The sequence below is a fragment of the Bradyrhizobium sp. sBnM-33 genome (genome assembly GCF_032917945.1).
Classification (GTDB): Bacteria; Pseudomonadota; Alphaproteobacteria; order Rhizobiales; family Xanthobacteraceae; genus Bradyrhizobium.
Genome location: NZ_CP136624.1, coordinates 7,989,086 through 8,210,972, shown reverse-complemented (window position 1 = coordinate 8,210,972; position 221,887 = coordinate 7,989,086). Strand labels below are relative to the sequence as shown.

Sequence of the window (221,887 nt, the reverse complement as noted above, 5' to 3'; positions counted from 1 at the left end):
CGGACGCCGATGCGGCGCAGGTCACGCGGTTTTGCGCCATTGCCATCGCGGGCGTTCTTACCATCGGGCTGATGGTGGATGCACTGCGCGCCCACTTCGAATCCCAGGTTCCCGGTGTTCTCAATTCCGTCGCGGCCTCGCCGGCCAGAACGCGCGACGCGCTGATTGCGGAACTCGCGCGTCATCCGATCTGCGAGAGTGCCCGGCGTTATCGGGAGAGCGAACTCTCGGCCTACGATCCGCACTTGCTGCGCGATTTTCTCTCGACCCGGCGGGTGCTGCGCCGGCCCGATGCGCCGTGGGGGCTGACATCATCCGATCCCGCCGTCGAGCGCGTGGTGTCACTGCTGGCGGCCAACAGCGCGACGCATCTCATCGTGCTGTCGCACGACCCGATCGACGTCATCGCGCTTGCGGTCCCCGTGATTTCAGCCGATCCGGCCACCGAAACGGCGCTGGCCCTGGTGCGGCGCCTGCTGGCGCTGACGCCGGAGACGACGTGACTTTCGGTCACGCGATTTTTTTTATGCCCGAGTTACGAAACGCGTTGTGGCTGTGATAAGACCGCCCCCGTAACGGTTCATCGCAGGCAGGCCGATGTCGAAGCAGTCGATGCGTGAGGAGGCCGAGCGCCTGATCCGCGAGACGATGGAAAAGAAGACCATCGTCGTGAAGCAAGGACAGACCAGGATCGAGGCGGTCTGCGGCAAATGCGGCGCGCCGAACCGCGTCCAGGCCGAGAAGGGCGCGACCCGCGTCAAATACGCCTGCAAGCAATGCGGCGACAAGCAGGTGACGCTGTAGGACTCTGCGGCTGCGGGACTTCTTATCCGCACTGTCGCCGCATAGACGGTGGGCTCCCTCCCCCTTGCGGGACAGGGCTGGGGAGAGGGTAAGCCGCGCACACCGCCGTTGCCGCCACCCGTCTCCCTAACCTCGAGAGCGAGCTTCGCTCGCCTCGGACCCCGCAAGGGGGAGGGAACGCACCTTTGTTGAGGCGGCAGCAGCGCGACGCTTAGTATCCGTTCACAAATCTCGCGAATGCCTCGGCATAATCCGGATGCCAGCGCGACAGGGCAGGGCGGTTCTCCACGATGTCGCCGATCGCCCACAGCATGCGCCGCTCGTCGAGCGGCCTGGGCACATCGTTATCCGGACAGAGGATGTAGAAGTCGCCGGCATCGATGCGTTCGATCATAAAGTCGACGGTCTGCTCCGGCGTCCAGGCACCGGGCGGCTTCTCGGTGCGGCCGCGCGCGGTCAGGGGGGTGAAGACGTGACCGGGGATCATCAGATGCGCGCTGATCCTGCATCCCGGCAGGTTCCGCAATTCATGCTGCAGCGCCTCTGTCTGCGCTTTCACGCCGGCCTTCGAGACGTTGTAGGCAGGATTGCCGGGCGGCGTTGTGATGCCTTGCTTGGAGCCGGTGTTGATCACGAGGCCGGGCCGCCCGCGTTCGACCATGTGAGGCACCAAAACTTGCGTGCCGTGAATGACGCCCCACAGGTTCACCGCAAGAATGCGCTGCCAGTTCTCCAGCGGACCGAAACTGTTGCTGTCGGGGCCAATGCCGGCATTGTTCATCAGGATGTCGGTACCGCCGAACCGCTTTTGCACCGCGGTTTCCAGGCCCGCGACCTCATCGAAACGGCTGACGTCGACCGATGCCGTCATGATGTCGGCCGCGCCGCCCGTGGCGACGGCTGCCAGTCTGGCCGCGGCCTCGGCGAGGCGCTCGGTGCCGATGTCGGCAATGCACACCTTCATGCCGAAGCCGGCGAAACGCATCGCGGCGGCGAGCCCGATGCCGGAGGCGCCCCCGGTGATCACGGCAACATGATTTGGCGACATCGCAGGATGGGGCATCGTCATTCTCCGGACAGATGAGGTAGGTATTCGCAGGCCGAAACCTTAGACTACCATGGACGAACGGGCATGGGAGGTCTTCACATCGGCTGCTTTCCGCAATCCTTCGGCCGCATTACGGTTCATGCCACCGTTATAGATGTGCAAACATAGCGGCGACCAACTTCAAGGGAGTTTAAACATGGCTGTCACGCAGGCAATTCCGATCACGCGCCATCCTTACGCGGATGGTTCCTACAAAAGGATGCTGATCGACGGCCAGTGGGTCGACGCCGCCTCCGGCAAGCAGTTCGAGACCCACAATCCGGCGACCGGCGAATTGCTCGCGACCGTCGCCGAAGGAGACGCGGAGGACATCAACCGCGCCGTCGCGGCGGCCCGCCGCGCCTTCGAGGGACCCTGGAGCAAGGTCAAGCCGTATGAGCGGCAAGGCCTGTTGCTGAAACTCGCCGATCTCGTCGAGAATAATTTCGAGGAGCTGTCGCAGCTCGATACGATGGACATGGGCGCGCCGATCAGCCGCACCCGCGGCAACAAGCTGCGCGTGCTCGGCATGATCCGCTATTACGCCGGGCAGGCGACGGCGCTGCACGGCGAGACTATCGAGAATTCGCTACCGGGCGAGATCTTCTCCTACACGCTCAAAGAACCCGTTGGCGTGGTAGGCGCGATCATCCCCTGGAACGGGCCGCTCGCCGCGACCGTCTGGAAGATCGGCCCCGCGATCGCAACCGGCTGCACCGTGGTGTTAAAGCCTGCCGAGGAAGCGCCGTTGACCTCGCTGCGGCTCGCCGAGCTCTGCATGGAAGCCGGCGTCCCGTCCGGCGTCGTCAACGTCGTGCCCGGCTATGGCGAGACCGCCGGCGCGGCGCTGGCGTCGCATCCCGATGTCGACAAGGTCGCCTTCACCGGCTCGCACGTCACGGGGCAATCGATCATCCGCGCCTCCGCCGGCAACCTCAAGCGCGTGTCACTCGAACTCGGTGGCAAGTCGCCCGATATCGTGTTCGCCGATGCCGACCTCGACGCGGCGGTGCCGGGCGCCGCAATGGCGGTGTTCGCCAATTCCGGGCAGATCTGCAGCGCGGGGACGCGGCTGTTCGTTGAAGAGAACGTCTATGACGAGTTCGTCGGCCGTGTCGCCGAGTTCGGCAAGAAGCTGCAGGTCGGCAACGGCCTCGATCCGGGCACCCAGATCGGGCCATTGGTCTCGCAGCAGCAGATGGACCGCGTCGCTGGTTACCTCGACATCGGTCAGAAGGAAGGTGCCAAAGCGGTGGCGGGCGGCGGCCGCCTGACCGAAGGCGCGCTCTCGAAGGGCTTCTTCGTGCAGCCGACGGTGTTCGCCAATGTGCAGGACAATATGCGGATCGCGCAGGAGGAAATCTTCGGCCCGGTGATCTCGGCGATTTCCTTCAAAGATACCGACGAACTGATCAAGCGCGCCAATGCCACCACGTTCGGATTGGGCAGCGGCGTCTGGACCACCAATGTCAGCAAGGCGCATCAGGTCGCGAAGGCGCTGCGCGCCGGCTCGGTCTGGGTGAACTGCTATCAAGCGATGGATCCGGCCGTTCCGTTCGGCGGCTACAAGATGAGCGGCTACGGCCGCGAGTCCGGCAAGCAGCACGTCGAGGAATATCTCAACGTCAAGGCGGTCTGGATCAAGACGGCCTGAGACGCTTCAGATCGGTGGCTGCGATGGCGGCGGCTTCGGCCGCCGTTATCATATTATCGCGCGTTATCGGCTGGCGGTTTTCCGTGGCCGGCCGATATCCTTGCGCAAGGCCTGCAATTCCTTGCGCGCCGCGCTTGCGGCGGTACGTTCGATCTTGCGATAGCGCGCGACCAGCGAGAGGCCGAACGGCGTCAGCACTGCGCCGCCGCCATTCTTGCCGCCGGTCTGCCGCTCCACGGCGGCCTGACGGCAGATGCGATTGATCTCGTCGACCAGATCCCACGCCCGCTTGTAGGACATGTCCATGGCGCGTCCGGCGGCGGAAATCGAACCGCTTCGATGGATCGTTTCGAGCAACTGGATCTTGCCGGGCCCGATACGCCCCTCTGCGTCGATATCGATGCGGACACTGAGCGAAGGAAGCTGCTTGCCGTTCGGTTTTTGCATGGAAGATGTGCTCGCTCGCGTCGAGGCTACACGTTGCGTCCGAAACCTTTTACGAACAAGCTGAAGCGGTTACATATCCGTATCAACACGGGGTTCTGGAAGAGACATGAATTATCCATCGTTGTTTTCGCCGCTCAAGCTCGGCCCCTATCAGCTCAATCATCGTCTCGCGTTGGCGCCGCTGACGCGGATGCGAGCCGCGAAGCCGAGCCTCGCGCCGCGGCCGCTGAATGCGGAATATTATGCGCAGCGCGCGACGCAGGGCGGATTGCTCATCGCCGAAGCCTCGCCCGTGATGGCGACGGGCTTCGGCAGCCCCGGCGTTCCCGGCATTTATACGGAAGCGCAGATCGCGGGCTGGCGCGAGGTGGTCGATGCGGTTCATGCCAAGGGCGGAATCATCTTCCTGCAGCTCTGGCATGTCGGGCGCGTCTCGCATTCCTCGTTCCAGCCGGGCGGCGTGTTGCCGGTCGCGCCATCGGCGGTGCCAATCGCCGATCTGAAGACCGGCACGGCCGACGGCAAGGCGGTGCCCTACGAGACGCCGCGCGCGCTCGAAACGTCGGAAATTCCCGGCGTGGTCGACGCCTATCGCCAGGCCGCGAAGAACGCGCTTGCCGCCGGCTTCGATGGCGTCGAGGTGCACGGCGCCAACGGCTATCTGATCGAGCAGTTCCTGCAGTCGCACACCAACCTGCGCACCGACCAATATGGCGGCTCGATTCCAAACCGTGTGCGCTTCCTGATGGAAGTGACGCAGGCCGTGGTCGATGTCTGGGGAGCCGACCGCGTCGGCGTGCGGCTGTCGCCCTATGGTGTCGCCAACGGCAGCGGCGAGCCGGATCCGATGCCGCTCTATACGTACGCCGTCGAACAGCTCAATCCGCTTGGCCTCGCCTATCTGCATTTCATCGAGCCGCGCTCCTCCGGCGCCGGCCGCGCCGAGGTCAACCACCAGAATGTGCCGTCGGCAATGGTGCTGTTCCGCCCGATCTGGAAGGGCGTGCTGATCGCCGCCGGCGGCTTCACCGGCGAGACCGCCGATGCGGCGATCCGCGATGGCCATGCCGACGCGGTCGCTTTCGGCCGCATCTTCATTTCGAATCCGGACCTGCCGCGCCGGCTGCAGCGCGGCTTCCCGCTGACGCCTTATAACCGCGCGACATTCTACGGCGGCGATGTGACAGGCTATACGGATTATCCGGAGCACAACGAGCTGGAGCAGGCGTGAGGAGATCGTAGCCCGGATGGAGCGAAGCGAAATCCGGGAGCGCCCGTGATGCCTGGTGAGTCCAGCCCCGGATTTCGCTTCGCTCCATCCGGGCTACAAGGCTACCGTCATTGCGAGCGAAGCGAAGCAATCCATCGTGCCGCAAAGAAAGTCTGGATTGCTTCGTCGCTTCGCTCCTCGCAATGACGGAGTGTGAGGACGGAGCCCAAATGTTTCCAGAACTGGAACCAGAGAAAAAGAAATCCAAGGCCGTATCGCTCGGCAAGCCCGCAGCGGGCCAATGCCTGTGCGGCAAGGTCGCCTTCGAGATCGACGTGCCCGCGCGCTGGGCCTGGCACGATCATTCGCCGTCGAGCCGCCGCGCGCATGGCGCGGCCTACGCGACCTACGTCGGAAGCTGGCGCAAGCGCTTTCGTATTACCAAGGGCGAGGCCAGTCTCACACGGTACGAAGACGAGGCCACCAAGACCGTGCGCAGCTTTTGCTCACACTGCGGCACGCCTGTCGTCTATGAGCGCCCGCGCTCGCCGCACATGGTCAACATCCCCCGCGCGCTGTTTTCGGGCCGCACCGGGCGGCAGCCGCTCTATCACATCGCGATCGAGGAATTGCAGGAATGGGCCTATACCGGCGAGCCGCTGGTGCCGTTGAAGGGGTATCCCGGCGTGGTCTGGCAGCGCTCGAAAAAGAAGAAGCGCGCGGACCGTGAAGGGATGGTCTAGAGCGTGGACCCACTACGCGCAGCCAGCCATAGCGGATGGATGCGAGCTGGACCAAGGCGATAAGGGCTTGAATTCACGGCAAGACAGTCCGGCTCAATGTGGCCCGCCAAGGAGCGGGTCGGACGCTATGCACCCGAAAGCGGAGTTATTATGCTCACCCTGAGCTTTGTCGTTCTTGACCCATTGCGGACCAGGGTGATGCCGGATCGAAATGGTGGAGCGACGGCCGGTTTTGCTTCACAAGCGGCACAGTGCAGCCGATCATCTGCCCGCTATGGCTTACTGACTCCGAGAGGCTGCATGGGTCAGTGAAACTTCTCGCCACGATCCAGTTTCGCAACAATTTGCTCGATCCGTCTAGCGCGCGTCTCGGGCTTCTTCGCTGTATGAAGGCGATAGTAGATTGAATAGAGATTTCTGCGATCGAGCGTCGCGAAGAACGCTTTCGCCGCGCGCATGTCCTCCAAGGCGTCGAGAAAGTCTTGCGGGATAGTCATGTCCGCTGAGCCCGCGTATGCGGTGTCCCATCGTCCATCCGACTTGGCCGCTTCGACCTGAGCCAATCCAGCAGGAAGCATCCGCCCTTCAGCGATCAGGGTTGTTGCATGACGGCAGTTCTTGGCCGACCAATTGGAATTCACCTTCCGCGGGGTAAGTCGTTGCAAGTGCGACATGTCGTCGAAAGGTTTCATCTGGCCGTCGATCCAACCGACGCGGATGGACTCAATAACGCAATCATTCCACGTCACCGACGGCACGCCCGTGTCTGATTTGAAGATCCGCACCCAGAGTTCGGTCGCAGTGCCATGGTGCTTCTCAAGCCAGTCACCAAGCTTGGATGCGTTCTTAAATGCCAACGGGGCTTGCTGCTTTTTGCGAACCATAGACAACTCTACCACGTTGGCAGCAAAGCCTCCATCTGCGGACAACAAGCCCAGTGGCAAGCACTCTTGGCTGAGGTCTGTTGTTGGCCCTTTTGAGACATGCCAACCGGCCTGGCGATGTCCGCTCACCGGGGTATACCGGAAGTCTTCGTCGGACGGTGAAAACGACGCTTTCGACCCATCTCCGACATCACCTTCCGGCCTCTAGCCACGCGCATGCCCTGAGTTCGCCCTAGGCGATTCGATCGTCACAGCCGTCCAACAAAGTGCTAGGCTGCTTAGGCGTATTTCCAACTATCTTGAGGCTGGACGAGTCACCTGCGGAATAGTCCGCCCACCACACCCCCCACAACGCCGTGCACCGCGCCGCCGATCGCGCCGATTGGACCGCCGACACCACGCGAATGGCGAGTACGGCTCCCAGCGCGACGACGGTCTTGATGGCCAGATTTGCTAGCCTCTGCCGCGGCGTCCGTTAGTACCCTGTGCTGGGCGGCGTTGAGAAAGCCAGTCGTAGGGTAGCCGTGCTCCTCCTGCCAGCGCGCGATGACGGCGCGAGTCGATTCGTCGAACTTCCCATTGACCTTGGTCTTGAACCCGAGCTTGGTTAGCCCACGTTGCACTCCACGACGCTTTGCCTTGGTGAGGCCGATCTGTTCCTCGGTCTCCTGAGTCGCTTCGTCGGTAGCTATTGTCGTTTCGGCGGGTGCCAGCGTTTCGCGAGGCGTGCTGCTCAGACCAGCCTTAGCAAAGTGCGCGCTGTCGACGATCGCTAGGATACACAATGCTAGGATCAAGGCGCGCATGACCTTTCCTTCGCCCTCAAGTCTGCCGATCGTTCGGTCTAGAAAGTAAAGATACACCGCGCCGTCCTGAACTATCAACGTCCGACGGCGCCACTCCGCTTCGTCGCGGGGGTAACTGTTGCCCGCGGCACACGGTTCCCTAGCCTCGCGCCGATTGTTACGCCGCATTGCACGCGGGGGCATGGGATCGGCGCATCGCCCTTGGAGCTTAGAGACGTCTAGAGCCAGCGCCGCCGAGGTCAGCTTCTGGCCCGAAGCCGCCGAAAAGGGACGGGCCGAGCATGTCCGCTCCGCCCCGATAGTTCAGATGTCAACTTGTTCTGCTGTTGCGAGCGCGTCGTCGACGTCGATTCCCAGATAACGAACGGTGCTCTCAATTTTCGTGTGCCCCAGAAGCAGCTGCACGGCTCGTAAGTTGCCCGTACGTCGGTAGATGAGGGTCGCCTTGGTTCGACGCAGTGAATGCGTCCCGAACAGATGCGGGTCCAGCCCTATACCGGCAAGCCAATCGGACAACAGGCGCGCCTACTGCCGAGTGGTTAGGCTGCAATTTGGTCCTCGCCGGCGGTGAACAGATATTCGCCCGGCTTCTTGCCGGTCGCCCTCAGATGATCATCGATAGTTGGCGCGTCATCTCAGTCAGTTCGAATTTGACCGGCCGTCTCGTCTTCTTCTGCCGGACGCTTGCACGGTCGGCTGCATAGCCGCTCGGCGCGAGGTCGTCGACCTTGAGCGCCACGACGTCGCAACCCCCAAGTTTACTGTCGATGGCTACGTTGAACAGAGCCAGATCACGGATCCGGCGCTCGACCTGGAGCTTCGTCCGGATGGACCACACGTGCTTCGGGCGGAGCGGCGGCTTTGCGCCGACGATCTTTCCCTTATTCCAAGGGACGTGCCTTGAGACGCTCTCGATTGTGTTTAAGACGTCAGTCATGGTGACCTCCTCGGTTAACGAGGGGGCCATTCTCAATCTGGTAATCTTTTGAAAGAACGTCGGCTTTCAGACGATTGAGGACGTACTCGGGTCCAATTCGACAGATCAGAAGGCGCATTTTGACCCAAGGCGGACATCATTTAAAGGGGCCAGCTTATCATTGCGGAATATGCTAACGTAGTCAGAAGCGACGGCGGCCCATGTCCCGCGACCTTCCAATCTCAAGACCGTCTCTGGCTGACAAATTTGCGCTGTGGCTTTCGACAAGCCGCATGACCGATGGCCTTTGGATCGGAAGCTCGCACGGTGACCCTGGGCCTGCGCTACAACGCGTTGAAGCCGCGCTTAAGCTAATGGAGCATTTTGCTCCACTTCATTACCGGCGTGTCAAGAGTAGCTTATCTCGAATTTGGGTGAAGCTGGTTCCGCATGGAGCCGGCTGCTATCTGCATTCCTTGAACGCCTGCTTGCTCGACGAACGTGTCGTCGCTTCTGAAACCACAACTCTCGAGTGGATCGCGTCCGCTATCATACATGAAGCGACGCATGCGAGGCTGGAGAAGCGGGGTATCCGCTACGACGAACCGGTCCGCTATCGGATCGAACGGATTTGTGCTCGAAGAGAACTGGATTTTGCTCTGCGTGTGCCGGGCGCCGACGCCTTGTTAGAAGAGATCAATTGGAGGCTCGAACGGTGCAATGAGGAGAATGTATCCTTTACCGATCAAAAAATGTGGGAAGGAATAGATCAGGGCAACGAAGACATGCTCCGTCATCTCGGAACGCCAGAATGGGTCATATCTCTAGTGTTCAAGGCGAGAGATCTAGTCATGTGGCTTCGCCGCTTCACACGACGTATAGCCGGCGCTTCTGTGGAATGATCGCATAGCCTTTGGATGACCGCTTCTGGCCCCTTTGAAACCTGCCGACCGGCTCTGAAGCTGTCCGTTCACCGGGTTAGACCTGAAGTCACCGTAGGCGAGTTAAATCGGCGCAAATGACCCAAGGCGGACATCAGTGCCGTACAGCCTCACGGCGCTCACGAGCTTTCTCAGAACTTGCCGATCTGGCGCTCGGTCCAACTGCCGATAAAGAAGGTCTCATCTGCGATCAGGTGGAAGCGCCCGGCGATGAACCCCTTGCGTCCAACCGCGCTCTGATCGAGTCCACCGCCGCATGAGGTTGGCTCGGCATGGATTTGGACGATCTGTCCGTCCGCAGTGCCTCGGACTGATTGCAGGACGTGTGCACGAGCCACATGAAAGGGTCGCAGTCCCGGTAATTCGCGGATGTGCACCCCGATGATTTCGACCCTGGCGATGACTTCGCTCCCTTCCGCTGCCGGTGGAATCGCATCGAGTAGGATCGTCCGATGGTTTTGGGGGCCGCGGCAAGCCAGCACCGGCGCAGTGAGAACTAGCAGCCCTAGACCGGCGCCCGCGGCTGCACAGACGTTGGTGGCGATCCAGCAACGGAGATCAAATCGATTTGGTTGGGCGCGGGTCATCATATAGAAATAGAAGCCTCTCGCTTTGTGGTCGAAGTGTCGCCGATTTCGAGTGTTGACCCAAAACAGACCTTGGGCTTTTTCGGCTCTAGCCGAACCAGACCCCACATGGGTCTCCTCAGTCTCATTAATATGGGAAGATGAGATCTTAATATGGGAAGATGAGATCCCATTCTGAAAGAATTGGCCGCAGACCCACTTGACTGCACTTATCTGTTGTTCCTTGGCGCGTATTGTCGCCCGGGATCGCAACCCACGTGATGCGATCCCGGCTCGCGGCCAAAACGACTTCGAAGTCCTTGGTGCCGGATTTGAGCAATCGAAATACGGTATCCCCTGCAGCGGCTGTCTCAATACGGCCCTTCAATGCCAACCCGGCTACACTCTGGAATACGACCCTTCCTGAATCGGTATCAAACGTCACGTGATAGTACCCTTGATTCGCACACCTCACAGTGAACTGCTCTGCGTTCGCTGGTGTCGCCTCAAGCAACAACATCAAAAGTGAAATTGCTATCGCCCTTTCAATAATGCGCAGCCAACCAAAGCACGAATGTCGGTGTTGCGACGACGCAGAACCCTGCTGAGGTTGTTGTATGCTGAGGGCATGCTGGCCGAGTTTCAATGTACGCTGCCTTTGGCTTGTCTTCGCTCTACGGTAGTAATCCAGTACTAAGAGATTGTTTAGAGTGATGCCAAAATTGAAGCCGATCTTAATCAAGCAAGTCGCCTGTTGGCACTTCTGCGACATCGGGGCTGTATCCGCTATTCCGCCGCTGTTGAGGGTTGAGCGGACATCAGTCAGTCGCTTAATGAGTACACGGCCTAGAGCGGGATGAGGCCGTGACGACGGACCATGTCGTGCCTCGGACGCAAGCGGTCTGAGTGCTGCGAGCCGGGTCCCATTCTACTTTGCATGGGGTTGTTTTCGCGTTTTTTGTCCGGGTCCCGCGGTGTACCGCTGCTGCGGTGCACGGCGTCGGGGACACGGAAATGGCTGTGCAGAGCAGCCATGACCGCGATCCATTGCTTACGCGCGCCAAGTTTGGTCATCTGCCTCACCCCGCACGTCAACGAAGCGGCGGGCGGGAGGGAAAATGAAGAACAAGATCACCGGCCGTTCGGCATTCCTGGCACTGCTGAAGGACGAGGGCGTTACGCATCTGTTCGGCAATCCCGGCACCACCGAACTGCCGATCATGCATGCGCTGAAGGACCATCCCGACCTCACCTATGTGATGGCGATGCAGGAAAGCCTGGTCGTCGCGATGGCCGACGGGTTCAGCCGCGCCTCCGGCAAGCTCGTCGCCTGCAACGTTCATGTTGCGCCCGGCCTCGGCAACGCGATGGGCTCGCTCTACAACGCCAGCTTCACCGGCACGCCGTTGATCCTGACGGCCGGCCAGCAGGAGCAGGGCCACGGCCTGACGGAGCCGGTGCTCTACGGTCCGCTGGTGCAGATGGCCGCGCCGCTGGTCAAATGGGCGGTGGAGGTGACGCGGCTGGAGGATCTGCCGCGGATCGTGCGCCGCGCCGCCAAGATCGCGACCACGCCACCGACGGGGCCGGTGTTCATCTCGCTGCCGGGCGACATCCTCAATTCCGAGGCCGGCATCGAGCTCGGCCGCTCGACGCGCGTCGATACGCGCGTCAAGCCGTCAGAGGAGTCGCTGCAGGCGCTGACCGCGCGGATTCTGAAGGCAGAGCGGCCCGTGATCATCGTCGGTGACGAAATCGTCAAGAGCGATGCGTTGCAGGAGGCGGCGCAATTGGCGGAAACGCTGGGCTGTCCGGCGCACCAGTCGTCGACGCCGTATGGCGCGCATTTCCTGTCGGAAAGCCCATGCTTCATGGGCGCGTTGGCACGCATCCAGAAGATCGCCCGCGACACGCTGTCGCCGTACGATCTCATCATCGCGCTCGGCGGCGATCCCTTGCGGATGTCGGTCTACAGTGAAGTCGATCCGTTGCCGGATGGGCTGTCGATCGTGCAGATCGGCCTGGTCGACCACGACCTCGCCAGGAATTACGGTGCAGACATCGCGCTCAAGGCTGACGTGCGGGAAACCTTGCGCGCCCTGGTGCCGGCACTAAAGGCCGCCGGCGGCAGCGCGCTTGAGGCGCGCGCAAGAGAGGGATTGGACGCGCTCGCTTCGAAGAACTGGACGGCCAGACGGAAGCCTCTGGTCGAGCAGATATCGAAACATGCCAACACCTCGCCAATCGATCCGGACTGGTTGGCGCTGCAAGTGGTCGAGGCAATGCCCGACAACGCCATCCTGGTTGACGAAGGACTAACGTCGTCGCGGCAGATAATCGCGCTGCGCCCGCATCGCGACCGCTACGGCTATCATGCGCTCGCATCAGGCGGCATCGGCTGGGGATTGCCGGCCTCCGTCGGCGTCAGCCTAGCCAATCCGCAACGGCCGGTCGTATGTTACTCCGGCGACGGCAGCTCGATGTACTCGATCCAGTCGCTATGGACGGCCGCAAACCACAAGCTGCCGTTGACGTTCGTCATCGTCAACAATGGCGGCTACCGCATCATCAAGCAGCGGCTGCTCGCCTTCCACGGCGACGATCATTACGTCGGCATGGATTTTGTGGATCCGCCGGTCGATTTTACCGGCATGGCGAAATCGCTGGGGTTGGAGGCGACGAAGGTGACCGACCCCTCGCAATTGAAGTCCGTATTGTCGTCGGCCTTCAGCCGCCCCGGCGCGAAGTTGATCGAGGTCGTGGTGAGTAATGCGGTGAATTGATCACCCCGTCATTGCGAGGAGCAACGCCACGAAGCAATCCATTCCTCCGCTTGCAGCGCGATGGATTGCTTCGCTTCGCTCGCAATGACGGCGGGCCCAGCATCGCTCTACTCCGCCGCCTGTACATGCGGGCGATATCTCGCCGTCGGATGCTGCGCCGTCAGCCGCGCACGGTCCGGGCCGAATAGCTTCTCGCGCAGCGTTCCCTTCGCATATTCGCTCTTGTACCGTCCTCGCCGTGTCAATTCAGGCACCAGCATGTCGGCGATATCCTCGAAATCGCCGGGCGAGGTGGCGAACGCGACGTTGAGGCCGTCGACGTCGGTCTGCTCGAACCAGGCCTCGATATCGTCGGCAACCTTCTCGGGCGTGCCGACCACGACTGGGCCAGCGCCGCCGATGCCGACATGCTCGACGACTTCGCGCACGGTCCAGACCCTGTCAGGATCGGCGCGGGTGACGTTGTCGAGCGCGGTGCGGCCGGCGTCGTTCTGCACGTGACGCACCTCCTGGTCGAGGTCGTAGTTCGAGAAATCGACGCCCATCCAGCCCGACATCAAGGCCAGCGCGCCCTCGGTCGCGATGTGCGCCCGATAGTCGGCGTATTTCGCTTTCGCCTCCGCCTCGGTACGGCCGAGAATGATCGTCATCATCGAGAACATCAAGATTTCAGCCGGGTTGCGGCCGATCTCCTGCGCCAGCGCGCGGATCGCGGCAACCCGCGGTCCGATAATTTTGGCCGATGGGCCCGACATGAACACGCATTCGGCATGCTGGGCCGCGAACTGCCGTCCACGCGGCGAGGTGCCGGCCTGGTACAGCACCGGCGTCCGCTGCGGCGACGGCTCGCTAAGATGGATGGCGTTGAGCCGGTAGTTACGGCCCTCGTGCTGAATGCGATGCACCTTGGAAGGATCGGCAAAAATCCCGCGCGCGCGGTCGCGCAGCACGGCGCCGTCCTCCCAGCTTCCTTCCCAGAGCTTGTAGACCAGCTCCATATATTCATCCGCGATCTCGTAGCGGTCATCGTGTGCGGTCTGCCTGTCCTTGCCGGCGCCGCGGGCGGCGCTGTCGAGATAGCCGGTCACGACATTCCAGCCGATCCGTCCTTCGGTGAGGTGATCGAGCGTCGACATTCTCCGCGCAAACGGGTAGGGCGGCTCGAAGGAGAGATTGCTGGTGACGCCGAAGCCGAGATTCTGCGTCACCGCAGCCATCGCCGGGATCAGCATCAGCGGCTCGTTCGCCGGCGTCTGCGCGGCATTGCGCAGCGCCGCATCCGGGCTGTTGCCGAACACGTCGTAGACGCCGAGCACATCGGCGAGGAAAAGTCCGTCGAACCGGCCACGCTCCAGCGTTTTCGCCAGATCGAGCCAGTAGGGCAGGCGGTTGTAGTCCAGCGTGCGGTCGCGTGGATGGGTCCAGAGCCCCGGCGATTGATGCGCCACGCAGTTCATGGCGAAGGCATTGAGCCGGATTTGTTTTGTCATGACGCGAACCTCGTAGCGCGCAGTTCCCTCGCGCATTTGCCCGGTTAAACGCCGGGCTGTTGCCTGAAATTGTTGCATCCTCGCTGCGTTTAGCAAGGCCCATTCGACAGGCCCTGCCACTTCCAGCGGGCGGCTTATCCCGATAGGTTGCGGCCCCACACGCTAGCGAACAAAGGAAAGAAATATGGCTGATAGAGCCGACGCGATTGCGCGGGTACGCGAGCATCTGAATTCCGGCGCGTTTCTCGCCGAGCTCGGCCGCAGGGTCTCTTATCGGACCGAAAGCCAGAACCCCGGCAGCGGCGAGGCGTTGCGCGCCTATCTCGTCGACGACCTCCAGCCGGCTTTCGCCGCGCTTGACTTCTCCACCCGCCTGATCGAATCGCCGACCGGCAGAGGACCGTATCTGCTGGCGGATTATCGCGAGGACGCCTCGCTGCCGACTGTGCTCACCTATGGCCATGGCGACGTCGTCGACGGCATGGAAGGCGAATGGCGCGACAATCTCGATCCGTGGCAGGTCACGACCAAGGGCGAGCGCGTCTATGGCCGCGGCACCGCGGACAACAAGGGGCAGCACAGCATCAACCTTGCGGCATTGCGCGCCGTGCGCGAGACCCGTGGCGGCAAGCTTGGCTTCAACGCCAAATTCATCATCGAGACTGGCGAGGAGATCGGTTCGCCCGATCTACGGCAAGTGTGCGAAGCCCATCGTGAGGAGTTGAAGGCCGATCTGTTCCTGGCGTCCGACGGGCCGCGGCTCTCGGCCGATCGGCCCACGATCTTCCTCGGCTGCCGCGGCGGCAACCGCATCCATCTCGATGTCAATCTGCGTGAAGGCGGCCACCACTCGGGCAATTGGGGCGGCGTGCTCGCCAATCCCGCGACGATCCTTTGCAATGCCATCGCGAGCCTTGTTGACGGCAAGGGGCGAATGAAGCTCGACGCGCTGAAGCCGCCGCGGATTTCGAATGCGGTCCGCGCGGCGCTGGCCGACGTGAAGATCGAGCCGACCGCGGACGAGCCGGCGCTGGCGCCCGACTGGGGCGAGGAGGGATTATCACCGGCGGAGCGGCTGTTTGCCTGGAATACGCTGGAAGTTTTGGCGATGTCGTCGGGCAGTATCGAGAAGCCGGCCAACGCCATTCCTGGACGCGCCAATGCCGTGCTGCAGCTCCGCTTCGTCGTCGGCACCAGATATCAAGAGGTCATCGACGCCGTGCGCGCGCACCTGCATGCCAATGGCTTTCCGATGGTGGAAGTCAGCGGCACGCAGCGCTTCGCCGCCTCGCGCACCGATGTCGACAGCCCCTGGGTGAATTGGACGGCGAACTCGATCAGGCAGACCACGGGCAAAGCGCCGGCGATCCTGCCGAATTTCGGCGGTTCGCTGCCCAACGACGTGTTCGCCGAAGGACTGGGCTTGCCGACCATCTGGGTGCCGCATTCCTATCCCGGCTGCTCGCAGCATGCGCCGGATGAGCACATCCTGCTGCCCGTGACGGAAGAGGCGCTGGCGATCATGGCGGGAATCTTCTGGGATCTCGGCGAGATCAAGCGCAAGGCTTGAACGAAAATGCCTCACCTTGCGTCATGGCCGGGCTCGTCCCCGGCCATGACGCACTTGCGCGGGATGACAAAGAACGTGGACGCCCGGGACCAGCCCGAGTGCATCACGAACAGATAGGCCACAGCTCAATCCGGGCGAGCAAAAGTGTGATGAGGCTACAGCGGCCGCATCCTTGATGTGCTACGCTGACTGCTCATCCCCTGGTTGAGAGGCCCTGATGTCCGATTCCGTAGAAGTCCGGCGCCGACACTATGCAGAAGACCTCTGGTTTGTCGCCGATATGCGCTCAGCCGCGGTGAAGGCGGCCTTTGCGGACGTGCCGCGTGAAAGGTTCGTCGGCCCCGGGCCTTGGCGGATCAAAAGCTCCTGGAACATGGCGGACTATCGAACCACACCCGATGACGATCCATGTCACGTCTATCATGATGTGCTGATCGCGCTCGACGAAAGCCGCAGCCTCAACAACGGCCAGCCCAGCCTTTGGGCTTTCGTGTTCGACAAGCTTGATATCGCGGCCAACGAACATGTGGTGCATCTCGGTTGCGGCACGGGCTATTACACTGCCATTCTCGCTGAACTCGTCGGTCGTGATGGCGCCGTGGAGGCGATCGAAATCGAGCCGCGACTTGCAGAGCTGGCGCGTGCGGCCCTCGCACCATGGCCGCAGGTCATAGTCGCGAATGGCGACGGCACCGGTCATCCTCTCACGCCCGCGGACGTGATTGTCGCCAGTGCTGGAGCGACGCATCCGCTTCCGGCCTGGCTGGACGCATTGAAGCCCGGCGGACGCCTATTGTTTCCCATGACGCCAACTGAAGGTTTCGGCGGCATGTTGCTGGTCACGCGCCTCCGCGCTGACAAGTTCAGCGCGCGGTTCTTGTGTCGGGTTCTATTCTATGAATTCGCGGGTGCACGCGATGCTGAGGTGAGTAAGCGGCTCGCAGAAGCGTTGGCGCATGATCGCGGCGCCGGCGTCAAGTCGCTGCGCACCGACCCTCATGAACAAGAGGAGAATTGCTGGCTACACGAGGATGGTTGGTGCCTGTCATGCCGCGAAGCGGCGGAACAAGCGGGCGACTAGAGCATGATGAAATTGGGTTTGATTGCGACCACGAAGAAGGTGCGCTCCCTCTCCCGCTTGCGGGGGAGGCATAGGCGGCCCATGGCCGCCGTTCTTTAGTAGAACGCCGATGCGGAGCATCGGCTATGGGTGGGGGTGTCTCCTTGGGCGACGCTGCCCGAGTGGAGAGAGCCCACCCGGCGCTTCGCGCCGACCTAAGAGCGAGCTTCGCTCGTCTCGACCCCCGCGAACGGGAGAGGTGAAGCGCGTCTGCGGCCAAGTCGATCAAACCAAAAATCATCCCGCTCTAGCAGCAGCTTCACGGGGCGCGGCACTGCTCCCTCACACCCCTTCATCCAGCGCGACCAGTTCGCGCTTCTTGCGCAGCGCCGGCAGCAGCGGGCCTATCAGCAGCACGACCGCCAGCGCGAGACACGCGGCCGAGATGGGCCGCTCGACGAAAGTCATCAGATTGCCCTGCGATAGGATCAGCGATTTGCGCAGATTGTTCTCCAGTATCGGCCCTAGCACGAAGGCTAGCACCAGCGGCGCCGGCTCGTAGCCGAGCTTGCGCATGAAATAGCCGATAATGCCGAACGCGATCATCACGTAGACGTCGAACACGTTGTTGCTGGAGCAATAGACGCCGATGATGGTGAACAGGATGATCAGCGGGAACAGGATGTTGTAAGGCAGCTTGAGAAGCTGGACCCACATGCCGATCATCGGCAGGTTAAGCACCAGCAGCATCAGATTGCCGATATACATGCTGGCGACGATGCCCCAGAACAGGCCGGGGTTCTGCGTGATCATCAGCGGTCCCGGCTGCAAGCCATGAATGACGAAAGCGCCCAATAGCAGTGCCATCACCACATTCGGTGGAATGCCTAATGTCATCAGCGGAATGAAGGCGCCGCCGGCAGCGGCATTGTTGGCGGCTTCGGGACCCGCGACGCCCTCTATTGCGCCGCGGCCGAACCGCTCCGGCGTTTTGGACAGCCGCTTCTCGAGCGCATAGGACGCGAATGACGAGATCACTGCGCCGCCGCCGGGCAGGATGCCGAGAAGAAATCCAAGGACCGTTCCGCGCGACATCGGGCCGGCACTGGCTTTCCAGTCCTCTCTGCTTGGAAGCAGATGCGTGATCTTGGTGTTGATGACGTCGCGTTTGATGACGTGCTCGGCGTTAATCAGGACCTCGGCGACGCCGAACAAGCCCATTACCACCGGGACAAGGCCGATGCCGTCGATCAACTCCAACCGGCCGAAGGTCAGGCGCGGTTGCGCGGTGATGCTGTCGAGCCCGACCACGCCGAGGACGACGCCAATGCAAGCCATCAACAGCGCCTTCGCCATCGAGCCCTGCGTCAGGAAGGTCAGAACGACGAGGCCGAGCACCATCAGGCTGAAATATTCGGCCGGTCCGAAGGCGATCGCAACGCTGGCGAGCTTGGGTGCCACCAGCATCAGTGCGATCAGGGCGAAGGTGCCGGCGAAGAACGAGCCGAACGCCGAGATGCCGAGCGCCGGGCCGGCGCGGCCTTGTTTCGCCATCTGGTGCCCGTCGATGCAGGTGACGACGGAAGCGGCCTCGCCGGGAATGTTGACCAGGATCGAGGTGGTCGAGCCGCCATACATCGAGCCGTAATAGATGCCGGCCATCATGATGATGCCGGATTCCGGCGTTCCCGACAGTGTTATCGGCAGCAGCAGCGACATCGCCGAAATCGGACCGATGCCGGGCAGGACACCGACCAGCGTGCCGATGAAGACGCCTAGGAAGCAATAGATCAGGTTGATCGGTTGCAGCGCGACGCCAAAGCCATGCGCGACATTGATGAGCGTGTCCATGGTTCGATCAGCCGATTTCGAAGATGCCGGAAGGCAACTGGATCAGGAGCAGGCGCTTGAGGATCCACCACATGCCGAGCGGGACCAGCAGCGCAATCGGAATGGTGAGTTGCCAGCGCACCGGATCGACCAGGCGCAGCAGCAGCACCATCAGCGGAATTGAGGACAGCAAAAAGCCGAATGTATCGAGCGAAAAGGCGAACGCGATGAGGCAGGCGATGATGATCACCGGCTTGGTCCAGCGTGCATTTTCCCAGCGCGAACCGAAAGTTGGCCCGCCTTCGGTCAACGCCGCGACGATGATCGAGATAGCGAACAGGCAAATCAGGATGCCCGTGTGGAACAGCACAAAACCGGCGCCGGGATCGTTGATGGTGCCGAGCTTCAGCTTGAGTCCGGACCAGACGACAAAGCCGCCAAGCGCGAGCCCGATCAGCCCGCCCCACAGTTCGGAATTGTTGAGGCGGAATTTGACGTCATTACTCATCGGTTGCTCTTTCAGCCGTTCCCCGGACGCAGTGCAGCGCCATCAGCGCGTTTACGCGCGTCTTGACGCGCTATGGCGGTGCGCTGCAGAGCCGGGGTCCACACGTGGCGATATGGATCCCGGTTCTGCGAAGCAGCGCTTGCGCGCTGCATCGCGCCCGGGACACGGCGGTGATCAGTTCGTCTTCTTCGCCAGCCCGAGCCTGTCGACCACCTTGCGCTCGGACTCGGTCACCTCGACGACGAATTTCTTGTAGTCCTCGGTGTTCTTGTAGTTCGGTACCATGTCGAATTTGGCGAGCGTGGCGATCACGGCCGGATCATCCAGTGCCTTCTTGAAGGCGTCGTGCAGCTTGGCGACGATCTTCGGATCCATGCCCTTCGGTCCGGCAATTCCGAACGGGGAGTCATAGACCATTGGATAGCCGAGCTCCTTCAATGTCGGCACACCGGGATAGTTCGGCGAGCGCGCCGAGGTCCACACCATCAATAGCCGCAGCTTGCCGGCGTCGACCAGCGGCCGCCAGCCGGTCGAATCCGCCTGCAGCATGGTGTGCTGTCCCAGCACCGCGGCATTGGTTTCGGCGCCGCCTTTGAATGGCACCTGCGTCAGCTTGATGCCAGCCATCGAAGCGATCTGCTCCATGCCGATATGCAGCGACGTGCCGGCGCCCGGCGTCGCATAGGTCACCTTGCCGGGATTCTGCTTGGCGTAATCGACGACGTCCTGCCAGGTCTTGAACGGCGACTCGGCGCTGGTGGTGACACCGAACGTGTAGCCGGTGAGGTGAATGATGTATGTGAAGTCCTTGGCCGGATCCCACGAGACTTCCTGCATCAGCGGCAGCCGAAACACCGTGATCGGAATCTGTGCGATCGTGTAACCGTCGGGCTTGGCGCTTGCCGCCATGGTGGCAGGCCCGACGGTGCCGGAGCCGCCGGCCTTGTTGTCGATCGCTATTGGCTGCCCCAGAACCTTCGAAGCGCTTTCGGCGATCGCGCGCATCGAGATGTCGGTCGAACCGCCCGCCGGCCATGGGACGATCAGTGTAATCGGCTTGGTGGGATATTCCTGCGCGCCGGCGGCTGCGGATATCAGCATGAAGGCAGCGATGGCGGTCGCCAAATGGCTACGTCTGAACATATGCAACACTCCCCTGCGGCTTCCCTCGATACCAGAGCTGCTTGTTTCTTCCCGGGCTCGATCTTCCCTGAAATCGCCCGGGAAGAAAAGCGTGTTAGCGGCTGGGGAGCGCCGTCCGCGTCGCAACAGGCTGGAAATGGCGCAAGGGTCAATCGGTCTGCCGCGGCATCCCGGATCACGGAATTTGGCCGCCGTCGCACCATGCGATTCAGGCAATCACGACTAGCCTGGATTGTCGGGCCGTTCGTTGGCAACGTTACCGCTTGTTAGGCGGCGCGGCACAGGGCAAACGCCCCGGCCGGCGCGACCGAGCGCTTGCGATCGATCATGTCCGCCGTCAGCCGCGCGCTGCCGCACGCCAGCGTCCAGCCCAGCATGCCGTGTCCTGAATTGATGAAGAGGCCGTCGAGCGGCGACCAGCCGATGATCGGCCGGCTGTCCGGCGTCATCGGACGGAGCCCACACCAGGGCTCGACGTCACCGGCTGTGTCGATCCCGAGCAATTCGGCCGAAGCGCGGCGCAGGATTTCGACGCGTCGTGGATCGATCTGGGTGTCGCTTTCGAGATCGGCGATGCCGGCAACCCTTACGGGTGTGTGGCCATCGCGCACGAGCGGCGCAAACACCAGCTTGCGTTCCATATCCGTGACGCTGTGCCGAAGGAGGCGCGCCTCCGGCGCCGGTGAAAGGGTAATGCTATAGCCTTTGAGCGGATAGATCGGCAGATAGAATCCGCACGCTTTCGCAAAAGCGCCCGATGCCGCGCCCATGCACAAAACGAAATGGTCTGCCTGCACGGGCCCCTGGCCGGTGTCGACGGCGACCAGCCGGCCGCTGGATCGAACCGGCCCGACAACTTCCGTACCGAGTACCCATTCGACATTGCGCTGACGTCGTAGTCTGAACGTCAGCCCTGCACAAAACGCGGCACAATCGCCGACCTGCTCGGAGGCCGTAAAAATCCCGCCTGCGAGTTTGCCTGCGTCAAGTCTGAGCGCGGGCTCGAGTCCCAGGCATTCGGTCGGCGTCAGGACCTGCTGCCCGCCGTCCTCGCCGGTGGGCATGACAGCGCGCCGCGCCGCGTCGAATTCCCGTTTGCTCCTGAACACCACCAGCTTGCCGGCGGTTCGCAACCCAAATGAGAGCATCAGGTTTTGCGTCAGCCGCGCCAGCTCGCTCCGGCTCAAGGCGGCGAGGGCGAGCTGGGCTGCAACCGTCTCGCGCACGGCCGCCGGCCGGCAGGCAAGCAGGAATCGCGCGCCCCAGGAAATCAAGGCTGGATCGAGGCCAGCGCGGATGCGCATCGGCGCATCCGGCGACAGCAGCAGCGATGGCAGCTTCTTGAGTGTTGCCGGAGACGCCAGCGGCGCCACGAACGCGTAAGAGAGCTGGCCGCCATTGGCGGCGCTGGCGCCTTTCGCGGTGGAGGCATGCCGGTCGACGATGATGACGTCGTGCCCGGCCTCGGCAAGGCACCATGCGGTCGTCAGTCCGATAACGCCGGCGCCAAGTACACAGATCTTCATTTCGAGGACTCGTCCTGGTGATCGTCCGATCGAAACGGGAGAACCGATCGGACGAAGTTGCTCACCAGCTTTAAGGCCCCCGAACATTGCTATTGATGCCAAGTCTGCATGATGCAAAAATTGCATAACCTGCCGGAAGCGTGGCGGGCTAAGGAAGCTGCGATCATGAGCGAATGCGGAACGGCTGATATGAGCGGGCGAGAATTGATGAGGACTGCCGCAGAAGCGAAAGCGAGCCGAGGCGATGCAAAGCTTGCATTGGTCATGCCGCGTCGCGACCCGCTACGTTTGCCGGCATGGAGCTTCACATTTCCTGTCGAGAACTGGCGCCGGTTGGCGCGTGCGGCCATGCGCGGCCACAAGGCGACCGTCGTGGCGGCCGTGCCGCGATCGCCTGCAATACGGGGAGCGTGATGGAGCTTCGCTGGCTTCAGGACTTTCTGATGGTGGCCGAGACCGGCAATTTTACGCGCGCGGCGGAGAAGCGGAATACGTCGCAGGCCGCGTTCAGCCGCCGGATCAAATCGCTCGAAGCCTGGCTCGGTTTCAGCCTGATCGACCGCAGCGTCTACCCGACGCAGCTCACGCCGCAAGGCGAGCGCTTCCGCGAGCATGCCGGCGAGTTGCTGCGGCAGATGCTCGACAGCCGCGTCGAGCTCGGCGGCAAGCCGCTTCGCCGCAATGAACATATCCGCATCGCTTTGCCGTTCGCCATGGCCACCGCGCGGCTGCCGCATTGGTGGCAGGCCTGGTCACAGGAGCGGCGGTTGAGCTGTTCGGTGGTCGTGGGCAACATCCACGATCTCGTCACCTCGCTGGCCTCCGACAACGTGGACCTGATGATCTGCTACCACCATGCCCAGCAGCCGATCCATCTCGATCCGGATCGCTACGAACGCGTCACGGTCGGCACCGAATTCCTGCGGCCCTATGCCAGCGAGGCGCTGGTGGCGAAGGGAGGCGCGTCGCTGCCCGGCCGGGCGTCGCATCCGGTCCCCCTTTTGATGTATTCGCCCGGCGTCTATTTCGCCCGGCTGGTTGATCTTATCCTGGAAAGCGCCCCCATTGTCGGTGTGCGGGTCATTGAAAGCGACATGTCCGACGTGTTGTGCGGGATGGCGCTCAGCGGACGCGGCGTGGCTTGGTTAACGGAGGGCACTGTGGCGGCTTCCGGCCGGAAACGGCTGGTCCCGGTCGGCGGCGACAAATGGGCGTTGCCTTTGTCTTTAGTCGCATTCAGAGGCCGAATGCATGATGGTCAACGGGCGCTAAATCTGTTTTGGTCCGAATTGTGCAGGCATAGTGCCGGGCACGCCGGGGGCGGTCTTGCCAGGACAGGTTCGAGACCGCCGGCCAAACGGCCCGGCAAGTTGCTGAGTTAGGGTGGATGAGCAATCATCTGAAACCTTTGGAGGGAGAAGTTACGTGAAACACCGTCATATTATCGGCTGTCTGGTCGCGGGTGCGTTGTGCGCCGGGCCGGCAACGGCCCAGGAGCTCACCGGGACGCTGAAGAACATCAAGGAGACCGGCGCCATTACACTCGGCTACCGCGACTCGTCGATTCCGTTCTCATATCTCGACGATAACCAGAAGCCGATCGGCTACGCCATGGACATCTGCTACAAGATCGTCGATGCCGTGAAGAAAGAGCTCAAGCTCGACAAGCTTGAGATCAAGCTCAACCCCGTGACGTCGTCGACGCGCATCCCGCTGCTTGCCAACGGCACGATCGATCTCGAATGCGGCTCGACCACCAACAATGCCGAGCGCCAGAAGCAGATTTCCTACACCAACACCCATTTCCTGACCGCTAGCCGCTACGTCACCAAGAAGGCGAGCAAGATCAATTCGATCGACGATCTCAAGGGCAAGTCGGTGGTTTCCACCGCCGGCACCACCAATATCAAGCAGCTCACCGAAGCCAACGCGGCGCGCGGCCTCAACATCAACATCATCCCGGCGAAGGATCACGCCGAGGCATTCCTGATGGTCGAGACCGATCGCGCGGTGGCCTTCGTGATGGACGACATCCTGCTCGCGAGCCTGGTTGCCGGCTCAAAAGCGCCCGGCGATTACGTCATCTCCAAGGATGCGTTCTCAAAGCCCGAGCCCTACGGCATCATGCTGCGCAAGGACGATCCGGCTTTCAAGAAGGTGGTCGATGCCGCGACCGCCGCGCTCTACACGAGCAGTGAGGGCCAGAAGATCTACGACAAATGGTTCACGCAGAAGATCCCGCCCAAGGGGCTGAACCTCAACTCGCCGATCAGCGCCGAACTGAAGAACCAGTTCGCCAAGCCGTCGGATTCGCCGGATCCGGATTCGTATAAGTAACGCAGATCCTCATGGTGAGGAGGCGCGCCAGCGCCGTCTCGAACCCATGAGGCCCCAATCGGGCCTCTATCCTTCGAGACGCCGCGCAATGCGCGGCTCCTCAGGATGAGGGGTGAAAGTCGAAGGTCCGGCCATTTTGCGATAAAGATGGCCGGACATTTGCATACGCAGTCATAACCAAGAGCTTTACCGGCACTTTCGGGGACAAGGTGCAGCGTGAACTACAACTGGAACTGGCACATCTTTTTCGAGCCGAACCCGACCGGGGCCGGCACCTATCTCGACATGCTAGTGTCGGGACTACTGCTGACCATCAAGACCGCGCTGTTGGCCTGGGTCATTGCGCTGATCTTCGGCACGATCGTCGGCATTCTGCGGAGCCTTCCGTCGAAAACCGCGTCCTGGATCGGCTTTTGTTATGTCGAATTCTTCCGCAACATGCCGCTGCTGGTGCAGCTATTCCTCTGGTTCTTCGTGCTGCCGGAACTGCTGCCGCGCGCCGCAGGCCTGTGGCTGAAGCAGCTTCCCAATGCGCCGTTCTGGACGGCGGCGATCGGGGTCGGGTTGTTCATGTCGGCGCGCGTCGCCGTGCAATTGGCCGCAGGAATCGCCTCGCTGCCGCGTGGACAGAAGAATGCCGCGACCGCGCTCGGGCTGACGACGGCGCAGGGCTACCGCTACGTGCTGCTGCCGATCGCGTTCCGCATCATCCTGCCGCCCCTCACTTCCGAATTCCTCAACACCATCAAGAATACGTCTGTCGCGATCACCATCGGTCTGATCGAACTGACCGGCCAGGCGCGGGCGATGCAGGAGTTCTCCTTCCAGGTGTTCGAGGCCTTCACCGCCGCAACCGTAATGTATCTCGCGATCAACATCGTCGTCGTCACCGGCATGCGCTTCCTCGAACGCAGCCTGGCGATCCCCGGCTATATCACGGGGAAATAGCGATGTTCGACAATCTCGATTTCGATGTCATCCGCCGCTCGCTGCCGTATCTGTTCCTCGACGGCATGAGTTTTACGCTGATGCTGACCGGGTTGTCGGCGCTGGGCGGCCTGATCTTCGGCACGCTGATCGCGCTGATGCGGCTGTCCGGATACAAGCTGCTCGGCCGCGTCGCCGGGCTCTATGTCGACTTCATGCGCTCGCTGCCGCTGGTGCTTGTCATCTTCTGGTTCTACTTCCTGGTCCCCTATATCGGCCAGTGGCTGACCGGCGCATCGCGTCCCATTCGTGTCGGCGCGTTCACCTCGTCACTCGTCACCTTCATCATGTTCGAGGCGGCATATTTCTCCGAGATCATGCGCGCCGGCATCCAGTCGATCTCCAAGGGTCAGCCGGCTGCAGCAAGCGCGCTCGGCCTGACTTACGCGCAGTCCATGCGCTACATCGTGCTGCCGCAGGCGTTTCGTAACATGCTGCCGGTGCTGCTGACTCAGACCATCGTGCTGTTTCAGGACACTTCGCTGGTCTATGTGCTGTCGATCCCGGATTTCCTCGGCGCCGCCAGCAAGGTGGCGCAGCGCGACGGCCGGCTGGTCGAGATGTATCTGTTCGCGGCCGCGGTCTATTTCGTGATTTCCTGTGTTGCGTCCTATGGCGTCCGGCGCCTGCAGGCGCGCATTGCTATTGTTCGGTGAGAGCCCATGATCGAAATCAGCCACGTCAATAAATGGTACGGGCCGAGTTTCCAGGTGCTGAAGGACTGCACCACCAGCGTCGCCAAGGGCGAGGTGGTGGTGGTGTGCGGTCCGTCAGGCTCGGGAAAGTCGACGCTGATCAAATGCGTCAACGCGCTGGAGCCGTTCCAGGAAGGCCAGATCATTCTCGACGGCATCAAGGTCAACGATCCCAAGACCGATTTGCCAAAACTGCGCGCCCGCGTCGGCATGGTGTTCCAGCATTTCGAGCTGTTTCCGCATCTGCGCATTATCGAGAATTTGTGTCTCGCGCAGGAGAAGGTATTGGGCCGCTCGCATGACGAGGCCGTGGCCAAGGGCAACAAGCTGCTCGAACGCGTCGGGTTGATGGTGCATGCAAACAAGTACCCGGCTGAACTATCCGGCGGCCAGCAGCAGCGCGTCGCGATCGCCCGCGCGCTTGCGATGGACCCGATCGCGATGCTGTTCGACGAGCCGACCTCGGCGCTCGACCCCGAGATGATCAGCGAGGTGCTCGACGTCATGGTCGATCTCGCCCATGAGGGCATGACCATGATGGTCGTCACCCACGAAATGGGTTTTGCCAGCAAGGTCGCGCATCGCGTGATCTTCATGGACAAGGGCGAGATCGTCGAGGATGCGCTGAAGGCCGATTTCTTCGGCAGCCCACGCAGCGAGCGCGCGCAAAAGTTCTTGTCGAAGATTTTGTCGCATTAGGCGCGGTGGCCGCTACCGTCATTGCGAGCGAAGCGAAGCAATCCATAGGGCGGCATAGCGGATAGGTGGATTGCTTCGTCGCTTGCGCTCCTCGCAATGACGATGGTGGCCATCGAAATCATCCGCGACGACGAGAGGTTCTCGCCGCTAACAGTTTTCCGATAAGGTTCACCGCAACAGCTTTACTACCTCCAGGAGACTCTACTTTGGAACAGATCGCTTACGTCAACGGCTCGTTCGTGCCCCTCTCAGAGGCGAAGGTCTCGATCCTCGATCGCGGATTTCTGTTTGCCGACGGCATCTATGAAGTTGCTGCCGTGCTCGACGGCAAGCTGATCGACAACGCCTCGCATCTGGCGCGGCTGGAGCGCTCGGTCGGCGAGATCGAGCTGGCGCTGCCGGAGACGGCGGCGCGCATCCAGGAGATCCAGAAGGAACTGGTCGCGCGCAACAATCTCGTCAACGGCATGGTTTATCTGGAAGTAACGCGCGGCGCCGACACCGGACGCGATTTTGCGTTTCCGAAGAACGTAAAGCCGACGCTGATCATGTTCACCTCAACCAAGGACATCATCAACGCGCCCTCGGCCAAGACCGGCATCAAGGTGATCACAGTGCCCGACCTGCGTTGGGCCCGCCGCGATATCAAGAGCGTCGCGCTGCTGGCGCAGGTGCTGGCCAAGCAGGCTGCGGCTGTGGCCGGTGCCGGCGAGGCCTGGATGATCGAGGACGGCAAGGTGACCGAGGGCGGCTCGTCGTCGTGTTTCATTCTCACGCAGGATGATGTGATTGTGACGCGGCAGAACGGCAGCGAGATCCTGCCTGGCTGCACCCGCAAGGCCGTGGTCGCTCTAGCCGAAGAACGCCAGCTTCGCGTGGAGGAGCGGGCGTTTTCGGTCGAGGAAGCGTTGGCCGCCAAGGAAGCCTTCGTCACCAGCGCCAGTGTGTTCGTACAGGCCGTGGTGTCGATCGACGGCAAGCAAGTCGCCGACGGCAAGCCCGGCCCGATGACGAACCGGCTGCGTGAGATTTATGTGGAATTTGCGAAGGCGACGGCGGTTTAGTCCGGTGTCGTCGCCGCGGCGCTTCAAGCCATCTCCTTCACAAACCTGTTCCGCAACGTGCCGATGCCCGTGATGTCGATCTCGACGACGTCGCCGTCCCTGAGATCAGGCGAGGTGCCGTCGGTGCCCATCCAGATCACGTCGCCCGGCGACAGCGTGAAATATTTGGAGAGTTCGACGAGGAACGGCACGATGCCGAAGATCATGTCGTTGGTGCGGAAACGGCCGGTCTCCTTGCCGTTGACCTGGATTACCGTTTCCATCCTGTCGAGGTTGACATCGGTTTCGATCCACGGGCCCATCGGCTTGAAAGTGTCGGCATTCTTGGAGCGCCACAGGCTACGGTCGGCCTTCTGCCAGGTGCGCTCGCTGACGTCGTTGCCGATCGTGTAGCCGAACACGCAGTCCATCGCATTGGCTTCGGTGAGGTGTTTTGCCTTCTTGCCGATCACGACCACCAACTCGCCCTCGTAATGAATCTTCTCGGTCGCGCTCGCCGGGATCACCACGTCCTCGTCATGGGCGATCAGCGCGTTTTGCGCGCGATAGCCGATCCCGGGTCGATCGGGCACGTTCGGCACCGTGCCGGCCTTGTCGGCAGCTTCCTTGAGGTGTTTGAGATAGTTAAGCCCGACGCAATAGAAGGTGCGCGGGATCAGCGGCAGCTCGATCTTGACGTCCTTCAGCGCATGCGACTGTGTTCCGCGCTGCCATTCACCGAACGGATCGCCGTCGACCGCGATCACGCGCTCGCCCTCGACAATGCCCCAGGATGTCGTGCCGGCGGCAGTGAATTTCAGCCAACGCATGATTCTTCCTTTTCTTATTCGGCGGCAACCCGCGGACTGGCTTTCCATGCGCCGGCGGCGGGCCGCTTCAGGCCGAGATTCTCGCGCAGGGTCTTGCCGGCATAATCCTTGTGAAACAGGCCGCGGCGCTGCAATTCCGGCACCACATGCTTGACGAAATCGGCGTAGGAGCCCGGCACGATAGTGGCCGCGATGACAAAGCCGTCGCAGCCGCGCTCGACGAACATCTCCTCTAACTTGACCGCCATCTCCTTCGGGCCACCGACGATCGCGTCCTGTACCTGGCCGCGACCGGAGAAGGTGACGAAGTCACGCGCGCTGGGGTTAGTCTTGCCTGATGCCTTGAGCACGCCGTCGCGAATGCCGAGGATACCCTGCATGCTCTTGAGCTCTTCCGTGGTCAGCGGCTCATCGAGGGGCTTGGAAGCAAAGTCGTAGTTCAGCGCTTCCGCGAGCAGCGACAGCGCATCGATTTCCAGCGGCAGCTTGTTGATGACGGCCATCTTGTCCTCGGCCTCGGCCTTGGTCGCGCCGCAGACGGGGGTGGTGAGGTTGCAGAGGAACATCTGGTCGGGATCGCGGCCGGCTTTTGCCGCTTCGTTGCGGACGGCCGCATAGCCTTCCTTGGCCGCTGCCACATTGCGAGCGGCAGTGAAGATCACTTCGCCCCATCGCCCTGCAAAGCGCTGGCCGCGGCCGGACGCGCCGGCCTGGATGATGACGGGGTGGCCCTGCGGCGACCGCGGCACGGTGAACGGCCCGCGCGACTTGAAGAATTGTCCCTTGTGGTCGAGCCGCTTCACCTTGGCCGGATCGGCGAAGCGGCCGCTCTTCTTGTCCATGATCAAGGAGCCGTCTTCCCAGGTATCCCAGTGGCCGAGCACGACCTCCATGAACTCGTCGGCGCGATCGTAGCGGAAGTCATGTTCGAGATGGGCGTCCTTGCCCATGTTGTGAGCCTCGCCGTCATTAAGCGAGGTGACGACGTTCCAGCCGGCGCGTCCGCCCGACATCAGATCGAGGGTGGCGAAACGGCGCGCGACATCGAACGGCTCGTAATAGGTGGTCGAGCAGGTCGATCCCAGGCCGAGCTTCTCGGTGACCATGCCCATCGTGGTCAGCACGATCAGCGGGTCCATCTTGACGCAGCGGATGCCGTACTCGACGGTGTGGGCGTGGTCATTGCCGTAGCGGTCCGGCATCGCCAGGCGGTCGTCGAAGAACGCCATGTGGAATTTGCCGGCCTCGAGAATCCGGGCGATCTCCTGGTAGTAGTCGGCCGACATCGAATCGTCGCGCGATTCCGGGTGCCGCCATGAGCTCGGCAGATTGGTGCAGTTCTGTGCCTGCAAAAATCCCACCAGGGCCATTTGCCGTGTCATGCCGTTCTCCTTGTGCGGACTGGTTTGGATTTCATTTCATGTCGAGTTCGACGGCGAGTTTGTAGTCGGTGGCGAGTACCTTCAATTTTTCCCAGGTGGCGTCCTCGACCTCGATACCGTCGCGCCTGCGCTGCTGCTCGCGGATATGTTCGATCTCGCCGGGATAGAACACGCCGGGCGAGCCTTCCGACGGCGGCGTCGATTTGAGATAACGCGCGAACTCGCCGACCTCCTTCTCGAAATCCTTCAGGGGACGGAAGGCTGCGACGTTGAACACCGCCATGAAACATCCGTCGTTGTGCCGGCCGGTCGGCTCAACGCCAAACCCAAGTCCCGTGAGCAGCCCGCAGAGCACTTCCACCATCGCTGCCAGCCCACTTCCCTTGTACCCCTCGCTGCCGCCGAGCGGCAGCAGCGCGCCGCCCTTGCGATACTGGGTGGGGTCAGTGGTGTGCCGTCCCTCGGCGTCGATGATCCAGCCTTGCGGGATCTGTTCGCCGCGCGCGACCGACAATGCAATCTTTCCGGCCGCCACCGCTGAGGTCGCCATGTCAAGATAGAACGGTGCCTCAAGATCGGACGGCACCGCAATCGAGATCGGGTTGGTGCCGAGCCTTGCCTCGCGGCCGCCAAACGGCGCGACATGCTTCGGCGAGCGGCCGGAATCGGCGGCGGCAATCCCGATCATGCCGGCCCGTATCGCCATCAATGGATAGGCGGCGAGACGCCCGACATGGCTTTGCCGGAACACCGTGCAGGCCGCCACATTGGCAGTCTTGGCTTTCTCGATCGTCAAGGCCATTGCCTGGGCGTTGACGTGAAAGCCGAACCCCCAATGGCCATCGATCACGGTCGTGGTCGGCGATTCCTGGACGATGGTCCATTGGGCGCCGGGCACGATATGACCGGCCTTGATGCGGTCAATATAGGTCGGGATCGCGATCACCCCGTGCGAATCGTGGCCGGCGAGGTTGGCGTTGACGCAGCCGACGGCGACCGCACTGGCTTCCTCTTCAGTTGCACCGGCAGCCCTAAGCAGAACCTCGCCGATTCGCGTGAGACGGTCGGCCTGGACCATCGGCATGGGATTTTCCTCACCTTGAGCGCCCGCGCGAACCGCGGGTCGTGCTTGGTGCCGGCATGCTCTCAAAGCGCCCACGGCAGGGCAAGCGTGGAAAAATCCGGTTAGCCATGCCGTCAGCACGGCCCTCACGTATCAGGATTTTCATCCTGCAAGACTGGTTGCGGCGGGTGTGCCGCATCCCGGCCGGCGCGCGCCAGTGGTATGGCTGACAAATCGTGAATGGGCCGTAGTTCTCCGGAGCGGCGTCGTTCGTCGTTGGTCTGACATTTACTCTGAATCGCAACTCCCGGCCGCCAATAACGAGCATTTAGGCCTGTTGCACGCATAAAATCCGCAAGGGGCAGCCCGGCGCTGCCGGCAGGGAGCTTGGGGACGGTGAAGACCGACATCGCGCGCACACTCGCGGCGTTGAATGCGACCAACGAAGCGATTCTGTACGCCAAATCGCCCGAGGAACTGTATGCGAAGGTTTGCGACGCCGCGTTCTCGGTCGGCGACTTCCTCGCTGTATCGGTCTTCCTGCTGGAGAGGGAAACCAATCTCCTGCGCTTCGCCGCCGGCTGCGGCGATGACGTGCCCCGGCTGCGCAGCATCGATATTTCGGTTCTGGCCGGAACGCCCGAGGGATCCGGTGTGGCCGGACAAGCGTTCCGCGATGGGCGCGTATGCGTCAGCAACGATTTCCTGAACGATCCGCGTTCGCTGGCCTGGCACGACGGCGCGAAGGCCAACCAGGTCCGCGCGGCGGCAGCGCTGCCGCTGCTCTGCAATGGCGAGAGCGTCGGCGTGTTGCTCGTTTCGCGGCGCGAGGCGCACTCGATCGACGGGCAGCTCGTCTCGATGCTGGAGCGTGTGTCGGCAAACATTTCGTTCGCGCTCGACAATTTCGACCATGAAGCTGCGCGCAAGAACGGCGAGCGCACCATGCGGCGGTTGAATCGGATGTTCGGCGCCATCAGCGCGACCAACGAAGCCATTCTTCGCGCCAAGACTGAACAGGAACTCTATCAGCGCGTTTGCGACGCAGCGGTATACAGCGGAAAATCAGCGGCCACGGTGATCCTGCTTGCAGAGCCGGACTCGATCTGGCTGAAGCCGGTCGCCGGGACAGGCGCAATCGTCGAACAGATCATGCGTGCGCCGTTCTCGATCGACGCGGGCAACCCGTATGGAACGGGCGTCTGCGGCAAGGCATTCCGGACGCAGCAGCCTGCCGTCAACAACGACATTCTCAGCTCGACACAGGGGCAGCCCTGGCACCAGACCGCCCGCGAAACGGGCGTTACCGCCTGCGTCGCCCTTCCCCTGATCAAGGCAGATGAGAGCGTCGGCGTGCTGCTGTTCTTCGTCGGAAAGCTGTGGGCGGAGGATGAAGAGATCGTCGCGCTGATGGCGCGGATCGCAGAAAACGTTTCCTTTGCGCTGGAAAACTTCGAGCGTGCCAGCGAAAAGGCGCGGGCCGACGCGCAGAAGCAACGTTTGGGGCGCATGCTGGCGGCGCTCAGCGCCACCAACGAAGCGATCGTCCGTGCGACGTCGCGGGCGGAGCTGTTCGAACTCGTGTGCGAAGCTGCCGCGAATGGTGGACGGTTCAACTCGACCAGTATCCTGTTGGCCCGCCCCGACAGCTACGACATCGATCTGGTGGCCGTTGCGGGACCGACGGCAAACAACATGCGGCGGGTCAAGGTCTCGACCAACGCGGATCTGCCTGAAGGGCGTGGTCTCTGCGGCAATGCGTTCCGCTCCAAGCGAGCTTGCATCGCAAACGACTTGCGGGCCGATCCGCGAGGATCGGCATTTCATCAGTTCATTCATAGCGATGGTGCTATGTCGGGCGCTGCGTTTCCGCTGCTCGTTTCCGGTCAGCCCTTCGGTGTGATGTTCTTCATCTCGTCCGAGAAAGACACGTTCACGCCCGAATTTGCCGAACTGTTGCAGCGACTCACGGAGAATGTGTCGTTCGCGCTGGAAAATTTCGACCGGGCGGACGAGAAGGCGAGGACCGAAAGTCAGAAAGAGCGCCTGACGCGGATGTTCGCTGCTTTGAGCAGAACCAACGAAGCCATCATGCGCGCCAAATCCCGCACGGAGCTTTTTGATCTCGTGTGCGAGGCTGCGGCAAATGGCGGCAGGTTTACGTCGACCACCATTGCGCTGGCCACCCCCGGCAGCGACCTTCTCAGAATCGTGGCCGCCTCCGGCCCGGCAGCCGAGACGACGCGGCACGTCAGGTTGTCGACGGATGAAAGCCGTCCCGAGGGACGGGGGCTCAGCGGAACGGCGTTTCGAACCGGGCGTCCATGCATCACCAATGATTATGTTAGCGACCAGCGCGTTGCCGCCTTCCAGGCCGTCGTAGGTAGCTATGGCGCTCAGTCAGGCGCCGCCTTTCCTCTCTTGGTCCGGGACGAGCCAGTTGGCGTCATGATCTACATGTCCTTGGACAAGGACACCTTCACCGCCGAATTCGTCGAACTGCTGCAACGACTGGCCGACAATGTCTCGTTCGCGCTGGAGAACTTCGATCGTGCCGAGGACAAGGCCAGGACCGAAGTCCAGAAGGAACGCCTGACGCGCATGCTCGCGGCGCTGAGCGCGACCAATGAGGCGATCATCCGCGCGACCTCCCGGACAGAACTGTTCGACCTGGTGTGCGAAGCCGCCGCCAATGGCGGCAAGTTCACCCTGACCTCCATCGTATTGGCGAAACCCGACAGCGATGATCTCGAAGTTGTTGCTGCCGCGGGTCCGACTGCCCTCAGCGCACGTCTGGCGAAGATATCGGCCAGTGAGGCGCACCCGGAGGGACGTGGGCTGTGCGGTCAGGCGATCCGTTCGCAGCGGCCGTGCATCATCAACGATTACCTCGCTGATCCCAATGCCGAGGCGTTTCACCACAGAGCGCGTCTCGATGGCACGAATTCCGGCGCTTCGTTCCCCCTGCTGGTGCATGGGCAAGCCGTCGGCGTGATGTCGTTCATGTCGCGCGAGACGGATACATTCACGCCTGAATTTGCCGAGCTGTTGCAGCGGCTCGTCGACAACGTGTCCTTTGCCTTGGAGAATTTCGATCGCGCGGATGAAAAGACCCGCGCGGACGAGCGGATCGAGTACCTGGCGTCGCACGACAGCCTGACCAACCTGCCGAACCGGGAGATGTTCAACGGTATGCTTCGCCGAGCGATCGACGCCGCCGCGCGCTACCAGCGGCAGTTTGCGCTGCTGTTCATCGACCTCGACAGATTCAAGGTCATCAACGATTCGCTAGGGCATGACGCCGGCGACATGTTGCTGGTGGAGATCGGCAACAGACTACGCCGCGCGCTGCGCTCGAGCGACGTCGTGGCGCGGCTCGGTGGCGACGAGTTGGTGGTCATTCTGGAGGAGGCGGCCGAGCGTCACGAGGTGGAGCGCATAGCCGGCGAGCTTCTCTCCGTACTGGGCCAGCCGCTGCAGCTCAGTGGTCACGAATGCCACACCACCGCCTCGATCGGGATCGCGATGTACCCGTCCGACGGTGCCGACATGCAGACGCTGACCAAGAACGCCGACATGGCGATGTATCTCGCCAAGGAAGACGGCAAGAACGGCTTCCGCTTCTTCACCAAGGAGATCAAGACGCAGTCGATCGAGCGTCTGACGCTGGAGAGCGCGCTGCGCCGCGCGCTGGAGCGCGACCAGTTCTCGCTGCACTACCAGCCCAAGATCGACATGGAGAGTCGTCAGATCACCGGGGTCGAAGCGCTGTTGCGCTGGAATCATCCCGAGCTCGGCACCGTCTCCCCGGGGCAATTCATCCCGCTCGCCGAAGAAACCGGCCTGATCGTTCCGATCGGCCGCTGGGTGCTCGAAGAAGCCTGCGCGCAGAACATGGCCTGGCAGCGCCGTGGCCTGCGGCCGGTGACGGTGGCGGTCAACCTGTCGCCGCGGCAATTCGCCGATCCGCATCTGCTGCAGGACGTCGACGAGGCGCTGTTGGCAAGCGGCATGTCGCCGGTGTTGCTGCAGCTTGAGGTCACCGAAAGCATGGTGATGCGGCATGTGTCGCGCGCGGTCAAGATCCTCGACGCGATCCAGAGCCGCGGCATTCGCCTTGCGATCGACGATTTCGGAACCGGCTATTCGTCGATGTCGCTGATGAAGCAGTTCCCGATCGACACCATCAAGATCGATCGCTCTTTCGTTCGCGACCTGCCGGTCGATTCCGAAGACCAGGCTATTGCGCAGGCGATCATCAGCATGGGCAAGGCGCTTGGCATGACTGTCATTGCGGAGGGTGTCGAGACCCTCGAGCAGGAGGCGTTCCTGCGCAGCCACGCCTGCGACGAGATGCAAGGCTTCCTGTTCTCGAAACCGCTACCTGCAAAGGAGATGGCTGATCTGCTTCGGGCCGAACCGCGACTAGCCTCGCCGCCGCTGCAGCCGGAGGCTGGGTCAGGGTTGAAACGCACTGTCGTCTGACGGCTGCGGGTGCAGCTCACGCACGAGCTTTGCGTCGGGAGCGTCAGCCTTGCGGGGAAAGTCGTCCGGCCAGGGCAGGGAGGTCTGCCCCGCGAAGGCTTTGAGGAGGAGCTCTGCCGCGGCGGCATAGGTCGCCTGGTTGGGCAGGCCAAGCTCGGCACACCATTCCGGCGGCAGGGATTGCGGCGCGCTGCGCAACTCCATCGCCGGTCCCCACCACCATGCCGGGGCGGCCGATCGTTCGGTTTCGGGAACAGCCCGCCAGCGCGTGTACTCGCCGATCAAGCGTTCGAACTGCAGTCGCGTCGCCGGATGCATCCCATCTCCTATCATCAGATGATAGCCACATCCGCACGCGGCGCAATGCGCGTCAGCCGGCTACTGCCGGCCGTGCTGCCAGTGCGCGGTCACATCCGCGCCCGATTTATTGAGATGCACATGCTGATCGACGTGATCGACCCATGACACCGGAATGAAGTGGTGATGCTGACCATCGGGCGAGCTCTGTTTGGTCAGCTTGATCTTGTCGGTTCCTTCGAGATGGTCGACTTTTCCGACCGTCTTCCTATCCGACGAGATGACGTCCATGTGTTCCTTGATCTGCGCGGTAACAGTCATGTTTCATGTCCGTAACGTGGTTGAGAGCATGAAACGCATCGCCGCCGAAATAGTTGCGGAGCCGTCTGCCGCTGTTCGCGGCCTGTACGCCAGCCACACAGCATTGCTCCCGAGCGCTTGCAATAGAGCGGTTATCTGTCTTCCGCCACCGTCGAGGTCGCCGGACCTTCGCCCATGATCAGCACTACGGCGTCTTCATCCTTGGCACAACGCATCTGCAGCATGAAAAACGGATTTACGCTGGTCAATGTGATGCTACGTTGCCGCCTAACCAAAAGCAGCCAGAGGAGGGTTACGTTCATGAAGCGTTTGTCGGTACTTGCGGCCGGCCTGTTGATGGGCGCAGCCGCCGTTCAATTTTCCAGCGTGGCGTCCGGCCAGAGCGATGGCTGGGTGACGCTCGTCGACGGCACCAAGATGGGCGACTGGACCGAGGTCGGCAAAGCCAATTGGGCGATGAAGGACGGCGCGCTGGTCGCAGACAAGATCACTGAAGGCAAAGATCCCTCCTATCTCGTCAGCAAGCAGTCCTACAAAGATTTCGAGATGAAGGTCGAGTTCTGGGCCGACGATGACGCGAACAGCGGCATCTTCATTCGCTGCGACCAGTCGGCCAAAATCGACGCCAAGATCTGCTACGAGGTCAACATCTTCGACAAGCGGCCCGATCCGACCTACGGCACCGGCGCAATCGTCGACCTGGCCAAGGTCGACCCGATGCCGAAGGCGGGCGGCAAGTGGAATACCTTCGAAATCACGGCCAAGGGGCCGCATCTCGTCGTCGTACTGAACGGCCAGAAGACGGCCGACGTCCAGGATTCAAAACACGCCAGCGGCCCGTTTGCCCTGCAATACGGCTCTGGCGTGGTCAAGTTCCGCAAGGTGCAGATCAAGCCGCTGTAGGCCGTTGGGGGCTTGTGCCGCTCTTTGGACTCCCTCCCCGCTCCCGGGGGAGGCATAGGCGGCCTCCGGGCCGCCGTTCTTCAAAGTGATGCTGATGCGGAGCATCAGCTACGGGTGGGGGTGTCGCCGCATCGGGATCGCCGAGGTTCAAGCGCCCCGGAGTAACCTCGCCTCAATCGCGACCAGGCGCACCCGTCTTGAGCGGGTGGGCCTTCTTGTGCCACGCCCAGGCGGTGCGGATGATCGTGGCCAGATCCGAATGGGCGGGACGGAAGTTCAATGTCGCGCGCGCGGCGGAGGGATCGGCGACCAGATAGGTTGGATCGCCTGGTCGGCGGGGCTTGACGACATGCGGGACTTCGCGGCCGGTCTCGGCGGCGATCGCCGCGAGGATCTCGCGCACCGAAAAGCCATCGCCGGTGCCGAGATTGAAGGCGCCGCCGGCATGCCCCTGCAGCAGAAGCTCGAGCGCAAGCACGTGGGCGGTCGCCAGATCGGTCACGTGGATGTAGTCGCGGATCGCGGTCCCGTCGGGCGTGTCGTAATCGTCGCCGAACACGGCGAAATCAGGCACATGTCCCTGCAGCGCCATCATGGCGCGGGGGATCAGGTGGGTTTCCACCTCGCGCAATTCGCCGATGCCGCCGGCGGGATCGGCGCCTGCAGCGTTGAAGTAGCGCAGCGCGAACGAGCCGAAGCCATAGGCTGTGCGATAATCCGCCAGCATGCGCTCGATCATCCATTTCGAGGCGCCATAGGGATTGATCGGCGCGCAGGGATAGTCTTCGGGCAGTGCCTTGCTGTCGGCATTGCCATAGACCGCGCCGGTCGATGAAAACACCAGGCGGTTACAGCCGGCCGCACGCATGGTCTCGAGCAGCGACAGCGTGCCGGCGAGATTGTTGACGTAGTATTTCTGCGGATCGGCAACGGATTCGCCGACCAGGCTCGACGCGGCGAAGTGCATGACCGCCACAATGTCATGCTCGGCAAAGGTCCGCGCCAGCGTCGCCCTGTCGGCGATGTCGCCGACCACCAGCGTGCCCGCGGCGAAGCTGCGATGGCCGGTCGAAAGATTGTCGTAGACAACGGGCTGGTAGCCCGCGCTATCCAATGCCCTGCAGCAATGCGAGCCGATATAGCCCGCTCCGCCGGTGACGAGAATGGTTGGACGGCTGCTCATCGGCTTTGTGTCCCGCCGGTGTCCCTCGATCGGCTCCTGTTCAGCAACAGATACAGCGCGCGGGGATTGGTGGTCAAATAGCGCCAGAACAGGCGGCGCGGCTCCAGCCAGATGCGCCAAGTCCATTCGAGGCCCGCATGTTGCATCCACAGCGGCGCGCGGGTGCGGCTGCCTGACAGGAAATTGAACAGTCCCCCCGCCGTCTTGATAACGCCGACATTGGAGAGGGCGGGCGCGAATTCCTCGACGAAGGCCTGTTCATAGGGAACACCGAGCGCGACCCAGAGATAGTCCGGTGCCAGCGCGTTGATTTCGGCGACCTTGGTGCGCAGCGCCTCGCCCCGGAGATAGCCGTGGTAACGGCCGACAATCTTGAGATCGGGATATTGCCTGCGAACGCTGGCGACCGCGGCGGCGTTCTCGGTCTCGTCCGCACCCAGCATGTAGAAGGTCAGGCCGGCCGCCTGCGCCTTGCGGGCGACGACGTGGAACAGGTCGGTGGTCGCGACGCGCTCGGGCAGCGGTGTCCTCGATTTGAGCCGCGACACGGCCACCAGCGGCTGGCCGTCGGCATTGATCAGATCGGCAGTTCGGAACAGCCGGTCGGTCATCGGCTCGGTCGAGCAGCGCGCCAGCACCTCGCCATTGGCCGAGGTCAGATAGAGCGGACGATTGATGCGACGTTGCGGGAACACCATGTCGATCATGAAGTTCGCAGTCTGCTCGAGATCCAGCACGGCGAGCCGTAGCCCACCGAGCGTGATGCGGGGTATGCTGGCCGTAGCCGCTCGGCCGACGGGATTTGCGCGGCGCTCAAGCATATTGCTTGTCCCGCTGCTGGCCGACGGCCGTGGGGTCGACTTCGCTGAGGACGACACCGACCAGCTTGTGCGCGGCCCCACCGAGGGCTGCGATAATGTCTTCCATGCTGTCGTTGATGTCGAGGTGCACCGGCAGGATCGCAACCAGTCCCTCGGCCATCTCAAGCAGTTTGCGGTCGGTCGGGCTCCACGGCATCGCCGGCCCGTCGAGGATCACGAGGTCATGTTCGCGCGCGGAACGGGCCTGCGCAATCGCCTTTCGAATGGCATCGCCGGCCTTCGCGTCCGTAGCCTTGATGGCCGGCAGGATCGAGATTCCGTTGGCGGTCTGGATCGCGCGGGGGGCCTTGGTGCCGATGCTGAGCCAGCCGAAACGGTTGGGCTCGCTCTTGGCCAAGTGGCTCACCTTGTCCGACAGCGCGCGCTGCTTGAGGTCGGCATCGATCAACAGCACCTTGGCGCCGTCGCGCGCCGCGGCGAGCGCGATGTTCAGCGCGACGATGCTGCGGTCCTGATCCGAACCTGCGCCGATCACGGCCATCACGGGCGGCGTTTGCCCGGCGCGCCTGGCCAGCGCTGCGCGCATCTCGCGCATGGCATTGAGGACGGTCATCAACGAAAAGCCGGCGCGCAGCGTAGGCCAACCGAAGCGCGTGACGTCGGCGATGCCATCGGTCGCAAGAATGCCACTGAGCGTGCGCATCACGTCGGCTTCGTGTAGCCGTGCGATCAGCGGCTTTTCGATCAGGCTGACGGCGGGTTGCGCCCGCAGTTCGGCGGCAGGCGGCTCGCTCGCAGCCTCAGGCGCGGCGGGCTCTTCCGTAGCTTCCGACGGCGCCTTGTCCCGGGGCTGCAGCGGGTTCGTGCCCGGCATCAACTGATTGGCCGCGACGATCCAGCCGGCGGCTGCGAGCCCGCCCAGAACAAAGCCGATCATCGCGAGCAAGCTCATGGCCGGCGGGAAGGTGCGGCGCCGCGGCACGGTGGCCTCACCGATGATGCGTGCGTTCGAGGTGTTCAGGCTTTCCTGCTCTTCGGTTTCGCGCGATCGCTTCAGGAACGACTGGTAGACGTCGCGGCTCGCCTCGACCTCGCGTTCGAGCTCGCGCAGACGCACCGAAGCCTGGCTCATCTGGACGCTCTGGCGCTTCTGGGTTTCCAGCGCCTTGTTGAGCGATGCCTCGTAATCACGGGCGCGGATCAGGTCGTTCTTCGCGGCTTGCGCGAAGCGCTCGACCTCTTCATTGATGGCGCGGCGCAGGTCCTGCACCTGCTGCTCCATCTGGCGCAGCGCCGGATGGCGCGGCCCCAGTTCGCTCTGCAGTTCAGCCTGGCGCTTTCGCGCCTCGGCAAATTGCGCCCGCAGATTGGCAATGGTCGGCGACTGCAGCGCCTCGGGAATGGCGCCGGCGTCGCTTGATGCCTTGCGACTGGCTGCGATCTGGTCGAATTTGGCCTGCGCGTCGAGCGTCAGCGCACGCGCCGCGGCGAGCCGCTGGTTGCTGGCGGAGAGCTGCTGGTCGCTGATCAGCGTGTCCTGGGTGCCGACAAAGTTGTTTTGCGCCTTGTAGACCGCAAGCGTGTTCTCGGCATTGCGAAGCCGTTCCTGCAGCTCCTTCAGCCGGCCGGAAAGATCGCTGGTCGCGCGCCGCGCGGCGGCGGCCTGCGACTGTTTGGATTCGGCCAAATAGGCTTTTGAGATCGCGTTGGCGAGCATCGCGGCTTTGGCGGGCTCGTACGACCAGACGTCGATGTCGACGATGAAGGTCCGATCGGTCTTCTTGACGTTGACGTGGCGATTAAGCGCTTCCAGCGCGCCCATCTGAATTTGCTTCTGCTGCTCGGCGGTCGGGCGTAGCTCGATGCCGAACAGGCCGAGCAGCGATCCGAGCAAGCCCTTGGCATCGCCGCCGCCGAACTCCGGATCCTTTTCCAGATTGGTGTCGCGGATCACCTGCAGCAGCACGTTGTTCGAGGTGATGACGCGCGCCTGGCTTTCCACCACCATCGCGAGGCCGGAAATATCCTGGGCGCGGGGCGTCAATTCGCGATCGACCAACTGCAATTCGCGGGGATCGACGTAGAGCTGGGTGGAGGCGGTGTATTTCGGCGTCAGGCACTTGCCGACCGCAACGGCAATGCAGGCGGAGATCAGCGCCGCTGATGCGATCGCCGCCTTCCGTTGCCACAGCAGCTGGGCCAGATCGAGCAAGCTGAAGCCGGCCGGCGCGGTCGCCGCGGCGGGCCTGGCGTCAGGCTTTATCGGCTGGTCATAGATAAGCATCGACCCCAGCATCCATTCGAACTGCCGCACGCATCGGCTGAGGGGTTACTCTTCGGGTCACGCCAGGCGCGCCGGAAAAAAGCGCTGAAGAAACGCAACAGGGAAAATTAACCATACTCACCGAGAGACTATTCACCGAAATGGCAAACAAAGCGTTTAACCGCGGGCGCATCGCATCGCCTCCGCCACGGTGAGGATAGGAATTTTCCGCCGCGATGCCGCTGCGAGCGCATGCTCGAGCAGGGCAGGCGAGCAGCCATAGGGGCTCGGCCGGTTGGTGACGTCGTGGCCGTAGAAAATTAACCATCCATTATTGGTTTGCGCGTCGTCAAACGCGCGTTCAATCCCGTCACGGTCCATCTCGCGATCGATCAGCGGCATCGCGCGCAGGAACTGCAGATCCACGCCGCCGCTGTTGACGCCCTGGACGATGCTGCGGCAGGTCTCGAATTCCTTTTTGAGCTGATGCTTGCGGGCGTAGGAGCCGTATCCGAACGGATAGGCAAAACTATCGATCCGTATCGAAGGGTCGAGCGCGTGAAGGTAAGCGCGGTTGCGCAGGATTTCCTGTCGCATCGCGCCCTCGTCGAGGTCGCAGGCGCGCTGATGCGAAAACGTGTGGCAGCCGATCTCGTGACCCCCGTGGTGAAGCGAGACCACATCCTCGCCATCGCCCGTCACCCAGTCCGGCGCATCGGCGCCGACCAGACTGCCCGAGACATAGAACGTTCCCCGCGCGCCATGCGCTTCGAGCATCGCAGCGCCGGTCGTCACCGCGCTCTTTGGCAGGTCGTCGAAGGTGAAACTGAGCATCGGCGTGCTGGTGCGCAGCCGGAACAGATCGACGTGCAAATGCATCGCCAGCCGGTGGCCGACCTTTGCCCTTGCCTCTGACCACATCGCGTTCATGGTTCAGCGCTTTCGCAGGATCACATGGTAGTCACCCTGCCGCACGTCGGTGCGGCCGGGCAGGAAGAAGTTCATCGCGCGCGCGGCGGCATCGACCAGCGCAGCGAAGGCGGGCATGCGCAGCCGCATCTCCGGATAGCGAGGGCTCTCATACTGCTTGCGATAGATCATCTGCAGGCCGTGCTGTTCGGCGAATGCTTCCAGATTGGAAAGCGTGACCAGCGGATGGAACAGCGTTGGGAACGGTGCGTGGCCGGGCAGGCCGGCTTTGTTGTCGCCGCGGACATGGCGGTAGAACCAGACATGGAACCAGTGCGGCGAGTATTTGGTGACAAAGCCGGACAGCGAGCGCGGATTGGGCGCGCCGATCAGGATGAGGCCGTTCGGCTTCAGCGCTTCGCAAAAGCGCAGCAATGCCGCTTCGACGTCGGGTACGTGCTCGATCACGTTGTAGCAGATCACCAGGTCGAAGCTGTTGGGCCGGAAGCGATGGGTCTGGATGTCGCCGAGGATGGCCTGCTGCGCGTAATCGTTGTTGCGGATCTGGTCCTCGTCGATATCGACCACGGTGACGTTGGCGCGATGCAGCACTTTGAGCGGCAGGAAGCTGGTCGAGCCGCCGCCGGCTTCGTAAATCGAGAGTTCGCCTTCAGGCAGCGACGCTTCGAGAATGGCATGAACCGTGAGCAGACTCTGGCGCGCCTCGCCGTGCACTAGCTCGAGCAGCGCCTGCGGATGCGGCACGGTTTGCGGAGAGTTTGCTGTCGCCGGCGCGTGGCCGATCGTGACTGCCTCGTTCATCGAATCCATCCATTCTGACGTGGGGGATGCCCTGTTCATTCTAGTTTTCCCAATCCACCCGCTGAAACGCTTGCAACAACGCCTGGTCCGCCTTGTGAATCGAAGGATCGAACGGCACGCGGTTGGTGCGTTGATATTTCCAGTTGCTGCCGATCTCGCGAAAATGCCGGAACGAAAAGTCCTTGGTGCAGAAATACGAGGTCCACCAGGAGAAGATCGAATGCACGTGCCATTGCGCATGCGTCGGACACCGGCCGGGAACCACCGTCCATTTCGGCAGGCACGCATTGGCGTCACGTCGCATCACCAGCCGTGAGAGCTCGTATTTCGGCGGCATGAAGATCGAGAAGTCGGCGTGGCGATGCGGAATGCGCATGTCGTCGCGGAGACCGTCGTCGATGCCGATGATCCATCGTCCCCGATAGCGAACAAGGCCTGTCCATGATTGCTCGGCGGCTTCGAATACCGACTTTCCGTTCTTCGAGAGTACCAGCTCGTCGATGTCGGAATTCATGGCGCTTCGGGCATGCTGCAGGAACCGCCACCTTGCGTGCTCCCAGGCTCCCAGCTGGCAGAAATCGGAATCCCAGTGATCCCAGCTATTGGCGCCCTGCGGGCCGTACTTGAAGGGCCACTCCATCACGACCGAGCATCGGATGCCCGCGATCGATCGAAGCGCCGCGCTCAAGGTGGCGCTGTCGTAGGCGCTGGAGCCGTTGTCGTAGATGAGAACGGCGTCCGCCCCGTGAACGTCGCGGTTGAACCTCACCCAATCGAGGATCCATTCAATCGGGTTGTCTTTCGACATCGTAAAGATGACGCGGCAACCGCGGAACATTTCCGACTCATTCGGCGACACCGAGAAGGTGAAGCTGCCCAGTTCGCCCAATGCCTGGACCGGGCTGGCATTCTCGGGAATGTCCAGCCACAACTGGGCGTGACGGTCGAGCTGCCTTGTCCACGCTTTGCAGGTCCCGGCGCCGCTGATGAAGGTTGTTGTCGCAACGTCCCGCGCGAGGTTGAAGAAGGGCGGTGCAAACAGCGCAATCTTTGATTTGCTGACCTGCACTGCATCGTAGAACAGCGTATTGCTGTCGAAGTCGCGGTCGAAATTCTCGCCCCGGAACGCGAGCGGGCGGGTCGCCTCGCGCCGCTTGTCGGTAAAGTCCGACAGCGATGCTGAATTGGTTCGACAAATGACATGTCGATTGTCGGTTGCAACGACCGGGCTTTTGCTGGCGAGCCGCATCATGGTTTTCTGATCGACATGCTGGATAACCCCGTGGCGGGGGCGGTGATCGACGGAGCCGGAAGGGCGTGTGCTTCACGGGTCGATTTGCTGGCCGGCCAGAGCTTGCGATGCGCGCCGTAGGCGATGACGGCCTTCCGCAAGCCCGCGATGTCAAACGCGAAGGCGGCGACGACGTACACGAGGCAGCCGGTCGCGGCCAGTACACCAAACGAGATCACGCCGATCGGAAGCAGCGGTTTCAAGAACGTCAGCACCAGCGCCATGATTGCCGCCGCCGAGACGATGCGCATGACCTGGAACGCATTGAAGGGAAGCGGAAACGCTTTCCGGGTGAGATACCAGCCGAAACCCGCGCCGAATGCTTCGACGATGACAAGGCTCGACGCCGCGCCAATCAGGCCAAATCTGGCAAGCAGAACCGGCATGACCAGCAAGTTCGCGATCAGCATCGCGATGCTTTGCATCGTCATCATGAACGGCGTCTTGGCAAGATGAAAGCTCGCGTGAATGTAGGACTGGGAGAATGACTGGAACAGCCAGGCGAATGCCAGGATCGGCATGATCTGCGCCGCGGTCTCCCTGAACTCGCTGCCGAGGATCACGCCGGCGATATAGCTGCTCGTCAGCGCCACGCCGACGACGGCAGGCAGGACGGCGGCGAGGAGGATTTCGAGGCTGAATTCCAGATGTGGCCGCGCCTCGCGGGCGGCGCCGTTGGCGTAAGCGCGCACCGCCAGCGGGATCGTCGCGGATGCGATGCTTACCGCCGGAATCAGGATGATCTGCCGGACGAGATCGGCGGAAGCGCCGTACTGGCCTGCCGCGTGGTCGCCAATGAAATGAAACACCAGCATCCGGTCGAGCGCAGCATGAGTCGCAAAGATGATGCCGGATAGCGTGATTGGAATGCCGAAGGCCGCAAACGTTCGCAAATCGGAAAGCTTTGGTCCCGCGACGGGCGACCGCAGGATCGTGTTCGCAAACAACGTCGTCGTGACGAAATAGGTGATGGCTACCATCGCGAGCTGGCACAGTCCGCCGCCGCCCAGCAGCGCCGCGGCCAAACACAGCGTAAACGCCAGGCAGGCGCGGATGATCGACGCCGTCATGAACGCAAGCGATTGCAGCCGCGCCTTGAGCAGTTCCTGCCCGAGTTCAAACAGGCCGAGCCCCAGCGCAAAGAAAATGGCGGCGACATTTCGTTCCAGCGAGACCGACGTCGTCAGCGTGGCGACGAGAAGTGCGATCGGCGCGGCGAGGGCGGAGATGAGGTAGGCGAGAAAAATGGTCTTCCTGACGTCGACCGTGCCGCCCTCCGACTGAAAACGCAGCGCGGCGACCCGAACCCAGGTGAACAGCAGCGCCGAGACGATACCCGCGGTGCTGAGACCGACGACATAGACTCCATATTCGTCCGGCGAGAGCAGGCGCGTGAATACGACCGCGCTCAGCAAGCCGATAGCAGCCGATACGACGCTCGCGACCGAATAGTGGAACGTTTGGCTGAGCATTACTTCGGCAATGGGTTCAGGGTTAATGACACGGCACAATTCATCTCGACGATCTGCCGGAGGCTCGCCGTTATCAGGCGCGATCTCCCGCGGTGCCCATTGGAGCAAGATCGGTGCCGAACCGGCGCGGAACGTCTTGCGGTGCGTCAGCGTGGTTAACTCGGAGGTTTTCCGTCGGCTCTTGCCGATAGACGACGAGGCCGGAAGCTTTCGGCACATCCGATCTGTCCGGGCTGTCCGTGTTTGCAACAGGCCGGGCCGTTCTGAGCTGCGCGGTAACCATTTCGGCCGCACGTATTCGTGCATGCGCCCGCAGTGGACTGGATATTGCACAGCCCGTCACCGAGATCGCCGGCCTTTTCGGCGAATGGATTGCCGATGAGCGTTTGGCTATTTTTCGATAAAATCTCTTTCCGCAGAGCGGGCTCTGCGGGGCTCCTGTTGATTTTGGGACAGCCACCTTGTCCGGTCTGTATCCTTTTGCGACGGCGAGAGTTCATCATCGCAACGGTTTCCTGCGGCGCCTTAGCGCCGTGACGTCCGTCTTTGCCAGAAAGCACGCGAGGGTGGACGATGTTCCGAACTGATCAGAGGCATCGCAAGAAGCACGGCCTGAAGCGGCTGGTGCTGTTCCTGGCAGCTTTTGTCCTGACCGTGCTGCTGTTAGCGCACGTCGACAGCAATGCTGCCTCACGCGCCACGTCCACTCCGTCGAAGTTCGCAGGCGCCTTCGTGAATTGGGGTCCCGTCGGGCGGGAGCATACGCTGCAGGCGTGGGAAAAATGGCTGAAGCAGAAGCCGTCCTCGGTGCTCGGCGTCGACTTCTATGGACAAACCGCCTGGGAGGACTTCTCCAAACTGAGTTGGGTTCCCGGCGTTTGGAGGAAGCTCAACCCTATGCGCAACGTGGTCTGGTCGATCCCACTGACCATGAAGGGCACGCCTCTCGCCGACGTTGCCGAAGGCTTGCACGATGCCGAATTCGAAGCGGCAGCCCGGGCGATTTCGGCAGCCCATCCCCAGGCGATCATCCGGCTCGGCTGGGAAATGAACCTGGCGGAAATGGCGTGGTTCGCGAAAGGGCATGAAGCCGATTACATCAAGGCGTTCCGCCGCGTCGTGGAGATATTCCGCCGTCACTCCACTGGCTTCAAGTTCGATTGGTGTCCGGGATGGGGACCGCAGGATATGCCGGCGGACGCGAGCTACCCCGGCGACGACGTCGTCGATTACATCGGCCTCGACGTTTACGACTTCAAGCATGAAGGCTCCGCCGAGGAGCGCTGGAACACCTTCTACGTCAAGGCGCCATTCGGCCTCGAATGGCACCGCGACTTTGCGCTCCGACACGGCAAGCGCATGAGCTATCCCGAATGGGGCGTGGGCAATTTCGGAGATAATCCGTTCTTCATTCAGCAGATGCACGACTGGTTCATGAAGAACGAAGACAGGATCGCCTACGCCGCCTATTTCGACGTCAACGGGGCGTGGCCTACCCAGATCGACAACGGCCAGTTTCCGAACTCGCAAAGGCTGTTCCGAAAATTGTTCAGCCGTTGATCCGCACTCGACGTTCGTTCAGCGCGGATTAACCCCGTCCATTAACCGTCGCCGAAGTTCGGTGCCTCACGTTTCGCTGCCGGATCGAAATTTGCACCACGGTGCGCGTTACTTCCGCAACGCCCGGAGAGATCCCGGAGCGAGCGGTTTTATCGAGACGGAAGTGTGCCGGATTAGTCCGGCCATCCCGTTTCGGGACGATGAGACATATTCGTGAACGACCAGACTTTCATGGCAGGGATTTCGACCAGCGATCGCCGGATGGAGCGGCCTGATCCGGCGGTCAGGGCTCTGCGCGCACTGGTGGCAGTTTCGCCGGCGCTCGATCCGGGACTCGAAACTGTGGTTTGCATCCCCTGTTTTCGCCGCCCCGAGTACCTGCGCCGGACGCTTCAGTCGCTTGCCGCTCAACGCGCCAGCCACCGCTTCGCCATCGTGATGGTGGAGAACGATGCGTCGAGGAGCGAGAGCGTGCCGGTGGCCGCCGAATATCTGGCGTCGGGGAAGCTCTCAGGACTCTGCGTGATCGAGCCGCGGCAGGGAAACTGCTATGCGATCAATGCCGCCTTCGAGACGGCGCTGCAGATGTTCCCTTCTGCGACCAGCTTCTTGATGATCGACGACGACGAAATCGCTTCGCCGGACTGGCTGGAGCAGATGGTCGGGACGGCGGAAGCGACCGGCGCCGACATCGTCGGCGGGCCGGTATTTCCTGAATTCGATGACAAACGGAAGCGTGGGCTGCGTCGTCACCCCGCATTTGCGCCGGCCTACGACGCCTCAGGTCCAGTGCCGGTGATCTATGGCTGCGGCAATTGCCTGATCCGGCGCGCGGTGTTCGACCGGTTGGACACGCCGGCGTTCGACCTCCGTTTCAATTTTCTTGGCGGCGGAGACACCGATTTCTTCTATCGCTGCAAAAGGCTCGGTTTGCGGTTTCATTGGGTAGCCGAAGCCGCGATCAGCGAGACCGTGCCGCAAAACCGAACCGGCCTGAAATGGCTGGTGACGCGGGGCTTGCGGATCGGCGCGATTAACTACCACGTCCAGCGCAAAGCGACGCCGACGTTCCGGTTGCGGGCGAAGTTGACCGCCAAATTGCTGGCAGCCTTGCCGCTGTCGCTCATCCATGCCCTGCACGCGGTCTTCACCGAGCGCGAGTGGACCATTGCCATGCATCCCGTAATCGTGGCAATCGGCAGCGTGCTGGCCGCGTTCGGCCTCGAGCCGCAGCCCTACAAGGCCTCGAAGATCGTCTCATGAGCCAGCGCATCGGCGCATCAGAAATCCGCAATGTTGCCGCCGGGATAGAGCGGCAGCAGGTGATGGACATCGTTCGCGGCGCGACCTTTGTCGGCACGCTGCTGCTTGGCTGGATATCGCTACATCCGTTCGTCAGTCTCGGCGACATGCAGATCGGTGACGTCAGCACCGGAAACGAACTGGCAACCTATGCGATGTTCGGCGCGCTCAGCGTGCTGACAGTTGCGCTCGCGATGCGAAATGACGCCCGGGGATTGGCGACATTGTTGTCGCCGGCGTTTGTCCTGTTCGGCGCCTGGGTGCTGGTAACCGTCGTCTTGTCGTTCGATCCGACAACGTCGATCAGGCGTTGTTCGCTGACGACCTGCGTTGTCGCAGTCACCGCCGCGCTGATGCTGCTGCCGCGGTCACAGCAGGAATTGATGCATTGGTTCACGATCGCGGCGCTCACGCTATTGGCGATCTGCTATCTCGGAATATTGCTGGCCCCGGATCTTTCGATTCACTTGGCGACCGACCCGCTGGAGCCGGGACTTGCCGGCAACTGGCGCGGCACGTTCGGCCACAAGAACCAGGCCGCAGCCATCATGGTGATGGTACTGTTTCTCGGCGTCTACATCATCCGCTCCGGTCTATGGATGTCCGGCGCCGCCATCACCGCGCTTGCCTCGCTGTTCCTATTGTATTCGGCCGGAAAGAGCTCGCTGACGCTGTGCTTTGCGGTGCTTCTGCTGACGTCGGTCACCTCTTTAATCCGCTCGTTCTGGCTTCGCGCGATCATCTTGCTCACGCCGCTGGTGTTGCTGAACCTGCTGAGCGTCGGCACGGTGATGTTTGAAAGCCTCGCCGGAATCTCCAAACTGCTGCCGTTCGATTCGACGTTCACCGGGCGCACTGACATCTGGGCGTTTGCGTTGCAGTCGCTACAGGCACGATTGCTCACCGGATACGGCTTTGCTTCCTTCTGGGGCAGCAGCGCCATTCAAAATCTTCCCGAAGGCAAGGAGTGGGCCAGCTTCGCCGCGCACAGCCATAATGGCTATCTCGACACCGCGCTGGGTATGGGCGTTCCCGGGCTTCTTTTGCTGATCCTGGTGCTGGTGATTCTGCCGTTGAGGAATTTCCAACGGGCGGAGGAGGGCGGCAACAACGGTCCGCTCGCCATGATGCTGCTGCGGATCTGGCTGTTCGGGCTCTATCTGTCGGCGATGGAAAGCTTCTTTCTCGACCGCTCCGATCCGCTGTGGTTCACGTTCCTGATGGCGGTATTCGGTCTGCACTATCTCGCCCGGTTCCGGGCGCGTGCCTGACGATTGCGTGTCCCGGACGCGGTGCAGCGCTCTTCGCGCTGCGCCGTAGAGCCGGGACCCATTCCCTCCCGCAACTTCCCGGACCCCGGATCAGCAGCGCACTACGCCGCAAGGCGGCGCACTGCGCTGCGTCCGGGGAACGCATCCTACAACTGTGCCCGCACAGCTTCGGCCACATCCTTCCACCAGCCGTCGAAATCAAACGGCAACGGCACCGGCGGCCACTTCACCACCGAGGCAATCCGGTCGGCATAGGCCTCGTTATCCGAGCCGCGCGCGACCAGCACGACAGCGCCGCGGCTGATCAGTTCCTTGAACCGCGGATGGTGGTCGAATTCCTCGGGCAGCGCAGGCCCGGCGACGATCAGCGGACGGCCGGATTGCACGCAGGTGAGAATGCTGGAGCGCCGCGCGGTGATCCCTTCGTCAAGTGGATAGCAGAATACGTCCACCTCGCTGAACAGGCCGAACACCTCGTGATCGGAGGCGACGAAGCCGGAGACGCTTACGTCTTCGGCAATGCCGAGTTCGCGCGCGCGGGCATGAAACTCCTCCTCGACCTTGTCGACGCCGCGAATGAAGGAGCCGATATAGACGAGCAGCGGCTTGAGCCCGCGCTGCTTCAGGATGGCGCCGATCTCGAGCAGCGCATTGGGTTGCTTGCTCGGATAGATCGATCCGAAATGGCCGATCAAGAGCCGCCCGTCGCCTTTGGCGGCGATGAGGCGATGGCGCAATTTCGAGTCCTCGATGCCTGCCGGGGCTTCAATATTCGGCGGCAGCGGCGCCAGCACGATTTTTTTCGCGGTCCAGCCGAGCAGGCGATCGTCAGCCAGCTCGCGCCGGACCAGCGGCGAGAACATGATGATGGTGTCGGCCAGCAGCAGCGCCGGAATGTAGGTGATGCGGCGCAGCCAGTGCAGCCCGCCCCATTCGTGTTGAATCAGGATAATTTTGCGCCGGCGTAGCCAGCCGATCGCCAGCACCATGAGCGGCGCGACGATCACGCGTTTCCACGCCACGATCGGGAGGTTGCAGACCACGCTTTCTGCCGTGCCGACCGCGCGCCAGATATCGGCGAGCGAACCCTCGCTGCGCGTCAGGGTTAACGTCGCGCTAGCGCCGGGCTCGAGCTTTTCGATCGTCTCCTGCAACAGCCGGGTGAACTGACCGATGCCGCAATGCATCTGCGGTCCCGCGCCAAGAAACAGCGCCCGATATCGGGTTTCTCCAGTCATCGTGCGGCGGGGTTCCAGTGAGTCTCGGCGTTAGCCATACCTGCCAGACATTAGCTTCCGGTAAGCGGCAGCGTCCGCCCGGCACCGTTCTTGCCAATTCTACCGTGAAGATCGTCCGGCCGTCTCATAACGGGACATCGGGCGGTCACGCAATGGCGCCAAGCCGCGATTTCGGGACAGCCGGAATAGGCCGTGCGCCAGGCAACAGGAAGTCAGCAGGAGCGCGGCGATGACGGGCAAGATCTTCAGCACATGGGATGAGACGCATTCCGAGCTTTGGAGCCATCAGCCGATCCGGCTGCAACACGAGATGCACAAATCGCCCGCCTTCTCGATGGACGAACTCGCCCAACTGATCGAGAGCTATCCACGCGAGCACTACAGCCTGGTGAAGACCGGGGCCAAGGGCTCCAGCCGGGTGTGGCGCGAGGGTGATATCGGTAACCTCTCCGGCCGGCAGGTCATCGAAGCGATTGCCCGCGGCGGGCTCTGGCTCAACATGCGCGACGTCGGCGCGGTCGACAGTCGCTTTCGCAAGCTGATCGACCGGATGTTCGAGGAGATCGCCGCCAAGGTTCCTGGGTTCGTGGCGCCGAACCACCAGGCCGGCATTCTGGTCTCCTCGCCGGACGCGCAGGTTTATTATCATGCCGATTTACCCGGGCAGGGTCTGATCCAGATCGCCGGCCGCAAGCGGGTCTACGTCTATCCGAACACGCCGCCGTTCCTCAAGCCGGAGCACCTCGAGGACATCGCGCTGTTCGACGTCGAGGTCGATCTGCCCTATGCGCCCTGGTACGACGCGCATGCGCAGGTGTTCGACCTCGAGCCCGGCCAGATGCTGAACTGGCCGCTGAACGCGCCGCACCGCGTCGAAAATCTTGGCACCGTCAACATCTCGATGACGGTGTCTTACGGTAACAACGACATCCGTCGCGCCCAGATCATTCATCTCGCCAACGGTCTGCTGCGCCACCGCTTCGGCTATACGCCGAAGAGCCGCAATCTGCGCGGACCGTCCTTCTTCGCCAAGAAGATACTGCAAAAAATCGTGCGCGACAGCAAATGGGTCAAGCGCGAGCGGAGCGCCCGCCGCGCGATCGATTTCCGCCTCGATGCGGGCGAACCCGGCAAGATTATCGATCTGCCGAAGGCGGCATAGATCGCAACGCCGATGACAGTGCTGACGACCAGTGCGGGGCAATTGGCGGCGCGCTCATCACGCCGCGCGGCCGGATTCCGCGTCGAACTGGTGCGCGACTGGCAACAGGCCGTCGCGCGGTGGCACGACATCAGCCCGTCGACGCCGTTCCAGCACCCGCAATGGTATGACGCCTGGTACGGCGCCTTCGCCGCGGCCGAGGGCGTGGCGCCGTTGATCGCGATCGTCACAGACGCATCGAGCGGCGAGCCGGTTGTGCTGCTGCCGCTGATCCGCCGACAGCAAGGCAAGATCGTCATTGTCGAATTCGCCGATCTCGATTTGACCGATTACAATGCGCCGATCCTGGGCAGCGCCGCGCCACGCGATGCCAAGATGGCGCGCGCGCTGTGGCGCAGCCTGTTGTCTGCGCTGCAGCGGATGCCCGACGCGGCCGATCTTGTCCGCCTTCGCAAGGTGCCTGTCGACCTCGACGGTAAGCCCAATCCTATTGCGTTGCTCGATGCTGCCGGAGCATGCTCGCTCAACGGTAATCTCGTCACGACAGGCGAGGATTACGACGCCTGGCGCTACTCGCTGGGAAGGACCGTGCGCAAAGAGCTGGAGCGGAGCTGGCGCGTGTTCACGCGCGATCCGGCTGCGTCCTTTGCGATCGTCACCGATACCGACGAGGCGCTGCGGATTCTCTCGACCACCGAGGTTCAGCAGGGCACGCGGATGCGAAGCCTCGGGCTGAATTACATCCTCAATGACGAAACCTGCGCAGTGTTCTATCGCAACCTGGTGCGCGACGGCGTCGGCAACGGCTATGCGCTGGTCTCCTCGCTCGCAGCCGGCGACGAAATCGTGGCGACGCTGCTCGGCATCAGGACCGGCTCACGTTATGTGATGATCCGCATCAGCAATGCCGGCGAGAAATGGTCGAGCTGTTCGCCGGGCCGGCTGATCATCGAGCGCACCATGGCAGCCCTGCACAAGGACGGCGTGCGCGAGTTCGACTTCTCCGTCGGCAATTACGCCTATAAGCGCCGCTTCGGCGTCACGCGCGTGCCGCTGATCGACGTCAGCGCGGCCTTGAGCTGGCGCGGATGGCCCTACGCCTTGCGCGATCGCGCGGTGCGAGAATTGCGCAACTATCCGCGGCTCGACTTCCATGTGAAGCGCTTGCTCGGCAAGCCACTGTCGCGCGAAAAGAACTGACACATTGTTGCCGCACGGGAACAACCGTGCAAATCTGCAACACATGCCAGGATTGTGCAGCCGTTCCTGCTGTGTTCGCGGAAGTTGATGATCGGCTTCGCCCCACGCGCGTATGCTGCGCTTCGGGTGGAAGGGCTACTCGTGAATTGCTGCCGTGGGGAGAGCCAACATGCCAGCCTATATTCATCATGATGGCATTGAGCCGGGTTTCGTCCTTTGTCCGAGCTGTGTCGGACTTCCGATGTTCGTTCGGGACGTCGAACCGCATTGGAACCAGGCAAAGATCGACTTCACCTATGAATGCGCCGATTGCGGCGCCGAAGTCCGGCAGACCGTCGTGAAGCCGGAACTGCAGCATTGAGGGCGCGAATTCTGTAGGGTGGGCAAAGGCGCGTTGCGCCGTGCCCACCAATATCTTCGGCGAAGTAGGAAGATGGCGGGTACGCGAAGCCTGTCATCAGGCGCGCGTTCGCGCGACCGTTGGCTTTGCCACCCCACACAGCAGCTTCAAACCCGTCTCACCACGCCGGGCTGCCCGGAATCGCATTCCAACGCGTCGCGATCCCAATTTGCCGCGATTGCCGCAGCCTCATAGGTGCTGTGCAGGAAATCGAGCAGCGCCTTGTCGGGATCGGCAGCCGTCCGGACAGCGTCGTATGGCAGAATGAATTCGCCTAGCGCTTCGCTGAAGAACGCCGCGTCCGGTTGCACCTTCGCCGCGTGAAAACCCGGCGGCTCGGGATAGGCATAGGAATAGAAGGCGGGATAATCGATAGCGCCACCGCCCGGCCAGAACCCGGCGCTGCTGACTTCGTGTGAATAGGCTTCATGTGCAACCGCGTCGGGCAAATGTGGCACGCCGCCGGGATGGCGTGGCGCGCGGCGTCCCGAGAAGCGCGTCACCGCGAGATCGAAACTGCCCCAGAAGAAGTGCACCGGGCTCGTCTTGCCGAGAAAGCTGGTGCGGAACTGTTTGAAGACGCGATCGCTAGTGACGAGGATTTGCAGGAAGCGTCCGACAGCATCTGGATCGTAGGAGGCGTGCACGGTGTCCTCGGAGAATTTTATCGGATCGGGCAGCTCGTTCGGCATCTCGTCGATGGCAACGGCAATGCCGAGTTCGCTAAGCGCGGTAAGCGTGGCGGTGTAGAAGCTTGCGACGGAATGACCCGGCAGCGCAAAGTGCCGCTGAGCGCCGTCGCTGGTCGAGATGCGCAAGAGGTGGTCGATGAGTTCGAAATCGATCTGGAACGTTCGTGCGCCGTCGGGCACTGGCGATGTCGTCAATCCGCGCGGCGTGACATAAAGCGCCACGTGCCAGGAATGATTGAGCCATGGCGATTTGGCGAGGCGGATCTTGCCGACGATTTGGGTCCAGAGATGTAGCGTCGCATAAGTGTCACGCCATGCCGCGGTCGGCAATTCCGGCCACGGGACTTGCGAATTGTTGCTCATGCTGGAACCTTTGCGTGCCGACCGGAGGTCGAAGGCCTATCACGAATTCATCAGGCGTTTAGAAACCATGCCTCACGATTTCGTGCATCGGGCAGCGCCGCGCCATGACCTGCAGCGACCGGCGTGCCAGTTGCAAAAGGGCGGCATTCGTAAGAGAGAACGCCGCCCATATCGCATCAGCCATGCAGCTTGTTCGCGGTCTCCGCGATCACGCGCCCCTGATAGCGCGCGCCGGCGAGTTCGTTTTCGCTCGGCTGGCGGCTGCCGTCGCCGCCGGTGATCGTGGTGGCGCCGTACGGCGCGCCGCCGGTGATTTCGTCGAGCTTCATCTGGCCGGCAAAGCCGTAGTTCAGGCCGACGACCGTCATGCCGAAGTGCAAGAGATTGGTGATGATCGAAAACAGCGTGGTTTCCTGCCCGCCATGCTGGGTCGCCGTCGCAGTAAAGGCACCGCCGACCTTGCCGTGCAGCGCGCCCTTGGCCCAGAGCCCGCCGGCCTGGTCGAGGAAGTTTGCCATCTGCGATGTCATTCGGCCGAAGCGGGTGCCGGTGCCGATGACGATCGCGTCGTAATTGGCGAGGTCTTCGATCGTTGCGATCGGCGCGGCCTGATCAAGCTTGTAATGCGAGGCCTTGGCGACCGCTTCAGGCACGAGCTCCGGCACGCGCTTGATGTCGACGGTGGCGCCGGCCTTGCGCGCGCCTTCGGCTACGGCATTCGCCATCGCTTCAATGTGACCGTAAGCGGAATAATAGAGCACGAGTACTTTGGCCATGGTGGTTGTCCTTTGGTTTGGTTTGATGCGAGGTGTTCAGGAAAAGTCAGTCGTCATCCCGGCCTTATGCCCGGGCATCAACGTCTTGCTTCGCGTCAAGGCGTGGATGGCCGACAAGCCCGGCCATGACGGCCGAAGCTGCGTGAGCCGCTACGCCGCGTCGACCAGCACCAGTTCGGTATCTTCCAGCGCGGTAATCGTCAGCTTCGCTTCGTCGCGGATCGCAGCACCGTCGCGGGCGTTGACGCGCACGCCGTTGACTTCGACGCTGCCGGCCGCCGGCACCAGATAAAGGTGACGCACCTTCGCCGCCTCGTATGCCGCGCTCTCGCCCGCCTTCAGCGTGGTGGCGAGCACCCGCGCATCGGCGCGGATCGGCAGCGCGTCCTTGTCGCCTTCGATGCCGCTGGCGATGGTGACGAGCTTGCCGGAACGATCCGACTTCGGAAACGGTTTGGCGCCCCAGGTCGGCTGGCCACCCCTCGTCGTCGGTTCGATCCAGATCTGGAAGATCTTGGTCTTGCTCGGCTCCAGATTGTACTCGGAGTGACGAATGCCGCTTCCGGCGCTCATCACCTGCACGTCGCCGGCCTCCGTCCGGCCCTTGTTGCCGAGCGAGTCCTGGTGCGTGATGGCGCCTTCGCGGACATAGGTGATAATTTCCATGTTGGCGTGCGGATGGGCGGGAAAGCCGGTGTTCGGCGCGATCTCGTCATCGTTCCACACCCGCAAGGAGCCGTGGCCCATATTCTCGGGATCGTAATGGCTGCCGAACGAGAAGTGATGTTTTGCTTTCAGCCAGCCGTGATCGGCGCTGCCGAGTTTTGCAAATGGTCTGAGTTCGATCATGGGATATTCCTTCGTTGAAAGTTTTTGAATTAAGGGGCCGGGCGGCATGCGCCCGGCCGCGCTGGATTTGGCTTACGCCCCGAAGCCGCCGTCGACGTTGAGCACCGTGCCGGTCACGAACGACGCTTCAGGGCTCGCGAGGAACACCACGCCGGCTGCGATTTCTTCCGGCTTGCCGAAGCGCTGCAGCGCATGCTGCTTGCGCTGGAGGTCGGCGAAGTCCCGGTCGTCATCCGGGTTCATGTCGGTGTCGATCGATCCCGGCTGCAGGACGTTGACGGTGATGCCGCGCGGACCGAGATCGCGCGCGGCGCCCTTGGTGTAGCCGACGACGGCGGCCTTGGTGGCGGCGTAGTCGGCAAGGCCCGGGAACGAGGCGCGGGTTGCGATATCGGAGCCGATCGTGACGATGCGGCCGCCTTCGCCCATCAGCTTCGCCGCAGCGCGGATCGCAGTGATCACGCCATCGACGTTCACGGCGCTCTGCCGGGCCAATGCTGCGGTGTCCGCATTCGGATCATCGACCGCGCCGCCGACGGCAACGCCGGCGTTGTTGACGAGGATGTCGAGGCGGTCGAAATCCTTCGCGACGTTCTTCACCAGTTGGTCGACATCGGCGGAGGACGCCTGGTCGGCCCTGTAGGCGCGGGCGTTGACGCCTTTGGTCTTCAGCTCGGCGACGACCGCTTCCGCCTTGTCAGGGGAAGCGACATAACTGATGGCGACGTTGGCGCCTTCTGCCGCGAGGGCGCGAGCAGACGCCGCGCCGATGCCGCGCGAGCCGCCGGTGACGAGGGCTACCTTGCCTGAGAGCTTCTTCGTCATTGGATTTCTCCATTGCTCGAATTCCGATTGCCATTGGATATGTCGCCCGGCGTGGTATAGAAATAGAAACTGTGGAAACTCATTGTTTCTAAAATGGACCTGAGGGCCGAACCGATGTCCAAACTCCCGGACTTCGACGCGCTGGCGATTTTCGCAAAAGTCGTGGAATTACGGTCATTTGCGGCGGCCGCGACCGAACTCGCGCTGTCCAAGGCCACGGTGTCCAAGGCGGTCAGCCGGCTGGAGCAGCGGCTCGGCGCGCGGCTGTTCAACCGCACCTCGCGGCGGCTGGCGCTGACCGATGCCGGGCAAAGGCTCGCCGAGCGCGCCACGCGGCTGCTGGCCGATGGCGAGGATGCCGAGAACGAAGCCCTGTCGCAGTCGATGGCGCCGCGCGGGCTGGTGCGGCTCGCGGCGCCGATGACGTTCGGCGTAAAGGCGGTGGCGCCGATCTTGCCGGAGTTTCTCGCGGCTTACCCGGAAGTCTCGATCGACCTTCATTTGAGCGACGCGACGGTGGATCTGATCGGCGAAGGTTTCGATGCCGGTCTGCGCATCGCGCGCCTGCCGGACTCGTCGCTGATCGCGCGGCGGCTGTGTGCCATGCCGCGCTACACGGTCGCGGCGCCGTCCTATCTCAAGCGTCATGGAAGACCGACGCATCCGATGCATCTGGCGGAGCATAAATGCTTCGGCTACGCCTATCTCTCGACGGCAAGCGTCTGGCACTACACCAATGCGTCAGGCGAGCAGGCGAGTGTTCGGCCCGCGGGGCAGCTCCGCGTCAATAATGGTGAGGCGGTGTTGCCTTCCGTCATCGCAGGGCTCGGAATCGCCGACCTGCCGGACTTCATCATCGGCGACGCCATCGCTGCCGGCAAAGTCGAAGTGATCCTCAAAGGCTGGAAGCAGCCGGAGGGCGCGGTGCATCTGGTCACCCCGCCCGGCGGCCCGAGACCTGCCCGCGTCGAAGTGCTGGCGGAGTTCTTGGCGAAGCATTTTGCGAAGGCGAAGAAGCGGAAGTAGTCGGTTCTGTGTCAACCATTAAACCCTCATGGTGAGGAGGCGCGCAGCGCCGTCTCGAACCACGAGGCCCCGCTGGTGCCATTCATCCTTCGAGACGCCGCTGCGCGGCTCCTCAGGATGAGGTCTAACAGTGCACTAGACGTTGGTGGGCACGCTTCGCTTTGCTCACCCTACGATTTGAGGCTACGCTCGTCAGACAACCAAAACAAAATCGCTGGGGAGAAACCACCATGAACCGCCGCGAACTTCTGAAGGCCGCCGCCGCCCTGCCGTTAGCGCACACCACGCTCTCCAACACCGCCTTCGCCCAAACCCCATACCCCTCGCGCAACATCACCATGATCGTCCCATTCCCGCCCGGCGGACAAGCCGATCTCGCGGCGCGGCCGATCGCGCAGGCGCTGGAGCGGATCCTCGGCAAGCCCGTCATCGTCGACAATCGCGCCGGCGGCGGTGGCGGATCGGTTGGCAATGCGGCGGCAGCGCGCGCCGAGCCTGACGGGCACACTTTGTTGATGACGCTGTCCTCGCTCGCCGTACTGCCGGAAGCCGATCGGCTGTTCGATCGTCCGGTAGCGTATGAAGTCTCGCAATTCGCGCCGATCGCGCGCGTGCTCGCCGATCCGACGCTGCTCGCCGTGCCGGCATCGGCGCCGTGGAAGACGCTGCAGGAGTTCGTCGACGATGCGAAGAAGCGTCCCGGGCAAATTCCGTACGGCTCGTCCGGTCCCTACGGCACGCTGCATGTAGCGATGGAGATGTTTGCCGCGAGCGCCGGCATCAAACTGCTGCACGTGCCGTTCCGCGGCGCAGGGCCGGCGTTGACCGCACTCTTGAGCGGCACGGTGCAGGCGGTGGCCTCGGCGCCGGGCACGCTGAAGCAGCAGGTCGATGACGGCAAGATGCGCGTGCTCGCCAATTGGGGCGCCGAGCGCATCAAGAGTTTTCCCGATCTGCCGACCTTCCGCGAACTCGGCTACAAGGATGTCGAGTTCTACATCTGGGCGGGACTGTTCGCGCAGAGCGCGTTGCCGGCGCCGATTCTGGCGCGGCTGCGCGAAGCGATGGCAGAAGCCGTGAAGGCGCCCGAGGTGGTCAAGACCTATGAGAACGCTGGCAGCCCCGTCGCCTATCTGGACGCGCCGGAATTTGCAAAATTCGTCGCGGAAGACAGCGCGCGGCTGGTTGCGGCGGTGAAGAAGATCGGCAAGGTGGAGTAGGGAACCCGCTTCACATTTTTTTGTTCGCACTAACGTCGCGTGGCCGCATTCATTCGGCAGGCTCAATGCCCGTTGCCGCGCGGAGCTTCCGCGCCTGTGAAAATCAAAAAGAAGGGGACCTGTCCATGCAAACGCAGCGGATCGTCCTTGCAGTCGTCCTCGCGATCGGCGGCGGAACCGGCGCTGCCGTTCCCGCTTTTGCGCAGGAATATCGCGGAACCTGGGAACAGCAGATGGCCTGCACGCCCGACGTCTGGCGGCTCTGCGGTGACCAGATCCCCGATGTCAGCCGAATCGTGGTCTGCTTGCGGCAGAATACGCCGCAGCTCTCTCCTAATTGCCGTGCGGTGTTCGAATCGCAGGCTGACGCGCAGCCGGCGCCGCGCGGGCTGCAACAAAACGCGCCACGTGCCCGCGCCCCGCAGCCGGGGCAGCCGCAGGTGGTACGTCCGCGGCCTATGCAGCCCCCACCTTATTATGAGGAACAGTAGGCCGGAGTTTCCTGCTCCCGCCTGAGCTCGCAGACGTCGACCCACTCAGCGCCGGTTAGCTCGGCCATGCGCGCGGGTGTGATTTTCACTGCGCTGTGGGTCGAGCCTGCGGCCGGCACCACGATGTCGAACGCCTTCAGCGACACGTCGCAATAGACCGGCAGCGGGGTCTTCAGCCCGAACGGACAGACGCCGCCGACTTCATGGCCGGTAATCTCGGCGACCTCCTCGAGGCCGAGCATTTTCGGCTTTCCGCCGAACAGTGCCTTCACCTTCTTGTTGTCCATTCGCGACGTGCCGGCCGCGACGATCAGGACGACGCGGTCGCCGATCCGCAAGCTCAGCGTCTTCGCGATCCGCGCCGGCTCGACGCCATAAGCCTCCGCCGCCAGCGCGACGGTGGCTGAACTCATCTCGGATTCGATCACGGAAATTTCAGGCGCCTTTTCTGCAAAGAAGGCGCGCACGGACTCTAGACTCATCTTGTTCAGGACCTTTGCGCAGACACCAGTGCGGGAAGCTCGGAGATGCTGTGGATGCGATGATCGGGCTCAAATCCCAGCTCATCCATCTGGGTGCGCAATATCTTGAACATCGTCAAGGGCGGCAGCGTCTCGCTTTCGAGGCAGGCCAGCGCCATCGCTTCCGGCGTCACCCGCTCGATCCAGGCGACGTTGAGCCCGAATGCCTTGGCGCCGCAGGCGTCCCAGGGATTGGAGGAGATGAACAGCACCTCGGCCGGCGGCACGTGTAGCACCTCCTCGATCAGCGCATAGGCCTCAGGGCTGGGCTTGAAGATCTTCTTCGCGTCGACGCTGATGGTGGCGTCGAGCACGCGGTCGAGCCCGCTGTTCTGCACCAGCGCGCCCAGCATGTCGGGGCTGCCGTTGGACAGGATTGCGAGCTTGCAATCCTTCATCGCCGATAGCGCCGCAACCGCGTCCGGATAGAGATCGAGATGCAGATACTTCTCGATGATGCGCGCGAAAGCATCGTCGTCATATTGCAGCCCGAGGCTGCGCAGCGTGTAGGCCAGCGAGTCGCGCGTGGCGGCCGAGAAATCCTGGTAGCGTCGCATCAGCGAACGCAGCCACGTGTATTCGAGTTGCTTGATGCGCCAGACCTGGGTGATGATTTCGCCGTAGCCCGGAAACGCATCCTCGGTGATATCTGCCACCGACTGGACATCGTAAAGTGTGCCATAGGCGTCGAACACAACGGCTTTGATGGTCACTGCGCCCCCTTGCCGATGGTCGTGTCAAGAAAATCGCGCAGCGTCTCCCTCGACTGATCCGCCGCTGCCTGGTTGAATTCGAGATGATGGCCCTTCAACACGAGCGGCGTCGTGAGCTGCGGGGCATCGAATGCGTGATAAGCGCCGGGAAACACCGTCAGCTTGATCGGCACGCCCTTGTCCTTCTGCCGCGATATCCCCCAGTCGTCTCGGCCCTCCACCATACTAAGGCACTCTTTGGCCGAGGCCCAATCGTCGAGTTCGCCAATCAGGATCAGGGCCGGCACGGTCATCTCGCCCTTGAGGCCAAGGCAGGATGGATAAAACGCAACGGACGCGCGGAATTTGTTCGGCGACGACTGTTCCAGAAAGCCATGGTCGACCGACATCAGCGCCGCCCGGCCGCCGTTGGCAAAACCAATCACAGCAACACGATCGGGATCGACGAATGGGTCCCGCACCAGAAAGTTCAGGGCACGGTAGGCGTCCCCAGCCGAATCGATCCGGGCCCTGTCGTCGCAGATTTCGAGGCCGCGCGGACCCAAGCTATCCACGGTGAGCACCACATAGCCCCAGGACGCGATCCGCTTGCCCCAGCGTTCATCGATCCGCTTCCAGTTTCCATGGCAGCTATGCAACAACACGACAGCGGGCGAGGGGCCTGCAGCCTTGGTTCGCCTCAGATAGCCCTGCAGCGGATGCGGACTTGCAAGCGGGTTCTCGATTTCGACGTAGGTCGCTGACGATTCAGCAGCAAGGCACTCGGCCGCGCTTCCGGTCAGGAGCGCGGCGAGCAGGGCAACGGTCTTGGCAAAGTTCGTCACTGGCCATCTCAACCTTTCGTCGATGATGGCCTTCGATTATATACCCAAAATCTTTCTTGCGTTGGCTTTCATCACCTTCGGCCTGATCTCCTCGCGGATCTCGAGCTTGGCAAAATCCGCCAGCCAGCGGTCCGGCGTGATCACCGGCCAGTCCGAGCCGAACAGCATCTTGTCCTGCAGGATCGAGTTGATGTAGCGCACCAGGATCGGCGGGAAATATTTCGGCGACCAGCCGGAGAGGTCGATATAGACGTTGGGCTTGTGGGTCGCGACCGACAGCGCCTCTTCCTGCCAGGGGAAGGAGGGATGCGCGAGGATGATCTTGAGGTCGGGGAAATCAGCCGCGACATCGTCCATGTACATCGGGTTGGAATATTTCAAGCGCATCCCCATGCCGCCAGGCATGCCTGAGCCGACACCGGTCTGGCCGGTGTGAAACAGCGCGATCGCGCCGCCGTCATTGATTGCTTCATAAAGCGGGTAGGCCATGCGGTCGTTGGCGTAAAAACCCTGCATGGTCGGATGGAATTTGAAGCCGCGAACGCCGTATTCCTCGATCAGCTTGCGCGCCTCGCGCACGCCGAGCTTGCCCTTGTGCGGATCGATCGAGACGAACGGGATCAGGACGTCGAGATGGTCGGACGCGACTTCCAGCATCTCGTAGTTGTTGTAGCGGCGGAAGCCGGTCTCGCGCTCGGCGTCGACCGGGAAGATCACCGCCGCAATGTTCTTCGAGCGGTAATAGGCCGCCGTCTCCGGCACCGTCGGCGGATGCTTGTGCGGCGATTTGAAATATTCGGCCATGCGCTCCTGGAAATCGTCATAGCCGTCGTCGCCATGCAGGCCGCAGGGCTCTTCCGCATGGGTGTGGATGTCGATCGCGACGACTTTCTCGATATCGGGCAGCTTGAGCTTGGGCATCTGGGTTTCCTGCCGGCTTGATTTTTGGGTGTGGAAAATTGATTATACTATATAACGAATTCCGCAAGGCGGCAGAACAAAAGACGGAAAATAAGGGAGCACGGCATGGCCAAAACGCAGGCCTTCGAGACCGATTTCTGGAAAGACGCCAACTTAAGAAAGGTCTGGGACGACATTGTTCCCGGCGAGCCGCGCAAGACCAGTCCCTACACGCTGACGAAAGAGGCGATCGAGCTGTACTGCAAGTCGGTCGGCGAAACCCATCCGATCTATTTCGATGAGGCCTACGCCAAGACCACGCGCTATGGCGGGCTGATCGCGCCGCCTTCGATCCACATCCTCTTGATGTTTTCCTGCACGCCGGCGGATGACTGGATGCGCTCGCCCGGTACCGTCAATGCCGGGCAGTCCTGGAGCTACAACATTCCGGCGCGCCCTAACGACGTCATTACCCTGCAGGCCCGCGCGCTCGACAAGTTCATCAAGCGCGAGCGGCTGTTCGTGGTGCATGACAACGTGTTCTTTAATCAGAACGGCGACGTAATCTGTTCCGGCCGTGGCTGGACGATTCGGCCGATGTGAGCGGGGAGGTTGCGATGACCACGACGTTCGAAAAGCTCAGAGCCGGCGATGCCATCGACGGTCCCGCCTTCGCGGTCAGCCGCGAATCCATTCGCCTGTTCTGCGACGCCTCGCTCGACTACAACCCGCTGCATCTCGACGACGAATACATGAAGGGCAGTTTCGGCAAGACCAATTTCGGCGGCATCATCATGCACGGCATGAACAATTTCGGCCTGATCTCCCGCATGATCACCGACTGGGCGTACCCTGCGGGCGCGATCCACCGTCGGCTGGAGACGCGATGGGTCAAGCCGGTCCGGCCCGGCGATACCATCCAGCCCACCGGAATCATCAAGGCCAAGCAGGTGACCGAAAAATCCCGCTGGGTGTTGATCGACGTGGTGGTGAAGAACCAGACGGGCGAAAAAGTCGCGACCGGTGAGGCCCTGGTCGAATTTCCGCGCGATCTATTTTGCCAGTGAACTCAACGTTCCGTCATCGCAGGAATAAGCGCACTTGCGCTTGTTCCGAAGGCGCGAGCCAACGGGTCCGCGCGAAGCGCGGCGCGATGACAGGCTCCGCGAGCCTCGAAGGATGTACGGCCCCGCTTGTGGCCTCGGGCTTCGAGACGGCCGCGTCGTCTCAGGCTGAGGGGGATGGATTTCAGGTGACGGGGGACGGAAATCTTCGGTTCCGGCCTGCGGCCCGGAACGGACCCCCTTCCGCATTGACAACCGAGCCCGTGCTGCTTAGAAACCGCCCCGTCCCGGGCGGCTGGCCGCTTTTCGGGATTAATCCCATTTTGCCACTTTCGGGTAGCTCAGGTTCGGGCCTCCAGCACGGCCTTTCAAAGCATCAGGATTGTCCCCATGAAGGTCCGTAACTCCTTGAAATCGCTGCGCGGTCGCCACCGCAACAACCGCCTGGTCCGCCGCAAGGGCCGGGTGTACGTGATCAACAAGGTGCAGCGCCGCTTCAAGGCTCGCCAAGGTTGATCCTGGCGCTGAGCCGGCTTTTTTCTTCGCTTCACAGGTCTTTGACGATCTGCCGCTTTGCGGCGCGATTTTGCGCGTCTAGACTTGCCCCATGGTTTTGAGATTCCCGGGCGCCCGTAACTGCCGGATCGTGGTCCTCGCTGCTGTCATGGCAGCCGTACCGGCGGCTGTATTTGCCCAGAACGACCCCAGGGTCATTCCCCCGCCGAAAACCGAGAAGAAATTGCCGGAAGCGCCGAGCAAGCTTCCCAACGTTGGCGCTGATCGCACCCGCGGGCTGGATTTCCTGTTCGGTGCCCTGAAGGCTGCCCCCGATGAAGCCAGCGCAAAACACGTCGAGGCGCGGATCTGGGCGCTGTGGATGCAGACGCCGAGCGACACGGCTGCACTGTTGATGCTGCGCGCCAAGGCCGCGATGGACGCGCAGAAGATCGACGTCGCGCTGAAGCTGCTGGATTCCCTCGTCAAGCTGCGCCCCGATTATGTCGAGGCATGGAACCGCCGGGCCACGCTGTACTACCTGAAGAACGACTATACCCGTTCGCTCGAGGACATCCGCCAGGTGCTGACGCGCGAGCCCCGGCATTTCGGCGCGCTGGCCGGGCTTGGCATGATCATGCAGGAGATTGGCGACGAAAAGCGCGCGCTGGAAGCGTTCCGCAAGGCGCTGGCCGTCAATCCGCATCTCGAGAAGGTGCCGGAACTGGTCAAGACGCTGACTGAAAAGGTCGAAGGCCGCGATATCTGAACTTTCGCGGTTTAACCCTGGTTTCCGTGACTTGCATCAGGCAGCAACGTCGCGGCGTGCGCGCGCTATCATTGGGCTGACTGCGTAACACAGCGAGCGATGAAATCACTGCTGTAGCCAGCGCGATGTAATCTGTCGCCGACGCCCAGGTCGGCGGAAACATCTGATTCGCCACCGGACCTTAAAAGTCGCTCAACGACGCCAAGCTGGCCCGTTCGACCCATCAGCCCATGCCCGGAGGTGGACGAGCCGCCCGCAGAGACGCCGGAAACGAGCACTGATCCAACCAGAGTGCTCTTGAGCCGTCTTGCGCTTGGAAAACGCGTCGGCCCACAAGACCTAGTGTATGGCGTTGCTGCCGCGGGCCAGACCGTCGAGGCCTACCGCAGCGTAGATTTGCGCCAACTCCGTCTCAAGCTGCTCGTTGACCCGTAGCAGTGCCTTGAGTGCGCCGCGGATGTCGCCATTGCAACTCGCTACGATCTGATCGATGGCGGCTTCGCTTGCGTCGGAAATCATGGGTAGTCCTCCGATGATACGCTGGAACAATTTGTAGTGAGCGACCCTGTTCCTGTGGATGTCGGGTACAGTGCAGGCGCCCGGCTACCCCCTATCAGGCACGCGCACACGTGGCGAAAGTGGCAACGTCACTGTACAAATTTGCTGATGACGTCAGTATGACCCCGCTATCCACAGGTTCGGTCCCCTGTGGACAATCTCCGAAACCCGTGCCGGTCGGGGCCGTAGCTCGCTGGTGCAAAAAATCAGCCGGAAACTCTCGATGTTGGTGGTGATTTTAGTGGCGGCGCTGGCGGTGCTAGCGCTGATCACGCAAGCCGGCGTTTTTCTCGCGCAGCGGGCCCATCCGGCCCAGGGCAGGATGGTCGAGGTGGCGGGCGGGGCGCTCCATATCCTCGACATCGGCCCGCGCGATACAGCGGGGCCGCCGGTCGTGATGCTGCACGGCGCCAGTTCCAACCTGGAAGTGATGCGGCAGCCAGTCGGGGAGCAGCTTGCCAGGAAGCACCGCGTGATCCTGATCGACCGTCCCGGGCATGGCTGGAGCACCCGCGCCCGCCCTGAGGACTCCACGCCCGAAATTCAGGCCCGCATGATCGAGGAGGCGCTGGCCAAGCTCGGCGTCGGCCGAGCGATCTTCGTGGTGCATTCCTGGGCCGGCGCGTTGGGGGCGCGTATCGCGCTGGATTACCCACAGGCGGTCGCCGGTTTGGTGATGCTCGCGCCGGTGGCCTATCCCTGGCCCGGCGGCGTCGGGCGCTACAACAAACTGATCGCCACGCCCGTCGTCGGCCCGCTGTTCGCCTACACCATCACGCTACCGCTCGGCCTGCTGCTGGCGGATTCGGGCGCGCGGGGTGTGTTCCTGCCGCAGACCATGCCGGATGGCTTTGTCAAAAACACCGCAACGCCACTTCTGCTGCGGCCGCGCGAGTTCATCGCCAATGCGCGCGATATGGTAACGCTGAAGCCGGCGGTCGCCGAGCAGGCGCCGCGCTATGCGGAGATCAAGGCGCCGGTCACCATCATCACCGGCGACGCCGACAAGACGGTGTCGACCAACATCCACTCGCGGCCATTCGCGGCGGCTGCGCCGAACGTGAAACTGATCGTGCTGCCTGGTGTCGGCCACATGATCCAGCATGCGGTTCCCGATCTCGTCATCACCGAACTGGAGGCAATGATAGGCGCATTGCCGCCGAGTGTGGCGGCCGCAGCGGCGCCTTGAGCGTGCGCGTGGCCTGACGGCATCGGATGAGATACGATCAACGTGCGCGGGATTCCGCTGCTCGTCCCGCGAGGGATGAAGCTTAAGAGTTGCGATATCGGGCAGCTTACCTTCGAAGGGAGAGCCCCATGTACGCCGCCATTCGTCAGGGCAAGGCCAAGCCCGGCAAGGCAGAAGAGCTGACACGCAGAATCAAGGAGGGCGCGATTCCCGTCATCAGCGGCGTCGAAGGTTTCATGGGCTATTACGTGGTCTATGCGCCCGACGACACCGTGATCGCGATCAGCCTGTTCAACAATTTTGCGGCCGCCGAGGAATCCAACAAGCGCGCGCTGGCGTGGATCGAGCACGACCTGGCGCCGCTGTTGACCGGGCCGGCGACCGCGACGGCCGGACCGGTGATCGTGCATACGCTGGCTTGACGGGGCGAGTGCTGGAGCTCTCGCAGCCAGAGCAGGGCTGCATTCTTCACCCTCCCCTGGACGGGGTCCGAGACGAGCGAAGCTCGCTCGTGGGTCGCCGCGTAGCGGCGGGGCGGGGTGACGGTCTCTCCACAGCCAGCAGTGACCGAGTGGAGAGATCACCCCACCCCGTCTCACATTCCGCTGCGCTTCATGTGAGCCGACCCACGAGCGAGCTTTGCTCGTCTCGGACCCCTCTAGGGGAGGGTGGGACGACGCGAGAGGCTGACTCAAAGCTGCTCGATGGATTCGAGCATGAGGCCCAGGTCTTATTTCTGCTTCCCGTCCTTGTCAAAGGAGGCGATATAGGCCCAGAGATCGCCGGCCTCTTTCTCGTTCTTGATGCCGGCGAAGATCATCTTGGTGCCGGGAATTTTTGCCTTGGGGTCCTTGATGTATTCGAGGAACACATCCTTGCCCCAGGTGATGCCGGAATTCTTGTTGGCTTCCGAATAGGAATAACCTTCGATGGTGCCGGACTTGCGGCCATCGAGCCCGTTCAGTACCGGGCCGACCTTGTTCTTGGCGCCCTCGCCAATCGCATGGCAGGCCAGGCATTTGTTGAACGAGGTTTTGCCCGCGGCGACGTCCTGCGCCAGCGCGCCCGATGCCGCGGCCAATGAGGTAACGACGATCAGGGCGCTCAAAGTCGATGTTTTCATGTGGTGCTCTTCGTTTCTTCCCAGGGAGGCAGATTTCTTGTGGCAGGCCCGCTTGAATTGGACAAGCCACGAAACTTTGACAGGTTTCACCATTGCCGACTTGTCCCAGAGAGAACTTATCGTTTGAAGCGTGGCAATCCGACCTTCGGATGACCTACCCAAACCCTGGTAGACGTGCTTGATTTGCCAGCACAAATCGTTATTCGCCGGGCCTGGAGGATTCGCATGGCCATCATGATGCCGGCTTCCGATCAGGCGGTTCTGGAACGCCGGGATGCCATCGTCGCCGCTCTTCGCGCGATCGTGCCGGGCGAGGGCGTGATCGACAGTGCGGCCGAGATGCTGGCCTATGAGTCCGATGGTCTCACAGCCTATCGGCAGCCGCCGATGGTCGTGGTGCTGCCCGACACCACGGAGCAGGTATCAAGAGTTCTCAAATATTGCTTCGAACAGGGCATCAAGGTGGTGCCGCGCGGTTCCGGCACGTCACTGTCAGGCGGCGCGCTGCCGCTCGTGGACGGCGTGCTACTAGGTTTGGGCAAATTCAAGCGCATCCGCGAGATTGATTTCGACAACCGCGTGGTGGTGACCGAACCCGGCGTCACCAACCTCGCCATCAGCCAGGCGGTGGCGCATGCCGGTTTCTATTACGCGCCCGATCCCTCCTCGCAGATCGCCTGCTCGATCGGCGGCAATGTCGCGGAGAATTCCGGCGGCGTGCATTGCCTGAAATATGGCATGACCACCAACAACGTGCTGGGCTGCGAGATCGTGCTGATGTCCGGCGAGATCCTGCGCATCGGCGGCAAGGCCGCCGAAAATTCCGGCTACGATTTGATGGGCGTCATCACCGGCTCGGAGGGCCTGCTCGGCGTCATCACCGAGATCACGGTGCGAATCCTGCAGAAGCCGGAGACGGCCCGGGCGCTAATGGTCGGCTTTGCCGAGGTCGAGGCCGCCGGCGAATGCGTCGCTGACATCATCGGCGCCGGCATCATTCCCGGCGGCATGGAGATGATGGACAAGCCGGCAATCCACGCCGCCGAAGCTTTTGTTCACGCCGGCTATCCGCTCGATGTCGAGGCGCTCCTGATCATCGAGCTCGACGGTCCGAGCGTGGAAGTCGACGAATTGATCAAGCGCGTCGAGGCGATCGCGCAAGGCTGCGGCTCGACGAGTTGCCAGATTTCGACGTCGGAGGCCGAGCGCAACCTGTTTTGGGCCGGCCGCAAGGCGGCCTTTCCGGCGGTGGGCCGGATATCGCCCGACTACCTCTGCATGGATGGCACGATCCCGCGCGGCGCGCTGCCGAAGGCGCTCGCGCGCATCCGCGACCTCTCGGTGAAATACGATCTGCGCGTCGCCAACGTGTTTCACGCCGGCGACGGCAATCTGCACCCCTTGATCCTCTATGACGCCAACAAGCCCGGCGAGATCGAGCGGGCGGAAGCCTTCGGCGCCGATATCCTGCGGGCCTGCGTCGAATTCGGCGGCGTGCTCACCGGCGAGCACGGCGTCGGCATCGAGAAGCGCGATCTGATGGGCGAGATGTTTACCGAGATCGACCTCAACCAGCAGCAGCGCCTGAAATGCGCCTTCGACGCGCAGGGCCTGCTCAACCCTGGAAAAGTGTTTCCGACGCTGCACCGCTGCGCCGAACTCGGCCGCATGCATGTTCACGCCGGCAGACTGGCGTTTCCGGATATTCCGAGATTTTAGTGATGAACAAAGTCATGCGCACATTCGAGCGGTTTATTCATGAACACCGCCCGTGCGGCTTACCCCTCTCCCCAACCCTCCCCCGCAAGGGGGGAGGGAGCCCGAAGAGCGTACTCACCTCACTTTGCCTCATGGCTTCAGCGTCTTGCGGACGAACAGGAGAATCGCAGCCCGTCAGGGGCGCACGGGCGGATGGGCTCCCTCCCCCCTTGCGGGGGAGGGTTGGGGAGAGGGGTAAGCCCCGGGCGCTGACGGGAGACAGGCAGCGACTCTGTATCAGCAAACCTCGGGCGAGGATCGGCGAAATTGATCGCTTTATCCTGGTCCACCGTCGCACCGCCGACGCCATGTGCAATTCAGGTGCGCCTTGGATACGTTAAGAGTCCGTGACGCCAAGGACGTCGAGGAGATCGTGCGCGCGGCGATCGCGAGCGAGCAGCCGCTTGAGATCGTCGGCCATGGCACCAAGCGCGCGATCGGCCAGCCGATGGCGACCAATGCGGTGCTCGATGTGTCGGCACTGAACGCCGTCAGCGCCTATGAGCCGAACGAGCTGATCATCACGGTGCAGGCCGGCACCCCGCTCGCCGACGTGCAGTCGCTGATCGACTCCAAGAACCAGCAATTCGCCTTCGAGCCGATCGATACGTCGGCACTGACAGGCGTCTCCGGCAATGGCACCATCGGCGGTATGATCGGCTCAGGTCTCGCCGGCCCGCGTCGCATCAAGGCCGGCGGCGCGCGCGATCACCTGCTTGGGGCGCATGCGGTGTCCGGCTTCGGCGACAGCTTCAAGACCGGCGGACGGGTGGTGAAGAACGTCACCGGCTATGATCTCTGCAAGCTCCTGACGGGGTCGTGGGGCACGCTGGCGGTGATGACCGAAGTCACCCTGAAGGTGATGCCTAGACCGGAGAGCGAGCGCACGCTGGTGCTCTCCGGGCTCGATGATGTGGCCGCGAACCGGGCGATGACCACAGCGCTCGGCTCGCCGTTCGACGTCTCGGGCGCGGCGCACCTGCCGAATTCGGCGTTCCGCCCCGCGACCGGCGCGCTTGCAGATATTGCCTCTCAGGGGCGGGCGGTCACGCTCTTGCGGCTTGAAGGCATCGCAGCTTCGGTCGCGAATCGCGCCACTTCGCTGGGCAAAACGCTGGCGCCATTTGGCTCGGTGGAAATGCTGGAGGACGCTGCCTCGGCAACACTCTGGAGCGCGGTTCGCGACGTCGAGCCTTTCGCCGCAAGCGGCGCGCTCGGCGCCTGGCCGGTGTGGCGGATCGTCTGTCCACCGGCGTCCGGCGGCGCGCTTGGACAGGCGCTGGCGCGCGAGACCGGGGGTGACGTGATCTATGATTGGGGCGGCGGCCTGATCTGGGCTGCGCTGCCGCCCAAGCCGGACGCGCTGGCCGCGATGGTGCGTCAGCGCGTCGAGGCGGCCGGCGGCCACGCTTCGCTGATCCGGGCGTCCGAGGAGACCAGGCGAAATGTCGACGTCTTCCATCCGCAATCCGGCGGCATCGCCGCGCTGAGCGAGCGGGTGCGCCACAGCTTCGATCCGAAAATCATCCTCAACCGCGGCCGGATGGTGAGGGTATCTGCGTCATGAAAACCGAGTTCTCCCTTGCGCAACTGGCCGATCCCGACATCGCCGAAGCCGACAAGATCCTGCGCGCCTGTGTGCATTGCGGCTTCTGCACCGCGACTTGTCCGACCTATGTGCTGCTCGGCGACGAACTCGATAGCCCGCGCGGGCGAATCTACCTGATCAAGGAGATGCTGGAAAAGGGCCGCCCGCCGACGGCGGAGGTGGTCAAGCATATCGACCGCTGCCTTTCCTGCCTCGCCTGTATGACCACCTGTCCGTCCGGCGTGCATTACATGCACCTGGTCGATCAGGCGCGGGTCCGGATCGAGAGGGACTATTCGCGGCCGGTGGCCGAGCGGGCCTTGCGCGCGGTGCTGGCGCTCGTGTTGCCGCGGCCAGAGCTGTTTCGCGCCAGCATGATCATGGCGCGGCTCGCCCGCCCCTTTGCAGACCTGCTGCCGGCGAAGGCGGCCGAGACCCCCGGCCTGACGCGGCGGATCAAGGCGATGCTGGCGCTCGCGCCGAAACGCCTTCCTCCGCCGGGCCCCTCCGGCGGCAGCGTGTTTCCGGCCCAGGGCGAGAAGCGCGGGCGGGTCGCGCTATTGCAGGGCTGTGCCCAGCAGGTGCTGGCACCGCGCATCAACCAGGCCGCCATCAATCTCCTGACGCGCCACGGCATCGAGGTCGTCCTGGTCAAGGATGAGCAATGCTGCGGCGCGCTCACTCACCACCTCGGGCAGGACGGCAACGCGCTGGCGCGAGCGCGTGCCAACATTAAGGTGTGGAAAAAGGAAGCGGAACAAGGCGGCCTCGACGCCATCCTGATCACGGCGTCGGGCTGCGGCACGGTCATCAAGGACTATGGTTTCATGCTGCGCGAGGATCGCGATTTCGCTAGCCCCGCAGCGCAAATCTCCGCGTTGGCAAAGGATATCACCGAGTATCTCGCCGACGTCGCGCTCACGCCATCGAGCCAGAAAGGCGACGTAACGGTGGCCTATCACTCGGCCTGTTCGCTGCAGCACGGACAGAAAATCACAGCCCTTCCGAAAGAATTGCTTTCCAAGAATGGATTCGTGGTGAAAGATGTACCTGAGAGCCATTTGTGTTGCGGTTCGGCGGGGACCTACAACATTCTCCAGCCCGACATTGCGAGCAGGTTGCGCGATCGAAAGGTTGCCAACATTGCGACAGTCAAACCGGACATGATCGCTGCAGGCAATATTGGATGCATGGTTCAGATTGCCGGCGGTACATCAGTTCCTGTGGTGCACACGATTGAGCTTCTCGATTGGGCGACGGGAGGTCCCAGGCCAGGATTGAATTGATCGATCGGCCCTTGAGCATGATCCGGAAAGCCTGCTCCGTGCCTCGATAGCGGATGGCATCCGGTTTTCCTCGGGACAGGCGCGCTAGGCGTCTCGACCGAGATCATGCCCAGACAAGGATGGAGCGGGAGGGCACTTCGAAGAAGTGTCGTCCCGGTCTAGCCTGCGGATTATCGAAGCGCTCGGCAGCATGGACAGCGCAACAGGAGGACTACGATGGCGAAGAAGAGTAAGAAGGCGAAGAAGGCTAAAAAAGCCAAGAAGGCCGTAGCAGCGAGGAAGAAGTCCGCCAAGAAGTCGGCGAAGAAGGCTGCCAAGAAATCGGCGAAGAAGGGCGCCAAGAAAGCGGCGACGAAATCCGCCAAGAAGGCGGCCAAGAAATCAAAGGCCGCACCGAAGAAGGCTGCAAAGAAGAGCCCGGCCAAGAAAAAGAGGGCGGCCAAGCCTGCCGCTCCCAAGGCGGAGCCGGCGGCGCCTGAGCCGGAAGCCGAGGCGACGGCGTCTGCTCCGAGTTGGGCTTCCCCGGAGCCGTCTAACCCGTCGTGGAGCTCCTCAAACGGCGGCGACCAGCACTAGAGCATGATCCGGAAAAGTGGATACCGGTTTTCCGAAAAGACCATGCTCAAACAAAAAGCTAGAGCGGGATGACGATTCGACGAAAAGTCATCCCGCTCTAAGTCGCTCGCCGAGATGATATTTCGAAAGGCCGCAGTGTCCACCGCTGCGGCCTTTTTCGTGAGGACTGCCCAGGCGATCGGAGCGGTATTTTCACGGGCGGGCTGATTCGCGAGAGCCGCCCTCCGGTGTGTCGCTGGTGCCGCCCTTTCCGGTCAGTACGCCACTGGGGGATCCGGGAACCCGTAAAATTGTTGTGAGAATGCAACACGCGCGGAGAAGATTTCGCGAAACGTCACAAACGCCTAAAAAGGCGGCACGTGCTTGACTTTTTTGCTTCACGACAATGATGCCGCGGCCCACTCTGTGACCACGTTAAGACATTTGGCCGCAGTCGGTTATCGCTTGCCCTTGGGGGGCGCCGGAACGGGACTGTCTAGAAGGGTGATGGGGATCGACATGAAGAAAGTGGCTTTGTTGGCAACGGCGCTGGCAATGGTTTCCGGTTCGGCTCTCGCTGCGGATCTGCGGGTGAAGGCCGTCAAGGCGCCGCCGCCGGTCGCCTTTGATCCCTGGGATATCGCCTTCGGCGCCGGGATCACCAACGACTACATCTTCCGCGGCATCACCCAGTCCAACCACAAGCCGTCGGTCAACGTCTATTTCGAGCCGCGCTACAACGTCACCAAGGACTTCCAGCTCTATGTCGGTCTGGCCGGTGCGAGCATCTCCTTCCCGAACCGTGCCGCGGCTGAAATCGACGCCTATGGCGGTGCCCGCCTGACGGTCGGCCAATTCGCCTTCGACGTCGGTGCCTGGGGCTACATGTATCCGGGCGGCACCTGCCATTACGGTGCGGCAACGGACACTGCGGGCGTGCCGCTCAGCAACGAATGCCAGGTCAATGCCCTGCTCAACGGCAACGTCATCAAGAAGGACCTCAGCTTCTTCGAGGTCTATGGCAAGGTGAACTACACCTTCAACGACAACTTCTCGCTCGGTGGTAACGTCTATTATACGCCGAGCTTCCTGAACACCGGCGCCGAAGGCACCTATGCGTCGATCATCGGCAAGGCGATTGCGCCGAGCGCCTGGTTTGGCGCCAGCGGCATCGGCATGTATGTGTCCGGTGAATTCGGCCGTCAGTGGCTCGGCACCTCCGACTCCTTCTACGGCGTGGCCGCGTTCCCGAACGGCATCAACTATGCCGATTACAACACCTGGAACATCGGCATTGGCTTCACCTACAAGGTGTTCACGCTGGACTTTCGTTACTCCGACACCAACCTGTCGCAGGGTGATTGTAACGCCTTCACGAGCGATCATACCGCGACGTTCAACGGCAGCTTCACCCCAATCAATCCGTCTGGCGTCGGCTCCAAGTGGTGCGGCGCCGCCGGTATCGTCAAGCTCTCGGCTGACCTGACCGCGATGACCAACCTGAAGTAAGATCTTTTTCCTGTCGAAGACGAGGGGGCGGCAGGCGATCTGCCGCCCTTTTCTTTTGGTAGCGCAGATGAAACGGGATTGGCGGCGCGCGGCGTATCGGGCGATCTCCCGCAACGATCACCGCAACATCCTTGCGGGCGCGGTCGCGGGCCTCGGCGGCGCGATCGCCATCGGCGCCATGGAGTGGTTCTCGCTCGCGTTGCATTATCCGCTCGCCGTGATTCCGTTCGCCACCTCGATCGTGCTGGTGATCGGATCGCCTGACGTGGCGCCGGCGCAGCCGCGCGCCCTGATCGGCGGCCATGTTGTGTCGGCCCTGGTGGGCCTCGCCGTGCTGAAGCTGACGGGACCGCAGGCCTGGGCAGCGGCGGCCGCCGTCGGCCTGTCGATTCTGGCGATGTACGTCACCGGGACCTTTCACCCGCCGGCAGGCATCAATCCGCTGCTGGTGGTCTCAGGCAATCTGCCCTGGACGTTCCTGCTCGCGCCGGTGCTGGCCGGCGCGCTGCTGCTGACCGCGTTCTCCTACATCTGGCACCGCTGGGTGCGCCGTCAGCCATGGCCGCGGTGCTGGCTGTAGGAAAATCGTAGCCCGGATGGAGCAGAGCGTAATCCGGGAAAGGTCTCTCCGCGGTGATCCGCATGTGAGACTGGCCCCGGATTCGCTGCGCTCCATCCGGGCTACATGACTACGACGCGGTGGCGCTCTTGCTGTCCTGCAGCGCGAATCCATCTCCGGCTCGGGCAAGCACGACATTGCGATCGTGGAAGGCGTCGAGCGTCGAGCGATGCCCGATCGAGATGATGGTAGTGGCCGGCAATTTCGCCTCGAGCAGGCGATAGAGCGCCGCTTCCGAAGGTTCGTCGAGCGACGCCGTCGCCTCGTCGAGGAACAGGTATTGCGGCACATGCAACAGCGCACGTGCCAATCCAAGTCGCTGCTGCTCGCCGAGCGACAGCGTCCGATTCCAGTGCCCGTGTTCGTCGAGTTGGGACGCGAGCTTCGGCAATCCCACTAACTCCAGCGTCTGGCTGATCTGAGCGGGCGTGAACGCGCCTTCCTTGGCAGGGTATTCGACTGCCGCTCGTAGTGTTCCGGTCGGGAAATACGGGCGCTGCGGCAGCATCATCAAGGTCGCCCCTGCCGGTACGGTGATCGAGCCGGAGCCGAACGGCCAGATGCCGGCGATGGCGCGGAACAGCGTCGATTTGCCGGACCCGGACGGGCCTGTGACCAGCGTGCGCTCGCCCTTGCGAAGGCTGAATCCATCTGCGGTCACCAGCGGCGTTCCGTTCGGCAGACGTAGCGTCAAATCCTTGAGGTCGATGGCGCCGTCGCCTGCCTTGTTGACGTGAATCCGGTCGTCGCGGTCGGCGAGTTCGCGCGCCGCCACTATTCCCGCCTCGAATCCGTCGAGACGATTAACCACCGCCTGCCACTCCGCCAGTTGCCGATAGATGGTGATGAAGAACGAAAGCGCGCCCTGAACGTTCGAAAACGCCGATGCAGTTTGCATCATGCCGCCGAGTTGGATCTTCTCCGCGAAATAGGCAGGTGCCACCAGCACATAGGGAAAGATCACCGAAGCCTGATTATAGCTGGCCGTGAACGCCGTTATCTTCTTCGTCCGGTTCATGATGGCGAGCCAGTTTTCAACGACGCGTCCGAAGCGAACCATAAGGCGCTCGCGCTCGGCTTGCTCGCCGTGCAACAGCGCGATCTGCTCGGAATTTTCCCGCACGCGGACCAGGTTGAAACGAAAATCCGCTTCATATTGCTGCTGCCGGAAATCGATGCCGACCAGCGGCCAGCCGATCAGATGGGTCAGGATGGTGCCGAGCACCGAATAGATCAGCGCGCCCCAGACGAGATATCCCGGAATCGGGTAATCTTGGCCGAACAGGTGCAGCGGTGCGGCGTTCGACAGGGCCCACAGGATCGCGACAAAGGACGCCAAGGTGACAATCGAGTTCAAAAGGCCGACGCCGATGTTGAGCGTGCGATCGACGAACAGCTTGACGTCGTCGGTCATGCGCTGGTCGGGGTTGTCGGCTGCGTCCCCCTGAAGCTGCATCCGGTAGTGATTGGCGTGATGTAGCCAGTCACCGAGATATTGCGCGGTCATCCAGCGCCGCCAGCGGATCTGCAGCCATTGATTGAGATAGAGCTGATAGACCGCCAGCACGATAAAAACGGTCACAACGACGCTGAAATAGATGATCTCGCTGACGAAGGAGTCCCAGTTTCGTTCCTGCAGCGCATTATAGAAGCGGGCGTTCCACTGATTGATCAGGACGTTGATGCCGACGATCGCAAGCTCGATGGCGATGACCGCGGCCAGCAATCCGCGGCCGGCCCATTTGTCCTCGGAACGGAAATAGGGGACCGAGATACGCCATACAGCGGCGAGTATCGAGCGAAGATTTTTCACAGATTGCCGTCTCCGGGGAGGGCCTCAAAGGCCTGAAAAATCGGGACAATTGGTGATTTTACGGGGGCATGCCACGCGGGTGCCGCGGTCAGCGTTGGCGTGTCCGGGTGTTGAAGTCAACCCTGGCATCGCGGGACGGGAGACCACTTCGCGAGGATGTGAGCGATTCGGCAGTGCCCAATTCGCCGTGCGGGGCAGCTAGCCAATCACATCGTTGTTCAATAGAACGGCGCGCGGTGTTGGACGTTTGAGAGGTTGCATGATTTCATTCGCGCGCATGTCGAAACAGGCAGCATCGATTCTTCTGATTGCCACCACACTTCATCTCAGCCCGGTCAGGGCCGATAACGGCTTTCCGTTCGGCTCAGAAATGACACTCGACGCGGATCGTCAGCGCGGGTCGAAGCGGATTCCCAATCTCGAGATCGGCGACAAGGGCGAGGTGATCTTCGAACTCTGGTGCAAGGGCGGCAAGGGCCAGTTCTCGGTGGCTGGCAATACCGTGATCTTCGTTCCCGGTGCGATGGAGAACCGCACTTGTCCGCCGGATCGCGCGCAACAAGATGATGAGCTGATTGCGGCACTTGCCGAGGCCGGCACCTGGAAGCGGCAGGGCGATTTCGTGTCGTTCATCGGCGCGAAGACGCTGCGCTTCCGCATCAACACGAACTAGGTCGGGAGTTCGGTCAGGGCGTCGCGATCAGGCCGCTGGCGGTGGCAACGACCCAGCGGCCGCCCCAGCGCACGATGGATTCGACACGTCCGATTCCGGGAATGGTGTCGCCGCGCGCGGCCATCCTGATACCGTCGGGACCTTCGAGAACGGCGGTCCCATCCCGAACGTCGACAACTGTCCAGCCGGAAATTGTGGTCGGCTTCGTTTCCGGCGCCGCCACCAAAGGCTGCGGCCGCATCGCAATCGCCGAGGGGCCGACATTTGCCTGGGAGGCCGGGCCCGCAGCCGGGCGTGCACCGGCCGACAACACGGCGGACGGCTTGGGAATGCTTCCGACGACGGCGGGCGAATCTGAGGTGGATGCGGTCTTCCGGGTGCCTTCAATCTTGCCGCTCGACCGTGCTTCAGCCATGCGCGGCGCGGGCGCTTCCTTCTGCGCAACAGTTTCAAGGCCGAGCGTGCCTGCCAACTCGGGCCAACTCAGGCCGCCGGCCCATCCCAATCCAAAGCTTGCCGCCACGGCCACGGTGACCAGCAACGCGCTGCGCGCCCGGTCGCGAAATGACTCCCGTACCACCAATACGTCATCGCGATCGAGGGAATTCCACAGGCTCGCCGGCAGCGCGGGCCCCAGCTCGCCAGCCGCATTCCCGGACAACATGCTTTCAACGGTACTCGGCTCGCGGTCGTGCATGGCGTTGGCCCACGTTCAGCTAGCCGATGATGTTCCTTTAAACTGAATCGAATCTTAACAATCGGGCTCCGTAACGCGCTCGGTTATCACATTCTACTTCCACACCGACTTGTCCGCGTCCCAGCGCTGGCCCTTGAATTCCCTGGCCAGCGCTTCGAGCGAGCCATTGTCGTCCTTCGGTTCGCCGCCTTCTTCGTCGCCGGTGGACCCTTCCGACAAATGCAGTTTTGGGCCGGCGCCTTCATCCGCGGTCGTGATCACCGGGCTCGAGATCCACAGCATCAGCCGATCGGTGCCGCCCGGTTTATCCGGCGAGACCAGCGCGGTGACCTCGACAGTTTCGGTCAGCGCGAGCGCGGGATAGATCGGGCTCGGCCGCTTGAAGCTCAGCGTCAGTTTTCCGGTGTTGGCGTCCCACTCGGCGCCCGCCGGCTTGGCGGCAAGCGTTTTCGCCAGCACGCCTGAAATGGCCGAGGCGATTTTGTCCCTGTTGATCTTGTCGCCGTCGCGCCAATCGGCCGCTGCAAAACGGATGGTACGGTCCATTTCGACGCTGCCGCTGGTCCATCCCGCGGCGATCACGCCTGGTGCCGCCTTCGCCTTCGCGATCAGCGCGGCGGCGCGCTCCGGATCGGCCGTCAGGTTGATGGTCTGCTCGCCGGCGCGCAGCGCGTCGCAGGAGATCGAAAGGCTGGAAAGCCCGACCTCGACGGCCTCGCCCTTCAGACTCTTGAGGAAGTCCAACGCGGCGTCGAGCTTGACCCGCACGCCGATCGCTTCCGGCGAGACGTCGGTAAAATCCTTCGGCGCCGGCGTGATGCCGTCGTCGCTGGTCTGGTACTCCTGAAATTCCTTCTCGCTGAGATCGGAATTGTCGGTCGAGGTCACTTCGGTCACGGTCTGGCCGATGCTGATCTGGCCGCGGAATTCGAAGGTGTCGCCGACAGGCTTGCGCAACAGCTTGACCGTGACCGGCAGCTTGTCACCGAGGCTCTGCGTGGTGCCGGTCAGGTTCTGGCCGCTGACGGTGAGGTTGGCGACAAAGCGGTCCTTGCGGTCGGCGCCCTTCGCGGCGGGGTAGCAGACGTCGAGAGTAGCAGCGGTGACGTTCTTGCCCTGGCGGGTTTCCTTCAGGATGACATCGGCATTGCCGTCCATCAGCCCGTCGATCGCGGTGAAATAGCGCGTCTCGGTCGCGCCGGGCGCGGTCTTGGGCTGCAGTTTCATCTGGGCGATAGCGAAATTCGGGGAGGCCATCACCAGACCGAGCAGGAGAAGGGGGAGCGCGCGCATGAGAATTCCCTTAGACCACAGAATCGGAGACGCCTTAGGTAGCAAACCTCGCTAGCTTCGGCCAAAAAGAAGGCCGTGAGGAGGCTTGTGCTCCTCGCACCCGGCAAGGGGATGGAGCCCGGCGAGCGTGCTCACCTCACATTTCGACATTGCATGACGGTCTCACGTCGCCTTACGGCTGCTTAGCACGGGGTAGGGACGCACCGGCGGAAGGGTTCCCTCCCCCCTTGCGGGGTCCGAGACGAGCGAAGCTCGCTCGAGGGTTAGGGAGAGGGGTGCCGCTTGCTCTGCTACCAGACGAACGCGTCACGCTAGAATCTCAGATTGGCCTGATCTCTTCGTCCGAATGCGCGGCTTACCCCTCTCCCCAACCCTCCCCCGCAAGGGGGGAGGGAGCCTTGCCAGCGCGCCCACATCACGAGAGACCTCGATGTCTCCCGCAAAAAAGAAGGCCGCCCCGGGGGCGGCCTTCGATCTGTTTGAGGAGCGGGGTCTCAGAACCCCATGCCGCCCATTCCACCCATGCCGCCGCCACCGCCGGGCATCGCCGGCGCTGATTCCTTCGGCAGTTCGGCGACCATGGCTTCGGTGGTCACCAAAAGGCCGGCCACCGACGAAGCGTCCTGCAGCGCGGTGCGCACCACCTTGGCCGGATCGATGATGCCCTTGTCGACCATGTCGACATATTCCTCGGTCTGGGCGTCGAAGCCGAAGGTCTCCGACTTGTTCTCGAGGATCTTGCCGACCACGATCGAGCCTTCGACGCCGGCGTTTTCCGAGATCTGGCGAACCGGGGCTTCCAGCGCCTTCAGGACGATATTGATACCGGCCTGAACATCGGAATTGTCGTTGTTGATGCGGCCGACCGCCTTTTTGGCGCGGAGCAGCGCCACGCCGCCGCCCGGCACGATGCCTTCCTGCACGGCTGCGCGGGTCGCGTTGAGGGCGTCCTCGACGCGGTCCTTCTTCTCCTTGACCTCGACCTCGGTCGCACCGCCGACCTTGATCACCGCGACGCCGCCGGCGAGTTTTGCAAGGCGCTCCTGCAGCTTCTCGCGGTCGTAGTCCGAGGTGGTCTCCTCGATCTGCGCCTTAATCTGGGTGACGCGGGCCTCGATGTCCTTCTTCTTGCCGGCGCCCTTGACGATCGTGGTGTTTTCCTTGTCGATCACCACCTTGCCGGCGCGGCCGAGCATGTTGATGGTGACGCTTTCGAGCTTCATGCCGAGTTCATCGGAGATGAGCTGACCGCCGGTCAGGATCGCGATGTCTTCCAGCATCGCCTTGCGGCGATCGCCGAAACCCGGCGCCTTGACGGCGGCGACCTTCAAGCCGCCGCGCAGGCGGTTGACCACCAACGTCGCCAGCGCCTCGCCCTCGACGTCCTCGGCGATGATCAGCAGCGGACGGCCCGACTGCACCACGGCTTCCAGCACCGGCAGCATCGACTGCAGGCCGGACAGCTTCTTCTCGTGCAAGAGCACGTAGACGTCTTCCAGCTCGGCGGTCATCTTCTCGGCGTTGGTGATGAAGTAGGGCGACAGGTAGCCGCGGTCGAACTTCATGCCCTCGACGATGTCCACTTCGGTCTCGAGCGACTTGTTTTCCTCGACCGTGATCACGCCTTCATTGCCGACCTTCTGCATCGCCTGCGCGATCATCTTGCCGATGGCGGTGTCGCCGTTGGCCGAGATGGTCCCGATCTGGGCGACTTCGGACGAGGAGGCGACCGGCTTGGCGCGCTTCTCGATATCCTTGACGACGGCGTGGACCGCGATGTCGATGCCGCGCTTGAGGTCCATCGGGTTCATGCCGGCGGCGACCGCCTTGCCGCCTTCGCGCACGATCGCCTGCGCCAGCACGGTCGCAGTCGTGGTGCCGTCGCCCGCGGTGTCGTTGGTCTTGGAGGCGACTTCGCGCAGCATCTGCGCGCCCATGTTCTCGAACTTGTCTTCGAGCTCGATTTCCTTGGCGACGGTGACGCCGTCTTTGGTGATGCGGGGAGCGCCGAAGCTCTTCTCGATCACGACGTTGCGGCCCTTCGGACCGAGCGTCACCTTCACCGCGTTGGCGAGAACGTCGACGCCGCGCAGCATGCGGTCGCGGGCGTCGCCGGAAAATTTAACGTCTTTGGCAGCCATTTGAATTGCTCCTAGAAAACGGTCCTCATCCTGAGGAGCGGGCATCGCCCGCGAAGGATGAATTTGTGAAAGCTGGGCCCCTCGAGACGGCAGCTTCGCTGTCTCCTCAGGGTGCGGGAGCATGCTGTTAAGTCAGGACGCCCATGATGTCGGACTCCTTCATGATCAGGAGTTCCTCGTTTTCGAGCTTGACCTCGGTGCCGGACCATTTGCCGAACAGCACGCGGTCGCCGACCTTGACGTCGATCGGAAGCAGCTTGCCGGCCTCATCGCGGCCGCCCGGCCCGACGGCAACGACTTCGCCCTGCGACGGCTTTTCCTTGGCGCTGTCGGGAATGATGATGCCGCCCTTGGTCTTCTCTTCGGCATCGATGCGCTTGACCACGACGCGGTCGTGCAGTGGACGGAATTTGGTTTTGGCCATGACGTCTCCTCTTGAAGTTCCTCTGGGAGGCTTAGGTTTCGGGTCTGTACCACTCGAAAATGGCTGGGAATGCCGGGTATTCGACGCCGCCCCGGGCGAGGCAGCACAACCCTTAGCAATCGTTGTATTTGAGTGCTAAACGTGGAGCCGGGGAATATGGCTTGGCGCCGATCCTGTCAAGCAAACAAGGGGATTAAAGCCTTGGTGAGGCCAATATAGGATGGTGCTTCGGAAACCAAATCGGTGCAGCGGCGTAATTTTAACCGACGTCATTGCTCCGGCAGACTTTTTGCGGTTGGCTGCTTGACGGGAGCGGCCAAGTGATTGCTCGGGGGAATGCGATGATCAGCTCACGTAATGCGCGTACGGTTGCCAATCTGGCGATCGCGTCGGCGCTTTCGATCTTGCTGGCGGCGTGCAGCAGCATGAGCCTGCCGTCACTGTCATCCAGTCCGCCGCCCGAGCCCGAAGTCGCGCCGGAAATGCCGGCAACCATCCGCTCCGACGAGATCGTCGGCCGCTGGGGCCTCGCCTCGTTCCAGAATCCCAATGACCGCGCCCGCACCGAAGCGGCGGCGCGCGGGCAGTGCAAGCAGCCCTACGTGATCGGCGCCGGCGCCAATGGCGGCGTGGTCATGCATCTGGCCGACCAGGCCACTCCGCAGGAGCTGCGCCTCAAGGGCAGCCCGAGCGGCAAGAATTATATCGGTCCGCCTGGTCCCGCCGGCGGCGAACAGGATCGCGAGATCGTTTCGTTCGACGGCCGCGTGCTGGTGACCCGCTTCATCGAAAAGGACGCCGCGGTCCGCTACGGCAACATGGTCTATGTCCGCTGCGCGCCGCGGGCGTGAGGCGGCAACACCCTCATCGTCATGCCCGCCACCGGGTCTCGCCTTCGGCGAGCCCGATGACAGGCTCCGGCCGGACATCCAGCAGGAGCGGCTTCTCCGCTGAATCGCTGATGTCTCTGGGATACTGGATCATCCGCTTTCGCGGATGATGACGGTGGAGGATGGGCACGAGCCCAACAAAAAAACGCCGGCATCGCTGCCGGCGTTTGTTTAGCGCGCGTTAACCAGCCCGATCAATCAAACAGGGCGTCGATGTCGTCCTGCGAGGCGTGGCCGGCGTCGCCGTCCAGTTTCGGACCGTTGAGCAGCTTGGCGTCGCCTTCGCGGGTGTCGACGATCGGCGCGGCGTGCGCCTTGATCGCATCGACGCCGCCCCAGATGTCCATCATCGTGTAGATGTGCTGCTCGATGAACTTCATCGTGGTCATCACCTTGCTGATGCGCTGGCCGGTGAGGTCCTGGAAGTTGCAGGCTTCGAAGATCGAGACGACGCGTTCCTGGATATCCTCGCTGAGCAGCTTCTGCTGGTCGGGCGAGATGTTCTTGGACAAAGCGGTTGCCGCCTGGTCGATCGCTTCGGTGGCTTCCAGGATTTGCTGGGTAGCCTGTTCGGTGCCGCCGACGACGGCACCGAGCTCGCCATTGACCTTGGCCATTTCCTGGCCGTCAAAGCTCTTGCCGTGCAGGGTGGCGATCTCGCGCTTGGTGCGGTTGATGGCGTCGTGAATCAGATCGAGCTCGACCTTGAGCTTCGCACACTGTTCGATCTGGGCGCGATAGGTTTCCAACAGCGCGTGCGCATCGGCGGTCTCGCGCGCGATAATATCCGACTGCTCGGTCGAACCGGCGCGGGCGTGACCGAAGCCGGCCATCTGTGCTCGGATGGCGCGCAGCTCGGCCATGATCTCGCGATGCATCGGGCCAATCTCGCCGCCATCGACTGCGGGCATGACAATTGGCGCATCGCCCAGAATGGCTTGTTCGATTCGAAAACGTTTGCGACTTACCGACATGAGATTTCCCACCCCTTCATTGCCCGGATGTTTTAGACCATGGCGATTTAACGTCAGGTTCACGGCGCAAAATCGCATGTCGGCGCTTTGCCCACGGCCGCACACTCTCGATTAACCATGAGGGGACCGCGTTCACGCAAAATAAACGCTGTCCGACAAATCCGTGCGCGATTGCCGACGTGGTGAATCGAAACGCGGCTTCTGTTTACCAAACCGATTAGGTTTTGATTTGTATTGATCGCGCGCAGCGGCGTTCATCGTTGCGCCCCGCGAACCCGAAGTGACGAACAGTACAGAGTACGTCGATGTCCGGAAAAATCATTGTTGCGCTCTTTGCGAGCGTGTCTTGCCTTTGCTTCGCCAGTGAGGCTGCAGCGATCGACGCCTCATCATCAACTGAGCCCACCGTGATCTACGCCCGCCAGCCCGCGCCGCCGGCGCCGGTGCGCATGGCTTCTGCCGAACGCTCCAATATGGGCGGCGGCTTCATCGAATTCCTGTTCGGCGATGCGCCGCAGGGCGGGCGCTATCAGCAGCCCGTCTACCAGCAGCAACCGGACTACGGATATGGCGGGCGGCGCGCGCTGCTGCCGCCGATGGATCCGCAGCAGTCGATGCGGCGCGAGGAGGAGGAAGCAGTCGATCCCGCCCAGCACCGGCTCGATCCGAAATATGAAAAGCAGGTGGTCGAGTATCACGGCAAGGAAAGCCCGGGCACCATCGTGATCGACACCCCAAACAAGTTCCTGTTTCTGGTGCAGGGCGACGGCAAGGCGCTGCGCTACGGCGTCGGCGTTGGCCGTCCCGGCTTCACCTGGTCGGGCGTCAAGACGATTTCGGCGAAGAAGGAATGGCCGGCCTGGACGCCGCCGCCGGAAATGCTGGCGCGCCGCCCCGATCTGCCGCGGCACATGGAAGGCGGCCCGCAAAATCCGCTCGGCGCACGCGCGATGTATCTGGGATCATCGCTCTATCGCATCCACGGCTCCAACGAGCCCTGGACCATCGGCACCAACGTCTCGTCCGGCTGCATCCGCATGCGCAACGAGGACGTGATTGATCTCTACGGCCGCGTCGGTGTCGGTGCGAAGGTGGTGGTGATCTGATGCTCTGGTAGCCCGGATCTAGCGAAGCGAAATCCGGGACAGGTCGCGCTGCGGTGAGATAGTCCCCGGATTGCGCTTCGCTCCATCCGGGCTACGAATGCCCAAATAAAACGGCCGCCCGATCGGGCGGCCGTTTTCGTTTTCATAGCTGACGCGCGTCACGCGTAATCGCTGTCACCGCCGTCACCGTCAAAACCATCGGAATCATGATCCATGTCGTCGCCTTCATCGTGCGAAGCTTGATCAAAAAATCCCTGCCGCGAACCACTATCATCATTGTTGTCGGCGCGTCGGCTGGATGAGCCGATGTCGTTGATGCCGGCCTCGCGCGCGAGATCGCCGCCGGACTGATCGCTCCACGGCCTGCGGTCTTCGACGCCGCCGCTGTGGTTCGCCGTGTCGCCGAACGCCTGGTGGTTGCCGCCGCCGCCCATCATCCCTCGAATGCTGTTGGCCAGCAGCGATCCGCCGACTACGCCGGCCGCGGCCGCCGCTGCCGTTCCGAGGAAGGAGCCGCCGCCGCCGAACGGCGATTGCTGCGCACCAGAGGGCTGGCCATAGCCGGGCTGATTATACTGTCCGGGCGCCTGGCTCTGTTGCAGCACCTGACCGCTGTTCCAAGTCGGACGGCTGCCCATGTCGGGCGCGCGGACGTTGGGCACCGAACCCTGCGACGATCCTGGCGGCTGGCTCTGCCCGAAGATCGCGTCGCGCATCGAATCGAGAAAGCCGCCGGATTGAGTTTGCTGGCCCGCCGCCGCTTCCAATTCCTGGATGCGCATGTCGGCGCGCCTCAGCGCTTCGTCCTGCACCAGCGCGGTTTGCACCAGCGCATACACCGCATTGGGCGCGTTGCGCAGGCCCTGCATGATCGCCGCCATGGCTTCCGGATCGCGCTTGGCGCTTTCCAGCTTGGCGAGGCGGTCAAAAAGATCGTCAATCAGTTGGCGTTCTTGCGGTGTCATGGCCCTCTCCTTCGCGTCGAATCGTGATCGACGCGCCCGAAGATGTAAGGAGGGCTTTGTGTCGCAAGTAGTGGGAAGCCGAATTAAATTTTGGTATGCGACAAAACGCCAAGCGGCTTTTGCCGATGTTTGCTACCTCAATGTGACGTTATTCGCCGCCAGCAATGTCGGGAATCGATCACTTGCCAGAAATGCGTGTTCCGCCTCGCGCTGTGTGGTCAGGGGATCAAGCGCCTCGAGCGTTTCGTCGACAAAGCCGGGGTGGCACATCATCAGCCCGCCTTCCGGCAGCCCTTCGAGGAACTGAGCCATCAGTACGCCGAAATCGGGCTCTTTCGAAAAATCATAGGCGCCGGCGAACGCCGGGTTGAATGGAATTTTTGCATAGGCGGCGCGCTTGCGAAATTGCGCGCTGAGAATGTCGAGCACCAAAGCCTTGGGCGCGCCGAGCAGCTTGCTCAATGGCTTGAGGCGTCCGCCCTGGCGGACCCAGGCGCCGGGGGCTGCCTCCTTGACCGCGCGCAGAAAAGCGTCGCGCACCCCAGGGAAGAGTTGCGCGTGCTGATGGCCGTCGACGAAATCGGGCGCGCGGCCGAACAGGTCCTTGAAAGCTGCGAGCTGGGCTGCGAGTTCGTCTTCGATCATTTCAGGCTCGAGCCGCCGCAACAGGCCGGCGCGCAGCAATTTCGGAAACGGCAGGAACAGGCCGCCGTCAACGGGGCGAAAATGCATCGTCAGCGGACGAAACGGCGCGGTCAGCGTCGCATGCAGCCCGATCGCGCAGCGCGGGCTGTTCGCCGCAACTTCTTGCAACTCAGCGACCTCGGCGCGCCCGATCGCAGGTCCCACCACCATGACAGAGGTGGCATTGAGACGGCCGCGGCCGATCAAATCGCGGATGGCGCGGTTGACGCCTTCGGCCAGCCCGTAATCGTCGGCGCATAGCCAGATTCGGCGCGGCGGCGCGGCATCGTTCATTCGGCGGCGGTCCGCTCGGCGCTGACCGTCGTCTCGCCATCGGCGCGCTTCTCGTTGTGCTCGGCGACGAAATAGATCGGACGCGCCTTCAGCTCGGAGAGAATCTTGCCGATATATTCGCCGACGATGCCGATCATGATGAGCTGCACGCCGCCGATCGTCATCATCCCGATCATCAGCGAGGGATAGCCGGGGACCTGCTTGCCGGTGGTCCAGACCTCCCAGAGAATGGTGAGGCCGAACAGGAAGGCGCTGATGGCCAGCAGCACGCCGAGCAAACTTGCAAAGCGCAGCGGCGCCACCGAGAACGACGTCAGTCCCTCGATCGACAGGCCGATCAGCCGGCCCGGGCTGAACGTGGTGACGCCGTGCGCCCGCGGCGCCGGCTCGTAATCGACGCGGATCTGGCGGAAGCCGATCCAGTTCGACAGGCCCTTGAAGAAGCGGTTGCGTTCGGGAAGCTGCCGCAGCGCGGCCGCCGCACGTGGCGACAGCAGGCGGAAATCGCCGGCGTCCTCGGGGATCTTCTGCCGGGCGCCCCAATTGATCAGCGCGTAGAAGCTGTGCACCGCCTGGCGGCGCAGGAACGATTCATTGTCGCGATGCGCCTTCGCCGTATAGACCACGTCGTAGCCGTCATTGATCCAGTGCGCGACGAGCTTTTCAACCAGACTCGGCGGATGCTGGCCGTCGCCGTCCATGAACAGGATAGCGCCGCGGCGGGCATGATCGAGCCCCGCCATCAGGGCTGCCTCCTTGCCGAAATTGCGCGACAGCGAGACGACCTGCACGTCGAGCGCATCGGCGGCGAGCGAACGCGCGATCGCCAGCGTATTGTCGGCGCTGCCGTCGTCGACATAGACCACTTCGCAGATGAGGCCGTAGCGCGCCTTCAGCGTCTTGGCGAGCCCGATCAATCGCTCGTGCAGCAAAGCGAGCCCTGCCGCCTCGTTGTACAGCGGCACGACAACCGACAAGCCTTTCGCCGCGGCGCTGGCTGCGGTCGTCGTCAGGCGGGAAACGTCAGAGCCGAGCGTCATCAATCAGGTCCCAGATTATCCAACCACATATGTTACCTGCGAAATGCTGTCGCAACGATGAACGAAACGGCAGCCTTATTGCCTCAGGAACGTCTCGAGCTTGGCAAATAGCGGGTTTTCGCGGTCGAGCACATAATCGAGCGAGGCAATCGAAACGGTGTCGGCGCCGTGCTCGCGCAGGAAGCTGCCGAGCGCGTAAAGATGCATCGGTGGGCAGTGCAGCGTGAGCATGCCGGAAGATGTCGGCCCGCCGAACGGCGCCACCACACCAAAGCGGTTATGCGCCTCGGTCAGCAACGCCTCGTTGCAGCCGGCGAAACGTGTACGCACCTCGCGATATTTGCTGGCTCGCGCACGCGCAGCAATATGATCGAGGATCACGCGCGCGGTCTCGCGTGCCTCAGCCGACCAGTCGGCATCGCGGGAGGCCACGAGGTTGGCCTGGCTGCGCAAGATCACGCCGTCGTCGAGCACCTTCAGCCCGTTGGCGGCGAGCGTCGCGCCTGTCGTCGTGATGTCGACGATCATCTCGGCGGTGCCGACGGCGGGCGCGCCTTCGGTGGCGCCGGCGCTTTCGACAATGCGATAGTCGACCACGCCGTGGGCGGCGAAGAAGTTGCGCGTCAGGTTGATGTATTTGGTCGCGACCCTCATCCGCCGGTTATGCTGGGCGCGGAAGCCGGTGGTGACGTCGTCGAGATCGGCCATGGTGCGAACGTCGATCCAGGCCTGCGGCACCGCGACCACGACGTTGGCGCTGCCGAAGCCGAGGCTGTCGATCAGCAGCACGCGCTTGTCGGCATCGGGGATGCTTTCGCGCAACAGATCTTCGCCGGTGACACCGAGATGCACCATGCCGCGCGCCAGTTGCGAAGCAATCTCGCTCGCCGAGAGATAAGCGATCTCGACATTGTCGAGGCCTGCAATGGTGCCGCGATAGTCGCGCACGCCGCGCGGTTTTGCCAGCGTCATGCCAGCGCGGGTGAAGAACGCCTCGGCGTTTTCCTGCAGGCGGCCCTTGGAGGGAACGGCAAGGACGAAGGGAACGCTCATGTGGCGCTCCCTTCCGAAACAGGCTTGGCGTGTTGCGTCAGTGTTTCGATCCACACTGAGAATCCGACCGCGGGGATAGGCGTCGGTGAACCGAGTTGCGTCATCAGGCCATCATAGCGTCCGCCTGCGACCAGCGGTTCGACGCCGTTGCCCTTGGCATGCAGCTCGAATTCGAAGCCGGTGTAATAATCGAGCCCGCGGCCAAACGAGGTGGAGAAGCGCGTCAGCTTGGTGTCGATGCCGCGCGCGGCCATGAAGCCGACGCGGCTTTCGAGTTCGTCAATCGCCGCCGTCAGATCGAGCTTGGCGTCTGCGGCCAGCGCGCGCAGTTGCGCCACCGATTCATCGGGGTCGCCGGCGATCGCCAGGAAGCGCTTGATGATATCGAGCGCGTCGCGCGGCAGTGCGCCGCCCTTCAGCGTCGATTGTTCGAGAAAGCGGTCGGCGATCTCGTCGACCGTGCGTCCGCCGACATTGGTGGTGCCGGCGATCGACATCAGGTCGGTGACCAGCGCCAGCGCCGCCTTGCGATCGGAGCCGGCGAGCGCCGCCAGTACGCCCTCATATTCGTTGCGGCCAGGCGCGGTCGCAAGCGTCAGCCGCTCGATGTCCTCGGTGAGGCTGAGCTTGCGGTTGAAGTCCTTGATCAGCCGCCGCCGCCACACCGGATAGAGATCGAGCGCGTCGATCAGCGCATTGAACAGCGCGACGTCGCCGGTGCGGATTTCGACATCCTTCAATCCAAACGCCGAGGTCGCTCCCAGCGCCAGCGCCAGCATTTCGGCATCCGCCGCGGCGCGGTCCTGCCGGCCGAAGGATTCGATGCCGGCCTGCAAAAATTCGCTGGGCTGGCCGCCGCGATAGCGGAACACCGGCCCGAGATAGCTGAACCCGGCCGGCTGGCCGGCACGTCCCGAGGCGAGATAGTCCCGCGCCACCGGGATGGTGAGGTCGGGGCGCAGACAGAGTTCCTCGCCGGAAGGGTCGGTCGTCAGGTACAGGCTCTTGCGAATGTCCTCGCCGGAGAGATCGAGAAACGGCTCCGCCGGCTGCAGGATGGCCGGGTGGGCCTGGACGTAGCCGCCTTGTGCAAACGACAATAGCAGCGCATCCGCCCAGGCGGCGGACCCGGCAGCACCTCTGGCGGCAGCGGTCGCGGTCATCTTACGTCCAAATATCCGGAAAAACGGGGTTCCGGGGTTTTGTTTTCGGGGCCTCGAGGTTCCGGGGCTTGCTCGGGCAGGCCTTAGCATGGCCCGGGCGGCGTTTCGACAGGGATTGGCCAACTGAATTAATGCGCGGTGGCTGGGCGAGCTAAGCCGGGTCGGCAACGGTCTGGATGCCCAGGCGAGGCCGTGACGCAAGTGAGGTGAGCACGCGCTTCGGGCTCCCTCCCCCTTACGGGGGAGGGTTGGGGAGAGGGGTAAGCCGCGCATTCGAACGAAGAAATCAGGCTTACCTCTATCAAATCATGGCGCGCCACGCCCGCGCTGAGAGCCTCGTGTCGCGGTCCGTCTGGCAGCGGAGCAAGCGGTGCCCCTCTCCCTAACCCACGAGCGAGCTTCGCTCGTCTCGGACCCCGCAAGGGGAAGGGAACCCGTCCGGCGGTGCTTCCCTGACTAATGCTGACGAGCAGCCGCCCGCCAGTCCCCCAGCGCCGCCTGCACCAGCGCCAGTGCGGCCACGCCCGCCGTATCGGCCCGTAGAATCCGAGGTCCCAGCGAGAGCCTGAGGATGCTCGGCTGGCGCAGGAGAAGCTCGCGTTCTTCCGCGGCAAACCCGCCTTCGGGACCGATCAATAGGTCGATCCCCGAGCCCACCTGCGCCGCTTGCAGCGCTTGCACGGGATCGGCGACGTCTCTCGCCTCGTCGCAGAACACCAGCAGGCGGCCGGCTTCGCGCTTGTCGAGAAAGCGGTCCAGCGCGATCGGCTCGGCAACCAGCGCAAGGCTCAATATCCCGCATTGTTCGGCAGCCTCGATGACATTGGCGCGCATCCGCTCGCTATTCACCCGCGAGACCTGGGTGTGCCGCGTCAACACCGGCTGCAGGCTTGAGGCACCCATCTCGACCGCCTTCTGCACCATGTAGTCGAGGCGCGCGTGTTTCAGCGGCGCAAAGACATAGGCGATGTCGGGCAGGCGGTCCTGCGGCCGCGTCTGCGCGGCGATCACGAGGCCATCGGGCCGCTTGCGGCCTTCGATCGCTGCCTGCCATTCGCCGTCGCGGCCGTTGAACACCAGGATCGTCTCGCCGGCCGAGAGCCGCAGCACGTTGCCCAGATAATTGCTCTGGTTGCGCTCCAGCGCGATTCTTTCGCCCTCGTGCAACGGGGCATCGACGAACAGGCGAGGGGCGCGAAAATCGAGTTCGGGCATCGATAATGTTCCGTTTCCGCGCCGCTTTTAGCCTAAAGCGCTAGAATCCGGACGCTATTTTTAGTTCCGACGGGGCGTTACGCCGCGCTGCTGCCCTAATCAATGGGTTGTTAAGCGTCGGCAGGAATCGTAAAAAGTGCCCCACCGCAAATCCGCTTCGTTCGGAAAACGCTGGGGCTGCCTGGACCTCGCCGGAGATACACCCTTGATGATCCGCCGCCTGATTGTGCCGCTGACCGCTGCAATCGTGACCGTTCACGCGGGCCACGTGTTTGCGCAAGGTGCGTTCCCGGCGCCCTTGCCGAACCAGAGCGCCGCACCCGCGAATTCGCCGTTTCCGCCAGTGAACGGCGCGGCGCCGTCGGCTTCGGTCGGCGCACCATCGCCGTTCCCGTCGCAGGGCGCGGCCCCGGTTTCCAGCGGATTCAGTGGTCCGCCGCCGCAGGCCAGCGGTCCGGCGGACGCGTGCATGAAGGGGTTCGTTCCCCTGCGCGAGGAAGCCGAGAGGCGCGGCAAGCTGATCAAGGCCGCGAGCGACCGCAAGGCGCCGCCGGATGAAGCCTGCAAGCTGATCGGCAATTTCGGCCAGGCCGAATTGAAGATGATCAAGTACGTCGAGACCAATTCGGCCAAATGCGGAATTCCGCCGCAGATCGCCGATCAGCTCCGGAACGGCCACAAGAACACCGAGAAGATGCAGAAGCAGGTCTGTGCTGTCGCGCAGCAGGCGCAGGCCCGCGGGCCGGCCGGTCCGAGCCTCAGCGAGGTGCTGGGTTCGGCGTCGCTCCCCGAAGCGCAGACGGTCAGGAAGGGCGGCAGCACCTTCGATACGCTGAACGGCAACGTTCTCGCGCGATGATGCGGCTCCGATGAGCGACGCGACCGCCCGCGTTGCCGACGCGACCGGCAACTGGGTCGATACGCGCGCGCCGTCCTGGTCGCGGCCCTATTTACGGCTTTCCCGTTTCGACCGTCCGATCGGTTCGTGGCTGTTGCTGATGCCGTGCTGGTGGTCGGCGGCGCTGGCCGCCGGCGTCGCACGCGACATCTCGCAATTGCCGCTCGTGATCGTGCTGTTCTTCATCGGCGCCTTCGTCATGCGTGGCGCGGGCTGCACCTGGAACGACATCACCGACCGCGATCTCGACGCCCGCGTCGAGCGCACGCGGTCCCGCCCGCTGCCCGCCGGCCAGGTGAGCGTAACGCAGGCGTTCGCCTTCCTGGTCCTGCAGGCGCTGATTGGGCTTGTGGTGCTCTTGCAGTTCAACCGCTTTGCGATTCTGACCGGCATCGCCTCGCTGGTCATCGTCGCGGTCTATCCCTTCATGAAGCGCATCACGTGGTGGCCGCAGGTCGTGCTGGGGCTGGCGTTCTCCTGGGGCGCGCTGATGGGATTCGCGGTCACGTTCGGCCGGATCGATCTCACCGCGCTCGTCCTCTATGCCGGCTCGATCAGTTGGGTGATCGGCTACGACACTATCTACGCCCATCAGGACACCGAGGACGACGCGCTGATCGGCATCAAGTCGACCGCGCGCCTGTTCGGCGCGCGCACCCATCTTGCGCTCTCGGTGCTTTATTCGCTCGCCGTGGTGCTCATTGGCATCGCGCTGTTTCTGGGCGGCGCGCGCTGGCCGGCCTGGATCGGGCTGATCGCGTTCGCTGTGCATCTGGCCTGGCAGATCGGGCGATTGAATATCAGCGATCCTGCGCTGTGCCTGCGCCTGTTCAAGTCCAACCGCGACGCAGGGCTGCTGCTGTTTGCCGGATTGCTCGCGGATGCGGTGATGCGTTCGATCGCGTAGGGTGGGCAAAGGCGCGATAGCGCCGTACCCACCATCTATCACCGAGCACGCTTCATGATGGTGGGCGCGCTTCCGCTTTGCGCACCCTACAGCTCCAATACTGATTTGCCGCGCGCACAAGCGAAAATTCAATGCGCGGCTGCGACCAATTGGCACGACGGGCAAATCACTTCTGATTTTCAGAAATCGCGTCAAGCCCAGGAATCAAAATCGCACACGAGACCGCGGGTGCAGCCAGCACCCGGTCTTCCCTGCGCCCTCTGTTTGAGAGAGGGCGGGAAGTAAAGAGCAAACCTCGGGCAAGACACGTCGCGAGATCGCGAAGTCGTATTCAGTCGTCATCCCCCGCCTCATATTCAGTCGTCATCGTCCGCGAAGGCGGACGATCCAGTATTCCAGAGACAGCAGTGATTAAACCGATAAGCCGCAGCGTACTGGATCCCCCGCATGCGCGGAGGATGACAGTCATTGTGCGGCGACTGAAGCGTCCAAATTCAATCCCGCGCGATGATCTCGCGTTCGTCGCGATGAACGGTCTCGGTAGTGGTGAGATTGCCGAGGCGGCGGCGCACCAGGAATTTCGGGCGGCGGGCGCGGATCGCGTTGTGGCGTCGGCGGCGGGCGGCTGGTTCGCGATCGTCATCTTCCGTGAGTAGCGGCAGCGCGAAGATGTCGCTCCACATCTGCCAGGCGGAGGCGATCTCCTCGTCGTCGGAGCTCACACACAAGGGAATATTTAACGACGGATCGCGATGCGCCAGCACCAGCATCTGTGCGTCGTCATCGAGACCACGCAGTGCAACACCGAGAAAATCGCTGACGCGGACGTTGATCGCCATCCGCATGCCCTGGACGGCACGGTGCAGCACGACACGCTCGCGGTGAAGTTCGATCCTGCGCACGCCGCCGTCCGCACGGGTGTCGTGCGCATGGAAGCTGAGCGGCAGAGAAAGAGGGTCGAGCCGCAGTGAACGGCTCGACCCGGCGGGATTGATCCCGCTTGTTGCTGTTTGACGCCTCACGGCTCTCATCTCCCCGCCGGGATTATGTTCCCGGTCGATACGCGAGACCTTAGCCGAGCGATTTCCGTTTCGCCTTAAAAAGCCTGGTTAAGGAGAAGTCACCCGCCAGCATGATTGACAAGACCTTGGCTCACATGATTGACGAGACCTTGCGGCGATGCCGAAAATGTTTGGTATTTGGCGTCGCAAAATGCTTGAAATCCCTGTGAATCAGGCACATCTCAGAGCCTTGCCGGTCGGCGTCCGAACCCTTCAATGTCAGGGATTTTGTTTGTGAACTCTTCACCATCCACGGCTTCGCCGCTTTCGAAGACCCCCGCAACTTCTGACCTGTTCGACCAATCGGCGCTCTCGACGCTGGCGCAGCGGCTGGTCGAGGCCGCCAAGCGTGCCGGGGCGGATGCCGCGGATGCCGTTGCGGTGCGCGGGGTTTCGCAAGGCGTCGAAGTGCGCGATGGCCGGGTCGAGGAATCCGAGCGCTCTGAAGGCGACGACGTCGGATTGCGCGTGCTGGTCGGCCAGCGCCAGGCGGTGGTCTCGACCAACGATATTTCCGGCGATGGCGTCGCCAAGCTCGCCGAGCGCGCGGTCGCGATGGCCCGCGTCGCGCCCGACGACAAGTATGTCGGTCTGGCCGACCCCTCGCTGCTGGCGCGCGAGTTCGCCGACCTCGATCTGCTCGACCGTAATATTCCGACCACGAGTGAACTCGAGCGGCGCGCTGTCGAAGCGGAAGCCGCGGCCCTTGCGGTTAAAGGCGTCACCAAGTCGGGCGGCGCGTCCGCCTCGAGCGGCATCGGCGGCATGGTGCTGGTGACCTCGACCGGCTTCCACGGCTCCTATTTGCGCTCCAGCCACGGCATCTCGGTGACCGCGATCTCGGGCGAAGGCACCGGCATGGAGCGCGACTACGATTTCACCTCGGCCCCGCACGCGTCCGATCTCGATTCTCCCGAAAGCGTCGGCCGCAGGGCAGGCGAGCGTACCGTCGCTCGGTCCAATCCGCGCAAGGTCGAAACCTGCAAGGTGCCTGTCGTGTACGATCCCCGCGTCTCGGGGTCGCTGGTTGGCCATCTCGTCGGCGCTATCAACGGCGCCTCGATCGCGCGCAAGACCAGCTTCCTCAAGGACAAGCTCGGCGAGCAGTTGTTTTCGAAGAACATCCGCATCATCGATGATCCCTTACGTGTCCGCGGTCTGCGCTCGCAGACGTTTGACGCCGAGGGCGTCAAAGTGAAGAAGCTTGCGCTCATCGATGAGGGCGTGCTGACCACGTGGCTGCTGGACTGCGCCACCGCGCGCGAGCTCGGGATGGTCACGACCGGACATGCCCATCGCGGCGTCTCGTCGTCGCCGTCGCCAGGCTCGTACAATCTGCATCTCGAACCCGGCACGATGACGCCGAAGGAACTGATCTCCGATATCAAGCAGGGCTTTTATGTCACCGACCTGATCGGCTCCGGCGTCAACGGCGTGACCGGCGATTACAGCCGCGGCGCCTCCGGCTTCTGGATCGAGAGCGGCGAGATCACTTATCCCGTCAGCGAGGTGACGATCGCGGGGCACCTGCTGGCGATGTTCAAATCGCTCGTTCCCGCCAACGACCTGGAATTCCGCTACGGCGTCAACGCGCCGACGCTGCGCATCGAGGGGCTGACGCTTGGCGGACGTTGATACCGCCGACCGGATCTGGGCGCGCGATGCCGCGCTGCTGAAGGACACCGTGCGCGAAGCCGGTGCGCTGGCGCTATCGCTGTTTCGCACCGAATTGAAGAACTGGATCAAGGGCGCTTCCTCGCCGGTCTCCGAGGCCGACATGGCTGTGAACGACCTCGTCGAGCGTCGGCTGCGGGCGGCGACGCCGGATTATGGCTGGCTGTCCGAGGAAAGCGTCGATGACGATACGCGCCTGGGCAAGGAGCTGGTCTGGATCGTCGATCCGATCGACGGCACCCGCGCCTATCTCGCGCATCGCGAAGACTGGTGCGTGAGCGTGGCGCTGGTCGCGGGCTCAACCCCGGTACTGGCCGCAGTGTTCGCGCCCGCAAGCGACGAATTCTTCTTCGCGGTGCGAGGCAAAGGCACCACGCTGAACGAAAGGCAGGTCCGGGCATCCGCAGGAACGGAGTTGGATTTTTCCCGCATGGCCGGCCCAAAGCCACTGGTGCAGCGGCTGAGTTCGTCGCCCGAAGATATCACGCTGCATCCGCGAATCGGATCACTGGCGCTGCGGCTATGCCGGGTCGCGGATGGCAGTCTCGATGCCGCTTTTGCAGGCGGCCAGAGCCGCGATTGGGATCTTGCCGCGGCGAATTTGATCGTGCAGGAAGCGAATGGTAGAATGACCGCGCTCTCGGGGGATGCGATTGAGTATAATCGCCGGGAGGTGGTGCACGGGGTGCTGGTGGCGGCGGGATACGATCGGCATGCGCGCATTGTCGAGCATTTCCGGGATCGTTGGTTGCCCTGAATCCGTCGAAAGTGCCTCACATCATCCCGTTGATACCGCGATTCACACTATCACACTTGCTTGCCGGGCACCTCGTTAGGAAAGACCATCATGCCAGATAGTGCCCCGCAGCAATTGCTGCATCTCGTCATCGGCGGCGAGCTGACCGACCTCGAACACGTCACGTTCAAGGACCTCGACCAGGTCGACATCGTCGGCGTGTACCCCAATTACGCATCCGCTCTCGCGGCCTGGAAGGCGAAGGCGCAACAGACCGTGGACAACGCCCACATGCGCTACTTCGTGGTTCACCTCCACCGGCTGCTCGACCCAGGTCAAGACACGAAGTCCTCCAGTTGAAACGGTTCCTTCGCGATTTGCTGCGCAGCACCTGGGTTCAGCGCGCGCTGGGTGTGCTCGCGGCCGAATATTTGCGGCTGGTCTGGCTGACCAACCGCTTCAGCTACGAGCCGGCCAACGTCTATGACATCGTCGAGCCGGAGATGCCGGCGATCTTCGCGTTCTGGCACGGCCAGCATTTCATGACGCCGTTCATCAAGACCAAGGAGAGCCACCGCGCCAAGGTCCTGATTTCGCGGCATCGCGACGGCGAGTTCAACGCCATCGCCGCCGAGCGGCTCGGCATCGGCACGATCAGAGGTTCCGGTGATCATGGTGGAGCATTTCACCGCAAGGGCGGCGTCGGCGCCTTCCGGGAAATGCTGCAGGCGCTCGAAGAAAAGTGGAACGTCGCCACGACCGCCGACGTGCCAAAACGAGCGCGGGTCGTGGGGCTGGGCATTATCATGCTGGCGCGGGAGTCCGGGCGCCCGATCATGCCGTTTGCGATGGTGACCAGCCGCTTCATCAGGTTGAAAAACTGGGATTCCACCACCATCAATTTGCCATTCGGGCGCGGTGCCGTGGTAGGCATTGAACATGTATACGTGCCGCCGGATGCCGACGCCGAGACTATGGAAAAGCTGCGTCTTCAGGTAGAAGCTTATCTGAACGAAGCGACCCGCCGCGCGTACAAGGCGGTCGGGCGTCCGGAGGCCGCTCTTGGCTAATTCGCTGCCGATGACGTTGCGCGTCTACCGGAGCCTATCATCCGCGATGGTGCCGCTGGCACCCGCGGTGATCAACCGGCGCTTGAAGCTCGGCAAGGAAGACCCGGCGCGGGTCGGCGAGCGCCGCGGCATGAGCGCCGATGTTCGCCCTGCAGGGCCGCTGGTGTGGATTCATGGCGCCAGCGTTGGTGAAGTGCTGGCGGCGGCGGCGCTGATCGAGCGGCTGCGGGCCCTGGACCTGCGCATCCTCCTGACGTCGGGCACCGTAACTTCGGCTGCGATCGTCGCTAAGCGGTTTCCCCCGGACGTGATCCATCAATATGTCCCCTACGACTCGCCGCGCTACGTCGCGCGATTCCTCGATCATTGGCGTCCGTCGCTGGCGCTCTTCATCGAGTCCGACCTGTGGCCAAACCTAATTCTGTCGAGCGCCGCGCGGCGGCTGCCGATGGTGCTGATCAATGGACGGATGTCGCAGCGCTCGTTTCCCCGATGGCGCCGGGTCGCCGGCACCATTTCGGCGCTGCTCGACAAGTTCGACATCTGCCTGGCGCAGTCGCAGACCGATGCGGATCGTTTTGCCGCGCTGGGCAGCCGCAACGTCATGGTGACGGGAAATCTCAAGCTCGATGTTCCGGCGCCGCCGGCCGACGCCAACAAGCTGGATATGCTGATGTCGATGACACGCGGCCGCCCGGTGGTGGTCGCGGCCTCCACGCATCCCGGCGAAGAAGAAATCGTGACGGCAACCCACCGGACGCTCGCCGGATTCTTCCCGGGGCTGCTGACGGTGATCGTGCCGCGGCACCCCGATCGCGGCGAGGCCATCGCGAGCATGATCTCCGCATCAGGCCTCAATCCGACCCTGCGCTCGCACGAGGACTTGCCCACCGCCACGACCGACATCTATGTCGCCGACACCATGGGCGAACTAGGACTGTTCTACCGGCTGGCGCCAATCGTGTTCATGGGCGGATCGCTGGTCGAGCATGGCGGGCAGAATCCGATCGAGGCGATCAAGCTCGGCGCCTCGATCGTGCACGGCCCTCACGTCTTCAACTTCACCGATGTGTACGAAGCTCTCGATTCGGCAGGCGGCGCGCGGCGGGCCGATACGCAGGAGGCGCTGGTCAAGCAGTTCGGGCAGTTGCTCGCCGATCCCAAGGCGCGCGAAGCTGTGCTCACCGCATCCGAGCGTGTGGTCGGTCAGCTCGGCGGCGCGCTGGAGCGAACGCTCTCTGCGCTCGAGCCGTATCTGCTGCAGTTGCGGATCGAGATGGGAACCGGCAATGCGTGAGCCGGGCTTCTGGCACGGCCCGTCCTCGCTCAACTCGCATCTGTTGAAACCGCTCGGCGCGCTTTATGGCGCCATCGCCGCACAGCGCCTGCAGCGCAAGGGATTGAATGCCGGCATTCCGGTGCTCTGCGTCGGCAATTACCACGTTGGCGGCGCCGGCAAGACGCCGACCGTACTGGCGCTGGCGAAGCTCATGCGCGACCTCGGCGAGACCCCGGTCGTGCTCAGCCGCGGCTATGGCGGCGAATTGCGCGGGCCGGTCCGGGTCGATCCTGAGCGGCATGCGGCGACCGATGTCGGCGACGAACCGCTAATGCTGGCAGGCCATCTGCCGGTCGTGGTGTCGCGCAAACGCGCCGAGGGCGTGCCGCTGGCGCGCTCGCAAGGCGCGACCGTAATCCTGATGGACGACGGCTTCCAGAATCCGTCGATTATCAAGGACGCATCCCTGATCGTGATCGACAGCGAACGCGGGATCGGCAACGGGAAAGTATTTCCCGCCGGCCCGCTGCGCGCGCCGCTGCGGCCGCAACTGGCGCGCACCGACGCGCTGATCATTGTCGGCAACGGCACCGCTGCCGAGCCCGTGGCCGCCGAGATTGCCGCACAGGGCAGGCCGGTATTGCGCGCGCATCTGAAGCCGGAAGAAGCGCCGGTCGCCGCGCTTCGGGGCAAGCGCGTGCTGGCATTTGCCGGCATCGGCGATCCCGTGCGGTTTTTCAACACGCTGCGCGCCAGCGGCATCGATGTCGTCAGGCAGCAGGCCTTCGCCGATCATCATCCGTATTCGCAAGCCGAGATCGAAGGCTTGATTACCGAGGCTCGGCGCGACGGGCTGACATTGGTGACGACGGAGAAGGATCTGGCGCGGCTGCGCGATCAAGCGCAGCACATCGTGCCGTTCGCGGTAACATTAGAGTTCGACGATCCTGCGCGCCTGCGAAAATTCGTCGCTGACCGGCTCTTCAAGGCACGCGAGAGGAAAGAATCGTAGCCCGGATGAGCGCAGCGAAATCCGGGAACGAAGGCGACACCGGCCCCGGATATCGCTGCGCTCATCCGGGCTACGAAGCAATCCTAGCCCTGCGTCTTCAGCGCGCCGGGAAAGTGTCGCTGCAGTACGGCGCCCGGAACCGAATAGGCCTCCTGCAGATCGACGCTCCAGTACTTCAATTCATCGAGCGGAATCCGCACGTCGGTGACGGCGCAGCGCACGTAGGTTCCGGGCGAGATCACGCGGAAATCGCCGTCCAGATACTGCACCTGCGCTTCGCCATGGCCCGAGGGGCCGAATTTATTGAGCACCGCCAAACTCTCCGATGGGGCCCGCCCGCGTGGGCGGCCTTAAGTCTATTTTCCGGATTCGACCTATCATAAATAGGTCATACTGTCCGCCCCGGAAACCCACCTACTTGTGATGATTTTGTGCCCACCTGCATGATAGCGTGAATTTTATTGTGCTCGCAGCGTCATACCGATCCGACAGAGACCGATGCGCCTGTTGTCAGCAACGCTATCCCTGACGCTCCTTGCTGCGGCCTGCACGGCTGGTGCCGCGCCGTTGCCGGCCCCGCGCCAGGTCGATATCCCGGCGACCGGTCTGACCCTCCGCGCGCAGCTCTATAAGCCTGATGGTGACGGCCCATTTCCCACGGTAATCGCGCTGCATGGCTGCGGCGGATTGAGCGGGCAATCCGAGCCGGTGCTGCCGCGCTACCGTGACTGGGCGGAGCAGCTCCTGAAGTCCGGCCATGCCGTGCTGTTGCCGGACAGTTACGGTTCGCGCGAGCTCGACCCGCAATGCCGTGTCAAGGAGCGCCGTGTGCTGGCCCGCCGCGAGCGGGTGGCCGATGTCAACGCGTCGCGGCAATGGCTGTTGCAGCAGCCCTGGGTCGCGCGCGACCGCATCAGCCTGCTCGGGTGGGCCAACGGCGCCAGCGCGGTGCTGTGGGCGGTGCGCCCGCAATCATCGTCGCGCGGGACTCAACCGGATTTCCGCTCGGCCATCGCGTTCTATCCGGATTGCCGAATCTCCTCCGGCCTCGGCTGGAGCACGCGGGTGCCGACGCTGCTGTTGATTGGCGCGAAGGACGACGTCAGTTCGCCATCGGCCTGCCGCCAGATGGTCGATGGCGCCCGCGGCCGCAGCGCGCTGGCGCGGATCGTGGTCTATCCCGGCGCAGCTCACGACTTCGACCGCGCCAACCTTCCGCTGCGGGCGATCGCGGGTGCCGACGCCGCATTGCCCGAACACGGCCATATCGGCACCGACGCGAATGCGCGGTCGGATGCGCAAGCGCGCGTCGCCGAGTGGCTGGCGCGCTAAAACAAACTTCCCTGATCGACTGGCTTTGGCACGCGCTTCGGCGCTGCCGGTTTGGCCTCGCGCGGGCCTGGCTTGGCAGGGCTCGCGGGGGCAGTCGTCGTGGCCGGCCGGTCCGCATCCGCGGTCGCCGCCACGCGGCCATCGGCGAACTCGATGGACAGACGTGCGCTCGGCCCGACCGCGGCGGCGGCATGGACGGCGTGGCCGTGTTCGTCGCGCACCAGGGCAAAGCCGCGGGCGAGCACGCCGCGATAGGACAGCGCCGACAATAATTGCCCGCTATGGGCGACCCGCGCCTCGAGACGCTGCATCGCGGTCTCGAGCGCGCGGCGGGCGCGCTCGGCCAGCCGTTGCGTGCGTTCGCGGTCGCGCGCAATGGCGTTGCGCTGCGCCTGCGCGTTGGACAGTTTTGACGCCTTCAGCCTGACCTCCAGCCCGGCAAAGCGTTCGCGCCGGTTGCGCAGCAACGCGCGGGCGGACAGCCTGATCCGTTCGCCCGATACCGTGAGACGGTGGTTCGCCTGCGCGACCTGTCCGCGCAGCACCTTCAGGGTCAGGCCGGCGCTGAGATGCGAAAAGCGGCGGTGATGGGCGTGCGTATTCGCCTTCAGTCCGCGGGGCAGGGCGGCGCCGAGATGGTCCAGCCGCTGCCTTGGGATCGCGAGCAGTTCGCTCAAACCTGGCAGCGCGCGGGCGGCGGCGCGCAACTCATTGCGGCGGCTCTCCTGGCCGCGCTGCCAGCACACCATCGTGCGCCGCGCCAGGCTTTCCACCTCGGCGAACAATTCGCTGCGCACGGGAACGGCCATTTCGGCCGCCGCCGTCGGCGTCGGCGCGCGCTTGTCGGCGGCGAAATCGATCAGCGTGATATCGGTCTCATGGCCAACGGCCGAAATCAGCGGGATCGTGCTCTCGGCGGCAGCGCGAACCACGATCTCCTCGTTGAACGACCATAAATCCTCCAGCGAGCCGCCGCCGCGCGCAACGATAAGGAGATCGGGGCGCGGGATTCGTCCGGTCTCGGGTAGCGCGTTGAAGCCACGGATGGCCGCCGCAACCTGCTCGGCGGAGCCGTCGCCCTGCACCTTCACCGGCCACACCAGCACGCGGCGGGGAAACCGGTCCTCCAGGCGGTGCAGGATGTCTCTGATCACCGCGCCGGTCGGCGAGGTGACGACGCCGATCACTTCCGGCAGCCACGGCAGCAATTGCTTGCGCGCCTCGTCGAACAGGCCCTCGGCCGCGAGCTTCCGCTTGCGCTCCTCCATCAGCGCCATCAGCGCGCCGATCCCGGCGGGCTCCAGCGCCTCGATGACGATCTGGTATTTCGACGAGCCCGGATAGGTCGTGAGCTTGCCGGTGGCGATGACCTCGAGCCCCTCCTGCGGCTTGAAGCGCATCCGGGCATGGGCGAACTTCCAGATGACCGCTTCGATCTTGGCGCTCTCGTCCTTCAGCGCGAAATAGCAGTGCCCCGAGGAGTGCGGCCCGCGGAAGCCGGAGATTTCGCCGCGGACGCGGACATGGCCGTAGGCGTCCTCGACCGTCCGCTTCAGCGCGGAGGACAGTTCCGAGACGGTGAATTCGGGCGCGTTGATCAGGTTTTCTGCTGGCATATCAGGGCGTAGAATCGGCCTTTTCCGGCGCTTCCGCAAGGTGCCGAGGCCATGTTGGGGGAGCCAGGGCACATATCCACACGGGAATGGACACGTTGTTGCGGCGGGCTCCTGCCGTGCTAAACCGTCGCGCAATGGCCGGCAACCCCTCCACTTGGCTGCACTCCGAATGAACATTCTCCTGCTCGGTTCCGGCGGCCGCGAACACGCTTTGGCGTGGAAAATCGCCGCTTCCCCGCTGCTGACCAAACTGTGGTGCGCGCCGGGCAATGCCGGTATCGCGCGCGAAGCTGAATGCGTCGCGCTCGACGTTGCGAATCATCGCGCGGTGATCGAGTTCTGCAAAAGCAACGCCGTGGATCTCGTCGTGGTGGGCCCGGAAACGCCGCTTGCCGCCGGGATCGTCGACGATCTCGCGAAAGGGGGCATCGAGGCGTTCGGTCCGAGCAAGCAGGCGGCGCAACTCGAGGGCTCAAAGGGATTTACGAAGGACCTGTGCCGCGAATTCGATATTCCGACTGGCGCCTATGGCCGCTTCACTACCGCCGATGATGCTCTGGCTTATGTGCGCGCGCAAGGCGCGCCGATTGTGGTCAAGGCCGATGGCCTCGCCGCCGGCAAAGGCGTTGTCGTCGCCAAAACGCTTGATGAAGCCGAGGCGGCCGTCGCCATGATGTTCGATGGCGCGTTCGGCGCGGCCGGCACCGAAGTCGTGATCGAAGAATTCCTCGCCGGCCGCGAGATCAGCTTCTTCGCACTATGCGACGGCGACACCGCGATCCCGCTCGCCTCGGCGCAGGACCACAAGCGCGTGTTCGACCATGACGAGGGACCGAACACCGGCGGCATGGGCGCCTATTCGCCGACACCGTTCGTGACGCCAGAAATTCACGACCAGATCATGGCGCGCATCATCCTGCCGACGGTCGCCGGCATGAAGAAGCGCGGCACGCCGTTTCGCGGCGTGCTCTACGCTGGCGTGATGCTGACGGAGCAGGGGCCAAAACTGTTCGAATACAATGTTCGCTTCGGCGATCCCGAATGCCAGGTGCTGATGCTGCGAATGATGTCCGACATCGTTCCGGCATTTCTGGCGTCTTGTGATGGCGAACTGAAGCATTTCGACCTGCGCTGGTATCCCGAGCCCGCGTTGACAGTGGTGATGGCGGCGAAGGGCTATCCGGGCGACTACAAGAAAGGCACGCACATCGACGGGCTCGATGACGCCGCCAAGATCGAGGGTGTCGAAATCTTCCACGCCGGTACGGTGGCGAAGAACGGTGACATTGTCGCCAATGGCGGACGCGTGCTGAATGTCTGCGCGATGGGAAAGACCGTCACTGAGGCCAGAGAGCGTGCCTATCAGGCCGTCGACCGCATCAAATGGCCGGATGGCTTCTGCCGCCGCGACATCGCCTGGCAGGCGGTGGAGGCGGAGCGGGGCAGGGGCTGACGCAAAGTCGGCAAACGGAATCGGTGCCCTGCGACAGCCGAATGTAAGTTGACGCGGCTTCGCTGCACACTGCCAGCGGAGCGGACGCGATTGTCAAAGCATGTTGCCGACGGCCTTTGTCATCTCGTCTGCGGAATAGGCCCGCAGCGACTCGGTGCGAACGTTGCCTAGCGCGCCGAGGCTCAGCGTGAGCGACATGAAGGATAACTCATCTGGCGCATCGACGATGGTCACAATGTCATATCGTCCCTGAGTCCAGAGGATTTCCCTCACAGTCACTCCGAACGTCTTCGCCATTGCTTTGAAGGCCTCCGCGCGCTTCGGCGAGTCCTTGGCGTTGCGGATCCCCTGATCCGTGAAATTCGCCAACACGACGTAAGCTACCATGGCCGTCCTCCCCGGTTAGAACCCTGATGACGCCGAGCTTGACACAGCACCTGCAGCGCTGCCACCGGCGGAATCGGAAAGGTCAGCGGGCGTGACTTATCCGGCCGTTTCGGTGGAGGATTTATGAAGACCGCAAAGGCCGCGCGAAGCTGAGCTCGTGCCCATCGGGATCGATGAGATGAAAGTAGCGTTCCCCCCATTCGGCATCGCGGGGTTCGGTCGCAGGCCGGCACCCCGCCGCCAGCGCTCGGTCGTAAAATGCATTGACGTCGGTGACGTAGAAAATGACGCGCCCCCACCAGGACCAGCGCCGTTGATCAGGCTGGGCAATCAGGTTGAGATAGCCGGTCCCAGCCCGAAAGCTCGTAAACGACGACACTTCGCCGCCGTACAGCATGTCAAACCCAAGTGAGCGGTAGAACTGGACGGCGCGTTGCATATCGTGGGTGGCGAGTGTGATTGCGCTGATGCTCTCGATCATGATGGCACTTCCGGGAAGAGATTGGCCTGAAAGATGAGGTGGGTGTCTCGTCAGCGACATTCCACAGCTGCCGTGGATAACGGCCGTGATATACTCGGATATGGCAGATGGTCAGGTCGTACTGGTGACAACTCACCCATTGGAAGGCGGTCCGCCGATCCGGTCGGTCTACTTTGTGGCCGAACAGGATCCGGAGAAGGCCGTCGCAATTGTTGCGGCTGTCATGGCTCCAAACGAGAAGGTTGAAGCGTGGGGCCGGCTTCCGGAGGCAGCCGTCAAAGCGCTCGGCCTGAAACATGGCGACTTCACGCACGGCTAACCGGCATCAAATCGTAAGAAGAGAAAAACCAACAGGTCAGGCAAATCAGCGCCCGATCAGAGGCTCCCGTTGCCTGACGCAATTCCGATAGAAGGTGGGCACGGCGCAAGAGCGCCTGTGCCGACCATACGCAATGACGTTCAGAGCAAATCCCCACCCGCGGCGCTTGCCGTCGTGCCGTGCTCGCGGAACGCCTTGATGACGTTCTTGCCGATCTTCCATTTGTGCACCTCGTCCGGACCGTCGACCAGCCGCTGCGAGCGCACTTGGGTGTACCACTTCGCCAGCGGCGTATCCTGGCTGAAGCCGAGCGCGCCGTGGAGCTGGATCGCGGTGTCGATCACCTTGTGCACCATGTGCGCGTGGAAGATCTTTGCGATCGAGTTCTCCTGCTGGATGTCTAATCCCTTCTCCGCCTTGTAGGCGATGTGCAGCAGCATCAGGCGGCCGATATAGAGCTCGCTGGCGCAATCGGCGAGCATGAATTGCACCGCCTGCCGGTCGGCCAATAGCTTGCCGAAGGTCGAGCGCTTGGTGACATGGGCGGCTGCCATGTCGAGCGCGCGCTGCGCCTTGGCGACGTTGTGCATGCCGTGGCGCAGGCGGCCGTAGGCGAGGCGGTGCTGGCCCATGGCAAAACCATTGCCTTCGCCGCCGAGCAGATTGTCGGCCGGCACCTTCAAATCCATGATCTCGATTTCGGAGTGGCCACCGTGGAGCACATCGTCATGCGGCCCCTCGATCGCCATGTTGGCGACGTTGCGCTTGATCTTGTAGCCAGGGTTCGGCAACTCCACGATGAAGGTGGAATACTGCTTGTGCCGTGGCGCGTTCGGATCGGTCTTGGCCATCACCAGCGCCATGTCGGCGACGCTGGCGGAGGAGGAAAACCATTTTTCGCCGTTGAGGATATAATTTTCGTTGTCATCCTTTACGGCGGTGGTCTGCATGCCGGTGGCGTCGGCGCCGGCAGCCTTCTCCGTCATCGAGAAGCAGATCCGTTTGTCGCCGTTGAGCAGCGGTTTAAGGAACTTCTCCTTCTGGTATTCCGTGCCGTGGGCGAGGATCGTCATCATCGAGGCGTCGTCGGGCCCCTGCGTGTTCATCGAGAGCGCACCCAGCATGCTCTCGCCGAGCTCCATCTGCACCAGCGCGTTGGCGAGCGGGCCGAGGCCCATGCCGCCATACTCCTTCGGCACCCACGGGCACCACAGGCCGCGCGCGCGGGCTTTTGCCCGCAAGGGTCCGAGCACCTCGGCGAGCGGCTTGGTATCCAGTTCCTTCTCCGCGGGGATGCATTCCTCCTGCACCCATTTGCGGACTTTTTCGCGGATCCCCTTGGCTTCGGCCGGGATTTCGAAATCGATCGACATCGCTGGTTTCCTCGCGTCTTGTTGTTGTTGGTCAGGCTTGAGGGATGGCATAAACCTGCGATCTGCCAGCGGCAACGACAAACAAAGTTTGAAGCAAGACTGTCATACCCCGCGCAGGCGGGGTATCCAGTACGCTGCGGCGCCTGTTGTTGACCGCGACGCTGGTGTTTACTGGATCATCCGCTGGAGCCTGTCATCGGGCGCGCATTCGCGCGACCGTTGGCGGATGATGACAGACAGCGGATGACGGGAGAGTGCGAAGATGCCCGATCTTGCCGATCTGTTTCCGAGATACGCGGCCCAATGGATCAACACCTCGTCGGGCCGCATCTTCGCCCGTGTTGGCGGTAACGGCCCGCCGTTGCTGCTGCTGCACGGGTTTTCGTCGACGCATGTGATGTGGCACCAGGTCGCGCCGCAACTGGCGGACCAGTTCACGCTGATCATCGCTGACCTGCCGGGCTATGGCTGGTCGGACATGCCCCGCAGCGATGGGAACCACACGCCCTATACCAAACGCGCGATGGCGAAGGTGATGGTGGAAGCCATGGAGCAACTCGGCCACGTGCATTTTGCACTCGCGGGTCACGACCGCGGCGGCCGCGTGTCATACCGGCTGGCGCTCGATCATCCCGGCCGCCTGTCGAAGCTCGCGGTGCTCGATATCGCGCCGACCTATGACTATTGGGAGAAGTTGAACCGGCTTTCGGCGCTGAAGATCTACCACTGGGCGTTTCTGGCGCAGCCCTATCCGCTGCCGGAGACGCTGGTCTCAAGCAATGGCGAATTTTTTCTCAGGTACAAGATGGCGAGCCAGACCAAATCGAAGACGCTTGACGCCATCGATCCGCGCGCGCTGGAACATTATCTCGCGCCATTCCGCGATCCCGCCCGCGTGCATGCGATGTGCGAAGACTATCGCGCCGGTGCCTATGCCGATTACGAAATCGACAAGGCCGATTTCGACGCCGGCAAGAAGATCACGATTCCAATGCTTGCGCTGTGGGGCGATGCTGGGGTCGCGCCTGCTGCGACGACGCCGCTCGATGCGTGGAAGAAATGGGCGACGAATGTGGAGGGGGCGCCGGTGGATAGCGGACATTTTCTCACGGAGGAGAATCCGGAAGCGACGGCGAAATTGCTCAGGGAGTTTTTTCTGGCGGCGTGAGGCGGAGATCACGCCGCACATGAAGCTCGTCATACCCGCGAAGGCGGGTATCCAGTACGCCGCGGCCTCGCGGTCAATCACTACCGTCGCTGGAATACTGGATCATCCGCTTTCGCGGATGATGACGACGGTGGTGAATAGCGGGATCGTACTTAGCGCCGCTCTCTGAAAAAATCCCGCAGCAGCGCCGCGGCCTTGCTCTCTCCCACCGCCGAGTAAACCTCCGGCACATGATGGCAGGTCGGCTGCGCAAAGAACCGCACCCCGGAATCCACCGCGCCGCCCTTCGGATCGGCGGCGCCGTAATAGAGCCGCCGGATCCGCGCAAACGAGATCGCGCCGGCGCACATCGTGCAGGGCTCCAGCGTGACGTAGAGGTCGCAATCGACCAGCCGCTCGGTGCCGATGACCTCGGCCGCCTGCCGGATCGCCAATATTTCGGCGTGCGCGGTCGGATCGCGATCGGTCAGCGTCCGGTTGCCGGCGGTAGCGATCACCTCGTAATCCCGCACGATCACGCAGCCGATCGGAACTTCGCCGGCTTTTCCGGCGTTTTCGGCCGTTTTCAGCGCCAAATCCATGAAAGAAGGGGCAGTCATGCCTCGTATCATTGGAATAAACCTGCTATGAGGGCCGCCTTCAGCAAACGTGGATGCCGGTTTTGCGTGAGAATGCGCCTTGAGCGAAGTGCGCGCGCGTTATCGCTATGACAGCCCATCCTGATCCGCCTGATGGCCATTTTATTCAGACCCAAGAGAACATTCATGCCCCGCGATAATGACAAAAACAACGATTCCCGCGGCCGGCGTGACCGGCCCGGCGGCGGCCGCGCCGGCGGCGGCAAGGGCCGCTCGGGGGCGGCGAGGGGGCCTGAGAAGAAGTTTGCCAAACGCGGCTTTGGCGCCAGGGATGGCGACGAGCGCGGCGGTGAGCGGCGTCCCTATGCCGGGAAGTCCGAGGGGGCAAAGTCGTTCGGCAAGAAGCCTTACGCCGGCAAGCGCGACGATGACCGGCCGCCGCGCCGGGATTTTGGCGATGCATCCCGGCCACGCTTCAACCGTGAGGATCGCCCGCAAGGAGATCGTCCGGAGCGTGGACCGCGCAAGAATTTCCGTCCGCGAGATGACCGCGAAGGCGAGAAGCGTTCGTTCAAGTCTCGCGCTGATCGGCCGAACTTTGGTCGCGATGACCGACCACCACGCCGTGCACGTGACGATGCGCGTCCGGCCGGGCGTTTCACCGAGAAGAAGTTTGGAGACAAGCGCCCCTATGCGCCGCGCGAAGGTGGTGGCGAGAAGCGGCCCTACGCGCCGCGCGGGGAGGGCTTCCGCAGGGATGGCGACCGCCCCCAGGGAGATCGTCCCTATCGTGCGCGGCCTGCGCATGATGGCGACCGGTCCGAGAGGAAATTTGGCGGCGATAAGAAATTCTCTCGTGGTGCGGGGGATCGCCAGCGCCATCCGGGCGCCGGTCCTCGCAAGGATTTTGGCGATCGTCCCCAACGAGGGGAGGACAAACCGTGGCAGAAGCGCGAGGACCGTGGCGGACGCGATTCCCGTCCTTCACGTGAAGGCGGGCGTAGCTTCGACAAACCCCGTTTCGACCGGCCGCGCGATGATCGCGGCGGTGACGAGCGTCCGCGGTTTTCGCGTTCGCGCGAGGATCGCCCGAAATTCGACCGTCCCCGCCAAAGACCGGAAGGCCGCACTGACTGGCAGGAACATCCACGCAGCGAGTCGCGCGACGACCGTCCCCGTCGCGACAATGAAGACGACAGCAGGATCTTCGCAAAACGCCCGGCATTCGGCGGCCGCGGCGCTTATCGCGAGCGCCCAACCGATTTCGACAAGCGCGCGCCGCGCGCGGAGTCGAAGCCGAAGAAGGCCGGCGAGCGCATCGCCAAGGTGGTGGCGCGCGCCGGATTGGCCTCGCGCCGCGATGCCGAGGAATGGATCACGCAGGGCCGCGTCACCGTCAACGGCCGCGTCATCAATTCGCCGGCGCTCGACGTCACCGCCAATGACGTGATCGCCGTCGACGGCAAGGTATTGCCGCCGCGCGAGCGCACGCGGCTATTCATGTATCACAAGCCGCGCGGGCTGATGACGACGCATGCCGATCCAGAGGGGCGGCCGACCGTGTTCGACAATTTGCCGGAAGGCCTGCCGCGGCTGATCTCGGTCGGCCGGCTCGATTTCAACACCGAGGGGCTATTGCTGCTGACCAACGACGGCGGACTGGCGCGTGCGCTCGAGCTGCCCGACACCGGCTGGCTCAGGCGTTATCGCGTCCGCGCCCACGGCGAGGTCACGCAGGCGCAGCTCGATGAACTGAAAAAGGGCGTCGAAGTCGACGGCGTTAAATACGGTCCGATCGATGCAACGCTGGAGCGCGACCAGGGCGCCAACGTCTGGTTGGTGTTCGCGATCCGCGAAGGCAAGAACCGCGAGGTCCGCAACGTCATGGCGCATCTCGGCCTCGAGGTGAACCGCTTGATCCGCGTCTCCTACGGGCCTTTCCAACTCGGCGAACTGGCCGAGGGCCAAGTCGAGGAGGTCAAGACCCGTGTGCTGCGCGAGCAGCTCGGCGAGAAGATCGCTGCACTCGCGGGCGCCGATTTCAACCGGCCGATGCCGGGCGAGAAGTCCGATGAGGAAGACGATGTGCCGCGCGGCAAGAAGCCGTTTAAGCCCGCGGGCAAGAGCGCACTGATCGCCGACCGCAAAGGTCGGCGCGTGCTGGTGCAGCGCACCGGCAGCGAGGAAGCCCGCGCGCGCAACGAGGACGAGGCCAGCGGCTACGGCCCGCCGCGCCGCCCGCGACGCGGCTATCACGGCAAGCGCGACCTGAAGCCGCGGGACGAGTAGTTGGGCGATGCGTGTCGTCGGTGGACGATTGAAGGGCCGTAATCTGGCCTCGCCATCATCGCAGGCGATCCGGCCGACGGCGGATCGCTTGCGCGAGTCGGTGTTCAACATCCTGATCCACGCTTACGAGAACCCGATCGAAGGCGCGCGCGTGCTCGACCTGTTCGCCGGCACCGGCGCACTCGGCATCGAGGCGGTATCGCGCGGAGCTAACTTCACGCTGTTTGTTGACAACGGCGCCGAAGCGCGCGCGTTGTTGCGCAACAATGTCGAGGCGCTGGGGCTCGGCGGCGTGACAAAAGTCTATCGCCGCGACGCCACCAATCTCGGCCCGGCGCATCCGGTCGAGCCGTTCTCGCTGGTGTTCCTCGATCCACCCTATGGCAAGGGTCTCGCGGAGAAGGCACTGGCCTCGCTCCGCGATGGCGGCTGGCTGACGTCGGGGGCGCTAGTGGTGGTGGAGGAGTCGAAGGCTGCGGCGTTTGCGGCGCCTGAAGGATTCGAGGAATTAGAGCGGCGCGCCTATGATGACACGGAGTTCGTGTTTTTGCGGGGCAGGTGACCGCGCTGCTTCGGTAACCACAACCGTCATCGCCCGGCTTGACCGGGCGATCCAGTACGCCGCGGCCGATCCGCTCAAACTCTAAGGCCTCTGGAATACTGGATCACCCGCCTTCGCGGGTGATGACGAGTGAGTGTGTGGACCCGACTACCTCCGCCCGAAAAGCTTCTCGATATCGCTCAGCTTCAATTCCACGTAGGTCGGCCGGCCGTGGTTGCACTGGCCGGAATTCGGCGTGTCTTCCATCTCGCGCAAGAGCGCATTCATTTCTTCCGGCTTGAGGCGTCTCCCGGCGCGGACCGAGCCGTGGCAGGCCATGGTGGCGGCGACATGCATCAGGCGGCGCTCCAGCGGCAGTGCCTCGTCCCATTCAGCCATGTGCTCGGCGAGATCGCGCAACAGCGCCGCGGCGTTGGTCTTGCCGAGCAGCGACGGCGTCTCGCGCACCGCCACCGCGCCGGGACCGAAGGATTCGATCGCAAGGCCGAACGAGGCGAGTTCCTCGGCGCGCGCCAGCAGCTTCTCGACGGTGGCCTCATCGAGTTCGACGATCTCGGGGATCAGCAATATCTGCCGCTGCACCCCGTTCTTCGCCAGTGACGCCTTCAGCTTTTCGTAGACGATGCGCTCATGCGCGGCGTGCTGATCCACGACGATGAGGCCGTCGCGGGTCTGTGAGACGATATAGGTCTCGTGGATTTGCGTCCGCGCCGCGCCGAGCGGCCGGTCGAGCAGGTCGGCAGAGGGCTGCGCCTCGAAGCGCATGTCGGCGGTTGGCGCGCCGACGTCGAACGCGGCTTGCCCGGCTTCGGCGAGCGCCGTTGCCGCCGCGCCTTCGAACGAAGGCCTGACCGGATAGGCCGGCGAGCTCCGCCAGTCCCAGTTGGTCGCGCGCGGCGCAAAGGAGGGGCGGAACGCCGACAGCGCCGCACCATCAGTATTGGCAGCGGTGCGCCGACCCTCGCGGGCGAGGCCGTCTTTGAGCGCATGCACGATCAGCGCGCGAACGAGCCCGGCGTTGCGAAACCGCACCTCGGTCTTGGCCGGATGCACGTTGGCGTCGACCTCCTGCGGCGCCAGCGTCACGAACAGCGCGACGACCGGATGCCGGTCGCGCGGCAAATAGTCGGAATAGGCCGCGCGCACTGCGCCGAGGATGAGCTTGTCGCGGACCGGGCGGCCGTTGACGAACAGATATTGCCCGAGCGCATTGGCGCGGGTCAGCGAGGGAGCGGCGGCAAAGCCCTCGACCATGACGCCTTCGCGCTCGGAGCGCACTTCGATGGCGCAAGAGCGGAAATCATGACCCAAGATGTCGCCGAGCCGCGTCAGCCGGTCCGCAGCACCTGGCAGCGCTGCGGCCCAGGTCACCGGCGCGCGTTCCTCGCCGGCCAAGGTGAAAGCGATGTCGGGCCGCGCCATCGCAAGGCGCCGCACCACTTCGCGGATCGCCTCGGCCTCGGTGCGGTCGGTCTTGAGGAATTTCAGCCGGGCGGGTGTTGCATAAAAGAGATCGCTGACCTCGACGCGGGTGCCTTGCGACAGCGCGGCCGGCATGATCTGCGATTTCAGACCGCCTTCGACTGACAACGACCAGGCATGCGGCTCACTCGTATGGCGCGTGGTGATACCGAGCTTCGCCACGGCGCCGATCGAGGGCAGGGCCTCGCCTCGAAAGCCCAGCGTGCGAATGCGTAATAGATCCTCATCGTCGAGCTTGGAGGTGGCGTGACGGTCGACGGCAAGCGCGAGATCGCCATGGGTCATCCCGCTGCCGTCATCGGTGATGCCGATCCGCCGCCTGCCGCCGCCATCGGTGAAAATGTCGACGCGGCTGGCGCCGGCATCGATGGCGTTTTCGACGAGCTCCTTGACCACGCTCGCGGGACGTTCGACCACTTCGCCGGCAGCGATGCGATTGACGACCTGTTCGGGGAGCTGGCGGACGGGCATGAGGTCTCGGATCGATTCGAAGCTGGTGAGTGATTTTAGGTGGCTACCGGATCAAATGCATGTGTCAAAATATTTTTACGGAACTTTTCTGGAGCTGCGGAAGCGTCGCATATGCGGTCGGTCCGTGGCCAAAGATTCGCAAAATGACCCCGAAATCCCTGCACGATCACCACATCGCGCGGCTTGCATGGCGGGCGCGCCGTTCGTTGATAACGACTGATCCGGCGATGAGCATGTTCGGGTTGTGAACGGCGCCTGAAGAAGCCGAACTGTTCGTCGTCAACTAACCTTGGAGAAATGGATGAAGCTAGTGAAAACCTCGGCGATCGCGATTGCAATCTCGGCTCTGCTTGCCGGTCCGGTACTGGCGCAAGGCGCCTCATCCGACACCCAAATCCGCGGCGGTGCAAAGGGCACGACCCAGATGCAAGGCGGACCGTCAGGCAGCATGGACGAGGACGCCGACACGCCGGCAGCCGGCCAGAGGGCCGGTGCGAAGTCCGGCAAGGGCACCGTCGGAGCCGGCAGCGGCACGCCCCACGCAGCGCCCAAGGCCACGGGCGGAGCGGCCACCCCGCCGCCGAGCAGCCGATAAGCGTCAGGAGGACACCCGTCTCCTCCGCCGGGTTGCTCTCCAAACAGAACTCCGGCCGCGATAGGCGGCCGGAGTTTTTTGTACTTTTGCCTGAGGTTCGCGAACCGAAAACCCGGCTGGACGGCTCTACGGGGGAGAACGCGGTGACGTTCTCTCGCTGAAAGGGAGCTGTTATGTTTTATCGCAAGAATTTGCCGGGCTGGGAGCGGGCGATGCGGATGGTCGGGGGCGTTGCGATGATTGCCTACGGGCTATTCGGCATGCCTGGCACGACGGCCGGTTACCTGATCGCAGGGGTCGGCGCGGTCGCGATTGCGACCGGGTTTTTCGGCTTTTGTCCGATGTGCGCCATGGTCGGCCGCAGGCTGCCGTCGCCATGAATGCGTTGGCTGGAACAAACCGCTGCGATCCTTCGCTGGTCGAAGCCGCGCGTGGCGGGGACACTGCGGCGTTGGTCTCGCTGATCGCGGCGGCCCAGCCTGATATCCGCCGTTATGCCGCGCGCAATTGCCGCGCGGCCGACATCGACGATGCCGTTCAGGAAACGCTGTTGCTGCTGTACCGGCGGGTCGGCACGTTGCGCGCGGTGACGTCGTTTTCGGCGTGGCTCTTTGCGGTCGCGCGCCGCGCCTGCCTTCGTCTACTGCGCAGGGCGACGGGGACAACGGCGACGCCGGCCGACGATGCGGGGATACGCCTGGCGCATCTTGCGCCGGAAGACATTCGCATCGACCTTTCGCGCGCCATCCAATCGCTGCCCGACCACTATCGCGAGGTGATCCTGCTGCGCGATATCGAGGAGTTGTCGATCGACGAGATCGCGGGTGTTCTTCGGCTGACACGCGAAAGCGTCAAGGCGCGCATCCACCGCGCGCGATTGATGATCCGGGAATATCTGATCCGCGATTGAGACGTCGTGATCAGCGGTTCAATCGTCAAAGCGCGCCGTGCGTTTCGCCTTGACATCGCTGCGCCGCTTCTTGCCTTCCAGCCGCCGCTGCCTCGATCCGAAGGTCGGCTTGGTTGGCCGCCGGGGTGTCGGGCGGATCAGGGCCTCGCGCAACAATTCGAGCAGGCGCTCGATCGCGTCGGCCCGGTTACGCTCCTGGGTGCGGAAGCGCTGGGCGTGGATCACGATCACGCCCTCCTTGGTCATGCGCTGGCCGGCAAGCCGCACCAGCCGTACGGCCGCATCCTCTGGCAGTGCGATCTTGCGTGTGTCGAAACGGAGCTGCGCTGCGGTCGCGAGCTTGTTGACATTCTGCCCGCCCGGGCCGGAGGCGCGGACGAAGCTGATCTCGATGTCGTTTTCGTCGATCGCGAGATCGCGGGAAACCCGCAGCATGGCGTTCACCGGGGGGCAAGTGAGAATCGGCAGCACCATAGCGGTTTTGAATAGAAGCTGCTCTCGCCGCGCGCTCGGTCGTTCCCTCCCCCCTTGCGGGGGAAGGGTTAGGGAGAGGGGTAAGCCACAAGCACCGAATTCGCGGCCACCCCTCTCCCCAGCCCTCCCCCGCAAGGGGGAGGGAGCGCAGGGTGCCGTGGGGCACCACTTCCTCAATTCAGTTGGCGACCTAATTCGCCTTCGGCGGCGCCACCACCGGCTGCGCGGCAGCCTGCGGGGCGCGGCCGACGATCACGGTGAGCAGGCCCTGGCCCCACAGCTTCTGCGCCGCCTTTTTGGCGTCGTCCAGCATGACGGCGTCGACGAGGGCATTGCGCTTTTCGATGTAATCGATCGGCAGTTTGTCGATCTGGTATTGCAGCAGCGCCTGCGCCAGCTTCGAAGAGGTGTCGAGCGCCAGCATCTGCGAGCCTTTGAGGTACGACTTGGCCTCGTCCAGTTCCTTCTGGGTCGGGCCTTCCTCGGCAATGCGGCGGATTTCCTTTTCAATCGCGTCCACCGTCTCGCCGGCGCGGTCGGCACGGGTGCCGGTATTACCGATGAACAGCGCGGAGCGATCCATCCAGAGCAGGGATTCATAGACGGAATAGGCGAGGCCGCGCTTTTCACGCACCTCCTTGTAGAGCCGCGACGACGATCCGCCGCCGAGAATGTGGTTCACGACATAGGCGGCCATGAAATTCGGATCGTGGCGGCGAATGCCGGGGCCGCCGAACGTCACCACGGTCTGCGGCACGTCGAGCGGCACGAAGGCGCGCTGCGGCGGCTTGGTAGCCTCGACCTCGGCGATCGGCGCGAGGCTGGCCTTGGCCGGCAGTCCGCCGAACGTCTTGTCCAGGAGCTTGCCGAGCGTGTCGGCATCGATATCGCCGACCACGGCGATCCGCAAGTTATCCTTCGCAATCACGCGGCGGACGTAATCCTTCATGTCGGCGACATCGATTTTCGGCACGCTGTCCAGCGTGCCGTTGGCCTGTCGGCCATAGGGATGATCGCCAAAGGCCAGTTCCAGAAATTTGCGGCTCGCCAGCGAAGTCGGGTTGGTGGTGTCGCGGCGCAGCCCGGAGAGCACCTGCGCGCGAATGCGCTCGACATCGACGGCGTCGAAATGCGGCGAGGTCAGCGCCAGATGGAGCAGGCCGAAAGCCTCGTCCTTGTTGTCCTTGAGCATGCGGAGCGAGCCGCGGAAATAATCCCGGGTCGACGAGAAGCTCAGCTCGATGGCGCGGCGCTCGAGGCGCTCGTGGAAAGTTTTGGAATCGAGATCGCCGGAGCCTTCATCGAGCAGGCTGGCGACCATGTTGCCGACGCCGGACTTGGCAGCCGGATCCTGGGCGGCGCCGCCGGCGAAGGCGTATTCCATCGCTATCAGCGGCACGGTGGCGTCCTGCACGAACCAGGCCTCGATGCCGCCAGGCGAGACCAGACGCTGGATCTTGGCTGCGGCATGCGACGGGCTCGCCGCCAGCAACAGCAGTACGGCGCCGGCGATCAGGGTGGATGCGAGGCGCTGCGCGGGAATCGAAAAACGGATCACGAGCGCTTCTCCTCGCGTTTTTGCGCGGTATCCTTGATCAGATAGCCGGTCACCGAGCGTTTCTTGTCGAGCCATTTCTGCGCGGCGTCACGGACCTGCTCGGCGGTGACGGCGCGAATCCGGTCCGGCCAGCTCCTGATATCGTCGATGGAAAGCCCCGTGGTCAGCGCGCCGCCATACCAGCGCGCCAGCGTGGCCTGGTTGTCCTGGGCGTAGATCGCTTCCGCAATCAACTGGGTCTTGACCCGCTCGAGATCCTCGGCGCGGGCCGGGTTTTGGATGACCTCCGCGATCACGCCGTCGATCACCTGCTCGATCTGCGAAAACTCCACGCCGGGTTTTGGCGAAACCGAGATCGAGAACTGCGAGGGATCCAGCGCGGTCCCCTGGTAACCGGCGCCGGCACTGATCGCGAGCTGACGGTCGATTACCAGTGCGCGATAGAGATAGGAGTTGGAGCCGCCGCCCATCAGTTGCGCGAGCACGTCGAGCGCCGGGCTTTCGCCGGCCGCAGCGGTCGCGGAAGAGGGGACCAGATAATAACGCCGCAGGCTGGTCTGCTCGACGCGCGGATCGGACAGCGTCACCGTGCGCGGCGCCGCCGGCACCGGCTCCTGTGGGCGGATTCGTTGCGCGGCAATGGCCGGCTGCGCCGGGATACCGCCATAGGCTTTTTCCACCATCGGGCGGACTTCCTTGGCATCGACATCGCCCGCGATCACCAGGATCGCGTTGTTCGGCGCGTAGAAGCGCTTGTAGAACGCCAACGCATCCTCGCGGTCGAGCTTCTCGATTTCCTGGCGCCAGCCAATTACCGGCCGGCCATAGGGATGGTTGAGATACAGCGCCGCCATGATCTGTTCGGTGAGCCGGGCGTCCGGATTGTTGGCGACGCGCATGTTGAATTCCTCGAGCACGACATCGCGCTCGGGAAGTACGTTCTCATCCTTAAGGATGAGGCCGGTCATGCGGTCGGCCTCGAACTCCATCATTTTCGCCAACTGCTCGCGCGGCACGCGCTGGAAATAGCCGGTGTAGTCGAGCGAAGTGAAGGCGTTCTCGTTGCCGCCGATCCGCAGCACTGTCTGGGAGAATTCACCGGCGGGATGTTTGGCCGTCCCCTTGAACATCAGATGTTCGAGGAAGTGCGCCAGCCCCGATTTGCCCGGCGTCTCGTCGGCGGAGCCGACCTTGTACCAGATCATCTGCGTGACGACGGGCGTGCGGTGATCCGGGATCACGACGACTTGCAGGCCGTTGTCGAGGGTGAAGCTGGCCGGTCGTTCCGACGTGACCGTGGTCTGGGCGAATGCGCTGCCGGCGGAGAAAGCGAACGTCGAGATGAGGGCTATAGCGAGAGAAACGGCAAGACGGTGTGAGGACATCATGACCTATCTGGCGCGCTCATTCCGCAAAACTGCTTACCGGTCCTGCGACAGGAATTCGCGCAAATGTTAGAAGTAATCCGACAAATCCGTTCGGGATCAAGATGCGGTATCGTACACCGCGCTCGCGCCGACAATCGTCACGAAGGCGAGAGATGAACTTAACTATTCGCCATACTTGCCGGCGGCTGGATTGTATTCCTTGTTGAGCGATTCCTTCGGTCCGGTGCCATAGGCATAGTTGGACGACGGCGTCTGGTAGCCGGGCGGAGGCTGGGTCAGCGAATCCCGCGTCGGCTCGCCCTTGAACGGGGCCGTCTCGGTCTTGCTGCCGCCGAACAGGCCACTGAAGCCGCCGCTATAGCCGAGCTGCGACGGGCTCAGGATCGGATTTGTGTTGGACGTACCCGGCTGCACCGGATCGTTATCCTTGCGCGCGGGCGCCGCGGTCTTGCCCGCCGCAAGTTCGGCCGGCGTCAGGATGCGAGCCGCTTCACGCGGGTCCTTGTTCTCTTTCTTTCGTGCGGCAATCGCCGCCTTGCGGCGCTGCTCGTCGGGATCCCTGGGCCAGTTCGGCGCCTTCGCATCGGCCGCGGTCGCGGCCGGCGGCGGCAAATCGAGTTTGGGTGGAACCACCAGCGGGGAGCGCTCGCGGTATTCGATGCCGCGATTTTCCATGTTGGTGCCGCCGAGGCCACGCATGATGCCTTCGATGATCTTTTCCTCGAAGGTCTTGTCGTCTTCGTCCTCGTCGTCAGCCGCGCGCACGGGGCCAGTGGCCATCACGAGGCCTATGCCAAGCGCGATGGCGGCGAACCGCAGCGCCCGGGTCAGCGAGCTGGTCTGCATCATCCAAAAGCGGGCTTCGGTCTCGCGCATCGCGCTGTTCCCATTCACATTTCTGCAACACGCGGGGGCCGGGCTTGAGGGGCCTAACGGCTCCAGACCGCAGAGGGTTCGTATCGGCCGGGATCAGGGCGCTTTTGCGGCGGGTACCCCGAAGAAGGAGTCATACAATAGGCCCGCTACCCCGGCAACAATGGCCACATCCGCAAGATTAAACACGTACCAATTGAAGGTTTTTCCCCCGATCTCGATGTGGAACAGGGCGAAATCGACCACCGCGCCGTGCACGAATCGGTCAATGCCGTTGCCGATCGCACCGCCGATGATCAGGCCGAGCGCCAGCGTCGCCAGAAGCGTGCTGGAGCGCGCCATCCAGATCCCCAGCACGATCACCGCAATCGCCTTGATCGCCATCAGCGCGAGCTGGGCGAACTGGTTATCGCTCTGGAACCAGCCAAAGCTGATCCCGAGATTCCAGGCCAGCACGAGGTCGAAGAACGGCGTGACCCTGACCGCGCCGCGATGGGCGAGGTCGAAGACGTAGAGCAGCCAAAGCTTCGAGGCCTGGTCGATCACCAGCGTCGCGACCGCGGCAATGGCGCCGGCGCGAAGGTGAGGGGTCACGAAGCGCTCCTTGCCGGACACTTATCTCGCCTTCTTCTTTTTCTTCTTTTTCGAAGCGGTCGCAGACGACGTTCTTCCGGCCTTCTTGGCAGCCTTTTTCTTGTCCGCCTTCTTTACCGCTTTCTTCTTAGCTCCCTTTTTAGCTCTCTTTGTTACCGAAGCAGCTTTTTTGGATTTGGCAGCCTTCTTGGCCTTGGCTCTCTTGGCGATGGCTTTCTTAGCCTTCTTAGCCTTAGCGTTGGTCTTTTTGGCTTTGGGCTTCTCGGCTTCGGCTTCCATGGCCTTCTCGGCTTCGACAGCCTTCTTGGTCACTGCGACCTTCTTGGCCTTGACCGGTCTTTCGGCTCCCTCAGCCTCCGTGTTTTCCAAAGTCTTCTTGGCCCTGACTTTGTTGTCTGGCGTGGCAGCCGGCACATCTCCCGAACTGGCTTGCTCGGGCGTTTCCTTTGATTGCTGCTCTTGCTCCACGTGTTGCTTCTCGACCAACGCAAGAGGCTTGGCAGCCTGTTCAACTGCATCGGCCGGCTTATGGCCTTCGGCAAGCGCCTTCCATTCCCGCAAGGCCTGCGCGTCGCGCGGGGAGACGTCGGGATACTCGGCGTCTTCGCCGACCGTGGGCAGGATCTTCCATGACCGCGCGCATTTGGTGCCCACGGCCCTTTCGACCACGACAGCGACGCCGGGCACGTCGGCGAGCGTGAACGCGCTGGCCGGCGCCTCGTCGTTGGTCACCATCGCGTTCGAGGTGATGCAGACCTCGGCGAGATCGATGTCGAGCAGCGTGTTGAAGATGTTCTTGTCCGACACATAGACCAGCGGCGAGGCTTCCAGTGACGAGCCGATATTCTTGGCCGCGCGTTCAACCTCGAGCGCGCCGGTGACGACACGCCGGACGTCGCGAATGGTTTCCCACTTCGCGGCGAGCGCGTCGTCGCGGAACTGGTCAAAACCTTCCGGGAACAGCGTCAGGTGCACCGAGGCTTCGGCGTCCGGCTTGTACATCCGCCACGCTTCTTCGGTCGTGAAGCTGAGCACCGGCGCCAGCCAGCGCAGGATCGCATCGCAGATGATGTCGATCGCGGTCAGCGCCGCCTTGCGCGCCACCGACGACGGCGGGTCGCAATAAAGCGTGTCCTTGCGGATATCGAAATAGAACGCCGACAATTCGCTGTTCATGAACGCCGCGAGCGTCGCGACCACCGTCTTGTAGTCGAACTCGGCATAGGCCTGGCGCACAATTGTCGCCCGTTTCGCCAGTTCGTGCAGCATCAAGCGTTCCAGCTCGGGCATGTCGCCATGGGCGACCGCGTCGGCCGGGTTGAAATGATGCAGCGTGCCGAGCATCCAGCGGATCGAGTTGCGCAGCTTGCGATAGGTCTCGATGGTGTTCTTCAGGATCTCCGGACCGATGCGCTGGTCGTCAGCATAATCGGTGGCGCAGACCCACAGCCGCAGGATATCCGCGCCGGAATCCTTCATCACCTTTTGCGGCTCGACGGTGTTGCCGAGCGATTTCGACATCTTGCGGCCGTTCTCATCCAGCGTGAAGCCGTGGGTGAGCACGACGTCGTAGGGCGCGCGGCCGCGGGTGCCCGAGCTTTCCAGCAGCGAGGAATGAAACCAGCCGCGATGCTGGTCACTGCCTTCGAGATACATCACGGTATCCTCGCCGCCATCGACCTTGCGGACGATGTTGCCGAGGCTTGGGAAATTCTGGCGGTCCTCCAGCACGAAGGCATGCGTCGAGCCGGAATCGAACCAGACGTCCAGGATGTCGTCGATCTTTTTCCAGTCTTCGCCGGCGCGTTCGCCCAGGAAACGTTCACGTGCGCCGTCCATGTACCAGGCGTCGGCGCCTTCCTCCATGAAGGCTTCGACGATGCGCTGGTTGACGATTTCGTCCTGTAGGATTTCGGCCGAGCCGTCGCCCTTCTCGCGCACGAAAACGGCGATCGGCACGCCCCAGGCGCGCTGGCGTGAGATCACCCAGTCGGGGCGGCTCTTTATCATGCCGTAGATGCGATTCTGTCCCGACGGCGGCACCCATTGCGTCTCGTCGATCGCAAGCAAGGCACGTCCGCGCAGCGTGTTGCCGCCATAGCGCTGCAAGGCCGCCAATCTGCCAATGTCGATGCCTTCTTCCGGCATCTCTTTGTCCATGGCGATAAACCATTGCGGCGTGTTGCGGAATATTACCGGCTTTTTGGAGCGCCACGAATGTGGGTACTGGTGCTTCAGTCGACCCCGCGCGAGCAGCCTGTCGGCCTCGATCAAAGCCTTGATGACAGCTTCGTTGGCGTCGCCCTTTTCGCCCTTGTCGTTGATCACGCGTTTGCCGGTGAAGCCAGGCGCCTGCACGGTAAATGCGCCGTTCTCATCAACGGTGTAAGGAATGGCGGTACTGATGCCGCGCGCGTTGAGTTCGCGCGCGTTCGCCATCCAGACATCAAAGTCCTCGCGGCCATGACCGGGAGCGGTATGGACAAAGCCAGTACCAGTATCGTCGGTTACGTGTTCGCCTGCCAACATTGGTACGTCAAATCCGTAACCTCCCGCTAAGTGTTCCAGCGGATGACGGTAAACGTAAGCAGCTAGGGTTTCTGCAGAAACGTCGGCAACCCTTGAAAATGCTGTCACTCGAGCTTGGTTAAAGACGTCGGAAGCTAGCTTGTCGGCCAGAATCAATAAGTCATTAGTCTTGGCCCAATTGTCGGCAGGTGCGTCCGTGATGCGATAGAGGCCGTAGGCGATCTTGGGAGAAAAGCTGATCGCCCGGTTACCCGGAAGTGTCCACGGTGTCGTTGTCCAAATAACAACTGAAGTGTTAGGCGGCAGGAGCGGATGAAACGTTGGCTGCTTACCAGGATCGGCATCCTCCATTGGTACGTGGCTGACCGGAAACTTCACCCACACCATGTCAGAGGTGTAGTCCTCGTACTCGACCTCGGCTTCGGCCAGCGCGGTCTTCTCGACCACGCTCCACATCACGGGCTTGGAGCCCCGATAGAGCGTGCCGTTGGCGGCGAATTTCATCAATTCGCGCGCGATCTGGGCTTCGGCCGGATAGCTCATGGTGGCGTAGGGGTGGTCCCAATCGCCGATGATGCCGAGTCGCTTGAACTCCTCACGCTGTACGTTGAGCCAATGCGTCGCATAGGCGCGGCACTCCTTGCGGAACGCCACCATCGCGGTGGAGTCGCGGAAGTCCGGCTTCGGCTTGCCCTTGGAGCGGTAGTTCTCTTCCTCGATCTTCCATTCGATCGGCAGGCCGTGACAATCCCAGCCCGGCACGTAGTTGGAATCGAAGCCGAGCATCTGCTGGCTCTTGGTGACGACGTCCTTGAGGATCTTGTTCAGCGCGTGGCCGATATGGATGTTGCCGTTGGCGTAGGGCGGCCCGTCGTGCAGCACGAATTTAGCGCGGCCCGCCGCGCTCTCGCGCAGCTTTCCGTAGAGGTCGATCTCGTTCCAGTATTTGAGGATCTCCGGCTCGCGCTGCGGCAGGCCGGCGCGCATCGGGAATTCCGTCTGCGGCAGGAACAGGGTTTTCGAATAGTCTGGTACGTCGGACTTTTGCGGCTGTTGGGACATGAATGCTCTGGTTGGCTCGAAGACGGCGCTGAAAAGCGGATATCGCGGGGTGAACAGGGAAATCCCGGTCTTGCGCCGAGCCAAAGCTCAGGCGGAAGCCGGGCCGCTAATGCTGATGGTGCGCCGCGCAAACATGGGCTTTCCATAGCAGCCAACCGCGGAAATCGCAAAGGGCGGCGGCATGCAGGACAGGTTTACCCCGGACGCGGCCGGGCAGGGTTGCCGGCCACGATCTGGCCCGCTGCGACATCACGCGTCACCACGCTGCCGGCGCCGATCACCGCGCCGTCTCCGATCGTGACACCGGGCAGGATGATGGCGCCGCCGCCGATCCAGACGTCGCTGCCGATCCGCACCGGGCGGCCGAATTCGAGGCCGGTTCGCCGCGTCTCGGGGTCGCGCGGGTGATCGGCGGCGTAGATTTGTGTCGCGGGTCCGATCTGGGTGCGGTCACCGATCGTGACTTCGACCACGTCGAGGATGACGCAGTTGAAGTTGAGAAACACTTCGTCGCCGAGCCGGATATTATAGCCATAGTCGCAAAAGAATGGTGGACGGATCACCGCACCAGTCCCGACGCGGCCGAAATGGGCCGATAACAGTGCATGCCGCTCGGACACTGGCGCAGCCAGCGCCGCATTGTAGCGCGCGAGCCAGGTCTTGTTGGCGGCGGCATCCGCCTGCAGTTCCGGATCGCCGGGGCGATAGAGCTCGCCGGCCAGCATCTTCTGTTTTTCGGTCTTGCTCAACTGATCACTCCGAGCCTCGGAAACGCATCGGGCGCGGCGGCCAGCCGCGCGCGGGCGCGCGCGCTGTCGTCGTCCATCTGCCGGATCAACGCGTCGATCGAGTCGAATTTAAGTTCGTCCCGGATGAAGCCGATGAAGGCGACGTCAAGCACCGTGCCATAGAGGTCGCCCTTGAAGTCGAACAGGAACACTTCCAGCAGCGGTGCGCCGTTGTCGAAAGTCGGGCGGCGGCCGAAGCTTGCGACCGCGTCGAAGCGCTCATGATCCTTTCCTTGCCCGCGGCCGACCCGCACGGCGTAGATGCCATGCTTGAGGTTGCAATTCTTGTCGAGGCGGATGTTGGCGGTAGGGTATCCGAGGTCACGGCCGCGCTTCTCGCCATGGATCACCGCGCCGCTGACGAACCACGGCCCGCCCAGCATGGCGGTGGCTTCATCGATCTGGCCCTCCGCCAGCGCCATGCGGATCGCGCTGGAGGACACTGGCCGCTCGTCGATATCGACATGGGCCTGGACGTCGACCTCTATGCCGAGCCGCGGCCCCTCGCTGACCAAAAGGCTCGGCGAGCCGGCCCGGCCCTTGCCGAAATGAAAGTCGTAGCCGACGGCAATGCCGCTGACGCCGAGCCGCCCGATCAGGTCATGGTGAATGAAATCTTGCGCCGAGGTTCCGGCGCGGGCCTTGTCGAAGGTCATCACGACGGTGCCGTCTAGCCCCGTTCCGGCCAAGAGCCGCAGCTTGTTGGTCTCGTCAGAGAGGCGGAACTGGGGGCTGTTTGGGCTAAAAAAGCTGCGCGGATGCGGCTCGAAAGTGACCGCAAGGGCCGGCTTGCCGTGGGCGCGGGCCATCCGTAAGGCCGCGTCGATCACGGCCCGGTGGCCTAGATGGACGCCGTCGAAATTACCCATGGCGACCACCGCCCCGCGGGGGATGTCGGCGGCAGGGGTGGTGTCTCGGATAACGGTAAAACCAGTTGTCATTTCAGGAATTCGGTCTCGGTGAAGGCGGCCGGACGGTGACGCGGCGCTGCCGTCGAAGTCAAGCCGGGCGGGTCGGGTCAAAACGGATGCAATCCGGTGTCGTCCGGTTAACGGGCTGTTTAACGGCTGATGCTACAGGTGGGGGGAGGACTGCGGGTCGCGCAGGCCTGTCGGTATTTTGTGGCGTAATGCGTTGAGTGGGGGAAAAGATGGCGGTTGATTTGTCCATGCCGGTTCTGGTGGTTGATGACTACAGCACCATGATCCGCATCATCCGAAATCTTTTGAAGCAGCTCGGCTTCGACAACATCGACGATGCCAGCGACGGCTCGGCCGCGCTGAACAAGATGCGCGGCAAGAAGTACGGACTGGTGATCTCGGACTGGAACATGGAGCCGATGACCGGCTACGACCTGCTCAAGGAAGTCCGCGCCGACCCGAACCTCGCCACCACGCCCTTCATCATGATCACAGCGGAATCCAAGACCGAGAACGTGATCGCCGCCAAGAAGGCCGGCGTGAACAACTACATCGTCAAGCCGTTCAACGCGGCTACGCTGAAGACCAAGATCGAGGCGGTCTTCCCGGACATGGCGACGGCGTAAGGTTTCGTGTCCCGGACGCGGTGCAGCGCCTCTGGCGATGCGCCGCAGAGCCGGGATCTAATGCTTCCACACGTGACGGCTCTCACAGAATGGACCCCGGCTCAGCAGCGCACCACTGCGTGCTGCGCTGCGTCCGGGGAACGCACCATCCCTACCAGCGCAGCTCCCGCATCAAGGCGCGGGGCGGGTGACCGAACAGCTCTTTTACCGAGGCCGGGTCGAGCTGGTCGATGCCCTCGAATTCTTCGGAATGGATGCCGCGGGTCACGAACAGGCAGTCGATCCCGAAGCCGAGCGCGCCGGTGAGGTCGGTCCGAACCGAATCTCCTATCGCCAGCACGCGGTCGAGCGAGGTCGGCCGGCCGCGCCGCTCAGCGGCGAGCGCCATGGCGCGCTCGTAGATCGGCCGGTGCGGCTTGCCGTAGAAAACCACTTCGCCGCCGAGTTCGCGATAGAGTTCGGCAATGGCGCCCGCGCAATAGATCAGCCGGTCGCCGCGTTCGACCACGATGTCGGGGTTGGCGCAGACCAGCGGCAGCTTGCGCTCGCGCGCCTGCAGCAGCATCGCGCGATAGTCTTCCGCCGATTCGGTTTCGTCGTCGAACAGACCGGTGCAGATGATGTAGTCGGCCTGCTCCAGCGGTCCCAGCGCGGCATCGAGCCCGCGGTGAATCGAAGAATCACGTTCCGGACCGACCCAGAATATCTTCTTGCCGGGGTGATCGGCGACGAAGTGCCGGGTCAGGTCGCCGGAACTGACGATGGCGTCGTAGGTTTCGTCGGGGACGCCGAGCTTGCGTAATTGCCGCTGCACGGAATCGGCCGGCCGCGGCGCGTTGGTGATCAGGATGACGATGCCACCGCGCTGGCGATAGGTGTGCAGCGCCTCGCAGGCTTCGGGGAAGGACTCGAGCCCGTTATGCACCACGCCCCAGATATCGGAGAGGATGACCTCGACCCCGTCCACGAGGTCGCGTAGCCGCTCGACGAAGCGCAATGAGGTCATGATTTCGGAAGCCTGTTAGCCCGGTCCCGTGGCACGGCGCGCCAACGCGGCATTGCCGGTCGCGCGCATCGGGGGTTCTGCAGCCTGGCTGGCCATGGGGACGGAGTTGCTGGGGCCATTGGGGCTGCCGGATTCCTTGTTCGGTGTCGTCCCGCCGGTAGCAGATGCCCCCTCGGGCCGCAACGGCCGCGGCGGTGCAAACAGAAAACCCTGTCCAAACCGAACGTCGTAGTCGAGCAAGTCCACCACCGCGCGTTCGCCCTCGATCTTCTCGGCGATCAGGTCGATGCCGAAACGGCCGAGCAGGTCGGAAAGATCGGAAGGGTGGATGTCCGAGGTCGAGCTCTGCTTGGGGTCGAGCAACAATGCCGCGGGTACCTTGATAAAACGGACGCCGCGATCGGCGAGGTCGCGCGGCTCGATCCGCAAGTCGGTGACATGGTCGATCGAGAAGCGGTAACCACGCTGCGAGAGCGCGGCGAGATTTTCGATTTCGGTCGGGCGCAGGTGGCGGAACGTCGCCTGCTTGAATTCGAGCACGAAGGAGGGCGCCAGCGCCCGATTGGCCTCGAGGAAGTCGAGGCATTGCGCGAAATTGGCGGCATTGCCGAGCGTCGCCGCCGAGACGTTGCAGAACACGCCGACATCCTTGTTGCGCACCATCAGGCGGCGCAGCACCTGGACACAGCGCAGCATCACCATATGATCGATTTTGCCGATCAGCCCGCCGGCTTCGGCAGTGGCGATAAAATCATCAGCGGCGAGGATCTGATCCCTATCGTCGCGCAGCCGCGTCACCGCCTCGTAGAAGCGCACCTTGCGCTGCGGCAGCGTCACCATCGGCTGCAGGTAGATGTCGAGCCGGTTCTCCTCGACGGCGTTCTTCACCGCGGCAAGCAGTTGCGGCTGGTTGCGCGAGGGGGAAGCGGCTTCCGCGGCAATTGCCGGTTTTGCGGCGGCAGCCGGTAGGGGCCTGGCAATGGCGGGCGCCGCTTGCTCCGCGGCAATCGCCGGCTCGCTCTGCGGTTCGGGATCCGGGCGGCCCGCCGGGACGGAGGCCGCGGCCGCCCCCGAAGCCAGCAAATCCTCATGGCCGGCCACCGAGACGGCCAGTTGCTTGACCAGGACACCGAGCTCGTTGATTTCGCCGACCACCGCCTGGATGCGATCGGAGCTTGCGGAGTTCGCCGAAACCACCCGGCTCTCGACGGCGGCGAGCCGGCGGCCGAATTCGGCGACCTGACGGGCGAGGTCGGCGGTGCCGCGGGAAAGATCGGCGATCTGGCCGCCGACGTCGGAGCGGTCGCGCAGCCGCATCGACACGGCGTTGTAGAGGATCAGGAAGGTCAGCGCGGTGAGCGCCACCAGCGCGGATTCGGTGCCGCTGAAGCCCGCCACCGCGTGCAGGACGAGGCCGAGGGAGGCTGCAACCAGCACCATGCAGATGGCGATGAAAATCGTCGAAATGCGAATCATGTCGCGCGCTACGCCTTCAGGTCCGAACCGTCTTCACCCGGGAAAACACGGAAGTCTCAGGCACGTTCCAGTTTGCGCTCCCCCAAGCGCCACAACCTTAGCATCAATGTTGATTCGCAAAGCTAGTGTTCTTTGGACACGGCCGGAACTGTGCGGATGCCGGCAATTGCGTGTCCCGGACGCGGTGCAGCGTGTAACGCTGCTCCGCAGAGCCGGGACCTGTATCGGGAATCCGAAGTGCGGCGAAATGGGTCCCGGCACAAGGCCGGGACACGAGCGCAACTGCCGATGGCTACGCCGTCGCTCGGATCACCTTGGCGACCTTTTCGACAATCTCGCCGATCTGGTCTTCGGTGATGATCAGGGGTGGCGTCAGCGCCAGCGTATCGCCGGCCACCCGCAGCATAAGATCGTTGTCGTGGAAGGCGCTGTTGAGCCCGGCGAAGCCGCGCTTGCCCGGCGCGTCGGCCTGCGGCGCAAGATCGATGCCGGCCGTCAGGCCGATGGTGCGGATATCCACGACGCCAGGCTCGCTGCGCAGCGACATTACGGCGTCGGCGAATTTCGGCTCGAGCTCACGCGCGCGCTCGAACAGCTTCTCGTCACGGTAGATGTCGAGCGTGGCAAGAGCCGCGGCGCAGGCCAGCGGGTGCGCGGAATAGGTGTAGCCATGGGTCAGTTCCACGGCATATTCCGGGCCGCTCATGAACGCATCGTGGATGGTGTCGCGCACCAGCACGCCGCCCATCGGCGCCGCGCCATTGGTGACGCCCTTGGCGAAGGTCAGCATGTCGGGCGTGACGCCATAGCGTTCGGCGGCAAAAGCAAAGCCGAGCCGGCCATAGCCGGTGATGACCTCGTCGAAGATGAGCAAGATGCCGTGCTTCTGGGTTATCTCGCGCAAGCGCTTGAGATAGCCTTTCGGTGCCGGCAGCACGCCGGTCGATCCGGCCATCGGCTCGACGATCACCGCGGCGATGGTGTTGGCGCCATGCAGGTTCACGAGCCGCTCGAGTTCGTCGGCGAAATGCGCGCCGTATTCCGGCTCGCCTTTGCTGAACGCCTGCTTCTCGCGGTCATAGGTCGCCGGCAGATGGTCGACGCCGGTCAGCAACGAGCCGAATAGCTTTCGGTTGCCGACGATGCCGCCGACGGAGGTGCCGCCGAAGCCGACGCCATGATAGCCGCGCTCGCGGCCGATCAAGCGAATGCGGCTGCCCTGACCGTTGATCTGGTGATAGGCGAGCGCGATCTTCAGCGCGGTGTCGGCCGCCTCCGATCCGGAGTTGCAGAAGAACACATGGTCGAGCCCGTCGGGTGCCAACTCGGCGATGCGGCTCGCAAGTTCGAAGGCCTGTGGGATGCCGAACTGGAACGGCGGCGCGTAGTCCAGCGCCTCGGCCTGCTTGGTAATTGCCGACGAAATCTCGGTGCGGCCGTGTCCGGCATTGGTGCACCACATGCCCGAGGCACCGTCGATGATCTTGCGGCCATCGACGGTGAAATAGTGCATGTCCTTCGCGCCGGCGAGCAGTCGCGGGTTCTTCTTGAACGCCCGGTTCGCAGTGAACGGCATCCAGTGCGCGGCCAGATCGTTCGGAACGTTGACGGGGGTGGGGCGTGGGCTCTTGTCCAGCATGGAAGGCCTCTTCTGAGTTTGTGAGCGGCTAGCTGCAAACCTATCAGTTTCGTCGCGGCACGGGAACGCCAACACGACGTGATATTTTTCGGACAGTTCAGAGGTCGGCCGCGGCGATCCAGAATACTTCGCCCTCGGAATCCTCGGTGTCGAGCCAGAGCAGCGGCAGTTGCGGATAGGCGGCTTCGAGTTGCGGGCGGCAGCGGCCGATCTCGCATAATAGCCCTCCCTGCGGCGTCAGGTGCGCGGCCGCCTCGTCGAGGATGTGCCTGACAATGTCGAGCCCATCGAAGCCGCCATCGAAGGCGAGTTTCGGCTCGGCGCGGCATTCGCGCGGCAGGCCGGCCATGCCTTCCGCATCGACATAGGGCGGATTGGAAATGATGAGGTCGTAGCGTTTATCTCCCAGCGGCTTGAACAGATCGCCGCGGTACAGCGTGAGCCTGTCCTGAAGCCCATAATCGCCGACATTGCGCGCGGCGACTTCGAGCGCATCCTCTGAGATATCGACGGCGTCGATCGCCGCATTCGGAAAATTCCGGCTGGCCAGGATGGCAAGACAGCCCGAGCCGGTGCAGAGATCGAGCACGCTTTCCACCGTGTCAGGGTCCGAGATCAGCGAGCCCGCCTCGTCATCGCCGTCGCGGCCGAAGTGCTGGTCCAGCAATTCACCGATGAAGGAGCGCGGCACGATGGTGCGCTCGTCGACATAGAAGGGCAGGCCGCGCATGTAGATTTTGTTGACGAGATAGGCGGCGGGCTTTCGCGTGGTGACGCGGCGCGCGATCAGATCGACGATCTTCTTGCCTTCGGCGGCGGTAACGCGCGCGGTCGCGAACGTCTCGAACTGGTCGGGGTGAAGGTGCAGCGCTTCGCAGACCAGGAACGCGGCTTCGGCAAGCGGGTCGGTGGTGCCGTGTGCAAATACCAGCTTGGCTTCGACGAAGCGGCTGACGGCATAGCGGACGAAATCGAGCAGGGTCAGCAATTCTCCCGCGCCGACCCTGGGAAATCTCGATGCGGTCTGGCCGCGCTTCGCCGCCGGCTTCGTGCGCTTCGCCATCAGGACTTGGTCCAGCGCGCGGCTGCGGCGTCGTCATGATCGCGCGCCTCGATCCAGCTTGCGCCTTTTTCGCTTTCCTCGCGCTTCCAGAACGGCGCGTTGGTCTTCAGATAATCCATCAGGAATTCCGCCGCTTCAAAGGCCGCCTGGCGATGCGGCGAGGCGGTTACCACGAGCACGATGTTCTCGCCAGGTGCGATGCGGCCGAACCGGTGAATGATGGTGAGGCCCTGCAAGGGCCAACGCGACAGCGCCTCGTCGGCGTGGCGCCCGATCTCCGCCTCGGCCATGCCGGGATAATGCTCGAGCGTCAGGGCTGCGATCGGCTCGCCGTTCTCGCTGCCGCGGCAGATGCCGCTGAACGTGACGACGGCGCCGATATCGGTACGGCCTCTGGTGAGCGCCGCGATCTCCTGCGCAGCGTCGAAATCCGCTTCCTGGATGCGAATGGTCGCGGTGATGGACATAGTAGGTCAGCCGCCGGTCATCGGCGGGAAGAACGCAATCTCGCGTGCGCCAGCGATCACGGCATCCGGCTTGACATGGGCTTGGTCGATCGCGGCGCGGATCACCTTCGGCTTTTCGAAGGCATAGGCGTAAGTCTCGCCACGGCTGGAAAGCCAGCCGATCAGATCGCTCACCGTGCGCACGTCAGCCGGCGGCTCGACGGTTTCTTCCGCCACGCCGACCCGCTCACGCACCCAGGCGAAATACTTGACCCTCATCCCTCATCCTCCTTGATGAGGTGATGGATTCCGGCGCGGAAATAGTCCCAGCCTGTGTAGATCGTGAAGAGCGCCGACATCCACAACAGGACAATCCCGATCAGGGTGGTCGCAGCCAGGAGCTGCTCGCCCGCCTCGCCCGCGATCAGAAAGCCGATCGCGACCAACTGGATCGTGGTCTTCCATTTCGCCAGCTTGGTCACGGGTACGCTGACCCGCAACGCCGCGAGATATTCCCGCAAGCCCGAGACCAGGATCTCGCGGCACAGGATCACGATGGCGGCCCATAGCGTCCAGCCGTGGATGCTGCTATCGGCTGCCAGCATCAAGAGGCACGACGCTACCAGGAGCTTGTCGGCGATCGGGTCGAGCATCCGGCCAAAGGCGGACTGCTGGTCCCAAATTCGCGCATAGTAGCCATCGAGGTAGTCCGTCACGGCGGCGGCGATGAAGACCGCCAGCGCTACCCAGCGCAGCCAGAGCGGGCCGTCCTGGATGGATTGGGCGAAAACGCAGCCGACCACCACCGGAATGGCGGCAATACGAGCGTAGGTTAGGATATTTGGCAGGGACAGGGTCTTGGCCTGCCCCCTGGTTGTCGCGATGTTCATCCGTCTTACCAATACCGCTGGAGCGTGAAGGTCAACCGTGCGGACTTAGATGATCTGTCGCAGGCGACGCCCAAATGACCAAATGACATACCATCCGGCTCGAAGTCCCCTTAACCCGGCTGGGCATGGAAAAATTCAAAAATCTTGCGAGCGCTTTCGGCGCTAACGCCCGGAACCTTCCCGAGGTCCGCGATCGAGGCCCGCTCGATCTCCTTCAGTGTTCCGAAGTGATGCAGCAAGGCACGTTTGCGTGACGGGCCGATGCCCGGGATCTCCTGCAAGCCCGCTTCCCTGATGTCCTTCTTCCGCAGTTTGCGGTGCGAACCGATCACGAAGCGATGCGCCTCGTCGCGCAGCCGCTGGATGAAATACAGCACGGGATCGCGTGGTTCGAGCTTGATGGCTTCGCGGTTCGGCATGAACAAGGTCTCGCGCCCGGCATCGCGGTCCGGGCCTTTTGCCACGGCCATGAGAGAGACCTGGGTTAGCCCCATACCGTCGAAAATCTCCCTGACGGCGTTGAGCTGCCCCCGGCCGCCGTCGATGATGACGAGGTCGGGCCATTGCGGAAATGAGTCATCGTCAGGCTTGGCTTTGGCCGCGTCGCCCTCCGGCGGCTTCAACAGCCGCTTGAAGCGCCGCTCCAGCACTTCGCGCATCATCGCGTAGTCGTCGCCGGGCGACAGTCCCTCGGACTTGATGTTGAACTTGCGATACTGGTTCTTGATGAAACCATCCGGCCCCGCCACGATCATCGCGCCGACCGCGTTGGTGCCCTGGATATGGCTGTTATCGTAGACCTCGATGCGCTTCGGCACCTGCGGCAGTCCTAGCGTGCTCGCCATCGCTTCCAAGAGCCGGCCCTGCGTCGCGGTATCGGCGAGCTTGCGGCCAAGCGCCTCGCGCGCATTGGTCAGCGCATGCGTGACCAGTTCCTTTTTCTCGCCGCGCTTCGGCACCGAGATTTCGACTTTGTAGCCGGCCTTGACGCACAGGGCGTCGGCCAGCAGCGCGCATTCCTCGATGTCATGCGACAGCAAGATGAGTTTCGGCGGCGGCTTGTCGTCGTAGAATTGCGCGAGGAACGAGGCCAAGACTTCCTGCGGCGTGAACGACTTCTCCGCGCGCGGGAAGTAGGCGCGGTTGCCCCAGTTCTGGCCGGTGCGGAAGAAGAACACTTCGACGCAGTAATAGCCGCCTTCCTGATGGATGGCGAACACGTCGGCCTCTTCCACGGTGCGCGGATTGATGCCCTGCTGCGACTGGATCGCCGATAGCGCGGCGAGACGGTCGCGATAAAGCGCCGCCGTCTCGAATTCGAGCTCGTTCGATGCTTTCTCCATCTCGGCGGCGAGCAGTTCCTTCACGGCGTGGCTGCGGCCGGACAGGAAGTCGGTCGCCTCGCGCACCAACTCGCTGTAGCCGGGAAAGTCGATCTCACGCGTGCAGGGGCCCGAGCAGCGACGGATCTGGTACAGCAGGCACGGCCGCGTGCGGCTTTCGAAAAAACCGTCGGTGCAGGAGCGGATCAGGAACGCGCGCTGCAGCGCCGTGATGGTGCGGTTGACCGCGCCGGCGGATGCGAACGGCCCAAAATATCGTCCGGGCCGGGTCTGCGCGCCGCGATGCTTGAGGATCTGCGGCGCCCAATGATCGCCGGTGATCAGGATATAGGGAAACGACTTGTCGTCGCGTAGCTGCACGTTGAAGCGCGGCCGCAACTGCTTGATCAGGTTGGCTTCCAAGAGCAGCGCTTCGGTCTCGGTCGTGGTGGAAACGATCTCGACCGTGACGGTCGCCGCGATCATCCGCAGGATGCGCGCCGGCAACGGCGCGTTGACGCGGGCGTAGGAAGCAAGCCGCTTGCGAACGTTTTTCGCCTTGCCGACGTAGAGCACGTCGCTGGCGGCATTGAGCATGCGGTAGACGCCGGGAGAGGTCGGCGCCAGCCGCACCGCATTTTCGATGGCCGCGTGGCCGATCGCCAGCGGGCCTTCGGCAATCGCCTCCGCAGGTTCCTCAGGGGCTTCCGGCAGGCGAGCCTCGTCATCCTCCTCGGCGGCGGATGTCGCGGGATCGACGTCGGCGGCGGTCAGGTCCTGTGGCGGCAAATCCGGCTGGGAACCCTGCCGCGCCTTGCGCGGAGGCTTCGGATGGTCAGTAGAATCGTGATCCATGGGCCTAAATTAAGCGCTGCAGCACGGCATCGCCAGCGCTCGCGGCGCGCTCTCCCCCAGGAGGCGCCGGTAACGCTTCCTTAAGACTGATGGGCGGGCGGGTAACCCGGCTTAACAAGCCTTTAACTTAAAACTCTCGATAAATCTTAGCGAAAAGATGGGGTTCCGTAACCAGGCCGGTCTCTGCCGGGATTGGCTACGGCAGTTGCGTGGAGTTGCGTGATGAGCAGGGGTGTATCGGGCGCGCTGGCGCTGATCGCTGCAGGCTGGACCTTGTCGGCGCAGGCAGCAGACCCCTACGGATCGCGCGCACCCAACACCGTCAACCAGTCGCTGCTCCGTCCCGATAGCTGGGCCGGTCCCTATCTCGGCGCCAACCTCGGCTATGCCTGGGGTTCGGTTGCAAACAACCCGACCAAGCCGTCCGGTTTCGTCGGCGGCGTTCAGGCCGGCTACAATTGGCAGAACGGACCGTGGGTGTTCGGTCTCGAAGGCGACATCCAGGCGACCGGCGCCGAAGAAACCTTCGCCCCATGGAAATTTTCCAATCCTTGGTTCGGCACGGTTCGCGGCCGCGCCGGCTACGCGCTCAACAACGTCCTGTTCTTCGGCACGGGTGGTCTTGCCTTCGGCGAGCTGCGCGCCACCACCTTTGGCCTGACGGAATCCCATACCAATGCAGGCTGGACGCTCGGCGCCGGCGCCGAGGTGGGCCTGGCACCGAACTGGAGCGCCAAGATCGAATATCTCTATGTCGATCTGGCCAACAGCAACTTCGTTATTACGGGCGCGTCGAACGGTTACCGGTTCGGCCTGATACGGGCCGGCGTGAACTGGCGCTTCTAAGAAAAAAGAAACTATCGGCTACCACCTCCCGGCGGCAGTAAGTCGCCGGGATTTTTTTGTCTTCAACTGGGCGCCCGGTTCGAACTGCGATACGATTGTATCATGCAGACGGGACGGCCGAGTCTGACTGCGTTGGGTGCTGCCCGCCTGCGTGCGGCGCATCAGGTACTGGATAACGCCTCGATCCTGGTCGATCCGCTCGCATTGCGCATTCTCGGAGACGATATTGAAATATCGCTCGACCATGCGCGGGCCCACACGTCCGGGCCGCGACTGCGGTGGTTCATTGCCGCGCGGTCGCGGATCGCTGAGGACGCCCTGAATGCTGCGGTGGAGGCCGGAACGGCGCAGCTCGTAGTGCTCGGCGCCGGTCTCGAGACGCTGGCTTATCGGACGACGCTGGCGCATCGTTTGCGGATTTTTGAGGTCGATCATCCGGCGATGCAGGCGAGCAAGCGCAAGATGCTGGCCACTGCAGCGATTGCCGTGCCGCAGTCCCTGGCCTACGTCGCGGTGGATTTCGAGCGTGATAGGCTGTCGGAAAAGCTCGAAGCTGCAGGCTTCGATGCCGGCAAGCGCAGCTTTTTCAGTTGGCTCGGCGTCGTGCCGTATCTGACCGAACCGGCAATTTTCTCGACGCTCGGCTATATTGCGCAACTGCGAGGCGGCGCCGAGGTGGTGTTCGACTATGTCAACCCGATGGCTTCGATCGCACCCGCCGGACGCGCGGCGCATCAGGCGCTGGCCGAACGCGTGGCAGCGATGGGGGAGCGAATCCAGAGCTATTTCGATACCGCGCCGCTGGGCGAAAAAATGCGCGCGGCAGGGTTTCGGCAGACGCGAGATATCGGCCCAGCCGAACTCGCAAACCTTTTCTTTCCGGATGCCGAACGATCGGCGCCGACGCGCGGCGGCCATATCATGCATGCGTCAACGTTGAGCGGCAAAGCCGCTCCAGTCGAGCATCGCAGGCAATAAAGTCCGTTTTCAAACGCGAGCGTCAGCTCACGAAGAAATCACCAGGTTGACCGCCTTGGGGCCTTTGCCCTTCTTGTCGGGTTCAACCTCGAACGTAATGCGCTGCCCTTCAGTCAAATCCTTCAATCCGGCCCGCTCGACAGCGGTGATGTGCACGAACACATCGCGGCCGCCATCATCGGGCTTGATGAAGCCGTAGCCGCGTTCTCCATTGAAGAACTTGACTGTTCCAGTCATGGCCATCGGGAAACTCCTCCCCCGTATTGCTCCGCCGCCACGCGCACCTCGCGTATCGGCCGACCGGACATTCGCTGCCGGAAGCTTGGCCACCTGAGCCGATCGGGTTCACGCCGCCGACCGACCCGGATCTTATTCGGCCTTGATCACTCCGCCGCAACCATTCGCGGAAGCGGAACGTAAAGCCAGTCCCAACGGACTGAGCATAATACGGTTTCGCGTAAACTGACTATGGCGATTCGCACTTTTCACCGGCCTGCGCCGCCCCTTAGGGCTTGGGCGTCTCCAGTTTGAAGCGGCCGGCCCCGCCCTGGCCCAGCGGTTTTTCGAGCTCGGGCAGAATTGCCTTCAACTCGCCCGCCAGCGTCCACGGCGGATTGACGATCAGAAGCCCGGTGGAGGTGAGGGGGCCGCCCGGCGCCTGCGGCGCAACGCTGAATTCGAGCCTTAAGCATTTCCCAGCTGGCTTACTGGCAGCGGCTGCCCCCGCGACCAGGCGCGCCAGGGTGTCGGCAGCGCGCCGGCTCTTCACCGGATACCAGATCAGATAGCTGCCGGTCGGCCATTTGGCGTAGGCCTCGGCAAATCCGCTGGCCAGCCGCTCGAATTCGTCCTTTTGCTCGAACGCGGGATCGATCAGCACCAGACCGCGCCGCTCGTTGGGCGGCACGAAGGCCGGCAACGCCATCCAGCCGTCGAGATCGACCACTCGCGCCTGGCTGTCGCGGCGCAGCGCGTCGATCAGTTGCCTGCGGGCATTGGGCTCGATTTCACAGGCTGTGAGGCGGTCCTGCGGCCGCAGCAGCGCGCGGGCGATCAGGGGCGATCCGGGATAGGCCTCCAGCTTGCCGGGGGCGTTGAATGCCCTGACGATATCGAGATAGGGGCTCACCAGCGGCAGCGCGGTTTCCGAGAACCGTGCCTGCATCACCCGCGCAATGCCGGTCAGCCATTCGCCGCCCCGGCGCGCCTCCTCAGCCGTAAGATCATAGCGCCCGGCGCCGGCATGGGTGTCGATGACGCGAAACGGGGCCTGCTTTTCCTGCAGATAGGTCAGCATCCGCACCAGCACGATGTGCTTGATGACATCAGCAAAGCCGCCGGCGTGAAAGGCGTGTCGGTAGTTCATGGCAGTCGGCCGATCAATTGGAGCAGACGAAAGTGTCTTCTACTCGTCAGGGCCGGCCTTGTCGTCTTTCGCGAAACGCTTCGGAGGACCAGGGCTGAAAACCCGGCGAAGCCTTGGCGAGGATGGGTCCTGCTCGCAAACGGCTCACGATCAGGGCCGAAATGGCCAAGACGCCTTGGTGCAGATAGGTCCCGGCCATCCACGCGTCTTGCAGATGACGATAAGCCGTGGATGACCGGGAACGCAGACAACTTCGAGCAGTCTGCGCAAAGCGGGCCGCCATGCCTGGCATGGAGGTAAGCGGGTCTTCAACCGCCCCGCACCGGCGGCATCACCACCTCGTCACGCCGGCAGGCGCGGCGGTCGATTTCCTCGCAGGCGCGGAATTGCATGTCCTTGCTCAGGCAGATCCGCACCTCGCTCAGGCGCCGGCTGGAGCAAGTCACCGACATCGCCGAACTGCTCAAGCCCTGGTTGATCTTGATGAAGGCCTGTTCGAGATCGCTGGGGGCGATGGTCTTCTCTTCCGACAATTGCAGGAATTCCTCCGGGATCTTCACCGCCGCGCGCGCTTTCCGGATGCTCTCGAAATAGGCTCGCGCGCCAAGGCCCGAACAGGTGCCGTGCTTGTCCCATTCGTTGAAGATCAGGCCTGGCGCCGGCATCAGGTCCAGCATCGAGGTCATGATGTTGCGATCGAGCCGCGGCGAGGGCCGTTGGCAATATTCGGGAAAGCCGCGCTCATATTGCGGCCACAGGCCGTGAACCACGAAGGAATAGGGGCGGCTGCACTGGGCCTGTGAACGCCCGCTATTCCCGCGTTCAGCCGCCGCCTCGCAAAAGGAAGGCGACCAGGAAAGAGCCAGGACATAAAAATCGAATTCGCCCGGCGCGTTCTGCCGGCGGTCCTGTGCGGACGCCGTCCCGGCCAAGGCGGCAACAAGCGCCAGCGCAATCAAAAGCCGCGAAATGATGATGGACCGGTGCATCGAACGCCCCCTCTACTCGACTACCAGGAGCCTAGCAGGGAGCCGGAAATTTCAAGAACAAAATTAGCTGATTCCGCAAACTGGCCGAGCGGGTCTGTTTAACCGTCGGATATGAGGGAATCAGGGCCGCGCGGCTCGGCAGCCCGGGCTATAGGCCCAGTTGCGGTCAAGCCCGGTCACGCACCATTCGACGCCTTGGCCGAATCCCGCAAAGCCGCCATCCTCGATAATCGAGTAGTGCACGGTGCGCATCTTCCCGTCGCTCAGCATCACGTCACCGCTGCAGTAGCGGCGCGGAATGTTGTCGGACTGCCAGGGCCGAAATGCGGTTTCATGGATCCGACCAAAGCCGGTGATCACCAGCGCCGAATTCCAGAACTTGCCCTCCTTCTCCCGGAATTGATAGGCGATAGTCGACAGCGCCCGCTCGCACTCGGCGACGCGGCCGTCATACTTCGGGCCTGACAGCCAGAAATTCAATTCCAGGGGATTCGCGGCCTGGGCGGCATGGCTGGAGACCAGCAGAGCGAGCGCCGCCGCCATAGGGCCAAGTGCTCTGGGGCCAAGTGCTCTGGGGCCGAGAGCTCTCAAGGATGTGAACAAATTGCGCATGGGAATCCGCCGGTAAGTCAACGCATGGGACGGTGCCGCGAAGCCCTGACAAGGTCAAGTGCAGCGCGGCAACACCTGACAGCCAAGTCCGCCTCGTGCCGCAACCATTCTTTTCACGGCCGCCGGCGCACACTATGGTGCGGTTCGAGCGAAATGGAGTCTGCGATGCGAAGAATTGTGGCCACGTGCATGATTGCCATGAGCGGATTGCTGGCGAGCGCGCCGGCCCAGGCGCAGTGGTGGGATATCGACACCGTGCCACCGTTAAAGGGTAATGACACCGGTGGCATCATCGCCTATCCGCTCGCTAGGCAGGCCGACGCCCGCCAGCTCGCCGTCGATCACTGCGCCCGTTACGGCAAGGTGGTGAAATTCCTCGGTGTGCAGCCCAATTACGGCGGCTACGTTTCGTTTGCCTGCCGCTGGGTGCCCTATGGCGCCGCTGAGCGGCCGCTGCGGACGCTTTACTGAGCGCTGCTGCTACCTGTTTTCCGGCTGGACATGTTTTCGCCACGCGGAGCGTGTGTTCACTTCGCACGAAGACGAATGCCATGGAAGAATTCAGGGGGGCCACCTATGAAACGACTGCTTCTTGTGTCTTGCTCGGCCGTTAGTGTGCTTGCTCTGTTGTCGGCAAGCAGCGCCGTCGCCGTAGAGTTGCCGGTGCGCAAGGCCGGCCTGTGGGAGATGAAGGTGCTGAGTACAGGCGCGCCGGTGCCTGAGATGACGATGCAGCAATGCACCGACGCGACCACCGACAAGGACATGAGCACTGCAATGTCGCCGATGGCCAAAGAGATGTGCTCGAAGCAGGATATCCAGAAGACAGCGGCGGGGTATGTCACCGATTCCGTCTGCGGCATCGCCGGCATGACGATCAAGTCGCATGCCGAGATTACCGGCGACTTCAATTCCGCCTATACCGTGAAATCGACCTCGCGTAGCGAGGGTGGCCCGGCCGGTGGGGGGCGCGACAACACCACGACGATCGAGGCCAAATGGCTTGGCGCCTGCAAGAGCGATCAGAAGCCCGGTGACACCATAATGCCCGGCGGCATGAAAATGAACATCAAGGACATGGAAAAGCTGAAGTCCATGATGCCGAAGAAGTAGGGAAGTAATCTTTCAAGCTGAGGGCGCGGCCCGGTGGCCTCATGGTTCGAGACGCGCCGCTTCGCTGCGCTCCTCACCATGAGGGGCAGAGACCCTCGTCCTGAGGAGCGCGGAACGCGCGTCTCGAAGGATGAGGCCCGAAGTCTCGAGACGACCTACACCGGCACCCTTACCGCCGCGCGCAGGCCGCCCATCGGGCTGTCGCCGAGCGTGATGTCGCCGCCGTGCGAGCGGGCGATGTCGCGGGCGATGGCGAGACCAAGGCCCGTGCCGCCCTCGTCCTGGTTACGGGCATCGTCGAGCCGCAGGAACGGCTTGAACACTTCCTCGCGCATGTTGACCGGAATGCCCGGCCCGTCGTCGTCGACCGTCACCGTCAGATAGCGATGATCGCGGTGGCCGGTGATGGCGACCGTCTTGGCGTACCGCGCCGCATTGGAGACGAGGTTGGCGATGCAGCGCTTGAACGAGGCCGGCTTCACCGTCACCACCGGCAGGCCGTGGAACGTCACGGTTGCGGTATGGCCGTGGCGTTCGGCGTCGCTGCGCAATTCCTCCAGCGCCATCGCCATGTCGGTCGGCTGCGCGATCTCGCCGCTGTCGCCGCGCGCAAAGGAGAGATAGGCCTCCAGCATGCCGGCCATTTCGTCGACGTCCTTGCGCATGCCGTCGACTTCGGGGCTGTCGCCGATCAGTGCAAGTTCGAGCTTGAAGCGGGTCAGGATGGTGCGCAGGTCGTGGCTGACGCCGGCCAGCATCGCGGTGCGCTGCTCGATCGAGCGTTCGACGCGGGCCTTCATCTCCAGAAATGCCTGTGCCGCTTGCCGCACTTCCCGCGCGCCGCGCGGACGGAAATTCGGCACCTCGCGGCCCTTGCCGAAACTTTCGGCGGCGTCCGCCAGCCGCAGGATCGGCCTGATCTGGTTGCGCAGGAACAGCACCGCGACGATCAGCAGGATCGAGGAGGTGCCGAGCATCCAGAAGATAAAAATCTCCGAATTGGAGGCATAGGCGGCGCTGCGCTGCGCGAACACCCGCATCACGGCATCGTCGAGCTGAATGCGGATTTCAACCAGATTGGACTTGCCGACAGTGTCGATCCAGAACGGGCGGCGGATCTGGCGGCCGATCTGCGACGACAGGGTCTGGTCGAGCAGCGAGAAGAACGGTTTTGGCCCGGGCTGCGGCATGTCGCCGACGGGAAGAAAATCGACGACCAGTTGCAGCCGCTGTCCGATGTGGCGCAATTGCGCGCGATCCTTGTCCTGCGGAAAAGCCTTGTAGACATCGATCAGACTGGCGATGTCCTGCACAACGGCTGCCGACAGGCGTCGCGTCACCGTGTTCCAGTGCCGCTCCATGAACACGAACGCCACGACCGTTTGCAGGATCACCATCGGAACGATCATGATCAGGAGCGCGCGGGCGTAGAGGCCGGTCGGCATCCAGCTCTTGAACGCGTTGCCCATCCAGCCATTGGCCCTGGAGACGCGTTGCGACGCGTTACGGATGAACGTCAGGCCGGTGTCGAGCGTGCTCATGAACTGGCTCAGGGCGACGCAACCAGGCGATAGCCGATGCCGCGCGCCGCCTGCAGGAACAGCGGATTGGCGGGATCGCGCTCGATCTTGCGCCGCAGGCGGTTGATCTGCACGTCGACCGCGCGCTCGTTCACCGTGCCGCCGCCGGTCAGCGCCGCGCGCGGCACCGTTTCGCCGGGACTGGCGGCCAGAATGCGCAGCATTTCGCGTTCGCGGTCGGTCAGGTGAATGATGTCCTCGCCCTGGCGCAGTTCGCCACGATCGAGATGGAAAACGTAAGGGCCGAACGCGATCTGCTCCAGCGCCTCCACCGGCGGTGGCGCGGAGCGCTTGAGGATATTGCCGATCCTCAAGATCAGTTCGCGCGGCTCGAACGGCTTCGCAACATAATCGTCGGCGCCGATCTGCAGGCCCTCGATCCGCGCCTCCGCCTCGTGGCGCGCCGTCAGCATGATGATCGGCACCGAGGAGGAGGTGCGAATGAACCGCGCCAGGTCGAACCCGGTTTCGCCGGGCATCATGACGTCGAGGATCAGGAGGTCGAAATGCAGGCCGAGCAGTTTGGCGCGCGCGTCGCCCGCGCTCGAGGCGGTCGTGACGCGATAACCCTCGCCGGTCAGAAACCGCGACAACAGATCGCGGATACGGCGGTCGTCGTCGACCAAGAGCAGATGCGGGGCGTCATCAGCCAGTTGCCGCGGCGCGCTCGTGGTGGCTGCAGCGATGGTTGCTCCTTGCGGCACGATCACTCCCTTGGCTTCTTGCTGCCGATCCCGAAGATCGCCTCCAACACCTTGTCGGGGTCGTCGCGATCGATCATCGCGCGCAGGAACGCGCTGATCGCCGCGACGCCTTCGGGATTGATGTCCCGGAGCGCGCGGGTGATGCGATCGGTCTGCAGCCCTGCGAGCTTTGCCACCAACGCTTCGCCCTTCGGGGTGGCGTAAAGAAGGCGCTGCCGGCGGTCGTTATTGCCGGTCTTCTGGATGATGTAGCCCTCGTCCAGCAGCTGCTTGAGCACCCGGCCAAGCGACTGCTTGGTGATCCGCAACACGTCCAGGAGGTCGGCGACCTTGAGGCCGGGGTAGCGGTAGACGAAATGCATCACGCGGTGATGGGCGCGGCCGAACCCGAAGGCCTCAAGCTCTTGGTCGGCGTCGCCGACGAAGTCGCGGTAGGCGAAGAACAGCAGTTCGATAATGTCCCAACGCATCTCGCCGGTCCGAGGGGCAGGGCTGGCGGTCCCCTGCGAATCGGGAGCCGTGGTACTCTTTGAGAAATTTACGTCAGTCATGTTGACATATCTTGGGTTCAATGTTACAAAACTGGCAGCCACAACGAAACTTTAGGTCGTTTCGAACCTGGTTACGTGTCAGGCAGCCGGAAAAAGCCAGCGATGGCGGCAACGGCCGCAAATGGATTACCGTGCGATTGTCGAGCGGCATTTCGGCAAACATACTGGACTTCGGCATCCCGCAAAAGCATGTCCTCGACCGACATGACGGCGACGGAAGCCGGCCGCAAGGCCGGTGATGGTGAAGTCCAGACCTGTGAAGTCCAGGCCTACTGAGCCGGCAGGCCCGAAGAAGCATGCCGGCGCCAATGGGCGCCGATGTCCAATAGCGGGAAGCAAGGGAATGAGTTTGAAATTCGAAATCCGGCCTGCGGCGAATCCAACTCCTGAAAAGGAGCGCGCGGCCAAGCTCGTGGACCCGGGCTTCGGTCGGATTTTCACCGATCACATGGCCATCGTCCGCTACAATCAGGCGAACGGCTGGCATGACGCGCGGGTCGAATCCCGCGCGAATTTTCCCCTCGATCCGGCCACGGCCGTCCTGCACTACGCGCAGGAGATTTTCGAAGGCCTCAAGGCCTACAAGCGCGACAACGGCGTGAACCTGTTCCGCCCCGACGCCAACGCGAGGCGCTTTAACAGTTCGGCTGAGCGCATGGCCATGGCGCCGCTACCCGAGGTTATCTTCATCGAAGCGGTCGAGCAGCTCGTGCGCATCGACAGCGCCTGGATACCTGGCGGCGAGGGCAGTCTCTATTTGCGGCCCTTCATGATCGCGAGCGAGATATTCCTCGGCGTGAAGCCATCGGCGGAATACATCTTCGCCGTCATCGCCTCGCCGGTCGGCTCCTATTTCAAGGGCGGACCTGCGCCGGTGTCGATCTGGGTGTCGGAGAACTACACGCGCGCCGCGATCGGCGGCACCGGCGCCGTCAAATGCGGCGGCAATTACGCCGCGAGCCTGCGCGCGCAGGCCGAGGCCATCGAGCACGGCTGCGATCAGGTGGTTTTTCTCGACGCGATCGAGCGCCGCTACATCGAGGAACTCGGCGGCATGAACGTCTTCTTCGTGTTTGACGACGGCTCGCTGCTGACACCGCCGCTCGGCACGATCCTCCCGGGCATCACCCGCGATTCAATCATCGCGCTCGCGAAGGATTCCGGCACGCCCGTGCGCGAGGAACTCTACACGATCGAGCAGTGGCGCGCGGATGCCGCCAGCGGCAAGCTGAAAGAGGCGTTCGCCTGCGGCACCGCGGCCGTCATCTCGCCGATCGGCAAGGTGTGTTCGGCGAGTGGCGATTTTCAGATCAGCGGCGGCGTCGCCGGGCCTGTGGCCATGGGGCTGCGCAAGAAGCTCGTGGATATCCAGTACGGTCGCGCAGCGGACCCGCACGACTGGATCCGAAAGGTCCTGTGACCGGCGGCGGAATTATTCCGCCGCTTAAGCGATAGATCACTTTAAGCGCTCGGTAGCACGCGTCTCGTCGAGTCGCGCGAGGCTGACGCTTGGCTAATGGAAACAGCGCCAATCCGGGAGGAGGCCATGGGAGTTTCGTTCGACAAGATCGATGGCGTCATCTGGTACGATGGCAGGCTGGTGCCGTGGGCTGATGCGAATGTTCACATCCTGACCCATGGCCTGCACTATGCGAGCTGCGTGTTCGAGGGCGAGCGCGCCTATGGCGGCAAGGCTTTCAAGAGCGCCGAGCATTCCGAGCGGCTGAAGGCCTCGGCCAATATTCTCGACTTCGAGATTCCGTACTCGGTGGCCGAAATCGACGCTGCCAAGCAATTGGTCATCGACAAGAACAATCTGCCCGACGCCTATCTGCGCCCGATCGCCTGGCGCGGTTCGGAGATGATGGGTGTGTCAGCTCCGACCAACACCATCCATCTCGCCATCGCCGCCTGGGATTGGCCGAGCTATTTCGATCCGGCCGAGAAGCTGAAGGGCATCCGGATGTGCATGGCCGAATATCGGCGGCCAGATCCGGCGACGATCCCGGCGATGGCGAAGGCGTCCGGCCTCTACATGATCTGCACCATCAGTAAGCACAAGGCGGAGCGCGCCGGCTATGCGGACGCCATGATGCTGGACTGGCAGGGCCGGGTGGCCGAATGCACCGGCGCCAACGTCTTCTTCGTCAAGGACGGCAAGATCCACACGCCGATCGCCGACTGCTTCCTCGCCGGCATCACCCGCGCCACCGCGATCGACCTGGCCAGTCGCCGCGGCCTTGAGGTGATCGAGCGCCGCATCATGCCGGAGGAACTCGACGGCTTCACCGAGTGCTTCATCACCGGCACTGCCGCCGAAGTGACGCCGGTCTCTGAGATCGCGCAGTGGAAATTCACCCCCGGCAAGATCTCCGAGCAGTTGATGGCGGATTATGCCGCCGAAGTGCAGCCGAAGGGCACCGCCGCCGCGGCGGCGTGAGGTAGGGGCTCCCGTGCAATTGAAAAGCGTCATCGCGCATTAGTCTGGCAGCGGAGCAAGTGGCATCCCTCTCCCTAACCCGCGAGCGAGCTTCGCTCGTCTCGGACCCCGCAAGGGGGAGGGAACCCCTCCGCCGGTGCGTCCCTAACCAGTGTTAAGCAGTAGCCGTGATGCAATGTGAAGTGAGCACACTGGTAAGGCTCCCTCCCCCCTTGCGGGGGGAGGGCTGGGGAGAGGGGTAAGCCGCGCACTCGAACGAAGAGACCAAACCACTGCGTTCCGCGGTGTGCAATTGCAGGAGCCGTGAACTCTTCGGCAACTCAGCGCGACCAACTTCCCGGATTGCGGATGGCCTGGTGAAGCGATGACGATGACCTCGACCCACTCAAAATTTTCCAAAAGCCTGGTGCTGGTCGCCGCCATGGCGATCTTCGCGTTTCTTGGTGTCCCCAAAACGAACGTCAGCGCCCAGGATCGCTCCCCGGTGATCGATCTTAGCTCTGCCAACGCGGAGATGAATGCCGCGATCGCAAAGGGACGGGCCACACTACCGACGTTCTGGGCCTCCTACGACGCGCCAAAACCGTCGGAGACCGGTCACTCCCTCAAGGTGCGCTTTCCGAATCCGAAAAATAATGGCGAGCACATCTGGATGGTCGATGTGAAGAAGATCGCGGACGGCCGTTATTCGGGGAGGTTCGGCAATGTGCCGCGCGATTTGCCGGGCAGGCGGGCAGGGGACGTAGCCGAGTTCAAGGAAGCCGACATCTCGGACTGGATGTTCATGCGGAACGGAAAGATCGTCGGCGGCGAGACCATCCGGCCGCTTTTGAAATCATTGCCGAAGGCCGACGCCGATGCCCTTCGCGCGAGGCTGGAAAACCCTTAAGGGACGCTCATGCATTGGGCCCGGGTTGCCCTGCCGCGCCTCGGCTGATACCTAGCCGCCATGGCTGAAAAACCCAAAAAATCCCAGAAACTGAAGGCGCGGCTGCCGCGCGGGCTGGAAGATCGTGGCCCGGCTGCGATTGCCGCCACGCGCCAGATGGTCGAGAAAATCCGCGAGGTCTACGAGCGCTACGGTTTTGAGCCGGTGGAAACGCCGGCAATGGAGTTCACCGACGCGCTCGGCAAATTCCTGCCCGACCAGGATCGGCCGAATGAGGGCGTGTTTTCGTTCCAGGACGACGACGAGCAGTGGATTTCGTTGCGCTATGATCTGACGGCGCCGCTGGCGCGCTATGTGGCGGAGAATTTCGACGCGTTGCCGAAGCCTTATCGCAGCTACCGTGCGGGTTACGTCTATCGCAACGAAAAGCCGGGTCCCGGCCGCTTCCGCCAGTTCATGCAGTTCGATGCAGATACCGTCGGCTCCGCCTCGCCGGCGGCGGACGCCGAGATGTGCATGATGGCTGCGGACACGATGGAAGCGCTGGGCATTCCGCGCGGCTCCTATGTGGTGAAGGTGAATAATCGCAAGGTGCTTGATGGTGTGAGAGACGCGCTTGGCATCGCCGATGACGGACAATGGCTGACGGTGATGCGCGCGATCGACAAGCTTGATCGGCTCGGCATTTCCGGCGTGCAGCAATTGTTGGGCGAGGGTCGCAAGGACGAGTCGGGTGACTTTACCAAAGGCGCCGGGCTGAAGCCTGATGACATCGCATTAGTCGTAGGTGCGATCGAACAAGGCGCACAAATTGATGCGAGGCTGCGCGATAGCAAGATCGGACAGGAAGGCCGCGACGAGCTCGATGCGATCAGCAAATTGGTGACGGCGTCGGGCTATGGGGCGGATCGTATCGTGATCGATCCTTCTGTTGTGCGCGGCCTCGAATATTACACCGGTCCCGTTTACGAGGCCGAACTCACCCTCGAAACCAAGGACGAGAAAGGTCGCCCAGTGCGCTTCGGCTCGGTTGGCGGCGGTGGCCGCTACGATGGTCTCGTCTCGCGTTTCCGCGGCGAGCTGGTGCCGGCGACGGGTTTCTCCATAGGCGTGTCGCGGTTGCAGGTGGCGCTGACGATGCTGGGCAAGCTCGACACCAGGCCCGAGTTCGGACCGGTTGTGGTCACCGTGTTCGATCGCGATCGTGTCGCCGACTACCAGAAGATGGTTGCCGAGCTTCGCAATGCGAACATCCGCGCCGAGCTCTATCTCGGCAACCCAAAAAACATGGGTAACCAGCTCAAATATGCCGACCGTCGCAACTCGCCCTGCGTCATCATCCAGGGTTCGGATGAGAAGGCGCGCAGCGAAATCCAGATCAAGGATCTGATCGAGGGCGCGAAGGCCGCCGCCGCCATCGCTTCCAATCAGGAATGGCGCGAGACCCGCCCGGCGCAGTTTTCCTGCGCTGAGAGCGAGATCGTTGCAAAAGTGCGCGAGGTGCTGTCGCGCCATGACGTGAAGTGGGGATAGCTGATTTCGTCATACGCGGGCTTGACCCGCGTGTCCATGTTCAAAATGATGGATTGCCGGGCGCAGACAAAGTTACGTAGTCTGCGTGGGCAGACTACTATGCCCGGCAATAGTGGTTTGGCGAGTAAGCAAAAAAAGGGAGCATTACCAATGCCTGAGATTACTGTGAGCATGGCTGCTGGCCGCACCGACGAGCAGAAGGCCGGCATGATGCGCGACATCACCCAGGCGCTGGTCAAGAATCTCGGGGTCGATGCCGATGCGGTCGTGATCCAGATCAACGAAGCGCCATTGGCCCACAAAATGAAGGGCGGCAAGACCTTTGTGGAGCGCGCCGCGGCGGCTGCGGAAGCGAAGAAGTAGCGCGGTCTCTTCCTTCTCCCCTTGTGGGAGAAGGTGGCGCGGACGCAGTCCGCGACGGATGAGGGGTTTCTATCCGTGGAGAGAAGACCCCTCACCCGTCTTCGCTTCGCGAAGCCACCCTCTCCCACAAGAGGAGAGGGAAAGAAAGTCATTCCCATGGACGCACGCGACTTCATTAAAATCGGCATGAGCGCGGAACGGACGCTGGTTGTGCCGCCCGAGCGCACCGTCGGGCATTTCGTGCCTGATATGCCGATGGTCTATGCGACGCCGATGATGATCCTGGAAATGGAGATGGCGGCGAGCGACGCCATCCGTAGCCATCTTCAGCCCGGCTGGATCACGGTTGGCACCGAAGTCGACATCCGCCACCTCGGCGCGTCGCTGGTTGGTGCGACGGTGCGCGTTACGGGAAAGGTCGCAGCAGTCGAGCGCCGCGTGATCCGCTTTGAGGTCGAAGCCTTCGAGGGCCAACGCAAGATCGGCGACGGCCGCCATGCCCGCGGCCTCGTCAATGTCGAGACGTTTACAAAAAGACTTGCGGGGAAGTAGCGGCTTGCTCGGAGCCGTAGGGTGGGCAAAGCATAGCGTGCCCACCATCCGGCACCGTGCTTGCGGTGGTGGGCACCGCCTTCATTGAGCTACGGCGGACAAGTCGCTTTGCCCACCCTACGGCGACTACGAACTACTTCGCCAATTCCTTCGAGCGCTTCGTTGCCGCGGCGATCGCGCGGATCATCAGCGGCTGCAGGCCGTCCTTGGCCATCAGCACCTCGAGGGCGGCCGCGGTGGTGCCGCCGGGCGAGGTGACGTTCTGACGCAGCGTGGCCGAAGCAAGGTCCGAGCGGTACAGCAATTCGCCGGAGCCCGCGACGGTCTCGCGCGCGAGCTTTGTCGCAAGCTCCACCGGCAGGCCGGCCTCGACGCCGGCGCGTGCGAGTTCTTCGGCGAGCAGGAACACGTAGGCCGGGCCGGAGCCGGATACGGCGGTCACCGCATCCATCAGGCTTTCGTCCTCGACCCACTCGACCGAGCCGGTGGCGCGCAGCAGCGCATCGGCCGTGGCGCGCTGCGCGGCGCTGACATTTTTTGCTGATACTGCAACTGTGATGCCGCGGCCGATCGCGGCCGGCGTGTTCGGCATCGCGCGAACCACCACGTCGCCGCAGACTTCTTCAAGTGCCGCAATCGTCGTGCCTGCCATGATCGAGACGACGAGCGTCTTCGCTCCGACGAGGGACTTCAGCGCCGGCCCCGCTTCGCGGAACGTCTGCGGCTTCACCGCCATCACCAGCGTATCGACCGTGCCGGCGTCCTTGGGGTTGAGGCGGATACCTTTGGCGACGAGGGCCTTGATCTCGTCGGACGGGTGAGGCTCGACGACAATCACGCGGTTCGCATCGAGACCGCCGGCCAGCCAGCCGGTCAGCATCGCTCCGCCCATCTTGCCCGCGCCGGCCAGCGCGATGGTGCCGTGGAGGTTTTGAAGTGCGTTGGTGGTACTCATAGGCGTCACCACAAGTGCAAGGGTCGTCCCCGCGAACGCGGGGACCCATAACCACAGGCGGTTCTAGTGGATCAAGATATCTGCAACAAGCGCCGTCCTGCATAATTGGCGCCACGGCGTATGGGTCCCCGCGTTCGTGGCGACGACATCCAGTGTGCGGAGGCGGCCGCGACGATGGAAAGGCCTAAGCCTCGCCCTCGGTATCGAACATGGCGGCGCTCATGGCTTCCGTGGCGGTCTTGCCGGCCCAGACCACGAACTGGAACGCGGGGTAATAGCGCTCGCAGGCGTGGATGGCGCCGGCCAGCATGACCTCGCATTGCGCGGTCGAGGCGCTCAGCCCGCCCGGCAGCACCAGCGCTTGCCGGTACATGATCATGCCGGTGTGGGTCCAGATGTCGAAATGGCCGACCCATAATTGTTCGTTGATCGCCGCGATCAGCCGCTGCACTTCCGCGCGGCGTGCGGGGGGAATCTTCATATCGAAGGCGGAGGCCAGGTGCAGTGCCTCGATCTCCGCCATCCAGGTGAAGGAGAGCTGGTAGTCGGTCCAGTTCCCTTTGGAGGCGATCGTGACTTCGTCTTCGCCGGAGCGCTCGAACGCCCAGTTGTTATCTGCGGCAATATCCTCGACCACCGCGAGCGGGTTGTTCCGGGAATCAAAATTGCTTTCGAGGAGGGACATGCCGTCTCGACCCTGTTTCTTGAATTCTTCTGATACGCACGCGGAGCACGGCGCGCGTTGAACTGATGCGCCGCCGCCGGCTGCAATCCCCCGATCGCGGATCGTCCCGGGGCCTGCCGAGCTCAAGTGATGTGATTTGCGGAATCCGCGCAACTGACCCCTGAGTCCGTCCACAGGCCAAAGCGGCGTCGTCCACAGTTGAACGCGGTCAAAAGGATTAATTTGAGAACAAACCGGAATCGGATTCGAGCGCCGCGGAGTCCGGTGCGCCGGAGGAAATTGGGCAGATCTGCCACAATGGTTAATTTGTGGTTAATTCTCGGGACGACATCAAGCCGTGTCGCTGCTAGCACCCACGGGCCGGGAAAGGACCGGCGGAAGCGCTTTGGTCTTATCTCTCGCGCGCAGCCAGCGGACACGCCTCAATCGTTGTTCCGAGCTGCGCGCCTTCGATCTCGACGCACGGTCGCGAAGCATCCACCCGCAGACCATACCGTTCCAGCAATGTCTCGCGGATCGGCTTGCCGCGCGTGTGCAATTCCCATGCGCCGCCCGGCAGTGGATTGTTCAGCGCGGTGCGAATGCGGCGGTCGAACTCGCCGTCAGGCATGATGGGCATGGCAATGTCGGCGATCTGATAAAACCGCGACTGCGGCGGCAGCAGTGGTGCGACATAGGCCAGCGGCTTGTCGAGAAGGAAATAGAGCGCCGGCTGCTCAAGCAGCTTCGAGATCGTTGGGTTGTACGGATCGGACCAGGGGCGGCGGAACCAGTCGCCCGGTTGCGACCACAACGCCACGCATAACGCCGTCGCGACCATCATCGAATTGGCGGGCACCGCGGAGATCCGGCCCGACTGTGCCCCCGGCATCGCGGCCATGCAGCGCGCAATCAGCAGGACGATCAGCGGCGCGCATAACAGCTCCAGCACGATGGCGTAACGCTGAATCGCGAACAGCGCGAGCCATGTCGCATAGGAGACGGCGAAGAACAGCAGGAACTGGACATCGCGTCGGCTGAAAATCGTAGCGCGGGCGATGAGTGAGCGGCCGATGCCGAGCACGATCAACACCATCGCCACCGCAAATCGCGCATCGCGGAACGGATATTCCGAGCTCCTGTTGTCGCCGACCAGCCAGTAGAAGGGATAGGCCAGGGCATCGAGGAGACCCCGGGGCATGAACTGCCAGTCCATGATGTTCATCGGGACCAGTTCTTTTGACTGGAACACGGCATTGAAGAGCGGGAAAATCGGATTGCCCATCTCGCGCCAGAGCATCAGGCCCCAGGCGCCGCCGGTCGCGAGTGCGCCGATCAGCCCGCCAACTCCGAGACAGAGCGTTGCCAGCAGCGGCCGGGCCGCAACCAGCACGGCGGCAGCCGCGCCGAGCGCATAGACGACGTTGGTCAACTTCAGACCGACGGCCGCACCGATCAACAGCCCGGCCAGGATATAGCGCCCGTGATGCGATCCATTTGCCGACAGGATCAAGATACAGCCTGCAACAATCGGAAGCGCGGCGAGAATGTCGGAGAAGCTCGTGCCCACTTCCGAAAGCGTCATTGGTCCGACAGCGGCAATCAGGATCGCTGCGCCGATCGCGCTGGCTGTTGCCGCTTCCCGCAGCAGAACGCGGACGAGAAAATAGATGAGCAGCAGATTGAGGCCGTGCACCGCGCCGATGATCATCAGGCCGTAGGGTGGCGGCAGCAGATGGCGCAGATAGTAAACCGGGAAATAGACGGTCGGGTTGAAGTAGGCCTGAAAGCCGGCCGGCAAGGCATCGATGCCGTAGCGGCCGTTGATGACGGCCCAGACATTGTACTCGTGATAGTTTTGCCAATCCCAGTTGACGTCCTCGCCGGCAAACCAGGTGTAGATCGCGCCGGCCAGCAACGAGCCGAGCGCGATGGCCATCGGCACCAGAATATTGATCTGAAGGATTGGCGTTTGCCGGGCCCGATCCGCGGGCCTTGCAGCATCCGTGCCGACAACGTCAGCGGCGTGTGTCACGCTTGTTCCATTTGCGTCGCTCGGGCGATCTGGAGTTGGGCACGTGAGATACCTCTAGGTTGCCGGCTTTAAGGATTCGTGAATGTTTCGTCATCATCGGTACCTTCCGGATCGTTCGCAAATCGCGCGTTAACGCCCATTCGCTAGCGTCGCGGGGTCTTTCTCGTAGGATGAGTTCATGACCTCGCCGTTCGATGCCGCTTCGCTCCGCTCGCCATCGGGTTCGGCCGCGCGGGCAGAATTAGCGCCGATGCCGCTAATTCTGATCGGCGTTGTCTTTGCGATCGCCGTCGGGCTCAGGCAGATCATTCCCCTGAACACCGATGTGAGCTGGCTGCTCGTTATCGGCGAACGCATGCTGGACGGGCAGCAGCTCTACCGCGACATCATCGAGATCAACCCGCCGATGGCGCCCTTCGCCTATCTGCCCGGCGTGGCGCTGGCGCGTATTCTGGGCGTCGATGCGCGGCATGTGATCGATGCCCAGCTTCTCTTGCTTGCGGCTGCCTCCCTGTTTGCCGTGTGGCGCCTCCTGCGGCTCTCGCCAGCGATGGCCCCATGCATATCGGGAGCGTTTGCCGTGTGGGCGGCAGCCGTCGTGACGATCCTGCCGATGCACGTCTTTGCTCAGCGCGAGCACATCGCACTGCTGACCTTTCTTCCGGCGCTCGCCGTCTACGCGCTGCGCAGCAACCGCGAGCAGCTGCCGCTGTGGGCGATCCTGATCGCGGGCGTGGGTGCCGGCATTACGCTGGCGTTCAAGCCGTTCTTCACGGTGCCGGCGTTTCTATGCATCCTGTTTGCCGCTATCCGTTCGCGCTCGTGGCGCGTGCTGTTTGCGCCGGAAAATATCATCGCCGGTGTCATCGTGACGACGGTTAGTCTCGGAACCTACATCTTCTATTCGGAATACTTCACCATCACCTATCCGCTGGTTCGTGACACCTATTTGTCGTGGTCGATGCCGGCTTCGGTGATTTTCCTGAACGACGCAACCCTGATATCAGCGGTCGCGTTGGTTTCGGTATTGCTGGCACGGCAGAAGACGAAGCCCGATCCGGCCTTGTTGGTGGCGGTGCTTGCCTCAATCGGATTTGCCGCTTCGTTCTTCCTGCAGCGGCGCGGCTGGGCCTATCACTCCTATCCAATGGTCGCGGCTGCTTTACTCGCGATGGGGTACGCGCTGGCGGGTGCGGCCGATGCCGCATCGCGCTCGCGCCTTCGTGACGCGATTTCAGCGTCCGTGCTGGCGGCGACCTTCGTCGTCGGCATGCTCTGGTTCTATGCCAACGTGTATGTCGGCCCGGTCAGGCAAGCGGTCGAGGGTCTCAAGCCGCGTCCGCGGATACTGGTACTAAGCGGCGAGGCCGCCATCGGCCATCCGCTGGTGCGCGATATCAATGGCGTCTGGGTTTCCCGTCAGGAGAATCTCTGGATCCGCGAGTTCGTGCGGCTGACGCGCGAAAGGACAACCGTCGATGCGGCCGCCGATGCCAAGCTCAACGATTATCTAGCGCTGGAACGCAAATGGTTGATCGAGGATTTCAAAAAACTACCGCCCGACATCGTCCTGGTCGACAATCTGCGCAATGAGTGGGGCGCCTGGGCGCGCGCCGACGTCGAAGTGTCGCAGTTACTCAAGCCGTACTCGCTGGTGCGGACGGTCGAGGGCATCGACATCCTGCGCCGGAACGATTGACCGTTCTGGCGCCGGTTACTTTTGCGATACGCCGATGATGAAGGTGTATGGCACGCGCGAGTAATCGTCGCGAATCGCGAGGTTCACTTTTCCAAACGCGCGGCGAAGCACCCGGTCGTAACCATCGCGGTCGCGGACGAATTCGCCGCGGTCATTGTCGAGCAGCCATTTGGCGACGCGAGACTGCCCTTCGCGATAGCAGCCGTCCAGCGTGAACAGGACGCCGTCTTCCTTGAGGACGTCGCGGATGTCGGCAAGCGTGGCCTGCAAGCCATCGTCGCCGATGTGATGCAGCACGCCGTTCATCATGACGACGTCGGCGCCGGCGAATTCGCGGGCGGCTGCGGCGTCGAAATGGCGGCAATGAAACGTGCCGAGATGGCCGAACGACCGCCTCGCATAGGCGATATAGGCCTCGTAGATGTCGAAGCCGGTATATTCAATATCTTCGGGCAGATGGCGCAGGATATGGCCGGGCCCACATCCGATGTCGATCATCCGCATTCCCGGCCGCAACGTCAGGTAATCGGCGATCGCCTTGATGCGGGCGCCAAAGAATCCGCCGGCGTTCTGGTAGGCCTGGTAAAGCGCGGGATGGTTCAGGATCGCCTTCATCAGGAGGCCTCGTCGTAGGCGTGGCTGCGCGGCTTCGGCCCCGATTGGGCCAGCAAGGTCTTGAACGTCGCTTTTTCGACGTGATCCTCGCCGTCGCTCGCATGGTGCGGCAGCCGCCCACGACGGTGGATATGCGAGATCACGAACAGCGGGCGGTTCTTGGACTGGATATAGATGCGTCCGACATATTCCCCGATCAGCCCGAGCACGAGGAGCTGGACTGACGAAATCATCACGACCAGTAGCGTCAAACTGGTCCAGCCAGGCACGGTGCCCGACAGGATCCAGCTGATGACGGCGCCGATGCCGACAAAGGTGAGAACGGTTGTCAGGAGTGCACCGACATAGGTCGCGATCCGCAACGGCACCATCGAAAAGCTGATCAGCGCGTCGGCGGCAAAGCCGATCATTTTCGCCAGCGGGTATTTGGTTGAGCCGGCGAAGCGCGGATTGCGGTCGTACTCGTAGGCGACCTGCTTGTAGCCGAGCCAGGCCACCATCCCTCGGATGAAGCGGTCATGCTCCGGCATCTGCACGAGCTGGTCGGAGATGCGGCGGCTCATCAGCCGGAAGTCGCCAGTATCGACCGGGATATGAACGCGCGTGATCCTGGCGAGCAGGCGATAGAAGGCTTTGGCCGATTTCTTCTTGAAGCGGGTTTCGCCGGCGCGGCTGCGGCGCAGGCCGTAGACGACATCGGCGCTTTCGCGCGCCATCATCTCGTACATCGGCGTCAGCAATTCCGGCGGATCCTGCAGGTCGGCATCGATCACCAGCACCAGATCGCCGCGCACGGTGGAAAGCCCGGCCGTCAGCGCCAGTTGGTGTCCGTGATTACGGGAAAGCCGGACCGCGACGACATTGCGGTCTTCCGCCGAGAGCTGGTTGATCAGCTTCCAGGTGTGGTCGGTCGAGCCGTCATCGACCAGGATCAGCTCGAACCGCTGGCCGCACAGCGCGCGCGCGGCTGAAGTCATCTGGTGGTGAAATTCGCGCAAGCCGTCTTCTTCGTTGTAGCAAGGTACAACGATGGACAGAAACATCTTGCCGGGGCGCGGCGTCCCGTCCTGAATTTCCATGGGTTTGGCAGCCTGTCCGGCAATGATATCGGTTCGAAGTGCTGCCTGCGATAATCGATGAAGCCCGGTTAATTGTTCATCAATTTTTAGACCTGCCGCGCTACGATTCGTCGAAGCCGGCTGCGGCTAAATTAATCAAATGTTTAGGCGCTATCTAAACGTTGCGTCACGATGAGTGCCGGCCCCGCGCGCCGCCGCTCGACCGCCGCCTTTTTCGGAAACCAGGATCGCCTACATGGACAAGGCTGAATTTGATCGCTTTGCCGACGCCTATTACGAGCAGCATCGCGAGAATGTGGCGGTCACCGGCGAGGGCCCGGAATACTTCGCCGAATACAAGATCAGGCAGCTCCGGCAGATCGTCGATCGTGAGCAGATCGGCGTCTCGCAGATCTGCGATTTCGGCTCAGGGATCGGCAATTCGATTCCGTTCTTTCGAAAGTATTTTCCGGACGCTGCCCTGACATCGTCCGACGTCTCGGAGCGCAGCCTCACGCTGGGCAAGGAGCGTTACCCCGGCAATGGCAACTATGTTCTGATCGAGGACAGTCGCATTCCCTGCGAAGCCGGCGCGTTCGATGTTGCCTTCTCCGCTTGCGTGTTCCATCACATCCCCCACGAGGAGCATGTGACCTGGCTGAAGGAGCTGCGCCGGATCACGCGGCCGGGCGGCCTGATCGCGATCTTCGAGCACAATCCGCTGAACCCGCTGACGGTTCATGCGGTGAACACCTGCCCGTTCGACGAGAACGCCAGGCTGATTTTTGCGCGTAGCCTGGCGAAGCGATTGAGTGCCGCGGGATGGGCGTCGCCTCGCGTTCAATACAATCTGTTTTTCCCGCGCGGCCTCGCGCGGTTGCGCCCGCTCGAGGCCGGCCTTGCCTGGCTCCCGTTCGGTGCGCAATATGTAGCCTTCGCACGAAAGACGTAGCCACGGGCGGCGGACCCTTACTCCGGCTTGCGGACGCCAACCGCGGCAAGGCGGGCGCAGCGATGAGTGCGCCGGCGAGCTTGAGGAAATTCCGACGAAGAATTTTCATGTCGAGCGTTCCCCTGTTCTTAGCAAACCTATCTCAATTGCCACGACTTGAGTAAGGACAGCGATCCGGCAGGCCACATGCCCTGTTTCGGCGGCATAGGGACATGCCGTTTGCCCATGCCAAAGACGCTTGCTGACGCCCCGGCCTTGGTCATATTCTGAAGAAAGGTCGTCCATTCCGGGCGGCCGATGTTCTCAGGGCGGGGTGAAAGTCCCCACCGGCGGTAAGGGTGACGTAGCCCAAGCCCGCGAGCGCCTTCTTTTCTCTCGAGAAGAAGGGTCAGCAGATTCGGTGTGATTCCGAAGCCGACGGTTATAGTCCGGATGAAAGAGAACGGTTTGCGGCGGCCTCGCACCTTTGCGCGTGGGTCGGCGTCGTTCCGTATGCCCTGATTCTGGTCCTGAAAGAGGAAAGCCATGAATCAGATGTTGCAAGAGCCTGAAGTCCAATCCCAAACAGCCGAAGCCCATCACGTTCCTGACGTGCCCGAGCGTCCGCCGGCGCCGGTGCATCCGCGTTTCGTCAAGCCGCAGCGCATCGCCTTCGTGCAGTCGTCATGGCACCGCGACGTGGTCGAGGAATGCCGCATTGCCTTCCTCGAAGAGATCGAGGCGCGCCATATCACGCGCGCGCAGGTCGATCTGTTCGAGGTGCCGGGCTCGTTCGAGATCCCCTTGCATGCGCAACTGCTCGCCAAGACGCGGCGTTACACCGCGATCGTGGCCGCCGGCCTCGTGGTCGACGGCGGCATCTATCGCCATGAATTCGTCGCCGACACCGTGATCAAGGCGCTGATGGACGTGCAGCTCAGGACCGAGGTGCCGGTATTCTCGGCGGTGCTGACGCCGCAGCAATTCCATGAAAGCGCCGTGCACCACGAATTCTTCCGCAAGCATTTCGTCATCAAGGGCATCGAGGTCGCGGAAGCCTGCGCCAACACGCTGCACAGCCTGGAGCGGCTGCGCGGCCAAGTGGCAGCGGGGATTGGGGGGTAACAAGTCCCGTCATTGCGAGGAACGAAATGACGAAGCAATCTATCTACTTGTGGTTCGATGGATTGCTTCGCGGAGCCTGTCATCGGGTGTGCATTTGCGCGACCTGTTGGCTCGCAATGACGAATGCATTCTCAATTGGAGGCATCGATGGTCAACGCCGAAAGAGAATCTTCCGATTGGCTCGGCCTATCCGGCCGCGTTTGCGTGGTGACGGGCGGGGGAGGCGGGATCGGCCGCGCCGTTGCCCTCAGTTTTGCCCAGGCCGGCGCCCGGGTCGCGGCCATCGATCTCGATGAACGCGGGCTTGAGGTAACGCGCGCCGAACTCGCCAAGCTCGGCGCTGACCATGTCATCGCGCGTTGCGATACGACTGATGTCGAGAGCGTCACCGCTGCGGCCGCGATGATCGAGAAATCGCTGGCGTCGTGCGACGTGCTGGTCAACACCGCGGCGGTGCTGCGTCCCGGTGCGCTCGACACCTTGTCGCTTGCCGAATGGAATGCCGTTCTCACCGTCAACCTGACCGGCTACTTCCTCTGCGCGCAGGTGTTCGGCCGGCAGATGCGCGCGCATGGCCGCGGCAGCCTGGTTCACGTCGCCTCGATCGCCGGCAGCAATGCGCAGGGGCAGAGCGGCGCCTACAGCGTCAGCAAGGCCGGCGTAATCATGCTCTCGCAGCAACTCGCCAACGAGTGGGGACCGCATGGCATCCGCAGCAATGTCGTCAGTCCCGGCATGGTGATCACGCCGATGAGTCAGGCGTTCTACGATACACCGGGCGTCACCGAACGCCGCGCCGCCGTCGTGCCGTTGCGGCGGGTCGGCATGCCGCAGGATATGGCCGATGCGATATTGTTTCTCGCCAGCGATCGCGCGTCCTATGTCAACGGCGAGGAGATCATGGTCGATGGCGGCTACGCCAATATGCTGATGAATTTGGTGCCGCGACCGGGATTTGAATAGCAAGGCGCCTGCTAAACCCTCATGGTGAGGAGGCGCTTTAGCGCCGTCTCGAACCATGCGGCCCCGCTAGTGCCATTCATCCTTCGAGACGCCGCGGAGCCTGTCATCGGGCGCGCGTTCGCGCGACCCGTTGGCTTGGCCCACCCTACGGACCTGCTTCAGTCGAACAGGCTCGACACCGATTCTTCCGACGCGGTGCGGCTGATCGCTTCGGCGATCAGGGGCGCGATCGACAGCGTGCGGATGTTGGCGGCCTTGTTGACCGCTTCCGTCGGAAGGATCGAGTCGGTGATGACGAGCTCTTTCAGCTTCGACGAGGCGATGCGCGCGGCAGCGCCGCCTGAGAGCACGCCGTGGCTGATATAGGCGTAGACTTCCTTGGCGCCGTTGGCGATCAGAGCGTCGGCCGCGTTCACCAGCGTGCCGCCGGAATCGACGATGTCGTCGATCAGGATGCAGGTGTAGCCGGCGCAGTCGCCGATCACGTTCATGACTTCGGATTCACCGGCGCGCTCGCGGCGCTTGTCGATGATGGCGAGCGGCGTGTTGATGCGCTTGGCCAGTCCGCGGGCGCGCACGACGCCGCCGACGTCGGGCGACACCACCATCACATTGCCGAGGTCGAAGCGCTCCTTGATGTCGCGCACCATCACCGGCGAAGCGTAGAGATTGTCGGTCGGGATGTCGAAGAAGCCCTGGATCTGCCCGGCGTGCAAATCGAGCGTCATCACGCGGTCGACGCCGGCATGGGTGATCAGGTTGGCAACGAGTTTGGCCGAAATCGGCGAGCGCGACCCGACCTTTCGGTCCTGCCGCGCATAGCCGAAATAGGGAACCACCGCGGTGATGCGGCGGGCGGAGGCCCGGCGCAGCGCGTCGGTGATGATCAGGAGCTCCATCAGATGGTCATTGGCCGGAAACGACGTCGACTGGATGATGTAGACGTCCGAACCGCGGACGTTTTCCTGGATTTCGACGAAGATTTCCATGTCGGCGAAGCGCCGGACCACCGCCTTGGTCAGCGGCAGATGCAGCCAGTTGGCGATTTCCTGGGCCAGCGCGGGATTGGAATTACCGGCGACCAGCTTGATTGAGCCGTTTTTGGCCGCCATCAACGCTTCTCCTCGCGCCTTGCTGGATACGACGTTCAGCATATCGAGAAGTCCTCGGGAACCGGCGCGTTTTGGTGAGCGAGGAGATATCAGGCGGGCGGCTCGGCTGGCAACCCGTTGATGTCGTTTTCCCGGTCAAAAATCGGCCGATACGGGACTTTACAGGGCTGTTTATTGGGCGCTGAAACTGAGCGCCGTGACGCCGGCCGCATCCTGGGCGGGTACTGTTTCTTCGGCACTCGCGACCGCGGGACCGCGACGCTCCGGAGCCGGCGCAGGTCCTGCATCCGGGCTTCCGTTGATCATGCCGGACAGACCGCTGAGGCCGGCCTGCGCTATTTTCCGCAACACGAGGTCGTCGGCCGCCGCCCAGGCGTCGCGGCCAGCCTTGCCGGCGGGCTCTTCGCCGGAAAGTCGCAGCGCACGCTGCTGGTTGTTGTCATAGACGTCCCAGACCCAGGCAATCACGGTCTTGCCGCGAACCACCTGCGCCGAGAGATAGCTGCGCACGCGGTACGATGCTCCGCCCTCGCGCGAGACGATCGACAGGTTTCGGAGCTTCGATTCGCTATCGAGCACGCTGACCATTCGGTCGAACACCTGCGGCGGCGGACCATCGATCGATTCAAATGCCACGGTAGGACCGCCGCCCGCGCTCGGGGCCATCGCATACGAGCCGCTGGCCGCGCCGCCGCCGGCACAGCCACCGAGCGCACAAGAAATGACAAGCAGCGCCGCGGCCATCAAGGCGTGCGGGGCTCGCAGACACGAAGCAATCAAGGTGTTCCTCATTGCTCCCTGCGATATCGTTAAAATGTGTTAAGGTCTAGGGCAGCGCGTGGATAAGCTCGCCAAAAAAAGATGGCGGCCAGCTCGTCCGGTCTCTCCTTCTTGTTGCCAGAATTCTTCAACCGCGCGGGATGATCCATGCGAGCCTTTGGCCTCGACGCGAATTTCCTTTCGAGCAGTTGCCTGCGGCGCTCACCTACCTGAAAGCCGGCCGAGCGCGAGGCAAGGTGGTGCTGCGGTTGAAGTAGGAAATTACTCGCTCGCCAGCGCGATTGCGTGAACGTGGCGGCCGTAGTCCGGCTCTTTCCGGTGCACCGAACGACGGTAGCTGTAGAAGCGCTCGTCGGAATAGGTGTCGACACCGAGGTCGTCGATCATCAGGATGCCGGCGTTCTCCAGCCGCATGCGGATGAAGCCGGCGAGGTCGAACATCGAATGTCCTGATCGAACCGAGGGAATGAAGAACATTGCATTCTCGGCGTCGGCATCCATGAAGCGCTCCACGAATTCGCTGCCGACTTCGTAGGAGTGCTGGCGGATCAGGGGGCCGATGGCGGCGACGATGCCGGAGCGGTCGGCGCCGAGTTTTTCCATCGCCTCGATGGTGGATTCCAGCACGCCGGTCAGCGCGCCCTTCCAGCCGGCGTGTGCCGCGCCGATCACGCGGGCGCTGGCGTCGGCGAATAGGATCGGGCCGCAATCCGCGGCGGTAACGCTGATGGCGATGCCTACTGTGCGGGTGACGAGCGCGTCGGCGCGCGGCTTGTCGCGCTGCCATGGTCCGGTCGCGACCACGGCGTCGGGTGAATGGATCTGGTGCACGCTGAGAAGATGTTCGGGCGCAACGCCCATCCGCTCGGCCATCCGGCGGCGGTTTTCCGCGACATTGGCCGGATCGTCGTTGGACCCCAATCCGCCATTGAGTCCTTCGTAAATTCCACCTGATACCCCGCCCTCGCGGGTGAAGAACGCGTGGCGCAGCCCGGGAATGGCTGCGAGCAGCGACGATCCGAACGTCATGCTTTTTCGTCTCCCGGCACCGGCGGTTCGTCGCTGAGACCTGCGACTGAGGTGAGATTGGGTTCGGTAACCGCAAGTACCTTGAACATCGACCCCATGCCGCCGCGGCCGCTGTCGGTCAGGCGCTTGAGCGCGGCGGAAATGTCAGCGGAAACTTCCGGGGTGGTCTTTCCCATCAATGTAACGGCCCGGGTCTCGATGCCGAGCCGTTTGAGGAACTCGCCCTGCGTCACCGGGCCATGAACGCGCGCGCCGACGTCCTCCGCCGCGCGCGCCAGCGCCTGGAAATCGACATGGGCGGTGACGTCGGCCTGGCCTGGATTCTTCAAGGGATCGGCAAAGCTGTGGCGGGCGATCGCCTGGAAGGTGTCGCCGGCGTCACTGCGCAGATGGCCGTAATCGATGATCAGTGCAGCACCGTCGTGGTCGCGCACCCGCGCCGCGATCTTCATCATCTCGGTATCCGGCCGCCATTCGAACACGGCGCCGATCGGGGCCGCGCGCACCAGCGGCGGCAGCAGCACTTCGAAGCGCGGTATCGGGTCATCCGCGGCGGCGAATACCAGCTTGCCATTGGCGTCGAGGTTGACAACGCGCTCGTGCCAGCCGGTTTCGCGCTTGACCACCTGATGGATCGGCAGCACGTCGAAATATTCGTTGGCGAGAATGACCGCGGGGCCCTCGGGCACGTCGTCGATACTGTCGTGCCAGGTGATGTTGCGCGCGCCGGATAGCGTTGCCTGCTGCTTCTCGCGCAGCACCGGATTGATTTCGACGAGATGGATCTGGACCGATTGATAGAGCGGCGGCAGCACCCTGACAGCGCGGAGCGCGTCCGCCATCATGGTGCCGCGGCCCGGGCCGAGTTCGACCAGCCGCAGCATCGGCGGCGAACCGATCGCCTTCCAGACCGAGGCCGTCCATAGACCGAGCAGTTCGCCGAACATCTGGCTGACCTCGGGCGCGGTGGTGAAATCGCCCTCACGGCCCAATGGATCGCGCGACACGTAATAGCCGTGCTCGGGATGCATCAGGCACAGTTCCATGTACCGCCAGACCGGCATCGGTCCTGACGATCTGATCAGCTTGTGGATCTCCGACTGTAACGGCGAAAATTCGGTCACGGCCTGCCTTAAATCGACTTCTCTATATGCTGCGGCGTCTCGCAGCGCCATGCCACCATGACAAGGATGACGCCGGCAATGAGCATCGGTACCGACAACAGCATACCCATGGTCAGCCCGCCCCACAAAAATCCGAGTTGCGGGTCCGGTTCACGGAAGAATTCGCTGGTAATGCGCGCCAGCGCGTAGATCGCGATGAAGCTGCCGAGGATCAGGCCCGGCCGTTTCAACGCGCCCATCCGGACCATGACAGCCAGGATTGCAAACAGCAGGATGCCCTCGAGCGCCGCTTCGTAGAGCTGGCTAGGGTGGCGGAAAAGTTGAGACGGGTCATCGGGAAAGACCATTCTCCAGGGCACGCTGGAATCCGCCTCACGCCCCCACAATTCGCCTTTGATGAAGTTGGCGAGCCGCCCAAGGAATATTCCGATCGGAGCGACCGCGGTCGTGATGTCGCCAAGCGACAGGATGGAGATATTGTTCTTGACCGCAAACAGCATCACCGCGGCGACGCAGCCGAGAAAGCCGCCATGAAAGGACATGCCGCCTTCCCATAGTTTGAGAATGGCGATGGGGTTCTGCATGAAGAAGGCCGGGTTGTAGAACAGCACATAGCCGGTGCGGCCGCCGACGATGATGCCGATCGTGACCCAGAGAATGAAGTCGTCGAGCTGCACGGGTGCGATCGGCGCCGGTCCGCCCCATAATTTCTCTTTCCTGATTAGCGCGCGCGCATAGATCCATCCGAGCACGATGCCGCAGATATAGGCCAGCGCATACCATCGGATCGCGAACGGTCCGATCGAGATGGCGACGGGATCGATTTCCGGAAAGGTTATGCTGAGAAGGGGCATCGGGCGGGAGGTCTACTGCGCGAGGTTGCGGCGATAGAGCGCCAGCAGCCGCTCCCAGTGCCGCTCAGCAGCGTCGCGATGATAGACCGGCCGCTTCGGGAAGGCAAAGCCGTGATGGGTACCGGGATAGATCTCGACCTCGTTCTTCGTGCCTTCCATTGCCTGCTTCACCTTATCGATGATCTCCTGCGGCGCGTAGATGTCGGTCTCGGCGCAGGCGAAATAGAGTTCGGCCTTGGTCTTCGACGCGGCGAGATGCGGGCTGTCGGCCTGGTCGGTCGCGAGATGCGTCCCGTAAATGGACGCCGCCGCTTTCACGCGATTCGGAAAATGCGTCGCCGCGTTGACCGCGTAGCGGCCGCTCATGCAGTAGCCGACGGTGCCGACGATCTTCGTATTTGCGGCAGGTTGAGTCTCTGCATAAGCGAGCAGGGCCTTGGTGTCCTCCATCACCATGGGAATATTGATGGAGTTCATGAAGCCGAACATCCGCTTGCGCTCGGGCGCTTCCGGATCAGGCGGGATTGGCCCCAGCTCCATGACGCCGGAGCGGTAGTACAGGTTGGGCAGCATCACGTAATAGCCCGACGTGCCGAGCCGCCGCGCCATGTCGCGCAGTTCCTCGCGGATCGCCGGTGCGTCCATGCAAAAGATGATGACCGGGAAGGGGCCGCCGCGCTCGGGATGGGTAATGAAGGTCGTGGTCTTGCCGTCCTTGGTCGCAATATCGATCTGCTGGTCGAACATGGGCGCTTCTTTTTGCTTTGTGATTCTGGTGTCCGGCTGGGTATTCGATACGATTGCAAGGAAACTGCAGCATGACAAGGCGAGCGGCCGTCACGTTGGCGTTGAACCGCGCTCTTGAACGTTTCCCTTGGGATTGCCATTGTCTTGTCGTGACGAGCAATTTGCAGCGACCGGAGCGTTCCAGATGACCCAGACCAGCAATCGGTTTTTCGACGAGATCGGCCGTTTGATGAACGATGCTGCCGGCGCCGCCCAGGGCGTCAAGCGCGAGGTCGATACCGTCATGCGAAGCCAGGCCGAACGCATCCTGCGCGATCTCGATGTCGTCAAGCGCGAGGAGTTCGACGTGGTCAAGGATATGGCCCGCCTGGCGCGCGAGGAGAACGAGGCGCTGAAGAGCCGGATCGCGGCCTTGGAAGCCAAGCTCGGCATTTCGCCGGCCGCGCCGGATGCTGGCAGCATGGCGGACGGGTAGGGGATTTCACCCTCCCCTGGAGGGGGAGGGTCGGCACGGATCGAGCGAAGCGAGATGCGTGGCGGGGTGGGGTGACCTCTCCACTCGGGCACCGATCGAGAGGATAGACCGTCACCCCACCCCGCCACGCGCTTCGCGCGCGTCGACCCTCCCCTCCAGGGGAGGGTGCAAACCCAATAAAAATCCCTTCATTTCCTTGTCATTTCGCCCCTTTGGGGCTAAAAGCCCGCCACGTCCGCAGCCCCCGCACCCCTGGAGGCTTGCTGTGGGACGCCAACGGGCCGCGATGCGGCCTTTAACTTTTTAGAAAACAAGGACTTAGCACGATGGCGACCGTCAAGGAATTGAAGGCGACAGCGCGTCCGCAGAGCGGCAAGGGGGCCGCCCGGGCAGAGCGTCGCGCCGGGAGAGTGCCCGGAGTGATCTACGGCAACAATCAGCCCCCCGTGACCATCTCGGTCGACGACAAGGAATTGCGCCAGCGCATCCTGGCCGGCCGTTTCCTGACCACGATTTACGACATCGATCTCGAGGGCAAGAAGCACCGCGTGATTCCGCGCGACTTCCACCTCGATCCGGTGAAGGACTTCCCGCTGCATGTCGACTTCCTGCGGCTCGGCGAAGGCGCCACCATCCGCGTCAGCGTTCCGCTGCACGTCGTGAACGGCGAAACCTCGCCCGGTGTCAAGCGCGGCGGCACCGTCAACATCGTCACCCACACCATCGACCTCGAATGTTCGGTCGACAACATCCCGCAGTACCTCGAAGCCGATGTCGGCGCGCTGGAAATCAGCTACTCGCTGCATCTCTCCGACATCAAGCTCCCAACGGGCGTGAAGGCGCTCTCGCGCGAAGACGCGACGCTGGTGACCATCGTGCCGCCGTCCGGCTACGCCGAAGAACAGAAGGCTGCGGCGGCTGCCGCGGCTGCAGGCACGGCCGCTCCGGCGGCGGGTGCGGCTCCGGCTGCTGCTGCTGCGCCTGCAGCGGGAGCTGCCGCCCCGGCGGCTGGCGCTAAGGCGCCGGCTGGTGGCGACAAGAAGAAGTAAGCAGCGGCAGGATGCCGCGTCATGCGCCTGTTTGTTGGCCTAGGTAACCCCGGTTCGAAATACGCGAACAACCGGCACAACATCGGGTTCATGGCCGTTGATGAAATTGCGCGGCGTCACGGTTTCGCACCGTGGCGCCGCCGTTTTCAGGGCGAGACATCCGAAGGCACGCTCGATCGCGAGAAGGTCGTTCTGCTTCGGCCGACCACCTACATGAACGAGTCCGGGCGCGCGGTTCAGGAAGCGGTGAACTTTTTCAAGCTCGGCGCCTCCGACGTCACCGTATTTCAGGACGAGCTCGAACTGCCGCGGGCGAAAGTCCGCGTCAAGGTCGGCGGTGGTATCGCCGGCCACAACGGGCTGCGCTCGATCACCTCGCATATCGGCAACGAATATCGCCGCGTGCGGCTCGGGATTGGCCATCCCGGCGTCAAGGAGCTGGTGCACGGCCACGTGCTCTCGGATTTCGCTAAGAGCGACCGCGCCTGGGTGGAAGCCCTGTGCGCCGCCGTGGCCGAGAACGCGGGCTTGCTGGCGGCAGGGCACGACTCCTCGTTCCAGAACAAGGTGCATCTGGCGCTGCAGGCCAAGGGAATTTTCGACAAAGACGAGGATGGCGGGCCATAAGCTCACCTCGTCATCGCCGGACTTGATCCGGCGATCCATCCTCTCAACGAAGATGGATACGCGGGCCGTTGGGTGGGAAGACGGTGCTTCGCACCTTCTGCCCGCGTATGACGACCTCAATCAATTCACGCGCTGCGGGTTCGTGCGAAAGATCGGAAGCTGAAATGGGATTCAAATGCGGTATCGTTGGCCTGCCCAATGTCGGCAAGTCGACGCTGTTCAACGCGCTGACCGAGACGGCAGCGGCGCAGGCGGCTAATTATCCGTTCTGCACCATCGAGCCTAACGTCGGCGAAGTCGCCGTGCCTGATCCTAGGCTCGACAAGCTGTCGGCGATCGCAGGCTCGGCGCAGATCATTCCGACGCGACTGACCTTCGTCGATATCGCAGGGCTGGTGCGCGGCGCTTCGAAGGGCGAAGGCCTCGGCAACCAGTTCCTCGCCACCATCCGCGAGGTCGATGCGGTTGCGCATGTCGTGCGATGTTTCGAAGATTCCGACATCACCCATGTCGAAGGCAAGATCGCGCCGTTGGCCGACATCGAGACCATCGAGACCGAACTGATGCTCGCCGACCTCGACAGCCTGGAAAAGCGGGTCGACAATTTGGCCAAGAAGGCCAAGGGCAACGACAAGGAAGCCAAGGAAGCGCTCGACCTCGTTAACCGCGCGCTGGTGCTGCTGCGCGAGGGCAAACCGGCGCGGGCACTGGAGCGCAAGCCGGAGGAAGAGCGCGCCTTCGGCATGCTCGGCCTCTTGACCTCCAAGCCGGTGCTCTATGTCTGCAACGTCGAGGAAGGTTCGGCCAAGGAGGGCAACAGCTTCTCAAAACAGGTGTTCGAGCACGCCAAGAAGGAAGGCGCGGTCGCAGTGGTGATCTCGGCCAAGATCGAATCCGAGATTGCGACCCTGTCACGCGAGGAGCGCGCCGAGTTTCTCGAGACGCTCGGCCTGGAAGAGGCCGGCCTCGACCGCCTGATCCGCGCCGGCTACCAGTTGCTCGACCTCATCACCTATTTCACCGTGGGCCCGAAGGAAGCCCGCGCCTGGACCATCCACCGCGGCACCAAGGCGCCCGCCGCGGCCGGCGTGATCCATACCGATTTCGAAAAGGGCTTTATCCGGGCCGAGACCATCGCCTATGCCGATTACGTCGCGCTGAACGGCGAAGCCGGCGCCCGCGACGCCGGCAAGCTCAGGCTGGAAGGCAAGGAATATGTCGTCGCCGACGGCGACGTGATGCATTTCAGGTTTAATACCTGAGAAGTCGTAGCCCGGATGGAGCGAAGCGAAATCCGGGAACGAGAGCTGCCCCGGATTTCGCTGCGCTCTATCCGGGCTACGGCCGCGTATTGTGGGCTTACCGCATCCCGCCCTGATCTCGGATCGCGCCGAGATGCTCGTTGACGCGGAAGACGATCAGGATGAATTCAGCGGCAATGCGCGAAAACACCACACCGACTACGACGCCGGCGATCGAGGCCAACAGTAGGACAAATCCATAGAAGGGGCTGATTGCCATGATGGACAGGCTCGACAAAATGCCGGCGATGCCGAACAGCACGATCAAGCCGATGACCAGCCAGTAGAAAGTCTTGATGATCGTGGGCGTGATAAAGCGGTCCCACTGAAACAAATCCTGAAAATCGAACATCGACGGTTCTCCGGCGGGTCAAAAACCTTGTCCCAGACGGCACAGGGCTAGCCCCGAAAATTGCTTCGGGCAAGTCAGGGCGAGCGCCGGCGGCGGTACTCGCCCGTGGCGAACGAGCCATGCGGGTGGGCGGGTTGAGATTGCTGCAAATAACGGCCACAATCGGGCTTCCCCTCCACAATCCTCAATCCAAATCCTCAATCGATGACCACGCTGACCTTCGAAGACTTCACGCCAGGCCATTTCGGCACGTTCGGGCCGCGCCATGTCACGCGCGAGGAGATTTTGGCGTTCGCCGCCGAATATGATCCGCAACCAATGCATCTGGACGAGGCCGCCGCCAATGCGTCGATGCTGAAGGGGCTGTCCGGATCGGGCTGGCATCTCGGCTCGCTCATGATGCGAATGCTGTTCGATGGCTTTATCGGCCGTACCGCCTCGCTCGGCTCGCCCGGCGTTAACGAAATGCGCTGGCTGGCGCCGCTGCGCCCGGGCGATGACCTGACGCTGGATGTCGATGTTGCGGAGGCCAGGATTTCGAAGAGCCGGCCGGAGACCGGCATAGTGACCTTCAAGGGCACGATCCGCAACGCGGCCGAGGTCGTACTGTGTGAGATGGAGTCCCCGATCATCGTGCGCCGGCGCCTTGAAGCAGGAGCGGAGTAGCGATGCGTTTCTTCGAGGATATCGAGATCGGCGCGCGGCGCGAGTTTGGCTCGTTCACCTTCACGGCCGATGACATCAAGCGGTTTGCCGCGCAGTTCGATCCGCAGCGCTTTCACCTCGATGAAGAGGAGGGACGCAAATCCCTGTTCGGGGGGCTGGCGGCATCGGGCTGGCACGTCGCGGCCGTGTGCATGAAGCTCTTGGTCGCAGACGGCAAGCGATTGACGGCCGAGGCCGCCGCACGCGGTGAGAAGGTCGCGGTGTGGGGGCCGTCGCCGGGTTTTCGTGAACTGCGCTGGATCAGGCCAGTGCTGGCGGGCGATACCGTCCGCTTTTCCAACCAGGTCGAAACCAAGCGGACCTCGGAGAAACGTCCCGAATGGGGCATCCTGCAGGCCCGCAATACCGGCATCAACCAGCGTGACGAAGTCGTGTTCTCGTTCCTCGCCACCGCGTTCGTGCCGCGACGGAGTGCGGGTTAATTGTAGCCCGGATGGAGCCAACGGGTCGCGCGAACGCGCGGCCGATGACAGGCTCCGCGAAATCCGGGGCCGGTCTCACCGGGCATCACCGGCGTTCCCGGATTGCGCTTCGCTCCATCCGGGCTACGCGCTCTCCGGCGAAACATGGTTAGCCAATTGTTTCGTTAGTGCTTCGTAATCCACGACTCCACGAAACCGAATTTTTGCTAACGCATTTTGAACTTTCTGCCTGCCAAATGCGTCTCAGGGGAAGTACCGAGGGGATAACCATGGCAGATCGCAGCGGCCTGAAATTCGTCGGCTTTGTCTTCGCAACCGTTACGATGGCGGTAATGCTCACCGCCACGATGGTGGTGAAATCCTATGCTGACGGTGTCTACACGATCGAGGAGACCGCGTTCGTCCGCCAGTAATTGCGGATCGGGCAAGCATAGACGCCGGATCTCAGAAAGATTCAGCGGCTCCAGATCAGCGTCATTGCCACGACCGCAAGCGTCAGCAGTCCGACGAAGCGGATCACGAGTGTGCCCATGCTATGCGACGACTGCCGCAACGGCATTGAATCCATGTTGTCTCGCTGAACGTTTTGCATCGCCGCTATGTCCTCAAAAGGTGCCTGCCGCCAAGTGACGACATCCGTACTTGGACGCGAGGGTGCTTATAAAGTTCAGATTGAACACAGCCAAACAAAACCGCCGCGCTTCCGTGCGGAAGGCGGCGGAGTGTCAGATTTTTGCAACGATAGGATTAGCTGTTGCGCAGGCCGTCGGCGGCACGCTTCCACTGCGTGACGTTGTCGGCGATCATGCGCGTCGACTTCATCGCCGCCTGGCTGAGCTGCGCATATCCCGAGATCTCGCGCTGGACACGCTGGCCTTCGGCATGGAGCAAGTCGCGGAGGCTTTCGAGTTCGGAAATCAGCTTCTCGATTTCCGCCAGCGACGTGCCGGCGACGCGCTGGATCAGCGAATTGACGTTGTTGACGGTCGCTTCGGCATTGGCGTCGATCGGCACGGTGTCCGGGGCCACCGCGGGCCGACGCAGATAGGCGATATCGTTGCGAACGAAATCGCGGATGCCGGCCTCGACTTCGGATACGGCGGCGAGATCGCTGTCGACCTCCGTGTTGGAATCAACTTGTTCGGAGCGATTGATGGCGTTCATCGGCTATTCCTCTGTTTCGCTTTCAGGCGAGCGCGGACGTCCCCCGCACGACGAAGTGGAGCGGGTCCCATCTGTCCCACCGATTTTGTCCGCATCTGGGCCAATCTGCGGCAATGGTGGTTCATTCTCTGGGGCAGTACCCTCGAGATCGGAAAACGCGTCAAATTGGGACGACTCCTGCCCTCACCAGCTACGCCTGAAGCCCGCGCTGAGGCTCGTGTTGGCGGCGCCCGAGGGCGTTTCGCCAATCGAGCCGGAGATGGTGACGCTATCGAACAGCTTCTGCTCGGCGCCGACCTTGCGCAGCCACTTGTCGTCGGATGTCGATAGCGTCTGGCCGGCGATCAAGCTGGTGCCGGTGTCGGCAATGCTGAGCTTTGCCGACTGGTCGGTCTCGTAGCTGCGCGCCGGATGGCTGACGATGCCGGGCACCGGCACGATGCCCTGCTGGATCAGGTTGTAGTCGTTCTTCAGGGTCAGCGAATATTGCTCGCTGATCGGCAGCGACTTGCTCAAGGATGTGCCGAGCTTGCTTTGCTCGGATCCGGGATCGACCCGGGCCTCGACCGCGGTCTTGTCCCAAATCGAGCCAACACCGGGGGCCGTGATCGCAGCCCATGCGGTGCCGGATGATTGCGGCAGGCTGCCGCCATTGGCGAGTTTTTCCGAGAGCAGTTCGGACGTGGTCGCCGTGCCTTGCCGCGCGACCGTCATGTCGGCGCCGATCCGCGCATCCCAGAACGGCGAGATGGATTGCTTGACCGATACCGCGGAGGTGCCGTTCGGTCTTTCATTGGCGGACCATGAGGCGTCCGCGCTGGCAGCGCCTTTCGACGAATTGCCTCCCTTCGGCGCCGGGCCGGTCAGGGTCGATGCATCGACGTTGAGCTGGCTCCAGTCGAGCTTTTCGACGTCGATGTCCTTCATGATGTCGGCATCGTTGACGCTGGGAGCGGCCCCGGCTTCTTCAGCCTCCTGCATCTCCGGCTCGTCCTCGGTCGGCGGCGTTTGCGCCGCCACAGCCAATATCGAAGCCAAACTTACGCCGGCCACCAGCATTGGCAGCCGTGTCCAGCCAAATCGCATTTTCGGAATCATTGCCCGCCCGCATTCCAAGTCACGCCAACAATGCGTTCGCTCTGTTGCGAAATTATGGCGGGTGCTCGAATTCCGTCATTGCGAGCGGAGCGAAGCAATCCATCTCTCGGCGCCCGCCGAAGCATGGATTGCTTCGTCGCTTGCGCTCCTCGCAATGACGGGACTTGTGATCGCGGTGAGCTACACCGCCATCCGCGGCAGGTGAATCGGGTAGCCCACGGTCTGCTCGACCAGATCGAAGGTGTCGACCAGCACGCGCAAGTTGGTCAGGCGGCCGGCCCTGAACTGGGCGAAATGGGCGGTGCGCAGGCTGATCGGCTTTTCCGAATCCAGCGCGGTCAGCAAATAGCGCATCATCGAGGCGGCCGTATCCACTCCCAGCATGATCGATTCGCGCTCGAAGCGATGGACGCGGAAATTGTCCGCGATCTGCCTGATCACCTCCATCACGGCCGCCTTGCCGCGGCGCGAGCCGAAGAACGGATACATATCGATCGGTCCATAGATCGCCCAGTCGACCTCCTCGTCGAGCAGGATTTCGAGATCGGCGGACTGGCGTTCATTGATCGCGCGATGCAACGCGCGCGAAAAACCCCAGAGACTATGCTCTGTCATTTTGATTTGGTCCTTGAAACTGGATTTTCAAAACGGCAATCGCGCCCAATCGGGCGTCTTCTCGACGCCGGGCTGAAACACCGAACTTCACTGTTGCAGCCAGAAATAGAGCAGTTTCGCCAGAACACAATTGCCGTTTTTGCAATGCACAAATGCGGCTGTTCTGGCCGCATTATCGGTCGTGGCGGCGCACCGGCTCGCGCTCGATGGCGATCTCGGCGTCGCGAATGGCGATGAAGCCGAACAGCAGGGCACAGCCGATGCCGCCGATTGCGGCTCCCAGCGGCATGAAGGTGAAGAACACCAGCATGGCGCTATAGCCTTCAAAACTCGTGGTTTTGAAGATTTCCACCCGGGCGAGACCCGCCCCGATGCCCAGCGCCGCGCCTCCCAGCGCCCCCAACGCCAAACCAAGCAAAGCCAGCAACGCGATCTTCATACGTTCTTCATGTCCGGAAACAGCCTTGTGGTGTGTCACGGACAGAGCGGTGAGGTTCAATGAGCGCGGGGAAACAGCCGCGAGTCATTCCGGGGCGATGCGAAGCATCGAACTATGGTGCGCAATTGCGCACCCGAGAATCTCGAGATTCCGGGTTCGCATCTTCGACGCGCCCCGGAATGACTGAGTGCGTAGACGCTAAATCGGCTCCGGCCTTCTACCGGTCAGGATCGCGGCGACGTCGCGTTCGAGCAGTTGCTGGACCAGATCGAAGGTGTCGATGATCTCCCTGATCTGGCTGATCTTGCCGTCGCGCAGCGTGTAAAAGCCGGCGATGTCGAACTGCACCATGCGCTGATTGATGCTCTTGCGGAAGAACACGCGGATGAACGCGGCCGCCTTGTCGCCCTCGACGACCAGGATCGGCACCTCGCAGCGCAGTTCGGAATAGCGGGCGCGGACGGCGTTCCACATCTCGCGCATTTCGGCCTTGCCGCGGCGATGGCCCATATGCGGCAGTATGTCGATCGGGGCGTTGGCGAGGGACTCGATATCGTCGGTGCAGCGCGCCAGCGCGCCTTCGACGTCGCCGGAATACAGGACGTTGAGGAAATCCAGTACGCGCTGACGATGGGATTCCTCGGTCATTCGTCCACCCCCGTCTGGGTTCGATCCGGCTCTGCGGCCCAATCCATTGTGAAGGGAACGGCGGAGGGATCAATCAGCAAAAGGAACCCACAGTATGTGACGCGGTGGTTTCCAAAAGGTTCACTGCCGCCCGCGATGCGACGACACAGGGAAAGACGCACGGGCCTGTTGCAGGGGGACGGATTACACTCAAACCCTCATCCCGAGAAGCCTGCGGAGCGGGCGTCTCGAAGGATGTCGGCCTGCTGCCGGCTCCTAAGCGGCGTCTTTGGTTGCGATCACCGTCCGGATGTCGTCGGCCAGTTCGCGGTAATGCAAGTGAGGCGCAGGTATAGCTCGCGCTTCGCCCCATCCGACGTCAACTTGCTGATCAAATCGCATTCGGCGGCGAGAGTTTCGAACCGCTCCAATTTGGCTTCAAGATCGGTCACGACGGATCCCCCAACGGCCACCAACGGGATCAGCTTACGCCTTCATTTTACGTCACGGCTAACATCGCTATCGGATAGAACTAATTTATAGCCTCGGCGATTGCGCGGACGCTCCGGCAATCATTGCCTGGTAATTTGCCTCGGGAAACGTCATCATTCCCAAACGCGAGGCAAAGCCTCCTGACCGGCTATCGCGAATGAGGCACGCCGAGGAGTGTCCGGCTCTCAACCGATCACCGGCATTTTGAGTGTACCTGATACAGATGTGGGGCACGTCCACTGGTGGCGAGAGCAGACATTTGCCACCGGAAAGAACGGCAATGTGCTATCATGCCGGCGCCAACGTCGCACATGAGACGCGGTGCTCAGATGATCACAATCCCGGAACTGGTGGCGCAAGCTTTGGGGTCATTTCTGGCTGCGGATACCAGGAGCAGGTTTGGCTCCTCCCAAGCCCGGCTGGCTGAATTTCTCCCTTATGCAGCCAGGCTCACATTGGAATGCATCGGCAACAGCGACGCTCTATACCACAATATCGAACACACAATGCTCGTGACCCTTGCCGGGCACGACATCCTCATGGGCCGGGCAATGCTGCGGCCGACGACGCCGGACGATTATGCCAACTTCATCCTGGCGTGCCTCAGCCACGACATCGGATTTGTTCGGGGAATCGTCCAGGGAGATGACGGGGATTCCTACGTCGCAGATCTCAGCGGCCGTACCGTTCGCCTGGCGCGAGGGTCATCCGATGCTGCGCTGGGAGCCTACCATGTGGACCGCTCGAAGCTGTTCGTCTTCGAGCGGCTCGACACTTCCGAAGAAGTCGATGCGAGCCGGATCGCCAGGGCAATCGAGTATACGCGATTTCCCTATGTTGATTCATCGTCAAACGACGAGCTGACCGAAGAAGAGGGCCTGTTGCTGCGCGCGGCCGACCTCATCGGGCAACTCGGCGACCCCAACTACCTGAGAAAAGCGAATGCCCTGTTCTACGAATTTGAAGAAGTCGGCATGAACAAAACGCTCGGCTACGAGACGCCGGCAGACGTTGTTTATAAATATCCGCAGTTCTACTGGAACAACGTCGCTCCGCAGATCCAGACTGCGATACGCTATCTCAACGTCACATCGAGCGGACGGCAATGGATAGCAAACCTGCACAGCAACGTTTTTCGGGCTGAGCGCGAAGTGAATTTGTCCGGCCCGCAGCCGTAATCGTGGTCTGCCTGCTCCACCGCCTTGTCGCAAAACGCCGCGTGGATCGAGCGACGGTCGCTTGCGCTAACCATGATATCCCGGCGACTTGCGCGCCAGTCCGTCGAACGCATCGAACAGCCGCTCGCGCCAGGCATAAACCGGATCGTCTTCTATCAGCAGTTTGAACGGGCTGACCATCCGCGCCCACTGGTACGCGCCGAACACGATATAGTCCGCATAGTTTGGCGCGGCGCCGCCGAGAAAGCCTTGCGTCCGGAGCGTCAGCCGCAGCGGGTCGAGGCTTTTGCGAAAACCTTCGACCGCCTTGTCGCGGTCGGCCATGATCGCTTCCAGCGGCTTGCCAAAACGCGCCTCGCGCGTCCGGCGGAAATAGGCGGCGTCCTCCGGCTTCAGGTTGAGCGGAATGTCGGCGATGATGAGCGGAAACATGCCGCCGATCACGCCGTCGCCCCACCAGTTCAGCATCCGCCCCATGGCGCGGCCGCCCTCGCCGCCGAACAATGATGGCCGGTCCGGATATTTGTCTTCGAGATAGTTAGCGATCGTCCAGGAATCGACAATCGCGGTGTCACCGTCGAGCAGCACCGGCACCTTTTCCGACCCGTGCGGCGTGATGGCGCTCTTCTCGGTGAAGCACCATGGAACGGTTTCCGCTGATAGCCCCTTGTGCGCCAGCGCCATCCGCGTCCGCCAGCAGAACGGGCTGAACGGACGGGATGGATCGGTGCCGACGAGTTCGTAGAGTTTGAGGGACATTGGCGACATCTTGCGCGAGCAGCAGCTAGCACACAAGCGCTGTCATTGCGACGAGACAAGCCACGACTTGTTCCTCAGAGCTTGCAGGCGAAGACCGACGCAATCCATTCGCGCTTCGCCGACCGGCAGATGGCTTCGTTTCGCCCGCACTGACGAAAGCCATCTTAGCTCATTGTTCCATTACAAAGCGGTGCCGCTTGAGGAACGGATACGCCGTTGAAGTTGAGGCATCTCGCAATCGTTCGCCCACTACGGGTGATCCGCAAGCCTCAACGGACTTGAGGGTGCCCTTTGGCTGTATCCAAAAGGGGTATGAGAGCTCTTCGGCAGTATCTCGGAAGGAGTATTGAATCTCCTTTCCACAGTCGAATAGGCTTGGGTTTACTAGAGAAATTCAGAACATGACCCGAATTGAGACGACGACCCGATTGTACCTCAGATAGTACGACTGAAGATTGTACCGATAGAAGAGGCGTTTATTGCAATGCGCCACGCCATCGAGACCGCACCAAGAGATGGAAAAGCCGTAATCCTGGAGCATGATCCAACGGGGACCTATGACATTGCTCACTGGTCGGCCCAGGTGGGTCAGTGGGTCACTGAAAATGGTGAGCCAAGCAAGATCGCGCCGACACATTGGCGTCCGATGCCGGGCGATCAATATAACGCAGAAGCGCACGGAGAAACGCACGCCTTCCGGCTCTGGTCGTCGCCGCGCGCGCGGCGCCTGATCACAGCCTCCTGCATCACGCTCGTCGCGGTGGTGCTCATACGCTTATATTTCGGGTTCGGGCCAGAGATCCCATTTCTCAGTGAGGACGTGCGGAAGTCCGAGTCAACGGCGCTTCGACAGCAAGCCGAGGCCGGTCGAGCGGAAGTGGGCACGGCGACGGAGGCTGTGCAGGCCAGGCAGACCGCAGAGGCTTCAGGTACCCGGCGTTCCGTCGAGGAGCTCGATGCGCAGTTGCAGACTGCGGCTGCGGATCGCGCACAATCGCTTGAACAGGAGCGGCAGAAAACGCTTTCTCTGCCGCAGGAGCCGGCGGCGGCGCGACAAGTGTCGACCACAGGCGCCGTGGAAGGCGGTCAAGCACTCGACGAGGAACGCGCACGCAGTGCCGCGCTGACCAGCGAACTTGCCGCGGCGCGGCGCGAAATCGAGGTGCAAGCGCAACAATTGCGCGTCGCGAGTGAGGAAGCTCGGCAATTCCAGCAGGCGGCAGCCGCGGAAAGCGCAGGATCGGTCGAGCAGGAGCGGCAGAAGGCTGCAGCCCTGGCGCAGGAGGTCGCGGCGGCGCGAAAAGAGCTGACCACGAGTGCGGCGAAATACGGCCAGGCGCTCGACGAGGAGCGCGCACGCAGTGCCGCACTAGAGAGCGAGCTCGCCACCGCGCACCGCAGAAGTGAGGCGCAGGCGCAACAATTCCGCGCGGCAAGTGAGGAAGCTCGGCAACTCCAGCAAGCGGCAGCCGCGGACAGCGCACGATCGGTCGAGCAGGAGCGGCAGAAGGCTGCAGCCCTGGCGCAGGAGGTCGCGGCGGCGCGAAAAGAGCTGACCACGAGTGCGGCGAAATACGGCCAGGCGCTCGACGAGGAGCGCGCACGCAGTGCCGCACTAGAGAGCGAGCTCGCCACCGCGCACCGCAGAAGTGAGGCGCAGGCGCAACAATTCCGCGCGGCAAGTGAGGAAGCTCGGCAACTCCAGCAAGCGGCAGCCGCGGACAGCGCAGGATCGGTCGAGCAGGAGCGGCAGAAGGCTGCAGCCCTGGCGGAGGAAGTCGCGATGGCGCGAAAAGAGCTGACCACGAGCGCGGCGAAATACGGCCAGGCGCTCGACGAGGAGCGCGCACGCAGTGCCGCACTAGAGAACGAGCTCGCCACCGCGCAGCGCAAAAACGAGGCGCAGGTGCAACAAATGCGCGCGGCAAGTGAGGAAGCTCGGCAACTCCAGCAAGCGGCAGCCGCGGACAGCGCACGATCGGTCGAGCAGGAGCGGCAGAAGGCTGCAGCCCTGGCGGAGGAAGTCGCGACGGCGCGAAAAGAGCTGACCACAAGCGCGGCGAAACATCGGGAAGCGCTCGATGAGGAACGCGCACGCAGTGCTGCGCTGAAGAGCGAGCTCGCCACAGCGCAGCGCGAAAACGAGATGCAGTCGGCGCAGTTGCGCAAGGCGAGCGAAGAAATGGGGCAGCTCAAGCGAGCAGCCGCAGACGCCGCAGAATCGCTCGGACAGGAGCGGCAGAAAGCGGCTGCCCTCGCGCGGGAGGCTGCGGCTGCGCGACAAGAACTCATCACAAGCACGGCGAAACATCGGCAAGCACTCGACGAGGAACGCGCACGGCAGGCCGCACAGTGGAGCGAGCTCGCGGCAGCGCAGCGCGAGATCGAGGTGCAGGCGACGCAACTGCGCAAGGCGGAGGAAATCGGGCAACCCAAGCAGGCTGAAGCCGCGGACAGCGCACAAACGCTCAAACAGGAACGGCGAAGGTCGGCTGCCCTCGCAGAAGAAGCCGCGGCGGCGCGGCAGGAACTCATCACAAGCACGACGAAGCATCAGCAAGCACTCGACGAGGAGCGCGCACGGCAGGCCGCACAGTGGAGCGAGCTTGCGGCGGCGCAGCGCGAGATCGAGGTGCAGGCGACGCAACTACGTAAGGCGCATGAGGAGATCGGACAGCTCAAGCAGGCGGCAGCCGCGGACAGCGCACAATCGCTCGAACAGGAAGGGCAGAAGGCGGCAGCTCTCGCGCAGGAAGCAGCGGTTGCGCGACAGGAGCTGACCGCGGGCGCGGCCAAATATCGTCAAGCGCTCGATGAGGAACGCGCGCGCAATGCGGCGCTGACGGGCGAGCTCGCCACGGCGAGGCGCGAAACCGAGATGCAAACGGCGCAACTGCGCAAGGCCAGCGCGGAAATGGGGCAGCTCAGGCAGGCGACGGAACGCACTACGGCAGACCTGCGGCAATCTCTACAGCAGGAGCGCGAGCGAACCGAGGTAATGGCACGAGAAATCGAGTCGGCGCGGCGCACGATCGCTGCACGTGTCGCCCCTGAACCCGCGGCGACCGGCAGCATTTCCAAGTCAGCACACGTAGTCGAGGCGGCCGCGACGGCGCACTCGCCGGCCGTAGAAGCGCAAGCGAATCCAGAGGCGACGAAATTAATCGCGCGCGCCCGCACGCTGCTTGGTCAGGGAAATATTGGCGCGGCGCGGATCGTGCTCGAGCATGCTGTCGAAACGGGAAGCGCGCGGGCAAGCTTCACGCTCGCAGAGACCTATGATCCCGTCATTCTTTCCACATGGGGAACATACGGTACGCGCGGCGATGCGATGAAGGCGCGCGAGCTTTATGCGAAGGCACATGCCGGCGGAATTCAGGATGCAAAGGATCGATTGGAGCGGCTGGAGCAGTGAGGGAATGACGTTTTGATACTCGGGCAAAAAGCCACGCAGGGCGACACCCGGTGGCTGGAAGCCGAACTTAATACAATAAAGGATATTACAGATGAACATGTTTTCCAGATCGAGCATTTTGCTCGCGCTCGCCGCTTTGGCGCCGATCATTCTGGTGCTTCAGCCTGCCGCGTTGGCTGCACAAACGCAGAGCGTCCGCAAGGCGCAACGCACCCCAACGCAGATCGCCGAGAAAGAGAAGATGAACGCCTGGACGGTCGGTCTTGCGGGCGGCTTGCTTGAGGGTGCGCCCCTTCGCCTCGCGGCGGAAATCGCCCGCGTCGTCGACGACGGGCCCAATTTGCATGTCCTGCCGATCGTCACCCGAGGCGCCACGGAAAACCTGAACTCGCTGCTCTATTTGCGCGGTGTCGATACGGCGATCATCAATTCCGACGCGCTCGAAGAGTACAAGGTTCAGGTGCCCGAGATCCAGCGCCGCATCACCTACCTGCTTAACCTCTTTCCATCCGAGCTGCACATCTTCGTTCGGCCTGAAATCCAGAGCCTGCAGGATCTCGCCGGCAAGAAGGTGAATTTCAATACCCAGGGAACGGCTGCCGCCTATTCGGGACCGCTGATCTTCAGCCGTCTCGGAATCAATTCAGAGAACACTTTCATCCCTCATCAGGTCGCGCTGGAGCAGATGCGCAAAGGCGAGATGGCGGCCGTCGTTTTCATCACCTCGAAGCCGGTTGACGCCTTCGTGCGCGGGCGCTGGGATCCAGGCTTCAAGTTCCTCCCCGTCAAATACGAAAGCAAGTTCGAGGATTACTATCTTCCGGCGGTGTTGGAAGCGGCCGAGTACCCCGGCCTGATCAAGCAGGGCGAGCGTGTTCCGACGGTTGCGGTACCGACCGTTCTGGTCGCCTTCAATTGGCCGGCCGGGACAAACCGCTATCAGCGCGTCGCCCGCTTTGTTGATGCTCTGTTTTCCCGTATCGACAAGCTGCAGGGGCCGGGCTTCGACCCAAAATGGAAGTCGATCAATCTCGCCGCGACAGTCCCCAGCCTCGCCCGTTTTGCGGCGGCGCAGGAATGGCTGGATCGTCAGGCCCGCGCGGCACAGGTGTCGCGATGAAAGCGCTTCCTCTCTCCGTCGCGTTCGAAGTCGTCAGCAGGATCGCGCTCGCGCAAAGCCCGACCGATCCGCTGGCGGATCTTCGCGCTTGCTCGCAGTTGGAGCGCGAAGAGAGGCTGGAATGTCTGGACAATCTGCTCCGTAATATTATGCCGGCCCGGCCGGTTCCTGGGACCGGCAATTGGATTATCAGCGAGACCACGTCGCCTGTGGACTACACCCCGATTATCACCGCCACCACGTTTTCCCACGGCGGCTCGAATGACCATCCGATGCAACTCTCTATTCGCTGCCGCGCCGGTCGCACCGAACTGGTCGTCTCCGGACCGGCCTTATCCCGCAACGGGAAGGAGCATGCCATTTCCTATCGCATCGATGACAATCAGCCCGTGTATCTTGCGGGAACCCCGCCGTCGTCCGGGACCGGCGTAGCGTTCACGGGCGACGTCATACGCTTGCTGCAGTCTCTTCCCGAGCAGGGAGAATTTGCCATTCGTGTTGTGAGCCGAGCCGGCGCCGCCCAGCAAGGACATTTCTCGCTCGGCGGACTGAAAGTCGCACGAGAGCGTCTCGCTACGGTATGCAAATGGCCTCACATCGTAGCCGGTCCGCGCAACTGAGGTCATCGAACAATCACGGGAGGTGCGTTATGATCAGGATTGGAAGTACTGTTAGAGTGATGACGGGCGTCATAGCGTTGCTCGTCATGGCGCCGCCATCAGCGCCAGCGCAGGAGAAGAATCAAGCGGCGCTGGTGAAGAAGCAAGCGGCGGCGCCTGCGCAAGGGTTGAAGCGTACCGCTGCCGTTGCCGTTGTCGACAAGAAGCCGCACCGCCTGATCCTGCAGGTGAATTCGAACGAGCCCGCGATGATGAATCTCGCGCTTAATAACGCAACGAACGTTATGCAGTATTACAAGGATCTCGGTGAGAACGTCGCAATCGACATCGTGACTTTCGGCCCGGGCCTGCATATGCTGCGTGACGACACCTCGCCGGTGAAAGCACGGATCAAGGCTATCTCGGAGAGCAATCCTTCGATCTCGTTCCAAGCCTGCGCCAATACGCGCGACAATATGAGTAGGACCGAAAGCAAGGACATTCCGCTGATTTCAGAAGCGAAGATCGTGAAATCCGGAGTCGTGCGGGTAATGGAGTTGCAGGAGCAGGGCTGGACGTATGTAAAGCCGTGATGGCGCTGCCCTTGCGGATTCGGCAGCTCTCGCCTGACGTTTCAGCGATTGCGCAGCTTCTCGCCGCGCAATCGCTGAAATTCATCAGGACACACGAAGGTGACGAAACGGCCTAGACCGTCGAAATGCCGTCGATCGGGCTGATATCGCCGACGAATCTCAAAAGATCGGCCATGGTGAATTCGCCAGGTGTCTTGGACGGCAGCGTCGGCTTCCAGTTCTTGCCTTTCAGCCAGAGGTACGACTGACGGTCGCCGTGCACAAGGCCGACGAACACTTCCGCCACGATCGTGGCCCCGACCGGTCCGAGCTTTTCGCCGCCGCCGCGCTGCTCGGCCTCCTTGAGGATGTAGTACCAGAGCGGTGTGTGCTCGTGCAGGCCGTGCTTCTTTGCCGCGGCGCCGTCCGTGCCACTCGCGATCTCAGCCGGGGTGAGCGGATTCTTGATCTTCATCGCCTTGGCGATATCCTGTCCCGACGGCAGCCCCAGCATCACGCCGCGCTTGAGGTTGCGGAACGGCAGGCTGCCGCCACCGCCCGGCAGCTCGTGCAACTGCGGGATCAGGAACGGGTCGATCTTCCGCGAGGGATTGAGCCGCACATTGGTCGGATTGGCCGCGAGCACTTCAAAGTAGCGGCGCCAGTCGATGATCCAGTTGCTGGAGAGCACCGGTATAGGCAGCGGCGGCTGCACCGGATCAGACGCGAGATCGCCGATGATACCGCCCGACAGGCCGGTGAACTTGAACAGCAGATCGAGCGTGGCGGGAATGCCGCCGCCCGGCGTGAACTTGCGGTTATGGCTGTAGACCTCGCGCACCATGCTGTGGCCGAACCGGTACGCCGCCGCGGAGAACTCGACAGGCATGTAAGGCGTCTTCTTGAAGCGGTAGAAGCGGCGGCCCTGGTCGAGGATCTTGGCGACGATGCCCTTTTCGGTGATGCGCTCCACGAAATCATGCAGCACCATCCATTGGTAGTGCCAGGTCACCGTCTGGCGTGCCTGCGTGAATATCTCGCCGGCGGCCGGCACCCCGGATGCAGCAAGATGGTCGCAGACCTTGTTGTGAAACTTCAGCATCGCCAGGTGCGTCTGGGCAACCACGAGATTCTCGTCATTGCGATGGTCGCCGATCAACGCGAAGCCTTCCGGGTTACGCGGCAGGTCGTTGCGCGGTGTGATGGTTATATCGTCAACGCTGATGGTCTTGCCGAGCAGCAGTTTCGGACCGGGCGACTTGCCGTCGGCATCGCCGGGATTGCGCGCGTAAAGCTGCCGGCTGCCGTCCGGACCGAGACCGTAGACGCTGTCGAGATCGAGTGCCGGCGTGCGGAAGTTCTCGACCGCCGTCGGGTCGGCTTCCTTGTCGCCGAACGAGGTGAGATCGAGCGTGATGTCGTGATCGACAAATTGGCCGAGATAGGTGAATCCTGCCGGGATCTTGCTGTTATTGCCGGCGGCGTCACCGGGGTTGGGATCCTTCATCGCGTCGGCAAGCTCCTGCAGCGGAGCGTCGTCGACGGCGAGCGGCTCGAGATTCGGAAACATCCGCCCGAACATTCCGGGATCGTCATGTCCGGAAAGTGAATCGAGAAACTGTCGGGTCGGTTGGCGGCCAGCCTTGCCATGGCCAGGCTGGACATTCACTTGAGTTGCCATCACTTCCTCCAATCGCAAATGTTGGGAGAAGAGGGGTACCGGTGTGTCGCGGTGTGCAGGTAAATAAAGGTTCAGGTAAAATTCGAGCGATACCCCTCGCGAGGGTTCAGCAGCAAAACCCACGCCAGACTGTGACCAATCGGAGCGCGGTGCCAGCGGATTATTTTTTGATTTGTGTGAGCAGCTTCACTGACAGAGCATGATCCGGAAAAGTGGGGACCGGTTTTCCCTCGCGACAAACGCGGAACGCGTTTGCGCGGAGATCATGCTCAAATCTAAAGAGATAGAGCGAAATGACGAAGAAAATCACCACGCTCTAGATGCGATGTCGAACGCTTTGCGTAGCTCCGCGTCGGTATAAAAACACACGCCGCCATCGAGATCCCGCACCAGCCATTCCTGCAGATACACGATCTGTGTCCCGCTTTGCCGTTCATGCCGAAGCTCGAGGTGCCCGTCCTCGCTTCGCTGCAGCGAGCAACTGGATTGTACCCAACTCGGCCATTCGTGCAGCGGCTGTCCGGTGAACTGCCAGGCGACCAACGCCACGTTGGTTGGACGTGGCTTCAATTTCAGTGTGGTGTCCACAATCGTCTCCGAAACAATGAGTCCTGCAGTCTGATAACGCCCGGCCGCGGCAAAAGTTGAGCGTTCGCGCGGCGATTCTCGCTGCGATTCGGCGATATTGCCTATGCGTGTTGGGGATGGATATCCGGGGATAGGGATGAATCCCCAGCCCAGCGCGCCGGGAGATCACCTCGCCGGCTCAGCGCCGCACGCCCCGACCCTACCGCACCACCGCCGCCGTCTGCCCGAACAGGATCCTGCGTTCCTCCTCGGTGCGATTCACCGGCTGGCCGAAATTCGGATTGACCTCTTTCGCCTTGGCATAGGCGCGCTCGGTGGCGGGCCGGGCGCGGATGGTTTCGAGCCAGCGCTTCAAATGCGGGAAGTCGTCGATGTTTTGGCTCTGGTTCTTGTAGGCACCACCCAGGGATAGCTCGCCATTTCGGCGATCGAATAATCGCCGGCGATGAATTCGCGGTCCGCCAGGCGCTTGTTCAGTACGCCATAGAGCCGGTTCGTCTCGTTCACGTAGCGGTCGATGGCGTATTTGATTTTTTCCTGCGCATAGTTCGCGAAATGATGGTTCTGCCCGGCCATCGGGCCGAGATTGCCCATCTGCCAGAACGTCCACTGGATCGCGTCATAGCGGCCGTAGAGATCGGCGGGCAGAAACTTTCCGGTCTTCTCGGCGAGATAGAGCAGCATCGCGCCGGATTCGAAGACCGAGATCGGCTTGCCCCGCCCTTCGGCTCGTGATCGACCATCGCCGGAATCCGGTTGTTTGGCGCAATCGCCAGAAACTCGGGCTTGAACTGCTCGCCCTTGCCGATGTTGACCGGAAAAATCTTGTAAGGCAGCCCGGTCTCTTCGAGGAACATCGTGATCTTGTGGCCGTTCGGCGTGGTCCAGTAATAAAGGTCGATCATGGGACGATCCTTGCGTTGGTTCTTGTTTTCGCAAGAAAGATGCGACTGCATGAATTTGATCGGGCTGACGTGCCAAGTCAATGCAGGCAGGCGCCGTGGCGCGGAAATGTGATGAGGCGGGATTAGCGTTGCGGCACGCCGATGCGGCCGTGCTCTCGCAGCAACTTTTCGCCTGATGCGGTGACGGTCACCATCAGTCCGGTTCCGGCGATGGTTTCGCGCACGACATAGCCGCGATCGGAAGCGTCTTCCCAGATCGTCAGGCGCGGACAGGAGGTCCGCCAGGTCGCGACGACTTCTGCGTAATTCCGCGGCTCGCGGGCGACCCATTCGACGAAGTCGAGCACCAGTGGATCTGCAGCGTCCGACATCAGCTCTCTCCCCTCAGAAGGAAGCAACCGAGCCGTGAACGAGCAGCAGCCAGCTTCCGTAGAGAATGTAATAGCCGGCCACCGTCGTAATCAGCAGGTTCGCCCAGGCGCGAAACTGCGCATCGCTCATCGCTTCCAGGATGCGCCGCGCCAGTGTGGTGCCGAGCATCGAGGCCGCGATCGCAACTGCGGCCAGCACGGGATCGAGCGTCGCTGCCTGGTCGATGATGCCGCCGAAATAGATCAGCTTGGTGAGATGGCTGGCGACCTGGCAGGTTGCCTTGGTGGCGACCACCTCGCGGCGGCCGAAATTGCCGCCGAGAAAGAACGTGTCCATCAGCGGGCCGGAGACGCCGGTCATCAGCATCAGCCCCATGCAGATGAAGCCGTAGAACGAGCCCTGCCAGATGCTGTCCGGGTTCGGCTTGAGGTTCTTCGGCATCAGCCGCGCCATGAACGGCGTGGCCCCGAGCAACAGCAGTGCAATGGGCTTGTCTGGCACGTAGCGGGTGAGCGACCAGACGCCGAGCGCCAGCGCGCACCCGATCAGATAGACGAACACCGGCCGCCAGCGGATATGCGCCCGCCACAGAAACGCGCGCCAGCCATTGGAGGCCATCTGCGTGATCGCGTGCAGCACCATCGCGGTGGGCAGCGGCATCAGCATCAACAGCACGCCGATCAGGATCATTCCGCCGGCCATGCCGAACAGGCCGGACAGAAACGCGGTGGCCACCATCAGCACACCCAGGGCTGCGATCATCAGCGGCGTCACGAAAATCTCCTGCGCAAGCCAGCCTCACGTTGAAGCGCAGCGCGCTGCCTCTGCTCCCTCTCCCCGCCCTTAGCGGGGAGAGGGTCGGGGTGAGGGGCTGCTTCCGCGAACTCACTCACAGTCGGACTCGCGGAAGCAGCCCTCACCCCGGCGCTTCGCGCCGACCTCTCCCCGCGAAGAGCGGGGCGAGCTTGAAGCCGGCGGCACTGATTCAACCCAAGGCTACTACACCCATGCTTGTGCCTCGCTTGTCGCCCACACGCAAACTGAGTTATCTTGTCCTGCCATAAGCTTTCCTGAGGGTCCTGTGCGGCGGCGGCTCTTCCGCGACCGCATGAAGGCGTCCGGGACGGCGGCGCGCCCAATTGCCTCAAGCAGCTTCCACTTACTATATTGCGAGCAGCAAGCGAGCGCCGACAGTGAAGTTCGCCCTTAAATTAGCACTTGGAGCTCGCACTCGTCACGGCTTGTTCGCGGCGGCCCGATGAAGGCCAATGCCCGCACTACAACCCTAGGCGCGAGAAAAACCATGACCATCGAAGAAAACAGAAACGAGAACGAAGCCGCAATCCGGGAGTCGATAGACCGCTTTGCAAAAGCGTTAGGCGCCAAAGACGTCGACGGATGCATGGCTGTCTTTGCCCCGGAAATCGTTTCCTTCGACATCCTTCCACCGCTGCAAGCGGTGGGCGCCGACGCGTTTGTGAAACACTGGCACGAGTTTTTCGAGTCCTATCAAGGTCCGCTTGACGTCGAGTTTCCCGATGTAAGCGTCAGCGCAGATGATAACGTGGCATTCAGCTATTGCCTCCACCGCATCGTTGGAACGCTGAAGAATGGCCACAAAACTGATTTTTGGCTGCGCTGGACCGCTGGTTGGCGCAAGACCAATGGCAAATGGCTGATTGTCCACGAACAGGTTTCGGTTCCTGCCGACTTGGCAAGCGGCAGGGCCCTGCTGGATCTAAAGCCGTAACGTTCGGTGGCGCTGCGCGACGACCGAGCGCGCCGCTTGTGCACGGTCATGGCAAGCCTTGCTTGTGAATGCCCGGCAAATCGAGCTATCTTGCATGACATCAGTTTTCCTGAGGGTCATGTGCGGCGGCTGCTCTTTCTCAACGGCATCAAGGCGTTCGAAGCCGCGGCGCGCACCGGCAGCTTCGCCGCCGCCGGCATCGAGCTCAACGTTTCCGCCGCCGCCGTCAGCCGGATGGTGCATCTGTTGGAGGAGCGGCTGGGCGTGGCGCTGTTCGAGCGCAAGGCCAACCGCCTCGTTACGACCGCCGCCGGCCGCGCCTATCAGAACGGGCTGACGCCGATCTTCGACGCGCTGGCGAGCCTGACCGCGCAGGTGACCGCGCCTGCAAGCGTGCGGGTGCTGACCATTGGCGTCGGTCCGACCTTTGCGATGAGGTGGTTGATCCCGCGGCTGGCGGATTTCCGCAAGCAAGAACCCGATATCGACGTCCGCATCACCACCGGCGGCGCCGCGGTGCCGTTCGGCGAGGACTGGAGCTGCGGCATCAAGCTCGGCGACGGCGAATGGCCCGGCCTGATCGCCGAGCCGTTGTTTGCCGCCGATCTGCTTCCGGTCTGCGCGCCGCGCCTTGCCAACGCGCTCAAACGTCCTGGCGATCTGAAGGGGCCGACGCTGCTGCGGGTGGCGCATTCGCCTGACGATTGGCCGTCATGGCTCGAGGCCGCCGGCACCGCCCGCATCAGCGCCCGCGGACCGGAGTTCGAATTTTACGGCCAGGCGCTGCAGGCCGCCGTCGACGGCCTCGGCATCGCCATGGGCATCCGGCCCTATATTGACGACGACCTCGCCGCCGGCCGGCTGGTCGCGCCGTTTGCGTTAAGTGTGCCGAAAGGCATGCGCTGGTATCTGGTCTATCGCGGCTTCAGTACCGGGCAGCGCGATTTCGCCGCGTTCCGGCGCTGGATCGTTCGCGCGGCAGCGGAGCCCGCCACACGCCGCAGGGGCCACAGACATGCCGGATGAGAAGATTGAAACGCTGGTGATCGGCGGCGGCCAGGCCGGCCTCGTGATGAGCCACCGCCTCAAGCAGCGCGGACTATCGCATCTGGTGCTCGAGCGCCACCGGATCGCCGAACGCTGGCGCAGCGAACGCTGGGACGGATTGAAATTCCAGTTTCCGAACTGGTCGGTGCGGCTGCCGGAGTTTCCGTTTCCGCACAGCGATCCCGACGGGTTTTCGGATACGGCCACCATCATCAAATTTATCGAGGCCTATGCGGATTTCGTCGCGCCGCCGATCCGCTGCGGCGTCGCGGTGACGCGGCTGTCGCAGCGCGACGGCGGGCGCTTTATCGCGGAGACCACGGATGGCAGGATCGAAGCCGACAATGTCGTTGTCGCCACCGGACCCTATCAACGCAGCGTTATCCCGGACCTGTTGCGCGATCATCCGGTGTTTCAGGTGAGCGCCGCCGGCTACAGGAATCCCGAACAGCTTCCGCCCGGCGCGGTGCTGGTGGCCGGCGCCGGCGCGTCCGGCGCGCAGATCGCCGAGGAATTGTTGCAGGCCGGCCGGCGCGTCTATCTCTCGGTCGGACGGCATCGCCGCCTGCCGCGCCGCTACCGCAGCCGCGACCTGATCTGGTGGCTCGCCGAAATGCAGTTCGACCAGATCACTCCGGAGGAGCGCGGACCCGCGCGCCTCGGCCCGGTGATTTCGGGCGCCTATGGCGGCCGCAGCATCGATTTCCGCGACTTCGCCGCCCGCGGCATGATTTTACTCGGACGTCTCGACGCCGCGGATGGCGGCGTGCTCGACATCGCGCCGGGCCTGGACAAAAGCCTTGGCGATGGCGACATCGCCTTCACCACCTTCCTCGATACCGTCGACGAATATGTGAAACGGCGCCGCCTGGAACTGCCTGAAGAACCCGGCGCCCGCGCGACGCTTCCCGACCCGCCCTGCGTCATCGCACCGCTCACGCGCCTCGACCTCGCCGCGGAGGACATCTCTTCGATCATCTGGGCCACCGGCTACGGCGTCGATTTCGGCTGGATCGATATCCCGGTCCTCGATGCCCGCGGCGAGGCGGTTCACCGCAACGGCATCTCAGCCGTATCAGGCCTGTATTTCCTCGGCCTGCAATGGCTGTCGAAGATGAACTCCTCGTTCCTCTCAGGCGTCGGCGACGACGCGGTGGTGCTCGCGGATCATATTTTGGCGCGGCGGTGAAAGACTCTCATGTCCCGGACGCGTTGCGGCACGCAGTGACGCGACGCAGAGCCGGGACCCATGCGTCTCGCCAGACAGATGGACCCCGGAACAGCAGCGCATCGCTAGCGCGCTGCGCAGCATCCGGGGAACGCCGGCCCGGGCGACGCCCTCCAAAAAAACCGCCGCGACATGTGAACTCCTTCACATCTGCCTCCACCGCGCCGTGCTCTGCTCGTGCCATGCGCAATTCCGGGGGTCGCGCCATGATCTATGGCGGCTTTGAAATTCAGTCGTTCGAAGCAGGGAGAGGGCTGTGGCACGCCAGGATTCAACGGGCCGACCAGGAGCCAGTGGTAATCGATGGCATGGCGTTTCCGATCCTCGAAGTCGGCTTCGCCTGGTCGGATCCGGAAGCGGCGATCGCGGATGCGAAAGCCCATATCGATCGCTTCATGCCGCGGTTCGCCACGACAACGCCAACGCCCCGAGTGGAACGCCCAAGCTCGCCTTAGTCGATCAGATCTCGTTGCCCACGCCCGAGCAAACCCTGCAGGCGACGCCGGTGCTCTCGAATTGCCCGGATTGCTCGGCCTCGCTCGCGGTGCTGCGTATCATCCCCGGCCGCGCCGGTGCCGAGTACTGGACCATGCGATGCATGCGCTGCGGCGGCATTCATATGGATATCGTCAAGGCAGCGCCGGCCAGAGCGGATAGTGGCGACGTTCACGTTTGAGGCGTGCGACGGTTCCCAATTGCGGTCTTGCTGACATCTGCTGACAGACGGAAGCGCGCGCTTTCGCGCGGTCATTTGCCCTTTTCTCTCCGGCTGACTCGTCCCATATTCGCCGCATGGCGAAGAAACCGGACGCTCCCAAAAAATCAGGCAAAACCCCGAAATCCAAGGCGCATCGGCCCGAGGTGCAACCAATCGGACCGGCGCTGGCGGAACTGCTCAATCCCGCCATCAACCGTGGCGATGCCGGCATGGGCTCGGGCACCGGCCTGCAGCCGCCGCCGGACAATTCCTGGGACCGCCGCGCCGGCGGCGAGGCCGCCGCCCATCGCGCGCGAGCCTCGACGAAGGGAACGAGCGAGACTGTTGCGAAGCGCGATACGTCTAGCAGTTCGTCGCGTGGCTTGCCCCCACCCAACCCTCCCCCGCAAACGGGAGAGGGCTCCAGGCGACTCACACCGGGTTCGGTCGGCGAGAATGAATCGGTGAATGCGCAACCTGCGCCCCCTCTCCCGCCTGCGGGGGAGGGTTGGGGTGGGGGTGCCTCCACGAGTCCCGGCCTCAACGAAGTCCCTAACTCCGGCCTCAACGAATCCCCCCAAGCCAACTACGGCACCGCGGCCACCATCCCGACCCTCGATCCCGAACTCGCGCGCCAGCTCGGCCTGCCGACCGCGGAAGACGACGAGGAAGCGCTCGCCCGCCCACCGCGCAACAAGATGGAAGCTCTCGGCGTCAAAGCCACCGCCGATGCGCTGGAAAGCCTGATCCGCGATGGCCGTCCCGAATTTCGCGGCGACAACGGCCAGCTCAAAGTCTGGACGCCGCACCGGCCGCCGCGCCCAGAAAAATCCGAAGGCGGCGTGCGCTTCGAGATCAAATCCGAATACCAGCCGAAAGGCGACCAGCCCACCGCAATCGCCGAACTGGTCGAAGGCATCAACCGCAACGACCGCACCCAGGTGCTGCTCGGCGTCACCGGCTCGGGAAAAACCTACACCATGGCCAAGGTGATCGAGGCGACGCAGCGCCCGGCCCTCATCCTCGCGCCGAACAAGACGCTGGCCGCCCAGCTCTATGGCGAGTTCAAGAACTTTTTTCCCGACAACGCGGTCGAGTATTTCGTCTCGTACTACGACTACTACCAACCCGAGGCTTACGTCCCGCGCACCGACACCTACATCGAAAAGGATTCGTCCATCAACGAGCAGATCGACCGCATGCGCCATTCGGCGACGCGCGCGCTGCTGGAGCGCGACGACGTCATCATCGTGGCCTCCGTGTCGTGCATCTACGGTATCGGCTCGGTCGAGACCTACACCGCGATGACCTTTGCGCTGAAGAAGGGCGAGCGCATCGACCAGCGGCAGTTGATCGCCGACCTCGTCGCGCTGCAGTACAAGCGCACCCAGGCCGATTTCACCCGCGGCACGTTTCGCGTCCGCGGCGACGTCATCGACATCTTCCCGGCGCACTATGAGGACCGCGCCTGGCGCGTGAACCTGTTCGGCGACACCGTCGAGAATATCGAGGAGTTCGATCCGCTCACCGGCCACAAGCAGGACGATCTCGAATTCATCAAGATCTACGCCAACTCGCACTATGTGACGCCGCGGCCGACGCTGGTGCAGGCGATCAAGTCGATCAAGTCTGAGCTGAAGCTGCGGCTCGACGAGCTCAACAACCAGGGCCGCCTGCTGGAAGCGCAGCGGCTGGAGCAGCGCACCACCTTCGACCTCGAAATGATGGAAGCGACCGGAAGCTGCGCCGGCATCGAGAACTATTCGCGCTACCTCACCGGGCGCCGCCCCGGCGAGCCGCCGCCGACACTGTTCGAATACGTGCCCGATAACGCGCTGGTGTTCGCCGACGAAAGCCACGTCACCGTGCCGCAGATCGGCGGCATGTTCCGCGGCGATTTCCGCCGCAAGGCGACGCTCGCCGAATACGGTTTCAGGCTACCCTCCTGCATGGACAACCGCCCGCTGCGGTTTGAGGAATGGGACATGATGCGCCCGCAGACGGTCGCGGTGTCGGCGACGCCGGGCGGCTGGGAGCTGAACGAAAGCGGCGGCGTGTTCGTGGAGCAGGTGATCCGCCCGACCGGGCTGATCGATCCGCCGGTCGACATTCGTCCGGCGCGCACGCAGGTCGACGATCTCGTCGGCGAAGTGCGCGCCACCGCTGCTGCGGGTTATCGCTCGCTGATCACGGTGCTGACAAAACGGATGGCGGAAGACCTCACCGAGTATCTGCACGAGCAGGGCATTCGCGTGCGCTACATGCACAGCGATATCGATACCATCGAACGCATCGAAATTATCCGCGATCTCCGCCTCGGCGCCTTCGACGCGCTGGTCGGCATCAATTTGTTGCGCGAAGGCCTCGACATTCCCGAATGCGCGCTGGTTGCGATCCTCGACGCCGACAAGGAAGGCTTTTTGCGCAGCGAGACCTCGCTGATCCAGACCATCGGCCGCGCCGCGCGCAATGTCGACGGCAAGGTGATCCTCTACGCCGACCAGATGACCGGCTCGATGGAGCGCGCCATCGCCGAAACCAACCGCCGCCGCGAAAAGCAGGTCGAATACAACACCGCCAACGGCATCACGCCGGAGAGTGTGAAAAAGTCGATCGGCGACATCCTCAACTCCGTCTACGAGCGCGACCACGTGCTGGTCGAGATCGGCGACGGCGGCATGGCGGACGACGTCATCTCGATCGGCCACAATTTCGAGGCTGTGCTGAACGACCTCGAAACCCGCATGCGCGAAGCCGCCGCCGATCTGAACTTCGAAGAAGCCGCCAGACTCCGCGACGAAGTCAAGCGCCTGCGCGCGACGGAAATGGCCGTGGTCGACGACCCCACCGCAAAACAGCGCGCCGTGCAGGGCAGGGCCGGCGCGTACGCGGGCACGAAGAAGTACGGCGAAGCCGCGAACCTGCCGACATCAGCGATGAAGAAGCGCGGCGCCTCTTCACCCTCCCCTGGAGGGGGAGGGTCGACCGCCGCAGGCGGTCGGGGTGGGGTGAGCCGCAGCGGCGGTCCTTCCACCTCCAAAGTCCACAAACCCCACCTCGACGAAATGCACGGCCCGGAATCGCTGCCCTACCGCCCCAGCGGCGCCAAACCGCGCAAGCCCGAGATCGGCAGCGGCAGCAAAATCTTCCAGCCCACGGACTCGCGGCAGTCGGGACCGGAGTTCGGGCCTGCGCCACGCTCGAGCGGCGGTGCGCCCGGGCATCGGGGTGGATGGAAGAAGAGGTAGATCAAAGCTTAGCTTCCGCCTTCGCTCGTTGAGCTACGGCGGATAAGTCGCTCCACCCATCCTACTGCTGTTTGACATTCGAATCTGAAGAACGCGATTGAACACCTTACCCCGATCGCCGGCCGCTGGTGTTCTGCGTCAGGTTGCCGTGCGCGGCCTGTTCGCGGATGTTGTTCTTCTCGTCGTCGCGATGGCCCTTGGTGGTGTCGAGGGGCACGCGGGGCGCACTGCCGGGGCCCTTGGGGCTTCGATTGTCCGGGGGAATCGGAGGCGCGGTCTTTGCCATCATGGTCTCCGCTATCGACGGAAAAACACAACGCTGGCCTTGGCGAAATCGTTCCGCGGGAGCGGCGGCGCGATCCATGCCCTCCGCTTGTGGCGGCGGCGAACTATGCGGATTACATCATGTTCGGCGCGTTCCAGTGGGCGCGCGTGGTCAGCCCGTTCAAGCTGCTGACGGAAGACGATCCGCTCTATGCCTGGCGCGAGCGGCTGCTCGACGCGTTCGACGGCATAGCGCGGAAGTCGCCGAGCTATCACGCCTGACGTCGGCGGCCGCGCGTAACGGGCTTCGCTGGCCGAAAATAAGCTGCAATGATTGCATGCCTCTCCGCGCAATCGCCGAGGGTGTAAATTAGTTCTACCCGATAACGATGTTAGCCGTGACGTAAAATGCAGGCGTAAGTTGATCCCCCTTGGTGGCCGTTAGGGGAGACGCGTCATGACCGATCTTGAAGCCAGATTGGAGCGGTTTGAAACTCTCGCTGCCGAATGCGAATTGATCGGCAAGTTGACCGCGGATGGGGCGAAGCGCGAGCTATACCTGCGCCTCGGCCTGCATTACCGCGAACTGGCCGACGACATCCGGACGATGATCGCGACCAAGGACGCCGCCTTGCCGGCCGGAAAGGAGCCGGCAGCAGGAACCTCGGCCTGGCGTCAGCCGCCGCGATAGAGCGGGGGCCGGCGTTCGAGCCACGCGTTGATGCCTTCGCCGAGATCGTGGCTCGGCACCAGCGCGGCGAACTGCTCGCTCTCGACCTGCAGCCCTTCGGCAATGGCCATGTTCAGTCCGCGGGTGACCGCGGTGATGATGCTGCCGACCGCGCGGGGCGAATGCCGGATGATGCGGTTTGCGAGCTGGCGTGCCGCGGGCAGCAATTCATCATGCGGAACGACCATGTTGACGAGGCCGATCGCCAGCGCCTGCTGCGGCGGGAAAGGATCGCCGGTCAGCAACAATTCGAGCGCGCGCTTGCGCCCGGCAAGCCGCGGCAGCCGCTGCGTTCCGCCGAAGGTCGGCGGCATGCCGAGGGCGATTTCCGGCTTGGCGAAACGCGCGCGCTCGCTGGCGATGGCGAGATGCACGGCCTCGGTGATTTCGCAGCCGCCGCCGAACGTCAGCCCGTTGACCGCGGCGATCACCGGTTTCCTAAACGCCTCCAGCCGCGCGGTCATGGCCTGTCCGCGGCGGACGAAGTCACGAATGGCTGTATCGCGACCCTGGCGAACACTGCCTGAGAACTCGTGGATATCGGCGCCGGCGGAAAAGGCGCGTTCACCCGCGCCGGTCAGGATTACGGCGCGCACGCCGTCATCCGTCTCGATCGTATCCAGCGCCGCCATCAGATGTTCGATCAGTGCGTAGTTCAGTGCGTTGAGCTTGCCCGGGCGGTTCAGCGTGATCAGGGCGATGTTGTCGTTGATTTCGAACAGGATGGGATCGGACATCGAAAGCCTCCGCCAGGTCGTTCACCGGCCCGGTACCCTAGAAGCTCGACTACGTTGTGTATATTCACTGGTTAGTATACATAGACAGCATGGCACGATCAGAACTCCCGACGCGCGACCGCATCATCTCGGCGGCGAACGCGCTGTTCTACAATGACGGCATCCGGGGCGTCAGCGTCGATGCCGTGGCCGAGAAGGCCGGCGTCACCAAGCGCACGCTTTACTATCATTTCAGGAGCAAGGACGATCTGGTGGCGGCGTATCTCGCTGGCCGCGATCAGCCCAATCTCGCCCTGTTCCGAAAATGGTTTTCGGAGGCCCAGGGCGGCCTGCCTGCCAAGGTCGAAGCGATCTTTCGCAATCTGGCGCGATCGGCGCGGCACCCGAAGTGGAAGGGATGCGGATTCCTTCGCACCTCGGCCGAGCTTGCCAACCTGCCCGGCCATCCGGCGATCAAGATCGGCGCGGCGCACAAGAAGAAGTTCGAGGAATGGCTGCGCGTGACCTTTGCGGAGGCGGGCATCGCCGCTTCCGTGCGGCTCTCGCGGCAAATCCTGCTGCTGCTCGACGGCTCGTTCGCCGTCGTGCTGTTGCATCGCGACCCGTCATATATGGAAACCGCCGGTGAGGCGGCGCATGCGTTGGTCGAGGCGGCGCTGCCGGCACGCGGGAGGCCAGCGACGAGGCGGGGAAGGTAGTGCGCTGGCTGACTCCGTCATTGCGAGGAGCCAACGGGTCGCGCGAATACGCGCCCGATGACAGGCTCCCCGACGAAGCAATACATGCCTCCGCTTGTGCCGCATGGGTTGTTTCCGCCTTTGCCAAGGCTTCGGCGGACAAGTCGCTTGGCTTGCAATGACGGCTGCTAGCGGTTTCGCGTTAACGCCCCACGCTCGCGCAGTATTGCCAGCACCGCATTTAAATCCGGCACCACAGCCGCGCATCGTGCGCGCGATTCTTCCGTCGGCGTCACCATGTCGGGCACCATGATGGTAATGGCGCCTGCGGCATGCGCAGCGGTCACACCGTGGTTGGAATCCTCGACCGCCACGCAAGCTTCCGGCTTCAGGCCGAACCGCGATGCCGCGAGCAGATAGAGATCGGGGCTTGGCTTACCGCGGGCGACGTCGTCGCGGGTCAGCAGCGTTTCGAAACGACCGCGGATTCCTGCGAGCTTTAGATGCGCATCCGCCGTGCGCAGCGACGAGGAGGTGACGATCGCCATCGGACATTCGGCCGCCCGCAGCGCATCCAAGAGTTCGATCGCGCCGCTCTTCAGCGGCAGGCCTGCGCTTAGAATGTCATCGCGGTTGCTGACGAAGGCACGGCTGACCTCGGCAAGCGGAAAGGTTGCTCCGTAGCGCGCATGCAGCATGGCCTCGCATTCGGGGCCGGGCAGGCCCACCATCGCCTGGCACAGCGTTCCGGCGTCCTCGGTGTAGCCGTGGGCGGTGAGTGCTGCGACCAGGCTGTCGAAATAGACCCGCTCCGTGTCGAGCAGCGTGCCGTCCATGTCGAGCAGGACGGCGCCGACGTTCCATTTCCCGGTCACGCCGCACCCGCGCCGGCGCGCTGGCTAGCGAGTTTGCGCAGGCAGTCCGGGCAGAGACAATCGCCGCCGTCCGCTGGCATCGGCAGGCGGAACGTCTCGTCGTTGCACCAGCAGGGGCCGGACAGGTTGCAGCCGAATTCGTTGCCGCAGCCGGCGCAGGCGAGGCGGCGCGAGGGCGCATTTTCCAAACGATCTGCCATCAACGAGGCTGAATCCTGACGCGGAATTAATCCCGGGTTCACGCCGAAGCGCGTTATACTTCGGCACTATACGCCTGGGAAATTCCAAGGGAAATCCGATGGCCCGCGATTCGCAAGCCGCCCTCGTTGCGCTCAATCGCTTCGGCTTCGGCGCGCGCGGCGGGGCATCCGGCGATGTTCTCAACGCCGCATCCGATCCGCGCGGTTTCGTCAAGGCGGAACTCGGCCGTCCCAATCGCGTGCTGCTCGACGTACCGGGGCTGCAGTCGACGCCCGCGCTCGGCAAAGCGGTGTTCGACTATCAGTTCGAACTCCAGCAGGCTCGCGAGGCCGCCGCCAAATCGGCCGCGCCGCCGACTGCAGGCGAAGGCGCGTCGCCGCAACCCGATGCGAAGGCGCAGCGGCGAAACCTGTCACTCAACGGCATCGCCATGGAGATGGCGCCCAGGGAGCCACAGGCCAAGCCTGCGGAGAATCCCGCCGCGATGGCACCGGCGGAAGCGATGCAGCCCAACGCGCCAAAGCCGCCGCCACAACCGCTCAACATCATCCAGAAGACCTTTCGCGCCGAGGCGCTGGCGCGGCTGCAGCGAGCCGTCATCACCGATGGCGGATTCGCCGAGCGGCTTGTCGTGTTCTGGTCGAATCATTTATGCATTTCCGCCAGCAAGGGTGGGCTGGCGCGGATGTGGGCCGGCTCGTTCGAGCGCGAGGCGATCCGGCCGCACGTGCTCGGACGCTTCGCCGACATGCTGAAGGCGGTCGAGCAGCATCCGGCGATGCTGTTCTTCCTCGATAACCAGCAATCGCTGGGCCCGGATTCGCGCGCCGGCAAAAACCGCAACCGAGGACTGAACGAAAATCTCGCCCGCGAGATACTTGAGTTGCATACACTCGGCGTCGGTGGCGGCTATTCGCAGGATGACGTGACGTCGCTGGCGAACATCATCACGGGCTGGACCTTTGCCGGAAGGTTGGGCCAGCTCGGCGCACCCGGCAGCTTCGTGTTCAATGCCAACGCCCACCAGCCCGGCGCGCAGCGGGTAATGGGAAAGATCTACGACGCGCCCGGCGTGGCGCAGGGCGAGGCGGTGCTGGCTGATATCGCGCGTCACCCCTCGACGGCAAAGTTCATCGCGGCCAAGCTTGCGCGCCATTTCGTATCAGACGATCCGCCGCAGGTATTGGTGGCGCGGCTCGCCGATGTCTTCACGAAAACCGACGGCGATCTAAAGGCGCTGGCGCTGGCGCTGGTCGATTCCGACGAGGCCTGGCGGGCGCCGCTCACCAAGATCCGCTCGCCTTACGAATTCCTGATCGCGGCCGGCCGGCTGCTGGCGCAGATTCCGAACAATCCCAATCTCTATCTCGCCGGCCTGACGGCGCTCGGTCAGCCATTGTGGTCGCCGGCCGGGCCGAACGGTTTTCCCGACACCAACGCCGCATGGCTGGCGCCGGAGGGCATGAAACTGCGCCTCGATATTTCCACCCAGATTGCATCAAGACTCGCCGAGGGCGTCGATCCCCGCGACCTGCTCGAACTGGCTGCCGCCGACACCGCGTCGGTGGAGACGCGGCGGGCCATCGAGCGCGCGGAATCGCGGCAGCAGGCGCTGGCGCTGTTGTTGATGTCGCCGGAATTCCAGAGGAGATGACGGCCATGGAAACGACAATGGGTTGCTGCGAGGAAACGCGATCATTGCCGACGTCGCGGCGCGCCGTGTTGCTTGGCGGCGCCTCCTTTGCGGCGTGGGCCTATCTGCCGAAATTCGCGCGCGCGGCCGACGGCCGCGATCCACGGCTGGTGCTCGTCATCCTGCGCGGCGCGCTGGATGGGCTCGCGACGGTTGCGCCGATTGGCGACCCTGATTATGCCGGCCTGCACGGCGCGATCGCGTTGTCGTCGAGCGGGCCGAACGCGGCGCTGCCGCTCGACAATTTCTTTTCACTGCATCCGGCGATGCCGGAATTTTCGCGGATGTATCGCGAGAAGAAAGCCGCGGTCATCCACGCGGTGGCGACGCCCTATCGCGACCGCTCGCATTTCGACGGGCAGGACGTGCTCGAAAGCGGCTTTGCCGGCCCGGGCCGGGTGCAATCCGGCTGGCTCAACCGCGCGCTGGATGGCTTGCCGAAGGGCGAGCGGGTGACGAGTGGGCTTGCGGTCGGCCCGATCACGCCGCTGGTGCTGCGCGGCGCGGCGCCGACCGTTGGCTGGGCGCCGTTCGCGTTGCCGCAAGCCAGCGAGGACACCGCGATGCGGCTGCTCGACCTCTATCAGCACCGCGATGCCGCGCTGGGCGCGGCCCTGAAGCAGGGCCTTGCGCTCGACAAGGCCGCACAGGGCGATGACATGAAGCCAAAACCGGGCGCTGGCGGCGTCGCGGCGATGCGGCTAGCGGCGCGCGGCGCGGCCCGGCTGATGGCGGCCGACGACGGCCCGCGGATCGGCGCGCTCGCCTTCGACGGCTGGGACACGCATGCCAATGAAGGTGGCTCGGTCGGCCGGCTGGCGCAACTGCTCGGCGGACTCGACGGCGCACTCGCCGAATTCGAAACTGTGCTGGGACCCCGCTGGCGCGATACGGTGATCGTGGTCGCCACCGAGTTCGGCCGCACCGCGCGCATCAACGGCACGCAAGGCACGGATCACGGCACCGGCACGGTCGCGCTGCTCGCCGGCGGTGCGGTGAACGGCGGGTGCGTGATCGCGGACTGGCCGGGGCTGAAGCCGGCGAGCCTCTATCAGGGCCGCGACCTCGCGCCGAGTACCGATCTGCGCGCGGTAATGAAAGGCGTGCTGCAGGATCAGTTCGGGCTGGCGGAGAAGGTGTTGGCGGAGAATGTGTTTCCGGACAGCAGCGCCGTGAAGCCGATGCAGGGGCTGGTGGTTTAAACCTCTCCCCGCCCTTCTGCGGGGAGAGGTCGGATCGCCCTTGCGATCCGGGTGAGGGGCAGGGCAATGCGTGGCCGCAATGAAAAGTCCATCCGAATCGCGAGACGATTGCGGATCAATCAAACGGATGCGGCAACAGTCCTCTGGAATCGCATTCGCAACCGGCAGATTGATGGGCACAAGTTCGTCCGGCAGCAACCGATCATTGGATACATCTGCGATTTCGTCTGCCGCGAGCGACGGCTGATCATTGAAGTGGATACGGCTGATCATTGAAGTGGATGGTGGACAGCACAATGAATCAGTCGCCGACGCAATCCGGGACCGGCGTTTGATCGAAGCTGGCTACAGGGTGCTACGATTCTGGAATAACGACGTTCTCGGAAATACCGAAGGCGTCCTACTCACGATTCAAGCCGAGCTCTTGAAGTAGAACGCGCTGCTCTCTTAACCTCTCCCCGCTCTTTGCGGGGAGAGGTCGCCGCGCGCTTGCGCGGCAGGTGAGAGGGTACCGGACCCTTCTGCGCTTACGACTCGCGGAGGGAGCCCCTCACCCCAACCCTCTCCCCGTGAAGGACGGGGAGAGGGAGCGGAGAGAGCGCCGGTTTCCAACCTCGCCCCGCTTGCGGGGAGAGGTCGGATTGCGAAGCAATCCGGGTGAGGGGGTACAGGTCTCACGGCGTTCAGAGCTCGCGGAGGGAGCCCCTCACCCCGACCCTCTCCCCGTGAAGGACGGGGAGAGGGAGCGGAGAGAGCGCCACTAACTCTACTTCGTAATCTGATCCACCTCTGCCAGTTCCTCCGCGCTCAGCGTCCAGCCGATCGCTTTCACGTTCTGCTCGACCTGTTCGACGCGGGTGGCGCCGGCAATGACGCTGGCGACTTGCGCGCGCTGGGCGAGCCAGGAGAAGGCAAGTTCGAGCATGGTGTGGCCGCGCTCCAGCGCGAACGCCTGGAGCTTTTCGACAATGTCCTCGTTGCGCGCCGTGACGTAGCGGTCCTTCAGGGCAGGGGTCTTGGCGAAGCGGGTGTCGGCGGGGGCATCAGTGCCGCGCTTGTATTTGCCGGTGAGAAGGCCGCTCGCCAGCGGGAAGAACGGCAAAAGGCCGAGCTTGTATTCCGTTGCGGCCGGCAGCAAATCCTTTTCGATGCCGCGCACCACGAGGCTGTATTCATCCTGGCAGGAGACGAAGCGGTTGACGTTCATCTGCCGCGCCAGCATTTCTGCCCCCGCAATGCGCCAGGCTGGGAAGTTCGAATTGCCGATGTAGCGGACCTTGCCTTGGCGCACGAGGTCGTCGAGCGTGCGCAGCGTTTCTTCCATCGGCGTCAGGGGATCGTACTCATGCTGCTGGTAGAGATCGATGTAGTCGGTCTTCAGCCGTTTCAGACTGGCCTCGACCGCGGACATGATGTAGCGGCGCGAGGCGCCCTGCTTGGTGCCGTCGGTTGCCATTGGTTTCGCGTATTTCGTCGCCAGCACGATATCCTTGCGGCGGTCGCCGAGCACGGTGCCAAGCACGGTCTCGGAGCCGCCCATGCCGGCATAGATGTCGGCGGTGTCGAACAGGGTGATGCCGAGGTCGATCGCCTTGTGGATGACCTTGCGCGAGGTCTCCAGATCAGTGCGCTGGCCGAAATTGTTGCAGCCGAGGCCGACGGCGGAAACACGCAGGCCGGAGCCGCCGAGGTTGCGAATTTGCATGGATCGATCCTGTGGGAAGGGCGGACGAGGGCGCATTGTGGCGCGCACGGCTTCGACCCGCAAGAAAAGGGGACCAGCGCCCGCGCTTGGCAGCTATGCGGCACAAAAAGATGCGGCCCCGGTCAGACGCGGCGACTGACGGGGACCGCTGGGGCGCGTGATCTGAGACGGGGGGCCTGATCAGACGCAGGGGCAGGCTAGCTGCGGTCTGTTACGCTGGCGTGACAGCAGGACTTATCCACAGGCCGGCCGCAAGCCGTGCCTCAGAGCATCTTGCGGTACACGACGAACCCCGAGCGCTCCGCCACCTTGTCGTAGAGCTGCATCGCAGTGTGGTTGGTCTCGTGCGTTTGCCAATAGACGCGGGAACATCCTGCGCGCCTGGCCTGCTCGTATACGCCATCGATGAGCGCACGGCCGACGCCCTTGCCGCGCGCTGCGACGCAGGTGAAGAGGTCCTGCAGATAGCAGTTCGGCTCGATCATGGTCGTAGAGCGGTGAAACAGATAATGCGTCAGCCCGAGCAGTTCGCCGCCGCTCTCGGCCACCAGCGCATGCACCGGTTCATAGGCATCGAAGAAGCGCGCCCAAGTCATCGCCGTGATCTCGGGCGCCAACGCGGTCGCGCCCGCGCGGCCATAGAAGGCGTTGTAGCCGTCCCATAGCGGAAGCCATTGCGCGTAGTCCTGGCGGGTGACGAAGCGGATGGTGAGGTCGCCGGGCATGCGCGTTCCGTTTTGGTGAGAGGGGCATCAGAGACGCGGAAAGGAGGGATTGACTACTACAGATGTGGCAGCAGATGATCAATCTATCGCTTCGCTACTCGGCGGCGCCGAGGTGCCTTGCGAGGCTGCGATGGCTGCCGCGCAGCGCGCGATAATACTCCGCGATGCCGGGATCGTCGGTGTGACGGACGAGGTCGGTGACCGGCATGTAGCTCAGCATGCGTCCGCCATCAGGCAGCGCCGTGCAGGTGAAACGCAGCACCTGTCCATCGGCGAGATCGAGGTTGATCGGCGTGGAATCGCCGGTTCGGATCATCTCGGTGCGCTTGGCGATGAAAGCGCTCAACTCGTCCTCCGGCAGTTGCCAGGCGCCGGTGTCGCGGCCGTGATACATCAGCGCAATGAAGGGCGGCTTGCTGTCGGCCTGCGCGTCTGACAGCTTGAAATAATCGCGGAACGCGCGATTGATGAATTCGGCGCGGGTGTCGGAATCGAGCAGCACGATGCCGATATCGACCTGATCGAGCGCGGCCGACAGGCGCTCTGCGGTAGCGTGATGCTTCTTCTCCCACGCGAACGCATCGACCCATTTTTTCCGCAACAACCCGGTGATCAGCGCGGTGCCGCCGGCGGTCGCTGCGAGCAGCAGCATGCGCGCCAGGTCCGACGTGTCGTAACCGGGCGTAGCGCGGTGGTTGAGGAAGAACACCGCCGAAGATGCCACCGCAATCACGGCGCTGATCATGCCGGAGGTGATGCCGCTGATCGAAGCGGCGAATGCGACGATGCAGACGAATAGCGGCGCGGGATTGGGAACGGGAACGAAATGCCGATCGACAAGGAAAGCGATCAACGCCGTCGCTGTCGTGAGAGCCGGACCGGAGATTGCGCGCCAGTCTAACTGCATGCCCGTTCTCGCCAATTGCCGGGAATAAGACTCAAGCATGCCTGATTGTTGCGATTGTGCACGCCTTTCTGCCGCCAGTCCTAAGAGAGCGTTGTCCGCATGCGTAAGATTTTCGCACTTTTGATATCAAATGATATCGACTTAAGGAACGCGGTACCGCATCCGACGATTGGCGCACGCCATTTTGCAAGAGGACATCGATGCCCACTGTTTCGCCCACGTTACTTCCGGTCCTGATGCTGTTTGCGTCCAACATCTTCATGACCTTTGCCTGGTACGGCCATCTGAAATTCAAGGAAAGCCCGTTGCCAACGGTGGTGCTCGCGAGCTGGGGGATCGCCTTCATCGAATACTGGCTGGCGGTGCCCGCCAACCGCTGGGGCAGCGCGATGTATTCCGCTGCGCAACTCAAGACCATGCAGGAAGTGATCACGCTGGTGGTGTTCGCCTGCTTCTCAGTGCTTTATCTGAAGGAGCCGCTGGGATGGAATCACGTGCTCGGCTTTCTCTTCATCGCGATCGGCGCGTTTTTGATCTTTCACAAATGGTGAGCGTGTTTTTGTTCAGAGGTATCGTTACTTCGAGGTCGGCGCCACCCGCAAGATCCGTCCGTTCGAACTATCTGTGAGCAGCCACAGCGCACCGTCCGGCCCCTGACGGACGTCCCTGATCCGCTCGTGCAGGTTCTGCAGCAGGCGCTCCTCCGACGTAACGGCGTTGCCGTTTAGCGTCAGCCGCACCAGCAGTGCGCTGCGCAGCGCCCCGGTAAACAGGCTGCCGTCCCATTTCGGAAACAGCTTTCCGGTGTAGAAGGCCATGCCTGACGGCGCGATCGACGGCACCCAGTATTTAAGCGGCTGCTCCATGCCGTCCTTGGTCGTGCTCTGGTGGATTTTCGCGCCGGAGTAATCGACGCCGTAGCCGATCACCGGCCAGCCGTAATTCTTGCCCTTGCCGACGATATTGACCTCGTCGCCGCCGCGCGGGCCGTGCTCGATTTCCCAAGGCTCGCCGCTCGCCGGATTGATCGCCAGCGCCTGCACGTTGCGGTGCCCGTAACTCCAGATTTCCGGCTTGGCATCGGCGCGGCCGGCGAACGGGTTGCCTGATGGCACCGACCCGTCCGGCGCGATCCGAACTATCTTGCCGAGATGGTTGCCGAGATTCTGCGCCTGGTCCCTGTGGGTGAAGTGATCGCCGAGCGCCACGAACAGATTGCCGTCGTCGGCCTGTGCGATGCGGCAGCCATAATGATTGCCTGACGATAGCGGCCCCTGCTGGCGGAAGATGATCTTGACCTCGTCGAGCCGGCCATTGTCGTCGCTCAGTTTCGCGTGCGCGGCCGTGGTGCGGCCGCCACCCGCGGCCCGTTCGGCGTAACAGAAATAGATGGTGCGGTTCTGCGCAAAGGATTTGTCGGTGACGACATCGTGCAGGCCGCCCTGGCCTGAGGCCCACACGTCAGGCACGCCCTTGAGCGGCGGCGAGACCTGGCCCTCCGCGCTGACGAGGCGCATGCGGCCGGGACGCTCGGTCACCAGCATCGTTCCATCGGGCAGGAATGCCAGCGCCCACGGATTGACGAGGCCTCTCGCAATGGTCCGAACCTCGAGTTCGCCCGCCGACGAGTCGAACGCCGACTCTTCGCCGCGCGTGCCGGTGGCGATCAGGAAGGAGACGGCGAGCAGGATCGCTACCGTCAACGCGACGGTCACAAGGCCGACGGGTGTCTTCATTCTGGTCCACATCGCGATGCTGATCATCGCGCGTTCGCTAGTCCAATGATGCAAACAAAAAGGCCGGACCTGTCACGGAATGGGCATCGCGACGGTGGCCTTGATCGATAGCACCGTCAGGGTGACCATGAGGCAAAGCGATAGCGTGCCGAGCGCGAGCGAGGTTGCGATGGCACCTAGCAATCGAGAAGAAGCGACGGGCGCGCGGCTGCTCTCGAAGCCGACCGCGCCGGGTGACCGCATCATGGTCCAAATCCTTGTAACGCGGGACGAATCACCCGCGATTCAGGAAAACTTTGCAATCATCACCGGCAACATTACGGCGACCAGACGTTGAAAATGGCGGAATCGCGGCAAAGGTTAACGTTGTGCCCGCTATTATTAACCTTTGGCGGGATACTCGCGCGAAAGTGAGAAGGGTCGAGGGCGGCTATACGCCGGCGGCGATGCCGGTGTGGTCGTCGACCTCGGCCTCCGGCCGCCAGTCCATCGTCACGAAACCAGGCGTCTGTTCGACCCGCCGTAGCCATGCGCGGATGGCGGGGAAGGTCGCGAGGTCGTAGTCGCAGCGGTCGGCGACGTGAGTGTAGCCGTACAGTGCGATATCGGCGACCGTGAGTTGTCCGGCTGCGAAATAGGCGCGGTTCTTGAGATGGTTTTCCATCACCTGAAGCGCGGCATAGCCGCGCTCCATCCAGTCTTCCAGCGCATGCGTCTGCAGGTCGCGGCCGCCCTTGACCAGCGACAGCCAGAAATAAGCGGCGCCGATATTGGGCTCCAGCGCGTGCTGTTCGAAGAACATCCATTGCAGCGCTTCGGCGCGCTCGACCCGCGACTCCGGCGCCAGCGACGTGCCGCCACAGACATACCAGAGAATGGCGTTGGACTCGGCGAGGTAGCGTCCTTCGGCGACTTCCAACAGCGGCACCTGTCCGCTGGGGTTCTTCTCCAGAAACTCCGGCGTGCGGCTTTCGCCACGGAGAATGTCGACCTCGATCGCCTCATAGGGCGCGTTGAGCAGCGCCAGCGCAAGGCGGACCTTGTAGCTGTTGCCGGAGCGCTGCATCGAATAGAGCTTGTACATCGTCGTTGGGTTCACAGGGGTCGAGGGGCGCACGCGAGAGGCGAACTGCGGAAAGCCTTCGCGCCGCAACGCGGCTAAACAATGATGCCGATACGAATGCGTCGCAAGACCCGCGGAATGGAAAAACTCGAAAACCTCTACTGCACTGCACACGCGTAGCATGCCATGCCACGACACAAGGGAGGCAACGCATCACATGGTCGGGAGCGGATGAGCGGATTGATTCAATCCTGCGCGACGACGCTGGCTGCGTCCCGCCTCGGGTGATGTGTGGGTGTCGGGATCCAGCCAGCGCGTCGGCCCCGGCTCTGCAGCGCACCGCTGCGTGCTGCGTCCCCGGGGAACGGAGACCAGTCGTTGACCCAAAACCTTACGTGTCCCGGACGCGGCGCGGCACGCAAGTGACGCGGCGCAGAGGCAGGACCCAGGATCGGGAACGGTAGCCAGCATACGTCCGAAGGTAACGTGTGCGCGGGGCATGACCGGAGGTCGGATGCGACTCGCGACGAGACACCTTACCGTTGAGTCGCGCGCACCTGTTAGAGCCCGGTGCGGTCTGCCGGAAACGGCTTGCCAGATACCGGAACGGCTTGCCAGATATGAGTCTTTTCGCCGCGGAACTTTACGAATATTGCGCCGGCATTGCTCCGATCGTACCGAGGCTGCTCGGCGTTCCCCAAAGTTTGACCGGCATCCGGCCAAGCTTCTTGCGATGCAACGCGCCGCGCCTTAGGGTGCGGCGTTCCCATCAAAAAGAGTCGTGAATTTCAGAACTCACGACGTTTGCCAGGAGATCATGATGCCCTTCCTGTCCGCTGCGCTCGCCCGTGTGAAGCCGTCCGCGACGATCGCGGTCACGGATAAAGCGCGCGCGCTGAAAGCGGCGGGACGCAACGTCATCGGCCTCGGCGCCGGCGAACCGGACTTCGACACGCCCGCCAACATCAAGCTGGCGGCGATCCGCGCCATCGAGGCCGGCAAGACCAAGTACACCGACGTCGGCGGCATTCCCGAGTTGAAGGAAGCCATCATCGGCAAATTCCAGCGCGAGAACGGCCTGACCTACAAGCCGAACCAGATCATCGTCGGCACCGGCGGCAAGCAGGTGCTCTACAATGCACTGATGGCAACCCTCAATCCCGGCGACGAGGTGATCATCCCGGCGCCGTACTGGGTCAGCTATCCGGAAATGGTGGCGCTGGCCGGCGGCGAGTCGGTCCCCGTCGTGTGCCCGGCATCGAGCGGCTTCAAGCTGCGGCCCGAGGATCTGGAAAAGGCGATCACGCCGAAGACCAAATGGATCATCCTGTGCTCGCCGTCGAACCCGACCGGTGCCGCGTACACCCGCGCCGAACTCAAGGCGATCACCGACGTACTGGTGAAGCATCCGCATGTCTGGGTGATGACCGACGACATGTACGAGCACCTGGTCTATGACGACTTCCAGTTCGCGACGCCTGCGCAGGTCGAGCCGAAGCTCTACGAGCGCACGCTGACGGTGAACGGCGTGTCGAAAGCCTATTGCATGACCGGCTGGCGCATCGGTTACGCCGGCGGCCCGGCCGACCTGATCAAGGCGATGGCGACGATCCAGTCGCAGTCGACCTCGAACCCATCGTCGATCGCGCAGTGGGCCTCCGTCGAAGCGTTGAACGGTCCGCAGGATTTCATCCCGGTACATAACAAGATGTTCAAGGAGCGCCGCGACCTCGTGGTCTCGATGCTGAATCAGGCCAAGGGCATCGAATGCCCGCGGCCCGAGGGCGCGTTCTACGTCTATCCGTCCTGCGCCGGCACCATTGGCAAGACCTCGCCGTCCGGCAAGGTGATTGCCAATGACGAGGATTTTGTTACCGAGCTCCTCGAGAGCGAAGGCGTCGCCGTCGTGCAGGGTTCCGCGTTCGGATTGGGCCCGGCGTTCCGCATCTCCTACGCGACCAAAACCTCCGATCTCGAAGATGCCTGCAAGCGCATCCAGCGCTTCTGCGGCAATTTGCGATAAGAAGCGTTTTCACAGCAGCAGCACAAGCCCGTTCCGCAGTTGATGCGGGACGGGTTGCGGTTCGCACCAGCAATCGCGTCAAAAGGACGGCCGTCAAATCACATCGCGCGTGAATGAGAACGCAATGTTTTGACGGCTTCTCGATCAAGCGCCATGTTTTCGACACTGCGCTTCCATCCTGTCCGCTCCGCTAAATTTGTTCATCAACATGCGGAGACTGGGACACATGCGACTCCTGACATTGACACTCGCCACGGCGGCACTGATCGCGCCGATCGCAAGCGCCAACGCGGCACCGCCGGTTCGCGCCGGTATTCTGCAATGCCAGGGCGGCCAGAATGTCGGCTTCGTGGTCGGCTCGGTGACGAGCCTCGAATGTGTGTTCCGCAGCGAAGGCCGCCGGCCTGAGCCCTACCTCGCCAAGGTGCAGCGTATTGGTCTCGATCTCGGCGTCACCGAACAGACCCAGTTGTCCTGGGCCGTCAACGCGCCGAACAGCCGGCTCGGGCGCGGCGAACTCGCCGGCACTTACGGCGGCGTCGGCGCCAACGCATCGATCGGCGTTGGCGGCGGCGGCAACTTCCTGGTAGGCGGTCCGGCGAATGCCTACGCCCTGCAGCCGATCAGCCTGCAGGGACAGACCGGATTGAACGTCGCCGCCGGTATCGCCGGCCTCGAGCTGCAGGCGGTGCAGTTCGGCCCCCGTCGGCATCACCATCGCCGGCATCACCGCCGCGGTTGACGGATAGGTGCTAGTGAAAGGGCCCGCGCAAGCGGGCCTTTTTTGTTGAGTTGGATCCGTCATTCCGGGATGGTCCGAAGGACCAGACCCGGAATCTCGAGATTCTCAGGTGCGCAATTGCGCACCATAGTTCGCGCCTTGCGCGCCCCGGAATGACTGCGGTAGTGAATCTGGCACGGGCCGTAGTGCTGTGGCATAGAACGGTGAACGCTGCGGGCACGGCGCTGATTTTCTTCTCTGCTCGCATCACAGTTTTCAGCCGGAGATTACTTCATGCGTCGTTCCCTCATCCTTGCCGCTGCCGCACTCTCCATATTGGCTTCATCCATCGACGGCGCCAATGCGCAGCAGGCGCAGCGCGTGCAGGTCGGCGTGCTGGAGTGCCGCGGCGGCGCCAGCGTCGGCTTCATCGTCGGTTCCGTGACCCATCTCGGCTGCGTGCTGCGCGCCGAGGGCATGCCGGAAGATCGCTACGTCGCCACCATCCGCAAGGTCGGGCTCGATCTCGGCATCACCCAGGAATCGGCGTTGGCCTGGGGTGTATTTGCGCCTGTCGCGCGGCTCGGGCCGGGCGGCCTTTCCGGCGATTATGTCGGCGCGCAAGGCAGCGCGACGTTTGGCGTCGGCGTCGGCGGCAACGTGCTGGTCGGCGGCTCGGCGAACTCGATCGCGCTGCAGCCGCTCAGCGTACAAGGCCAGGTTGGCGTCAGCATTGCTGCCGGATTGGAAAGCCTGGAACTCCGGCCGGGTAGGTAACTAGAACTTTCCGCCACTGCGAGCCGGTCGCGCGAATGCGCGTCCGATGACCGGCTCCGCGAAGCAATCCACCCCTCCACGCGGGGATTGGTGGATTGCTTCGTCGCTGACGCTCCTCGCAATGACCATACCCCAAGCGCCTTTGCCATCACATCGCAGCGCAGCGACGTTTTCCTGCTTGCCAAAATCACGGGACAGGCGGAGCATCAGTCCCGCCGACCCAATCACGGGCCGAGCTCCAAAACGGGAGGCGGCAATGGGACAAGACGTCAGAAGTCCCCGCGGTCCACGGTGCATTGCGCTGGTGGGCCCTTTCCAGAGCGGTAAAACCACACTTCTAGAAGCCATACTGGCGCGAACGGGCGCCATTAAAAGTGCCGGCAGCGTCGATGCTGGAACTTCCGTCGGCGATGCCAGCCCCGAAGCGCGCAATCACAAGATGGGCGTGGGCCTGAGCGCCGCGACCACCACCTTCATGGGCGATAGTTACACCTTTATCGATTGTCCCGGCTCGGTCGAGTTCGCGCATGACATGCGCGCCGCGTTGCCCGCGGTCGATGCCGCGGTCGTGGTCTGCGAGGCGGACGAGAAGAAGCTGCCGCAACTGCAGATCATCCTGCGCGAGCTGGAAGATCTCGGCATTCCGCGTTTTCTGTTTTTGAACAAGATCGACCGCGCCAACAAGCGCATCCGCGAAACGCTGGCGACCCTGCAGCCGGCCTCGCGCGTGCCGCTGGTGCTGCGGCAGATTCCGATCTGGAACGGCGAGCTGATCGAAGGCTTTGTCGATCTCGCACTCGAGCGCGCATTCGTCTATCGCGAGCACAAGCCCTCCGAAGTGATTGCGCTGGAAGGCGGCGATCTCGACCGCGAGAAGGAAGCGCGCTTCTCGATGCTGGAAAAGCTCGCCGATCATGACGACGCGCTGATGGAGCAGTTGCTGGAGGACATCCAGCCGCCGCGCGACGCGGTGTTCGACGATCTCGCCCGCGAATTGCGCGAAGGGCTGATCTGCCCGGTGCTGCTGGGCGCCGCGAGCCGTGAAAACGGCGTGTTGCGGCTGATGAAGGCGCTGCGTCACGAATCGCCCGGCGTCGTCGAGACGGCGAAACGCCTCGGTGCGCCGTCGCAAAAGGAAGCGTTGGCTTATGTGTTCAAGACGCTGCACCTGCAGCACGGCGGCAAGCTGTCGCTGGTGCGGCTGCTTGCCGGCCATCTCGACGACGGCGCCACGCTGCAATCCTCCTCCGGCGAATCCGGGCGCGTGTCCGGCATTCTCGCCGTCAACGGCGCGTACGATACCAAGCGGCCTTCGGCCGAGGCCGGCGACACCGTCGCCCTCGGCAAGCTCGACGCCATCAAGACCGGAGACACGCTGTCCGGCGGCAAGACCGCGCCGCCGGCGCTGGTGCAGGTGACGCCGGTACCGCCGGTGCTCGCGATGTCCGTCTCGGCGGCCGATCGCAAGGACGATGTCAAGCTGGGTCAAGCGCTGCTGAGGCTGAACGAGGAGGATCCGTCGCTGACGATGATCCAGAACCAGCGCACCCACGACATCGTGTTGTGGGGGCAGGGCGAGATGCATCTGCGCGTCGCGCTCGAGCGGCTGCGCGACCGCTTCGGCGTTAACGTCAAATCGCAGCCGCCGGCGATCGGCTATCAGGAGACCATCCGCAAACCGATCACCCAGCGCGGCCGCCACAAGAAGCAATCCGGCGGCCATGGCCAGTTCGGCGACGTGGTGCTGGAAATCAAGCCGCTGCCGCGCGGCTCAGGCTTCGAGTTCCACGAAAAGGTGGTCGGCGGCGCGGTGCCGAAAAACTATATCGGCGCGGTGGAAGAGGGCGTGGTCGACGGCCTCGCCAAGGGTCCGCTCGGTTTTCCCGTCATCGATGTTGAAGTCACGCTCATCGACGGCTCCTATCACAGCGTCGACTCGTCCGATCTCGCGTTCCGCACCGCGGCGCGAATCGGCATGACCGAGGCGCTGCCGCAGTGCCAGCCGGTGCTGCTGGAGCCGATCCACATGGTGGAGATCGTCTGCCCGACGGAAGCGACGGCGAAGATCAACGCGATCCTGTCGGCGCGACGCGGCCAGATTCTCGGCTTCGACACCCGCGAGGGCTGGCCGGGATGGGACTGCGTCCGCGCCACCATGCCGGAAGCGGAGATCGGCGATCTGATCGTGGAGTTGCGCTCGGCCACCGCCGGCGCCGGCGGTTTCACCCGCCAATTCGACCGCATGGCCGAGGTCACCGGCCGCGCCGCCGACCAGATCATCGCCGCGCATCGCGTCGCGGCGTAGCTGGCCGGCCTGGCCGCCGCAGCTCCGTCTGCGGCGGCGGGCGCGCGGCTTGACTCATTTCAGCGGAAGATAAATTGATAATCGTGGCCGGGTTTATCCCGGCCATCGACGTCTTTGGAGGAGGCTATTGCCGTGCCTAAACCCCCCGCCGCCTGCCTGATCGGATGGCCGGCCGCGCATTCGCGTTCACCGTTGATCCATCATTACTGGCTGCGGACGCTGGGCATCGAGGGCGGCTACGTCATCGAGGCGGTGCCGCCCGACGAGTTTCAGGATTTCGTCTTCCGGCTGTCGCTGCGCGGCTTTGTCGGCGCCAACGTCACCATTCCTCACAAGGAGCGCGCGCTTGCGTTGTCGAAACCGGACGAGCGCGCCCGCGCGGTCGGCGCCGCCAATACGCTGTGGTTCGCAGACGGCGAATTGTGCTCGACCAATACCGACGTCGAAGGGTTTATCAACAATCTCGACGCCTGCGCCAGCGGCTGGGACCAAGCGGAGGATGCGCTGGTGCTGGGCGCCGGCGGTTCGTCGCGCGCCGTCGTGTTTGGACTGCGCGAACGCGGCATCAAGCGCATTCATCTCGTCAATCGCACCATGGCGCGCGCGAGCGCGTTGGCGGATCAGTTCGGCCCAAGCGTCTTGCCTGTGGCGTGGGATGCGCTCGGCGATCTCCTGCCGCGTGCCGGGCTTCTGGTGAATACGACCTCGCTCGGCATGAAGGGCCAGCCGCCGCTCGAGCTCGATATCGGCCGGCTGCCGTCACGCGCCGTCGTCGCCGATCTCGTTTATGTGCCGCTCGACACGCCGTTGCTGGCCGCCGTGCGCGCCCGCGGGCTGAAGACCGCCGACGGGCTCGGCATGCTCTTGCATCAGGCGGTGCGGGGATTCGAACTGTGGTTCGGGCGGCGTCCCGAGGTGACGCCGGAGCTTCGCGCGTTGGTCGAAGCCGATCTCACGAATACATGATCGGCCGATCGCGGATCTTGAGTCGGAATTTTTTTGAAAAGCCGGGGTCAATGGCTACGTCAGTGCTGCCATTGGAGACCCCAGCATGCCCGTCCGTCATTTTCAGCTCGTTCGCCCGCTTGTCGCCGTCGCGATGGTGGCGGGCTCCACGCTTTACGCGATTGCCCAGCAACCACCGACGCCGACGCGCGTTCGCGGCACCATCGAAGCCGTCGATGGTGACGTGCTTGCCGTGAAGTCCCGCGGCGGCGAGGACGTCAGGCTGCACATGACCGGCGACGTCAACGTCATTGGGATCAGTAAGATTTCTCTGTCCGATATCAAGGTTGGATCCTTCATCGGCACCACCACGGTGCCGGGGCCCGACGGCAGCCAGAACGCGGTGGAGGTACATGTATTTCCGGACGCGATGCGCGGCACCGGCGAGGGCTCGCGGCCCTATGATCTGCGTCCGAACTCCACGATGACCAACGCGACGGTCGCGGAGTCCGTGGTCGGCAATGACGGCCATACCCTGACGGTCAAATACAAAGGCGGCGAGAAGAAAGTCGTGGTCTCTCCGGAGACGCCGGTCGTGACCTACGTTCCTGCCGGCAAGTCCGACCTCAAGGTAGGCGCCAAGGTGATCGCCTTCTCGAAGAAGCTGCCGGATGGCTCGCTCGAGACCAGCCGCGTCAGCGTCGGCCGCGACGGGCTGACCCCGCCGATGTGATTTTCCCCTCTCCCCTTGCGGGAGAGGCATTAGGCGGCATAAGTCCGCCTATCGCCACCTTCTCCCACAAGGAGAGAAGGAAAGTGAACAACCCGCGCCATGGAATAGCTACCTCCCGTGCGGTGTTTGCGTTGAGTTGGGCGCCAATACATCTAGGGAGGAATACCATGCTGAAATCATCTTCATGGCCATGGATGCTAGTGGCCTCGCTGGGCCTTGCCGCTTTGGTTGCGACGGAGGCCTCGGCACAACAGCCGCCGACGGTTCGCATTCGCGGTACCATCGAGGCGGTCGACGGGCCCATGCTGTCGATCAAGTCGCGCGAGGGCACCGACATGAAGGTGCGTGTCACCGACAATGTCGCGGTGTTCGGCGTTGCCAAGACCGAACTGTCGGAAATCAAGGAAGGCTCCTATATCGGCGTCACCGGCATGCCGGAGCCGGACGGCACCCAGAAGGCAGTCGCGGTGCATATCTTCCCGGAGAACCAGCGCGGCGCGGCCGAAGGCTTCCGGCCCTGGGACCAGCGCCCGAACTCGACCATGACCAACGCCACCGTCGCCCAGACCGTGAAGGGCACCGACGGCCAGAACATCCTGGTCAAATACAAGGACGGTGAAAAGAAAGTCGTGGTGCCGCCGGGTACGCCTGTCGTCACCTTCGTCGCCGGCGACAAGTCCGAGCTGAAGCCGGGCGCGAAAGTGATTATCTTCAGCGCGGTGAAGAAGGACGACGGCACGCTGGAAGCATCGCGCGTCAATGTCGGCCGCGACGGAATCACACCGCCGATGTGAGTTAGTTCTGGCGGCGTCGCCTCTTACACCCTCTCCCCTTGTGGGAGAGGGTGTATCAATCGCGCGAAAAGCGCGATTGAGACGGGTGAGGGGTTCTCTCCGCGGAGAGAACCCCTCATCCGGCGGACTGTGTCCGCCACCTTCTCCCACAAGGGGAGAAGGGAAGTAAGCAAGCTAGATCTAAACCGCCAGCACGCGATCGTCGATCTCGGCAATCGTGTTGACGCCACACAGCCCCATCGTCGTGAGCATTTCCTTGCCGATGATGTCGAGCGCCTTGGCAACGCCGGCTTCGCCGCCGGCCCCTAGGCCATAGGCATAGGCGCGGCCGATCATGCAGGATTTGGCGCCGAGTGCGAGCGCGCGCATCACGTCCTGGCCGGAGCGGATGCCGCCGTCGAACATGATCTCGATCTTCGAGCCGACGGTATCGACGATTTCGGGCAGCACCTCGATCGTGGACGGCGCGCCGTCGAGCTGGCGGCCTCCATGATTGGAAACCACGATCGCCTGCGCGCCGGTCTTCGCCGCGATCTCGGCGTCCTCGACGTCGAGAATGCCTTTGAGGATCAGCTTGCCCGGCCAGATCGAGCGAATCCAGTCGATGTCCTTCCAGTTCAGCGACGTATCGAACTGCGACGCGGTCCATTCCGAGAGCTTGGTGAGATCCTCGGTACCTTTGACGTGGCCGACGATGTTGCCGAAGGTTCGGCGCTTGCCGCGAAGGACGCCGGCGACCCATGAGGGCTTGCTCGCAAAATCGATCAGCTTCGAGAGCGACCATTCCGGCGGCACCGTCATGCCGTTCTTGATGTCCTGATGGCGCTGGCCGATCACCTGCAAATCGACGGTCAATACCAGCGCCGAGCATTTCGCCGCAATGGCGCGCTCGACCAGCGATTTGATGAAGCCGCGATCCTTCATCACGTAGAGCTGGAACCAGAACGGCTTGTCGACGCTAGCTGCGATATCCTCGATCGAGCAGATCGACATCGTGCTCTGGGTGAAGGGAATGCCTGCGGCCTGCGCGGCGCGGCAGGCGTGAATCTCGCCGTCGCCATGCTGCATGCCGAGCAGGCCGACCGGCGCCAGGATCAAAGGCATCGCGGCGGGTTCGCCGAGGACCGTCGCGGACAGATCGCGCTTGGAGACATCGACCAGGATGCGCTGGCGGAACTTGATCTGCCGCAGGTCCTCGGAATTGGCCCGCAGCGTGTCCTCGGTGTAGGAGCCTCGGTCGACATAATCGAAAAAGGCCTTGGGAACCCTGCGCTTGTGCAATTGGCGCAGATCCTCAATGCAGGTGATGTGCTTCATTGGACGTCCCGGCCCCTTCTTGAACTTCCTCGCTGCGCCGTCATCTAGCATGGTTGGATGGCCTGCCAAATCGCATCGCTTGGGCGCCATTTTCGACCGGGAGGACATCCCATGACGAGACCGCGCAAAGCCGCCCCCGCCGAGCCCGGCCCGGCCGATCGCGAGGAAAAGCGCCGGCTCGACGATGCCCTGGAAGAGGGTCTTGAAGAGACCTTTCCGGCATCCGATCCGGTCAATGTCACCCAGCCGCCACCCTCGAAGGGCGACCAGCACGTCAAGCGGAGCGGCTGAGCCGGCAGGGCCGATCGGCTGCCGGGCGCGAATATCCAGATATAACAATTGGTTATATTGCGTTATGACGCCAATGGTCGTAATGATTCATCATATTTTTTGAAGCCATTTTAGCGGGCGAAGGATTATAACCCCCAGCACGCTACGATGGAGGCGTTCGGGGATTCGTGGCCGTGATGGCCTGAAGACCCAGAATGGCTGGGGGTCACATGAGCCGCAAATATTTCGGTACCGACGGAATTCGGGGCCGCGCCAATGGTTTGATCACGCCAGAGCTCGCGCTCAAGGTGGGGCAGGCGGCCGGCCTGGTGTTTCAGCGTGGCGATCACCGCCACCGCGTCGTCATCGGCAAGGATACGCGTCTCTCCGGCTACATGATCGAATACGCCATGGTGGCCGGCTTTACCTCGGTCGGCATGGACGTGCTGCTGCTCGGCCCGATGCCGACGCCGGCGGTTGCGATGCTGACTAAGTCGATGCGCGCCGATCTCGGCGTGATGATTTCAGCGTCGCACAATCTGTTCGAGGACAACGGCATCAAGCTGTTCGGTCCGCAGGGCTTCAAACTGTCCGACGACGTCGAGAGGCAGATCGAGCAATTGCTCGACGAGCCGATCGACCGTCGCTTGGCGCAGAGCGCCAGCCTCGGGCGCGCCCGCCGCATCGACGGCGTCCACGACCGCTATATCGAATTCGCCAAACGCACGCTGCCGCGCGAACTCTCGCTCGACGGCCTGCGCGTCGTGATCGATTGTGCGCACGGCGCGGCCTACAAGGTGGTGCCGGAAGCGCTGTGGGAATTGGGCGCCGACGTCATCGCGATAGGCGTCGATCCTGACGGTTTCAATATCAACAAGGAATGCGGTTCGACCTCGCCGGAGGCGCTTGCCAAGAAGGTGCGCGAGATGCGCGCCGATATCGGCATCGCGCTTGATGGCGATGCCGATCGCGTCATCCTGGTCGATGAGCGTGGCCATGTGGTCGACGGCGACCAGTTGCTCGCGGTGATCGCGCAGAGCTGGAACGAAGAGGGCCGTCTCGCCAAGCCAGGCATCGTCACCACCGTCATGTCCAACCTCGGGCTCGAGCGCTTCCTTGAAGGGCAAGGGCTCGGCATGGTGCGTACGCCGGTCGGCGACCGCTACGTGCTCGAGCAGATGCTCGCGCAGGGCTACAATCTCGGCGGCGAGCCCTCGGGCCATATCATCCTCTCCGACTACGCGACGACCGGTGACGGCTTCGTCGCCGCGTTGCAGGTGCTGGCCGTGGTGCAAAAGCTTCGCCGCCCGGTGTCGGAGGTCTGCCATCGCTTCGACCCGCTGCCGCAGATCCTGAAGAACGTACGCTATCGCTCCGGCAAGCCGCTCGACCACGCCGAGGTGAAATCGGCGATCATGGACGGCGAGAATCGCCTCAATGGCCACGGCCGGCTGCTGGTGCGTTCGTCCGGCACCGAGCCTGTGATCCGCGTGATGGGCGAGGGCGACGACCGCCTCCTGGTCGAGGAAGTCGTCGACCAGATCGTCAACGCGCTCGGCCACGCTGCGGCGGCATAAGCGGGCTTTATCTGAATGATGCGTGATCGCTGATCGGCGGTGCGCGGAAGCGCATCGCAGCTATCGGCTATTGCTGCTGGTTGCAACCGGGCGTGCGACGTAAAAGGCAGCATTGCGTCAGCGAATCCTTTTCGGGAATGCGCCGTTGAATAAGCCCGTCATCGTAACTGAGGAAACCGCGACCGCGCCGGTTGTCGTGTCGGACGCCGCGCCGGGGCTCGCTGCGAAAGCGGCCGTGGCAGGGCCGGCCTATATCGTGCTCGCCGGCATCAGCTTCTCGCACTTCCTCAACGACACCATGCAGTCGTTGATTGCCTCGGTCTATCCGATCCTGAAGGACGCCTATGCGCTCGACTACGCGCAGATCGGCATGATCACGCTGGCATTTCAGTTCACCGCGTCGCTACTGCAGCCCGTGGTTGGACATTTCACCGACGAGAAGGCGCAGCCGTTCTCGCTCGCGATCGGCATGGGCTTTACGTTCTTCGGCTTGCTGCTGCTCAGCGTCGCGCATCTCTATCCGATCATCCTGATCGCAGCGGCGCTGGTCGGGCTTGGCTCTGCGGTGTTTCACCCGGAGTCGGCGCGGATCGCGCGCCTGTCTTCCGGCGGACGCTACGGCTTCGCGCAATCGGTGTTTCAGCTCGGCGGCAGTTTCGGCACGTCGATGGGGCCGGTGCTGGCGGCGCTGATTGTGGTGCCGTTCGGCCAGCCTTCGATCGCCTGGTTTTCGTCGATCGCGTTTTTGGCGATCGTGATCCTGTGGCGGATCGGCGTTTGGTACAAGCCGCAGATCACGACAAAGAAAGCGGCGGCGGTAGAACGTCATCCGGACCTGCCGGATTCCCGGCGCGTCAGAATCGCGCTTGCGGTGCTGGTTGCGCTGTTGTTCTCGAAGCAGCTCTACGTGTCGAGCCTGTCGAGCTACTACATCTTCTATCTGATCGAAAAGTTTCAGGTGTCGACGCAGGCAGCCCAGCTCTATCTCTTCCTGTTTCTTGCCGCCAATGCGGCGGGTGCATTTTTCGGCGGGCCGCTCGGCGATCGCTTCGGGCGCAGATACGTCATCTGGTACTCGATCCTCGGCGCGCTGCCGTTCACGCTGGCGCTGCCCTATGCCGGCCTCTTTGCGAGCGCGGTGCTGACGGTGTTCATCGGTCTCATCATCTCGTCGGCGACGTCGTCGATCATCGTGTTCGCGCAGGAGCTGATGCCGCATCGTTTCGGGATGATCTCCGGCGTGTTCTTCGGCGTTGCATTCGGCATCGGCGGCCTTGGCGCCGCGGTGCTCGGCAAGCTCGCCGATCACACCGGCATCGCCTTCGTCTACCACCTCTGCGCATTCCTGCCGGCGCTCGGGCTGCTCGCGGTGTTCCTGCCGAAGATGCCGAGACCCACGCGCTAGGCGTGCGCAGCGTTGCCGATCGCTCGCGTCAACAAAATCTTAACGCTGCGACGGCGAGCTTTCTAAATACATCGTTAGGATGTGTGTCGGCTTCCGCTGTTTTCTGCGCTGCTGAAACATCGACTCATGCGTCGCAAGCAGCGGCCAAGAAAGATAGTCAGAGATTGTCAACCTTAAAAATTAGGGTTAAGCGCCGCTTAAGCTTTTGATGCCATCGTCCGTCCGTGAGTTTTTGAAGTGGGGCCCTTTGGAGTCAGCCTCACCGGACAAAAGGACGAAGCCCATGCGTAGCGTTAAGTCTTTCATTGCCGCCGGTGCGGCCACTTTGTTGTCCCAGGCGGCGTTTGCTGCCGACATGGCGATTGCGCCGCCGCCCTATGCTGCGGCCCCGGTGGTCGAGGATTTCGGCGGTTGGTATCTGCGCGGCGATATCGGTTTCAGCAACCAGCGCGTCGATCGTCTGAACAACGCGCTCGATGCCACCACCACTTCGTCGGTGCAGACGAACAGCTTCGGCACCGCCGGCATTTTCGGCCTCGGCGTCGGTTACAAGGTCAACAACTGGTTCCGCGCTGACGTGACCGGTGAATATCGCGGCAATTCGCAATTCTTCGGCAAAGACGTCATCACCTTTCCGGGCGGCTTCGGCACCGATACCTATCACGCCACCAAGTCAGAATGGGTGGTTCTTGGCAACGCCTATGTCGATCTCGGCACGTGGTGGTGCGTCACCCCGTTCATCGGCGCCGGTGTTGGCGGCGCGCGGGTTTCGATTGCGAACTTCACCGATCAAGGCATTACCAATTTTGCTGGCGTCACATCACCGAGTCTCGCCTTCGGCGACAACGTCGCGAAGTGGAATTTCGCCTGGGCCGCGCATGCTGGTCTCGCCTACAAAGTCACGCCGAATTTTACCGTCGAACTCGCCTATCGCTATCTCGACATGGGCGACGGCCTGACCGGCGACCTCCGCACCTTCGACGGCACCAACAACATCAACAACCCGACCACCTTCAAGAACATCACCTCGCACGACCTGAAGCTCGGTGTACGCTGGGATCTGACCAGCCCGCAGGTCTACGCGCCGCCGCCGCTGATCCGCAAAGGTTAATGGCGACTTCCATTCGTTAACGATTGCCGGACGGCGCGGGGCACTTCCCGCGCCGTCTGCTTTTTGGCGTCGGCGATCAGCCGAAAAAATGTTGGTCCGTTTTTCGGCAAGATTGCGCCAATCGGAAGGCGCGAAAACGATTGGTTAAGGTTAACAGGCGATGATCAGCGCCAAGTTCAGAGTGTCGGATGGAGCGTTGCGATGCGTCGATTCTTGCTGGTGGCGATGTTATGCGGAGCGGTGACGGGCGCGCGAGCCGCCGATATGCCGGACCTGCCGTTTCTCCGCGGCGGCTTCACCGAGGGGCTGAGCACCAGCACAGTGAACTGGCAAGGCGGCTACATCGGCGGACATGCCGCCTATGGCACTTCCAACATGAATTTTGCGAATTCGACGAGGACCATCGCGGCGCGCCTCTTGGACGGCACGGAGATGGAGAGCGTCCAGCGAATATCGGAGTGGCCGATCATGGGGAAAGTTTCGGCCCACGGAGAGGGGTTCGGCGGATTCGTCGGCTACAACTTCCAGTGGACCGACGTCGTCGTAGGCGTTGAACTGAATTACACGCACGGCAAGTTCGGCGGCTCGCAGACCGGCAGCATGTCGCGGTTCTTCACGCTTCCTTCCGGGTACACGGTTGGCGCCACCTATGAAGGGACTGCGCGGATGAATATTTCCGACATGGGAACGCTTCGGGTCCGCGGCGGCTATGCGTATGGCTCGTTCCTCCCTTATATGTTTGCCGGCATCGCACTCGGGCAGGCCGATATCATTCGCACCGCCCGTGTTTTCGGAACTCAGGTCAATTCCGCCGTCGCGCCGCCTTTCAATAACGTGCCGTTCGACGTTAGCGCAACCGACGCCCAGTATAGCCACTTGATCTACGGCTATTCGTTCGGTCTCGGCACCGAAATAATGCTGATATCAAATCTGTTCATGCGCGCGGAATGGGAATACGTGCGCTTTGCCTCTTCGGTCGACACCAGCATCAACACGGTCCGCGCCGGCCTCGGCTACAAATTCTGATCCCGCCACGGCGGCGTCTGTCCGGCGCCGTTGACAGATTTGTCGCCACCTGTTGCACTATCGGCCCTAACAGGGGCGGCACATGAAGATCTACGGCGATACCAATTCCGGCAATTGTCTGAAGGTGAAGTGGGTGTGCGACCATCTCGCGCTGCCCTACACCTGGATAGCGGTGGATACGCTCAAGGGCGAGACGCGGACGGCCGAGTTTCTCAAGCTCAACGGCGCCGGCCAGGTGCCGACGATCGAACTCGACGACGGCCGCACGCTGGCGCAATCCAACGCCATCATCCGCTATCTCGCCCGCGGCTCTGGTCTCATTCCGCAGGATGCATTCGCGGAAGGAAAGATGGATGAATGGCTGTTCTGGGAGCAATACAGCCACGAGCCCTATATCGCCGTCTGCCGCTT

221 protein-coding genes, 5 pseudogenes and 1 riboswitch (2 of these 227 cut by a window edge) are annotated in these 221,887 nt (G+C 63.0%); of the genes and pseudogenes, 113 read left to right on the top strand and 113 right to left on the bottom strand.

Translation table 11 applies throughout. The features are described 5' to 3' along the window. Positions 1-503, top strand: the 3' portion of a protein-coding gene (locus RX328_RS38555) for a hypothetical protein (RefSeq protein WP_213248331.1). Its footprint begins 697 nt before the window's first position; the window shows 503 of its 1,200 coding nt (coding positions 698-1,200); its start codon lies beyond the left edge, outside the window; its stop codon occupies positions 501-503. 94 nt (positions 504-597) lie between these two features. Continuing rightward, on the top strand, positions 598-804 hold the full coding sequence (locus RX328_RS38550; protein WP_213247883.1) for a hypothetical protein: 207 nt from the start codon (positions 598-600) through the stop codon (positions 802-804). Positions 805-1,015: 211 nt separating this feature from the next. On the opposite strand, the gene RX328_RS38545 is transcribed toward RX328_RS38550, so the two are convergent. Beyond that, positions 1,016-1,867, bottom strand: coding sequence for an SDR family NAD(P)-dependent oxidoreductase (locus RX328_RS38545; RefSeq protein WP_213247885.1), 852 nt, complete (start codon positions 1,865-1,867; stop codon positions 1,016-1,018). Positions 1,868-2,048: 181 nt separating this feature from the next. Here RX328_RS38545 and RX328_RS38540 point away from each other — a divergent pair, with 181 nt between their 5' ends. Then, positions 2,049-3,545 (top strand): aldehyde dehydrogenase family protein, encoded by a 1,497-nt coding sequence (locus tag RX328_RS38540; protein WP_213247887.1) that lies wholly within the window; start codon positions 2,049-2,051, stop codon positions 3,543-3,545. 63 nt (positions 3,546-3,608) lie between these two features. Here the strand turns inward: RX328_RS38540 and RX328_RS38535 are convergent, their stop codons facing one another. Continuing rightward, positions 3,609-3,992 carry a winged helix-turn-helix domain-containing protein gene (locus tag RX328_RS38535; RefSeq protein ID WP_213247889.1) on the bottom strand — a complete coding sequence of 128 codons (384 nt, stop codon included), beginning with the start codon at positions 3,990-3,992 and terminating at the stop codon, positions 3,609-3,611. 106 nt (positions 3,993-4,098) lie between these two features. Here RX328_RS38535 and RX328_RS38530 point away from each other — a divergent pair, with 106 nt between their 5' ends. Both RX328_RS38530 and RX328_RS38525 read left to right on the top strand, forming a co-directional pair. Further along, the gene (locus RX328_RS38530; RefSeq protein ID WP_213247891.1) at positions 4,099-5,223 is read left to right on the top strand and encodes an alkene reductase; all 1,125 of its coding nucleotides are present in this window, start codon (positions 4,099-4,101) and stop codon (positions 5,221-5,223) included. Positions 5,224-5,432: 209 nt separating this feature from the next. Continuing rightward, on the top strand, positions 5,433-5,945 hold the full coding sequence (locus RX328_RS38525) for a GFA family protein (RefSeq protein WP_213247893.1): 513 nt from the start codon (positions 5,433-5,435) through the stop codon (positions 5,943-5,945). A gap of 305 nt (positions 5,946-6,250) precedes the next feature. On the opposite strand, the gene RX328_RS38520 is transcribed toward RX328_RS38525, so the two are convergent. The 3 genes and pseudogenes from RX328_RS38520 to RX328_RS43995 all read right to left on the bottom strand — a co-directional run bounded on the left by RX328_RS38520 (position 6,251) and on the right by RX328_RS43995 (position 8,572). Then, entirely contained in the window at positions 6,251-6,958 is a 708-nt protein-coding gene (locus tag RX328_RS38520) for a YdeI/OmpD-associated family protein (protein WP_312017953.1), read from the bottom strand. A gap of 185 nt (positions 6,959-7,143) precedes the next feature. Next, complete coding sequence (locus RX328_RS38515) at positions 7,144-7,635, bottom strand: peptidoglycan-binding domain-containing protein (RefSeq protein WP_057852028.1); 492 nt, start codon at positions 7,633-7,635, stop codon at positions 7,144-7,146. Between the two features lie 303 nt (positions 7,636-7,938). Continuing rightward, a pseudogene (locus RX328_RS43995) lies at positions 7,939-8,572 on the bottom strand (tyrosine-type recombinase/integrase). A 272-nt stretch (positions 8,573-8,844) separates the two neighbouring features. Here RX328_RS43995 and RX328_RS38500 point away from each other — a divergent pair. Next, on the top strand, positions 8,845-9,453 hold the full coding sequence (locus tag RX328_RS38500; RefSeq protein WP_213247895.1) for a hypothetical protein: 609 nt from the start codon (positions 8,845-8,847) through the stop codon (positions 9,451-9,453). A gap of 170 nt (positions 9,454-9,623) precedes the next feature. Here the strand turns inward: RX328_RS38500 and RX328_RS38495 are convergent, their stop codons facing one another. Both RX328_RS38495 and RX328_RS38490 read right to left on the bottom strand, forming a co-directional pair. Beyond that, positions 9,624-10,187: a hypothetical protein gene (locus tag RX328_RS38495; RefSeq protein ID WP_213247897.1), complete on the bottom strand. Its 564-nt coding sequence runs from the start codon at positions 10,185-10,187 to the stop codon at positions 9,624-9,626. A gap of 40 nt (positions 10,188-10,227) precedes the next feature. Further along, on the bottom strand, positions 10,228-10,800 hold the full coding sequence (locus RX328_RS38490; protein WP_213247899.1) for a hypothetical protein: 573 nt from the start codon (positions 10,798-10,800) through the stop codon (positions 10,228-10,230). 376 nt (positions 10,801-11,176) lie between these two features. On the opposite strand from RX328_RS38490, the gene RX328_RS38485 reads away from it, so the two are divergent. After that, a complete protein-coding gene (locus tag RX328_RS38485; RefSeq protein ID WP_213247900.1) occupies positions 11,177-12,841 on the top strand; it encodes a thiamine pyrophosphate-binding protein in 1,665 nt (554 codons plus the stop codon). A 107-nt stretch (positions 12,842-12,948) separates the two neighbouring features. Here RX328_RS38485 and RX328_RS38480 read toward each other — a convergent pair whose 3' ends face one another. After that, a complete protein-coding gene (locus tag RX328_RS38480; RefSeq protein WP_213247901.1) occupies positions 12,949-14,331 on the bottom strand; it encodes an LLM class flavin-dependent oxidoreductase in 1,383 nt (460 codons plus the stop codon). Between the two features lie 184 nt (positions 14,332-14,515). Between RX328_RS38480 and RX328_RS38475 the strand changes: the two genes are divergently transcribed. Further along, a complete protein-coding gene (locus RX328_RS38475; RefSeq protein ID WP_213247902.1) occupies positions 14,516-15,901 on the top strand; it encodes a M20 family metallopeptidase in 1,386 nt (461 codons plus the stop codon). A gap of 217 nt (positions 15,902-16,118) precedes the next feature. After that, positions 16,119-16,982, top strand: a complete 864-nt coding sequence (locus tag RX328_RS38470) for a protein-L-isoaspartate O-methyltransferase family protein (protein ID WP_213247903.1) — start codon at positions 16,119-16,121, stop codon at positions 16,980-16,982. Positions 16,983-17,303: 321 nt separating this feature from the next. On the opposite strand, the gene RX328_RS38465 is transcribed toward RX328_RS38470, so the two are convergent. The 4 genes from RX328_RS38465 to RX328_RS38450 all read right to left on the bottom strand — a co-directional run bounded on the left by RX328_RS38465 (position 17,304) and on the right by RX328_RS38450 (position 21,968). Next, the gene (locus RX328_RS38465) at positions 17,304-18,812 is read right to left on the bottom strand and encodes a tripartite tricarboxylate transporter permease (protein ID WP_213247904.1); all 1,509 of its coding nucleotides are present in this window, start codon (positions 18,810-18,812) and stop codon (positions 17,304-17,306) included. A gap of 7 nt (positions 18,813-18,819) precedes the next feature. After that, positions 18,820-19,299, bottom strand: coding sequence for a tripartite tricarboxylate transporter TctB family protein (locus RX328_RS38460; protein ID WP_213247905.1), 480 nt, complete (start codon positions 19,297-19,299; stop codon positions 18,820-18,822). Positions 19,300-19,473: 174 nt separating this feature from the next. Beyond that, on the bottom strand, positions 19,474-20,442 hold the full coding sequence (locus RX328_RS38455) for a Bug family tripartite tricarboxylate transporter substrate binding protein (RefSeq protein ID WP_213247907.1): 969 nt from the start codon (positions 20,440-20,442) through the stop codon (positions 19,474-19,476). A gap of 266 nt (positions 20,443-20,708) precedes the next feature. After that, positions 20,709-21,968, bottom strand: coding sequence for an FAD-dependent oxidoreductase (locus RX328_RS38450; RefSeq protein ID WP_213247909.1), 1,260 nt, complete (start codon positions 21,966-21,968; stop codon positions 20,709-20,711). A gap of 296 nt (positions 21,969-22,264) precedes the next feature. Here RX328_RS38450 and RX328_RS38445 point away from each other — a divergent pair, with 296 nt between their 5' ends. The 6 genes from RX328_RS38445 (at position 22,265) to RX328_RS38420 (ending at position 27,750) form a co-directional block, all read left to right on the top strand. Next, positions 22,265-23,350 carry a LysR family transcriptional regulator gene (locus RX328_RS38445; RefSeq protein WP_249726123.1) on the top strand — a complete coding sequence of 362 codons (1,086 nt, stop codon included), beginning with the start codon at positions 22,265-22,267 and terminating at the stop codon, positions 23,348-23,350. A 43-nt stretch (positions 23,351-23,393) separates the two neighbouring features. Continuing rightward, positions 23,394-24,305 carry an amino acid ABC transporter substrate-binding protein gene (locus RX328_RS38440; protein ID WP_213247911.1) on the top strand — a complete coding sequence of 304 codons (912 nt, stop codon included), beginning with the start codon at positions 23,394-23,396 and terminating at the stop codon, positions 24,303-24,305. Between the two features lie 216 nt (positions 24,306-24,521). Next, the gene (locus RX328_RS38435; RefSeq protein WP_213247913.1) at positions 24,522-25,253 is read left to right on the top strand and encodes an amino acid ABC transporter permease; all 732 of its coding nucleotides are present in this window, start codon (positions 24,522-24,524) and stop codon (positions 25,251-25,253) included. Between the two features lie 2 nt (positions 25,254-25,255). Next, positions 25,256-25,948, top strand: coding sequence for an amino acid ABC transporter permease (locus tag RX328_RS38430; RefSeq protein ID WP_213247915.1), 693 nt, complete (start codon positions 25,256-25,258; stop codon positions 25,946-25,948). A gap of 6 nt (positions 25,949-25,954) precedes the next feature. Then, the gene (locus tag RX328_RS38425) at positions 25,955-26,686 is read left to right on the top strand and encodes an amino acid ABC transporter ATP-binding protein (RefSeq protein ID WP_213247917.1); all 732 of its coding nucleotides are present in this window, start codon (positions 25,955-25,957) and stop codon (positions 26,684-26,686) included. A gap of 206 nt (positions 26,687-26,892) precedes the next feature. Next, positions 26,893-27,750, top strand: coding sequence for a D-amino-acid transaminase (locus tag RX328_RS38420; RefSeq protein WP_213247919.1), 858 nt, complete (start codon positions 26,893-26,895; stop codon positions 27,748-27,750). Between the two features lie 23 nt (positions 27,751-27,773). Here RX328_RS38420 and RX328_RS38415 read toward each other — a convergent pair whose 3' ends face one another. The 3 genes from RX328_RS38415 to RX328_RS38405 are packed head-to-tail and all read right to left on the bottom strand — an operon-like array spanning position 27,774 to position 31,025. Beyond that, complete coding sequence (locus RX328_RS38415) at positions 27,774-28,559, bottom strand: fumarylacetoacetate hydrolase family protein (protein ID WP_213247921.1); 786 nt, start codon at positions 28,557-28,559, stop codon at positions 27,774-27,776. Between the two features lie 14 nt (positions 28,560-28,573). After that, positions 28,574-29,941, bottom strand: coding sequence for an LLM class flavin-dependent oxidoreductase (locus RX328_RS38410; protein WP_213247923.1), 1,368 nt, complete (start codon positions 29,939-29,941; stop codon positions 28,574-28,576). Between the two features lie 31 nt (positions 29,942-29,972). Next, complete coding sequence (locus RX328_RS38405; RefSeq protein ID WP_213247925.1) at positions 29,973-31,025, bottom strand: Ldh family oxidoreductase; 1,053 nt, start codon at positions 31,023-31,025, stop codon at positions 29,973-29,975. A gap of 375 nt (positions 31,026-31,400) precedes the next feature. On the opposite strand from RX328_RS38405, the gene RX328_RS38400 reads away from it, so the two are divergent. Beyond that, positions 31,401-35,489, top strand: a complete 4,089-nt coding sequence (locus tag RX328_RS38400; RefSeq protein ID WP_213247928.1) for a GAF domain-containing protein — start codon at positions 31,401-31,403, stop codon at positions 35,487-35,489. On the opposite strand, the gene RX328_RS38395 is transcribed toward RX328_RS38400, so the two are convergent. The 3 genes from RX328_RS38395 to RX328_RS38385 all read right to left on the bottom strand — a co-directional run bounded on the left by RX328_RS38395 (position 35,463) and on the right by RX328_RS38385 (position 36,409). Further along, positions 35,463-35,807 carry a hypothetical protein gene (locus tag RX328_RS38395; protein WP_213247930.1) on the bottom strand — a complete coding sequence of 115 codons (345 nt, stop codon included), beginning with the start codon at positions 35,805-35,807 and terminating at the stop codon, positions 35,463-35,465. The two genes, RX328_RS38400 and RX328_RS38395, sit on opposite strands and share 27 nt — an antisense overlap. A 60-nt stretch (positions 35,808-35,867) precedes the next feature. Beyond that, the gene (locus tag RX328_RS38390) at positions 35,868-36,107 is read right to left on the bottom strand and encodes a DUF2171 domain-containing protein (RefSeq protein ID WP_213247932.1); all 240 of its coding nucleotides are present in this window, start codon (positions 36,105-36,107) and stop codon (positions 35,868-35,870) included. A 131-nt stretch (positions 36,108-36,238) separates the two neighbouring features. Next, the gene (locus RX328_RS38385) at positions 36,239-36,409 is read right to left on the bottom strand and encodes a hypothetical protein (RefSeq protein ID WP_213247934.1); all 171 of its coding nucleotides are present in this window, start codon (positions 36,407-36,409) and stop codon (positions 36,239-36,241) included. Here RX328_RS38385 and RX328_RS38380 point away from each other — a divergent pair. Next, positions 36,408-37,010, top strand: a complete 603-nt coding sequence (locus RX328_RS38380) for a DUF1080 domain-containing protein (RefSeq protein ID WP_213247936.1) — start codon at positions 36,408-36,410, stop codon at positions 37,008-37,010. The two genes, RX328_RS38385 and RX328_RS38380, sit on opposite strands and share 2 nt — an antisense overlap. A 172-nt stretch (positions 37,011-37,182) precedes the next feature. Here the strand turns inward: RX328_RS38380 and galE are convergent, their stop codons facing one another. The 7 genes from galE to RX328_RS38345 form a co-directional block, all read right to left on the bottom strand. Continuing rightward, complete coding sequence (galE, locus tag RX328_RS38375; RefSeq protein ID WP_213247938.1) at positions 37,183-38,193, bottom strand: UDP-glucose 4-epimerase GalE; 1,011 nt, start codon at positions 38,191-38,193, stop codon at positions 37,183-37,185. Continuing rightward, positions 38,190-39,014: a WecB/TagA/CpsF family glycosyltransferase gene (locus RX328_RS38370; protein WP_213247940.1), complete on the bottom strand. Its 825-nt coding sequence runs from the start codon at positions 39,012-39,014 to the stop codon at positions 38,190-38,192. The genes galE and RX328_RS38370 overlap by 4 nt, the downstream gene beginning before the upstream one ends. Then, positions 39,007-41,298: an exopolysaccharide transport family protein gene (locus RX328_RS38365; protein WP_213247942.1), complete on the bottom strand. Its 2,292-nt coding sequence runs from the start codon at positions 41,296-41,298 to the stop codon at positions 39,007-39,009. Before RX328_RS38365 ends, RX328_RS38370 begins: the two co-directional genes overlap by 8 nt. A 156-nt stretch (positions 41,299-41,454) precedes the next feature. After that, positions 41,455-42,207, bottom strand: coding sequence for a polysaccharide deacetylase family protein (locus tag RX328_RS38360; protein ID WP_249726124.1), 753 nt, complete (start codon positions 42,205-42,207; stop codon positions 41,455-41,457). A 3-nt stretch (positions 42,208-42,210) separates the two neighbouring features. Further along, positions 42,211-43,008: a class I SAM-dependent methyltransferase gene (locus tag RX328_RS38355; protein WP_213247944.1), complete on the bottom strand. Its 798-nt coding sequence runs from the start codon at positions 43,006-43,008 to the stop codon at positions 42,211-42,213. A 40-nt stretch (positions 43,009-43,048) separates the two neighbouring features. Then, complete coding sequence (locus tag RX328_RS38350; RefSeq protein ID WP_213247946.1) at positions 43,049-44,257, bottom strand: hypothetical protein; 1,209 nt, start codon at positions 44,255-44,257, stop codon at positions 43,049-43,051. After that, on the bottom strand, positions 44,257-45,771 hold the full coding sequence (locus tag RX328_RS38345; RefSeq protein ID WP_213247948.1) for a lipopolysaccharide biosynthesis protein: 1,515 nt from the start codon (positions 45,769-45,771) through the stop codon (positions 44,257-44,259). The genes RX328_RS38350 and RX328_RS38345 overlap by 1 nt, the downstream gene beginning before the upstream one ends. A 573-nt stretch (positions 45,772-46,344) precedes the next feature. Between RX328_RS38345 and RX328_RS38340 the strand changes: the two genes are divergently transcribed. The 3 genes from RX328_RS38340 to RX328_RS38330 all read left to right on the top strand — a co-directional run bounded on the left by RX328_RS38340 (position 46,345) and on the right by RX328_RS38330 (position 49,904). Next, on the top strand, positions 46,345-47,331 hold the full coding sequence (locus RX328_RS38340) for a glycoside hydrolase family 26 protein (protein WP_213247950.1): 987 nt from the start codon (positions 46,345-46,347) through the stop codon (positions 47,329-47,331). A gap of 261 nt (positions 47,332-47,592) precedes the next feature. Further along, entirely contained in the window at positions 47,593-48,594 is a 1,002-nt protein-coding gene (locus tag RX328_RS38335) for a glycosyltransferase family 2 protein (protein WP_249726140.1), read from the top strand. Further along, positions 48,591-49,904, top strand: a complete 1,314-nt coding sequence (locus tag RX328_RS38330; protein ID WP_213247952.1) for an O-antigen ligase family protein — start codon at positions 48,591-48,593, stop codon at positions 49,902-49,904. The genes RX328_RS38335 and RX328_RS38330 overlap by 4 nt, the downstream gene beginning before the upstream one ends. Before the next feature lie 146 nt (positions 49,905-50,050). Here RX328_RS38330 and RX328_RS38325 read toward each other — a convergent pair whose 3' ends face one another. After that, a complete protein-coding gene (locus RX328_RS38325) occupies positions 50,051-51,142 on the bottom strand; it encodes a glycosyltransferase (RefSeq protein WP_213247954.1) in 1,092 nt (363 codons plus the stop codon). A 229-nt stretch (positions 51,143-51,371) separates the two neighbouring features. Between RX328_RS38325 and RX328_RS38320 the strand changes: the two genes are divergently transcribed. From RX328_RS38320 to RX328_RS38310, 3 genes are all read left to right on the top strand, one after another. Continuing rightward, positions 51,372-52,304 (top strand): cupin-like domain-containing protein, encoded by a 933-nt coding sequence (locus tag RX328_RS38320; protein ID WP_213247956.1) that lies wholly within the window; start codon positions 51,372-51,374, stop codon positions 52,302-52,304. A gap of 12 nt (positions 52,305-52,316) precedes the next feature. Beyond that, on the top strand, positions 52,317-53,504 hold the full coding sequence (locus tag RX328_RS38315; protein ID WP_213247958.1) for a GNAT family N-acetyltransferase: 1,188 nt from the start codon (positions 52,317-52,319) through the stop codon (positions 53,502-53,504). Between the two features lie 169 nt (positions 53,505-53,673). Further along, a complete protein-coding gene (locus RX328_RS38310) occupies positions 53,674-53,865 on the top strand; it encodes a hypothetical protein (RefSeq protein ID WP_213247959.1) in 192 nt (63 codons plus the stop codon). A gap of 146 nt (positions 53,866-54,011) precedes the next feature. Here RX328_RS38310 and RX328_RS38305 read toward each other — a convergent pair whose 3' ends face one another. The 4 genes from RX328_RS38305 to RX328_RS38290 all read right to left on the bottom strand — a co-directional run bounded on the left by RX328_RS38305 (position 54,012) and on the right by RX328_RS38290 (position 57,409). Then, entirely contained in the window at positions 54,012-54,959 is a 948-nt protein-coding gene (locus RX328_RS38305) for a DUF5996 family protein (RefSeq protein ID WP_213247961.1), read from the bottom strand. 176 nt (positions 54,960-55,135) lie between these two features. Continuing rightward, entirely contained in the window at positions 55,136-55,735 is a 600-nt protein-coding gene (gene wrbA / locus RX328_RS38300; protein WP_213247963.1) for an NAD(P)H:quinone oxidoreductase, read from the bottom strand. A gap of 150 nt (positions 55,736-55,885) precedes the next feature. After that, positions 55,886-56,584: a pirin family protein gene (locus RX328_RS38295; protein ID WP_213247965.1), complete on the bottom strand. Its 699-nt coding sequence runs from the start codon at positions 56,582-56,584 to the stop codon at positions 55,886-55,888. A gap of 72 nt (positions 56,585-56,656) precedes the next feature. Next, entirely contained in the window at positions 56,657-57,409 is a 753-nt protein-coding gene (locus RX328_RS38290; RefSeq protein ID WP_213247968.1) for an SDR family NAD(P)-dependent oxidoreductase, read from the bottom strand. A 114-nt stretch (positions 57,410-57,523) separates the two neighbouring features. Here RX328_RS38290 and RX328_RS38285 point away from each other — a divergent pair, with 114 nt between their 5' ends. The 3 genes from RX328_RS38285 to RX328_RS38275 all read left to right on the top strand — a co-directional run bounded on the left by RX328_RS38285 (position 57,524) and on the right by RX328_RS38275 (position 60,146). Beyond that, positions 57,524-58,435 carry a LysR family transcriptional regulator gene (locus RX328_RS38285; RefSeq protein ID WP_213247970.1) on the top strand — a complete coding sequence of 304 codons (912 nt, stop codon included), beginning with the start codon at positions 57,524-57,526 and terminating at the stop codon, positions 58,433-58,435. A 230-nt stretch (positions 58,436-58,665) separates the two neighbouring features. Next, entirely contained in the window at positions 58,666-59,655 is a 990-nt protein-coding gene (locus tag RX328_RS38280) for a tripartite tricarboxylate transporter substrate binding protein (RefSeq protein WP_213247972.1), read from the top strand. Between the two features lie 125 nt (positions 59,656-59,780). Then, on the top strand, positions 59,781-60,146 hold the full coding sequence (locus RX328_RS38275) for a hypothetical protein (protein ID WP_249726141.1): 366 nt from the start codon (positions 59,781-59,783) through the stop codon (positions 60,144-60,146). On the opposite strand, the gene RX328_RS38270 is transcribed toward RX328_RS38275, so the two are convergent. Genes RX328_RS38270 through RX328_RS38255 form a run of 4 tightly spaced genes read right to left on the bottom strand, consistent with a single transcriptional unit; the run spans position 60,131 to position 63,125 of the window. Further along, on the bottom strand, positions 60,131-60,628 hold the full coding sequence (locus RX328_RS38270; protein ID WP_213247976.1) for a YbaK/EbsC family protein: 498 nt from the start codon (positions 60,626-60,628) through the stop codon (positions 60,131-60,133). The two genes, RX328_RS38275 and RX328_RS38270, sit on opposite strands and share 16 nt — an antisense overlap. Before the next feature lie 5 nt (positions 60,629-60,633). Then, entirely contained in the window at positions 60,634-61,380 is a 747-nt protein-coding gene (locus RX328_RS38265) for a haloacid dehalogenase type II (RefSeq protein WP_213247978.1), read from the bottom strand. Further along, positions 61,377-62,204, bottom strand: coding sequence for a dienelactone hydrolase family protein (locus tag RX328_RS38260; RefSeq protein ID WP_213247980.1), 828 nt, complete (start codon positions 62,202-62,204; stop codon positions 61,377-61,379). The genes RX328_RS38265 and RX328_RS38260 overlap by 4 nt, the downstream gene beginning before the upstream one ends. A gap of 36 nt (positions 62,205-62,240) precedes the next feature. Then, positions 62,241-63,125, bottom strand: coding sequence for an amidohydrolase family protein (locus RX328_RS38255; protein WP_057838072.1), 885 nt, complete (start codon positions 63,123-63,125; stop codon positions 62,241-62,243). Between the two features lie 105 nt (positions 63,126-63,230). On the opposite strand from RX328_RS38255, the gene RX328_RS38250 reads away from it, so the two are divergent. The 4 genes from RX328_RS38250 to RX328_RS38235 all read left to right on the top strand — a co-directional run bounded on the left by RX328_RS38250 (position 63,231) and on the right by RX328_RS38235 (position 65,432). After that, the gene (locus RX328_RS38250; RefSeq protein ID WP_213247982.1) at positions 63,231-63,707 is read left to right on the top strand and encodes a MaoC family dehydratase; all 477 of its coding nucleotides are present in this window, start codon (positions 63,231-63,233) and stop codon (positions 63,705-63,707) included. Between the two features lie 14 nt (positions 63,708-63,721). Continuing rightward, the gene (locus RX328_RS38245; protein WP_213247984.1) at positions 63,722-64,171 is read left to right on the top strand and encodes a MaoC family dehydratase; all 450 of its coding nucleotides are present in this window, start codon (positions 63,722-63,724) and stop codon (positions 64,169-64,171) included. A gap of 387 nt (positions 64,172-64,558) precedes the next feature. Continuing rightward, positions 64,559-64,684: a type B 50S ribosomal protein L36 gene (ykgO, locus tag RX328_RS38240; protein ID WP_002718645.1), complete on the top strand. Its 126-nt coding sequence runs from the start codon at positions 64,559-64,561 to the stop codon at positions 64,682-64,684. A 148-nt stretch (positions 64,685-64,832) separates the two neighbouring features. Further along, positions 64,833-65,432, top strand: a complete 600-nt coding sequence (locus RX328_RS38235; RefSeq protein WP_409410737.1) for a tetratricopeptide repeat protein — start codon at positions 64,833-64,835, stop codon at positions 65,430-65,432. Positions 65,433-65,771: 339 nt separating this feature from the next. Here RX328_RS38235 and RX328_RS38230 read toward each other — a convergent pair whose 3' ends face one another. Further along, positions 65,772-65,951, bottom strand: coding sequence for a hypothetical protein (locus RX328_RS38230; RefSeq protein ID WP_213247988.1), 180 nt, complete (start codon positions 65,949-65,951; stop codon positions 65,772-65,774). 262 nt (positions 65,952-66,213) lie between these two features. On the opposite strand from RX328_RS38230, the gene RX328_RS38225 reads away from it, so the two are divergent. Then, positions 66,214-67,179: an alpha/beta fold hydrolase gene (locus RX328_RS38225; protein WP_213247990.1), complete on the top strand. Its 966-nt coding sequence runs from the start codon at positions 66,214-66,216 to the stop codon at positions 67,177-67,179. Between the two features lie 128 nt (positions 67,180-67,307). Then, positions 67,308-67,601, top strand: coding sequence for an antibiotic biosynthesis monooxygenase (locus RX328_RS38220; RefSeq protein WP_065743653.1), 294 nt, complete (start codon positions 67,308-67,310; stop codon positions 67,599-67,601). Positions 67,602-67,909: 308 nt separating this feature from the next. Here the strand turns inward: RX328_RS38220 and cycA are convergent, their stop codons facing one another. Further along, entirely contained in the window at positions 67,910-68,302 is a 393-nt protein-coding gene (gene cycA, locus RX328_RS38215; RefSeq protein ID WP_213247992.1) for a cytochrome c-550 CycA, read from the bottom strand. 225 nt (positions 68,303-68,527) lie between these two features. Here cycA and RX328_RS38210 point away from each other — a divergent pair, with 225 nt between their 5' ends. From RX328_RS38210 to RX328_RS38185, 6 genes are all read left to right on the top strand, one after another. After that, on the top strand, positions 68,528-70,021 hold the full coding sequence (locus RX328_RS38210) for an FAD-linked oxidase C-terminal domain-containing protein (RefSeq protein WP_213247994.1): 1,494 nt from the start codon (positions 68,528-68,530) through the stop codon (positions 70,019-70,021). Between the two features lie 367 nt (positions 70,022-70,388). Further along, positions 70,389-71,627, top strand: coding sequence for an FAD-binding protein (locus tag RX328_RS38205; protein ID WP_213247996.1), 1,239 nt, complete (start codon positions 70,389-70,391; stop codon positions 71,625-71,627). After that, the gene (glcF, locus tag RX328_RS38200) at positions 71,624-72,934 is read left to right on the top strand and encodes a glycolate oxidase subunit GlcF (RefSeq protein WP_213247998.1); all 1,311 of its coding nucleotides are present in this window, start codon (positions 71,624-71,626) and stop codon (positions 72,932-72,934) included. Before RX328_RS38205 ends, glcF begins: the two co-directional genes overlap by 4 nt. Positions 72,935-73,150: 216 nt before the next feature. Continuing rightward, positions 73,151-73,510, top strand: coding sequence for a hypothetical protein (locus RX328_RS38195; protein WP_213248000.1), 360 nt, complete (start codon positions 73,151-73,153; stop codon positions 73,508-73,510). Between the two features lie 498 nt (positions 73,511-74,008). Continuing rightward, a complete protein-coding gene (locus RX328_RS38190) occupies positions 74,009-74,998 on the top strand; it encodes a TorF family putative porin (protein WP_213248002.1) in 990 nt (329 codons plus the stop codon). 67 nt (positions 74,999-75,065) lie between these two features. Next, positions 75,066-75,578 carry an HPP family protein gene (locus tag RX328_RS38185; protein ID WP_213248004.1) on the top strand — a complete coding sequence of 171 codons (513 nt, stop codon included), beginning with the start codon at positions 75,066-75,068 and terminating at the stop codon, positions 75,576-75,578. 109 nt (positions 75,579-75,687) lie between these two features. Here the strand turns inward: RX328_RS38185 and RX328_RS38180 are convergent, their stop codons facing one another. Then, complete coding sequence (locus RX328_RS38180) at positions 75,688-77,430, bottom strand: ABC transporter ATP-binding protein/permease (RefSeq protein ID WP_213248006.1); 1,743 nt, start codon at positions 77,428-77,430, stop codon at positions 75,688-75,690. A gap of 259 nt (positions 77,431-77,689) precedes the next feature. Between RX328_RS38180 and RX328_RS38175 the strand changes: the two genes are divergently transcribed. Next, entirely contained in the window at positions 77,690-78,103 is a 414-nt protein-coding gene (locus tag RX328_RS38175) for an META domain-containing protein (RefSeq protein ID WP_213248008.1), read from the top strand. Positions 78,104-78,116: 13 nt separating this feature from the next. On the opposite strand, the gene RX328_RS38170 is transcribed toward RX328_RS38175, so the two are convergent. From RX328_RS38170 to groES, 4 genes are all read right to left on the bottom strand, one after another. Next, entirely contained in the window at positions 78,117-78,767 is a 651-nt protein-coding gene (locus RX328_RS38170) for a hypothetical protein (RefSeq protein WP_213248010.1), read from the bottom strand. Positions 78,768-78,893: 126 nt separating this feature from the next. Beyond that, the gene (locus tag RX328_RS38165; RefSeq protein WP_213248012.1) at positions 78,894-80,093 is read right to left on the bottom strand and encodes a hypothetical protein; all 1,200 of its coding nucleotides are present in this window, start codon (positions 80,091-80,093) and stop codon (positions 78,894-78,896) included. A gap of 494 nt (positions 80,094-80,587) precedes the next feature. Continuing rightward, the gene (gene groL, locus RX328_RS38160; protein WP_213248014.1) at positions 80,588-82,234 is read right to left on the bottom strand and encodes a chaperonin GroEL; all 1,647 of its coding nucleotides are present in this window, start codon (positions 82,232-82,234) and stop codon (positions 80,588-80,590) included. A gap of 127 nt (positions 82,235-82,361) precedes the next feature. Then, positions 82,362-82,658, bottom strand: coding sequence for a co-chaperone GroES (gene groES, locus RX328_RS38155; protein WP_213248016.1), 297 nt, complete (start codon positions 82,656-82,658; stop codon positions 82,362-82,364). Between the two features lie 341 nt (positions 82,659-82,999). Here groES and RX328_RS38150 point away from each other — a divergent pair, with 341 nt between their 5' ends. Further along, the gene (locus tag RX328_RS38150) at positions 83,000-83,509 is read left to right on the top strand and encodes a hypothetical protein (protein ID WP_213248018.1); all 510 of its coding nucleotides are present in this window, start codon (positions 83,000-83,002) and stop codon (positions 83,507-83,509) included. Positions 83,510-83,742: 233 nt separating this feature from the next. Here the strand turns inward: RX328_RS38150 and RX328_RS38145 are convergent, their stop codons facing one another. Continuing rightward, positions 83,743-84,522 carry a protein phosphatase CheZ gene (locus RX328_RS38145; RefSeq protein WP_213248020.1) on the bottom strand — a complete coding sequence of 260 codons (780 nt, stop codon included), beginning with the start codon at positions 84,520-84,522 and terminating at the stop codon, positions 83,743-83,745. Positions 84,523-84,827: 305 nt separating this feature from the next. Here RX328_RS38145 and RX328_RS38140 point away from each other — a divergent pair, with 305 nt between their 5' ends. Beyond that, on the top strand, positions 84,828-85,628 hold the full coding sequence (locus RX328_RS38140) for a L,D-transpeptidase (RefSeq protein ID WP_213248022.1): 801 nt from the start codon (positions 84,828-84,830) through the stop codon (positions 85,626-85,628). Positions 85,629-85,786: 158 nt separating this feature from the next. Here RX328_RS38140 and RX328_RS38135 read toward each other — a convergent pair whose 3' ends face one another. The 6 genes from RX328_RS38135 to RX328_RS38110 form a co-directional block, all read right to left on the bottom strand. Then, complete coding sequence (locus tag RX328_RS38135; RefSeq protein WP_213248024.1) at positions 85,787-86,593, bottom strand: DUF2076 domain-containing protein; 807 nt, start codon at positions 86,591-86,593, stop codon at positions 85,787-85,789. 132 nt (positions 86,594-86,725) lie between these two features. Then, positions 86,726-87,571, bottom strand: coding sequence for a ChbG/HpnK family deacetylase (locus tag RX328_RS38130; protein ID WP_213248027.1), 846 nt, complete (start codon positions 87,569-87,571; stop codon positions 86,726-86,728). After that, the gene (locus RX328_RS38125) at positions 87,568-88,611 is read right to left on the bottom strand and encodes a glycosyltransferase family 2 protein (RefSeq protein ID WP_213248029.1); all 1,044 of its coding nucleotides are present in this window, start codon (positions 88,609-88,611) and stop codon (positions 87,568-87,570) included. Before RX328_RS38125 ends, RX328_RS38130 begins: the two co-directional genes overlap by 4 nt. Before the next feature lie 75 nt (positions 88,612-88,686). Then, the gene (gene hisG / locus RX328_RS38120) at positions 88,687-89,664 is read right to left on the bottom strand and encodes an ATP phosphoribosyltransferase (protein WP_213248031.1); all 978 of its coding nucleotides are present in this window, start codon (positions 89,662-89,664) and stop codon (positions 88,687-88,689) included. Next, positions 89,661-90,827, bottom strand: coding sequence for an ATP phosphoribosyltransferase regulatory subunit (locus tag RX328_RS38115; protein WP_213248032.1), 1,167 nt, complete (start codon positions 90,825-90,827; stop codon positions 89,661-89,663). The genes hisG and RX328_RS38115 overlap by 4 nt, the downstream gene beginning before the upstream one ends. A gap of 456 nt (positions 90,828-91,283) precedes the next feature. Then, on the bottom strand, positions 91,284-92,042 hold the full coding sequence (locus RX328_RS38110) for a 16S rRNA (uracil(1498)-N(3))-methyltransferase (protein ID WP_213248033.1): 759 nt from the start codon (positions 92,040-92,042) through the stop codon (positions 91,284-91,286). A gap of 208 nt (positions 92,043-92,250) precedes the next feature. Here RX328_RS38110 and RX328_RS38105 point away from each other — a divergent pair, with 208 nt between their 5' ends. Together RX328_RS38105 and ubiA are read left to right on the top strand one after the other, a co-directional pair. After that, the gene (locus tag RX328_RS38105; protein WP_213248341.1) at positions 92,251-92,901 is read left to right on the top strand and encodes a hypothetical protein; all 651 of its coding nucleotides are present in this window, start codon (positions 92,251-92,253) and stop codon (positions 92,899-92,901) included. 10 nt (positions 92,902-92,911) lie between these two features. Continuing rightward, complete coding sequence (gene ubiA / locus RX328_RS38100) at positions 92,912-93,847, top strand: 4-hydroxybenzoate octaprenyltransferase (protein ID WP_213248034.1); 936 nt, start codon at positions 92,912-92,914, stop codon at positions 93,845-93,847. A 494-nt stretch (positions 93,848-94,341) separates the two neighbouring features. Here the strand turns inward: ubiA and RX328_RS38095 are convergent, their stop codons facing one another. Beyond that, positions 94,342-94,869: a DUF6101 family protein gene (locus RX328_RS38095; RefSeq protein WP_213248035.1), complete on the bottom strand. Its 528-nt coding sequence runs from the start codon at positions 94,867-94,869 to the stop codon at positions 94,342-94,344. Between the two features lie 273 nt (positions 94,870-95,142). Here RX328_RS38095 and RX328_RS38090 point away from each other — a divergent pair, with 273 nt between their 5' ends. The 6 genes from RX328_RS38090 (at position 95,143) to lpxK (ending at position 100,679) form a co-directional block, all read left to right on the top strand. After that, positions 95,143-96,543 (top strand): TldD/PmbA family protein, encoded by a 1,401-nt coding sequence (locus RX328_RS38090; RefSeq protein ID WP_213248036.1) that lies wholly within the window; start codon positions 95,143-95,145, stop codon positions 96,541-96,543. Continuing rightward, positions 96,530-97,339 (top strand): inositol monophosphatase family protein, encoded by an 810-nt coding sequence (locus RX328_RS38085; RefSeq protein WP_213248038.1) that lies wholly within the window; start codon positions 96,530-96,532, stop codon positions 97,337-97,339. Before RX328_RS38090 ends, RX328_RS38085 begins: the two co-directional genes overlap by 14 nt. A gap of 90 nt (positions 97,340-97,429) precedes the next feature. Next, positions 97,430-97,678 (top strand): DUF4170 domain-containing protein, encoded by a 249-nt coding sequence (locus RX328_RS38080; RefSeq protein WP_108519953.1) that lies wholly within the window; start codon positions 97,430-97,432, stop codon positions 97,676-97,678. Beyond that, entirely contained in the window at positions 97,675-98,388 is a 714-nt protein-coding gene (locus RX328_RS38075) for a lysophospholipid acyltransferase family protein (protein WP_213248040.1), read from the top strand. Before RX328_RS38080 ends, RX328_RS38075 begins: the two co-directional genes overlap by 4 nt. Beyond that, positions 98,381-99,685 carry a 3-deoxy-D-manno-octulosonic acid transferase gene (locus RX328_RS38070; RefSeq protein ID WP_249726126.1) on the top strand — a complete coding sequence of 435 codons (1,305 nt, stop codon included), beginning with the start codon at positions 98,381-98,383 and terminating at the stop codon, positions 99,683-99,685. The genes RX328_RS38075 and RX328_RS38070 overlap by 8 nt, the downstream gene beginning before the upstream one ends. Then, complete coding sequence (gene lpxK / locus RX328_RS38065) at positions 99,678-100,679, top strand: tetraacyldisaccharide 4'-kinase (RefSeq protein ID WP_213248042.1); 1,002 nt, start codon at positions 99,678-99,680, stop codon at positions 100,677-100,679. Before RX328_RS38070 ends, lpxK begins: the two co-directional genes overlap by 8 nt. A gap of 83 nt (positions 100,680-100,762) precedes the next feature. Here lpxK and RX328_RS38060 read toward each other — a convergent pair whose 3' ends face one another. Continuing rightward, the gene (locus RX328_RS38060; RefSeq protein ID WP_057842324.1) at positions 100,763-100,990 is read right to left on the bottom strand and encodes a DUF2093 domain-containing protein; all 228 of its coding nucleotides are present in this window, start codon (positions 100,988-100,990) and stop codon (positions 100,763-100,765) included. Between the two features lie 187 nt (positions 100,991-101,177). Here RX328_RS38060 and RX328_RS38055 point away from each other — a divergent pair, with 187 nt between their 5' ends. Further along, entirely contained in the window at positions 101,178-102,011 is an 834-nt protein-coding gene (locus RX328_RS38055; protein ID WP_213248044.1) for a dienelactone hydrolase family protein, read from the top strand. Here RX328_RS38055 and xseA read toward each other — a convergent pair. Continuing rightward, positions 102,008-103,627, bottom strand: coding sequence for an exodeoxyribonuclease VII large subunit (gene xseA / locus RX328_RS38050; RefSeq protein ID WP_213248046.1), 1,620 nt, complete (start codon positions 103,625-103,627; stop codon positions 102,008-102,010). The two genes, RX328_RS38055 and xseA, sit on opposite strands and share 4 nt — an antisense overlap. Positions 103,628-103,796: 169 nt before the next feature. On the opposite strand from xseA, the gene purD reads away from it, so the two are divergent. Then, positions 103,797-105,080 carry a phosphoribosylamine--glycine ligase gene (gene purD, locus RX328_RS38045; RefSeq protein ID WP_213248048.1) on the top strand — a complete coding sequence of 428 codons (1,284 nt, stop codon included), beginning with the start codon at positions 103,797-103,799 and terminating at the stop codon, positions 105,078-105,080. Between the two features lie 93 nt (positions 105,081-105,173). Here purD and RX328_RS38040 read toward each other — a convergent pair whose 3' ends face one another. Next, positions 105,174-105,467 carry a GYD domain-containing protein gene (locus tag RX328_RS38040; protein WP_213248050.1) on the bottom strand — a complete coding sequence of 98 codons (294 nt, stop codon included), beginning with the start codon at positions 105,465-105,467 and terminating at the stop codon, positions 105,174-105,176. A 121-nt stretch (positions 105,468-105,588) separates the two neighbouring features. After that, complete coding sequence (locus tag RX328_RS38035) at positions 105,589-105,948, bottom strand: VOC family protein (protein ID WP_213248052.1); 360 nt, start codon at positions 105,946-105,948, stop codon at positions 105,589-105,591. A gap of 85 nt (positions 105,949-106,033) precedes the next feature. Between RX328_RS38035 and RX328_RS38030 the strand changes: the two genes are divergently transcribed. Further along, positions 106,034-106,267 (top strand): hypothetical protein, encoded by a 234-nt coding sequence (locus RX328_RS38030; protein WP_312017955.1) that lies wholly within the window; start codon positions 106,034-106,036, stop codon positions 106,265-106,267. Positions 106,268-106,407: 140 nt separating this feature from the next. Here the strand turns inward: RX328_RS38030 and RX328_RS38025 are convergent, their stop codons facing one another. After that, on the bottom strand, positions 106,408-107,640 hold the full coding sequence (locus tag RX328_RS38025) for an acyl-CoA dehydrogenase family protein (protein ID WP_213248054.1): 1,233 nt from the start codon (positions 107,638-107,640) through the stop codon (positions 106,408-106,410). A gap of 262 nt (positions 107,641-107,902) precedes the next feature. Between RX328_RS38025 and RX328_RS38020 the strand changes: the two genes are divergently transcribed. Then, positions 107,903-108,808 (top strand): alpha/beta fold hydrolase, encoded by a 906-nt coding sequence (locus RX328_RS38020; protein ID WP_213248056.1) that lies wholly within the window; start codon positions 107,903-107,905, stop codon positions 108,806-108,808. Between the two features lie 152 nt (positions 108,809-108,960). On the opposite strand, the gene RX328_RS38015 is transcribed toward RX328_RS38020, so the two are convergent. Then, entirely contained in the window at positions 108,961-109,419 is a 459-nt protein-coding gene (locus tag RX328_RS38015) for a nucleoside deaminase (protein ID WP_213248058.1), read from the bottom strand. Positions 109,420-109,572: 153 nt separating this feature from the next. Here RX328_RS38015 and RX328_RS38010 point away from each other — a divergent pair, with 153 nt between their 5' ends. Both RX328_RS38010 and rsmD read left to right on the top strand, forming a co-directional pair. Further along, positions 109,573-111,675, top strand: a complete 2,103-nt coding sequence (locus RX328_RS38010; protein ID WP_213248060.1) for a pseudouridine synthase — start codon at positions 109,573-109,575, stop codon at positions 111,673-111,675. A gap of 7 nt (positions 111,676-111,682) precedes the next feature. Next, positions 111,683-112,237, top strand: a complete 555-nt coding sequence (rsmD, locus tag RX328_RS38005) for a 16S rRNA (guanine(966)-N(2))-methyltransferase RsmD (RefSeq protein WP_213248062.1) — start codon at positions 111,683-111,685, stop codon at positions 112,235-112,237. Positions 112,238-112,384: 147 nt separating this feature from the next. Here the strand turns inward: rsmD and mutL are convergent, their stop codons facing one another. Next, a complete protein-coding gene (mutL, locus tag RX328_RS38000) occupies positions 112,385-114,190 on the bottom strand; it encodes a DNA mismatch repair endonuclease MutL (RefSeq protein WP_213248064.1) in 1,806 nt (601 codons plus the stop codon). Positions 114,191-114,491: 301 nt separating this feature from the next. Between mutL and RX328_RS37995 the strand changes: the two genes are divergently transcribed. The 3 genes from RX328_RS37995 to RX328_RS37985 all read left to right on the top strand — a co-directional run bounded on the left by RX328_RS37995 (position 114,492) and on the right by RX328_RS37985 (position 115,695). Then, positions 114,492-114,785, top strand: coding sequence for a hypothetical protein (locus RX328_RS37995; RefSeq protein WP_213248066.1), 294 nt, complete (start codon positions 114,492-114,494; stop codon positions 114,783-114,785). 173 nt (positions 114,786-114,958) lie between these two features. Further along, positions 114,959-115,165 carry a DUF2892 domain-containing protein gene (locus RX328_RS37990; RefSeq protein WP_213248068.1) on the top strand — a complete coding sequence of 69 codons (207 nt, stop codon included), beginning with the start codon at positions 114,959-114,961 and terminating at the stop codon, positions 115,163-115,165. Beyond that, positions 115,162-115,695 carry an RNA polymerase sigma factor gene (locus RX328_RS37985; RefSeq protein ID WP_213248070.1) on the top strand — a complete coding sequence of 178 codons (534 nt, stop codon included), beginning with the start codon at positions 115,162-115,164 and terminating at the stop codon, positions 115,693-115,695. The genes RX328_RS37990 and RX328_RS37985 overlap by 4 nt, the downstream gene beginning before the upstream one ends. Positions 115,696-115,713: 18 nt before the next feature. Here the strand turns inward: RX328_RS37985 and arfB are convergent, their stop codons facing one another. From arfB to RX328_RS37945, 8 genes and pseudogenes are all read right to left on the bottom strand, one after another. Next, positions 115,714-116,130 (bottom strand): alternative ribosome rescue aminoacyl-tRNA hydrolase ArfB, encoded by a 417-nt coding sequence (arfB, locus tag RX328_RS37980; RefSeq protein WP_213248072.1) that lies wholly within the window; start codon positions 116,128-116,130, stop codon positions 115,714-115,716. 229 nt (positions 116,131-116,359) lie between these two features. Next, a complete protein-coding gene (locus RX328_RS37975; protein WP_213248073.1) occupies positions 116,360-117,802 on the bottom strand; it encodes a M16 family metallopeptidase in 1,443 nt (480 codons plus the stop codon). Then, positions 117,724-119,115, bottom strand: coding sequence for a M16 family metallopeptidase (locus tag RX328_RS37970; RefSeq protein ID WP_409410732.1), 1,392 nt, complete (start codon positions 119,113-119,115; stop codon positions 117,724-117,726). The genes RX328_RS37975 and RX328_RS37970 overlap by 79 nt, the downstream gene beginning before the upstream one ends. A gap of 162 nt (positions 119,116-119,277) precedes the next feature. Beyond that, the gene (locus RX328_RS37965) at positions 119,278-119,991 is read right to left on the bottom strand and encodes a hypothetical protein (protein WP_213248074.1); all 714 of its coding nucleotides are present in this window, start codon (positions 119,989-119,991) and stop codon (positions 119,278-119,280) included. 93 nt (positions 119,992-120,084) lie between these two features. Further along, positions 120,085-120,582: a signal peptidase II gene (gene lspA / locus RX328_RS37960; RefSeq protein WP_213248075.1), complete on the bottom strand. Its 498-nt coding sequence runs from the start codon at positions 120,580-120,582 to the stop codon at positions 120,085-120,087. 540 nt (positions 120,583-121,122) lie between these two features. Then, positions 121,123-124,173: pseudogene (gene ileS / locus RX328_RS37955) on the bottom strand (isoleucine--tRNA ligase); the annotation flags it as partial. Positions 124,174-124,367: 194 nt separating this feature from the next. Continuing rightward, positions 124,368-124,922: a sugar O-acetyltransferase gene (locus RX328_RS37950; RefSeq protein WP_213248076.1), complete on the bottom strand. Its 555-nt coding sequence runs from the start codon at positions 124,920-124,922 to the stop codon at positions 124,368-124,370. Continuing rightward, positions 124,919-125,902, bottom strand: coding sequence for a bifunctional riboflavin kinase/FAD synthetase (locus RX328_RS37945; protein ID WP_213248077.1), 984 nt, complete (start codon positions 125,900-125,902; stop codon positions 124,919-124,921). Before RX328_RS37945 ends, RX328_RS37950 begins: the two co-directional genes overlap by 4 nt. Positions 125,903-126,111: 209 nt before the next feature. On the opposite strand from RX328_RS37945, the gene RX328_RS37940 reads away from it, so the two are divergent. Further along, entirely contained in the window at positions 126,112-126,507 is a 396-nt protein-coding gene (locus RX328_RS37940; RefSeq protein WP_057835874.1) for a response regulator, read from the top strand. A 151-nt stretch (positions 126,508-126,658) separates the two neighbouring features. On the opposite strand, the gene RX328_RS37935 is transcribed toward RX328_RS37940, so the two are convergent. The 8 genes from RX328_RS37935 to uvrC all read right to left on the bottom strand — a co-directional run bounded on the left by RX328_RS37935 (position 126,659) and on the right by uvrC (position 135,204). Then, positions 126,659-127,513: a TIGR01459 family HAD-type hydrolase gene (locus RX328_RS37935; protein WP_213248078.1), complete on the bottom strand. Its 855-nt coding sequence runs from the start codon at positions 127,511-127,513 to the stop codon at positions 126,659-126,661. Positions 127,514-127,528: 15 nt separating this feature from the next. Beyond that, positions 127,529-128,989, bottom strand: a complete 1,461-nt coding sequence (locus RX328_RS37930) for an EAL domain-containing protein (protein ID WP_213248080.1) — start codon at positions 128,987-128,989, stop codon at positions 127,529-127,531. Positions 128,990-129,281: 292 nt separating this feature from the next. Further along, complete coding sequence (locus RX328_RS37925; protein ID WP_213248082.1) at positions 129,282-130,628, bottom strand: aspartate aminotransferase family protein; 1,347 nt, start codon at positions 130,626-130,628, stop codon at positions 129,282-129,284. Between the two features lie 97 nt (positions 130,629-130,725). Then, positions 130,726-131,691, bottom strand: coding sequence for a 50S ribosomal protein L3 N(5)-glutamine methyltransferase (gene prmB, locus RX328_RS37920; RefSeq protein WP_213248084.1), 966 nt, complete (start codon positions 131,689-131,691; stop codon positions 130,726-130,728). Continuing rightward, on the bottom strand, positions 131,691-132,158 hold the full coding sequence (locus RX328_RS37915; RefSeq protein ID WP_213248086.1) for a molybdenum cofactor biosynthesis protein MoaE: 468 nt from the start codon (positions 132,156-132,158) through the stop codon (positions 131,691-131,693). The genes prmB and RX328_RS37915 overlap by 1 nt, the downstream gene beginning before the upstream one ends. 6 nt (positions 132,159-132,164) lie before the next feature. Continuing rightward, positions 132,165-132,416: a molybdopterin converting factor subunit 1 gene (gene moaD, locus RX328_RS37910; protein WP_213248088.1), complete on the bottom strand. Its 252-nt coding sequence runs from the start codon at positions 132,414-132,416 to the stop codon at positions 132,165-132,167. Then, the gene (gene pgsA / locus RX328_RS37905) at positions 132,413-133,027 is read right to left on the bottom strand and encodes a CDP-diacylglycerol--glycerol-3-phosphate 3-phosphatidyltransferase (RefSeq protein WP_213248090.1); all 615 of its coding nucleotides are present in this window, start codon (positions 133,025-133,027) and stop codon (positions 132,413-132,415) included. Before pgsA ends, moaD begins: the two co-directional genes overlap by 4 nt. Before the next feature lie 110 nt (positions 133,028-133,137). Beyond that, a complete protein-coding gene (gene uvrC, locus RX328_RS37900; RefSeq protein WP_213248092.1) occupies positions 133,138-135,204 on the bottom strand; it encodes an excinuclease ABC subunit UvrC in 2,067 nt (688 codons plus the stop codon). A gap of 222 nt (positions 135,205-135,426) precedes the next feature. Between uvrC and RX328_RS37895 the strand changes: the two genes are divergently transcribed. Continuing rightward, positions 135,427-136,050 (top strand): outer membrane protein, encoded by a 624-nt coding sequence (locus tag RX328_RS37895; protein WP_213248094.1) that lies wholly within the window; start codon positions 135,427-135,429, stop codon positions 136,048-136,050. Between the two features lie 102 nt (positions 136,051-136,152). Then, positions 136,153-137,028, top strand: coding sequence for a class I SAM-dependent methyltransferase (locus RX328_RS37890; protein ID WP_213248095.1), 876 nt, complete (start codon positions 136,153-136,155; stop codon positions 137,026-137,028). Between the two features lie 27 nt (positions 137,029-137,055). Here RX328_RS37890 and RX328_RS37885 read toward each other — a convergent pair whose 3' ends face one another. The 4 genes from RX328_RS37885 to RX328_RS37870 all read right to left on the bottom strand — a co-directional run bounded on the left by RX328_RS37885 (position 137,056) and on the right by RX328_RS37870 (position 139,995). Then, a complete protein-coding gene (locus RX328_RS37885; RefSeq protein ID WP_028350729.1) occupies positions 137,056-137,271 on the bottom strand; it encodes a cold-shock protein in 216 nt (71 codons plus the stop codon). Between the two features lie 262 nt (positions 137,272-137,533). Beyond that, a complete protein-coding gene (locus RX328_RS37880; protein ID WP_213248097.1) occupies positions 137,534-138,394 on the bottom strand; it encodes a 23S rRNA (adenine(2030)-N(6))-methyltransferase RlmJ in 861 nt (286 codons plus the stop codon). A 308-nt stretch (positions 138,395-138,702) separates the two neighbouring features. Continuing rightward, on the bottom strand, positions 138,703-139,383 hold the full coding sequence (locus RX328_RS37875) for a ribonuclease T2 family protein (RefSeq protein ID WP_213248099.1): 681 nt from the start codon (positions 139,381-139,383) through the stop codon (positions 138,703-138,705). 120 nt (positions 139,384-139,503) lie between these two features. Continuing rightward, on the bottom strand, positions 139,504-139,995 hold the full coding sequence (locus RX328_RS37870) for a hypothetical protein (RefSeq protein ID WP_213248101.1): 492 nt from the start codon (positions 139,993-139,995) through the stop codon (positions 139,504-139,506). 165 nt (positions 139,996-140,160) lie between these two features. Between RX328_RS37870 and RX328_RS37865 the strand changes: the two genes are divergently transcribed. Beyond that, positions 140,161-140,466 (top strand): hypothetical protein, encoded by a 306-nt coding sequence (locus RX328_RS37865; RefSeq protein WP_213248103.1) that lies wholly within the window; start codon positions 140,161-140,163, stop codon positions 140,464-140,466. A 105-nt stretch (positions 140,467-140,571) separates the two neighbouring features. After that, entirely contained in the window at positions 140,572-141,108 is a 537-nt protein-coding gene (locus tag RX328_RS37860; RefSeq protein WP_213248105.1) for a DUF3617 domain-containing protein, read from the top strand. A 155-nt stretch (positions 141,109-141,263) separates the two neighbouring features. Here the strand turns inward: RX328_RS37860 and RX328_RS37855 are convergent, their stop codons facing one another. The 3 genes from RX328_RS37855 to RX328_RS37845 are packed head-to-tail and all read right to left on the bottom strand — an operon-like array spanning position 141,264 to position 143,862. Further along, positions 141,264-142,649: an ATP-binding protein gene (locus tag RX328_RS37855; RefSeq protein ID WP_213248107.1), complete on the bottom strand. Its 1,386-nt coding sequence runs from the start codon at positions 142,647-142,649 to the stop codon at positions 141,264-141,266. An 8-nt stretch (positions 142,650-142,657) separates the two neighbouring features. Then, positions 142,658-143,398, bottom strand: coding sequence for a response regulator transcription factor (locus tag RX328_RS37850; RefSeq protein ID WP_312017956.1), 741 nt, complete (start codon positions 143,396-143,398; stop codon positions 142,658-142,660). Next, entirely contained in the window at positions 143,395-143,862 is a 468-nt protein-coding gene (locus tag RX328_RS37845) for a MarR family winged helix-turn-helix transcriptional regulator (RefSeq protein ID WP_247511772.1), read from the bottom strand. The genes RX328_RS37850 and RX328_RS37845 overlap by 4 nt, the downstream gene beginning before the upstream one ends. Positions 143,863-144,286: 424 nt before the next feature. Between RX328_RS37845 and RX328_RS37840 the strand changes: the two genes are divergently transcribed. The 6 genes and pseudogenes from RX328_RS37840 (at position 144,287) to RX328_RS37815 (ending at position 149,720) form a co-directional block, all read left to right on the top strand. Further along, on the top strand, positions 144,287-145,363 hold the full coding sequence (locus RX328_RS37840) for a branched-chain amino acid aminotransferase (RefSeq protein WP_213248112.1): 1,077 nt from the start codon (positions 144,287-144,289) through the stop codon (positions 145,361-145,363). A gap of 126 nt (positions 145,364-145,489) precedes the next feature. Next, entirely contained in the window at positions 145,490-146,383 is an 894-nt protein-coding gene (locus RX328_RS37835; RefSeq protein ID WP_213248114.1) for a branched-chain amino acid aminotransferase, read from the top strand. Between the two features lie 370 nt (positions 146,384-146,753). After that, positions 146,754-147,272 carry a YegJ family protein gene (locus RX328_RS37830; RefSeq protein ID WP_213248116.1) on the top strand — a complete coding sequence of 173 codons (519 nt, stop codon included), beginning with the start codon at positions 146,754-146,756 and terminating at the stop codon, positions 147,270-147,272. 60 nt (positions 147,273-147,332) lie between these two features. Then, positions 147,333-148,683: pseudogene (gene hisS, locus RX328_RS37825) on the top strand (histidine--tRNA ligase); the annotation flags it as partial. Between the two features lie 272 nt (positions 148,684-148,955). Continuing rightward, positions 148,956-149,168, top strand: coding sequence for a tautomerase family protein (locus tag RX328_RS37820; RefSeq protein ID WP_213248120.1), 213 nt, complete (start codon positions 148,956-148,958; stop codon positions 149,166-149,168). 156 nt (positions 149,169-149,324) lie between these two features. Beyond that, positions 149,325-149,720, top strand: a complete 396-nt coding sequence (locus tag RX328_RS37815) for a thioesterase family protein (protein WP_213248122.1) — start codon at positions 149,325-149,327, stop codon at positions 149,718-149,720. A 133-nt stretch (positions 149,721-149,853) separates the two neighbouring features. Here the strand turns inward: RX328_RS37815 and proC are convergent, their stop codons facing one another. The 3 genes from proC to RX328_RS37800 all read right to left on the bottom strand — a co-directional run bounded on the left by proC (position 149,854) and on the right by RX328_RS37800 (position 153,374). Beyond that, the gene (gene proC, locus RX328_RS37810) at positions 149,854-150,675 is read right to left on the bottom strand and encodes a pyrroline-5-carboxylate reductase (RefSeq protein ID WP_213248124.1); all 822 of its coding nucleotides are present in this window, start codon (positions 150,673-150,675) and stop codon (positions 149,854-149,856) included. Positions 150,676-150,859: 184 nt separating this feature from the next. Next, positions 150,860-151,360 carry a YbjN domain-containing protein gene (locus RX328_RS37805; RefSeq protein ID WP_213248126.1) on the bottom strand — a complete coding sequence of 167 codons (501 nt, stop codon included), beginning with the start codon at positions 151,358-151,360 and terminating at the stop codon, positions 150,860-150,862. Between the two features lie 391 nt (positions 151,361-151,751). Beyond that, positions 151,752-153,374 (bottom strand): glycosyltransferase 87 family protein, encoded by a 1,623-nt coding sequence (locus tag RX328_RS37800; RefSeq protein ID WP_312017957.1) that lies wholly within the window; start codon positions 153,372-153,374, stop codon positions 151,752-151,754. Positions 153,375-153,552: 178 nt separating this feature from the next. Here RX328_RS37800 and RX328_RS37795 point away from each other — a divergent pair, with 178 nt between their 5' ends. Further along, on the top strand, positions 153,553-155,073 hold the full coding sequence (locus RX328_RS37795) for a hypothetical protein (protein WP_213248128.1): 1,521 nt from the start codon (positions 153,553-153,555) through the stop codon (positions 155,071-155,073). Between the two features lie 15 nt (positions 155,074-155,088). Here RX328_RS37795 and RX328_RS37790 read toward each other — a convergent pair whose 3' ends face one another. Next, entirely contained in the window at positions 155,089-155,688 is a 600-nt protein-coding gene (locus RX328_RS37790; RefSeq protein ID WP_213248130.1) for a class I SAM-dependent methyltransferase, read from the bottom strand. Beyond that, positions 155,688-156,731 carry a glycosyltransferase family 2 protein gene (locus tag RX328_RS37785; RefSeq protein WP_213248353.1) on the bottom strand — a complete coding sequence of 348 codons (1,044 nt, stop codon included), beginning with the start codon at positions 156,729-156,731 and terminating at the stop codon, positions 155,688-155,690. The genes RX328_RS37790 and RX328_RS37785 overlap by 1 nt, the downstream gene beginning before the upstream one ends. A 271-nt stretch (positions 156,732-157,002) precedes the next feature. Between RX328_RS37785 and RX328_RS37780 the strand changes: the two genes are divergently transcribed. The 3 genes from RX328_RS37780 (at position 157,003) to RX328_RS37770 (ending at position 159,765) form a co-directional block, all read left to right on the top strand. After that, positions 157,003-157,698, top strand: a complete 696-nt coding sequence (locus RX328_RS37780; RefSeq protein ID WP_213248132.1) for a class I SAM-dependent methyltransferase — start codon at positions 157,003-157,005, stop codon at positions 157,696-157,698. A 295-nt stretch (positions 157,699-157,993) separates the two neighbouring features. After that, positions 157,994-158,146: riboswitch (FMN riboswitch) on the top strand. A 77-nt stretch (positions 158,147-158,223) separates the two neighbouring features. Continuing rightward, the gene (locus RX328_RS37775) at positions 158,224-158,802 is read left to right on the top strand and encodes a 6,7-dimethyl-8-ribityllumazine synthase (RefSeq protein ID WP_065743548.1); all 579 of its coding nucleotides are present in this window, start codon (positions 158,224-158,226) and stop codon (positions 158,800-158,802) included. A 147-nt stretch (positions 158,803-158,949) separates the two neighbouring features. After that, the gene (locus RX328_RS37770; protein ID WP_213248134.1) at positions 158,950-159,765 is read left to right on the top strand and encodes an SDR family NAD(P)-dependent oxidoreductase; all 816 of its coding nucleotides are present in this window, start codon (positions 158,950-158,952) and stop codon (positions 159,763-159,765) included. 158 nt (positions 159,766-159,923) lie between these two features. Here RX328_RS37770 and RX328_RS37765 read toward each other — a convergent pair whose 3' ends face one another. Both RX328_RS37765 and RX328_RS37760 read right to left on the bottom strand, forming a co-directional pair. Then, positions 159,924-160,877, bottom strand: a complete 954-nt coding sequence (locus tag RX328_RS37765; RefSeq protein ID WP_213248136.1) for a ribose-phosphate pyrophosphokinase — start codon at positions 160,875-160,877, stop codon at positions 159,924-159,926. Positions 160,878-161,048: 171 nt separating this feature from the next. Next, complete coding sequence (locus RX328_RS37760; protein WP_213248139.1) at positions 161,049-161,669, bottom strand: hypothetical protein; 621 nt, start codon at positions 161,667-161,669, stop codon at positions 161,049-161,051. Positions 161,670-161,797: 128 nt separating this feature from the next. Between RX328_RS37760 and RX328_RS43990 the strand changes: the two genes are divergently transcribed. After that, positions 161,798-161,914 carry a zinc-binding dehydrogenase gene (locus RX328_RS43990; RefSeq protein ID WP_213248141.1) on the top strand — a complete coding sequence of 39 codons (117 nt, stop codon included), beginning with the start codon at positions 161,798-161,800 and terminating at the stop codon, positions 161,912-161,914. Positions 161,915-161,918: 4 nt separating this feature from the next. Here the strand turns inward: RX328_RS43990 and pgeF are convergent, their stop codons facing one another. From pgeF to RX328_RS37740, 4 genes are read right to left on the bottom strand one after another with little or no spacing between them, the layout of a single operon-like run. After that, positions 161,919-162,686, bottom strand: coding sequence for a peptidoglycan editing factor PgeF (pgeF, locus tag RX328_RS37755; protein ID WP_213248143.1), 768 nt, complete (start codon positions 162,684-162,686; stop codon positions 161,919-161,921). Then, entirely contained in the window at positions 162,683-163,810 is a 1,128-nt protein-coding gene (locus RX328_RS37750) for a class I SAM-dependent methyltransferase (protein ID WP_213248145.1), read from the bottom strand. Before RX328_RS37750 ends, pgeF begins: the two co-directional genes overlap by 4 nt. Before the next feature lie 8 nt (positions 163,811-163,818). Beyond that, positions 163,819-164,664 (bottom strand): prolipoprotein diacylglyceryl transferase, encoded by an 846-nt coding sequence (gene lgt, locus RX328_RS37745; RefSeq protein WP_213248147.1) that lies wholly within the window; start codon positions 164,662-164,664, stop codon positions 163,819-163,821. 12 nt (positions 164,665-164,676) lie between these two features. After that, positions 164,677-165,411: a dienelactone hydrolase family protein gene (locus RX328_RS37740; RefSeq protein WP_213248149.1), complete on the bottom strand. Its 735-nt coding sequence runs from the start codon at positions 165,409-165,411 to the stop codon at positions 164,677-164,679. Between the two features lie 184 nt (positions 165,412-165,595). On the opposite strand from RX328_RS37740, the gene RX328_RS37735 reads away from it, so the two are divergent. The 4 genes from RX328_RS37735 to ychF all read left to right on the top strand — a co-directional run bounded on the left by RX328_RS37735 (position 165,596) and on the right by ychF (position 168,824). Further along, positions 165,596-165,886, top strand: a complete 291-nt coding sequence (locus RX328_RS37735; RefSeq protein WP_213248151.1) for an accessory factor UbiK family protein — start codon at positions 165,596-165,598, stop codon at positions 165,884-165,886. Positions 165,887-166,212: 326 nt separating this feature from the next. Continuing rightward, on the top strand, positions 166,213-166,935 hold the full coding sequence (locus tag RX328_RS37730) for a 50S ribosomal protein L25/general stress protein Ctc (protein ID WP_213248154.1): 723 nt from the start codon (positions 166,213-166,215) through the stop codon (positions 166,933-166,935). A 21-nt stretch (positions 166,936-166,956) separates the two neighbouring features. Then, a complete protein-coding gene (gene pth / locus RX328_RS37725) occupies positions 166,957-167,562 on the top strand; it encodes an aminoacyl-tRNA hydrolase (protein WP_213248156.1) in 606 nt (201 codons plus the stop codon). A gap of 164 nt (positions 167,563-167,726) precedes the next feature. Beyond that, positions 167,727-168,824 (top strand): redox-regulated ATPase YchF, encoded by a 1,098-nt coding sequence (ychF, locus tag RX328_RS37720; RefSeq protein WP_213248158.1) that lies wholly within the window; start codon positions 167,727-167,729, stop codon positions 168,822-168,824. Positions 168,825-168,921: 97 nt separating this feature from the next. On the opposite strand, the gene RX328_RS37715 is transcribed toward ychF, so the two are convergent. Next, positions 168,922-169,215: a DUF4282 domain-containing protein gene (locus RX328_RS37715; RefSeq protein ID WP_213248160.1), complete on the bottom strand. Its 294-nt coding sequence runs from the start codon at positions 169,213-169,215 to the stop codon at positions 168,922-168,924. A 204-nt stretch (positions 169,216-169,419) separates the two neighbouring features. Here RX328_RS37715 and RX328_RS37710 point away from each other — a divergent pair, with 204 nt between their 5' ends. From RX328_RS37710 to RX328_RS37700, 3 genes are all read left to right on the top strand, one after another. Further along, positions 169,420-169,881, top strand: a complete 462-nt coding sequence (locus RX328_RS37710; protein ID WP_213248162.1) for a MaoC family dehydratase — start codon at positions 169,420-169,422, stop codon at positions 169,879-169,881. A 2-nt stretch (positions 169,882-169,883) separates the two neighbouring features. After that, positions 169,884-170,363, top strand: a complete 480-nt coding sequence (locus tag RX328_RS37705) for a MaoC family dehydratase (protein WP_213248164.1) — start codon at positions 169,884-169,886, stop codon at positions 170,361-170,363. A gap of 269 nt (positions 170,364-170,632) precedes the next feature. After that, positions 170,633-170,776 carry a hypothetical protein gene (locus RX328_RS37700; protein ID WP_213248166.1) on the top strand — a complete coding sequence of 48 codons (144 nt, stop codon included), beginning with the start codon at positions 170,633-170,635 and terminating at the stop codon, positions 170,774-170,776. Positions 170,777-171,110: 334 nt separating this feature from the next. Here the strand turns inward: RX328_RS37700 and RX328_RS37695 are convergent, their stop codons facing one another. The 5 genes from RX328_RS37695 to RX328_RS37675 all read right to left on the bottom strand — a co-directional run bounded on the left by RX328_RS37695 (position 171,111) and on the right by RX328_RS37675 (position 174,327). After that, positions 171,111-171,527, bottom strand: a complete 417-nt coding sequence (locus RX328_RS37695; RefSeq protein WP_213248169.1) for a hypothetical protein — start codon at positions 171,525-171,527, stop codon at positions 171,111-171,113. A 183-nt stretch (positions 171,528-171,710) separates the two neighbouring features. After that, positions 171,711-172,613, bottom strand: coding sequence for a hypothetical protein (locus tag RX328_RS37690; protein WP_249726128.1), 903 nt, complete (start codon positions 172,611-172,613; stop codon positions 171,711-171,713). A 192-nt stretch (positions 172,614-172,805) separates the two neighbouring features. Further along, complete coding sequence (locus tag RX328_RS37685) at positions 172,806-173,240, bottom strand: nuclear transport factor 2 family protein (RefSeq protein ID WP_213248171.1); 435 nt, start codon at positions 173,238-173,240, stop codon at positions 172,806-172,808. A 172-nt stretch (positions 173,241-173,412) separates the two neighbouring features. Continuing rightward, the gene (locus RX328_RS37680) at positions 173,413-173,679 is read right to left on the bottom strand and encodes a hypothetical protein (RefSeq protein ID WP_213248173.1); all 267 of its coding nucleotides are present in this window, start codon (positions 173,677-173,679) and stop codon (positions 173,413-173,415) included. A 198-nt stretch (positions 173,680-173,877) separates the two neighbouring features. Then, on the bottom strand, positions 173,878-174,327 hold the full coding sequence (locus tag RX328_RS37675) for a nuclear transport factor 2 family protein (protein ID WP_213248175.1): 450 nt from the start codon (positions 174,325-174,327) through the stop codon (positions 173,878-173,880). 800 nt (positions 174,328-175,127) lie between these two features. On the opposite strand from RX328_RS37675, the gene RX328_RS37670 reads away from it, so the two are divergent. Then, positions 175,128-175,976, top strand: coding sequence for a metal-dependent phosphohydrolase (locus RX328_RS37670; RefSeq protein ID WP_213248178.1), 849 nt, complete (start codon positions 175,128-175,130; stop codon positions 175,974-175,976). Positions 175,977-176,042: 66 nt separating this feature from the next. Here the strand turns inward: RX328_RS37670 and RX328_RS37665 are convergent, their stop codons facing one another. Next, positions 176,043-176,735 carry a glutathione S-transferase family protein gene (locus RX328_RS37665; protein ID WP_213248180.1) on the bottom strand — a complete coding sequence of 231 codons (693 nt, stop codon included), beginning with the start codon at positions 176,733-176,735 and terminating at the stop codon, positions 176,043-176,045. 877 nt (positions 176,736-177,612) lie between these two features. Here RX328_RS37665 and RX328_RS37660 point away from each other — a divergent pair. The 4 genes from RX328_RS37660 (at position 177,613) to RX328_RS37645 (ending at position 182,462) form a co-directional block, all read left to right on the top strand. Beyond that, positions 177,613-180,150: a hypothetical protein gene (locus RX328_RS37660; protein ID WP_317258579.1), complete on the top strand. Its 2,538-nt coding sequence runs from the start codon at positions 177,613-177,615 to the stop codon at positions 180,148-180,150. 91 nt (positions 180,151-180,241) lie between these two features. Next, complete coding sequence (locus RX328_RS37655) at positions 180,242-181,270, top strand: TAXI family TRAP transporter solute-binding subunit (protein WP_249726129.1); 1,029 nt, start codon at positions 180,242-180,244, stop codon at positions 181,268-181,270. Then, positions 181,267-181,890 (top strand): hypothetical protein, encoded by a 624-nt coding sequence (locus tag RX328_RS37650; protein WP_213248184.1) that lies wholly within the window; start codon positions 181,267-181,269, stop codon positions 181,888-181,890. The genes RX328_RS37655 and RX328_RS37650 overlap by 4 nt, the downstream gene beginning before the upstream one ends. A 59-nt stretch (positions 181,891-181,949) precedes the next feature. Then, complete coding sequence (locus RX328_RS37645) at positions 181,950-182,462, top strand: DsrE family protein (protein WP_317258578.1); 513 nt, start codon at positions 181,950-181,952, stop codon at positions 182,460-182,462. A gap of 112 nt (positions 182,463-182,574) precedes the next feature. Here the strand turns inward: RX328_RS37645 and RX328_RS37640 are convergent, their stop codons facing one another. The 5 genes and pseudogenes from RX328_RS37640 to RX328_RS37620 form a co-directional block, all read right to left on the bottom strand. Then, the gene (locus tag RX328_RS37640) at positions 182,575-184,122 is read right to left on the bottom strand and encodes a peroxidase family protein (RefSeq protein ID WP_213248188.1); all 1,548 of its coding nucleotides are present in this window, start codon (positions 184,120-184,122) and stop codon (positions 182,575-182,577) included. Between the two features lie 306 nt (positions 184,123-184,428). After that, positions 184,429-184,710 carry a hypothetical protein gene (locus RX328_RS37635; protein WP_213248190.1) on the bottom strand — a complete coding sequence of 94 codons (282 nt, stop codon included), beginning with the start codon at positions 184,708-184,710 and terminating at the stop codon, positions 184,429-184,431. 199 nt (positions 184,711-184,909) lie between these two features. Further along, positions 184,910-185,615 (bottom strand): annotated as a pseudogene (locus RX328_RS37630) (glutathione S-transferase N-terminal domain-containing protein). Positions 185,616-185,737: 122 nt separating this feature from the next. Continuing rightward, a complete protein-coding gene (locus RX328_RS37625) occupies positions 185,738-185,986 on the bottom strand; it encodes a hypothetical protein (protein WP_065743530.1) in 249 nt (82 codons plus the stop codon). Positions 185,987-185,999: 13 nt separating this feature from the next. Continuing rightward, entirely contained in the window at positions 186,000-186,761 is a 762-nt protein-coding gene (locus RX328_RS37620; protein ID WP_213248192.1) for a sulfite exporter TauE/SafE family protein, read from the bottom strand. Positions 186,762-187,290: 529 nt separating this feature from the next. Between RX328_RS37620 and RX328_RS37615 the strand changes: the two genes are divergently transcribed. From RX328_RS37615 to uvrB, 6 genes are all read left to right on the top strand, one after another. Next, the gene (locus RX328_RS37615; protein ID WP_213248194.1) at positions 187,291-187,737 is read left to right on the top strand and encodes a YybH family protein; all 447 of its coding nucleotides are present in this window, start codon (positions 187,291-187,293) and stop codon (positions 187,735-187,737) included. Between the two features lie 120 nt (positions 187,738-187,857). Further along, positions 187,858-188,763, top strand: coding sequence for a LysR substrate-binding domain-containing protein (locus RX328_RS37610; protein ID WP_213248359.1), 906 nt, complete (start codon positions 187,858-187,860; stop codon positions 188,761-188,763). Continuing rightward, positions 188,753-189,973: an NAD(P)-binding domain-containing protein gene (locus RX328_RS37605; protein WP_213248196.1), complete on the top strand. Its 1,221-nt coding sequence runs from the start codon at positions 188,753-188,755 to the stop codon at positions 189,971-189,973. Before RX328_RS37610 ends, RX328_RS37605 begins: the two co-directional genes overlap by 11 nt. Before the next feature lie 221 nt (positions 189,974-190,194). After that, on the top strand, positions 190,195-190,467 hold the full coding sequence (locus RX328_RS37600) for a hypothetical protein (RefSeq protein ID WP_249726131.1): 273 nt from the start codon (positions 190,195-190,197) through the stop codon (positions 190,465-190,467). A gap of 14 nt (positions 190,468-190,481) precedes the next feature. Continuing rightward, positions 190,482-190,688 (top strand): hypothetical protein, encoded by a 207-nt coding sequence (locus RX328_RS37595; protein WP_213248198.1) that lies wholly within the window; start codon positions 190,482-190,484, stop codon positions 190,686-190,688. Positions 190,689-190,804: 116 nt separating this feature from the next. After that, the gene (gene uvrB, locus RX328_RS37590; RefSeq protein ID WP_213248200.1) at positions 190,805-193,957 is read left to right on the top strand and encodes an excinuclease ABC subunit UvrB; all 3,153 of its coding nucleotides are present in this window, start codon (positions 190,805-190,807) and stop codon (positions 193,955-193,957) included. Between the two features lie 106 nt (positions 193,958-194,063). Here the strand turns inward: uvrB and RX328_RS37585 are convergent, their stop codons facing one another. Next, complete coding sequence (locus RX328_RS37585) at positions 194,064-194,243, bottom strand: hypothetical protein (RefSeq protein ID WP_213248203.1); 180 nt, start codon at positions 194,241-194,243, stop codon at positions 194,064-194,066. A 95-nt stretch (positions 194,244-194,338) separates the two neighbouring features. Here RX328_RS37585 and RX328_RS37580 point away from each other — a divergent pair. Together RX328_RS37580 and RX328_RS37575 are read left to right on the top strand one after the other, a co-directional pair. Then, a pseudogene (locus RX328_RS37580) lies at positions 194,339-194,503 on the top strand (glutathione S-transferase family protein); the annotation flags it as partial. A 175-nt stretch (positions 194,504-194,678) separates the two neighbouring features. Further along, the gene (locus RX328_RS37575) at positions 194,679-194,912 is read left to right on the top strand and encodes a hypothetical protein (RefSeq protein WP_213248205.1); all 234 of its coding nucleotides are present in this window, start codon (positions 194,679-194,681) and stop codon (positions 194,910-194,912) included. Here the strand turns inward: RX328_RS37575 and RX328_RS37570 are convergent. Beyond that, positions 194,897-195,688 carry a crotonase/enoyl-CoA hydratase family protein gene (locus RX328_RS37570; RefSeq protein WP_213248207.1) on the bottom strand — a complete coding sequence of 264 codons (792 nt, stop codon included), beginning with the start codon at positions 195,686-195,688 and terminating at the stop codon, positions 194,897-194,899. The two genes, RX328_RS37575 and RX328_RS37570, sit on opposite strands and share 16 nt — an antisense overlap. Before the next feature lie 89 nt (positions 195,689-195,777). Between RX328_RS37570 and RX328_RS37565 the strand changes: the two genes are divergently transcribed. Continuing rightward, positions 195,778-196,386, top strand: a complete 609-nt coding sequence (locus tag RX328_RS37565; protein WP_213248209.1) for a TetR/AcrR family transcriptional regulator — start codon at positions 195,778-195,780, stop codon at positions 196,384-196,386. A 167-nt stretch (positions 196,387-196,553) separates the two neighbouring features. On the opposite strand, the gene RX328_RS37560 is transcribed toward RX328_RS37565, so the two are convergent. Continuing rightward, positions 196,554-197,240 carry an HAD family phosphatase gene (locus tag RX328_RS37560; protein WP_312017958.1) on the bottom strand — a complete coding sequence of 229 codons (687 nt, stop codon included), beginning with the start codon at positions 197,238-197,240 and terminating at the stop codon, positions 196,554-196,556. Next, on the bottom strand, positions 197,237-197,440 hold the full coding sequence (locus tag RX328_RS37555; protein ID WP_213248211.1) for a cysteine-rich CWC family protein: 204 nt from the start codon (positions 197,438-197,440) through the stop codon (positions 197,237-197,239). The genes RX328_RS37560 and RX328_RS37555 overlap by 4 nt, the downstream gene beginning before the upstream one ends. A gap of 98 nt (positions 197,441-197,538) precedes the next feature. Here RX328_RS37555 and RX328_RS37550 point away from each other — a divergent pair, with 98 nt between their 5' ends. The 4 genes from RX328_RS37550 (at position 197,539) to RX328_RS43980 (ending at position 200,769) form a co-directional block, all read left to right on the top strand. Next, positions 197,539-199,095 carry a DUF1800 domain-containing protein gene (locus RX328_RS37550; RefSeq protein ID WP_213248213.1) on the top strand — a complete coding sequence of 519 codons (1,557 nt, stop codon included), beginning with the start codon at positions 197,539-197,541 and terminating at the stop codon, positions 199,093-199,095. A 5-nt stretch (positions 199,096-199,100) separates the two neighbouring features. After that, a complete protein-coding gene (locus RX328_RS37545) occupies positions 199,101-200,336 on the top strand; it encodes a DUF1501 domain-containing protein (protein WP_409410733.1) in 1,236 nt (411 codons plus the stop codon). A 66-nt stretch (positions 200,337-200,402) separates the two neighbouring features. Next, positions 200,403-200,612, top strand: a complete 210-nt coding sequence (locus tag RX328_RS43985; protein ID WP_409410734.1) for an endonuclease domain-containing protein — start codon at positions 200,403-200,405, stop codon at positions 200,610-200,612. Position 200,613: 1 nt separating this feature from the next. Next, entirely contained in the window at positions 200,614-200,769 is a 156-nt protein-coding gene (locus RX328_RS43980; protein ID WP_409410735.1) for an endonuclease domain-containing protein, read from the top strand. A 333-nt stretch (positions 200,770-201,102) separates the two neighbouring features. On the opposite strand, the gene RX328_RS37535 is transcribed toward RX328_RS43980, so the two are convergent. From RX328_RS37535 to RX328_RS37525, 3 genes are all read right to left on the bottom strand, one after another. Next, positions 201,103-202,041, bottom strand: coding sequence for an aldo/keto reductase (locus tag RX328_RS37535; protein ID WP_213248217.1), 939 nt, complete (start codon positions 202,039-202,041; stop codon positions 201,103-201,105). 263 nt (positions 202,042-202,304) lie between these two features. Then, positions 202,305-202,766: a GNAT family N-acetyltransferase gene (locus RX328_RS37530; RefSeq protein ID WP_213248218.1), complete on the bottom strand. Its 462-nt coding sequence runs from the start codon at positions 202,764-202,766 to the stop codon at positions 202,305-202,307. Positions 202,767-202,860: 94 nt separating this feature from the next. Continuing rightward, positions 202,861-203,673 carry a PAS-domain containing protein gene (locus RX328_RS37525; protein ID WP_213248219.1) on the bottom strand — a complete coding sequence of 271 codons (813 nt, stop codon included), beginning with the start codon at positions 203,671-203,673 and terminating at the stop codon, positions 202,861-202,863. A 200-nt stretch (positions 203,674-203,873) separates the two neighbouring features. Here RX328_RS37525 and RX328_RS37520 point away from each other — a divergent pair, with 200 nt between their 5' ends. Next, complete coding sequence (locus tag RX328_RS37520) at positions 203,874-204,224, top strand: DMT family protein (protein WP_213248220.1); 351 nt, start codon at positions 203,874-203,876, stop codon at positions 204,222-204,224. Between the two features lie 24 nt (positions 204,225-204,248). Here RX328_RS37520 and RX328_RS37515 read toward each other — a convergent pair whose 3' ends face one another. The 3 genes from RX328_RS37515 to RX328_RS37505 form a co-directional block, all read right to left on the bottom strand. Then, complete coding sequence (locus RX328_RS37515; RefSeq protein WP_213248366.1) at positions 204,249-205,409, bottom strand: PQQ-dependent sugar dehydrogenase; 1,161 nt, start codon at positions 205,407-205,409, stop codon at positions 204,249-204,251. Positions 205,410-205,481: 72 nt separating this feature from the next. Further along, positions 205,482-205,655: a hypothetical protein gene (locus RX328_RS37510; protein ID WP_213248221.1), complete on the bottom strand. Its 174-nt coding sequence runs from the start codon at positions 205,653-205,655 to the stop codon at positions 205,482-205,484. Positions 205,656-205,839: 184 nt separating this feature from the next. Next, on the bottom strand, positions 205,840-206,493 hold the full coding sequence (locus tag RX328_RS37505) for a glutathione S-transferase family protein (RefSeq protein ID WP_213248222.1): 654 nt from the start codon (positions 206,491-206,493) through the stop codon (positions 205,840-205,842). A 799-nt stretch (positions 206,494-207,292) separates the two neighbouring features. On the opposite strand from RX328_RS37505, the gene RX328_RS37500 reads away from it, so the two are divergent. The 7 genes from RX328_RS37500 to RX328_RS37470 all read left to right on the top strand — a co-directional run bounded on the left by RX328_RS37500 (position 207,293) and on the right by RX328_RS37470 (position 214,770). Continuing rightward, on the top strand, positions 207,293-208,495 hold the full coding sequence (locus tag RX328_RS37500; RefSeq protein ID WP_213248223.1) for a pyridoxal phosphate-dependent aminotransferase: 1,203 nt from the start codon (positions 207,293-207,295) through the stop codon (positions 208,493-208,495). 226 nt (positions 208,496-208,721) lie between these two features. Further along, positions 208,722-209,237, top strand: coding sequence for a DUF992 domain-containing protein (locus tag RX328_RS37495; protein WP_213248224.1), 516 nt, complete (start codon positions 208,722-208,724; stop codon positions 209,235-209,237). 273 nt (positions 209,238-209,510) lie between these two features. Beyond that, complete coding sequence (locus tag RX328_RS37490) at positions 209,511-209,993, top strand: DUF992 domain-containing protein (RefSeq protein ID WP_213248226.1); 483 nt, start codon at positions 209,511-209,513, stop codon at positions 209,991-209,993. Between the two features lie 256 nt (positions 209,994-210,249). Then, positions 210,250-212,298, top strand: a complete 2,049-nt coding sequence (locus tag RX328_RS37485; protein WP_213248228.1) for an elongation factor G — start codon at positions 210,250-210,252, stop codon at positions 212,296-212,298. A gap of 126 nt (positions 212,299-212,424) precedes the next feature. Next, entirely contained in the window at positions 212,425-213,264 is an 840-nt protein-coding gene (locus RX328_RS37480; protein ID WP_409410739.1) for a shikimate dehydrogenase, read from the top strand. Between the two features lie 133 nt (positions 213,265-213,397). Then, positions 213,398-213,976: a hypothetical protein gene (locus tag RX328_RS37475; protein ID WP_213248368.1), complete on the top strand. Its 579-nt coding sequence runs from the start codon at positions 213,398-213,400 to the stop codon at positions 213,974-213,976. A 194-nt stretch (positions 213,977-214,170) separates the two neighbouring features. Continuing rightward, positions 214,171-214,770, top strand: a complete 600-nt coding sequence (locus RX328_RS37470; RefSeq protein ID WP_409410740.1) for a hypothetical protein — start codon at positions 214,171-214,173, stop codon at positions 214,768-214,770. 180 nt (positions 214,771-214,950) lie between these two features. On the opposite strand, the gene RX328_RS37465 is transcribed toward RX328_RS37470, so the two are convergent. Further along, positions 214,951-216,087: an alpha-hydroxy acid oxidase gene (locus RX328_RS37465; RefSeq protein WP_213248235.1), complete on the bottom strand. Its 1,137-nt coding sequence runs from the start codon at positions 216,085-216,087 to the stop codon at positions 214,951-214,953. Between the two features lie 111 nt (positions 216,088-216,198). Between RX328_RS37465 and RX328_RS37460 the strand changes: the two genes are divergently transcribed. From RX328_RS37460 to RX328_RS37435, 6 genes are all read left to right on the top strand, one after another. After that, positions 216,199-216,378: a hypothetical protein gene (locus tag RX328_RS37460; protein ID WP_213248237.1), complete on the top strand. Its 180-nt coding sequence runs from the start codon at positions 216,199-216,201 to the stop codon at positions 216,376-216,378. Between the two features lie 209 nt (positions 216,379-216,587). Further along, positions 216,588-217,934: a phosphoglucosamine mutase gene (gene glmM / locus RX328_RS37455; protein ID WP_213248370.1), complete on the top strand. Its 1,347-nt coding sequence runs from the start codon at positions 216,588-216,590 to the stop codon at positions 217,932-217,934. A 145-nt stretch (positions 217,935-218,079) separates the two neighbouring features. After that, positions 218,080-219,339 (top strand): MFS transporter, encoded by a 1,260-nt coding sequence (locus RX328_RS37450; RefSeq protein WP_213248239.1) that lies wholly within the window; start codon positions 218,080-218,082, stop codon positions 219,337-219,339. 283 nt (positions 219,340-219,622) lie between these two features. Further along, entirely contained in the window at positions 219,623-220,450 is an 828-nt protein-coding gene (locus RX328_RS37445; protein WP_213248241.1) for an outer membrane protein, read from the top strand. 201 nt (positions 220,451-220,651) lie between these two features. After that, positions 220,652-221,476: an outer membrane protein gene (locus RX328_RS37440; protein ID WP_213248243.1), complete on the top strand. Its 825-nt coding sequence runs from the start codon at positions 220,652-220,654 to the stop codon at positions 221,474-221,476. Positions 221,477-221,558: 82 nt separating this feature from the next. After that, a protein-coding gene (locus tag RX328_RS37435) for a glutathione S-transferase family protein (protein WP_213248245.1) crosses the window boundary here: on the top strand, positions 221,559-221,887 show its 5' portion. 262 nt of this gene lie beyond the right edge of the window; the window shows 329 of its 591 coding nt (coding positions 1-329); its start codon is at positions 221,559-221,561; its stop codon lies off the right edge, out of view.

What these genes read in the sequence shown, in the direction of transcription:
- RX328_RS38550 (WP_213247883.1), top strand. Translation starts at nt 598, where the DNA reads ATGTCGAAGCAGTCGATGCGTGAGGAGGCCGAGCGCCTGATCCGCGAG.
- RX328_RS38545 (WP_213247885.1), bottom strand. Translation starts at nt 1,867, where the DNA reads ATGCCCCATCCTGCGATGTCGCCAAATCATGTTGCCGTGATCACCGGG.
- RX328_RS38540 (WP_213247887.1), top strand. Translation starts at nt 2,049, where the DNA reads ATGGCTGTCACGCAGGCAATTCCGATCACGCGCCATCCTTACGCGGAT.
- RX328_RS38535 (WP_213247889.1), bottom strand. Translation starts at nt 3,992, where the DNA reads ATGCAAAAACCGAACGGCAAGCAGCTTCCTTCGCTCAGTGTCCGCATC.
- RX328_RS38530 (WP_213247891.1), top strand. Translation starts at nt 4,099, where the DNA reads ATGAATTATCCATCGTTGTTTTCGCCGCTCAAGCTCGGCCCCTATCAG.
- RX328_RS38525 (WP_213247893.1), top strand. Translation starts at nt 5,433, where the DNA reads ATGTTTCCAGAACTGGAACCAGAGAAAAAGAAATCCAAGGCCGTATCG.
- RX328_RS38515 (WP_057852028.1), bottom strand. Translation starts at nt 7,635, where the DNA reads ATGCGCGCCTTGATCCTAGCATTGTGTATCCTAGCGATCGTCGACAGC.
- RX328_RS38500 (WP_213247895.1), top strand. Translation starts at nt 8,845, where the DNA reads ATGACCGATGGCCTTTGGATCGGAAGCTCGCACGGTGACCCTGGGCCT.
- RX328_RS38485 (WP_213247900.1), top strand. Translation starts at nt 11,177, where the DNA reads ATGAAGAACAAGATCACCGGCCGTTCGGCATTCCTGGCACTGCTGAAG.
- RX328_RS38480 (WP_213247901.1), bottom strand. Translation starts at nt 14,331, where the DNA reads ATGACAAAACAAATCCGGCTCAATGCCTTCGCCATGAACTGCGTGGCG.
- RX328_RS38475 (WP_213247902.1), top strand. Translation starts at nt 14,516, where the DNA reads ATGGCTGATAGAGCCGACGCGATTGCGCGGGTACGCGAGCATCTGAAT.
- RX328_RS38470 (WP_213247903.1), top strand. Translation starts at nt 16,119, where the DNA reads ATGTCCGATTCCGTAGAAGTCCGGCGCCGACACTATGCAGAAGACCTC.
- RX328_RS38465 (WP_213247904.1), bottom strand. Translation starts at nt 18,812, where the DNA reads ATGGACACGCTCATCAATGTCGCGCATGGCTTTGGCGTCGCGCTGCAA.
- RX328_RS38460 (WP_213247905.1), bottom strand. Translation starts at nt 19,299, where the DNA reads ATGAGTAATGACGTCAAATTCCGCCTCAACAATTCCGAACTGTGGGGC.
- RX328_RS38455 (WP_213247907.1), bottom strand. Translation starts at nt 20,442, where the DNA reads ATGTTCAGACGTAGCCATTTGGCGACCGCCATCGCTGCCTTCATGCTG.
- RX328_RS38450 (WP_213247909.1), bottom strand. Translation starts at nt 21,968, where the DNA reads ATGAAGATCTGTGTACTTGGCGCCGGCGTTATCGGACTGACGACCGCA.
- RX328_RS38445 (WP_249726123.1), top strand. Translation starts at nt 22,265, where the DNA reads ATGGAGCTTCACATTTCCTGTCGAGAACTGGCGCCGGTTGGCGCGTGC.
- RX328_RS38430 (WP_213247915.1), top strand. Translation starts at nt 25,256, where the DNA reads ATGTTCGACAATCTCGATTTCGATGTCATCCGCCGCTCGCTGCCGTAT.
- RX328_RS38425 (WP_213247917.1), top strand. Translation starts at nt 25,955, where the DNA reads ATGATCGAAATCAGCCACGTCAATAAATGGTACGGGCCGAGTTTCCAG.
- RX328_RS38415 (WP_213247921.1), bottom strand. Translation starts at nt 28,559, where the DNA reads ATGCGTTGGCTGAAATTCACTGCCGCCGGCACGACATCCTGGGGCATT.
- RX328_RS38410 (WP_213247923.1), bottom strand. Translation starts at nt 29,941, where the DNA reads ATGACACGGCAAATGGCCCTGGTGGGATTTTTGCAGGCACAGAACTGC.
- RX328_RS38405 (WP_213247925.1), bottom strand. Translation starts at nt 31,025, where the DNA reads ATGCCGATGGTCCAGGCCGACCGTCTCACGCGAATCGGCGAGGTTCTG.
- RX328_RS38395 (WP_213247930.1), bottom strand. Translation starts at nt 35,807, where the DNA reads ATGCATCCGGCGACGCGACTGCAGTTCGAACGCTTGATCGGCGAGTAC.
- RX328_RS38390 (WP_213247932.1), bottom strand. Translation starts at nt 36,107, where the DNA reads ATGACTGTTACCGCGCAGATCAAGGAACACATGGACGTCATCTCGTCG.
- RX328_RS38380 (WP_213247936.1), top strand. Translation starts at nt 36,408, where the DNA reads ATGAAGCGTTTGTCGGTACTTGCGGCCGGCCTGTTGATGGGCGCAGCC.
- RX328_RS38385 (WP_213247934.1), bottom strand. Translation starts at nt 36,409, where the DNA reads ATGAACGTAACCCTCCTCTGGCTGCTTTTGGTTAGGCGGCAACGTAGC.
- galE (WP_213247938.1), bottom strand. Translation starts at nt 38,193, where the DNA reads ATGAGCAGCCGTCCAACCATTCTCGTCACCGGCGGAGCGGGCTATATC.
- RX328_RS38370 (WP_213247940.1), bottom strand. Translation starts at nt 39,014, where the DNA reads ATGCTTGAGCGCCGCGCAAATCCCGTCGGCCGAGCGGCTACGGCCAGC.
- RX328_RS38365 (WP_213247942.1), bottom strand. Translation starts at nt 41,298, where the DNA reads ATGCTTATCTATGACCAGCCGATAAAGCCTGACGCCAGGCCCGCCGCG.
- RX328_RS38360 (WP_249726124.1), bottom strand. Translation starts at nt 42,207, where the DNA reads ATGAACGCGATGTGGTCAGAGGCAAGGGCAAAGGTCGGCCACCGGCTG.
- RX328_RS38355 (WP_213247944.1), bottom strand. Translation starts at nt 43,008, where the DNA reads ATGAACGAGGCAGTCACGATCGGCCACGCGCCGGCGACAGCAAACTCT.
- RX328_RS38350 (WP_213247946.1), bottom strand. Translation starts at nt 44,257, where the DNA reads ATGCGGCTCGCCAGCAAAAGCCCGGTCGTTGCAACCGACAATCGACAT.
- RX328_RS38345 (WP_213247948.1), bottom strand. Translation starts at nt 45,771, where the DNA reads ATGCTCAGCCAAACGTTCCACTATTCGGTCGCGAGCGTCGTATCGGCT.
- RX328_RS38340 (WP_213247950.1), top strand. Translation starts at nt 46,345, where the DNA reads ATGTTCCGAACTGATCAGAGGCATCGCAAGAAGCACGGCCTGAAGCGG.
- RX328_RS38335 (WP_249726140.1), top strand. Translation starts at nt 47,593, where the DNA reads ATGGAGCGGCCTGATCCGGCGGTCAGGGCTCTGCGCGCACTGGTGGCA.
- RX328_RS38330 (WP_213247952.1), top strand. Translation starts at nt 48,591, where the DNA reads ATGAGCCAGCGCATCGGCGCATCAGAAATCCGCAATGTTGCCGCCGGG.
- RX328_RS38325 (WP_213247954.1), bottom strand. Translation starts at nt 51,142, where the DNA reads ATGACTGGAGAAACCCGATATCGGGCGCTGTTTCTTGGCGCGGGACCG.
- RX328_RS38320 (WP_213247956.1), top strand. Translation starts at nt 51,372, where the DNA reads ATGACGGGCAAGATCTTCAGCACATGGGATGAGACGCATTCCGAGCTT.
- RX328_RS38315 (WP_213247958.1), top strand. Translation starts at nt 52,317, where the DNA reads ATGACAGTGCTGACGACCAGTGCGGGGCAATTGGCGGCGCGCTCATCA.
- RX328_RS38310 (WP_213247959.1), top strand. Translation starts at nt 53,674, where the DNA reads ATGCCAGCCTATATTCATCATGATGGCATTGAGCCGGGTTTCGTCCTT.
- RX328_RS38305 (WP_213247961.1), bottom strand. Translation starts at nt 54,959, where the DNA reads ATGAGCAACAATTCGCAAGTCCCGTGGCCGGAATTGCCGACCGCGGCA.
- wrbA (WP_213247963.1), bottom strand. Translation starts at nt 55,735, where the DNA reads ATGGCCAAAGTACTCGTGCTCTATTATTCCGCTTACGGTCACATTGAA.
- RX328_RS38295 (WP_213247965.1), bottom strand. Translation starts at nt 56,584, where the DNA reads ATGATCGAACTCAGACCATTTGCAAAACTCGGCAGCGCCGATCACGGC.
- RX328_RS38290 (WP_213247968.1), bottom strand. Translation starts at nt 57,409, where the DNA reads ATGACGAAGAAGCTCTCAGGCAAGGTAGCCCTCGTCACCGGCGGCTCG.
- RX328_RS38285 (WP_213247970.1), top strand. Translation starts at nt 57,524, where the DNA reads ATGTCCAAACTCCCGGACTTCGACGCGCTGGCGATTTTCGCAAAAGTC.
- RX328_RS38280 (WP_213247972.1), top strand. Translation starts at nt 58,666, where the DNA reads ATGAACCGCCGCGAACTTCTGAAGGCCGCCGCCGCCCTGCCGTTAGCG.
- RX328_RS38275 (WP_249726141.1), top strand. Translation starts at nt 59,781, where the DNA reads ATGCAAACGCAGCGGATCGTCCTTGCAGTCGTCCTCGCGATCGGCGGC.
- RX328_RS38270 (WP_213247976.1), bottom strand. Translation starts at nt 60,628, where the DNA reads ATGAGTCTAGAGTCCGTGCGCGCCTTCTTTGCAGAAAAGGCGCCTGAA.
- RX328_RS38255 (WP_057838072.1), bottom strand. Translation starts at nt 63,125, where the DNA reads ATGCCCAAGCTCAAGCTGCCCGATATCGAGAAAGTCGTCGCGATCGAC.
- RX328_RS38250 (WP_213247982.1), top strand. Translation starts at nt 63,231, where the DNA reads ATGGCCAAAACGCAGGCCTTCGAGACCGATTTCTGGAAAGACGCCAAC.
- RX328_RS38245 (WP_213247984.1), top strand. Translation starts at nt 63,722, where the DNA reads ATGACCACGACGTTCGAAAAGCTCAGAGCCGGCGATGCCATCGACGGT.
- ykgO (WP_002718645.1), top strand. Translation starts at nt 64,559, where the DNA reads ATGAAGGTCCGTAACTCCTTGAAATCGCTGCGCGGTCGCCACCGCAAC.
- RX328_RS38235 (WP_409410737.1), top strand. Translation starts at nt 64,833, where the DNA reads ATGGCAGCCGTACCGGCGGCTGTATTTGCCCAGAACGACCCCAGGGTC.
- RX328_RS38230 (WP_213247988.1), bottom strand. Translation starts at nt 65,951, where the DNA reads ATGATTTCCGACGCAAGCGAAGCCGCCATCGATCAGATCGTAGCGAGT.
- RX328_RS38225 (WP_213247990.1), top strand. Translation starts at nt 66,214, where the DNA reads ATGTTGGTGGTGATTTTAGTGGCGGCGCTGGCGGTGCTAGCGCTGATC.
- RX328_RS38220 (WP_065743653.1), top strand. Translation starts at nt 67,308, where the DNA reads ATGTACGCCGCCATTCGTCAGGGCAAGGCCAAGCCCGGCAAGGCAGAA.
- cycA (WP_213247992.1), bottom strand. Translation starts at nt 68,302, where the DNA reads ATGAAAACATCGACTTTGAGCGCCCTGATCGTCGTTACCTCATTGGCC.
- RX328_RS38210 (WP_213247994.1), top strand. Translation starts at nt 68,528, where the DNA reads ATGGCCATCATGATGCCGGCTTCCGATCAGGCGGTTCTGGAACGCCGG.
- glcF (WP_213247998.1), top strand. Translation starts at nt 71,624, where the DNA reads ATGAAAACCGAGTTCTCCCTTGCGCAACTGGCCGATCCCGACATCGCC.
- RX328_RS38195 (WP_213248000.1), top strand. Translation starts at nt 73,151, where the DNA reads ATGGCGAAGAAGAGTAAGAAGGCGAAGAAGGCTAAAAAAGCCAAGAAG.
- RX328_RS38190 (WP_213248002.1), top strand. Translation starts at nt 74,009, where the DNA reads ATGAAGAAAGTGGCTTTGTTGGCAACGGCGCTGGCAATGGTTTCCGGT.
- RX328_RS38185 (WP_213248004.1), top strand. Translation starts at nt 75,066, where the DNA reads ATGAAACGGGATTGGCGGCGCGCGGCGTATCGGGCGATCTCCCGCAAC.
- RX328_RS38175 (WP_213248008.1), top strand. Translation starts at nt 77,690, where the DNA reads ATGATTTCATTCGCGCGCATGTCGAAACAGGCAGCATCGATTCTTCTG.
- RX328_RS38170 (WP_213248010.1), bottom strand. Translation starts at nt 78,767, where the DNA reads ATGTTGTCCGGGAATGCGGCTGGCGAGCTGGGGCCCGCGCTGCCGGCG.
- RX328_RS38165 (WP_213248012.1), bottom strand. Translation starts at nt 80,093, where the DNA reads ATGCGCGCGCTCCCCCTTCTCCTGCTCGGTCTGGTGATGGCCTCCCCG.
- groL (WP_213248014.1), bottom strand. Translation starts at nt 82,234, where the DNA reads ATGGCTGCCAAAGACGTTAAATTTTCCGGCGACGCCCGCGACCGCATG.
- groES (WP_213248016.1), bottom strand. Translation starts at nt 82,658, where the DNA reads ATGGCCAAAACCAAATTCCGTCCACTGCACGACCGCGTCGTGGTCAAG.
- RX328_RS38150 (WP_213248018.1), top strand. Translation starts at nt 83,000, where the DNA reads ATGATCAGCTCACGTAATGCGCGTACGGTTGCCAATCTGGCGATCGCG.
- RX328_RS38145 (WP_213248020.1), bottom strand. Translation starts at nt 84,522, where the DNA reads ATGTCGGTAAGTCGCAAACGTTTTCGAATCGAACAAGCCATTCTGGGC.
- RX328_RS38140 (WP_213248022.1), top strand. Translation starts at nt 84,828, where the DNA reads ATGTCCGGAAAAATCATTGTTGCGCTCTTTGCGAGCGTGTCTTGCCTT.
- RX328_RS38135 (WP_213248024.1), bottom strand. Translation starts at nt 86,593, where the DNA reads ATGACACCGCAAGAACGCCAACTGATTGACGATCTTTTTGACCGCCTC.
- RX328_RS38130 (WP_213248027.1), bottom strand. Translation starts at nt 87,571, where the DNA reads ATGAACGATGCCGCGCCGCCGCGCCGAATCTGGCTATGCGCCGACGAT.
- RX328_RS38125 (WP_213248029.1), bottom strand. Translation starts at nt 88,611, where the DNA reads ATGACGCTCGGCTCTGACGTTTCCCGCCTGACGACGACCGCAGCCAGC.
- hisG (WP_213248031.1), bottom strand. Translation starts at nt 89,664, where the DNA reads ATGAGCGTTCCCTTCGTCCTTGCCGTTCCCTCCAAGGGCCGCCTGCAG.
- RX328_RS38115 (WP_213248032.1), bottom strand. Translation starts at nt 90,827, where the DNA reads ATGACCGCGACCGCTGCCGCCAGAGGTGCTGCCGGGTCCGCCGCCTGG.
- RX328_RS38110 (WP_213248033.1), bottom strand. Translation starts at nt 92,042, where the DNA reads ATGCCCGAACTCGATTTTCGCGCCCCTCGCCTGTTCGTCGATGCCCCG.
- RX328_RS38105 (WP_213248341.1), top strand. Translation starts at nt 92,251, where the DNA reads ATGATCCGCCGCCTGATTGTGCCGCTGACCGCTGCAATCGTGACCGTT.
- ubiA (WP_213248034.1), top strand. Translation starts at nt 92,912, where the DNA reads ATGAGCGACGCGACCGCCCGCGTTGCCGACGCGACCGGCAACTGGGTC.
- RX328_RS38080 (WP_108519953.1), top strand. Translation starts at nt 97,430, where the DNA reads ATGCCAGATAGTGCCCCGCAGCAATTGCTGCATCTCGTCATCGGCGGC.
- lpxK (WP_213248042.1), top strand. Translation starts at nt 99,678, where the DNA reads ATGCGTGAGCCGGGCTTCTGGCACGGCCCGTCCTCGCTCAACTCGCAT.
- RX328_RS38055 (WP_213248044.1), top strand. Translation starts at nt 101,178, where the DNA reads ATGCGCCTGTTGTCAGCAACGCTATCCCTGACGCTCCTTGCTGCGGCC.
- xseA (WP_213248046.1), bottom strand. Translation starts at nt 103,627, where the DNA reads ATGCCAGCAGAAAACCTGATCAACGCGCCCGAATTCACCGTCTCGGAA.
- purD (WP_213248048.1), top strand. Translation starts at nt 103,797, where the DNA reads ATGAACATTCTCCTGCTCGGTTCCGGCGGCCGCGAACACGCTTTGGCG.
- RX328_RS38040 (WP_213248050.1), bottom strand. Translation starts at nt 105,467, where the DNA reads ATGGTAGCTTACGTCGTGTTGGCGAATTTCACGGATCAGGGGATCCGC.
- RX328_RS38035 (WP_213248052.1), bottom strand. Translation starts at nt 105,948, where the DNA reads ATGATCGAGAGCATCAGCGCAATCACACTCGCCACCCACGATATGCAA.
- RX328_RS38025 (WP_213248054.1), bottom strand. Translation starts at nt 107,640, where the DNA reads ATGTCGATCGATTTCGAAATCCCGGCCGAAGCCAAGGGGATCCGCGAA.
- RX328_RS38020 (WP_213248056.1), top strand. Translation starts at nt 107,903, where the DNA reads ATGCCCGATCTTGCCGATCTGTTTCCGAGATACGCGGCCCAATGGATC.
- RX328_RS38015 (WP_213248058.1), bottom strand. Translation starts at nt 109,419, where the DNA reads ATGATACGAGGCATGACTGCCCCTTCTTTCATGGATTTGGCGCTGAAA.
- RX328_RS38010 (WP_213248060.1), top strand. Translation starts at nt 109,573, where the DNA reads ATGCCCCGCGATAATGACAAAAACAACGATTCCCGCGGCCGGCGTGAC.
- rsmD (WP_213248062.1), top strand. Translation starts at nt 111,683, where the DNA reads ATGCGTGTCGTCGGTGGACGATTGAAGGGCCGTAATCTGGCCTCGCCA.
- mutL (WP_213248064.1), bottom strand. Translation starts at nt 114,190, where the DNA reads ATGCCCGTCCGCCAGCTCCCCGAACAGGTCGTCAATCGCATCGCTGCC.
- RX328_RS37995 (WP_213248066.1), top strand. Translation starts at nt 114,492, where the DNA reads ATGAAGCTAGTGAAAACCTCGGCGATCGCGATTGCAATCTCGGCTCTG.
- RX328_RS37990 (WP_213248068.1), top strand. Translation starts at nt 114,959, where the DNA reads ATGTTTTATCGCAAGAATTTGCCGGGCTGGGAGCGGGCGATGCGGATG.
- RX328_RS37985 (WP_213248070.1), top strand. Translation starts at nt 115,162, where the DNA reads ATGAATGCGTTGGCTGGAACAAACCGCTGCGATCCTTCGCTGGTCGAA.
- arfB (WP_213248072.1), bottom strand. Translation starts at nt 116,130, where the DNA reads ATGCTGCGGGTTTCCCGCGATCTCGCGATCGACGAAAACGACATCGAG.
- RX328_RS37975 (WP_213248073.1), bottom strand. Translation starts at nt 117,802, where the DNA reads ATGGCTCGACAAGAAACGCTCGGTGACCGGCTATCTGATCAAGGATAC.
- RX328_RS37970 (WP_409410732.1), bottom strand. Translation starts at nt 119,115, where the DNA reads ATGATGTCCTCACACCGTCTTGCCGTTTCTCTCGCTATAGCCCTCATC.
- RX328_RS37965 (WP_213248074.1), bottom strand. Translation starts at nt 119,991, where the DNA reads ATGCGCGAGACCGAAGCCCGCTTTTGGATGATGCAGACCAGCTCGCTG.
- RX328_RS37945 (WP_213248077.1), bottom strand. Translation starts at nt 125,902, where the DNA reads ATGACAACTGGTTTTACCGTTATCCGAGACACCACCCCTGCCGCCGAC.
- RX328_RS37940 (WP_057835874.1), top strand. Translation starts at nt 126,112, where the DNA reads ATGGCGGTTGATTTGTCCATGCCGGTTCTGGTGGTTGATGACTACAGC.
- RX328_RS37935 (WP_213248078.1), bottom strand. Translation starts at nt 127,513, where the DNA reads ATGACCTCATTGCGCTTCGTCGAGCGGCTACGCGACCTCGTGGACGGG.
- RX328_RS37930 (WP_213248080.1), bottom strand. Translation starts at nt 128,989, where the DNA reads ATGATTCGCATTTCGACGATTTTCATCGCCATCTGCATGGTGCTGGTT.
- RX328_RS37925 (WP_213248082.1), bottom strand. Translation starts at nt 130,628, where the DNA reads ATGCTGGACAAGAGCCCACGCCCCACCCCCGTCAACGTTCCGAACGAT.
- prmB (WP_213248084.1), bottom strand. Translation starts at nt 131,691, where the DNA reads ATGGCGAAGCGCACGAAGCCGGCGGCGAAGCGCGGCCAGACCGCATCG.
- RX328_RS37915 (WP_213248086.1), bottom strand. Translation starts at nt 132,158, where the DNA reads ATGTCCATCACCGCGACCATTCGCATCCAGGAAGCGGATTTCGACGCT.
- moaD (WP_213248088.1), bottom strand. Translation starts at nt 132,416, where the DNA reads ATGAGGGTCAAGTATTTCGCCTGGGTGCGTGAGCGGGTCGGCGTGGCG.
- pgsA (WP_213248090.1), bottom strand. Translation starts at nt 133,027, where the DNA reads ATGAACATCGCGACAACCAGGGGGCAGGCCAAGACCCTGTCCCTGCCA.
- uvrC (WP_213248092.1), bottom strand. Translation starts at nt 135,204, where the DNA reads ATGGATCACGATTCTACTGACCATCCGAAGCCTCCGCGCAAGGCGCGG.
- RX328_RS37895 (WP_213248094.1), top strand. Translation starts at nt 135,427, where the DNA reads ATGAGCAGGGGTGTATCGGGCGCGCTGGCGCTGATCGCTGCAGGCTGG.
- RX328_RS37890 (WP_213248095.1), top strand. Translation starts at nt 136,153, where the DNA reads ATGCAGACGGGACGGCCGAGTCTGACTGCGTTGGGTGCTGCCCGCCTG.
- RX328_RS37885 (WP_028350729.1), bottom strand. Translation starts at nt 137,271, where the DNA reads ATGGCCATGACTGGAACAGTCAAGTTCTTCAATGGAGAACGCGGCTAC.
- RX328_RS37880 (WP_213248097.1), bottom strand. Translation starts at nt 138,394, where the DNA reads ATGAACTACCGACACGCCTTTCACGCCGGCGGCTTTGCTGATGTCATC.
- RX328_RS37875 (WP_213248099.1), bottom strand. Translation starts at nt 139,383, where the DNA reads ATGCACCGGTCCATCATCATTTCGCGGCTTTTGATTGCGCTGGCGCTT.
- RX328_RS37870 (WP_213248101.1), bottom strand. Translation starts at nt 139,995, where the DNA reads ATGCGCAATTTGTTCACATCCTTGAGAGCTCTCGGCCCCAGAGCACTT.
- RX328_RS37865 (WP_213248103.1), top strand. Translation starts at nt 140,161, where the DNA reads ATGCGAAGAATTGTGGCCACGTGCATGATTGCCATGAGCGGATTGCTG.
- RX328_RS37860 (WP_213248105.1), top strand. Translation starts at nt 140,572, where the DNA reads ATGAAACGACTGCTTCTTGTGTCTTGCTCGGCCGTTAGTGTGCTTGCT.
- RX328_RS37855 (WP_213248107.1), bottom strand. Translation starts at nt 142,649, where the DNA reads ATGAGCACGCTCGACACCGGCCTGACGTTCATCCGTAACGCGTCGCAA.
- RX328_RS37845 (WP_247511772.1), bottom strand. Translation starts at nt 143,862, where the DNA reads ATGCGTTGGGACATTATCGAACTGCTGTTCTTCGCCTACCGCGACTTC.
- RX328_RS37840 (WP_213248112.1), top strand. Translation starts at nt 144,287, where the DNA reads ATGAGTTTGAAATTCGAAATCCGGCCTGCGGCGAATCCAACTCCTGAA.
- RX328_RS37835 (WP_213248114.1), top strand. Translation starts at nt 145,490, where the DNA reads ATGGGAGTTTCGTTCGACAAGATCGATGGCGTCATCTGGTACGATGGC.
- RX328_RS37830 (WP_213248116.1), top strand. Translation starts at nt 146,754, where the DNA reads ATGACCTCGACCCACTCAAAATTTTCCAAAAGCCTGGTGCTGGTCGCC.
- RX328_RS37820 (WP_213248120.1), top strand. Translation starts at nt 148,956, where the DNA reads ATGCCTGAGATTACTGTGAGCATGGCTGCTGGCCGCACCGACGAGCAG.
- RX328_RS37815 (WP_213248122.1), top strand. Translation starts at nt 149,325, where the DNA reads ATGGACGCACGCGACTTCATTAAAATCGGCATGAGCGCGGAACGGACG.
- proC (WP_213248124.1), bottom strand. Translation starts at nt 150,675, where the DNA reads ATGAGTACCACCAACGCACTTCAAAACCTCCACGGCACCATCGCGCTG.
- RX328_RS37805 (WP_213248126.1), bottom strand. Translation starts at nt 151,360, where the DNA reads ATGTCCCTCCTCGAAAGCAATTTTGATTCCCGGAACAACCCGCTCGCG.
- RX328_RS37795 (WP_213248128.1), top strand. Translation starts at nt 153,553, where the DNA reads ATGACCTCGCCGTTCGATGCCGCTTCGCTCCGCTCGCCATCGGGTTCG.
- RX328_RS37790 (WP_213248130.1), bottom strand. Translation starts at nt 155,688, where the DNA reads ATGAAGGCGATCCTGAACCATCCCGCGCTTTACCAGGCCTACCAGAAC.
- RX328_RS37785 (WP_213248353.1), bottom strand. Translation starts at nt 156,731, where the DNA reads ATGTTTCTGTCCATCGTTGTACCTTGCTACAACGAAGAAGACGGCTTG.
- RX328_RS37780 (WP_213248132.1), top strand. Translation starts at nt 157,003, where the DNA reads ATGGACAAGGCTGAATTTGATCGCTTTGCCGACGCCTATTACGAGCAG.
- RX328_RS37775 (WP_065743548.1), top strand. Translation starts at nt 158,224, where the DNA reads ATGAATCAGATGTTGCAAGAGCCTGAAGTCCAATCCCAAACAGCCGAA.
- RX328_RS37770 (WP_213248134.1), top strand. Translation starts at nt 158,950, where the DNA reads ATGGTCAACGCCGAAAGAGAATCTTCCGATTGGCTCGGCCTATCCGGC.
- RX328_RS37765 (WP_213248136.1), bottom strand. Translation starts at nt 160,877, where the DNA reads ATGGCGGCCAAAAACGGCTCAATCAAGCTGGTCGCCGGTAATTCCAAT.
- RX328_RS37760 (WP_213248139.1), bottom strand. Translation starts at nt 161,669, where the DNA reads ATGAGGAACACCTTGATTGCTTCGTGTCTGCGAGCCCCGCACGCCTTG.
- RX328_RS43990 (WP_213248141.1), top strand. Translation starts at nt 161,798, where the DNA reads ATGATCCATGCGAGCCTTTGGCCTCGACGCGAATTTCCTTTCGAGCAG.
- pgeF (WP_213248143.1), bottom strand. Translation starts at nt 162,686, where the DNA reads ATGACGTTCGGATCGTCGCTGCTCGCAGCCATTCCCGGGCTGCGCCAC.
- lgt (WP_213248147.1), bottom strand. Translation starts at nt 164,664, where the DNA reads ATGCCCCTTCTCAGCATAACCTTTCCGGAAATCGATCCCGTCGCCATC.
- RX328_RS37740 (WP_213248149.1), bottom strand. Translation starts at nt 165,411, where the DNA reads ATGTTCGACCAGCAGATCGATATTGCGACCAAGGACGGCAAGACCACG.
- RX328_RS37735 (WP_213248151.1), top strand. Translation starts at nt 165,596, where the DNA reads ATGACCCAGACCAGCAATCGGTTTTTCGACGAGATCGGCCGTTTGATG.
- RX328_RS37730 (WP_213248154.1), top strand. Translation starts at nt 166,213, where the DNA reads ATGGCGACCGTCAAGGAATTGAAGGCGACAGCGCGTCCGCAGAGCGGC.
- pth (WP_213248156.1), top strand. Translation starts at nt 166,957, where the DNA reads ATGCGCCTGTTTGTTGGCCTAGGTAACCCCGGTTCGAAATACGCGAAC.
- ychF (WP_213248158.1), top strand. Translation starts at nt 167,727, where the DNA reads ATGGGATTCAAATGCGGTATCGTTGGCCTGCCCAATGTCGGCAAGTCG.
- RX328_RS37715 (WP_213248160.1), bottom strand. Translation starts at nt 169,215, where the DNA reads ATGTTCGATTTTCAGGATTTGTTTCAGTGGGACCGCTTTATCACGCCC.
- RX328_RS37710 (WP_213248162.1), top strand. Translation starts at nt 169,420, where the DNA reads ATGACCACGCTGACCTTCGAAGACTTCACGCCAGGCCATTTCGGCACG.
- RX328_RS37705 (WP_213248164.1), top strand. Translation starts at nt 169,884, where the DNA reads ATGCGTTTCTTCGAGGATATCGAGATCGGCGCGCGGCGCGAGTTTGGC.
- RX328_RS37700 (WP_213248166.1), top strand. Translation starts at nt 170,633, where the DNA reads ATGGCAGATCGCAGCGGCCTGAAATTCGTCGGCTTTGTCTTCGCAACC.
- RX328_RS37695 (WP_213248169.1), bottom strand. Translation starts at nt 171,527, where the DNA reads ATGAACGCCATCAATCGCTCCGAACAAGTTGATTCCAACACGGAGGTC.
- RX328_RS37690 (WP_249726128.1), bottom strand. Translation starts at nt 172,613, where the DNA reads ATGCGATTTGGCTGGACACGGCTGCCAATGCTGGTGGCCGGCGTAAGT.
- RX328_RS37685 (WP_213248171.1), bottom strand. Translation starts at nt 173,240, where the DNA reads ATGACAGAGCATAGTCTCTGGGGTTTTTCGCGCGCGTTGCATCGCGCG.
- RX328_RS37680 (WP_213248173.1), bottom strand. Translation starts at nt 173,679, where the DNA reads ATGAAGATCGCGTTGCTGGCTTTGCTTGGTTTGGCGTTGGGGGCGCTG.
- RX328_RS37675 (WP_213248175.1), bottom strand. Translation starts at nt 174,327, where the DNA reads ATGACCGAGGAATCCCATCGTCAGCGCGTACTGGATTTCCTCAACGTC.
- RX328_RS37670 (WP_213248178.1), top strand. Translation starts at nt 175,128, where the DNA reads ATGATCACAATCCCGGAACTGGTGGCGCAAGCTTTGGGGTCATTTCTG.
- RX328_RS37665 (WP_213248180.1), bottom strand. Translation starts at nt 176,735, where the DNA reads ATGTCCCTCAAACTCTACGAACTCGTCGGCACCGATCCATCCCGTCCG.
- RX328_RS37655 (WP_249726129.1), top strand. Translation starts at nt 180,242, where the DNA reads ATGAACATGTTTTCCAGATCGAGCATTTTGCTCGCGCTCGCCGCTTTG.
- RX328_RS37650 (WP_213248184.1), top strand. Translation starts at nt 181,267, where the DNA reads ATGAAAGCGCTTCCTCTCTCCGTCGCGTTCGAAGTCGTCAGCAGGATC.
- RX328_RS37645 (WP_317258578.1), top strand. Translation starts at nt 181,950, where the DNA reads ATGACGGGCGTCATAGCGTTGCTCGTCATGGCGCCGCCATCAGCGCCA.
- RX328_RS37640 (WP_213248188.1), bottom strand. Translation starts at nt 184,122, where the DNA reads ATGGCAACTCAAGTGAATGTCCAGCCTGGCCATGGCAAGGCTGGCCGC.
- RX328_RS37625 (WP_065743530.1), bottom strand. Translation starts at nt 185,986, where the DNA reads ATGTCGGACGCTGCAGATCCACTGGTGCTCGACTTCGTCGAATGGGTC.
- RX328_RS37615 (WP_213248194.1), top strand. Translation starts at nt 187,291, where the DNA reads ATGACCATCGAAGAAAACAGAAACGAGAACGAAGCCGCAATCCGGGAG.
- RX328_RS37605 (WP_213248196.1), top strand. Translation starts at nt 188,753, where the DNA reads ATGCCGGATGAGAAGATTGAAACGCTGGTGATCGGCGGCGGCCAGGCC.
- RX328_RS37600 (WP_249726131.1), top strand. Translation starts at nt 190,195, where the DNA reads ATGCGCAATTCCGGGGGTCGCGCCATGATCTATGGCGGCTTTGAAATT.
- uvrB (WP_213248200.1), top strand. Translation starts at nt 190,805, where the DNA reads ATGGCGAAGAAACCGGACGCTCCCAAAAAATCAGGCAAAACCCCGAAA.
- RX328_RS37585 (WP_213248203.1), bottom strand. Translation starts at nt 194,243, where the DNA reads ATGGCAAAGACCGCGCCTCCGATTCCCCCGGACAATCGAAGCCCCAAG.
- RX328_RS37575 (WP_213248205.1), top strand. Translation starts at nt 194,679, where the DNA reads ATGACCGATCTTGAAGCCAGATTGGAGCGGTTTGAAACTCTCGCTGCC.
- RX328_RS37570 (WP_213248207.1), bottom strand. Translation starts at nt 195,688, where the DNA reads ATGTCCGATCCCATCCTGTTCGAAATCAACGACAACATCGCCCTGATC.
- RX328_RS37565 (WP_213248209.1), top strand. Translation starts at nt 195,778, where the DNA reads ATGGCACGATCAGAACTCCCGACGCGCGACCGCATCATCTCGGCGGCG.
- RX328_RS37555 (WP_213248211.1), bottom strand. Translation starts at nt 197,440, where the DNA reads ATGGCAGATCGTTTGGAAAATGCGCCCTCGCGCCGCCTCGCCTGCGCC.
- RX328_RS37550 (WP_213248213.1), top strand. Translation starts at nt 197,539, where the DNA reads ATGGCCCGCGATTCGCAAGCCGCCCTCGTTGCGCTCAATCGCTTCGGC.
- RX328_RS37545 (WP_409410733.1), top strand. Translation starts at nt 199,101, where the DNA reads ATGGAAACGACAATGGGTTGCTGCGAGGAAACGCGATCATTGCCGACG.
- RX328_RS43985 (WP_409410734.1), top strand. Translation starts at nt 200,403, where the DNA reads ATGCGTGGCCGCAATGAAAAGTCCATCCGAATCGCGAGACGATTGCGG.
- RX328_RS37535 (WP_213248217.1), bottom strand. Translation starts at nt 202,041, where the DNA reads ATGCAAATTCGCAACCTCGGCGGCTCCGGCCTGCGTGTTTCCGCCGTC.
- RX328_RS37530 (WP_213248218.1), bottom strand. Translation starts at nt 202,766, where the DNA reads ATGCCCGGCGACCTCACCATCCGCTTCGTCACCCGCCAGGACTACGCG.
- RX328_RS37525 (WP_213248219.1), bottom strand. Translation starts at nt 203,673, where the DNA reads ATGCAGTTAGACTGGCGCGCAATCTCCGGTCCGGCTCTCACGACAGCG.
- RX328_RS37520 (WP_213248220.1), top strand. Translation starts at nt 203,874, where the DNA reads ATGCCCACTGTTTCGCCCACGTTACTTCCGGTCCTGATGCTGTTTGCG.
- RX328_RS37515 (WP_213248366.1), bottom strand. Translation starts at nt 205,409, where the DNA reads ATGAAGACACCCGTCGGCCTTGTGACCGTCGCGTTGACGGTAGCGATC.
- RX328_RS37510 (WP_213248221.1), bottom strand. Translation starts at nt 205,655, where the DNA reads ATGATGCGGTCACCCGGCGCGGTCGGCTTCGAGAGCAGCCGCGCGCCC.
- RX328_RS37505 (WP_213248222.1), bottom strand. Translation starts at nt 206,493, where the DNA reads ATGTACAAGCTCTATTCGATGCAGCGCTCCGGCAACAGCTACAAGGTC.
- RX328_RS37500 (WP_213248223.1), top strand. Translation starts at nt 207,293, where the DNA reads ATGCCCTTCCTGTCCGCTGCGCTCGCCCGTGTGAAGCCGTCCGCGACG.
- RX328_RS37495 (WP_213248224.1), top strand. Translation starts at nt 208,722, where the DNA reads ATGCGACTCCTGACATTGACACTCGCCACGGCGGCACTGATCGCGCCG.
- RX328_RS37490 (WP_213248226.1), top strand. Translation starts at nt 209,511, where the DNA reads ATGCGTCGTTCCCTCATCCTTGCCGCTGCCGCACTCTCCATATTGGCT.
- RX328_RS37485 (WP_213248228.1), top strand. Translation starts at nt 210,250, where the DNA reads ATGGGACAAGACGTCAGAAGTCCCCGCGGTCCACGGTGCATTGCGCTG.
- RX328_RS37475 (WP_213248368.1), top strand. Translation starts at nt 213,398, where the DNA reads ATGGTGGCGGGCTCCACGCTTTACGCGATTGCCCAGCAACCACCGACG.
- RX328_RS37470 (WP_409410740.1), top strand. Translation starts at nt 214,171, where the DNA reads ATGCTAGTGGCCTCGCTGGGCCTTGCCGCTTTGGTTGCGACGGAGGCC.
- RX328_RS37465 (WP_213248235.1), bottom strand. Translation starts at nt 216,087, where the DNA reads ATGAAGCACATCACCTGCATTGAGGATCTGCGCCAATTGCACAAGCGC.
- RX328_RS37460 (WP_213248237.1), top strand. Translation starts at nt 216,199, where the DNA reads ATGACGAGACCGCGCAAAGCCGCCCCCGCCGAGCCCGGCCCGGCCGAT.
- glmM (WP_213248370.1), top strand. Translation starts at nt 216,588, where the DNA reads ATGAGCCGCAAATATTTCGGTACCGACGGAATTCGGGGCCGCGCCAAT.
- RX328_RS37445 (WP_213248241.1), top strand. Translation starts at nt 219,623, where the DNA reads ATGCGTAGCGTTAAGTCTTTCATTGCCGCCGGTGCGGCCACTTTGTTG.
- RX328_RS37440 (WP_213248243.1), top strand. Translation starts at nt 220,652, where the DNA reads ATGCGTCGATTCTTGCTGGTGGCGATGTTATGCGGAGCGGTGACGGGC.